We start from the raw sequence: 226929 nt of genomic DNA, 5'->3' as shown, positions 1-226929 counted from the left end.
CATCGGCTACGACATGAATGTCCGAGCCGCGCACAAGGTTTACGAGCAGGCCGGGCTCGGTGCGCAGGACTTCCAGGTCATCGAACTGCACGACTGCTTCTCCGCCAACGAACTGCTGCTCTACGAGGCCCTCGGGCTCTGCGGCGAGGGTGAGGCCGGAAAGCTCATCGATGACAACCAGACCACCTACGGCGGCAAATGGGTCGTCAACCCCTCCGGCGGCCTGATCTCCAAGGGACATCCGCTGGGCGCGACGGGTTTGGCGCAGTGCTCCGAACTCACCTGGCAGCTGCGCGGCACCGCGGACAAGCGGCAGGTCGACAACGTCACCGCCGCCCTGCAGCACAACATCGGCCTCGGCGGCGCCGCGGTCGTCACGGCCTACCAGCGGGCCGACCGCTGATCTGACCGGCACAAGCCGCGCACAGCACCGACATTCACTCGACGAGGAGTCAACTCATGGGCCATATCGAAGCCACCAAGGACGTCAACGCCACCCCCGATGCCCTCTGGGCGGTCGTCTCCGATCCGCAGACCTGGGACAAGTGGTTCACCATCCACGAGCGGTTCATGGAGGAGCCGCCCGCCACCCTGGCGGAGGGGGCCAAGCTGGTCGCGAAGATCGTCATGCTCGGGATGGCGAACAAGTTGGAATGGACCGTCGTAGCGGTCGAGCAGCCCAGCAAGCTCACCCTCGGCGGTACCGGAATGGCCGGAGTGAAGACGGAATTCACCTTCGACATCCAGCCCAAGGGCGATGGCAGCACCATCCTGGTCTCCGGTGACTTCGAAGGTGCGCTGATCAAGGGCGCACTCGGCAAGGCAGTCGAGAAGGACGGTCTGAAGCAGCTGGACAGGTCCCTCGAGCAGCTCGACGCGCTGGCCTCGGCCTGAGCCGGAAGGAGTGGGTGATGACAGCGGAGGCCGCAGCGGCGCGGCCGGTGGAATTCGAAGACAGCGGGCTCGAAACCTGGTGTGACGAAGAACGTTTCGATGTCACTCAGGAACGCATCGCCGAATACGCCGCCGCCACCAATGATCCGATCGAGGCGCATCTGGCGGGCAAGGTGGCCTCGCCGGTTTTCGGCATCGTCCCGGTCTTCGAGGCCATGATGATGCCGGTGATCGATGTCGCGCCGATGGACATCTTCGGCCGAGTCGTGCACGGGGAGCAGGATTTCCACTTTCACCGCGCGATCCGGCCCGGCGACCAGCTGGTATCGCGGGCCAAGGCGATCGGCTACGCCAGCCGTTCGAACGGCAGCACCATCACCATCCTCATCGAATGCCGCACCGAGGCCGGGGAATTGGTCAATGAGCAGTATCTGACCGCCTTCTTCCGCAATATCGACGCGGGTAAGACGGTCGGTATCGCTGCTCCGGCGCACAAATTCGATGAGAGTCTGCGGGCGCAGGATCCGGTCGCGGTGGTGCCACAGCATGTCGACCTGGACCAGACCTATCGCTATGCACCGGCCTCCGGCGATCCGGTGCCGCTGCACCTCGACGAGCAGGTGGCCAAGGATGCGGGTCTGCCCGGGATCATCGCGCACGGTCTGTGCACCATGGCCTTCGCATCGTGGGCGGTGCTCACCGAGGTGGCCGGTTCGGATGTCAACCGGCTGAAGCGATTTGCCGTTCGCTTCGCCAAGATGGTCTTCCCCGGCGACGACCTGGAGACCCGGATCTGGAAGGTCGGTTCCGCCGACGGCGTCACCACCTATGCCTTCGAGACCGTGCGCGGGACGGATGTCGTTCTCAGCGACGGTTTCGCCCAAGTCGCCGACTGATCACCGAACACATTAGGAGCCATACAGATGGGTGCACTTGAAGGACGGGTCGCCGTCATCACCGGCGCGGGCCGTGGCATCGGGCGTGAGCACGCCCTGCTATTCGCCCGCGAGGGTGCGGCGGTCGTCGTGAACGACCTCGGCGGCAGCAATGCCGGTGAGGGGTCCGATGTCGGTCCGGCCCAGGAGGTCGTGAACGAGATCATCGCGGCGGGTGGCACGGCGGTGGCCAACACCGACAATATCGCGACCTGGGATGGCGCGGGCAATCTTGTCGCGCAGGCGATCTCGGAGCTGGGTGGCCTCGATATCGTGGTCAATAACGCGGGCATTCTGCGCGATGCGTTCATCGCCGGCATCGACGAGGCACAGTGGGATGCGGTGATCGCGGTGCACCTCAAGGGCCATGCCGCGGTGCTGCACCACGCCGCCGCGTACTGGAAGGGCCAGAGCAAGGCGGGCAACCAGCCGAATGCCGCGGTGATCAATACCGCGTCCGCCTCCGGAACGACCATCCCGAACGCGGGTCAGGCCAACTACGGTGCGGCCAAGGCCGCAATCGCCGCGCTGACCCTGGTCGCGGCCGATGAACTCGCGCGCTACGGCGTCCGGGTCAATGCCATCGCGCCGATCGCACGCACCCGGCTCACACTGGCCACACCCGGCATGGGCGAGATCATGGCCGCCGAGGCGGCGTCGATAGAGGAGGGCGATTTCGACGCGTTCAGCCCGGCCAATATCGCCCCATTGGTCGCCTATCTGGCGACCGACAAATGCCCGCTCACCGGCAAGGTTTTCGCAGTGCAGGGCGGTGCCATCTCCGAGCTGGCAGGCTGGCACGACGTGAAGACGATCGAGACCGAGGGCCCCTGGCTCATCGACGATATCGCCGCTCGGCTGCCTTGATCTCGCGGGAACGTTAGGAGAACGATGATGTTCGAATGGTCCGAGACCGACGAGATGATCCGCGAGGCGGTGCGCACCTTCATCGATAAGGAGGTGCGTCCGCACCTCGACGCGCTGGAGAGCGGCGAGGTGACGCCGTATCCGATCATCCGGAAGTTGTTCAGCGACTTCGGGATCGATGCGATGGGCGGCGAGGCGGTCCAACGCCTGCTGGCGAAGGAGCGCGAGAAGGCCGAGGCGCTCGCGGCGGGGGAGCCATTGCCGGCGAAGTCCGAGAAGTCTTCCGGCGGTAGCCCGTTCGCGGGTCAGGAATCGCTGATGGCGGTGCTCATCGGGGAACTGTCCGGTGTGTGCATGGGGCTGGTCACCGCGATGGGCGTCAGCATCGGTCTCGGGGCCACCACCATTCTCTCGCGCGGCACGCTCGCGCAGAAGGAACGGTGGCTCGCCGATATCGTCACCATGAAAAAGATTGCGTCGTGGGCGATTACCGAACCCGATTCCGGGTCGGACGCGTTCGGCGGTATGAAGACCTATGTCAAGCGCGACGGCGAGGACTACATCCTCAACGGCCAGAAGACCTTCATCACCAACGGCCCGTATGCCGATGTGATGATCGTCTACGCCAAGCTCGACGAGGGCGACGCAGCATCTTCTGGTCGCTCCGCAGGCTCCGCTCCCGTCGATAAGCGCGAGCGCAAGGTGCTCACCTTCGTCCTCGACAAGGGCATGGACGGCCTCACCCAGGGCAAGCCGTTCAGAAAGATGGGCCTGCACGCCTCGCCGACCGGTGAATTGTTCTTCGACAATGTGCGATTGGGTCGGGACCGGCTGCTCGGCGAGACCGAGGAGCACAGGGGCGGCGACGGCCGCGAGAGTGCCCGCTCCAGCTTCACCGCCGAACGCATCGGCGTCGCCTTCATGGCGCTGGGCATCATCAACGAATGTCACCGGCTCTGTGTCGAATACGCCAAGAGCCGCAAGCTGTGGGGCCAGGAGATCGGCCGCTTCCAACTGGTCCAGCTCAAGCTGGCGAAGATGGAGATCGCCCGCATCAACGTGCAGAATATGGTCTTCAATACCCTCGAGCGCGGCAAGGCGGGCAAGCCGCCGACCCTCGCCGAGGCCTCCGCCATGAAGCTCTACGCCTCCGAGGCCGCCACCGAGGTAGCCATGGACGCGGTACAACTCTTCGGCGGCAACGGCTACATGACCGAATATCGCGTAGAACAACTCGCCCGCGACGCCAAGTCCCTGATGATCTACGCGGGCAGCAACGAAATCCAGGTCACCCACATTGCAAAGGGGCTGCTGGCACAATGATCACGGAAGCCCGGGTGCACTACGACGGCGTGCGCACCCGGGTTCTTTCCGTCCCTGGGGATGGTGCGCCGATTGTCCTTGTCCATGGATACGCCGATAGTGCGAACACTTGGCGCGAGGTATTGATCCGATTGGAGCAAGCGGGCCGTCGTGCGCTCGCGGTCGACCTGCCCGGGTTCGGAGAGGCGGATCCGCGGCGGCCCGGCCCGATCGTGGCGCAGTTGGATGCGTTCCTCGACGCTGTGATCGCCGAGCACGCCCCCGTTGTGCTGGTGGGCAATTCGCTCGGTTCCACGACTGCGCTGCACGCCGCGGCACGCAATCAGGAAAGGGTCATAGCAGTCGCCGCTCTTGACGATCCGCTGAATCCCGGCTGGCGATTAAAAGGGCTGGCCCGGCTGAATCGGTATCCACGGCTGTTCGCCGCCCTCGGTGCACTGCCGCTGTCGCCGTCGATACGACGGCGTCTGGTCGAGGCCTTTTTTGCCAGGGCACTCTACGGCCCGACGCATCGACCGGATCCCGAGGTGATCGGATGGTGGGTCGAACAATTCGACTCGCAGGCGAAGATCGGTGACGGCGCTCGGCTGGCCTGTCAGTACGCGGCCGAAAACCGCTACGGCCATCTAGATTTGGTGATCGAATGCCCCGCGCTGATCGTGCACGGCGCACACGACCTACTCATTCCACTGAGGTCGTCCGTCACCCTGCACAGCCAGTTGCCGGGCAGCCGCTACGTGGTCCTGCCGAACGCCGCGCACAGCCCACAACTCGACGAGCCGGATCAGGTCACCCGGCTACTGCTCGAACACCTTGCGTATGTCGACGACACCGTGAAGGACGCGGGATAACAGGTCTGCTCACCCGGCCGGGTCGGGTCAGACCGCGCGCAAGTGGGTGCGGCTGGCGTAGATGTGTTCGGCTATCAGGGTGGCTATGCGGTCGGGGGCCTCGAGCATCGGGACGTGGCCGACGCCGTTGACGAGAATGCGGTCGGCGGAGTCGGGGAGTTCCTGGAGGAAGCGGCGCGCGTAGGTGCGGTTCGGAATGATGCGGTCGTATTCGGCCATCAGGAGGCGGACGGGGGTGGGCAGGTTCGAGAGGTCCTCGAGTGCCGGGGCACGCGTGCTGCCGAGGATCATCGGGAGCATGGCGTCGCAGTGCAGGGCCGCGGTGATCATGGCGGCGATGTCACGTCGGGAGACGGCCGCGACGTTCTTGCTCAGCAAGAGCAGCGCGAGGCGTTGGGTGATCGGGTTGTCGATCGCGAATCCGCCAAGGCGCTTACCGATTTCGACGATCGGCACCAGGGCCAGGAACTTCGCGCCGACGCGCAATTGCGCAAGCGATGGCGACGGCCAACCGCCCGCCGGGGCGATAGCGGTCAGCGTGCGGGCTCGTCCGCGCCGGGCCAATTCGAAGCCGACCCAGCCACCGAGGGAATTGCCCGCGATATGGCAGGTGCGCCAACCGAGTTCGTCGAGTTGATCCTCGATCCGGTCGGCGAGGGCGTGGAAATCGATGGACCAGCCGTCGATCGGTTCGCCGCCCCAGTGGCCGGCGAAGGCCGGGGCGAAGACCTCGCAATGGGAGGAAAGCCGCAGCGCGACCTGTTCCCAGCAATGCGGCGAGAGCATGAACCCGTGCAGGAGAAGGACCGGATCACCGGATCCGACATGCAGCGCCTTGATCGGCGCGCGACGGGTGGAGGAGTTGGTGGTGCCTGACATCATTGTCATCACCCCTCTCTGGACGGCGATGTCCGGGGGAGTTCGTCTGACCAGCATTGTACGGTCGTAAGGTGCCGACAATCATCTCCACGATCAATGTGAACGGCGTCCGCGCGGCGACGGGGAAGACTGGGAAGGGGATGCTCGAGTGGCTGGCCGCCACCGAGGCCGACATCATCTGCCTGCAGGAGACCCGGGCAACCGATGAGCAGACGCGCGCCGCGCTCGCTCCGGCGCTGGATTCCGGTTGGCATCTGACGCATGCCGAGCCCGGGTCGAAGGGGCGCGCCGGGGTCGGCATTCTGTCTCGCCGCGAACCGCGTTCGGTGCGCATCGGCATCGGAAGCTGGCAGGACGGTGTCTGGGGTCCCAGCGCCGAATTCGCCGGGAGCGGACGCTACGTCGAGGCCGAATTCGATGAGCTGACCGTTGCCAGCGTGTATGTGCACACCGGCGAGGCGGATACGCCGATGCAGGATGAGAAGTATCGGTTCCTGGACGCGATCGGCGCGCATATGAAGGCGCAGACCAGCGATTTCGTGATCTGCGGCGATTGGAATGTCGCGCACACCGAACTCGATATCAAGAACTGGAAGGGCAACCTGAAGAACTCCGGCTTCCTGCCGGATGAGCGGGCCTGGATCGATGGCATGCTCGCCGCCGGATATGTGGACGTGGTCCGCGGCCTGCACCCGGGTGTCCCGGGGCCGTACAGCTGGTGGTCCTATCGCGGTCGCGCCTACGACAACGACGCGGGCTGGCGCATCGACTACCACTTGGCACGCGGCGGGGTGGCCACCCGGGCCAAACAGGCTGTGGTCGAGCGTGCCACGACCTACGCCGAGCGCTGGTCCGACCACGCGCCGGTCACGGTGCAGTACCGATGAGGTTCGCGCCGATAATGATTCGCGACAGTGCTGGGATGGCGGCGCAGAGCCGATGAACCGCACGTCGAAGACGGTCCATGCCCGCGGCCGATACGGCGCGGTGACGCTCGGGAATGCGGTGGAGTGCCGATGAATTTGATGTCCAAGCGGGTTCGCTCACTCGCGGTGCTCGGCGTTGCGGTGCTGGCGCTGGTAATCGCGGTGCTCGCGTCGCGCGGGGGTGGGGACAGCAAACCGACCGTCGCCCCGGTCGCCTCGACCGCGCGCAGCACCAGCGCGGTGCTCCCGGCGCGCGGGCCGGACACGACCACCGCGCCCGCCGCGACCCGCGCCCCCGGTGTACCGGATCGCGCCTACGCGACCCTGGTCGAGATCGATGCGGGCCGCTGGCCCGATTCCGCCAACGCCCCGGGGACCAAGGGCGGCGACACCTGGATGAACCGCGCGGGCACACTGCCCGCCAAGGACTCGGCAGGCAAACCCATCACCTATCAGGAATGGGATGTGAACCCCAAGCAGCGCAACCGTTCTCGCGACGCCGAGCGCATCGTCACCGGCAGCGACGGTTCCGCCTGGTACACCGGTGACCACTACGAAACCTTCACGAGGATGCGCTGATGACAGTCTCGTTATCGCAGTTCCTTGCTCGCCCCGAGACCGGTCGGTCGCCGAACGCGGTGGCCTCGGCACCCACGCCGGTACTCGGGGCCCTCCCGGTCGACGCAACGACATTCAGCGGCGTGCGCTACGACGCACCCTCCGGCTACGTGGTGCGTGAACTGCGCGGTCGCAAGATGCGCACCACCGCGGGCGTTTTCGACGAATTCGCCGCCGCTTTCCAGTTCCCGTATTACTTCGGCGCGAATAAGGACGCCTTCGACGAGTGTCTGCGCGACCTGGATGATTTCGTCGGCTCCGCGACCGGATACGTTGCCGTGATCCGCGATTCGGCCGAACTGCTCATCGACGAACTGGAGGAGCGCGACTGGTTCACCGAGACCATGCGCGATGCCGCCGACTATTGGTCCAACCAGGACCTGGCCTTCCGTGTTGTCCTGCAAGGCGAACCGGCCGACCCCCAGATCGTCCGGCTGCGCCCGTAGGGCCGAGCTCGCTATTCGATTCGGCGCTGGCTCAGGTGAGGCGGTGGGCCAGGTCCTCGCCGAGCAGGACGAACACATCGGTGGTGTGCTCGATCAGTTCGTCGCGGGTGAGTGGCAGGTCGTCCTGTAGCCAGGCGGTCAGGGTTTGGACCAGTCCGCCGACGAGGTAGGTGGCACGGAAGTCGATGGTGGGATCCGGGTCCGGATCGGTGATGCCGTAGAAATCGATGCCCTCGGCCGCGACCAGCCGGGCGAATACCCGCACGGTCTGGTTCGTGCGTGCGCGCAGCTCCGGCGTCGCCATGCCAGCGACCAGCGCGACATGCGCCTTGCGCGGATCGTCGGTGAGCAGATGAATGCCGGCCGAGATCGCCGCATGCGCTTTGGCCCGGGTGTCCGCCGGTGCGGCCTGCAAAGCGCCGACGATCGTCGCGGCCATCTCCTCGGCGATCCTGTCGACGAGCGCGGCCAGCACCGCGTCCCGGCTGTCGAAGCTTTCGTAGTAGTACCGCTCATTGAGTCCGGCCTGCGCGCACAGTCCGGAGACGGTGAGCTTGGCGATGCCCTGGGTGCCGATGATCTCCAGCGCGGCATCCAGCAGCGTCGTGCGCCGCTGGGCGCGGCGCTCCTCGGCGGAGACGCCGCCGTAGGTCCGCTTCGCTGCGCCGCTCGCCGTCTTACCGCCTGCCCCAGCGGTGTCGCCACGTGATGCTGACCTGCCCGTCGCCCGACCGCGGCCTCCTGTGGAGTCGCCGCGCGATTCCGACCTACCGGTCGCCTGGCCGCCATCCCCCGCGGATTCGCTGAGCGATGTCGACCTACCTGTCGGCCGATCGCTCGCGGATTCGCTACGTGCTGCTCGCGTACCGGTCGCCGGACCAGCACCCCCCACCGAATCGTCGCGCGATGCTGGCTCACCCGTCGCCCGACCACCACCCCCCATGGAATCGCTTCGCGATGCTGTCACATGGCGATTCTGGCACGGGTGCGGTTGCGGCAGATCGGATCGCGGTCCGACGCGGCTGCCGGATGTGGCCGGATGCGATCCGAGCACAATCTGGCAGAAGCTATTGCCAGATCATTAATTCTGGGAGATTCTATTGCCAGATGCTGTGAATCCCGGCGTGCGCCGGGATGGCGGGCAGTCCGGGGTGCTGATGCCCGTTGCGCCCGACGGCACGCACTCAATGAGGAGGCAGCGATGTCCGAGCCCGGCTATTTCGCCGACAATTCGATGGCCCGGCGGGTCATGAGCAAGCGCGCGGTGGGTCTCACCTACGGTCAGCGCGCCCTGGTCGTCGGCGCCGTGCATCCGCTGCTCTATGTCGGAACAGCGGAGAACACCGAGCACCGGACGACGCCCTACACGCGACTGGCGTTGACCGGCAAGCTCTTCGAGGCCGTCTTCCTCGGCAGCAAGGATGAGGCCGATCGGGCGCTGGCCTTCACCACCAAGAAGCATGCGAAGGTTGTCGGCGCGCTGCCCGAGGACGCGGGTGCGCATCATCCGGCGGGCACCGGCTACTCCGCGCTCGACCCGCAGCTGATGTACATGACCATGGCCTTCACCTTCGACTCCGCCGAGGTGATGCACGATCTGCTGGTCCGCCCGCTGACCGATGGTGAACGCGAGGGCCTGTACCAGGACTACGTCCGCTGGGCCGAACTGTTCGGCATGCCGCGCGAGGCCGCGCCCGGCAGCTACCGGCTGTTCCGCACATCCTTCGACGACTACCTGGCCTCGGACGAGCTGTTCCTCACCGATGAGGCCCGGCTGGTCGGCTCGTATCTGGCCGGTCAGCGCGTGCCCTATCCGCAGCGCGGGCCGCTGCGCCAGGTTGTCGGCGCGTTCTACCTGCTGGTGCAGGGCAGCCTGCCGCCGCGGATCCGCGATATGTACGGGATGCGGTGGGGACTTCCCGAACAGCTCGCCTTCCACGCGCTGGCCCAGGGCGTACGCACCGCGCATATCGCCCCGCCGCTGCTGCCGCCGGTATTGCGCGGCACGCTGGCCGGTCCCAGTGCGCCCGTCTACAGATTGCTGTCCGAGCGTGAACACAAACTGCTCAGCACCGGGCGTCCGAGCATGCCGGGTGTCGACCCGCGCAACTGGGCGTCGCGAACTTCCGCATGACCGCGCGGGAGGGACCCGCGAACGCCGCCGATCTGACACGCGGTGTGAGCGATGGGCCCGGAGGCGGTAGCGGAGCGTAACCACGGAGGGACCCGCGAACGCCGCCGATCAGATACCGCATGCGAAGATCGGGATATGTCCAGTCCTGCTCAGACGACCCCGGCCGCTGATCGCAAACAGCGGGTGCTGTCCGGGATCCAGCCCACCAGCTCGTCCTTCCATCTCGGCAACTACCTTGGGGCGCTGCAGTACTGGGTGACCATGCAGGACGACTACGACGCGCTGTACTTCATCCCGGATATGCACGCGATCACCGTGTCGCAGGATCCGAAGGAACTGCGTGCGCGCACCAAGGCGGCGGCCGCGCAGCTGCTCGCGCTCGGCATCGACCCCAAGCGCTCCACGCTCTTCGTGCAGAGCCAGGTGCCCGAGCACGCCGAGCTGACCTGGGTGCTCAGCTGCATCACCGGATTCGGCGAGGCCAGCCGGATGACCCAGTTCAAGGACAAGTCGGTCAAACAGGGCGCGGAGAACGCCAGCGTCGGACTGTTCACCTATCCGGTGCTGATGGCCGCGGACATCCTGCTCTACCGTGCGCATCAGGTGCCGGTCGGCGAGGATCAGCGCCAGCATCTGGAGCTGACCCGAAATCTGGCCCAGCGCTTCAACACTCGGTTCAAGAAGACGTTCGTGGTGCCGGAGGCACATATCGTCAAGGGCACCGCGAAGATCTACGACCTGCAGGATCCGACCTCGAAGATGAGCAAGTCGGCCTCCACCGACGCCGGTCTGATCAACCTGCTCGACGATCCGAAGATCACCGCCAAGAAGATTCGCTCCGCGGTCACCGATACCGAGCGCGAGATCCGCTATGACCCGGAAACCAAGCCGGGCGTCAGCAATCTGCTGGTGATCCTCGGTTCGCTCAGCGGCACCCCGATCGTCACGCTCGAACGCGACTACGCGGGTAAGGGTTACGGCGATCTGAAGTCCGACGTCGCCGATGCGCTGGTGGAATTCGTCACGCCGCTGCGGGCGAAGGTGGAAGAGTACCTGTCGGATCAGGGTGAACTCGACCGCATTCTCACCGCCGGTGCCGAGCGGGCGCGCGAGATCGCTGGCAACACGCTGGCACAGGTATACGACCGGGTGGGGTTTTTGGCTCGCTAGCCGGGGAATACCGGTATCGACCGCTTGCGGATCAACACCGCGGTCTCTGTTGAAGGGGCGTGACAGGTGCAGGTGATCGACAATGTCAAGGCGTCGGTAGAACAACGGATCCAGTCGCGGCCGTGGCTCGATCATCTGGTTCGGGCAGGCGAGCGGTATCAGCGGCAGCGCGGCGACTACTACGCGGCTGGTATCACGTATTTCACGGTGCTCTCGCTGTTTCCGCTTTTGATGGTCGCCTTCGCGGTCGCCGGATTCGTGCTGTCCGGTCATCCGGACACGTTCACCGATCTGCAGAACAAGATCGTGGAGAACATTCCGGGATCGCTCGGAACGCAGATCAACGATCTGATCGAAAAGGCGGTGCGCTCGCGCGGCACCGTGGGCACACTGGGTCTGCTGGTCGGTGTCTACACCGGGCTCGGCTGGATGGCGAATCTGCGGGCGGCGCTGACCGAACAGTGGGAACAGAAGCGCACCGAACACAATTGGTTGTTCAACAAGCTCTCCGACCTCGGCGCGCTCATCGGCCTCGGGCTGGCCTTCGTGGTCTCGATCAGTCTGTCCGCGCTGGCGTCGAGCACCCTCAGCGCGCGAGTGCTGATCACATTCCACCTGGAGGATCTGCCGGGGGCGCGACTGATACTGGTGCTCATCTCGATGCTGCTCGGCTTCCTCGCCTCCTGGGCGGTACTCGCCTGGATGATCGCGCGTCTGCCCAGGGAACCGGTCACTCTCCGCAGTGCCGCCCGTGCGGCGGCGCTGGCCGCGTTGGTCTTCGAAATCTTCAAATACGTCGCGTCGTTCTATCTGCAGACGGTCCTGACCAGTCCCGCCGGTGCAACCTTCGGCTCGATCATCGGCCTGATGGTGTTCATCTACATCACCTACCGAATCATCCTGTTCGCAACCGCCTGGGCCGCAACAGCATCCGAAAACGAGCCGGAACCTGAAATAGCCCCACCCCCCGCCGCCGTGATCAAGCCCCGTATGAGTGCGCCCGGCCTCTCGATGGGCACCGGCGCCGCCTACTTCGGCGCGGGAGCGCTTGCAGCGCTAGTACTTTCGGGACTGCGCCGCCGCTGACACGGAGTGGCTGTCGAAGCGAGAAGTGGTTGGTGGAGTGAACCGCCCCGATCTTCTTGCCGCTTCCTTCCTTGAGGAGGATGTTGGCCATGCCCAAGCAGTATCCGATCGAGCAGCGTGAGCGTGCGGTGAAGATGGTGCTGGACCGACTCGACGGTTATCCGTCGGTGTATGCCGCCTGCCAAGCGCTCGCCGTGAAACTTGGAGTCCATGCTGAAACGCTGCGGGTGTGGGTGAAGCAGGCACAGGTCGATACCGGGAAGGCGCCCGGAGTGACGACCGCTGAGCAGGCGCGGATCAAGGAACTCGAACGGGAGAACCGAGATCTGAAGGAGGCCAACGAGATTCTGAAAGCGGCCTCGATTTTCTTCGCGCGGGAGCTCGACCCGCGACGCCGTTGATCTGCCAGTTCATCGATACCGAACGTGCAAAGGGGCACCGGGTCGAGTCGATTCTGGGTGTACTGCGAGAGCAGGGCATGCAGATCGCCGGGCGCACGTACCGGAACTGGAAAACCACCGGACCGTCGGCGCGGACGGTCACCGACGCGCATCTCACCGATGCGTTACGGGCTACCTCGGGCACGCCGGAGGGCATGTACGGCAGCCGCAAGATGGCCCGGCATCTGCGTCGCCAGGGCCATGAGGTATCGGTGGACACCATCGGGCGGCTCATGCGCGATGAAGGCATGTCCGGTGTGGTCCGCGGCGGCAGAGTCCGGACCACGATCGCTGGGAAGGGCCACGATCATCGCCGTGCACCGGACCTACTCGACCGCGACTTCACTGCCGTCGAGCCAAATCGCAAGTGGGTCACCGACTTTACCTACGTGCCTACCTGGCTGGGGTTCGTCTACGTGGCGTTCGTGATCGACTGTTTCTCCCGCGCGATCTTGGGCTGGCACGCGGCCACGGTCAAGGACACCGCGATGGTCACCAGCGCGCTGCGGATGGCGTTGTGGCGACGCGATCACGACGGCCACGCTGTCGCTGACGGTCTGATCCACCACAGCGACGCCGGATCCCAATACACGGCTATCTCGTTCGCTGACACCCTTGCGGCCGAAGGGATTTCAGCGTCGATAGGCAGTATCGGCGATGCCTACGACAACGCACTGTCCGAATCGACGATCGGGCTCTACAAGACCGAAGCCCTCGCCAAGGACAGCCCGTTCCTCACCGGGCCGCTACGTTCGCTCGACGACGTCGAGTTCGCGACGATGGAATGGGTCGACTGGTACAACAATCGGAGGTTGCACAGCCTGATCGGGTATCTCCCACCCGCCGAATACGAAGCCCTCTACTACGCTCAACAACAGCCATCCCAGCCGGTGATGACTCAACCATGAAGCCGGCAAGAAACTCGGGGCGGTTCAGAGTGCGTGTCCACCGAAGTGGCCGACCCCAGCGAGAATGCGAACACGCCAGGCCAGTGTTGGAATAGTAAGGCTGCATTGCCCCCACCTCTCAGGCTCCAGTTCCGAAGTCGACCAGCTCTGACCTAGCCAATTCACAGCTGGCACAGGGACCTCGGACTCTGAGATCCACCAAGCTCGACAGCCGCGACAGAACGTGTCCGGTCCGAGTGGCCACAATCGGTGTCGGGTTCGCTCCCGGGCGTGCGACGCGGCCCGCCTGCATTGCGTCTACCCTATTTTGGGAATTCTTCGATTTGGATGCTCCAATAGGTGTCGCTTTCCGTTGCTCCCACTGCCGTTCGCTCCACGGCTTTCACCTCAGACTCTGGTGTTGCGCCCCTATATGCTGTGTACCGTGGGTTGCGGTCACTGTATGCGTACACGACTTTGTTATTGTTGACGAATACTTGTATGAGAGAGTCGGACATAAAAGGGAGACCCCACCAGTCCAAACCCTTCGTCCCGAGACCATCGTTGAGGCTTTCCTTTGTGGCGGACGAAAAGCTGTACATCCGATCCCACGAACCCACCGGAATCCCGGATTCGGTAATGAGGTCCCCGAGTCGAGCTGTGCCCCGAGAGTTCCGAACACGTTCGAATGCTTCCGCCAGAGCTGGACTCTCCTGTTCGACGATGACTTTTTCGTCGGACGACGACAGATCGCACCCGGCGGGCAGGAGCAAGGTTGCCGCCAGCCCGAGTACAGAGAGCAGACGCATGCCGGGGGTCAGATTACTCCGCATGAATTCCTAACTGAGCTAGATCATTTGGTGACAATCATTTCTCTGCCACAGGGGCGCCCGGCAAGCGGCTGTCCGGCTGGTCGTCGAAGGCTGCCGAGTTCACGGCCTCGCCGATCTTCACCTGGTTGGTCCAGTTCAGATTCATATTCTTGTCGATCAGTACTGTGTCGCCTCGCAAGACAGCTTCTTTGACGACATCGATCAAGTCGCTCCCAAAGGGGCTGTACCCATTTTTTGTCGGATTGTCGATGGCAATCTTGCGCCCGACCTCGTTGTTGTACAGGTCCATCGCCTCGCGCACCGAGCGGTTGTCGTCTCGCATCTCGTGCTTCGACGTGTATTCCTTGGTCCAATCCTCGCCGAATTCACGGGTCAACAGGGCATTCCAATAGGCATGGCGGAACGCGTCGGTGTGGTTGTCCTGGTTATTCATAACAGGCTTGCCGTCCTTATCGAACACAGGGTTGCCTGCGGAATCCAGCATCTGTACTGGAGGAAAGGCCTTTTCGGCTTCCTCCTGCGCTTTCTCCGAAATCTGTTTGAATTGCCACTGGTCCCAAAGGCTCAAGTTGTTCAGCATTTCCGCCTCCGCAGCGGTGACCTGCTTGGGCTCGATGTCGATCGTTCCCAGGGACCACTTCTTCCACTGCGCAATCTTGTCGGCGTCAGGCCACATCACGTAGCGCTTGTCGCCGTCATCGACTTGGTATGAGGTCAGGATGGTTTCGAGGTCACTACCCAGCGGCACCGGAACATCAGCGAACACCTTCTCGATCGCTTCCCGGGCAGCCCCTGCAGCATCGCCGGCCTCCCGGAGGCACTTCTTGATCTTGTCCTCGTACTGGTTGGCGACACGCGTCACCACCATCCTGGCGATTATCGGACTGCCGATGTCGTTTTCCTGCGCAATCCATGCGAGGACGTCTTCGGAGAAGCTGACCGTGCCGTTCTCGGCGACGGTGAACCGCGCGTCCTCGGCATCCTGAATCGCGTTGACCGCAGCGGATTTGGCGAAACTGAGCGAGGCGATGATCTGTGACGTGGATTGCTGAGCGTTGTCGAAGGCCGAAACCACCTTCGACAACGACGATTTAGCTTCGTCACCCTTCCATCGCATCGAGTCTCCGGCGCCTCCGCGCCAGAAACCCGGGGAATCCGCGAGCTGCTGGGAGACGACAGTGCGCTGCTCGGTGATCGTTTGTGCGGATTGGCCCCATTCCCCAGCTTGGGAGGTCAACGCATCGAAGGTCCAGCTGCGGATTTGAGTCTTCGTCGGCGGTACCCAGCTCATCGCGGACCGGACTCCAGCGATTCGGACAATTCGGCGATTCGTTGCGCCTGCTCTTGTTGCTGCCTGTTGTACTCCGCGATGCAGATACCCGCCGAGTCGTTGATCTCCTTCAGTTGGACGTTGACACCGCGGACGCTGAGCTCGGCTCGTGCACCGGCCTTCATGAAGGCGTGCCCGAGGCCGGAACCGGGCAGCGCATTCTCGATAGCCCACATGAAACTCTTCGCCTTCACGGCAGCAAGTGCGTCATGCGCAGTGTTCAACACGGCAACCATGCCCTCGAGCGCAGCCTGATCCACATACAGATCGGACACGCGCGACCCCCTCACGACGAATCTTGCCCCACGAAATGTGTTGCTACGATAGCACGGTCGTACCAGCCACGATGGGGAGCGTGCAGTGCAGTTGTACCCGAACAACGGTGATATCGACCCGATCACCAATCAGATGGATGCCGTGCAACGCGCCCTGATGACCGACCGGTCCACCGCATCGCGTTACGGGGTTGCGGTCGATGTGCTCGCGGACGGAACGCTCCAAGCAGTTCGAATCGACGAGAGCGTCACACCTTTCGGAGCCGCACTGGGCGACCTGATCACCGAGCTCGTGCACGAGGCCCTGGACGAGGCTCGCGGGAACGTGCGTGAGCGTCTTGCCGAACTCAGCTCAGACCCGCGCATGGCAGCGGCGGTCGAGACCCTCGGGCTGGCCACGGAACGCCCGTACCCGGTTCCACCCGAGCCTACAGCGAGGCAGGAACCGTCCGACGACGAGCTCACCGAAGAAGAATTGATCGAGCAGAACCAGCGGCGCAACCAGTCGTACTGGTAGGAGCTCGAAAGCCACCTCTGAACGCCTGCGGCGCAGGATGATTCGGAGCGGCAGAGTTCGGGCAGACGTGTGCGGGATGAGATCGGCGACGACTGGTCAGCGCAGCAGGGACCGCGCCGTCGGCGCCAAACGCAGTTGCTGCACCGGCTCCGACAGCCGCTTCGATAGCGCTGGCTGGACCTGTTCTGCCCACACTGGCGAGCGAGCGAGCACATCGAGGTGCTCATCGAGCCGGCCCGCATTCTCGAACAACGCGAATGAAACGAACACGGTCTCGGTGCGAATCGGAAGCATCGCGAAGGTATTCAGCGCGGGCTCGGTGACGAAGCTGCCGATCAGCGCTGCTCCGGTGTCCTCGAGAACGGGCCGCACTCGGCTGTCGAAGAATTCGGCGAACTCACCGGTCGGGATGTCGGGGTGGTAAATCGTGGCCAGGACACGCGATTGCGGCAACACCGTCGCTTCCACCCCGGGGCGATCGGCAGAGAGCGAGAATCCGGAGGTCGGCGTCGCCGGGTGCAGTAGCAGCGCGTTCGTCGTATCGACCATCGTGGCGCGGGCGGCCGCGGCGTGCGTTTGCCAGGCAGCTCCATCGATATAGAAGGCCGTCAGACTCGCGGTGCGGGCGGTCATGTCACGGAAGGCACGTATCCAGACGAAGCGGTCCGGATCATCCTCGTCGCGGAACTGGGCAATTACGCGGATACCTACGGCCTCTTGGGTTTCCACGAACTCGCGATCGAAAAGGTCGATGAGCGCATCACGGCTGCCCGGTCGCAGCGTGTACTGCCTGAGCTCGACAACCGGCCAGTGGGTTTGAGTCACCATGCCTACGATGCCACTGTCGATAGGCGCATCGCGAGCGATTGGTTGGCCCAGTACTGCAGTGGCAGGTGAGTGGGTGTCCTCGTCACCGGTGCGATAGCGGGCTTGGTGTTGGCGTCGGCGTTGCCAGCCAGATGTATCGGGCACCAGCGTGTGTCGGAGCCACACAGGCGTGAGAGCAGGAGCCTTGCGGACATTTGCCCACCGGGCGGTGTCACTGCCCGTCGCTATGGTCACCGCATGACCCACCCCGCTCCGCACACCTTCGACCAGGTATGGACTCGTTTCCTCCATCTGCTCGGCATGTACTCGCCCGCCTCCGCCGCGACCCTGCGACCTGGCGCCACCGCCGAGCAGATCGCTCACCTGGAAGCTGTCCTGGGTTTCGCGCTGCACCCCGACGTCCGGACACTGCTCGAACATCACAACGGCACCGTGTATTCCGACGGGAATGCCGTTGAAGGCGCCGAATTCCTGCCGATGGGGTACATGCTCGACCCGATCGACCAGATCCTCGCCGGTCATGAATGGCGAACCACCTTCAGCGCCGAGAATCGAGCATCGGGCTTGGGCGAGGAGAGCCTCTATGGCCATGCCCACCAATGGGTTCCGATCGCTCACTCCATCGATGCCGGTATCTTGTTCGTCGAGCACCGCCCCGGACCGGCCTACGGTCACGTCATCGAATTGGGTATCGGTTCGGGCGCTTTCGAAGGCACGCTGTGGGCCAACACGCTGCTCGAATTCTTCGACGCCCTCACTCACTCCCTCGACACCCGCACCCCCTTTCACGGCCAGACCCCCGGCGTGCGGGAGTCGAACCTCACCGAGAAGATCTATTTGCACTGGGACTGGGACTGGGACGAGTGAACCCTCCCCGAGAACCCTTCGTACGAGCCCGGGTAAACCCGGATCAGGGACGTCTCAGGCGGCTCCGTGCCATTCCTGTCCAGCGGATCCACCCGACCCGCCACAAGCCCGGCGCCGCAGGCTACTCGGTGTGAGTGTCCGCGCGGCCCGCGGCAGGACCGGCCTGAAACCGCAGGATCGAAACAATCGAGACTGCCGTCGGGGACATCGACGGTGCTGTGTTCCTCTCGTGCTCACCGGCTGGGGAGGGTGGTGAGGGGTGGGGTTTCGATGGAGCGCGCCTGCTGGATGTTCAAACGTGAAGCGATGGACACGATTTGGATGGTTGCCGCACCGCCGCCCCTGATGTCGGCGAATTCGAACTGGATCGCGTCGGGGTAGCCCTGCTGGTTCTCGAGGGACCATACCCATCGGACGGCGCGGCCGACGGCATCGCGCCAGGGGGCTAGCGCCGCCGCGTCCACGGTGCGCAGGCCACTGTCCTCGATGGCCGCGGTTTCGACCAGTCGCACGGTGTCATCGTCTTCGTGGACGAGCACGGACCATCGTCCGTGCTCGAATTCGAGGTCGATGCGCAGGATGTCGCGGGGCAGATCCGGGTCGAAATGGTAAGTGGCGGCGCGAAGTCGGCCACCCTGTTCAGCGATCGTGGCTCCTACTTCCGACATGGAACCGACTTTCCTCTTGTTGCCGTACTTCTGCGCTTTGACTCCGTTGCTCCAGGGCCAGTGGCTGGCTAGGTGCGGGATCGGTCGGCGTTGCGGGCAGCGAGCCGGGCGGGGATGTTGGTGATCTTTTTGCGCAGGCTGGCTGCGTGCGCGGCCGTGCGGGCCGCCGGGTGAGTGTGCTGGAGGCGCGCAGCAGGTTGTAAGCGACGGCCGCACAGGCCGGATGGGTTCTTCGAATCGCGAACGCCGACATGGTTGTTCGGAAAACGGCGACTTCGACGGAGTTCTTGCTCCGCCGCTGCGGCTGCTCCAGCCACTTCGCGTTCGAGCGATTCGTCAGGGTGCTTTCTGTGAGGTCAGCGGTCGAACTCGCCTCGGGTTGTCGCGGCGGTGAAGGCCGACCATTCGGCTGGGGTGAACACGAGTGCGGGGCCGGATGGGTTCTTCGAATCGCGAACGCCGATAAGGTCGTTGGGAAGAAAGGCGACCTCAACGCAGTTTTCGGCTGCTCCGCTGCGGCTGCTCTTGAACCAGTCGGCACCGGCCAGATCGATGTTCACGCATACTCCTTCGCCATCTGCCTGAGCAAAGCTCGGCTGGCAACAGCATCCATCGCGCTTCGCCGAAGGCTCTCGTACGTTTGATGGTATCGCTGGAGCGTGGCTGATTTCGCAAGATACAAGCTCCCCGTGAAATTTTCCGTGTAGACCACTGGCGGCTCGATCACCTGCCCATGCTTGCCCCTGCCGAACTCGAGGATGACGAACGGGCCAACCGCGACTCCAACGGGAAAACCCGCGTTGAACGGGAGTATCTGCAAGTTCACGTTTGGCCGGGTGCTCATGTCTGCGAGATGCTTCATCTGGGTCTCCATGACATGCGACCCGCCAACCACTCCCCGCAGGACCGACTCCCGAAGGATGACGTCGAGCGCAGCCGGCAGGTACTTGCGGGTGATCCTCGTCTGCCTTCGCATTCGCAACCGCACCCTCCGCGCATGTTCCTCGGGACTGTCGTCAGGGAAGCCGGATCGGATTAGCACGCTCGTATACGCCGGGGTCTGTAACAGCCCTGGCACGAGTTCGGGCTCATAGGTCGTCAGGCGCTGTGCCGATGACTCGAGCCCAACATAGAAGTCGAAGTTCGCCGGTAACAGATCGCCGTATTCACACCACCAGCTCAGCTCGTTTCCTTGTGCCGCAAGCCCTTTCATTGCGGCGGAGTGATCGGCATCGAACTCGTAGATCCGGCACAGCGCATCGATGTCCACATCACGCATTTGGGCCACGCCGCCCTTTTCCATGCGCTGGAGGGTGCTGGCACTGCGCTGGATCAGCTTGGCCGCCTCCTGGAGCGTGAGCCCGCGCCCCTCCCTTCCATCGCGCAGATACTTCCCCAGCTGTCGCCGCGCGAGGGTAGATCCGTCCTCCGACATGCCTGCCTCCCATCAGGATTCACTGTTCGCATCAGGAGATCACGCTGCGATCCTGTCCTGCGGCCACAATGCGGATTTCCATGCGATCAGCACATAACCCCAGGACAGATTGCATCCAGCGGCATATCGCTGGGGGCCATCAGCATCTGCGCGTTCCCGATCCGTGGGTCCCTTACGACCCGCCATGAACCGCTGTGGCGATACACGGTTCCGCGATCGTGCCTGCCGTGTTCACGGCGCTGATCGGCGACCTGCCGCGTGAACTGGTTCGACATCGACGGCGACGGTCCCTACCACTACCGGCACCAATACAACGAATTTCACATCGGCCCCTGCGACCAGTCCACGATCCGCCGCGAAATCACCCGCTGGCACAGCCGATCCCTTGATGCGCCGCTCGAGCGCTCAGGGGGCCGTACCTGCAAACGGCACCGCACGCCGTAGGCCGCACTGAACCTCTGCCCCGCATCGCCGCTGGCGCGTAGCGGCATGAGAGCCTGCGGACAGGCAGGGATACCGGGAACCGGCGTGCCCGCACCGGAACTTCCCAGAGATATGTGCGTGCGCCTATCGGCGGCGGTTCATGCGGCGTGCCCCGAGCAGGAGTGCCAGCACGAGGAAGACGCCGCCTACCAGCAGTAGCGTGCGGGAACCCGCATGCTTGTCGGGCTCATCGGCGGGCTGCGCCTCGTAGCCGGTGTCCTGTGGAGGCGGGGCGGCAAGTCCCACGGTGGCTTTGGCGGATGTGTTCTTGGCTTCGGGAAGCTTGCCGACGGTGGCGTTCTTGGGGAGGGCGAAGCCGTAGTCGAGGAGACGGGCGGCCTGTTCCCATGGGCGCAGCGGCTTCACATCGGCTTTCAGCAGCGTCACCACCAACCTGCGGCCGTCGCGTTGGGCGGCGGCGACGAAGGTCTGCCTGGCGTCGTCGGTGAAGCCGGTCTTACCGCCGATCGCGCCGTCGTAGTCGTAGAGCAGGTGGTTGTCGTTGGCGATGGGGAAGCCCGGGCGGTCTTTGTCGTCAGGGATCTTCGGGTCCTTGGGGAAGCCGGGGAAGTCGACCTGTTCGGTGTGGATGAGTTCGGCGAACAGCGGAATGGTCATCGCCTCGCGGAACAGCACCGACAGGTCGTAGGCCGAGGTGCTCATACCCGGACCGTCGAGTCCGGACGGGCTGGCGGTGCGAGTGTCCAAGGCGTACAACGACTTCGCCAGCTCGTTCATCTTCTGCACGGCGGCGGCGTCACCACCGAGCTGGGTGGCGATGGCGTGCGCGGCGTCGTTGCCCGAGGCCATGATCAGCGCCTGCATGAGTTGGCGGTTGGTATAGCGGCCGCCGGGGCCGATGCCGACCCGGGTGCCGTCGGCATTCGCGTCCTCCTGGGTCCCGGTGACGGTCTTGTCCAGATCGAGGGTCCGCAGCGCGACGGTCGCGAGCAGCACCTTGATCGTGCTGGCCGGCCGGTAACGCCCGTGCGGATCCTTGGCGGCGAGCACCTCACCGGTATCGAGATCCGAGACCTGCCAGGCCGTCGCCGAAATATCCGGCGGTACGGCCGGCGCGCCGCGGGGGATGACAACGCCGCATTCGCCCAGGCGCGAACCCCCGACCGGCGGAATCGGCACAGCCAGCGGTGTCGGCGTCGGTTGGCCCGGTTCCGGCACCTCGGATTCGTCGATCGGATTGGGCGGCTTCGTCTTCTGCGGGCAGCTATCGGTGTTCGGGGTGGCGAACGGCGTCGTCGTGGCGGCGGATGGCGTGGCCTGCGACGGCGTCGCCGCAGCGCCCCAGGTCACTGCGGCAACGGCCAGCACGGTACCGAGGCAGAGCGCGGTGAGGCGGCGAATATCCCGGATTCTCATCGGCGCAGCGCCCACGGAACCGCGATTCGGCCTGGCGAAGAGGCGGAGGTCCCGGATCGTCATCGGCTCAGAGCCTACTGGGTGCGGTGGACCGATGCCGGGCTGGCGCGGCCGTCCAGGTGCGGGTGTGTTCCGGGTATTGACAGACACTAGTAAATGAGAGCTACTATCAAAAAGTTGTTACTATCATTTCTGGAGGGGCTATGACGACAGACTCGACTCGCCGCTGGCTGGCGCTGGGGGCGCTCGCCGTGGCCATGCTGACCATCGGCCTGGATATGACCGTCCTGACGGTCGCGCTGCCCACCCTCGCCATCGACCTGAACGCGAACACCGGCGCGCTGCAGTGGTTCAGCACCGCCTACACGCTGGCGCTCGCGGCCGTGATGGTGCCGGCCGGCGCACTCGGCGACCGCTATGGGCGCAAGAAGCTGCTGCTCGGCGCGCTGGTGCTGTTCGGAGCGGCCTCGCTGGCCTGTGCCTTTGCCGTCAGCGCCGGTCAGCTCATCGCGGCACGGGTGGTGCTCGGCGTCGCGGCGGCGATCATGATGCCGCTATCGATGGCGGTGCTGCCGGTGCTGTTCCCGGACCCGGACGACCGTGCCAAGGCCATGAACATCTGGATCACCTCGACCGCGCTCGGGCTGCCGCTCGGGCCGATTCTCGGCGGCTGGCTGATCGATAACTTCTGGTGGGGTTCGGTATTCCTGATCAATGTCCCGATGGTGGTGATCGGCGCGGCGGCCGTCGCGGCGCTGGTGCCGGAATCACGCAACCCGCAGCAGCGGCCGCTGGATCTGCCGGGCACGGCACTGTCGATCCTCGGAATGCTCGGTGTCACTTACGGATTCATTCGGCTCGGCGATAAGGGCTGGGGCAATGGCCTGGGCTGGGCCGCACTGCTCGGCGGCGCGGCGATAATCGCGGTGTTCATCGGGTGGCAGCGGCGCGCCAGCTTCCCGCTGGTCGATCTGGGCCTGTTCCGCAGCCCGGGCTTCCGCTGGGGCGCGGCGTTCACGGTGATCATCACCTTCGGCATGTTCGGCCTGTTCTTCACCGTGCCGCAGTACTACCAGGCGGTCCTGGGCGTCGACGCGCTCGGCAGCGGGCTGCGGCTGCTGCCGATGATCGGCGGGCTGCTGATCGGTTCGCGGCTGGGGGACCGGCTGCGGCCGAAACTGGGACCGGCGCTCCTGGTGGCCGCGGGTCTGGCAGTGCTGGCGCTGGCCCTCGGCTTGGGCGCGCTGACCGAGCCGGGAACGTCGTATTGGTTCGTCGCCGTCTGGGTCGCGTTGACCGGGGCGGGGATGGGCTTGGCGCTGCCGGTCGGCATGGCGGTCGCGATGGACGATCTCGAGGTGGCCCGCGCGGGGGTCGGCTCGGCACTGCTGCAGGCCATGCGGCAGGCGGCTGGCACCATCGCGGTGGCGCTGCTCGGCACCGTCTTGGCTACCGTGTACCGCGGCGATCTCGGTGCGCTGAATGTCGACCCGGTCGGCGACAGCGTGAATGCCGGTGTGGCGGTGGCGAAGTCGACCGGCAATGCCGCCCTGCTGGAGCAGGTGCAGTCGGCCTTCGTCAGCGGGATGAGCGCGATGCTGTGGGTATGCGCGGCCATCTGCGCCGTGGCGGTACCGCTCGCGCTGCGTGTGCTGCCGCGGCGGGCCGCGGCCGAGGCGGAAAGCGCGGAGGCGATACCGGCGGCACTGGTCGGGGTCGATGGGCCAGAATCGACACATGTCGGTTGAACTGCCCGCGGACGGGACGGCCGCGCAGGGCCTGCGCGAGCGGAAGAAGGAACGGACCCGCCGGACGATTCGCGAAGAAGCGTTCCGGCTGTTCCGTGAGCAGGGATACACCGAGACCACCATCGAGCAGATCGCCGCGGCGGCCGAGGTATCACCGAGCACCTTCTTCCGCTATTTCCCGACCAAGGAACAGCTGGTACTCGCCGACGATCTCGATCCGCTGATGATCGACGCGATACGGGCGCAGCCGCGTGATACCGCGCCGCTGACCGCCTTCCGCAACGCGGTCGCGGAGGTGTTCTCGAAACTGCCACCGGCCGAGCTGGCATTCGAGCAGGAGCGCCAGGCGCTGGTGTATCACGTACCGGAGCTGCGCGCGGCCATCGGATTGGAAATGCAACGCGGTGTCGACCTGATGGCGAGCCTGCTCGCCGAGCATGTGGGTCGGGATCCGGAAGATTTCGAGGTGCGGGTGACAGCCGGTGCCATCGCGGGCATAGCGCTGGGACTATCGCCGCTCGCCCCGCTCAACGCCGAGAACCTCAGTCGGGCACTGGACTTTCTGGAGGCTGGGCTACCGCTCGGCAAGCAATAGCCTGCCGAGCGATGCGAAAGCTTCAGGAGGACTTGGTAACCGGGCACCCGTGTGCCAGCGGGCCGAGCAGCTTGTTGTTGTCGTAGAAGTGCTCGAGCTCCAGGATGCGCAGGTCGTCGCTGACCCTGGCGATGGTCACGCCGAACATCTCGATCAACTCACCGGTCGGCTGGTGGCCCTTGTACTCGCCGTCGTAGCGGCCCCAGTGCCGCCAGCGGAGGGTGACCGCGGGCGGTCCGGCCAGCACCTCGAGCACCTCCCAGAAGAAGCCGTTCGGGAATGCGGTGTGGAAGACGTGGTGCGAGGACTCGAAGGTCTCCTGTTCGACCTCGTAGTACGGGTTGTCGCCGATCAGGATGTTGTAGCTGCCGATCCTGGCGAACTCCTCGGCGTCCTGCCACGGTCCGCCGTTGACCCGGCCGCGGTAGTGCTCGGCCACCAGCGACACCCAGGTCGCCGGATCCTTCTTGTGCGAGACCTCCATCTCGAAGACCCGCACCAGATCCTCGACAATGGCCTCGAGCGAGCCGGCCTCGTGTTTTGTGGTGCGCTCGCGCGGCACGATTTCGTTGGTCAGGTGGTAATCGGGTGCGTTGCCCCGCCAGGCCTCGGCGGGCGTTGCGGCAACCACCGCGTCCCGGCCCTGCAGCCATAGCGGCGTCTCGGGTGTGGAATCCGTTGTATCAACTGTCATCTCGGCTCTCGCCCCTTCAAAGGAGATCGGACGCGAGGCAGGCTAACAGTCGCTCGGTCTGTTGTCGCGGCGTGTCTCGGGGCGTGAGATTCTTCCTAACGCTAGTGTTTCCCAGCAACATTCGAGTTTAAACGATGATGTGTCACATTGCCCCTGTCGCGCACCGCGCGATGCGGCGAATCGTCGTCCATGGTGGCGAAGAAGCCGCCGATCACATCCTCGATCTCCGAGATCGACCGTGCGCAATACAGAATCGGCTGATAGTGCGTGATGTCGTAGACCGCGGTGCCCATCGCCGCGACGTCGATCGGGCGCAGCTCGGCGTGCCGAAACTCCTCGATCTCGCCGTATGAGGAGAGCAATCCCGCTCCGTAGCAACGGATTTCACCCTTCTCCCGAACCACGCCGAATTCCATCGAGAACCAGAAGACATCGGCGAGGAACTTCAGCGCCGTCTCGGTGGTCAATCGGGCCACCGCCGCGCCGACCGTCTCGTAGATGGCGGCGAAGCGCGGGCTGGCGATCTGATTGGCGTGCCCGATGATCTCGTGGATGGCATCGGGCTCCGGGGTGTACAGCGGAGCGGAGTGATGGCGAATGTACTGGGTGGAGTGGAAGACCCGGTCGGCGAAAGAGCCGAAGAATTCGCGCAGCGGCACCAGGCCCGCGGCCGGAACGTAGCGGAATCCGGTCAGCGGAAGCAGTGCCGCGGAGACCTCGTCCAGCTGCGGGATGTGATCGGTCGGCAGCCCGAGCCGGGCTGCGGCCGCGAGCACCTCGGCGGAGGCGTACTTCTGGTGTTTGCGCGCGAGTTCGGCCGACACGATGCGCCACACCTGCTGTTCCTCATCGGTGTAGGCGATATGCGGCAGCGGCTTACCCGGTGCGTAATCCAGTGCCAGCGCGGCGATCGCATTGCGGCGCGTCCGGTAGTCCGGATCGTGTACGCCGGGGTGCTCGTCGCTCAGGTGCACCACGACATCGCCGTCGCCGGACCGGGTGACCGGCGAGTACAGCTGAGCTTCGTTGAACATACCTCGATGCAAGCACCGCCGAGCCGGTGCGACAACAAAAGCCCGCCCAGGTGGTCAAACTGCCTAGCTGGGCGGGCTCCTTCGCGTGATTACCGGCAGTGTGCCGGGCCTTGCGGTGGCGAGCTGATCAGTGGTGGCCGTGCAATGAGTGCACCACCGCGTGGCCCTTGCCGCGCCCGATCATCCACTTGTTGACCGGCGTGGTGAGGACGAACGCGACCACCAGGGAGAAGGCCAGTGTCGCCCAGAACATGACGGTGTCCAGGTGTGCGTCCATGGCGCCGGGCACGGCGAGAATGACGGCATTGTCGACGATCTCCATGACCGTGATCGACACGGTGTCGGCGGCGAGCGCCGTGGTGACCGCCGCGGCCAGTGGCAGACCGGCCCGCAGCACGCCGCGCATGGTCAGCGCGTAGCCGAAGAAGAATGCCAGCACGATGGCCAGCACCATCGTCGCGGTGTTGTTCCAGCCGAGCGCGGTGCCGATCACCATGCCGAGAATTTCGCCGATGGCGCAGCCGGTGAGGCAGTGCAGGGTGGCTTGCGCGGCCATCCGCCACGACGCCGGAGCGTGCTGCCCGGTGTTCGCGTGAGCAGTGTGCGCCGTGGTTGCCGTCTGCGAGGAATGTGCTGCGTGCCCGGCGTGTTCGTGGTGATCGCCGTGCGTTCCGTGCTCGTGCTCCATGGGTGGAACTCTACCCCCGTAGGGTAATTAGGTAAATCCGGGCTTCGACGTTGTATCCGATTTGCCGCACATGAGCGGGCGGCATAAAGCAATATGGCGAATGTACGAAGGAGGGCGCATGAAATCCGTGCGGATCGATCTCGACCAGAAACTGCTCGCCGCCGCTGCCGCCATCATGGGCACGTCGACGAGCAGCGCCACCATCAACGAGGCGCTGCGCCGAATCGTTGTGCACGAGCGGCAACTTCACCATCTGGAGCGTTTGGCCTCCGGTGTGCTGTGTGCCCTGCCCGGCCCGGAGGTGATCACGGCAGACAGCTGACCGGTCGGTTTACTGAACCGGGCAGCGCAGCCCATCCCGAGGCGGGGTCAGCTCGATCAGGTACTTCAGCACCGGTTCGTCCACGCATTTGACGCCGTCGAGGAACGAACCGTGTTGAACGCCTTCATAAGTGACCAGGACCGCGCCCAACGCCCGGGCGAGATTCGTCGCGCCCGAATAGGGCGTAACCGGATCACCGGTGGAAGAGACGACCACCACCTTCGGCAGCCCGATCACCGTGGGAACGTGCGGGCGGCTGGTCGGGGGAACCGGCCAGAATGCGCAGGCGTCGAGGGGAACCCACTCGCTCGGGTGGCCGCTGTCGAAGGCGGGGGCGGCGGCGCGGACGCGGCGGTCGAGTTGCAGTGCGCTGTCCCGATCGGTGATCCGCTCATCGTCGAGGCAGCGCACGGCGGTCTTGTAACCGGCATCGATCGCCTCGGGCGCGAGATAGCCGTCGGCCAGGGTGAGCAGGATGTCGCCGTTGCCCTTGGTCAGTTCGGTCAGGCCGCGGGTCAGCACGGGCCAGGCCTTCGAGGTGTACATCGTCGAGATCACCGCGGTCGAGGCATCGGAGTAGTCGAGGCCGCGGCCGTCGCTGGTGCTGGCGGGCCGGGCGGTCAATGGACGCAGCAGTGCGGCCATGCGCTCGGATGCCCTGGTCGGATCGGTGCCGATCGGGCAGCCCGGCGCCTTGACGCAGTCCGCGGCGTAGGCGTCGAAGGCATGCTGCAGGCCCGTGTAGACGATGACCGGATCGGCGATATTCGTGGCCGGATCGGCCGCGCCGTCGAGGACCATGGCCCGGACCCGGTCCGGGAACAGCTCGGCATAGGTCGAGCCGAGCCGGGTGCCATAGGAGACGCCGAAGTAGGTCAGCTTCTCCTCGCCGAGCAGCGCTCGGATGATGTCGAGATCGGCGGCGGATTCACGGGTTCCGACATGTGACAGCAGCTCCAATCCGGTGCGCTGCACGCATTTGGCCGCCAGATTCATGCTGTCGTGTTCGGCATGCGACATCCAGAAGGGCAGGTATTCGGCGCTGTGACCGGCACGTTCGGCCGCCAATTCCGCGGGGGTGTCGCAGACCAGCTTCGGGGTCGACGCGCCGAGCCCGCGCAGATCGATGCCGATCACATCGAAGCGTTCGGCCAGCGGTGTCTGCGCGAGTTCGGCGGGCAGTGTCAGGCCGATACCGCCCGGACCGCCCGGATTGGTCAGGATCGATGCCACCTTCGTCCCGCGTGCCCGCAATCGTGAGATCGCGACGCGCGCCGTTCTGCCATCGGGCGCGGCGTAATCGATGGGTACCGCGACCCGAGCGCATTCGAGTCCGGCCGTGGTGAGATCCGCACCGCCGTCGAAGCTTTCGCACGAGCCCCACACCAGTGTCTGGCGGTAGTACTTGCCCAGACCCGGGGTGTTGTCGAGGCGCGGACTCTGCACCGTCTCGGGCTGTGCGCCGCAGGCGGCCGCGAGTACGAGTGCCGCGGCGAGCCAAGCCGGTTGTCCGATTCGCCGCGCACTCCGATTGCGCCAGTTCAGCATTCGATCCCCATCGTCGGAACTGCTCGCCTCAGTCTGCCCGACCCGGTGACGGTGCGCAGGCCGTGGTCGCGGTCGCAGCCGGACCACGGCCGACCTGTCGGTGGCGGCTGGCATGATGCGGGAATCGCACCGCATTCGAGGGGGATTGATGTCGGTACCCATCGCCAAACTGCCATTCGATCAGCGGCCGCGGGAGCGGCTGCTCACCCTCGGCCCGCACGCGCTCAGCGATAGCGAGTTGCTCGCCGTACTGCTGCGCCAAGGGCGGCGCGGGGAGAGCGTGCTGGATATGGCGGCCGAACTGCTCGCCGAGCACGGCGGTATCGCCGGTTTGGCGGCCGCGCGGCCCGAGGAGCTATCGCGGCGGGCGGGCGTCGGGGTGGCCAAGGCCGCGGCGATCATCGCCGCCTTCCATCTCGGCAGCAGAGCGCGCGACCGCCCGGACACCGCACCGCGCCTGGACGGGGCCGCCGATATCGTCCGGGTCGCGCTGCCGCTGTTCACCGGCGCCCGGGTGGAACGGCTCCTGGTGCTGGTGTGCGATGCCCAGAACCGATTGCGGCACAAGGTATTCGTCGCCGAGGGCGCGATCGATCGGGTCGCCGTCCCGGTCCGCGAAATCCTGAACACCGTGCTGCGCCACGATGGCCGATCCTTCGCCGTGGTCCACAACCACCCCTCCGGCGATCCGGCCCCCAGCTTCGATGACCGCCGCGCGACCACCCTCCTGCTCGAATCCGCCCGCACCGTCGGCCTGCGCTTCCTTGACCACCTGGTGATCGCGGGCGCGGGGTGGGCCAGCGCCACCCCACTGACCAGGTCCAGCGAATGACGCGACCGCGGAAACGACGAAGGCCGTCTTCATCTTTCGATGAAGACGGCCTTCGGGGTGGCCTTGGTCAGCGGGCGAAGAGCAGAGCGCGCTTGACTTCCTGGATGGCCTTGGTGACCTCGATACCGCGGGGGCAGGCCTCGGTGCAGTTGAAGGTGGTGCGGCAGCGCCAAACGCCTTCGACATCGTTGAGGATGTCGAGGCGTTCGCGGGCGCCTTCGTCACGGCTGTCGAAGATGAAGCGGTGTGCGTTCACGATCGCGGCCGGGCCGAAGTAGCTGCCGTCGCTCCAGTACACGGGGCAGGAGGTGGTGCAGCAGGCACACAGGATGCACTTGGTGGTGTCGTCGAAGCGGGCGCGGTCGGCCTGGCTCTGGATGCGCTCACGGGTCGGCTCGTTACCCGAGGTGATCAGATAGGGCTTCACGGCACGGAACGCGTCGAAGAACGGCTCCATGTTCACCACGAGGTCCTTCTCCACGGGCAGGCCGCGGATCGGCTCGACGGTGATGGTGAGGCTCTTGCCGCCCTTGGGCAGCATGTCCTTCATCAGCACCTTGCAGGCCAGCCGGTTGACACCGTTGATCCGCATGGCGTCCGAACCGCAGACACCGTGTGCGCAGGAGCGGCGGAAGGTGAGCGTGCCGTCCAGGTAGGACTTGATGTAGATGAGCACGTTCAGGAACCGGTCGGTCGGCAGCACCGGCACCTGGAAGGTCTCCCAGTGCGCGCCCTTATCGTCCTCCGGGTTGAACCGGGCGATCTTCACGTCGACCATGACCGAGCCCTCGGGGACCGGTGCGGACTTCTGCGGGGGTGTTTCGAGTACGGAAGTCATCAGTACTTACGCTCCATCGGCTCGTAGCGGGTCTGCACCACCGGCTTGAAGTCGAGGCGGATATCGGAGATGAGCTCCGACCCCTCCTTGTAGGCCATCGTGTGCCGCATGAAGTTCACGTCGTCGCGGTCCGGGTAGTCCTCGCGGGCGTGGCCGCCGCGCGATTCCTTGCGGTTGAGCGCGCCGACCACGGTGACCTCGGCCAGCTCCAGGAGAAAGCCGAGCTCGACGGCCTCGAGCAGGTCGCTGTTGTAGCGCTTGCCCTTGTCCTGCACCGTGATTCGGGTGTAGCGCTCCTTGAGCGCGTGGATATCGGTGAGCGCCTGCTTGAGCGTGTCCTCGGTGCGGAACACGGCGGCGTTCATATCCATCGTGTACTGCAGCTCGGTGCGGATATCGGCAACGCGCTCGTTGCCGTGGTCCGACAGCAGCATGGCCAGCCAGTCCTGGACCATCTGCGCCGGGTTCTCCGGCATGTCGACGAACTCGGTGCGCAGGGCATGTTCGGCGGCGGCGATACCGGAGCGACGGCCGAAGACGTTGATGTCCAGCAGCGAGTTGGTGCCCAGCCGGTTGGAGCCGTGCACCGACACGCACGCGCACTCACCGGCGGCGTACAGGCCGGGCACCACATCGGTGTTGTTGCGCAGCACCTCACCGCGGATCCGGGTCGGAATGCCACCCATCACGTAGTGACAGGTCGGCATGACCGGCACCAGTTCCTTCACCGGGTCCACGCCCAGGTAGGTGCGGGCGAATTCGGTGATGTCGGGCAGCTTCTCCTCGAGCACATCCTCGCCCAGGTGGGTCACGTCGATGTAGACGTAGTCCTTGTTCGGTCCGGCGCCGCGGCCCTCGAGCACCTCGAGCACCATCGAGCGGGCGACGATGTCACGCGGCGCGAGGTCCTTGATGGTGGGGGCGTAGCGCTCCATGAAGCGCTCACCGCTGGCATTGCGCAGGATGCCGCCCTCACCGCGGACCGCCTCCGAGATCAGAATGCCGAGACCGGCGAGACCTGTCGGGTGGAACTGGTGGAACTCCATGTCCTCCAGCGGCAGACCCTTGCGGAACACGATCGCCATACCGTCACCGGTCAGCGTGTGCGCGTTCGAGGTGGTCTTGTACATCCGGCCGGAGCCGCCGGTGGCGAAGATGATCGACTTCGCGTGGAAGACGTGCAGGTCGCCGGTGGCCAGCTCGTAGGCGACCACACCGGTCGCCACCGGACCGCGGTCGGTCTCGGACATGACCAGGTCGAGCACATAGAACTCGTTGAAGAACTCCACGTCGTGCTTGACGCAGTTCTGGTACAGCGTCTGCAGGATCATGTGGCCGGTGCGGTCGGCGGCGTAGCACGCGCGGCGGACCGGGGCCTTACCGTGATCGCGGGTGTGACCGCCGAAGCGCCGCTGGTCGATCTTGCCCTCGGGCGTCCGGTTGAACGGCAGACCCATCTTCTCCAGGTCCATCACCGCATCGATGGCCTCCTTGGCCATGATCTCCGCGGCGTCCTGGTCGACCAGGTAGTCACCACCTTTGACGGTGTCGAAGGTGTGCCATTCCCAGTTGTCCTCTTCGACATTGGCCAGTGCGGCGCACATGCCGCCCTGTGCCGCGCCGGTGTGGCTGCGGGTCGGGTAGAGCTTGGTCAGGACGGCGGTGCGGGCCCGGGGACCGGCCTCGATCGCCGCGCGCATACCGGCGCCACCGGCACCGACGATGACGACGTCGTAGCGGTGCTCCTGAATCCGGGATTCACTCATCGAGTTCGCCTGTTCCTAACTGATGTTGGGGTCGAAGGTGAAGATGACGTAGGTGCCGGCGCCCACGACCAGGATCATCGAAATGACCAGCAGAGTGTTCAGCCAGAACCGGGTCGAGTCCTTGCGCGAGTAGTCCGCGATCACGGTGCGCAGGCCGTTGCCGCCGTGCAGCTGGGCCAGCCAGAGCATGGACAGATCCCAGAACTGCCAGAACGGGCTGGACCACCGGCCCGCGACGAAGGCGAAGTTCAGTCGCTTCACGCCGCCGTCGAGCAGCAGCATGATCGCCATGTGGCCCAGGACCAGCACGATCAGCAGCAGGCCGGAGAAGCGCATGAACAGCCACGCGTACTTCTCGAAGTTGTTGTTGGAGCGGGCGCGCGGCGAGCGGGGCAGGTCCAGGCTCGCGGGCCGGTCGTACGACTTACCGAGAACAGGTGCGCTCATGATCAGTGCTCCGTGAACAGGTAGAAGAACTGGCGACCGACGGCCGGAACCACCAGCAGGAACCAGATGGCGAGAATCACCCAGAGCATCGTCTTCTGGTACTTCGGGCCCTTGCTCCAGAAGTCGACCAGGATCACGCGTACGCCGTTGAGCGCGTGGAACAGCACGCAGACGACAAGACCCATCTCCATCAGCGCGACGATGGGGTTCTTGTAGGTCTCGATGGCGCGGTTATAGGTATCGGGGCTGACCCGAACCAGCGCGGTGTCCAAGACGTGCACGAAGAGGAAGAAGAAGATGGTGACACCGGTGATCCGGTGCAGCGCCCACGACCACATTCCGGGGTCGCCTCGGTACAGCGTCTTCCGCTTCGGCTGTGCCGGAGCTTCTATCGTGGTCATAGAGTGCGGTGCCTCCAACGTCGTTGATGGACCCGGTTGCAAGTCCGAGGCAGGCGACGTGGATGTAAATGCCCAGGTGGCTGCGCTTTGCTGCTCCAAATAGCTCGCGCGGGGCCCGCCGCCGGGAACCTGAACCGATCTGATCTGGACTCTAATCCCCTCGCAATCGCGGAACTAATTCGGCGTACCGTGCGTTGCGCTACAGTCGAGCGAGTTAGGTTTACCTTTCTTGATGCGTGGAGGGTTCTGTCGTGGCCCTTGCGCGGGCAAGTGAAGCTCGGCTCATGAGGGGTTATCGATGTCGGAAATCGACTGGAAAGTATTGCGCGACAAGGCAATTCAAGTTATGCGCAATGCCTATGCGCCATACTCGCGGTTTCCGGTCGGCGCTGCGGCTCTCAGTTCGGACGGCCGAATTGTGAGCGGCTGCAATGTGGAAAATGTCTCATATGGATTAGGCCTGTGTGCCGAATGTGTACTCATCGGTAACTTATTCGCGGGCGGTGGCGGGCGGTTGCTCGCACTCTCCGTCACCGATTCTCGGGGCGAAATCCTGATGCCGTGCGGCCGTTGTCGTCAGCTGCTCTACGAACACGGCGGACCCGATCTCCTGGTGGACCACAAGGCCGGACCCGTTCCGCTGCGAAGCCTGCTGCCCGACGCCTTCGGGCCCGACGATCTGGATGCCGGGCAGCAGTAGGGCTGAGTGCCTCAGCAGTCTTCTTCGAGAACGGCGTCGATCTCGGAATCGGTCGTGGCCGTGATCCGCGAGACTTCGTCGGCGGGAACGCCGAGGTGCTCGAGGATTCGGCAGAAGCTTCTTTTCTGCACAATTTCGATTGCCGTGACGCGTCGCGTCAGTTTCAACTGGGACTCGCCGAAGCCCTCCTCGGCCTCGCGGATACGGGTCTCGAGATCCGTCACGCGGCGGTCCATGTGTGCGTGCGTCATTGCTCCCCCAAACGTCGACTCGATGATGCGCAGAGGCTATCGGAGGGCACCGACAAGTACCAGGGCTCGAGCGTGTCCCGTGCCAGACTGGCCGATGTGACGGCAGTGGACGCGGTTTCGATCATTACGGCCAAGCGGGACGGCGGGGAGCTGTCGGATGCGCAGATCGACTGGGTAGTGGACGGATTCACCAAGGGGGCGGTGGCCGACGAGCAGATGGCGGCGCTGGCGATGGCGATCGTGTGGCGGGGGATGACGCGGCGGGAGACCGCGCGATGGACGAATGCCATGATCGCGTCGGGGCGGCGGATGGACTTCACCGATCTGCCGCGGCCGACCGTGGACAAGCATTCCACCGGTGGGGTGGGCGACAAGATCACGCTGCCGCTCGCGCCAGTGGTCGCGGCATGTGGTGCGGCGGTGCCGCAGCTGTCGGGGCGCGGGCTCGGACATACCGGCGGGACGCTCGACAAGCTCGAGGCGATCCCGGGGTGGCGGGCCGATGTGCCGGTGGCGCGGATGCGGGAGATACTGGCCGATCCCGGCATCGGTGCGGTGGTGTGCGCGGCGGGCGCGGATCTCGCTCCGGCGGACAAGCGGCTGTACGCGCTGCGCGACGTGACGGGGACGGTGGAATCCATTCCGCTGATCGCCAGCTCGATCATGAGCAAGAAGATCGCCGAGGGCACCGCCGCGCTGGTGCTGGATGTCAAGGTCGGCTCGGGAGCCTTCCTGAAAACCTTGGACGGCGCACGCGAATTGGCAACGGCGATGGTCGAACTCGGCACCGATGCCGGGGTCCGGACGGTGGCACTGCTGACCGCGATGGACACCCCGCTCGGCCGCACCGCGGGCAATGCGCTCGAGGTCGCGGAGTCGGTGCAGGTGCTTGCGGGCGGCGGCCCCGCCGATGTGGTCGAACTGACGCTCACGCTCGCGCGCGAGATGGTCGCCCAGGCCGGACTCGATATCGACCCGGCCGATGTCCTCGCCGACGGTCGCGCGATGGACCACTGGCGCGCGATGGTCGAGGCGCAGGGCGGTGACCCGGACGCACCCCTGCCGCGCGCGAAGCACACCGAGATCGTGCGGGCCGACGAGGACGGAGTGCTCACCCGCCTCGACGCGATGGGCGTCGGCATCGCCGCGTGGCGACTCGGCGCGGGCCGCGCCCGGCAGGGCGATCCCGTCCAATTCGGCGCTGGCATCGAAATGCACGCCAAGCCCGGCGATTCCGTGAAAGCAGGCGCGCCCCTCCTCACCCTGCACACCGACACCCCCGCTGCCTTCCCCGGCGCCTTCGCTGCCCTCACCGACGCAATCACCATCGGAACCCCGCCCCCACCAGCCCCGCTGATCCTGGACCGCATCGCCCCCTGACCCAGCAATCTCCAGCACGGCATCGAATTCGCCTGGTGAACACGGCTCCGTCCACTGCGCGCGGGCTCGCTGCCGCGCGTGGATCGCTCGCTGTACGTGGTTGCTGCTGTCATGGTGCATCGATCGACTGGCATCCGATGCGCGGTGCAGCCAACTCAGCCGAGGTATACGCGAGTTGATTTGCGGCCCGCTGCGTTGTCGGCGGGGTTTGCGGGGCGGGTAGGAAACCGACCGCTACGTTGCCTCTTGACTGGTGTGGGGTGGTTTCCGCTACGGCATGGTGCGGCGATCTGCCACTCGAGCAGGCATATTGAGGGCGATGTCTCGGGTGAGGGCGGCGGAGAGCGCAATCACAGCCGCATGGAGGGGTCGGTGCGGCTAACGTGTGGTCATGACAGGACCGATGCCTTTGACGCTTGCCTCGATCCGCCAAGCTCCCAAGGCGCTGCTGCACGATCATCTCGACGGTGGTCTGCGGCCCGCGACGGTGTTGGAGCTCGCCGCCGATTGCGGTTACGACGACCTACCCGCCACCGATGAGGCCGCGCTGGCGGCGTGGTTCCGCGATGCGGCCGACAGCGGCTCGCTCGAGCTCTATCTGGAGACGTTCGCGCACACCGTCGCGGTGATGCAGACCCCGGAGGGCCTGCGCCGCGTCGCTCGGGAATGCGCGGAAGACCTCGCCGCCGATGGCGTGGTCTACGCCGAGGTGCGCTTCGCGCCAGAACAGCATCTGGAGCGCGGCCTGACGCTGGACGAGGTGGTCGAGCACACCCTCGCCGGATTCCGGCAGGGTGCGGCGGCCGCGGCCGCCGCGGGGCGCCCGATCGTGGTGATCTGCCTGCTCACCGCCATGCGGCATGCGGCACGTTCGCGTGAGATCGCCGAACTCGCGGTGCGCTGGCGCGATCGAGGCGTCGGCGGATTCGATATCGCGGGCGCGGAGGCGGGCTTCCCGCCCAGCCGCCACCTGGACGCCTTCGAATACATGCGAGCCAATAGCGCGCATTTCACCATTCACGCAGGTGAGGCGTTCGGATTGCCGTCCATCCACGAGGCGCTGGCGTTCTGCGGCTGCGATCGGCTCGGGCACGGCGTGCGGATCACCGACGACATCCACGTGCCGGGTGCGATCGAGGACGCCGAACTCGGTCTGGTCGCGAACTATGTGCGGGATATGCGAATTCCGCTGGAACTGTGTCCGTCCTCGAATGTGCAGACCGGTGCGGTCCCATCGCTGGACAAGCATCCCTTCGATCTGCTGGCGCGGCTGCGCTTCCGGGTCACGGTCAATACCGACAACCGCCTGATGAGCGATACCAGCATGAGCGAGGAGATGCTCAAACTGGTGGAAACCTTCGGCTACGGCTGGAGCGACCTCGAACGCTTCACCATCAACGCGATGAAGTCCGCATTCATCCCCTTCCCCGACCGCCTACGCATCATCGACGACATCATCAAGCCGGGCTACGCGGTCCTGCTCGGATAACGTTCCGCAGCAATGGGTTTCGTGCACCGGCCACGAAACCCATTGCCCAGCGGTCTCGAGCACGCCGGCCGCTCTGAGCGCTGTCCGCTGGTTTCGGGCGCACCCGACAGGTTCCTCGCCTGCGGTGACTCGGCGGCGAACCGGCTGAGGACGGCGTCGAGGTCGAGTGCGACGGCCATAGCGCTCCCAGTGCGCCGTCGCGAAGGGTACGGTCGGCGCGGATCTGCTCGCCTCGAGCCCGACCACCTCGACCCAGGTGATCACCTCGGCGCCGAACTCCGCCGCCTTACCCGCTGTCTTGGTTGTTGCCCGCTGGCGTCGAGCGCTGCTGGAGGAGCGCGGTGTGAACTTCCGGCGGCCCGCGAGTCGGTGATCGGCTGAGGATCGAGTTGACCTGAACTGGGAGATCTGCCATTTTCCGGTGCGCTGAACGCACCCAATGACGCGGCCGTTACCGTGGCTAAGTGTGACGATGGTGCTGATTCCGAGTCGATTCAATGGTCCGCCCGACTCTGGGAACGGCGGGTATGTGAGCGGCCTGCTGGCCGAGCGTGCGGGAACCGATGACGGTGCGGTGACCGTAATTCTGCGCAGCCCGCCGCCGCTGGAGACGCCGCTGCGGATTCGGGACGGCGAGTTGCTCGATGGCGAGACATTGGTCGCTCAAATGCGTGCGGGCGAATTCGAGCGCACCGCACCGCAACCCGTCGCGTATGCCGATGCTGCCGAGGCGTCGGGGTCCTATCAGAGCAACGATATGTTCGCGTCCTGCTTCGTCTGCGGCAGTGGCCGCGCCGATGGCCTGCGCATCGAAGCGGGTGTCGTCGGCGAAGGCCGCGTCGCCGCACCGTGGACCCCCGACGACTCACTGCCGATGGGCCCCGCGGTGCTGTGGGCCGCGATGGACTGTCCCGGTGGCTGGTCCCTCCCCGAAATGTTCGACCGCCCCGCCCTTCTCGGCTCCATGACCGCCGCCGTACACGACCTCCCCGAGATCGGTGAACCCTGCGTGGTGGTCGGGGAGAGTCACGGCGAGCAAGGCCGCAAGTCGTTCGCGTCCACCGCCGTATACGGCTCCGACAACCGTCTGCTCGGCCGAGCTGAACAGATTTGGATCCGATTGACCTAATCGCCGAGCCGCTCGACCACCGGCCACGATCCTGCTCGACTACCAGGACCACCGGATCGACGTGAGTATGTTCGGTCCAGTCGCAAGCCGTGTACTGATCGTGACCGGTAGGTGGTCGAATCCTTCCGTGCGTTGCGGGAGCCGACCGAAGACCACCACTGCACCATTCGTCCAGCGACCGATGCGATGCCCGAGACGGAGTGGGCTTCTGACGTTGCAAAATGCCGCCGATCCGCAATCGCGGGTCGGCGGCATGTGCTCGGTGTAGGCGGGCCTACTTCTGCGGTGTGAGTCGGGACTCGAAGTTTCGCTCCAGATCGCGCCAGCTCTGGGCTTCGGCGGTGAAGGGCGGGTTCGGGGCCATGCGGGTCGGGTCCGGGTTGAGCAGGTAGGAGACGTACCAGCCGAGCGGGGTCGACTGGGCGAGTGCCTGCTCGACAGTGTCGTCATCGGCGTAATCGGCGGCATCGGTGAACAACTCGACCGCCAGATCGAGCTGTTCGATATCGACCGCCTCCGGGCCCTCGCTCAGATCGTCGGCGAGTCCGGGCAGCACGTATACGTTCTCGTCGGTGACCTCGACCTCGAGCGATCCGTCGACCGCGGCGGTCTGCACGTCGGTGTAGGTGCTCACCCGCGCCAGATCGTGTTCGTGGTCATCGGCCAGGTAACGGGCCAGTGCGCGTTCGGAGCCGAAGACCGTGATGGCACCGTCCTTGCCGAGGAAGATCGGCTCGTCGTCGAGGTAGCAGCGCAACGTGAAGTAGCTGCCGTCGGAGGTGACGATCTTGACCGGGTCGATGCCGACCTCGTGCCAGAACGAATCGTCTTCCTCCTCGTCCTCGTCTTCTTCGTCCTCGTCGTCCGCATCGAGGTCGACGGATTCGAACTCCTCGTCCTCCTCGCTGTCGGCGGCGTCGTCGGCGTCTACGACGTTCTCCTCCGCAGCGAGCAGTTCGGCCTCCGCGACCGCGACCGCCTCGGCGTCGACCTCGGGGGTCTGCACCACGGAGTCGATGGCGTCGAGGACGTCGTCCCAGCCCTTGGCGATGGCGGCGCCGATCTGATCCCACAGCTCTTCGCCATCGCGCCCGACGAACGCGCTGACGCCACTGGCCAGCGCGCCGACCACCGGATGCGACCCGAAGAACTTGGTGACCGTCTCCAGCTCGCACACCTCGCCGATATTGCGCACCATGCTGAGCGTGTCGTCGAGTTCGGCGATGGTGTCCACATCGGGATCGCTCGCGACCAGCTCCGGCACACCGACCAGATCGAAGGTGAAGTTCTCCTCCGGCTCCAGTTCCACCGCCGAGAGCCCGGCCACGACCTTCCATGCGGGATGGTCGACAAGATCGTTATCGGAGTTGGTCCGAATGAACGCGGCCAGCTCCGCAACGGTCTCGAAACCGTAGAGGGAGTCCTCATGTCCGAGGAACGCCTCCCACTCGTCGTCACCGTCGCGCCAGCGCGGTGCCCACAGGGTGACGAGATCGCCGTCGGTCAGGCCGAGCTCGATCGGGACGATGTCTCCAGAAGCCATGTGCGGAAGCCTATCGACCTTCCGAGTCAGTGACTATCCGGCCCGCCCCCAACGCTTCCCTGAGCACCCTCCGGCGCCACCGCGAACGACTCGTTCAGTGTCGCAACGACCTTCGAACGCTGTGCGCCCGCGTCCTCGGCGGCCTGGCGACAGGCCCATACGATCAGCTGGCCGACCTCGGCGGGCGGCAGTGCGGTGACCGACTCCGACAGGCTCAGCGCGACCAGTGCGCCGTCGCTGTTCACCTCGACGCCAACCGTGCCATCCTCGGTGCGGAACCGGCCGTGCACCTGCTTCAGGCCGTACAGCGCGGCCTCGAGCGCCTCCAGTTTCGCGGTCGCGTTGGCGACCAACGCGTCCATCTCCGCGCTCATGCCCGCACCTCGCTGACGCTCGGTTCCGTCATGACCGCGATGGCGGCTCTGTCCTTTGTTCGCTCGCTGCGCTCGCTCATGCCCGCGCCTCACTCGACGTCAGCTCGTCTGCCATTGTGCTCATCGTCGGCTCGCTCATACCGGCCTCATCCAGCTCGTCGGTCCCGTGTCCGCGTCATCGATCCGGTCCAGCTCGTCCACCGCGGCCTGGCGGGTGGGCAGTCCGAGCTTGTCCAGGATGTCGGCGGGCATGCCAGCCTCGGCGAGCAGTTCGCGTCGGCGGGCTCGCGCGGCGACGGTGGAGCGCTTGGTGAGCCGCAGGATCTCATCGGCGAGAGTCTGTGCGCCGTAACGGTATTCGCTGCGCTCGAACTTGATCTCGATCGGCATGCCCTGATCGGTGGCACGGACCGAGATGGTGCCCGATCGGTTGCTGCTCGACGCCACCGTCACATTCGGTATCGGTGGGGTCTGGGGCTGGGACATTATTCGTTCGCTCCGCTCACTTAAGAGGTCGGCCGGTAGAAGCCGTAGAAGTTCATACCCATGTTGTCCGTTCGAACCGAGCTGATCTGGACCGGATTACCGGCCTCGACGAACTGCCCGTTGCCGATCACCATGGCGACGTGGCCATCCCAGACGGCCAGATCGCCCGGCATCAGATCGCCGGGTGACACCTGCATATGGCCGTTGCCCTGTTCCTGGGCCAGCCGGGGCAGATCGACGCCCGCTTCGCCGTAGGCGTATTGGGTGAGGCCGCTGCAGTCGAGTCCGGAGCCGGGCGAATTGCCACCCCACACATACGGCGTGCCGACGGCGCCGATGGCCGCCTTGACCGCCGTCGCCGCCTTCTCGTTCGGGGCCTCCACGACGCTGCCGTCGGGCAGTGTGATCTTCACACCCTTGCCCGAGGTCGACGACTGTCCGGTCCCGGTCGTGCTGCTGGTATTCGGTTTGGTGGTCGACGCCGTGCTCGCGGTCGTCGTGCTCGCTTTGCTGGCAGAGCTCATCAGGCTGCTCAGTACGCTGCCCGCACCGCTCGCGACAGTGCCCACGGTCGAGGACAACTGCGACGCACCCTGCGTGGCGGTGCTGACCGTGCTGGCGATATTGGACAGCGATGGCGTCGACGGTGCGGGCGTCAGCTCGTTCATCGACGCGGTCTGGGTATCCAGTTCATTGCGCACACGGCCGACCACATTCAGCCCCTGGCCGATGTGGTCGATCGCGGAGCTGACGAGCACCGTCAGACCCTCCGGTGTGGCCAGTGCCGGGCCGAGGCTCGTGGCCTGGTTCACGAACGACTGGACGATCCCGTTCAGATCCTTCTGGCCCGATTCGACCTGGGCGGCAGCCTGATTCACGACGGTGGCCATATCGTTGCCGCGGTCGGAAATGGTGGCGGCGGAGGTCTGCACCCGCAGCGCCTTCGCGGTGACGGCGTCGGCGGCCTCGCCGTCCCATGCGTTGTTCACCTGGTTGATGCTGTTGCGGCCGACCGCGTGCACCTGGTCGATGGCGGTGGAGGTGGAAGTCAGTGCGTCGGCGGGCCCGCCGGTGGGTAGGACGCCGGTGCCGAAGCTGGAGAGCAGGTCGAGCAGTGGCTGGACCAGGGCGCTGACATCGATCACCGCGTCACCCGTCCAGTCCGGTGGCGTTCAGCCCGGCGGCATTGTTCAGGTCGGTTTCCTCGAGTACGACGGCCGAACTGGTGGCCGCGCCGCCCATGCTCGCGAGCACCGCCGACAACTGACCGATGGACGCGACGTGCCCGGCGTGCGCAGCGGTATAGGCGGCCATGAAATCACCCCCGATCAAGCCCATGATGGGACCGAGGAGCGTGGGATCTGCGGCCGCGGCGCTCACCCCGGCGGCGGCTAGATCACCGGACATGGTTGCGGCGGTCGCGCCGTAGGCGGTTATGCCCTCGGTGTCCGCCGACATCTTTCGCATAGTGCTTCCCCCATCTGTTGTTCCCAGGCAGAGTACGTCATCCACCTAGTTCGACGCGCTGCCTTACCGATCGGTTCCAGCCGTTCGAAAAAAATTCGGGTGGAGGTTCGCCGCCGAACGCGATTTCGACCTTATCGTTCCCTCATGCGCACGCACACCGTGGACCATCCACTCGCCGCCGCCCTGCTGACCACGATGCGCGATGCCCGCACGGCAAATCCGGTTTTCCGTGCGGCACTGCGCGATCTCACCGGAATCCTGATCTACGAGGCGCTGCGCGAAGCGCCGGTGACCCATTTTCCGATCACCACGCCGGTGGCCAGCGCCGAAGGGACGCGCCTGGCACAGCCGCCGCTGTTGGTGCCGGTGCTGCGCGCCGGACTCGGCATGGTCGACGCGGCCGCCGAGCTGATCCCTGACGCCAGAGTCGGTTTCGTCGGCATCGCCCGCGACGAAACCACCCATCAGCCGGTCCCGTACATGGAGTCGCTGCCCGACGACCTGTCCGACCTGCCGGTCTTCGTCCTCGACCCGATGCTGGCCACCGGCGGCTCGATGCGCCACACCCTGCAGCTGCTCGCCGCCCGCGGCGCCACCGACATCACCGCGGTCTGCGTCGTCGCCGCCCCCGAAGGCATTGCCGCCCTTGCCGATTCGGGCCTGCCCGTGCGCCTGGTCACCGCTGTCGTCGATACCGGCCTCAACTCCGACGCCTATATCGTTCCCGGTCTAGGCGATGCGGGCGACCGTCAATTCGGCCCCCGCTGAGCGCGATAGAGATCCAGATCCGTTGCCCAGCAATCGGTGCGGTGCGAGGCCTTCATGACAACGCTGCGCAGAACGCTCGCAGTTCGGTGAGGCGTTGCTCGGCAGCGGTTCGTGCGGCAGCGAGGGCCGCCCGGTCGGTGACCGGTTCGACCACTTCCAGGTAGCACTTGAGTTTCGGCTCGGTGCCGGATGGGCGGACCACTATGCGGGAGCTGGATCCCTCGAAAATCAGTGCGTCGGTGCGCATGCGGCCACGGACCTGGAGCAGATCGGTGAATTTCACCGGTTCGGAGACGATTTCGTGGGGCGGGGCCGCGCGCAGTCGACTCACCAGATCCGCTGCGGCGGCCGGGGTCGGGAGGCGAAGGGCGACCTGGTCGGTGGCGTGCAGGCCGAATTCGACCGCGTAGTCGTCGAGTTCGTCGGCGAGAGTGCGGCCGGCGGTCTTCAGGCGGGCAACGAGGTCGGCGGCGAGCACCGCCGCGGAGATGCCGTCCTTATCGCGAACCGCGGCCGGGTCCACGCAGTGACCGATGGCCTCCTCGTAGGCGTAGACCAGACCGTCGCCCGCCCGGGCCAGCCATTTGAAGCCGGTCAGCGTTTCGGCATAGCGCGCGCCGCGGGCGGCGGCGAGCTTGGCGAGCAGTCGGGACGAAACGACGGTGGTCGCCACGAGCGAATCCGGCGGTGCGGTGCGCACTACGCAATCACCGAGCAGCACACCGGTTTCGTCGCCGCGCAGCATGCGCCAGCCGCCGTTGCGGCCCTGATCGTCGGGTATCGCGATGGCGCAGCGATCGGCGTCCGGGTCGAGGGCGATGGCGATATCCGCGCCGATCCGGGTGGCCGTGGCGAGCAGCAGATCGGTGGCGCCGGGCTCTTCGGGATTCGGGAAGGCGACGGTGGGGAAGTCGGCGTCGGGCGCGAACTGCTCACCGACGACGTGCACATGCTGGAATCCCGCCGCGGCCAAGGCTGCCACCGCCGTATCGCCGCCGACACCATGTAGCGGGGTCAAGACGATTCGGATGTCGGCGCGTTCGCCGGGCCCGCCGATCAACTCGGGCAGCCGGGCCACCCGATCGAGGTAGCGGCGCACCAGATCATCGTCGGCCGGGGTGACCGGCGTGCGGGCGATCGGTTCGGTGACCGCCTCGATGCAGCGCTCGATCTCGGTATCGGCCGGTGCGATCAGCTGCGAACCGCCGTCCAGATACACCTTGTAGCCGTTATCCGTCGCGGGATTGTGCGATGCGGTGATCTGCACTCCGGCAACGGCTCCCAGCTCACGCACCGCGTAGGCGACGATCGGCGTCGGCAGCGGGCGGGGCAGCAGCGTCACCGGAAACCCGGCGGCCGCAAAGATTTCCGCGGTGGCGATGGCGAATTCGGCGGAGCCGTGCCGGGCGTCGCGTCCGACGACCACCGCGCCGCCGCCCAGGCAGCGCCCGCGCAACCAGTCCACCAGCCCCGCCGTCGCCCGGCTGACCGTATCCAGGTTCATGCCGTCGGGGCCGTCCTGCAGCGGCCCGCGGAGCCCGGCGGTGCCGAAGCGCAGCATCTAGAGCCGTTCCAGTACGCCGCGCAGCAGTTTGCCGAGTCGCGGTGCGGCCGCATGTCCTTCGGCGAGCACCTCGGCATGGGACAGATGCGCACCCGTGACGCCCGCGGCGAGGTTGGTGACCAGTGAAATGCCGAGCACCCGGGCGCCGAGCGCGCGCGCCGCGATCACCTCGAGCACCGTCGACATGCCGACCAGATCCGCGCCCATGGTGCGCAGCATCCGGATCTCGGCGGGCGTCTCGTACTGTGGTCCGGTCAGACCCGCATAGACGCCCACGGTCAGACTCGGGTCGATTTCCCTTGCCAGCGCCCGCAATTCGGGATCCCACGCGTCGACGAGATCGACAAAGGTCGCGCCGGTCAATGGTGTGCGGCCGGTGAGATTGAGATGGTCGCCGATGAGAACCGGATCACCCACGCGCAACCCGTCGCGGATCCCGCCCGCGGCATTGGTGAGCACCACGGTTTCCGCGCCCGCCGCGATCGCGGCACACACCGGATGCACGACCTCACTCGGCTGATACCCCTCGTACAGATGCTGACGTCCCATCAGCAGCAGCACCGGAGTGTTGTCGACGGCGACGGAATGCACCATCCCGACATGCCCTTGGGCGCTGGGTGTCCCGAATCCGGGCAGCTCCGGCATCGGTATCGACGCACGCGGCGCACCGATCTCCGCGGCCGCGTCCTGCCAGCCCGATCCGAGCACCACCGCGACCCGGTGCCGCTCCACTCCCGTACGTTCGGCAATCGCCTTCGCGGCCTGTTCGGCAAGCATGAAGATCACGATAGCTCTATCTGATTTGCAGCGCCTGCGGCGCTGCGTGTTCGCGGCCCCCTGGTGTCTCGCGTCCGAGCCGTCGAGAATCGCGACGGCGTCGCATGCGCTTCGACGGCTCGGACGCGAGACGGGCCGCGAATGGTCGCTCGTAAGACTCGCTCCGTGGTGGTTGCCTCGAGCGGGTAGTTCGGTGCCCGAGGTGCACTGTCCGGTGGTCGAGGTTCGTGCCTGCGGCGCATGCGCTTCGACGACTTGGACGCGAGACGGGCCGCGGGACTCGCTTCGGGGCTGGGACGGGAGTGCGGCTTGCCGGTGGTCGCATCTGCCTTTGGCCGCTCGGCCACGGGGGACCCCGAATGATGACGCGTCAGACTCGTGGCGACAGGTTGGGGGGCCCATCGCCGCGCACGTGGGACGTGAGCACAGGCCCGCCGAAGGTTTGCTACCCGCGAGTAGGTGTGCTGCCGTATACCCGTTACGCTGCACGCATGCCGTATCTGGAACGTGAAGGGGATGTGTTCGTCGTCTACCTCGGGAGCGAGGGGCGGACCGACAGCGAGAACCGTTTCCATCCGGATTGGATCGATGAATTCCACGGGCTGCTCGACCAGGTGGAGGCGTCCGAGGGGCCGGCGGCGCTGGTCACCACGGCGACCGGGAAGTTCTACAGCAATGGCCTCGATACCGACTGGCTGTTCGGCAATGTGGACAAGATGCACGGCTACCTCGACCGGGTGCACAGCATCTACACCAGACTGCTCACCTTCCAGATGCCGACGGTGGCCGCCGTCAACGGCCACGCCTTCGGCGCCGGCGCCATGCTGGCCACCTCGCACGACTTCCGGGTGATGCGCGCCGACCGCGGTTTCTGGTGCCTGCCCGAGGTGCACCTCGGCATGCCGTTCACCGTCGGCATGAACGCGCTGCTCACCGAGCGACTGACCAACCAGGTCTGCGTACAGGCCATGACCGCGGGTCACCGCTTCGCCGCCGACGCGGCCATCACCGCGGGCATTGTCGATGCGAAAGCCGATGCTGATGAGTTGCTGAAGTCCGCGATCGAGCGTGCCGCCGCACTCGCGGCAAATCGCAAGCCGAATCTGCCGGTGATCAAGCGCGCGCTGCACGCCAAGGCGCTCGCCGGTCTCGCTTCCCCCACGACGCCGGAGAATCTGGCGTTCGCCGGGGAATAACCTCAGGCTGATCGCAATCCCGGGCGTGCGCCAGCGCATCGCGCCCGGGCGCAGGGTGCACTCGATCGGCTGCGCAGTGCAACACTGTGTGCCATGCCACCACCGCGCAGCGGGCAGCCCGAACCACGCACGGACGACCAGGTCGCGCGCGCCGTCGGCGACTGCGCGCCGGTCGGTCCGGACGGCACGGATTCGGCGGCCTCGGATGCCGCGATCCTGGCCGCGGCGGCCGAACTGATCGCACTCTCGCATTCCATCCACGCCGAACCCGAGTTGGCCTTCGAGGAGACCCGTAGCGTCGCCAAGACCATCGCGCCGCTGGCCGCGCGCGGCTTCGAGATCGAGACCGGCATCGCCGAACTGCCGACCGCATTCCGCGCCAGCTACGGATCCGGCGAGCTCACCGTGGGTATCTGCGCCGAGTACGACGCGCTGCCCGAGATCGGACATGCCTGCGGACACAACATCATCGCCGCCTCCGCGGTCGGCGCCGGGCTGGGCCTGGCCGAGGTGGCCGATGCGCTGGGCATCACCGTCGTCGTCTTCGGCACGCCCGCCGAGGAGAGCGGCGGCGGCAAGGTGCTGATGCTGGAGCGCGGCGTTTTCGACGATGTCGCGATGGCGCTGATGGTGCACCCCGGCCCCTTCGATATCGTCGACGCGCGTTCGCTGGCGCTGGCGGATCTGTCGGTGGTGTTCCACGGACTCGAGGCGCATGCGAGTGCCGCGCCGGAATTGGGCCGAAATGCGGGCGACGCGGTGACCGTCGCACAGGTTGCTCTGGGATTGCTACGTCAGCATCTCCAACCTGGACAGCAACTGCACGGTATAGTCAGCGACGGTGGCGTAGCCCCCAACATCGTTCCCGGACGTGCGGAACTGCTGTATTACCTACGTGCAGTCGACTCCGCATCCCTCGACGATCTGATGCGACGGGCGTCGGCTTGTTTCGAGGCGGGTGCGCTGGCGACCGGCTGCACGCACGAAATCCGAACGGTTGCGCCGACATATACCGAGCTAACCCCCGATTCGGCATTACTGTGTGCCTACCGCGAGCAGATCATCGGCTTGGGCCGGGTGCCGATCGCACCGGAACTCGAGGCGCAGCGACCGCTCGGAAGTACAGATATGGGCAATGTCACCAACGTCATTCCGGGCATCCATCCGGTCATAGGCATCGACGCCGGTGGGGCGGTGACGCATCAGCCCGGCTTCGCCGCGGCGAGTATCAACGCCTCGGCGGATCGCGCGGTGACCGACGGTGCGATCGCTCTCGCGCGTACCGCTATCGCGGTGGCCCGCGATGCAATACATAGAGACAGGTTGTTGCAACGGCTCGTTCAACGACAGGAGGACATTCGGTGAGCAGTACCGGCCGCCCTGCGGCGCGCGCGGGGGGTCCCGAGGCGGCAGCGCGCGTGATCACGGTTGATCCGCGCAGCGCCGCTGTGGACATCGCACAGACCGGGCAGGAAGCGGTCGAGGCGTGGCTCGCCGAGCACACCGTCGACCTCGTCCAATGGCGCAGGCATATCCACGCCAACCCGGAGCTGTCCCGCACCGAATTCGCGACCACCGAGTTCGTCGCCTCATGGCTGACCAAAGCCGGGCTGACGCCCCAGAAGATGCCCAACGGCACCGGAGTGCTCTGTGACATCGGTCCGGTGGACGCACCGCGGATCGGATTGCGCGCCGATATGGACGCGCTCCCCCTGCAGGAGTTCACCGGGCTCAGCTTCGCCTCGACCGTCCCCGGCGTCTCGCATGCCTGTGGACACGACGCGCACACCGCGATCGTGCTCGGCACCGCGCTCGCGCTGGCCGATCAGGAGTTGCCGGTCGGCGTGCGATTCGTCTTCCAGCCCGCCGAAGAGATGATGCCGGGCGGTGCGATCGATATGGTCGCCGCCGGTGCGATGGAGGGCGTCGACCGGATCTTCGCGCTGCACTGCGATCCGCGCCTCGAGGTCGGCCGGGTCGGCATCCGGGTCGGTGCGATCACCTCGGCCGCCGACACCATCGAATTGGTGCTCGATTCGCCGGGTGGGCACACCTCGCGCCCGCATCTGACCAGCGACCTGGTCTATGCCATCGGTACCGTGATCACCGGGCTGCCCGGGCTGCTCAGCCGCCGCATCGATCCGCGCACCAGCACCGTCATGGTGTGGGGCGCGGTCAGTGCCGGTAAGGCGCCCAATGCGATTCCACAGACCGGCATGCTCACCGGCACCATCCGGACCGGCGATCACGCGACCTGGTCGCTGCTGGAACCGATGGTGCGCGAGATCGTGGACGGCCTGCTCGCCCCGACCGGGGTGCGCTACCAGCTGAACTACAAGCGGGGCGTGCCGCCGGTGGTCAATGACGAGCAGTCGACCCGGATGTTCGAGGACGCGATCCGCGCACTCGGCCCCGACGCGCTCGCCGACACCATGCAGTCCGGCGGCGGTGAGGATTTCTCCTGGTACCTGGAGGAGGTGCCCGGTGCGATGGCCCGCCTCGGGGTCTGGTCCGGGCACGGCGAACAGCTGGATCTGCACCAGCCGACATTCGATATCGATGAGCGCGCGCTCGCGGTCGGTGTCCGGGTGCTCAGCAAGATCGTGCTGAACGCGGGCTGACCGCAAATACTGGGAAGCGGCCGATCCGGACGGATCGGCCGCTTTCGTTTCCGCTCAACTGCCGAAGAAGCCGGGGCCGACGTTCTTACTGTTGCGCGTGCGCAGTGCGTGCACGTATTCCGCTGGTGCGCCGGCCTTTTCGGCCGCGTCCGCGATCACACCGATATACCGGGCGGAGGGTAGGCCGCCCTCGTAGGCGTCGAGTACGTACAACCAGGCGAGGATCGGGTCGGAACCACTGCCCGGGCTCGGCGTGACGCGCAGCCGGACCTTGCGGTGGATGCCGAAGTCGGAGCCCTCCCAGCGATCGAGGCGCTGTTCATCCTCGGGGGATACGTCGTACAGCACGACGAACACCCGGGAGTCCGGCTCCTCGACGACGGTCGCCAGCGGGCCCTCCCAGCCGATGTCGTCTCCGCTGAAGGTGAGGCGCCAGCCCTCTAACCATCCTGTCCCGGACATCGGGGAGTGCGGACAGCGCTCGAGCATCTGGGACGAGTCCATGTTCGACCCGTAGGCGGCGTAGATCGGCACGAGGCAAGGGTATCCAATAACCTGCGCACATCGTCTCTATCCCGGCGAGATGACCGTGTGTTCGCCAGCTAACGTTGTTTACCGGCACCGGAGATCCCGGTCGAACAGCTCGAGCGGAGGTATCCATGACCCGCATAGCGATCATCGGTGGCGGACCGGCCGGTTATGAAGCGGCCTTGGTTGCGTCCCAACACGGAGCAACGGTCACCCTCATCGACTGCGACGGCATCGGCGGGGCATGTGTCCTGTGGGACTGTGTGCCGTCCAAGACCTTCATCGCCTCCACCGGCGTACGCACCGATCTGCGTCGCGCCCGTGACCTGGGCATAACCCTCGATCCGAGTCAGGCGCAGATCGAATTGGGTGAGGTGAACGCCCGTGTGAAGGCGCTCGCGCTCGCCCAGTCCTCCGATATCCGATCCAAGGTGCAGGCCGCCGGAGTGACGGTGCTCGCCGGACGTGGAGAGCTCAGCGATGGGGCCACCGGGTTGGCCGCGCATCGCGTTCGCGCGCTGCTGGCCGATGGCACCGAGGAGACCATCGAGGCCGAAGTTGTGTTGATCGCCACTGGTGCGAGCCCGCGCGTGTTGCCCGGCGCCGAGCCCGACGGCGAGCGCATCCTGAACTGGCGTCAGCTCTACGACCTGGAAGAACTGCCGGAGACCCTGGTGGTGGTCGGTTCCGGTGTGACCGGTGCCGAATTCGTGTCCGCCTATACCGAGATGGGCGTCCAGGTGAAGTTGGTCTCGAGCCGCGACCGCGTGCTGCCCGGCGAGGACGCCGATGCCGCGCTGGTACTCGAAGACGCACTCGCCGAACGCGGTGTCGAACTGGTCAAGCATGCGCGCGCCGATGCGGTGGAGCGCACCGCCGAGGGCATCGTGGTCAAACTTTCCGACGGCCGCACCGTCACCGGCACCCATGCGCTGATGACCGTCGGCTCGATCCCGAACACCGACGGCCTCGGACTGGATCGGGTCGGCATCGAACTCGACCGCGGCGGGTACCTGCGGGTGGACCGGGTGTCGCGGACTTCGGTGCCCGGTATCTACGCGGCGGGCGACTGCACCGGTCTGCTGCCGCTGGCCTCGGTGGCCGCGATGCAGGGCCGCATCGCGATGTACCACGCGCTGGGCGAGGGCGTCAGCCCGATCCGGCTGAAGACGGTCGCCTCGGCGGTCTTCACCCGACCGGAGATCGCGACCGTCGGCGTGAGCCAGACCGCCATCGATAACGGCGAGGTACCCGCGCGCACAGTGATGCTGCCGCTGAACACCAATCCGCGGGCCAAGATGTCGGGTCTGCGCCGGGGTTTCGTGAAGATCTTCTGTCGGCCCGCGACCGGTGTGGTCATCGGCGGCGTGGTCGTCGCTCCGATCGCCTCGGAGCTCATCCTCCCGATCGCCTTGGCGGTGCAGAACAATCTGACCGTCGGCGATCTCGCCCAGACCTTCTCGGTGTACCCATCGCTCACCGGCTCGGTCACCGAGGCCGCGCGCCTGCTCATGCGTCACGACGACCTGGACTAACAGCGCTGTGTTCGATTTGCCGCGCCTGCGGCGCGGCGTATTCGCGGCCCCCTTTTGTCTGGAACGTCGCGCGTAGAACTCGCTCCGTGCCGGCCGGATTGTCGGTCGATCTCGAGTGCCCCGAGTCTTATTGTCTTGTCTGGACTTTCACCGCGTTGCCAGTCCGCCGCGCATGTGGTTCACTTCCCGGCAGAGATGCGATCGGCGGGCGATCGCGAGGTTCTGTGTGGGGGGATCGATCCTTTCCAACGGGAACGGCGAACGGCCGCTTGGTCGTTCGCCGGTCCTCGTTTGTGGGCTAAGCGTCTCACCAGGGATAACTGCGTGCGACCCACCGGTCGCACACGGGAAGGGATTGCGAAAAGTGAAACATCGTAAGCCGAGTCGGGCGCAGCGAGCGATGGCGAGCACGTCGTTGCCACTGGCCACCGCGGCGGCCGTGGCCACTCTCTTCGCGGCACCGGCGGGGGCGGTTCCGGATCAGCCGAGTACACCGACCACCCCGGCACCGGCTCCGGCCGATCCGGGCACCACGGCGCCCACTGATCAGGGCCAGCCGGAGACCACCAAGCCGGACCCGGGCAAGCCGGATACCAAGCCGTCGCCGAGCCAGCCGACACCGAGTCAGCCGGGCGTCACGACGCCGGATCCGAACCAGGTGATGCCGAATCCGCCGAAGGATCCGAAGCTGTCCGTGCCGACCCAGCCGGGTGTCACCACCCCGCGCGTCGCGCCGCTGCCGGTCCCGGGTCAGACCGGACCCGCGGTTCCCGCGGTCGTACCGGAAACGGCTCCCGGCACCGCGCCGAAGCCCGCCCAGCCCGGCACCACCGGACCGGGTGCGTCGACTCCGAGCGATCCGAATGCCAGGGCCGCGCAGCAGCCGGAGACCGAGACGCTGGTGCAGCAGCCGCGCTGGGAGGCTCCGCGTTTCCAGCAGGCCCCGGCCGCACCGGTCGTCGAGATGGACGGTCCGCACCAGGAGATCGGCGCCAATATCGACGGTGGCAGCCTGGCGCCCGGCTACGTGGCCAACACCCACCACTTCAACAATGCCGCTGGCTACGTTGGCACCGTCGGATACCGCACCCCGACCGGGCAGGGCGAGGCCGGTGTCTCGGTGGAATACGTCGGAGCCAACACCGTCAAGGTGACCACCTACACCGGTGGTGAGGGCTTGGCCGACAACAAGACCGAGGTGATCCTCGACACCACGCAGGCGAATATGGCCAAGGCCGCTGTCGAGCACTGGATTCGGGAACAGCCGGGTGGCGCGGCTGCGCTCGAGGCCGCCGCGCAAGTTAAACTTCCGGTGCCGCCAGGCGAACTGGCTCCGCAGACGGTCAACGTTGCCGGGGTCACCACCCAGTGGGGTGGGTCACTCCAGTACTGACACGAGCTGATTCGACGGGTGGGGCGGTCGTTCGCGACCGCCCCACACGTGTGTCCTGGGGAAAGGATTTGGTGTTGGGCTCCGAGGGTGATGGCAGGAACAACGAATCCGACCAGTCCGGGTCGGAGTTCGGTCCTCCGTTGGACGATTTCGGCCCGCCGGTCTCCGAATTCGGCCCGCCGGTGGGTGAATTCGGTCCACCGACGGGTGGTCAGGTTCGACCGCAGTGGTCGGTGCCCGAGCCCGCCACCGATCATCCCGAGCTGATCTGGCGCCCCGCCGACGAACCGCCGTCGGTGCCGCCGCCTCCGCCGCAGTACCGCGCACCGGATACGACGGTATTCGGCGACGCGCCGCCGCCACCCGCGCGCCGGCCGGAGCCGCCGGCCGAACCCGATCCCACCGTCCGGCATGCGACGCCGCCGCAGCGCGAGACCTGGTGGAGCAGCCCGACCGAGTCCGGCGGTGTGCCGAAACCACCGTCCGCGCCGTCCGGCCTGTCCTGGGCCGATGATCCGATCGCCAAACGCCTTGCGCCGAAGCTGCTCTCCGATGACATCACCGCGACCCCGTCGCGCTCCGGTTCGCGCGGCCGGTGGATCGCGCTCGGCGTGCTCGCCGCGGTCGTTGTGGTCCTCGCGCTGGTGGTGACCTTTGTCGCGGTCAGCCGCGACGACGACGGCAGCCCGAAGGCGGTACCACCGGCACCGCCGAGCACCTCCGCCGCGCTGAGCTGCCCGGCGAGTAAGGACGGCAAGGTGACCCGTGGCAATGGCCAGGGCGACACCTCGAGCGGCGCCGGCGCGATCCTCGGCTTCCAGTACGAGTTCTACGTCGGCCGCAATGGCGAGCACGCCAGGAAGTACGTCGCGCCGGATGCGGAGAACGTGTCGACGGCCGAGATCATCCAGCAGGCCATCAACGAGCAGATTCCGGTCGGCACCACGCATTGCCTGCGGATTGCCGAGGTCGCCGCGGAGACCTTCGAGGTAGACCTGACCGAGCATCGTCCCGATGGCACGACCAATGTGTACCGGCAGACCGTCACCACGGTGATCCGGGACGGCAAGACCGTCATCTTCGCGATCAAGGAACGCATCTGAGCTCGACTGCCTCCTCGGATCTGTTGCCGGTCGCCGGATGCCGCGACGGGTCTGGTCGCGGGCTGATGGTCGGGTCGGTATCGAGTTCTGGGTGTACCCGGCGAGTTACCCACGTGGGTGCGAGCAGTGGCTCGGTTTTCAGATCATGGGATGAATATTTCGTATCTCGGCGGTGATGTGGGACAGTGGGGTTTCGCGTACCGTGGCGTTCCCGGAGGTTTCCCATGTCGCCGACCAATCCACCGCTCGCGGCCAAGCTGGGCGGACTGAAGAGTTCGGCGATCCGTGATCTGCTGACGCTGACCACCCGCGCCGAGGTGATCGGCCTCGCGGGCGGGTTGCCGGATGCGCAGCTGATGCCGCGCGAGCGGCTCGCCGCGGCGGCCGAGGCCGCGCTGCGCAGCTCCGCGGTGCTGCAGTACACCGAGTCGCCCGGGTGGGCGCCGCTGCGTGATGTGCTGCGGCAGCGCGAGTCGGCCAAGCTGGGCCGTGCCGTCGAACTCGGCGAGGTGTTCGTGACGCATGGTTCGCAGCAGGCGCTATCGCTGCTCGCCGAGGTGCTGCTCGATCCGGGCGCACTGGTCGTCGTCGAGGATCCGGCGTATGTCGGTGCGCTGCAGGTGTTCCGGGCGGCCGGGGCGCGAATTGTGGCGGTGCCCTTGGATTCCGATGGCATGCGGGTGGATGTGCTGAAGGAGTTGCTGGCTCGCGGTGAACGCCCGACGGTCGTGCACACGGTGAGCAACTTCCACAATCCGGGTGGTGTCACGATGAGTTCGCCGCGCCGTCGCGAGTTGGCCGAACTGGCCGACGCGTACGGCTTCTGGGTGATCGAGGACGACCCGTACGGTGAGCTCTGGTTCGACCGGCCCTCGCCCGATCCGGTGGCGACCTATTCCCGCAATGTGATCCGCCTCTCCAGCGCCTCGAAGATCCTCTCGCCCGCGCTGCGCGTCGGCTGGATGGTGGCCGAGGACCGGGTCTGTCGCGCGGTCGAATTGCTGAAACAGGGCGCGGACCTGTGCGGCTCGGCGCTGACCCACCAGATCGCCGCCGAACTGCTCACCGACGAACCGTGGCTCACCGGCCACGTCGATACCGTCCGCACCGCCTACGGCGACCGCGCCAAGGCGCTCGTGCACGCCGTTCGCACCCGCTTCGGCGATCGCGTCACCTGCACCGACGCCACCGGCGGCATGTTCGTGTGGGCCGATTTCACCGATGGCACCGATACCGATCGCCTGCTGCCGCGCGCCATCGAAAACGGCGTCGCCTTCGTGCCCGGGTCCGCGTTCGCCGTCGATACCGACTACAGCCACTCGATGCGCATGTGCTTCACCACTTTCGACCCGTCGACACTGGAAGTGGCCGTCGATCGGATGGCCAGAGCTGCCGAGTAGCCGGGAGCAACTCAGGGCGAGCCCACCCAGTTGTACGTGCGCTCCACGGCCTTGTTCCAAGCGGCGAGGTGGGTTTCGCGGTCGGCCGCCGACATCGCGGGCTGCCAGGTCTTATCCGCGGCCCAGTTGGCCCGGATGTCATCGGTGCTCTCCCACAGCCCGACGGCCAGTCCGGCCGCGTAGGCCGCACCGAGTGCCGTGGTTTCGTTGACGACCGGACGGACCACCGGGACGTCGAGAATGTCGGATTGGAACTGCATGAGCAGATCGTTGCCGACCATGCCGCCGTCGACCTTGAGGGTGGTCAGTTCCAGCCGCAGTTGCTGTGATTCGGCATCGGCGCGCATCGCGTCCATCACCTCGCGCGTTTGAAATGCGGTGGACTCCAATACCGCTCGAGCCAGATGTCCCTTGTTGACGAAGCGGGTCAGGCCCGCGATGACGCCGCGCGCATCCGGGCGCCAGCGTGGCGCGAAGAGGCCGGAGAACGCCGGGACGATATAGGCGCCGCCATTGTCCTCGACGCTGCGGGCCAGCGGCTCGATATCGTCGGCGGTGGCGATGATGCCGAGATTGTCCCGGAACCATTGCACCAGTGCGCCGGTCACCGCGATGGATCCTTCCAGCGCGTATACCGCGGCCTCGCCGCCGAGCCGGTAGCAGACCGTGGTGAGCAGCCCGTGCTTGCTGAATACCGGTGTGTTTCCGGTGTTGAGCAGCATGAAATTGCCGGTGCCATAGGTGTTCTTGGCCTCGCCGGGGGAGAGACAGGCCTGGCCGAAGGTCGCCGCCTGCTGATCGCCGAGGATGCCCGCGACGGGTATGCCGGCCAGCGGGCCGGAGCCGATCTCCGCGTAGATCTCCGATGAGCTGCGGATATCGGGCAGCATCGACGGCGGCACGCCGAATTCGGCGCAGATCTGCGGATCCCATTGCAGCGTACGAAGATCCATCAGCATGGTGCGCGAAGCATTGGTCACATCGGTGATGTGCTGACCGGTGAGATTCCACAGCACCCAGCTGTCGATGGTGCCGAAACACAGCTCGCCCGCCTCGGCACGTGCCCGCGCGCCCTCGACATTGTCGAGGATCCAGCGCAGTTTCGGCCCGGCGAAGTACGTGGACAATGGTAGACCGGTGCGGTCCTGGTAGCGCGTCGCGCCGAATTCGCCGCCGAGTTCGGTCACCAGACGATCGGTGCGGGTGTCCTGCCAGACGATCGCGTGGTGAATCGGCTTGCCGCTGGCCCGATCCCACACCACCGTCGTCTCGCGCTGATTGGTGAGCCCGACCGCGTTGATCTCGGCGGCGGCGATACCCGTGCTCCGCAGCACCTCGCCGAGTACGAATTCGGTATTGCGCCATATGGTTTCCGGATCGTGTTCGACCCAGCCCGGCTGCGGGAAGATCTGCTCGTGCTCGCGTTGCGCGATACCGACGACGCGGCCCTGCCGGTCGAAGATGATGCACCGACTCGAGGTCGTGCCCTGATCAATGGCGGCCACATAGCGACGCATTCGTGCAGGCTACTAAAAGCGGCGCGGCCCGCGTAGGAAACCGCGGAGCGCGCCCCGCATCACATCGCGACCAGCGGGTCGCCGGACTAGTGTTGGTATCGGTTACCGGCGGGTAGCGCGGGTCGGCGACACGGCTTCGGCCCCGACCCGGGATGTCGGCCGACTCCCTTAGCCTGTACAACAGAACACCGCCTCTACCGTGCAGCTCGAGCGAATGCCCGAAGACCACAAACGCCGTCTACACCCCGACGCCGCGTCGGCGGGAGGAGTCGAGCATGACCAATAAACCGGAATCGCAGTTCCTCGGCCCCGAGCAGCGCGCGACGGCATGGGAGCGCTTCGGCAAGGACCACTTCGATGTGGTCGTCGTCGGTGGCGGTGTGGTCGGCTCGGGCATCGCGCTCGACGCCGCGACCCGCGGTCTGAAGGTCGCGCTGGTCGAGGCGCGTGATCTCGCCTCCGGCACCTCCAGTCGGTCCTCGAAGATGTTCCACGGTGGTCTGCGCTACCTGGAGCAGTTGGAATTCGGGCTGGTGCGCGAGGCCCTGCGGGAGCGCGAACTCGCACTGTCCACCCTCGCCCCGCATCTGGTGAAACCGCTGCGCTTCCTCTACCCGCTGACCCATCGCGGCTGGGAGCGCCCGTACGTGGCGGCCGGACTGGTGCTCTACGACACCATGGGCGGCGCGAAATCCGTTCCCGGCCAACATCATTTATCCCGGCACGGCGCAATGCGGCTGGCGCCCGGCCTGCGCCGCGATTCGCTGATCGGCGGCGTCAGCTACTACGACACCGTCGTCGACGATGCCCGCCACACCATGATGGTCGCCCGGACCGCCGCGCACTACGGCGCGGTGATCCGCACCTCCACCCAGGTCGTCGGCTTCCTGCGCGAGGCCGACCGGTTCGTCGGGGTGAAGGTGCGCGACAGCGAGGACGGGCGCACCGGCGAGATCCGCGCGCATGTGGTGATCAACGCGACCGGTATCTGGACCGATGAGGTGCAGGCGCTCTCGCACAATCGCGGCCGCTTCCACGTGCGCGCCTCCAAGGGCGTGCACATCGTGGTGCCGCGCGATCGCATTGTCAGCGATGCCGCGATCATTCTGCGCACCGCCACCTCGGTGCTGTTCGTGATTCCGTGGGGCGCGCACTGGATCATCGGCACCACCGATACCGACTGGAATCTGGATCTGGCCCATCCGGCGGCGACCAAGGCCGATATCGACTATCTGCTGAACCGGGTCAACCAGGTGCTGGTCACGCCGCTCACCCCCGGTGATATCGACGGCGTCTACGCGGGTCTGCGGCCTTTGCTCGCGGGCGAGAGCGATTCGACATCCAAGCTGTCGCGTGAGCATGCCGTCGCGCGGGTGGCACCGGGTCTGGTCGGCATCGCGGGTGGGAAGTACACGACCTATCGAGTGATGGCCTACGACGCGGTGGACGAGGCGGCCCAGGATATTCCGGCGCGCGTCTCGCCATCCATTACCGCGAAGGTCCCGCTGCTCGGTGCCGACGGCTATTTCGCGCTGATCAATCAGACGGTGCAGTTGGCCGATGCATATGGCGTGCATCCGTACCGGATCAAGCATCTGCTCGACCGCTACGGCTCGCTCATCGACGAGGTGATGGCCATGGCCGATGGCAAACCCGAACTGCTGCAACCGATTATGGACGCACCATCGTATCTGCAGGTGGAGGCGGTGTACGCGGCGGCGGCGGAGGGCGCGCTGCACCTCGAGGACATTCTGGCCCGCCGGACCAGGATCTCCATCGAATATTCGCACCGCGGCGCCAACTGCGCCGAGCAGGTGGCCCGACTGGTCGCGCCGGTGCTCGGCTGGGACAATAACGAAATCGACTGGGAGGTAACGACCTACCAGGCCCGAGTCGCGGCCGAGATCAGTTCCCAGACCCAGCCGGACGACGAATCAGCCGACGCCCTGCGCATAGTGGCTCCTGAACCGCGCCCGCAGATCCTGGAACCGGTCCCGTTGGACACCTGAGGATTATCCGATCGGCGGTGGCGGCAGCACGATCGAGGCGATGGTGCCGCCACCGGCGGCCGGCTCCATTGTCGCAGTGCCGCCGTGCAATTCGGCGATCCATGCGACCAGCGCCAGTCCGATGCCGCTGCCGCGACCGGCGGTCACCCCGCGCTGGAACGGATTGCTCGACAGCTGTGGCGTCAAACCAGCGCCATGGTCGCGCACGCTGACGCGGCCGTCGGCGACATGCACCTCAATGGGCGCACCACGATTGACCGCGCCGTGGGTGATCGCGTTCTCGATGAGATTGCGCACCGCCAGGCTCAGCAGATTCGGATCGCCGACCACCACGCTGGGATCGGCCCGCAGCACGATACCGGCCTTCGGGAACTCCTCGACCACCGATTCGGTGAGCTGGTCCAGCAGTAGCTGCACCTGCTCCATGGTGGTGACGCCCGCTTGCATCCGGGCGCGCGCCAACAGTCCGGCGACGATCCGCTCCATCCGCGCGCCCAGTGCCCTGGCATCGACCAGCGCCCGCTCGACCTCGTGCGGGTTGCGGCGGCGCGGCGCGGTGACCAATCCCAGAGTTGTGAGCGGTGTCCGCAATTCGTGCGCGGCGTCGCCGAGGAAGCGCTCCTGCTCTTCGAGCATGACGATGGCCTGGCGCATGCTCCGACTCGCGAGCAGATGTCCGGCCACCGCGGACAGTGCGACCAGCGTGAGCCCGCCGACCACGAGTCCCCAGATCAGCAGGGCCCGATCACGGTCGAACGCACCGGGATTCGTGCCCGCGATGACGACCGCCTTGGTCTTGGAGTCCTCCCAGGTGAGCGGTGTCGCCGCGATCCGGACCGGGCGACCGGCACCGTCGTATCCGTCGCGGAAGATGGTTTCATCGGCCAGGTCGGCATCATCGGCCAATCCGGCGGCGCCGTCGTCCTTGGGCAGCCAGGAGCGCAGATGTGCGAAGCTCTCCTGCCACGTGCCGTCGCCCGGCGAACTGAGCACCAGCACCGCCACCTCGCCATTGGCGAGTGCGTCGTTCTCGAGTTGGCTCACGTCGATGGTTTCCTCGCCCTCGGGCAGGTTGACGGCGCGGAAGAGCCCGCTCACCACCCGATCGAGGGAATCATCGATGGCGCTCGCGCGCGAGCGGGCGTCGATGGTCGCCGCGACAATGCCGAGAATGATCAGACAGGTCGCGGTGATCGCGGTGATCAGCGCGGTGAGCTGCCAGCGGGTGCGGCGCAGCCGGGCCACGGCGGGGCGGGCGTCCGCCGTGGAGATCAAGGTGCGAATGGGTCACTTCCGATCATGAAGCCGGTGCCGCGCACGGTTTCGATGACCGGCGGCGCGCCGAGCTTGCGACGCAGTTGCGCGATCACGGCGTCGACGACATTCGATGCGGGTTCGGCCATTTCGTCCCAGCAGCATTCGATCAGCTCCGAGCGCGAGACCACGTGGCCGGCCCGGGTGGCGAGCAATTCGAGGACCGCGAATTCCTTCGGAGTGAGCGAGCGCAGAATGCCCGCGCGCTGCACCCGACGGCGCGGCAGGTCGATATCTATGTCGCCGAGCAGGATACGCGCCGGTGCCGGATGCTCGCGCCGCCGTGACAGCGCGCGGACCCGTGCGGCGAGTTCGGGCAGTGCGAAGGGTTTGACGAGGTAGTCGTCGGCGCCGTTGTCGAATCCGGCGATGCGATCGGCCAGTGCGTCGCGGGCGGTGAGCATCAGGACCGGAACCCGCTGGCCCCTGGCCCGATGCGCCGAGACCAATTGCAGGCCATCGCCATCGGGCAGACCACGATCGACGATGAGGACGTCATAGACATTGACGGAGATCTTGAAATCGGCATCGGCGAGGTTGGGTGCGAGGTCGACCGCGAAACCGGCCGATCGCAGTCCCGCGGCGACTTCGTTGCCAAGACCCGCATCATCCTCGATCACCAGCACCCGCACGAGGTCCGAGAATAAGGTATTTCACACTCCGTGCGCAGGCCGGAGTCCGAGTGGCCGACCCCCTGCGGCCACTCGAATCGCCGGTGGTGCTCAGTAGGTGTAGAGATCCCAGCCGTCGGCGACCTCGCGGCACTCCCACTGGGTGCCACCGGTCTTCGGCGAATTCCCGTCGGCGGCGCAGGCATCGTAGGTCGCGTAGTTGCCGATGAAGGGGGTGTGCATCGGGGTCGGCGCGGCCGATGCGACACCGGCGCCCGCGGCGACGGCACCGAGGGCGAACATTCCGGCGGCGATTGCGGAGCGGATCTTCATGGTCGTTTCCTCTCGTTCTCGCGGGTCGTTCCCGCGGTGGAACAAGAAAACCAATGCGTCCATGAGAATTTCGTGATGTAGGTGAAACCGCAGTTCAGTGCGTATTTTTCGGTGCTTCGACGCGAACCGCCCATGAGACGAGGGACCGAATGTAGCTCAGTACCAGCTCATCTGGGTATTGCTGCGGATCGACCAGATGCAGGCGGGCCAGTTCCTCCAATGCCGCGAGCAGGATGCGCTCGGTCGCGCCGTTCGGATCGACCGTGACCCCGGCATAGCGCGACAGATGCCGCGCGCCGATCGCCCGCGCATAGGCCCGGCCGAGCTCGAGCCGGTCGCGCAGATCGGGTGGACCGCCGTCGGGTGGGCTGAGAATGATCCGCCAACTGGTCGGCGCGGTGTGCAGATAGGCGAGGATGCCGCGGCCGAGCTCATCGACATCGTCGGCGGTGCCGGCCCAATCGACAGTGCCGATGCCGGCGAGTGCGATCGCCGATTCCCGATCCACCAGGGCGGTCATCAGTCCGGACAGATCGGTGAACTGCTGATACACCAGGGCTCTCGCGACCTGTGCCTCACGCGCGACCCGCTCGATGCTCACCGCGCCGAAGCCGTCGGCGGCGACGATATCACGCGCCACATCGAGTAGCTGTGCGCGCCGGTCGGCCGCGGACATGCGGCGCTTGGGCGTGGTGCATGGCTTCGCGCTGGGGTGCTCGGACGTCGAGCGCTCCGTGGTCACGGCAACGACGGTAGCGCAAGTAGCAGATCCACCGCCTTGGCAGCGCTCTGCACCGCGCTCTCCATGGTGGCCGACCAGTCGGTTGCGGTCCAATCACCGGCCAGTACCAGCGTCGGTATCGAGGTGCGTTGGTCCGGGCGCAGGCCGTGCGTGCCGAGTACCTGTGAGAAGGTCGCCTTCGGCATCCGAACCACGTGTCCCTGAATGACTTTCGCGTTCTCCGCGGCCGGGTAGTAGCGACGCAGCAGCCGCATCTGCTCGTCGAGGATCTCCTCGTTGGTCTTGTGGATCTGCTCGTAGGCGCCGCTGGTGGTCAGGCAGTACAGCCAGGCCTGGTCGGTGCTGCGACCGGTCATCAGCTGCCGGTCGAAGACCTCGTCGATAATGCCGGCGCCGCCGATCAGCGCCTCGAATTCGGCCTTGGTGCCGAGCGGACGGTCCAGGTAGAGGTTGGTGCTGACGATCGGCGTGTAGCCCAATTTATCCGCGGCGGCATATATTTCGGCATGCTCGGGCAGTTCGTCGAGCAGTCCGCCGATATTCGAATTCGGCACCGCGCAGACGACGGCATCGGCCGCGACGACCGATCCGTCGGCGAGGACGACCCCGGTCACCGCCCCATGGTCGATATTGATGCGGCGAGCCACCGCGCGGTGCCGGATCTCGACACCATATTTCTCGAAAGCCTTGTGGGCCCCGGTGACGAACAGTGTGTCGAGGTCGGTGGTCGGGTGACCGATGGTGACCGCCCTGCGGTGTTGAATCCCGAGCCGGATGCCGGTTGCCAGTAGATCGGCGAGGATCTTGGCCGATTCCTGGTGCACCGGCTCGGCGGCGAGGCCGAGAGCGAGCCAGTCCCACAACGCTTCTCGCGCCGCAGCGGGCATGCCCACCCGGTTGAACCACTGTTCGGTGGTGAGGTCGGCGAGGTCGGCGGGCTGGTGCAGGCTCTGCCAGCCCAGTCGCACCGTAGCGCGGGCCGCGCGCAGCCGATCGAGCAGGCTCGCATCGGGATGTGCGCCGAACAGGGTGCGCCATGCGCCCCAGCCCTTGGTCGACATGAACACGCTGCGCCCACCCGGCCAGCGCAGCGTCCCACCGTGCGGGAAGGCGACGTGCTCGCGGGTGCCGACGCTGGTCAGATAGCGGAACAGATGGTCGTAACCGCTGGCGATCACATGCTGGCCGTTATCGGGAACGTCATCGGCCGCTTCGACCTTCATCGCATGTGTCCGGCCGCCGAGTCTGCCCCGACGTTCCAGCAGGGTGACCTGCTTGCCCGCCTCGGCCAGCCAGACGGCGGACGCGAGTCCGGCCAGGCCGCCACCGATGACCACGTACCGCCGCGGATCGTTCACGATGCACTCCCTTGTTAACTTACATTTTGCAAGTTAACCGGGAGTGCTTGGACCGTCAAGGGTTTGGGGATCGACTAAACGACAACCTGCGCCAGGGCGTGGAATTCGATCGAGCTGTGCGCGGAGAACACCGTGACCTCATCGCCGTGGTCGCGCACGAGTTCGCCCATCCGCCGCTGATTTTCGATGCGCGCGGCCGGAAGTGTCTGCACACGCTTTTCGAACATCGCCGTCCCGATGGGCTGATGTGGACGCGCCAAGTCGAGGACGCCAGGATGGAAGTACGAGTCGCCCGCTGACAGCAGCCAGCCGCTTCCGGTATCGACGGCGACCCCGGTATGACCGCGGGTATGTCCGGCGAGCGGGATCAGCAGGATTTCCGGTGGCAGCCCGGTCAATTCGCGCACCGCGTCGAATCCGAACCAGCTGTCGCCGGTATCCGCATACGACTCCCAGCGCGGACCGTGCCGGAACTGAGGCTCCTTGTAGCGCAGGCGTTCTTTCTGGGTGTGTCGGCCCTGTAGGGCGTCCAACTCTTCGGCGTAGACGTGCACCCGGGCGTGCGGGAAGTCGGCGAGGCCACCCGCGTGATCGAGATCGAGATGGGTGAGCACGATATCGCGGACATCCTCGCGCCGGTAGCCGAGCGCTTCGATCTGATGCGCCGCGGTCTCGGCCAGGTCGAGCACGGGGTTGGTGAGCCGGAGGAAGCGGCGGCCGAGCCATTCCTCGGGCCGGTGCGCCGCCTGCTCGCCCATGCCGGTCTCCACCAGGACGAGTCCGGCATCGAGTTCGATGAGCAGGCAGTGGCAGACCATTTCGGCGCGGCGGAAGATGCCGCCGGTGCCATCGACGAGTCGTCCGCCGAGTGGGCGCATGGTTCCGCAGTTGAGGTGGTGCACTCGCATCAGGAAAGCTCCCGTTCGAAGGTGGTACGCAGATGAGCGGCGACGGCCCGCAGCGGGGCGGTATCGCGTTGGGTCTTGGCGAGCAGCAGGGCGCCCTCGATCATGGCCAGGGCGACGGTGGACAATTCGGCGGCGCGCGGTCGATCGATCCCCTTGTCCCGCAGGAACTTTTCGATCGAGACCCGCCAGGATTCGAAGCCGGTGGCGCAGGCCTGCCTGATCAGTTCGCTCTCGCGTCCCGCGTCGAGTGCGATGGTCGCGATCGGGCAGCCGCGTTCGAAGTCGGAATCGACCAGCAGTGCGGTCAGGGCGTCGAAGACGGTAGTGATATCGCCGCCATTGGCGAGGATCGCGTCGAGTTGGTCGTGCAGCTGTCTGCCCGACTGGGCGAGGGCCTCGGCGGCGAGCTGTTCCTTGCCGCCCGGAAAGTGGAAATACAGCGAGCCCTTGGGCGCGCCGCCCGCGCTCACGAGTTGGTTCAAGCCGGTGGCGTGATAGCCCTGGGTGTGGAAGAGGTCGGCCGCGGCATCGATGAAGCGTTGGCGCGAGTCGGTACGAGGTGCCACCTGCCCTAAGGTACGTGAACTATGACGACCGGTCTAGTGAGTTCTGGAAACTGACGCACTGTCGATGTGGTCGGTGGTGTTGGTTGCGGGGTGTCCGAGTCGCCGACCGGTGAAAGCGCGTGCAGCAGTAGATAGCTGAAAACCGCGGTTGCGGCGATGGCGAGCAGCGCGGTGAACAGCCGACTGGCAATCGCGATCAGGCGACGCGCGTCCGTGCCCATTGCTATCACGCTCGCCAGCTCCTACCCGCTTGTCCGTGTTCCAAGGTGCTAGTCGTTGAAAACTGGACAAGTGTTAGCAACTGAATGGCAACTGGATCCGCTGATTCTTGCGCGCGACGGTGCTCAGGTGGGTTCGGGCTGGCACCGCGGGCAGAAGTAGATCCCGCGTTCGCGCTGGGTGATGCGGTCGGACTGGGTGCTGCGCGCGGTTCGGCCGGGTTTGGGCTCGGGTTCGGGTTCGCCGAGCAGATGGACGACCATGCGGGTGCCACAGCGCTGGCACGGACGGCGCGCCCGGCCGTAGGCCAAGGGCCGCCATGGCGGTTCGGTGGCGGCCTTGGTGAGCACGCGATGCGCTTCGTGCACCAGTGCGAGCAGGTCGGGGACCTCGCCGACCGGGGTGGCCGGGTGCACGCGGCGCAGGAAACAGATTTCGCTGCGGTAGATATTGCCGATGCCAGCCAGATTGCGCTGGTCGAGCAGGGCAAGGCCGATCGGCTGGGCCGGATACCGTGACAGCCGCCGCACCGCCTCGGTCACATCCCAGTTGTCGCCGAGCAGGTCGGGACCGAGGTGGTCGGTGGCGGTGTGTTCGTCCGCGCGCCGCAGTACCTCGACGGTACCGAGCGAAAAGCCCACCGCCTCGGTGTCGTCGGTGCCGAGCACCAGCCGGGCGGTGACCGGTGGTCGCGTCCACCGCTCACCGGCACAGTAGGTCCGCCACTCGCCTTCCATCTTCAGGTGGGTGTGCACGCTGACCTCGTCGGTTCTGACGAAAAGATGTTTGCCATAGCTGGCGACACCCTCGACCCGCTGTCCGACCAGATCCACCGTGGCATACCGCGGCACCCGAAAGTCGCTGCGGATCAGCGTCTTTCCCGCCAACGCCAGCCGCAGCCGAGCCGCGGTAAGGAAAACGGTGTCGCCTTCAGGCATGGTTCGACCATAGGCCGGTCGGGATCGAACGGATCATCGTCGGCTCCGCACGAGTCCGCTCGTGGCCGCGCCGGGTCCTGCTTCGCCGCGGAGTTCGGGCCGTGCGGTGATCCCTCGTCGGATCACGGCTTGCTCCGTAGTCGCAGGCCGCGCGGAGTCGCGGAGAATCCGGCCTCGGTCAGGAAACCGGCGAAGGTGTTGCCGTGCACGGTTTCTCCGTCGACTCGGTCGATCACCAAGGAGTCGACGCGGCGGTCGCGCACCAGATCGGCCAGGGCGGTGGCCGCGGCTTGGCGGGTGTTCGGGTCCTCGGTGAAGGTGAGCAGGGTTTTGCCGCCGCGCTCCAGGTACAGCGCCAGTTCGCCGTCGATGAGCACGACTATCGCGCCCGCCTTGCGTCCGGGGCGGTGGCCAGCGCCCTCGGATGGCCCCTTCGGCCAGGGCAGTGCCGCGCCGTAGGGGTTCGCGGGATCGCTGGCGGCCAAGGCGAATGCGGTGCTTCGGCGTTGTCCACCGGTGCCCTGCCGTGCGCGGTCGGGATCGAAGGAGCGCAGTCGGTCCACCACATCGGTGGTGGAGAACTGGGCGCCGCCGAGCGAATCGACGAAATAGCCACGGCGGCACCGGCCGCGATCCTCGAATTCGGTGAGCACGCGGTACATGAGCGCGAAGCCGCCGGGCACGCCCTCGTTCTGCACCGAGCCGCGGGTCAGCACACCGTAACGCTCCAGCAGCGTGTCAGCGGTCGCGTGGGCGCGCAGGGTGTTGTCGGCCACCCGCTCCGGCAGTAGCGACCAGCGGCCGGCCACGGCGGGCGGTCCGGATCTGGTCGGCAGATTCGGACGCGGCAGATATGCCCGTCCGCGCGGCGCGCGCCGCGGCGTGCGATGGGCGGTTGTGGTCCGTGCCGTACCCGAGAGCAGCGCACGCACGGGTGCGAATGTGTCACCGGAGACGACGCCCGCCCAGACGAGCTCCCACAGGGCGGCCGCGACCTGGGGGTCGTCGAGTGGTCCGGTGGCGTCGGCGAGCTGCCGGAAGAAGTACGCGCCGCCGCCGTGCAGGACAGGCGGAAGTCGCAGTGGCGCACCGCCTCGGTCCGCCGGGCGGTCCCGCTCCGCTGAAACTCCCGGTGCCGCCTCGTCATCCAGGGATACGACCTGGTCGGTGCCCGATCCTGGCGCACTCAGCGATGTCTGCGCACCGGAATCGATGGGAGTCCATGGCGTAATCGATGCCCCCAACGCGCTGAGCAGGCGCAGGTGCACCTCGGACAGCTCGATCTCGTCGGCGGGTGTCAGGGTGAACGGTGCCTGATCGGCCAGATGCAGTGCGATCCAGCCGTCCTTCGCGGTAATGGCACCGTGTCCGGACCAGATGACCTCGCCGGTGGCCATCAGTTCGTCCAACATGGCAGGGGAGTAGTCGCGGACCCGGGCGGGCAGCACCAGCGATTCCCACGCGGACGCGGGGATCGGTACTCCGGCAAGCTGTTCCACCACGGCCGCGACTCCGTCGACCCCACGCAGTTCACCGGTGCCGACGTGCTGCCAGGATGGCAGGAAGCGGCCGAAGGCGGCGGTGGCGACCGGTTCCACCTCGTGCCGGGCGGCCGCCAGCGAGCGGCGGCGCAACCGGCGCAGCACCTGCGCGTCACACCACTCCGAGCCACTGGCCGCCGGGGTGAATTCACCTTCTACCACGCGTTTTTCGATGACCAGCCGATGCAGCGCCGTCGCGGCGACCGCGGTGCCGAGGCCGAAGCGGGCGGCCACCGCCTCGGTGGTGAACGGTCCATGGGTGCGGGCATAGCGCCCGATCAGATCGCCGAGCGGATCGGCGACCGGTTCGATGAAGGCGGCCGGGGTGCCGATCGGCAGCGGTACGCCGAGCGCATCGCGCAGGCGTGCGGCGTCCTCCACCGCGACCCACCAGGTTCGACCGGCGAAGGTGACTTCCAGTGCGCGCTTGGCTTTCAGCAAGCTGGCGAACCATTCGGTCGCGTCACCATGCTGTGCGCCAGCGTCGCTGACCTCGCTCGGCTCGTCATCGTCGAGCGCAATGGCAGCCGCGGCACCGACACAGCGCAGTGCCGCCTCCTCGGCGGTGAGCGGTCCGAGCAGTCGTAGCAGATCGGCCAGTCCCTCCGCGTCTCGCGCCCGCCGTTCGGGGGTGAGCCGCTGCAACTCCCGCTCGGTCTGCTCGATAACGCTGGCGTCCAGTAGTTCTCGCAGCTCCACCCGGCCGAGCAGTTCGGCGAGCAGACTCGAATCCAGTGACAGCGCGGCGGCCCGGCGTTCGGCCAGCGGACTGTCACCGTCGTACATGAACTGCCCGATGTAGTCGAACAGCAGGGAATTGGCGAAGGGGGAGGGTGTCGCGGTCTCCACCTCGACCAGCCGCACCTGACGCCGCGCTAGCCGCCCGAGCAGATCGCGCAGTGACGGCAGATCGTAGACGTCACGCAGACATTCGCGCACCGTCTCCAACAGGATCGGAAAGTCCGGGAACTTCCGAGCCACATCGAGCAGCTGCGCCGACCGCTGCCGCTGTTGCCACAGTGGCGCGCGCTTACCGGGATCGCGCCGGGGCAGCAGCAGTGCCCGCGCCGCACATTCCCGGAATCGCGATGCGAACAGTGCCGACCCGCCGACCTGCTCGGTGACGATCTCATCAATCTCATCGGGATCGAAGACGAAGAGCTCCGCACCGGGCGGATCGTCGGTGGTATCGGGCAGTCGCACCACAATGCCGTCATCGGAGGCGTTCGGCGCCACATCGACCCCGAACCGCTCCCGCAACCGCGCCCCGATCGCCAATGCCAACGGCGCGTGCACCGGCAGCCCGTAGGGCGAATGCAAGACCAGCCGCCAGTCGCCGAGTTCGTCACGGAACCGCTCGACGATCAGCGTCTTGTCGGTGGGCAATTGCCCGGTGGCCGTGCGCTGTTCGTCGAGTAGGGCCACCAGGTTGGCGACCGCGTTGTCGTCGAGACCGGCACCGCGCATGAGCTCGTCGGTGATCGGGTCGGCCGGCGTCGTCCGGGCGCTTCTCTTGCCGTCGCCCGCGGTTCTGGGATCCGGGTCGGACTCGTCTCGTCTCGGCGCGTGCGTGCCGGTCTTGCGGATGAATTCGCCGAGTGCGGCTCCGAGTTCGGCTGGTCGTCCGAGTCCGTCGCCATGCCAGAACGGCAACCGCCCCGGCTGTCCGAATGCGGGCGTGACCAGCACCCGGTCGAAGGTGATCTCCTCGATGCGCCAGCTCGTCGCGCCGAGGGCGAAGACATCGCCCACCCGCGACTCGTACACCATCTCCTCATCGAGTTCGCCAACCCGCGAAGCCTTTTCGCCGACCATGTAGACCGCGAACAGACCGCGGTCCGGAATCGCGCCACCGGAGGTCACCGCCAGTCGCTGCGCTCCGGGCCGACCGGTGAGTGTGCCCGCGTCGCGGTCCCACACCAGCCGGGGCCGCAGCTCGGCGAACTCATCCGACGGATAGCGACCGGCGAGCAGATCGAGCACCGACTCGTACGCCGACCGGGGCAGTGCGGCGTAACTGCCGGTGCCGCGTACGGTTTCGAACCACGCGTCGACGTCGATCGGTTCGAGCGCACAGGCCGCGACGGTCTGCTGGGCCAGAATGTCCAAGGGATGTGCCGGGATCTGCAGCGCCTCGATCTGCCCTGCTGTCATCCGCTGTGCGGCGACCGCGCAATGGATGACATCGGTGCGGTGCTTGGGGAACAGCACCCCGCGCGAGATCTCGCCGACCTGGTGTCCGGCCCGCCCGACCCGCTGCAATCCGCTGGCCACCGACGGCGGCGCCTCCACCTGCACCACCAAATCGACCGCGCCCATATCGATTCCGAGTTCGAGACTGCTGGTGGCCACCACGCAGCGCAGCCGCCCGCTCTTGAGATCGTCCTCGATGATCGCCCGCTGCTCCTTGCTCACCGAACCGTGGTGCGCGCGGGCCAGCAGCGGTTCCGCGCCATGGATCACCTCGGTGGACGCGCCCAGCTGGGCGGGCGGTTCGTGGTCCGTTTCGACGGCATCGCCGAGCCGAGCCGCGTAGGCCTCGTTGAGCCGCGCGGTGAGCCGCTCGGCGAGCCTGCGCGAGTTCGCGAAGACGATCGATGACCGGTGTTGCAGCACCAGATCCACGATCGCCTCATCCACATGCGGCCAGATCGAACCGGGCTGATCGGAGTCGCCCGGCTCGGTCATATCGGCGATCGGTACTCGCACGGACAGATCGAAGGTCTTGGGCGCGGGCGGCGAGACAATGGTGATCGGCGCATTTCCCACCAGGAATCGCCCGACCTCTTCGGGGGGCCGCACCGTCGCCGAGAGTCCGATCCGCTGGGCGGGCCGCTCGGTCAGCAGATCCAACCGGGCCAGTGACAGCGCCAGATGCGCACCGCGCTTACCACCCGCGATGGCGTGCACCTCGTCCACGATGACCGTGCCGACCTCGCGCAGCGTCTCCTTGGCCGCCGAGGTGAGCATGAGGAACAGCGATTCGGGTGTGGTGATCAGAATGTCGGGCGGTGTGCGCTGCATCGATCGCCGATCCGCCGCACTGGTATCGCCGGAGCGGACACCGACGCTGATCGCGGGTGGATCCAGCCCCAGCCGTTTCGCGGTCTGGGTGACGCCGACCAACGGTGCCCGCAAATTCCGCTCGACATCCACCGCCAGTGCCTTGAGCGGTGACACATAGAGCACCGAGGTGCCGCGGGCCGTCTTCCCCTCCGGCTTCGCCCTTGTCGCAAGCTGATCGATGGCCCACAAAAATGCCGACAGCGTCTTACCCGAACCGGTCGGCGCGACGACCAATGTGTGTTCACCTGCGGCAATGGCTTTCCACGCGCCGAGCTGGGCGGCCGTCGGCGCGGGAAAGGCGCCGTCGAACCACTCCTGGGTCGCGGTGGAGAACTGAGCCATAGCATCAGTGTGCACCTGGGCACCGACAACCCCGCGGGCGCTGGCGAAACGCTCGAGTCCGGCAAATGGCCCGCGGCGATACGGGAGCCCGAGCGAAGGGGTGGCAATCGAAGTACGACCACCACTGCCGCCCCGTACGCTTCCAAACGTGCAGAAGGTGCTCAGACTCGACCTGGTCAGCCATGGTATGACCGAGGCGATGCGAAAGGCACGTTTTCCAGTCGACGAGTCGCTGACCGAGGCCGGTCGCCGAGCAATCGCGGCAAGTGGGCGCCTGACCGCGGCTCGCGTACTCACCGGACCCGAGCGCAGGACCGTGGAAACCGCTGCGCTGATGGGACTTCCGGGCGAGGAGGACACTCGACTACGCGATCTGGACGCGGGGGCGTGGCGCGGAGGTGAGCTGATGTCGGTGCCGCAGGACGAGCTGTACGCCTGGCTGACCGACCCGCAATTCCGTGGCCACGGTGGCGAATCCGTGATCGATGTGGTCGAGCGGACCAGGTACTGGATGGCCGAAATCGCATCCGAGGGCATGTCGACCATCGCGGTCACGCATCCGGCGGTAATCCGTGCGGCGCTGTTGGTGACCCTGGACGCCCCGCCGAAATCGTTCTGGCGGATCGACATTCCGCCGGGCAGCGTCACCCGGCTGCATTATCGCGGCGAATGGACGCTGCACTTCACGGCGTGAGATTCGTACTCATCCCGCGCAGCGGTCCCTCGCCGACCGTCACGAGCAGCCGCACCGCGTCGGTGATCAGCCGAGCGGGGATCGAAGGATCAACGGCCCGTTGCATGCCCAGGCCGATACCCATGCTCAGGACCGCGGTCGCGGCATCTTCGGCGGGCATCGGCAGTGGGATTCCGATCGTGTCCGAGAGCGTCTGCAGCTGCGCCGCGACGGCCCCGCGCATCATGGCGAGGCTGGAGACCAGTGCGGCCCGCAGTTCCGGATCGTCGCGGGCGACCGTGGCGAATTCGAATTCGAGCAGGGTCCAGCCGACATCGCCGATGGTCCGCTCGGCCCATTCGTGGAACCGCGCCAACTGATCGTCCAAGGTCTCGCCCGCCGCGAGCAGGTCGGTCACCTCGCCGAATTTCGTCGTGTGGATCAGTGCGAGCACCTCCAGGCACAGCTCCTTCTTGGTGCGGAAATTCGAGTAGACCGCACCCTTCGAATAGCCCGCCTCCTCGGCGACGCGCTCGAGGCTGGTCTTCGCATAGCCCTCGTCCAGGAAGAGATCCCGTGCGGTAGTGATCAGATCGGCCCTGGTGCGGGCCTGACTTTCGGACCGGGTCAGACGTGCCATACCGATGATTCTACGTACCGGCAGATTTCGGATACCGAAGGTATTTGAATTCTGCTAGTGTTTGAAACCATGGGTAACAAGAACGGGTCCCAGCGGCGCGGCCTGGCCATCGGCTGCGGTGGCACGCTCGGGTTCGCCTGGATCGTCGCCGCACTGGCCGCCACCCGCGAGGTACTGGACTGGGATCCGCGCGAGGCCGATGTGCTCATCGGCACGTCCGCGGGTGCGGAGACGGTCACCATGCTCGGCAGCGGCATCGCGGTGGACGAACTCGTCGCGATGCAGCGTGGTACCTCGACGAATCCGATTCTGCTCGCGCATATGCGGGCCGAGCCGGGACGTTTCCCGCCGCTGCCCCGGCCGCGCCTGGGTGAGCTGGGTTTGAGCTTGCGCGCGCCGAGGACCGGACAGCGATTGCTGACCGCGGGCAGCGGGCTGCTGCCAGTAGGCGGTGGTGATGCGAGTTGGCTGCAGCACCTGGCGGATCGGCTGAATCCGGGCCGCTCCTGGGTATCCCATCCCGCGACCTGGCTGGTGAGCATGGATTACGCAACGGGAGAACGGGTTCGGTTCGGCGCACCCGATGCGCCACCGGCCGAGTTGGGTGCGGCGCTGCGCGCATCCTGGGCGGTGCCCGGCTGGTTCCCGCCGGTATCGATCGCGGGGCGGCGCTTCATCGACGGCGGCGCCGGATCGACCGCATCGGTGGATCTGCTCGCGGCACAGCAACTCGATGAGGTGCTGGTGCTCGCACCGATGGCCTCCGTCGACAAGGTTCCCGCGACCGGTCCCGGCCATTTCCTGGAACGGCAGCTGCGCAATCGGATGAGCGCCCAGCTCGCGGCCGAGGTCGCCGTGCTGCGCGCCGCGGGCACGCGCGTGCTCGTCATCGGTACCACCGCGGCCGATCTCGCGGTGATGGGTCCCAACTTCATGGACGGCCGTCGCCGTCGCGCGACCTTCGAACACAGTCTGCACAGCACCCGTACGGCGCTGGAACAAGGAGAATTCGCATGAAAATCCTCGGTCACGGTTATCCGGATATCGACCTGAAGGGTGCGCGGGTATTGATCACCGGCGCGGGCCGCGGCATCGGCCGGTCGACCGCGGAACTGTTCGCGAATGCGGGCGCTCGGATCGCCATCGCCGATGTGGACACCGCCGCAGCGGAATCCGCCGCGGCCGCGATCGGTGCGCATGCATACGAGCTCGACGTGCGTGCCCGGGATCAGTGGGACAAGGTTGTCGCCGACTTCGGTGCGGTGGACGTCCTCGTCAACAATGCGGGTGTCATGCCAGCGGGTGCGTTCCTCGACGAATCCGACGCGGTCGGCCACGCCACCATCGATATCAATGTCTGGGGTCTCATCCACGGCATGCGCGCCGTGGTGCCCGGCATGATCGAGCGCCGCCGCGGCCACGTCGTCAATGTCGCCTCGCTCGCGGGCAAGGTGCCAGTGCCCGGCCTCGCCGTCTACAACGCGAGCAAGTTCGCGGCCGTCGGCCTGTCCGCCGCAACCCGTTTGGAGTTCGCGCCGCAGGGCGTCAGCGTCAGCTGCGTCATGCCATCGGCAGTACGCACCCGCCTGTCCTCGGGCTTGACCCTCGGCAAGGGTATGCCCACCGTCGACCCGGAAGACGTCGCCGCCGCCATCCTGCAAACCTGCCAGACCCGCAAGGCCGAGGTGGCCGTCCCGAATTACCTGGGCCCCATCGACATAGCCCTGGCCGCCGCTCCCGAACGCGCGGTTCGCCTGGTACGCAGGCTCTTCGACGGTGACCGTGCCCTGCATCCCGCCGACGGCGAAACCCGCGCGAAGTACGAAGAGGAAGTCCGGTCGATCACCGAGTAACCATCGTTACCACGAAAAGCGGTCCCGAAGAACGTCTCCGGGACCGCTTTTGCTATCAGCAGTTGGTCGGAACCGGATCGCCGCGGAAGCGGGCTTCCACGTAGTTCCACGCGTCGGCGAAACCGGCGACCGCGGTGGTCATATGCTCCGCGATTTCATAGGGGTGGAAGTCGATCGGCGCGCCCGCCTTGCAGTAGCGGTCGGCGACCTCGGCCACCGGATTGAAGAAGGTCAGATTGTCGAAGCGGCCCTGCCAAATGAAGGTGGGAACCGTGGGAACTCCGGGGAAGTACCGCAAGCTGTTCTCCCGCAACACCGCTCGCGCCTCCGGACTGTCCATCAGACTCTTCGACGCCGCCATCTGCTCGGCACTGCGGAAGGCGCCGTGGAACAGCAGGAAGCGACGGCAGGCGTCGTGCGTGAATTCCCGGAACCACAAACCGTTCTGGTTGAGCTGATCCGAGATCGGCAGCCGGTCCGGATATTCGCGTTCCAAGCCCATGGCGGCGGCGAAGGCCAACCCGAAGCCGGGGTGCGGATCGAAGCCGAGGGCGAGGGCCATCTCCTCCATATCGGCGGGGATGCCGCCCGCGACCGCGGCGGTCAGCTTCAGGTCGGGGGCGTAGGTGGGTTGCATCGCGGCCGCCCAAGCGGTGGCCATGCCGCCGCCGGAATACCCCGCGATCGCGACCGGCGAGTTGGCCAGACCGAGGTCGGCCACCTTCTGCACGGCCTTGACACTGTCCAGCGTCATCATTCCGCTCAACCGCGCCGCACCGTAGGCAGCCGTGGGGCCGAGGTAGTCGGGCAGTGAGATCGCCCAGCCGCGGCCGATGGGCAGCATGGCGCCGGGCGCGTCCTGCAGTTCGCCATTGAACAGTGACCGCGATGGATTGCACTGGGTGCCAAGGGAATTGATCAGCGCCTGATAGGAGACCAGCGGTGGGTGCTCGACACCGACCGGGAGCAGTACGGTGGTCACGCCCATGACCGGGTTCCCCTGCGAGTTGGTGGAGCGGAACGCCACCTGCCAGCCCTCGGTGCCGACGTAGAGTCCGGTGTCGATCTTGCGGGTGCGCACCACATCGCCGGGCTGTAGCGCACCGAGATCGGCCGGTGCACTGTAGAACGGGTCGGGATCGGGGGTCGGGTAGAGCGGATCGGCCTGCGCGGGCAGGCCCAACAGCCCGAGCGAGACGATACTCAGCATCAGGATCGCGATCCTGAAGGGGACTCTGGACAAGACTTTCCTTCGATGGTCAGCCGTCACCGACGACACGACCGAAGGCCCCGACGCACCTCGGCCGACGTCGGACGGACCCGGCACTACAAGGGGAGATTCGCAGCGATTCACTGCACGGATGGGAAGAAAGAACCGGCGGCCGAACCGAACGCGAGCCGATCGCGGCGGACTTCTCGCACCTCCTTCGGCTCCGCGGCCACCCGGTTGCCGCGAGAAGCGGCACCATCCGCTGCGAAATTAGCGCAATGCCGGGCGATTTCGCGATGCGATTCCGGTGGAACGAGATAGCTCACCATGCGGACCGGGAGCCTATTGGCTGCGCGCACGATCTTGTGCCGTCGGAACTGCCGCTGGACGGCCCAACGCGGGGTATGGCGCCGCTCATTTCCCCTCGCGTGTCCGAGGTCACATTTCACCTCGCATCCTGCATAGCCTGTGCCCATTGCGGAGAGAATGAATTGAGCAGTTTGCTCAATGTCGCGCGCGTCGGTTGTGCGTTCAGCTCATCAAGGACAGTATGGCGGCAAGAAATGCTCAACGAAGCGAAGCGCCCGATCGGCGCCTAGCGGACGGGTGGACGATATGACCGAGCTCGCCGACCGCGAACTGATCCCAGCCTCCTATGACCTTGCCGACCGCTACCGCGTCGGCGCGGGCACCGTTGTCCTCACCGGCGTCCAGGCGATCGCTCGACAGCTGGTCGAGCAGCACGTTCGTGATCTGCGCGCCGGGCGCCGGATCGGCACCTTCGTCTCCGGATATCAGGGCAGCCCGCTGGGCGGCGTCGACAAGATGCTGAACGGAATGCCGAATGTGCTGGCCGAGCACGATATTTCCTTCGTACCCGGCTTGAACGAGGAACTCGCCGCCACCTCGGTGTGGGGCAGTCAGGCCGATCTGCCCGCGGGCAATGCGACCCATGATGGGGTTGTCGGGGTTTGGTACGGCAAGGGTCCCGGACTCGACCGTGCGACCGATGCGCTGCGGCACGCCAATATGTACGGTGCCAATGCCCATGGCGGCGTACTCCTGCTGGTCGGCGACGATCCGGCCTCGAAATCCTCCACCGTGCCGGCGGTGAGTGAGCGCTCGCTGGCCGCGATGGGCATTCCGGTGCTGTTCCCACGCAATGCGCGCGAGATCATCACCATGGGGCTGCACGGTGTCGCGCTGTCGCGGGCGTCGGGATGCCTGGTGGCACTGAAGATCGTCGCCGATGTGGCCGATGGCGCGTGGACGGTCGAGGGCACGGTGGGCGATATCGACATCACGATGCCCGAGATCGAGTGGGAGGGTAAGCCGTTCACCTACCTGCAACGGCCGATGGCCGCGCCGACCGACAGCGTGATCGCCGAGGCGGATCTGTACGGACCGCGCTGGGAGCTGGTCAAGGCCTACAGCACGTGCAATGAACTCGATGTCATCGAGGTGAATCCGGCACATGCCACCGTCGGAATCGCCGCCACCGGAACCACATTCGACGCCATGCGCCAGGCGCTGATCGATCTCGGCGTCGACGATGACGCACTGCTGCGCGCGGGCGTCCGGCTACTGCGTATCGGCATGCCGTATCCGATCGCACCCGAGCGGGTCCGGCAGTTCGCCGACGGGCTGGAGCGAATCGTGGTCGTCGAGGATAAGACCGCGTTCATCGAAACCCAGATCCGCGAAATCCTCTACGGCACGGCACATGCGCCGCAGATCATCGGTAAGCGCGATGCCGCGAACCGGCCGCTGTTCGCCCAGGACGGCGAGCTCACTTCGGGTCGGATCGCCGCACCGCTGCGCCGTGCGCTGCAAGGCCATCTGGAGATGAAACGTCCCTTACCGCAACCACTGTCGCTCGCTGTGCTGCCCGCGAAGCGCGCCGCCTACTTCTGCAGCGGCTGTCCGCACAACCGGTCCACCGCCGTACCGGAGGGATCGCTGGCCGGTGGCGGCATCGGCTGCCACACCATGGTGACGATGTCGGGGCGCGATGACAGCAAGGTCACCGGACTGACCCAGATGGGTGGTGAGGGTGCGCAGTGGATCGGGCAGGCACCGTTCACCACGGTGCGGCATCTGTTCCAGAACATCGGTGACGGAACGTATTTCCACTCCGGTCAACTCGCGGTGCAGGCCTGTATCGCCGCGGGTGTGAACATCACCTACAAGCTGCTCTACAACGATGTCGTCGCGATGACCGGCGCACAGGACGCCGAAGGCGCACTCGCGGTGCCGATGCTGACCCATAAGCTCACCACCGAGGGCGTGCGGCAGATCATCATCTGCGCCGACGAACCCAAGAAATACCGCAAGCGCGACCTCGCCCCCGGAACCCAGCTCTGGCACCGGGATCGGCTCGACGAGGCGCAGCGCACGCTGCGTGAGATTCCGGGCGTAACCGTGCTCATCTACGACCAGCACTGCGCCGCCGACGCGCGCCGCCGACGCAAGCGGGGCACCCTGCCGGTCCGGCAGACCCGGGTGGTCATCAACGAAGCGGTCTGCGAGGGGTGCGGCGACTGCGGCGTCAAGAGCAACTGCCTGTCGGTGCAGCCGGTCGACACCGAATTCGGCAGCAAGACCCGGATCGATCAGACCTCGTGCAATACCGACTACAGCTGCATGGACGGCGACTGCCCGTCCTTCGTCACCGTTGAACTGCCGGATCCGGCGAAAGCGAAGAAGCGTAAGGGAATTCGACGCGCCGAACCGCCGGCGCTGCCCGACCTCCCGAATGCCGTTCCGGCGACGACCCAGAACGTCTTCCTCGCCGGCATCGGCGGAACCGGCATCGTGACGGTGAACCAGGTGCTGGCGACCGCCGCGATGCGCGCCGGATACGAGGTGGCGAGCCTGGATCAGATCGGCCTGAGCCAGAAGGCCGGACCGGTCGTCTCGCACCTGCGTTTCGCGAGTGGTGCACTGGAACCGGCGAACCGCCTGGCACCCGGTTCGGCCGACTGCATCGTCGCCTTCGACCTGCTCGCCGCCACCGATAACAAGAATCTGGCCTACGGCTCGAAGCAGACCACGTTATCCGTCGCGTCGACCAGCAAGACCCCGACCGGCGATATGGTCTACGACCGGACCATCGCGTATCCCGAAGAGCGCGAACTGCTTGGCCGGCTCGAGCAGGTATCGCACGCGGTGCGGTCCTTCGATGCGCTGGCCGCGGCCGAGGTGCTGTTCGGCAATACCGCCGCCGCCAACTTCCTGCTGGTCGGCGCCGCCTACCAGATCGGTGGTCTGCGCCTGCCCGCGTGGGCGATCGAGGAGGCCATCGAGATCAATGGTGTCGCCGTGCACGCCAATATCGCGGCATTTCGGTGGGGCCGGGTGGCCATCGCGCGCCCGGCCGAATTCGCCGCCGCCACCGGCCGCAAGGTGCGCGAACGTGCCGAGACCGCCGTTCCGGCGGACCTTTTCGACGGTGTGACCGCGATGGGTGAGACCAGGCGGCTGCTCGAACTGCGGGCGGCTGAGCTGATCGGCTTCCAGGGCGTGCGCACCGCCCGCGATTATGTCCGCACCGTGCAACGCATTTGGGAGGCCGAGCAGCGCGTCACCGACCGCACCGAGTTCAGCGAGCAGGTGGCCCGCGGCCTCTATAAATTCACCGCTTACAAGGACGAATACGAAGTCGCCCGCCAACTGACGGATCCGGCCTTCCTCGCCGAGGTCGCCGATCAACTCCCGGACGGCGCTGACCTCACCTACCGGCTACACCCACCCGTCCTGCGCGCCATGGGACGCAAGGAGAAGATCGGCCTCGGCCCGCGCAGCCATATCGCGCTGCGCGTGCTGGCGAAGGGAAAGCGCCTGCGCGGCACCAAGTTCGATCCGTTCGGCTATGCCCACGTTCGGCGGGTGGAACGGACCCTGCTGGCGCACTACACCGAGATGGTGACCACGCTGGCCGCCGACCTCGACCGAGCAGGCTACGACCACGCCGTCCGAGCCGCCGCGCTCCCCGATATGGTCCGCGGCTACGAAGACATCAAACTCGCCAATGTCGAGCTCTATCGAAACAGCCTGCAGGAGCTCGGCATCGAGCCACCACAGCTCTAGTGGGGCCGCCGTGGGTGGCACTTCGAAGACTCCGCCGCGGTCGATCAACCCATGGAAGTCGGCCCCGCGTCCTGAGACCGGGTGCCGGGTCGATAATCAGCCGATCCCATGAGTAGCTCATGATGGCTACCACGCCAGAGCTGGCATTTTGTCGGCGAGCATGGCCGCCGTGACCGCGTCGCCGCCCCCGCCCGCAGCGATCGCTACTGTCGTCATCGTCGATCGCCGACCAATCCGCGACGCAGGCTACAGCCAGGCGGCCACGCCGCCGTGGTGGCTGCAGGTGCCGGAGCGGTGCTGGCTATAGCTGTAGGTGCCGTCCGTGCAGCGGGCGGTGGCGCCGGGTGGGGCGGCGGGGGCCGACTGCGGGCGGTGGACGCACTGGTTGTCGGAGTTGAGGTAGGAATCGTCGCCGCAGATCGGCTGGGCCGGTACGGCTGCCGCGGGCGGTTGGTAGGCCGTGGTCGGCGGAGGCGCGGCGATCGGCGCGGGCGCGACGGGGGCCGCGGCGGCGGGTGGTGCTGCCGAGGTCGTGGTCAGCGGTGTTGGGGCCGCCGTTGTCGTCGCTGGCTTCGGTGGGGTCGTCGGTGCCGAGGTGGTCTTGGCTACGGTCGACGTCGTCGCGGCGACGAGGCCGGGCGCGCTCGGTGGCGACGCGCAGCCGCCGAGTACGAGTGTGACCGCGCCCGCGAGGACGATGCCGGTGCCGAGCAGAGCGCTGAAGCGGTTTCTCATGTTCCCCTACTGAAACTCAGCCAGGCCGGTCAGTATGGGTGTGTTGCCTGGACTACCCGCTCCATCGGTCCAGCAGACGGCCCGTTACCGACACTCGCGGCGACTCGCCGTACGGCCGCCTTCGATGAAAAATGGTCCGGGCCAGTCGGTTTGCAAACCGACCGGCCCGGACCGCTAGTGACAGGGACAGGATTCGAACCTGCGACCTCTGGATTATGAGCCCAGCGAGCTACCTAGCTGCTCCACCCTGCGTCGTCGGTATCGAGCGTACGCGGAGGCGGCGAGGCCGCGCGAGTGATTTATCGCGGCGCCGAACTGGACAGCGGCTCAGCCGAATTGGATGCCCTGGGCGAGGGGAAGCTGATCGGAGTAGTTGACGGTGTTGGTGGCCCGACGCATATACGCCTTCCACGAATCCGAGCCGGACTCCCGTCCGCCGCCGGTGTGCTTCTCACCGCCGAACGCGCCGCCGATCTCCGCACCGGAGGTCCCGATATTGACATTGGCGATGCCGCAGTCCGAGCCGTCGGCGGCGAGGAAGCGTTCGGCCTCGCGCTGGTCGCCGGTGAAGACGGCGGAGGAAAGTCCTTGAGGCACTTCGTTGTGCATGGCGACGGCGGAATCGAAATCGTGGTAGGTCAGCACGTACAGGATCGGTGCGAAGGTCTCCTCGCGAACAACGGTGGTCTGAGCGGGCATGCGCACGATCGCGGGACGTACGTAGAAGGCGTCGTCGCCGAAGCCATCGACGCGCTCACCGCCGCACACCAGTTCGCCGCCGTCGGCAAGCGCGCGGTCGATCGCCGCGCGCATGCCCTCGTAGGCTCGGCCATTGATCAGCGGACCGACCAGCACACCGTCATCGAGCGGATTGCCGACGCGCAGTTGCCGATACGCGCCAGCGACCCGATCGAGCAGCGGTCCGACGATATCGACGTGCGCGATCAGCCGCCGCAAGGTCGTACAGCGCTGCCCCGCCGTCCCCGCCGCGGCGAAGACGATACCGCGCGCCGCCAGCTCCAAATCCGCTGTCGGGGTGACGATCGCACCGTTATTGCCACCCAGCTCCAGCAGACACCGCCCGAATCGAGCGGCCACCCGTGGCGCGACGATGCGGCCCATCCGCACCGAACCGGTCGCGCTGACCAGCGCTACGCGCTCGTCGTCGACCAGCCGAGACCCGACTTCCGCCCCGCCCTGAATCAGTTGGTGCACTTCGGGATCCGCGCCGACATCGGCGGCCGCGCGGCGCAACAGGGTGTGGCAGGCGAGTGCGGTCAGCGGTGTCGTCTCCGATGGCTTCCACACCACCGTGTCACCGCAGACCAGTGCGATCGCGGTATTCCACGCCCACACCGCGACCGGGAAGTTGAAGGCCGAGATCACCCCGACCACGCCGAGCGGATGCCAGGTCTCCATCAGTCGATGTCCCGGCCGCTCCGATGGCATGGTTCTGCCGTACAGCTGCCGCGACAACCCGATCGCGAACTCGCAGATATCGATCATCTCCTGCACCTCGCCGACCGCCTCGGCGCCGATCTTGCCCGCCTCCAGGGTGACCAGTTCGCCGAGTTCGGCTTTGTGCGCGGTGAGCAATTCGGCCAGCCGCCGCACCACGGCGGCCCGTACCGGCGCCGGTACGCCGCGCCAATCGCGGAATGCCCGCGCCGCTCGGTCGATCGCGGCATCCACCTCGTCGAGGGCATCGGCGCGCAGGGTCATCAGCGTGCCACCGGTAATCGGAGTACGTGCGGGTAACTCCCCCGCTATCGGCTGCTGCGCGCCGACTGCGCGCAGCAACTGCGCCGCGCGGGCGGCGAGATCCTTGGTCAAAAGGTCGTCGAGCGTGTGTGTCATCGGTTGCTCCGCTGTGGCTTTGGGTCGCTGGATGGTCTCGGATGGGTACGGCGAGTTAACGACTGAAGGTTTTTGCCACGAGCAGCGTCCGCTGGGTTAGCCTTCGCTGATGGCGGATACACCGGCAAGACCCGTACTCGATGACATCGATCGCCTGCTGATTCGTGAACTGATGGCCGATGGTCGCGCCACCCTGTCGAATCTGGCCGAGAAGGCGAGCCTATCGGTGTCGGCTGTGCAATCGCGGGTCCGCAGATTAGAGGCGCGCGGGGTGATTCGGGGGTATACGGCGCATGTCGACCCCGAGGCGCTCGGACAACTGTTGTCGGCATTCGTCGCCATCACTCCTCTCGACCCCTCGCAACCCGATGACGCGCCTGCCGTGCTGCAACATATCCCGGGTATCGAGGCATGCCACTCCGTGGCCGGTGACGAGAGTTACGTGCTGCTGGTGCGGGTGGCCTCTCCTCGGCACCTCGAGCAGTTGCTACAGGAGATCAGGGCGACCGCCAACGTGAGAACTCGAAGCACCATCATCTTGCAGACATTCTACGACAGATAGCCGCCTAACCGTAATTACTCCGTTATTCCGTAGAACTTTCGTAAAGATTTCCGTACTCTACGGGTGTGACCATCGAACTGGAGCGCACCCGCGCGGGGAGTGGCACTGCACCGGTCGCCCCCGCCTCCCGGGTACATGAGATCTTGTCGGCGCACATCCTCGCCGACGGATTCGACCTGGTGCTGGATCTACGGACATCCCGTGGCTGCCGGATCGTCGATGAACGAGACGGCAGCTCCTACCTCGATATGTTCGGCTTCTTCGCCTCGAATGCCCTCGGCATGAACCATCCCGCCCTGGCCGACGACGAAGAGTTCCGCACCGAGCTGGGCGTAGCCGCGCTCAACAAGCCGAGCAACTCCGATATCTACACCGTCGAAATGGCCCGTTTCGTCGAGACCTTCGTGCGGGTACTCGGCGACCCGCGGCTACCGCATCTGTTCTTCATCGAAGGCGGCGGCCTCGCGGTGGAGAACGCGCTCAAGGTCGCGTTCGACTGGAAGAGCAGGCATAACGAATCCCACGGGCGGGCACCGGAACTCGGCACCAAGGTGCTGCATCTGACCGGAGCGTTCCACGGCCGCACCGGCTATACGATGTCGCTGACCAACACCGATCCGGTGAAGGTGGCGCGCTTCCCCAAGTTCGATTGGCCGCGCATCGATGCGCCCTACCTCGCCGACGGCGTCGATATCGCCGCCGCCGAGGCGAACGCGCTCGACCAGATGCGTCGCGCCTTCGCCGAAAATCCGAACGACATAGCGTGTTTCATTGCCGAACCGATCCAGGGCGAGGGCGGTGACCGCCATCTGCGTCCGGAATTCCTGCAGGCCGTGCAGCGGCTCTGTCATGAGCACGATGCGCTGTTCATCCTCGACGAGGTGCAGACCGGCGTCGGCATGACCGGAACCACCTGGGCCTACCAGCAACTCGGGCTCGAACCGGATGTGGTCGCATTCGGTAAGAAGACCCAGATCTGCGGCGTGATGGCGGGCGGTCGGGTGGACGAGGTGCCCGAGAACGTCTTCGTCGTCAGCTCCCGGCTGAACTCCACCTGGGGCGGCAACCTCACCGATATGGTGCGCGCCCGGCGCATTCTCGAGGTGCTCGAGCGCGAGGAGTTGATCGAGCGATCGCGGCCGCTCGGCGCGCATCTGCTGCGGCGGCTGGAACAGCTCTCCGCGGATCACCCTCGGATCACCGAACCGCGCGGGCGCGGGCTGATGTGCGCGATCACGCTGGCCACGGCCGAGCTGCGGGACGAGGTGCTGACCGCACTGCGGGAACGCGAGCATGTGCTGATCCTCGGCACGGGCGAGCGTGGCATTCGCTTCCGGCCGCCGCTCACCGTCACCGAGGCCGAATTGGATGCCGCGGTCGACGCCCTCGAGCGGGTGCTCAGCGACGCGGGGTAGTGGTGTCGGTATTCGGCCAGCATCGGAAATTTGACTGGCCGAGTACGCATTTCCGGATGATTCGGGCAATCCGTCCTATGTCGGCGGGGATACTGCGGAATCCGGGCGCCAACGCCTAGGCTTCGCACACATGTCATCTCGTCTTCACCACCTCCTGGCACGGTGCAGCGCGTGAACCGACAGCGCAATCACCGAAGCTGCGCACCGAACGGCGAGACCAGCAGGTCCACCATCCATTCGCTGATCGCCTCGCTGACCGTCCTCGTGGCGGTCGCGGGGTGTGCCTCCAGTGAGGCCGGATCGGTGGGTGTGGTGAATCCGCCGCCCTCCAGCACGGTCGCCGCCGCCGGCGCGGTGCCGCCGCATCTGGAGAAACTGCTGCCCGGCATGCCGCCGCCGCTGTCGCCGACCGATGTCTACGCCGCGGACCGGGAGCTGAGTCCGGCGGTGGCCGACCATCGGCCCCTGGTCTATGTGCCCAATAGCGAATCGCATTCGGTCACGGTGATCGATCCCGGCACCTTCCAGGTGGTCGACAGCTATCCGGCGGGCGGCCGGGAGCCGCAGCATGTGGTGCCGTCCTATGACATGCAGACGCTGTATGTGACCAATGATCTGCCGATCGGCGGGGGCAGCCTGCTGCCGATCGATCCGCGCACCGGCAAACCCGGTGAACCATTCCCGGTCCGCGATCCCTACAACATGTACTTCACGCCGGACGGTCGATACGCACTCGTCGTCGCCGAGGCGGATAAGTCGCTGGACTTCTACGATCCGCACACCTGGCAGAAGGTGCACTCGCTGGCGGTGCCCGACTGCGCGGGCGTCGACCATATGGACTTCACCGCCGACGGCCGATTCGCCTTGGCCAGTTGCGAATTCATGGGCCGGATGCTGGTCTTCGATGTCGCCGAGCGCACGGTTGTCAAGATGATCGATCTGCCGGGCGGTCGCAGCGGTAAACCACAGGACGTCAAGCTCTCGCCGGACGGACGCACCTTCTTCATTGCCGATATGGTCGCCGACGGCGTCTATACGATCGACGCGTCGTCGTGGGAGAACACCGGTTTTGTGTCGACCGGCAAGGGGGCGCACGGGTTGTACGTCACCCGCGACTCCAAACAGTTGCTCATCACCAACCGGCACGAGGGCAGCATCTCGGTGTGGGATTTCGCCGAGAACAAGCTGGTGCACAAGTGGTTCATCCCGGGTGGCGGCAGTCCGGATATGGGCAATCTGTCCGCGGACGGGCGGATCTTCTGGGTATCCGGCCGCCATCACGGTGAGGTCTACGCGATCGATATCGTGAACTGGAATCTGTTGGCGCGCATACCTGTTGGGCGCGGGGCGCACGGGCTCACCATCTGGCCGCAGCCGGGGCGGTATTCCACGGGCCACACCGGTGTAATGCGCTGAGTGGGTAGCGCGCGATGTAGTGCGCGGGTATTCAGGGACACGAAAGGTTATTTCCGACAACGGGAACGGCGTTTCTGTCGTGCTGTGGTACACCGATCCGCTACTGCGGCATCGGCATCGGCGTGTGCCTGCTGCTGCCGTTGGCCAATTGGCCACTGACTCAGGGCAGTCGGAGGCCGAGGCCGCCTTCGATGAAGCGGCGGACCGCTGTCGTACCCGTTTCGAGGGCGGGTTCATATCCGGCGCGGGCCCAGCCGGTGAGTTCGGCGGTGTCGTCGGCGCCGGGGGTCACCACGATCTCCGCGACCAATTCGGCCGTGGTGGGTTCGCAGACGGCCCAGGAGAAGTGGGTTTCCTCGGCCCACTGTTCGGTGCGGCGGGCGACGTAGTCCGGGTCGGTGATGCCGCCGTCGGCGAGGGCGGGGCGGTCATCGATGCGGTCGTCGGCGCGCAGTGCGCGCAGGTACCAGGTGCCCGCATTGATTTCGACGGGTTCCACTAGTCCTCGATCCTCCTGCGGCCGCGGCGGCCCTGGCGGCGGCGTCGCTGGTGCTCGTGCCGATCGCCGAACAGCAGGGCGCCCGCCAACGGGATGGCCAGGAACCAGAGCCAGCTGCCGGTTACGAAGAAGAGGATGACGGCGAGGATCGGGATCACCGCCATCACTCGCTCCGGCCATTCATCGAGGAAGCCATCGCGTTTGGCGGGGACCGCGGTGACGGGGGCGGGTTCGGGCAGGTCGACGAAGACTTTGTCCAGGTCGCCTCGGGTCAGCGCGGCCGCGACCACGGCGCTGCGCTCGTCGAACTCGGCCACACTGAGCCGCCCGGCGGCGAAATGATCGGAGAGTCGCTGCATCGCTTGCTCACGCTCCGCGGTGCCGATGCGGATCTCGGGCACGTCACTCATAGCAGCAAGGCTAGCGGCTTTCGCCGTACCCGTTCTCGCCGTCGCGCGGCTCCGCCGTCGTGGCATGCCGCGGCGGCGCGGTCGGCGAATTTCGCGATCTGACGCGCCGGGTTGCGACATGATCGGTCGGCCGCCGCATCAGTTTCGCGGATTATGTGGAGCCGGTGTGGATTTCGGGTAACTCGAAGATGAGTGCAAGGCTAGCGGGAGGTTTCGAATGGGCGAGACGCGGTTCGGTCATTACCGCCTCGACCGGTTGCTCGGCAGCGGCGGTACGGGGCAGGTCTGGCTCGCTCGCGATACCGTCGCCGACCGTAATGTGGCGCTGAAGGTACTGGCCGCGACGCACGCCGCGGATCCGACCTACCGGCTGCGGTTCACCAGGGAGGCCCGCCTGGCGGCCCACGCTCCCGGGCCGCATATGGTGCCGATCCACAACTTCGGCGAACTCGACGGCCGCCTATATATCGACATGGAGTTCATCGAGGGCACCGACGTCGCCGCCCTGCTGCGCCGCGACGGGCCGATGTCTCCGGCGAGGGCGGTGGCGATCATCGGACAGGCCGCGATGGCGCTCGATACCGCCCACCGGGCGGGTTTGGTGCACCGCGACGTCAAACCGTCCAACATCATGGTCACTCCCTGCGGCTTCGTCCGCCTGATCGATTTCGGCATCGCGCAGCGGATCGATCAGCCGGCCATCACATCCCACGGCAATGTGGTCGGCACCCTGGCGTATATGGCGCCGGAGCGCTTCAGCGGCATCGCCGACGCTCGCGCCGACCAATACTCACTGGCCTGCGTCCTCTACGAATGCCTCACCGACCAAAGACCTTTCGGCGATATCGATTCGCCGCAGCAATTCCACGCCCACCTGCTGGCCGATCCACCCCGCGCCGCAGCCCTGAATCCCGCTGTGCCCCCTGCGCTCGATGCCGCCATCGCCCGCGCAATGGCCAAGCGTCCCGCCGAACGCTGGTCCAGCGCAGGCGAATTCGCATCCGCCGCCTACGCCGCGGTCACCGGTCGCGAGGCATCGACCGTCGAGATCGCAGCGAGGACTGTGCCCATTACCCGCCCGCTACCCGATGGGTGGCAGGGGGATGTTGTCGGGGCGCGGGGTGCGGGCGGGGTTGGGGCCGAGTTCGGGTCGCGGTGCGTGAGCGGGGTGGAGTCGGTAGGCGCAGCTGAGCCCGAGACGCGGTGTGCGGGTGGGGTGGAGTCGTCGGGTGGGGTCGCGATGGAGTCGCGGGGTTCGGACGCGATGGAGGCTGCGGCCGCGGTCGGGACCCGGGGTGTGCCTGTGGCCGAGTCACGGTGGGCAGGTGGGGGCGAGTCGTTGGGTGAGGCCGCGGCGGAGTGGCGGTACTCAGGTGTGGCACAGGGCACGAGCGCCGTCGGGGTGCAGGGCGCTAATGGCGTCGGAGCGCCGGGCGGGGACGCGGATGGGTCGCGGGGTGTGGTCGAGTGGGGTGGGGTGGACGCAGGGGAGGTAGGTGCGCGGAAGCGGGGTGGCGGGGGTACGGGTGAGCGGGTGCGGGACACCGAGCCGTGGGGTGATCGCGAAGGCGAGTGGATAGTCGGGCCGGGACACGCGGCTGCCGCCATCGCGGCGCTTGTCGCCCTGATCGGGTTTGCGCTCTGGCTGGGGCGGCCCGGAGGAGCCGAAACAACATCGGCCGCACCGTCATCCGCCCGGGCGACGCCGTCGCATCCCGGCCCGGCACTGGGATCGGCCCCGGCCGAGTCGGCCCATGCGGCGGCGCCCAACGCGTCGATCCCGATCGCCGGACAACCGTGCAATCCCGACGTGGACGGCAATGCCGCCGCCGCTGACGGCACCCCACTCGCGTGTCGTTCCGCGGGTGGCCACATAGCGACGTGGATCCCGACGCAGCTTTCTGGAGGGATCCCGAGACCCGACGCCGGGCAATCGGCCTCCGGCCCGGCAGCCCCCGGCCCGGCAGGCCCCGGCAACTCGGGCAGCAGCAATTCGGCCGACGACAAGCCGAGCAACGGCAAACCCGGTCACGGCAACCGCTTCAAGCCCGGTAAGTAGGCGTCGCCAGGCGAACACTTCGCCTGAGCTAGTGGATCTTTGGCGTCCCCAGGACGATCGGCCGGAGTGATGGCGCCGGCACCGGACGAGGCACGCATCGCGGTGGACTCCGCCCGGCCGGGGGCATTCCGATTGGTGGCCGGGGCCATCTGTACATACCGCTCGGTGCGCCCTGGTCTTGCCGCAGTTGGTGAGCCTGAGCAGGGGTATCAGCAGTCGCCGCCCTCGTCGCTCGTAGCGGAGTACATTGTAACTTGTCTCTGACAAGTGTCACTCGATGCCTCACAACGACGTGGGGCCCGAGGAAGCACTTCTCACAACGGCGTGAGAGGTGAGGAAGATGGGCGACCGAAAGGTGGGTCCGTTCAAAAATTGGCGGATGGCATCGGCATTCGCGGTCTTGCCGATCGCAGCGAGTGTCATGCTGGCTCCGCACGCGGCGGCACAATCGTGTGCGGCCGTAGACCTGGTAATGGCCAGGGGAACTCGAGAACCCGGGTATCTCGGAACCTTCGTCGGTGATCCGCTGTACGCCGCGATGCGGGAGGCGCTACCGATGAGTGTGCGGGCGTATCCGGTGAACTACCCTGCGAATCCGACGGATCCGTCGGCAGTGAGTACCGGTAGCGCCGATCTGGTCGCACACGTCGCCGGTCGGGCCGCGGCATGTCCGGCAGAAGAGTTCATTCTGGCCGGCTACTCGCTGGGCGCGGGGGTGGTGCACGCCGCACTCGGCACCGATATCGTCACCGGGCTGCCGGGCGTGGCGCAGCTACCCGGTGATCTCGTCGACCGCGTGGCCGTCGTACTGCTCTTCGGTGACCCGCTGCGCCTGATCGGGTGGAACGTCCCCGACCGGTACCTGAACCGCACCGCCGATTTCTGCGCGGCCGGTGATCCGGTCTGCGGTGGGGGAGTCGACCCCACCGCGCACGCCCATTACGGCGATTTCATCGGCGCCGCAGTGGGATTCAGCGCCGCGCATGTCGAGCATCGGACCGGCTCCGCACGAGGTGTAGGCCGCCATCGCTGCCCAACTCCGTGCACGGCGGTCCGCTAGTTTGGTGGTCGATACTCACAGTCGGTGATCAGGAGATTCGATGGAACTCAAAGCGGTGCTGGGACCGGTTGCGCGCGGATTCAACGCGGGGGTCATGGCGTTGACCAAGGCGCCATGGATCGGGCCCAAGGTGGCCCGGTCGCTCACCGAGATCACTTACGTCGGCCGACGTTCCGGGCGCACCATCAGCACACCGGTGAGCTTTCGACGCGCTGGCGACGAGATCACCATCGCTGTCGCCCTGCCGGACCAGAAGTCGTGGTGGCGCAACTTTCTCGGCGCGGGCGGCCCCATCTCGCTGCGGCTGGACGGCGCTGAACGGTCCGGGCACGCCGTCGCACGACGTGACGATAAGGGGCGTGTCAGCGTCACAGTGCGCCTGAACGAGGTTGATTAGCCATGCGGCCCAGGGACCGGGCCGCCCTAGGGCAGTCCGGTTTGTTGTGTCGGATCGTGTCGAGGTCCGGGTGTTCGCTGAGTAGTTGTACGTAGGGGACGTCACACTGTTCGAGGGGGAGAGGCGGGGCTAGGGTCGGGATAGGTTCGGGCGATGCGGTTTCGATCGGGTTGCCGCCCCACTCCGCAACGGCGCGGCCACCGGGAGGTCAGTGATGGGGGAACAGTTAGGGAAGTACCGGCTCGACCGATTGCTCGGGCGGGGCGGTATGGGGGCGGTGTGGCTGGCCCGTGACACCGATACCGGGCGCACGGTCGCGCTGAAGGTATTGGCGGAGCAGGTGGCCGCCGATGCGGAGTATCGGCAGCGGTTCGAGCGGGAGGCGCGGCTCGGGTCGAGTCTGCGGCATCCGAATATCGTGCAAATTCACGGGTTCGGGGAGCTCGATGGCCGATTGTTCATCGATATGGAATACATCGATGGCATCGACCTGGCCGAAATGCTGACCAGGGTCGGCACATTGACACCCACCGCGGCCGCGGACTTCGTGACGCAGGTCGCCTCGGGTCTGGATGCCGCACATCGGGCCGGGCTGATCCACCGTGACGTCAAACCGTCGAACATCCTGATCGGTACCGGTGGGCACGCGTATCTCATCGACTTCGGCATCGCCCGGAGCCTGGGCCAGACGTCCGTCACCGCCACCGGAATGGCCATCGGCAGCTGGGCCTATATGGCACCGGAGCGTTTCAACGGCACCGTCGACGCCCGCTCCGATGTCTACTCACTCGCCTGTGTCCTCTACGAATGCCTGACCGGCCGCCGCCCCTACGGTGACACCGATCCGGCTCGCCAAATGCACGACCACCTGATGACCGCCCCACCCGACGCCTCGACGGTGAACCCGGCGGTACCCGCGGAAATGGATGCGATCATCGCTCGCGGCATGGCCAAGGACCAGGCCGCGCGCTATCCGACCGCACGCGAATTCGCCGCCGCGGCATATGCGGCAGCCGCCCTGTCCCGCCTGCCGAACGATTCCGCCCCACAATCGTCAAGGCCCGAATCGGCAACACCCTCGGCCGCGTCGGGCAGGCCGCTGGCCGCATCGGCACAGCCCCCGGGTCGTCAACCGTCGGCCGCGTCCGCCGGGCCGTCGGGTGCGTCCGCCGAACGGGCCGCGTCGAGTCGGTCGGCCGGGCGGCGCACCGTGTCGGATCAGCCGTTGGCAGCGGCGGCCGGGTCGCCAGGTGCGTCGGGGCAGCCGTCGGCTCGGCCGCCCCTGCTGGCGCAGCCGAAAACCGCACAGCCGCATCCTCCGCCGGCGCATACGCACATGCCGGCTGCGGCACCGCAGCAACAGGCGGGGCACCAGCACAGTCCGACGCGGGTGGAGACGCGCGCGTCGATGGCATCGCCGCCGCCGGTCGAGTCGCCGAAGCCGCTTCCGGCGACCAAGGTGTTGCCGGAACCCGGTCCGACGCCGACGCTGGTGGCGACGCGATTGGACCCCGCGCCGCAACAGAATTCGCCGTGGTCGCCGAATCGTGCGGTGGTACCGCCGGGACCGCTCGTCCACCCGCCGGCTGCGGCCGGACGGGTGGTGCCGCAATCGAAGCGGGTCGCGCGCATCCCGGTGGCTCCCCGCTGGACGGTCTCGCAGCGCCGTCCCTGGCTCGCACCGCCCGCGCGCCGGGCCGCACGACGTCGGCCACGGCGTAAGTCCTTCCTGTCGAGGGTGATCGGCGCGCTCGTCGTCATGTTCCTGACCCCCTTCATGCTGGCGGCGGGGTGTGCGGCGCTGGTCGCATTCGGCAATACCGGCAGTGGTGGCGGCCCGCGCACGGCCGATCCGTCCGTCGCGGTGCGCGATGGCGACACCGCGCAATCGGCCGAACCACCCGGGCCGGTGTTCTCCGGCCTGAATACCCCGGTGCGGGACGGCAAGTTCGAATTCGTGGTCACCGCGGTCGATTCCGGGATTTCGCGGATCGGGCTGCAGAATGCGGGCGGCACCTACTCCGTCGTCACGGTCGCCGTGCGCAATATCTCCGCCGAGCCGAAGTGGTTCCTGCCCGTCGGACAACGTCTCGTGGATACCGAGGGTCGACAGGTCGACCACAATGCGATCGCGAGCATGTGGCAGAACACCCAACGCCGCTACAACTACTCATTCGAACTCCAGCCCGGCCAGTCCGCCACCACTCAACTGGTCTTCGACGTCCCGCAGGACGCCGCCCCGAGCCAGCTCGAACTACACGACTTCATGCTCTCCAATGGCGTAACCGTCCACCTGAATTGACCTGCCCCCCGCCGCCGACTTCGGATGTCGGCAAGTGATGCCCGCGGTTCAGCGCGCGCTTTCGGCCGAATCGACCAGGGCCGCCATCGATGCGTGCACGGCCTGACGTCCGATGGTCAGTGCCTCGGTCAGCAAGGCGGTATCCCGTGCGGCGCTGTCGATATTCGGGGAGCCGAGGGGTGGGTGGATCTGGAGGGCAGCATCCCCGAGGCCCAAGAGGAAGCGGTCCTCGATGGATTGCTGGTGCGGCCGCTGGAGCCAGGCACGGTAGGCCCCAGGGGCGCGCACGCGCAGATAGCCGCCCCCGACGACCCGATGCAGCCGGGAGGCGGGTGGGCGCTGTTCATCGGTGCGCCGGGTGCGCAGCACCAGCGCATGCGTCGCACCGTCGCGAACCGCGGTGCGAATCGGCACGGTTTCGGCGAGCCCGCCGTCGAGGTACTCGGCATCGCCCAGCGGCACCGGCGGTCCCGCGAGTATCGGCAGCCCCGCAGAGGCCCGCAGCGCGGTCATCAGGGTGCGTTTATCAACGATGTGGCGGTGCAGGTCGACCGCGCACCCGGAGCGGATATCGGTGCCGATGGGGTGAAAGGTGGTGGCGTTGGCCAGAATCGCCGGAAAGTCCATCGGCTCGATGCCGTCGTACACCTGGTGCACCAGGTAGTCCAGATCGAAGGCGGGACGTCCGCGCAGCAGCCGAGCCGGATCGACCGCGCGCCGCATGATCACCGGATCGGTCCAGGCGCGCATGCCGGACAGCGCTCGCCCGGACAGGAACCACGCGCCGTTGATCGCGCCCGCCGAAGTGCCGTAGACGGCGTCGAAGATCGAGGCCAGCCCGAGTTCCTCTAGCGCCAGCACCATTCCACTGGAGTACACGCCCCGGCTGCCACCGCCCTCGATGACCAGGGCGAGGCGATATCCGTCGGCACGGATTCCTGATTCACGTCGGCCGCGGATGACGTCCGCGGCGGTGGGCACGACGGCAGAGCTGATCACCGGACCACGATACGACAGAGCGGGCGCGGACGTCGTCGTCCAGCGCCCGCTCCGAAACGGTCTTCGCCAGCTGTTTACTTATTTGATTTCGGCGAGCACGGTGCCCTGGGTGATGGCCGCACCGGCCTCGACGGACAATCCGGTGACCACACCCGCCTTGTGCGCGTTGACCGGGTTCTCCATCTTCATGGCCTCGAGCACCACGATCAGATCGCCCGCCTCGACGGACTGGCCCTCTTCGACCGCGACCTTCACCACGGTGCCCTGCATGGGCGCGGTGACCGCGTCACCGGAGGCCGCACCGGCACCGGCGCCGCCACGCTTGCGCGGCTTGGGCTTCTTGCGGATCACTCCGGCGCCATTGCCGCCCGCGCCCGCGGCACCCGCGCCCGCGGTGAAGTTGCCGGGCAACGACACCTCGACCCGACGCCCACCGACCTCGACGACGACCTTCTGCCGCGGCAGCTCCTCGTCCTCGGTCTCGGTGACACCGGCCGGGGTGTACGGCTCGACGTTGTTGACCCACTCGGTCTCGATCCACTTGGTGTAGACGTCGAACTTCTCGCCGTCACCGATGAACGCCGGATCCTCGACGATCGCGCGGTGGAAGGGGATGACCGTGGCCAGTCCCTCGACGTGGAATTCGGCCAGCGCGCGCCGGGCCCGCTGCAGCGCCTGCTCGCGGTTCTCGCCGGTGACGATCAGCTTGGCCAGCATCGAGTCGAACTGACCGCCGATCACGCTGCCCTGCACCACACCGGAGTCGACGCGCACGCCGGGACCGCTCGGCTCGGAGTAGACCGCGACCGGGCCGGGGGCGGGCAGGAAGCCGCGACCGGCGTCCTCGCCGTTGATCCGGAATTCGAAGGAGTGCCCGCGCGGCGTCGGATCCTCGGTGATCGCCAGCTCGTGGCCCTCGGCGATGCGGAACTGCTGACGCACCAGGTCGATACCCGCGGTCTCCTCGGTGACCGGGTGCTCGACCTGCAGGCGGGTGTTCACCTCGAGGAACGACACGGTGTCGCCCTGCACCAGGTACTCCACGGTGCCAGCGCCGTAGTAACCGGCCTCGCGGCAGATGGCCTTGGCCGAAGCGTGGATGCGCGCGCGCTGATCGTCGGTGAGGAACGGCGCGGGGGCCTCCTCGACCAGCTTCTGGAACCGGCGCTGCAGCGAGCAGTCACGGGTACCGGCCACCACCACGTTGCCGTGCTTATCGGCGATGACCTGCGCCTCGACGTGGCGGGCCTTGTCCAGGTACTGCTCGACGAAGCATTCGCCGCGACCGAAGGCGGCGATCGCCTCGCGGGTCGCCGATTCGAACAGCTCCGGAATCTCCTCGATGGAGTGCGCGACCTTCATACCGCGGCCACCGCCACCGAAGGCGGCCTTGATCGCGACCGGCACACCGTACTCCTTGGCGAACTCGACCACTTCGGCCGCGTTCTTGACCGGATCCTTGGTACCGGCGGCCATCGGCGCCTTGGCGCGCTCGGCGATGTGGCGCGCGGTGACCTTGTCACCGAGGTCGCGGATGGACTGCGGGGAGGGGCCGATCCAGATCAGCCCGGCGTCGATGACGGCCTGGGCGAAGTCGGCGTTCTCGGAAAGGAATCCGTAGCCGGGGTGGATGGCGTCGGCGCCGGACTTGGCCGCGGCGTCGAGGATCTTGTCGAATACGAGGTACGACTCGGCCGAGGTCTGCCCGCCAAGGGCGAAGGCCTCGTCGGCGAGCTTCACGAATGGGGCTTCGGCATCGGGCTCCGCGTATACCGCGACGCTGCCGATACCGGCATCCTTGGCCGCCCGGATCACGCGAACGGCGATCTCGCCTCGGTTAGCTACGAGTACCTTCGATATCCGCGCGCTGGCATGGCTGGGCACTGAGCCTCCTGTTAGCAATCTTTTTGGTCGCCCCGTGGTCGACAAGCTTACGTCTGGGGCGAGTGTAGGCAGTCTGCCAACAGAGGCCGAACTCGGATAGCCCTACTCAACAGTAGGTCGTGGATCACACCCCGTGGCGGCGGCATCGGGCTGGGAGAAGCAGCCGCGAATCCGCGTATCGGATTCACCGATCAGGTGTGCTGGACGCGAATCGGGACTACCTGGTGCGGACCTTGCGCATGCTGCCCGCGGGTGCGTCGCCGGGTTCATCCCCCTTGGCAATCGGCATGCGCACCGAGTTGCCCCATTCGGTCCAGGATCCGTCGTAATTGCGCACGCCGTCGAGGCCGAGCAGATAGGTCAGGACGAACCAGGTGTGGCTGGATCGCTCGCCGACCCGGCTGTAGACCACCAGATCGTCCGCGGCCGCGAGCGCGCCGTAGATCTGGTCCAATTCGGCGCGGGAACGGAAGCGGCCGTCGGTATTGAAGGCCTCGGTCCATGCGATGTTGACCGCGGTGGGAATGTGCCCGCCGCGCAACGCCGCGTCCTCGGGATTCATCGGCGGCTGGATCAGCTCGCCGGAGTACTCCTCGGGGGAGCGCACGTCGATCAGTGGCTTGCCGAGGTGTGCGAGCACGTCCTCGCGGAACGCGCGCACGGCGGTGTCGTCGCGACTGACGACCGGATACTCGCTGCGGATGAGATAGGGCAGGTCGAAGGTGGTGTCGCGGGCCTCGGAGATCCACGCGTCCCGGCCACCGTCGAGCAGCCGCACATCCGGATGCCCGAACAGGGTGAAGACCCAGCAGGCGTGCGCGGCCTGCGCGTTGCCGCGATCGCCGTAGATCACCACGGTATCGTCGCGCTCGATGCCCTTGGCGCGCATCAACTCGGTGAACCGAGCTCCGTCGATATAGTCACGCGTAACCGGATCATTCAGGTCGCCCCGCCAATCGATCTTGGTGGCGCCGGGAACGTGTCCGATGTCATAGAGCAGTATGTCCTCGTTGGATTCGATGATCTTCAGTCCCGGCGCGCCGATGTTTGCCGACAGCCACTCTGTGGTTACTAGTCGGTGAGGATGTGCGTAAGAACCGAAAGCGGGATGAGGGTCCGGGGCAACGGGCACGATATGGGTCCTTCACACGAGGTAGACGGGTGGTTATAGCGATTCGGGTCTCACGGCGATGTTAGGTGTGAGGCGTTAGGGAAACTCGTTTCAGATCACAAATCGGCTGAATGGGCGAATAAATCGCACCCTCATCCGATAAAGTCTCCCGGGAGGAGGGGTGAGCTATGTCCGATTCTTGGCCGAGGCGTCGACTGCTCGCGATCCTACGTGGCGCCAGCGAACCTCTCGACGCCCAAGAACTGGCCAGAATCACCGGACAGCACGTCACCACGGTTCGGTTCCATCTGGATGTACTCACCAGAGAATCGCTGGTACGGCAGTTCCAGCAGCCCCCGCGCGGCCGCGGCCGTCCGCGCATCGGCTATAGCGCGGTTCAGCGATCGGTCGGTTATCAGGAGCTGGCCCAGGTACTGGCCGATCAGCTCGGCCCCGATCCACGGCGCCGCTCCGAGGCGGCCATCGCCGCCGGCCGCGCCTGGGGCGCCAAGCTCGACGCGGGCGATCATGCGGTCGAATCGCTGGAGGACGCCAAGGAAGTCACCATCACGCTGCTGTCCGAGCTCGGCTTCGCCCCGGAACGCGATCCGGCCGCCGAGACCAACGAGCAGGTGCTGATCCGGCTGACCGCCTGCCCGCTGCGTGAACTCGCGCGCACCCACTCCGAAGTGGTGTGCGGTGTGCATCTGGGCCTGATCAAGGAGGTCCTCGACCGCAATGGCGCGCGCGGCGAGGTGAATGTCCGGCTGCACCCTTTCGTCGAGCCGGAGCTCTGTGTGGTCCGGTTGGAGCTCATGGCCCAGGAAGCCCGGCGCGACCAGGGCGTACCGCGGGAGCCGGAGCACGACCGCGAGGTGGCGCCGGTATCGATCGGCGCGGAACCCGGGGCGGAGCCGCGGCTGGGCCCCGGCGAGCCGCGGATCGCGCCGCCGTCAGCGGGCCGAATGGCTCCACAGCTGCGCAATGCCGACCCCAACGTCGGCAAGCAGTCGGCGCAGCAGTGGTAGTCCGATTCCGATAACGCTCGATGGATCGCCATCGATGCGGTCGACGAACCAACCGCCCATGCCGTCGAGTGTGAACGCGCCAGCCACCTGCAAGGGCTCACCGGTCGCGATGTAGGCGTCCAGCTCCTCGGGGTCGGGTTTGGCGAAATGCACTGTGGTGGAACTGCAATCGACGGATTCGGCGATGACCTCGCCGTCCCGCAGCCGCAGTACGCAGTGGCCGGTGATGAGATCGGCGCTGCGCCCGGCCATGTCGGCCCAACGCGAGCGCGCCACTTCGGGCGTGTGCGGCTTGCCCTGTAACTCGCCGTCGACGAGCAGCATGGAATCGCAGCCGACCACGACGAAATCCGTGGCGAAGTCCGGAATCGTCGCGGCCACCGACCGGGCCTTGGCCCGCGCCAGCTCGACTACGACGACCTCGGGTGCCGTGCCGGGCGGCAGTGCCGCGGCAACGGCGTCCTCGTCGACATCGGAGATTCGGACGACGGGGTCGATGCCCGCCGAGCGCAGCACCTCGCGGCGGGCGGGCGAGGCGGAGGCGAGAACGAGTCTCGTCATCCGATCAGTCGCGCAGGTGTGACAGTTGTGGGAACGCGTACGGGGAGAACGGTGAGGTGCCGCGATGCATCAGCGTCGGGCGACCCCAGGTGTCGGACGGACCGGTCGGTCGGCTTCCGCTGGCGCTCTGCGCGGCCGCCGACAGTACACAGACGAGCGCCGCGACTTCCTCATCGGACGGCGCGCCCTTGATGACTCGAATGAACGGTTGCTCGGTCGCCTCGGCGGCCGGGTTCGTCGCGGGTGCGACAACCTCGACCACGTCCGCGATCGGGTCGACTGTGAGATCCAGTTCGGCGGCGGTCAACACGTCTTCTTCTGCCACGGTCGTCACAGTGCCAGATCCTCTCTCTATATCGATCGAGCCCATGCCCAACGCGATGTCATGTGGAGCAAGCGACCATCATCGTCGAATTCACTCATTGTGTCTCTACAACCAGTGTGCGCGGCCCATCGAGGCTATCGCTTGATCACAGCGGAATGTTGCCGTGCTTCTTCGGCGGCAGGGACACCATCTTGCGCTCGAGCAGACGCAGTGCCGAGACGATCTGGCCACGGGTGTGCGAGGGCGGAATGACCGCGTCCACATAACCGCGCTCGGCGGCGACGTAGGGGTTCACCAGGGTGTCCTCGTACTCGTTTTGCAGCTCCAGACGCAGCGCATCGACATCGTTTCCGCTCTTCGCGGCCTCTTGCAGCTGCTTGCGGTAGACGAAGCCGACCGCGCCCGAGGCGCCCATGACGGCGATCTGGGCGGTCGGCCACGCCAGGTTCACATCGGCGCCCATGTGCTTGGAACCCATGACGTCGTAGGCGCCGCCGTAGGCCTTGCGGGTGATGATGGTGATTTTGCCCACAGTGGCCTCGCCGTAGGCGTAGAGCAGCTTCGCGCCGCGCCGGATGATGCCGTTGTATTCCTGGCCGGTGCCGGGCAGGAAGCCGGGGACGTCCACGAGGGTGATGATCGGGACATTGAAGGCGTCGCAGGTGCGCACGAAGCGCGCGGCTTTTTCGGAGGCGTCGATATCGAGGCAGCCCGCGAACTGGGTGGGCTGGTTGGCGACGATGCCCACGCTGCGGCCGTCGATCCGGCCGAAGCCGACGATGACATTCATCGCGCGCTCGGCCTGCACCTCGAGGAATTCGTCGTCATCGAGCAGGCGACGGATGACCTCGTGCATGTCATAGGGCTGGTTCGGCGAATCCGGGATGATCGTGTCCAGCTCGAGGTCTTCCTCGGTGAGCGAATCCTCGATGGCGCCGGTGATCGGGTCGGTGGCCGGGAAGCGCGGCGCCTCGGCGCGGTTATTGCTCGGCAGGTAGCTGAGCAGGTCCTTGACGTAGTCGAGGGCGTCCTGCTCGCCGGAGGCGACATAGTGCGCGACACCGGACTTCGTCATATGCGTGTGCGCGCCACCCAGGTCCTCCATGGTGACGTCCTCACCGGTGACCGTCTTGATGACATCCGGGCCGGTGACGAACATCTGACTGGTGCCATCGACCATGACGACGAAGTCGGTCAGCGCGGGGGAGTAGACGTGGCCACCGGCGGCCGGGCCCATGATCAGCGAGATCTGCGGGATCACGCCGGAGGCCTGGATGTTGCGGTGGAAGATCTCGCCGTAGAGGCCGAGCGAGACGACGCCCTCCTGGATGCGCGCGCCGGCACCCTCGTTGATGCCGATCAGCGGCCGGCCCGTCTTGAGCGCCAGATCCATCACCTTGACGATCTTCTCGCCGTAGACCTCGCCGAGGCTGCCGCCGAAGACCGTGACGTCCTGGCTGAAGATGCACACGTCGCGGCCGTCGATGGTGCCGTAGCCGGTCACCACACCGTCGCCGAGCGGCCGGTTGTTCTCCAGGCCGAAGTTCACGCTGCGGTGGCGGGCCAGCGCGTCGAGTTCGACGAAGGAGCCCTCGTCCAGCAATGCGAGGATGCGCTCGCGGGCGGTCATCTTGCCCTTGGCGTGCACCTTGTCTACCGCGGCCTCACCCATGGGGTGCTGCGCCTCTTCCAGCCGATTACGCAGGTCAGCCAGCTTCCCAGCGGTGGTGTGGATATCGGGGGCGCCCGCCGATTCCGATGCGGGCTGCTGCTGGACACTCGTCATGGCTCCGGAGTGTAACCAGTGCCAGTGCTTCGCTCTAACCGAGTGCCGCTTACCGGTGAGTAGAAAACCCCAGCTAGATCATGTTCCGATACGCGAATGACCGCAAACTTCCTGGTTGATCAGCGAACCGGCGCAGGGCTTGTGCGATGTCCGGCGCCGCGAAAATCGGTGGCGGGTCGTTGTCGTGCCCAGATAGCCTGGGGGCGTCAGTAATTCGACTGAGGGGAGGTCCGAGAAATGTTCGATCGGAGGCAAGCGCTCACCGCGCGCACGGCGACCTGAGACGTACTGAACTGACCGAGGGGAGGGAAATTATGTGGGAGTGGAGTCGCAGGAGCGCCGAATACGCGTCGGCGGCGTCCTGGACCAGTTGGCAGACCGTGCACACCGAACCGACCGTGGTCGAGCCGGAGCACTGGGCCGAGGCCAACGAGTCCGTCACGGCGGAGGAGAGCTCCGCCATGGCGGAGTCCGTCGAATACGACCTCTGCGGATAGCTCCGACCCGCACGACCTGCCGCGGTGGCGACGGTGTGGACCTATCGCGGCGGGTCGGTGCGCACCGAGTAACCTGCCGGTGTGCACAGGCCACCATTGGATGCAGAGCAGTTGCGGCGCAGTCTCATCGAGTCACCCGAGCTGTCGTTCTTCTCTCACATCGATGTGGTGGAGTCGACCGGGTCCACCAATGCGGACCTGATCGCCCGGGCCGGGGACGCCGACGCCGATCGTGTGGTTCTGCTCGCGGAAACCCAAGAACAGGGCCGAGGGCGGCATGCCAGGACCTGGATCAGCCCGCCGCGCGCACAGATAGCGATGTCGCTGCTGGTGCGGCTGCGCGGTATCGAGCCGTCCGCGCTCGGCTGGCTGCCGCTGCTCACCGGCGTCGCGGTGGTGGACGCACTGCGCGCGACCGCCGGTGTGGACGCGAATCTGAAGTGGCCCAATGATGTGCTGATCGATGGTCGCAAAGTCGCGGGCATCCTGGCTGAAGTCGCCTCCGGTGGTGGGGCACCCGCCATCGTCGTCGGGGTCGGCCTGAACGTCGGTCTCACCGAGGCGGAACTGCCAGTGCCGCATGCCACTTCGCTCGCGCTCGCGGGCGCGAAGGTCACCGACCGCACCGAGCTCGTGCGGTCACTGCTGGCCGAATTCGCCCGCCGCTTCACCGCGTGGCGCGACGCCGGTTGGGCTACCACCGACCTGATCGGCGGCTACCGCGACCGGTGCGCCACCCTCGGCGCACTCGTGCGCGCCGAATTGCCGGGCGGCCAGACCATCGAGGGCATTGCCACCGACATCGACACCGCGGGCCGCCTCCTGATCGGCGACCACGCCGTCTCCGCGGCCGACGTCACCCATTTGCGCGCCGACTACTGAACCGCACCGCCTGAGATCCGCACCCTTGTGCAGAGGGCGGATCCCAACGAGGTGTGCGGCTGGCTGGGTCGGGACCTGTTGCGGGGCACCGATCTTCGTGTCGAGGGTTCGAGTCAGACGGGCTGCATGATGCCGCGGGCCGCTTCCCTGGCGAGCAAGCGGTCGCGCTGTTCTTCGAACTTGAGCACGTCCTTCGCCAACTTCTCCAGGAATGCGGCGAGTTCCTCGCGGGCCTGCTCGCCGCGCGGGCCGAAGTCGGTGCGGTCGAAGATGTTCCACTTCTTGAGCACCGGCTGCACCACCTCTTCGAGGTGCTGGCGCAGGTCGTAGATGCCGTGTTTGGCCATCAGCGCGCCATTGCGGCGGAAGTTCGGCATTCCGAAGCCGGGCATGATGAAGTTGGTGAGGATCGTGGTGACCGCGGCCATGGCCTGGTCGGGGACCAGGTCCAGACCCGCGCCGCACATATTGCGGTAGAAGATCATGTGCAGGTTCTCATCGGCGGCGATGCGCTGCAGCATGCGGTCGGCGATGGCGTCATCGCAGACCCTGCCGGTATTGCGGTGGCTGACCCGGGTGGCCAGCTCCTGGAAGGTCACGTACGCGACGTTCACCAGGAATCCGCCCCAGCCCCAGCCGTCGGCCGAGGGCACGCCGCGGGTCATATGGATCATGCGGGCCTGTTCGAGCGCGACCGGATCGACGCCGCGGGTGACCACGAGGTAGTCGCGCATGACGATGCCGTGCCGGTTCTCCTCGGCCGTCCAGCGCCCGACCCAGCTGCCCCAGGCGCCGTCCTGGGAGAAGTGCTCGGCGATCAGTCGGTGGTAGGAGGGCAGATTGTCCTCGGTGAGCAGATTGGTGATCATGGCGGCCTTGGCGACCTCGTTCAGTTTGGACTGCTCCGGCGCCCAGTCCACACCGCCCATCGCGGCGAAGTTGCGACCCTCGTCCCATGGGACGTAGTCGTGCGGATGCCAATCCTTGGCCAACGACAGGTGGCGGTTGAGATTCTGTTCGGCCACCGGTTCGAGTTCGGTCAGGATTTGCAGCTGGGTTAGATCCTTGGTCACACACGCCTCCAGGGTTCGTTATCGACGTCTTGTCAAGCCGGACTTGTCTTTTCACAGGCAGAGCATCGAGCAGAACAAAACGAGAGCGAGTCGAACGGGCAGAGCCGAGCCCCGGCCGGGTCGAGCGGCTGCCGTCGGGGCGAGGTTAGGTAGCGAAGCTGTGCCGAAACTCGAGCTGACTCGAGAAGGGCTCGAGCCACCGACGGCGCGAGGTGACGATTGTGCAGCACGGCACGCGTCGTTGTCCACGCTATCGGGCGTGTTCACGCGGTAGGGTTCCGTCATGGGTTATCCGGAGGAGGTGCTCGCCCCGGACGAGCAGTTGATACTCCATCGTCATCCGCATTGGAAAATGCTGTTCTGGCCGATCGTGACGCTCATCGTCGCGACCGCGCTCGCCGGATTCGCCGGGGGGTTCATCTCGCGCAAGGCCGAGGGCACGAGTCGTTCGATATTGCTGCTCGTGGTGCTCGTGGTTTGGCTCGGCATCCTCGTATGGCGTTGTGCCGCACCGGTTATCAGCTGGAAGTCGACGCATTTCATCGTGACCGACCGTCGGGTGCTGATCCGTCAGGGCGTGCTCACCCACACCGGCATCGATATCCCGATGAGCCGGATTTCGAGCGTGCAGTTCCGCCACGGTCTGTTCGACCGGCTGCTCGGCACCGGCACCCTGATCATCGGTTCGTCCTCGGAGGAACCGCTCGAATACGACGACATTCCGCAGGTGCAGCAGGTGCACGCCCTGCTGTACCACCAGGTATTCGAACAGTCGCGCGATAATCTGGGTCAATGACCGCCGTACTGCTGGCCGAAGACGATGAGGCCATCGCCGCACCGCTCTCGCGTGCGCTGGGGCGCGAGGGCTATTCGGTCACCGTCGAGCGTTTCGGGCCCGCGGTGCTGAAGCGAGCACTCGAGGGCGATCACGATCTGCTCATTCTCGATCTCGGCCTGCCCGGTATGGACGGACTCGAGGTATGCCGCCAGGTCCGTGCCCGTGGCGCCGACTTGGCCGTGCTCATGCTCACCGCGCGCACCGACGAGGTCGACTTCGTCGTCGGGTTGGACGCGGGCGCCGACGACTATGTCGGCAAACCGTTCCGGCTGGCCGAATTGCTCGCGCGGGTGCGAGCGCTGTTGCGGCGCAGTGGAATCGGTGACGAGGCCGTCGAGGTCGGCGGCATCCGGCTGGAGCCGGCGGCGCGTCGGGTGCTGGTCAACGGCGTCGAAGTCGGTTTGGCCAACAAGGAATACGAGTTGCTCAAGGTGCTGATCGATCGGGCGGGCCAAGTGGTCCCGCGCGAGACGATTCTGCGCGAGGTATGGGGCGACGCCGAGCTGCGTGGTTCCAAGACCTTGGATATGCACATGTCCTGGCTGCGCCGCAAGATCGGCGACGAGGGCCCGATGGCGGAGCGGCGCATTGTCACCGTGCGCGGGGTCGGCTTCCGTCTGAACACCGACTGATGGTGTGGCGCAACTGATATGAGACGCAGAATTCTGCGATCGATCCTCACCGTGCTGACCATCACCACGGTGGTGCTCGGGGTTCCGCTGATCTATACCGCGTGGCTGTGGGTCGAGGACATCACCCGCAACGACCTGGAGAACCGGCTGGAGCGGATCGCCGCCGAGATCATTGTCCAGGAACACGGTGACGGCATGGTGCTCGGCGAGCTCGACACCCGTTTGGTGCGGCCGCTGATCCCCAAGGACGGCAAGCTGACCATCATCTATCCGGCGCCGCAGGACAATGCGTCCCGGCTCGATATCGGTGCGGCAGAGATCGAAGACCCACTGGTCGAATCGCTGTCCATGGGTACAAAGGGGTCGCTGCGCTTGGAGATCCCGTCCGGACCCATGCATATGATGCAGATCCAGGCCGTCGCGGTGGTGGCCTTCGCGGTGCTCGCCTCGCTCGGCGCGGCGGTGTCGGTGGCGATGATCACCGCGCGCCGCGTTGCCGATCCGCTGCGTGATGTGGCGGCCAGGGCGGCACGGCTGGCCATGGGCGACTTCCGGCCGGATCCGCGTCGGCACGGGATCTCCGAACTGGACCGGGTCTCCGATGTGCTCGATTCGGCGACCGTCGAGATCGCCGGGCGGCTACAGCGCGAGCACGCACTGGTCGCCGATGTTTCGCATCAGCTGCGCAGCCGCCTGACCGCGGTGCGCCTGCGGCTGGACGAGCTGTCCGCGCACTCCGATCCGGCCGTCGTGCACGAGGCCGAGGAGGCGATGGCGCAGGTCGATCGGCTTACCGATGCCATCGATGATCTGGTCCGCGCCTCGCGCGACGAGGATGCCGCCGACCGCGATCCGGTGCCAGTGATGGATGAATTGCGCGGTGTCGTCGAGGAGTGGTCGCATCCGTTCACCGAGGCGGGCCGCACCCTGCGACTGATCGGTGACGAATCCCTGCGTGCCCCGATCACCGGATCCCGTCTGCGCGAATCACTGGCCGTCCTGGTCGACAATGCGCTGATGCACGGCGGCGGCACCTGCACGGTGTCGGTGCGCACCGTGCGCACGGTCAGCGATCGCGAGCCGCTGGTGGTCGTCGAGGTGGCCGATGAGGGCGATGGTGTGCGTGATGAACTCGCGCCGCACATCTTCGATCGCGGCTTCTCGGCGGGTGGATCCACCGGTGTCGGGCTGGCCCTGGCCAGGGCGCTCGTCGAGGCCGATGGTGGACGGCTGGAGTTGCAGCGGCGCCGGCCCGCGCTGTTCGCGATGTTCCTCGGATCCAGTGCGTCGCCGCCGCGCACATCCAATGGCGCGCAGGTGCCGGAGCCGCGCTAGCTGTGGCCGAGCTGCTCTTCCTCGAGCATCTCTTCGATTTCCTCGACGAGCTCACTGATCTCGTCCGGGAACACCCAGCGGCGCATCGCCCAGAAGCGGAAGGCCATCTGCAGCAGATTGCCGATGATGAAGGCGCTGATGAAGTCCGCGATGTTCTCGACGGTGAAGCTCACATCGGGTTGGCGCAGGTCGAAGACGTAGCTGGAGATCCAGAGCGGGATGAAGCTCAGTACCACCCCGACACCACTGACACCGAAGAACAGCAGCGCCTCGTGATGCTTCTCGCGTCCGCCGCGGTTCTTGAACGACCACTCGCGGTTGAGGATGTAGGAGCAGATGACCGCGATCACCCCGGAGATGATCTTCGCGGTGACCGGCTTGGTCTCCAGCACGGTCCACTTGAGCACGTAGAAGATGCCCGAGTCGATGATGAAGGTGGTGGCGCCGACGATGGCGAATTTGATCAGCTCGTGGTGGCGGTACGCGATCTCCCGCAGCGGTTTGGGGAGGACGTTGACCACGTCGTCGACGAATGACACAAGGCCCGAGTGTACCGGTACGAATCCCGGCCCTCGGACATGACAAGATTGCACGACGTGAGTGCCCACCGTTCGTTCGATCCCGCCGCCATGCCCACCGTCACCATGATCGGTGGTGGTCAGCTCGCGCGCATGACGCACCAGGCCGCCATCGCCTTGGGCCAGCGGCTACGGGTGCTCGCCGAGCGTCCGGACGACCCGGCCGCGCAGGTGAGCCCCGAGGTCGTGCTCGGCAGTCACACCGATCTGGCCGCGCTGCGCAAGGCCGCCGTCGGCTCGCACGCGCTCACCTTCGACCATGAGCACGTGCCGACCGAACATCTGGAGGCGTTGGTCGCCGAGGGTGTGAATGTGCAGCCGCCGCCGCGCGCACTGGTCTTCGCGCAGGACAAGCTCGCCATGCGGACCAAGCTGTCCGAACTCGGACTGCCGGTTCCCGCGTTCACCCCGGTCACCTCGGTGGCCGATGCGGTGCGGTTCGGTACCGAGCACGACTGGCGGGTGGTGCTGAAGGCGGTGCGCGGCGGTTACGACGGGCGCGGTGTCTGGATGCCGGAGTCGGCGGCCGAGGCCGAGACGATCGTGGCCGATCAGCTGGCGCACGGTGTGCAGCTGCTCATCGAGGCCAAGGTGGACCTGAAGCGCGAATTGTCGGCGATGGTGGCCCGTTCGCCGTTCGGTCAGGCCGCGACCTGGCCGGTGGTGGAGACGGTGCAGCGCAACGGCCAGTGCGCCGTGGTGATCGCGCCGGCGCCGGACCTGAGCGACGAACTCGCCACGCGGGCCGAGACGCTCGCGCTGAACCTGGCGAGCGAACTCGGCGTCGTCGGCGCGATGGCGGTCGAACTCTTCGAAACCAATGACGGCGCGATCCTGATCAATGAACTGGCCATGCGCCCGCACAACTCCGGGCACTGGGGCATGGACGGCGCGTGCACCGGCCAGTTCGAACAGCATCTGCGCGCGGTACTCGACTATCCGCTCGGTGATACCCGTCCGCTGGCACCGGTCACCGTGATGGCCAATATCCTCGGTGCGCCCGAGGCACCGACCATGTCGATGGACGAGCGGCTGCACCACCTCTTCGCCAGAATGCCGCAGGCGAAGGTGCATCTGTACGGCAAGAGCGAACGCCCGGATCGCAAGATCGGGCATATCAACGTGCTCGGCGACAATGTCGCCGTGGTGCGAGAACAGGCCGAGCGCGCGGCGCATTGGATGTCGTACGCGATGTGGACCGACGGATGGGACCCCCACGGTGAGTAATGCGCAAGTTGGCCTGATCATGGGCAGCGACTCCGACTGGCCGACCATGGAGGCTGCCGCAGTCGCCTTGGCGGAGTTCGACATTCGGTTCGAGGTCGGCGTCGTCTCGGCCCACCGCACCCCCCAGCGCATGCTCGACTACGCCCGCGAAGCGGCGGGCCGCGGCCTGCGGGTCATCATCGCGGGCGCGGGCGGCGCGGCCCACCTGCCCGGCATGGTCGCCTCCGCCACCGCGTTGCCCGTGATCGGCGTGCCCGTTCCCCTCAAATACCTCGACGGCATGGACTCGCTGCTGTCCATCGTGCAGATGCCCGCGGGCGTCCCGGTCGCCACCGTCTCCATCGGCGGCGCCCGTAATGCGGGCCTACTCGCCGTCCGTATCCTCGCCGCCCACGACCCCGCCCTGCGCACCCGCATGGAACAGTTCCAGGCCGGTCTCGAAACGATGGTCCTGGAGAAAGACGAAGCACTCCGCACCAAACTCCTGGGCTGACCGAGCCGGCCGCCCGGAGCGCGGCGACCGATTCCGTAATGCGTCCCGACCAGTCGAAATGTCGCTGGCCTCGAGCAGGTCGACCACATGCGGTCGCCAGAGCTCAGTACGGTGATCGGGTGGTGACTGGTGAGAGTGGGCGGCCGCGCAATGGCGACAATACGGCTCGGTTTCGGCTGACGGTCGTGGATCAGGCACTGCGGCTGTTCGCCGAGCAGGGGTATGAGGCGACGTCGGTGGATGAGATCGCGGAGGCGGCGGGGATTTCGCGGCGGACGTTCTTTCGGCAGTTCCGGTCGAAGGAAGACGTGATCTTCGCCGATCACGAATCGCAGTTGGCGCAGGCGGCGGAGTTCTTGGCGGCGGCGCAGGGTGATCCGTGGGAGGCGGTCTGTGCCGCGGTGGTGCAGGTATTCGAGCGGTTCACGCAGTGGCGCGAGATCGCCGAGCGGCGGTATCGGGTGGTACGGCGGGTGCCAGCGCTGCGCGAGCGCGAGATCGTGACCGTATTCCGGTACGAGCGGCTGTTCACCGACTATCTGCGTGAGCGGCTGCCCGAGGTGCCGGATCTGGCGCGGGTGCAGTTCACGGCCGCGGTGACGGCCACGCACAACTATCTTTTGCGGCGCATGGTGCGCGGTGAATCGGATGCGGGTGCGGCGGATCTGCGGGTGGAGCTGGCGGCGATTCCGCGCGGTGGCGGGCGTGGGCCGGGCGCCGGCGAACTGGTGGTGGCGGTGTTCCCGCGGGATATGCCGCCGAGGCAGGTCGCCGATCTGGTGATCCGGCAGCTCGATAGTTTGTGACAGGAATCACAGTATGCACTATCTGACACTCAGTGCCATGATGTAACCGCACTTGACGCCCCATTCTGGACGTACACTGGTCAGAAGATGGCACTGAGTGCCGAACGCTGGATATCGACCGGCACCATCGCGACCGACAAACCAGGAGTGTGCCCCCATGGCGGGAAATCCGGACTTCAATCTGTTCCAGTTGGAGGACTTCCACGACGAACTGCGTGCGGCCATCCGCGGACTGGCGGAGAAGGAAATCGCTCCCCACGCCAAGGACGTCGACGGCAACTCCCGCTTCCCGGAGGAGGCGCTCACCGCGCTGAACGCCGCGGGCTTCAACGCGGTGCACGTGCCGGAGGCCTACGGCGGCCAGGGTGCGGACTCGGTCGCCACCTGCATCGTGATCGAAGAGGTCGCCCGCGTCTGCGGTTCGTCCTCACTGATTCCGGCGGTCAACAAGCTCGGCACCATGGGCCTGATCCTCAACGGCTCCGAGGACCTCAAGCACAAGGTGCTGCCGGATATCGTCAACGGCGAGATGGCCTCCTACGCGCTGTCCGAGCGTGAGGCGGGCTCCGATGCCGCCGGTATGCGCACCCGCGCCAAGCAGGACGGCGACGACTGGGTCATCAACGGCTCCAAGTGTTGGATCACCAACGGCGGCAAGTCTTCCTGGTACACCGTGATGGCGGTGACCGATGCGGACAAGGGTGCCAACGGCATTTCGGCGTTCATGGTGCACAAGGACGACGAGGGCTTCGTGGTCGGCCCGCTCGAGCACAAGCTCGGCATCAAGGGATCGCCGACCGCCGAACTGTACTTCGAGAACTGCCGGGTGCCGGGTGACCGCATCATCGGCGCGCCGGGCACCGGTTTCAAGACCGCGCTGCAGACCCTCGACCACACCCGCCCGACCATCGGCGCGCAGGCCGTCGGCATCGCGCAGGGCGCGCTGGACGCCGCGATCGCATACACCAAGGACCGCAAGCAGTTCGGCACCGCGATCGCCGACTTCCAGAACACCCAGTTCATGCTCGCCGATATGGCGATGAAGATCGAGGCCGCCCGTCTCATGGTCTACACCTCGGCCGCCCGTGCCGAGCGTGGCGAGAAGAACCTCGGCTTCATCTCCGCCGCCGCCAAATGCTTCGCGTCGGATGTGGCCATGGAGGTCACCACCAACGCCGTGCAGCTCTTCGGCGGCGCGGGCTACACCACCGACTTCCCGGTGGAGCGGATGATGCGCGACGCGAAGATCACCCAGATCTACGAGGGCACCAACCAGATCCAGCGCGTCGTCATGTCGCGCGCGCTGCTGCGGGGCTGACAGCTCATACCGACCGGGTGTTCCATAATCTGCCGAGTATGGAACACCCGGTCTTTTTTATGCTCTCGTAGCCCCCAATAATTTGGGCGCGCTCTGGCGTCGAAATAAAATCGAAGCCGTTCGGTTGTTTGTTCGTGTCCACGCCAGTGGCGACTCGATGCATGGCCACCGCAGATAAAATATTCGGGAAAGAGATTCGGGCTGATTCGGCGGGCGTCGCTAGAAATTGGCACAGCCGCATCCGCCGGCCTGCGATGCGCTGAGCACGGCCTTTGTAGTTAGGTCGGATCCGACGGGCGAAGCGTTACGCTTTTTTGAGCTACATTTCATACAGAAGTTACCCAAGGAATTTGGGCGCCTTGTTACCTATTTAACCAGCCGCAAGAGGTGGATACTCTACTTCGTAAACAATACGAGGTGGGGTCATGATCAAGATCGTAAATGGACCGCGGTCGGGGATGAATTGGGTCCCGCTGTCCATGACCGAAATGCCATGTCCATTCACGCGAAACGCGATGGACGTGGTCCGAATGCGGGCCGAGGACTATTCGACGGCCGATAACCGGGATTTGGGCCGCGATGGGCCGGTCTGTCCGTATGTCGCACCGTCCATGCGCCGCGACCTGATGTGGGTCGGGCGGATTCCCGACGCGCGTCCGTGGCCGTCATTCGTTCGGCTGGTGCTCTCCGATGCGATGGAGCTGTACCGGACCCCGCCGCCCATCGAAGGTGGTGCGGCGGTACCGCGCACGCTGATCACGGTGTTGCCGGATCCGCAGGACTACAAGCTCGAGCTGGAGGAGGTAGCGATCGAAGCGCTCGCATGGACCAATGGAAAACCGATGTCCGCCGGTCCGCATCGAAGCGACTGATCCGGGCGGTTCGTCATGGCGCACGGCCTGTCGCCCGCCCAGGCCAGGGCTCCCGGGGATATTCAGGTTTTCCCGCTCTCACCAGCGCAGCTGGGCATGTGGTACGCCCAGCAGCTGGATCCCGATGTGCCGCTCTACGAGGCGCAGTACATCGAGATGTGCGGTCCGCTCGATATCGAGCTGCTGATCCGGGCGGGCTGTCGGGCCGCGCACGAGTTCGAATCCGGTGTGCTGCGGTTGATCGAGCAGGATGGTCGGCCCTATCAGGTGGTCGACCACCGGATCGAGACCGAGGTCGGATATCTGGACTTTCGTTCCGCCGCCGATCCGGATGCCGAGGCGCTGCGCTGGATGCGCGCCGATGTCGCCGCGCCGATCGATCTGCTCGGCGATCGGCTCGGGGTATCGACGCTGCTGCGGGTCGGTGCCGACCGGGTGCTCTGGTACTCGCGGGTGCATCACATCGTGACGGACGGCTTCGGCTCGGTGAGCGGGCTGTATCGCATTGCCGAGCTGTACAACGCGGAGCTGGCGGGTGTCGAGCCGCCGCCCGCGACGGCGTCGAGCCTGCGCGAGGTGCACGAATCCGAGATGAGGTATCGCACCTCGACGCGGTTCGCGGCCGATGCGGCGTACTGGTCCGAGCGAATGGCCGACATGCCGCAGCGGTGCAGTCTGGTGGACGCGGTGGCGCCAGCGCATGCGCTCGGGCGCCAGCATCGGATCGAGCTTTCGGAGCTCACGACCCGCCGGATCGATACCGCGGCAGCACGTTTCGGTGTCGGATCGCCCGCGCTGGCCATGGCGGCGCTGGCGCTGTATTACGCGCGCATGACCGGTCAGCGGGATGTGGTGCTGAGCCTGCCGGTCTCCGGGCGGACCAACGCGATGCTGCGGCGTTCGGGCGGCATGCTGGCCAATGTGGTGCCGGTGCGGATCGAGGTCACCGATCGCAGCACGGTCGCCGATATCGTCGCAGCCGTGCGGCTCGAGCTGTCGGGGGCGCTGCGGCACCAGCGGTATCGACACGAGGAGATCCGGCACGGTGCGGGCGATTCCGGTGATGCGGTACCCGGCCGGGGATTCATCGGACCAGTTTTCAACATCATGCTGTTCCCGACCGAGGTCCATTTCACCGGTATCCGGACCGCTCTGCATGTGCTGACCTCGGGCCCGATCGAGGACCTGTTCGTCAACCTGTACCAGCACGGCGCGCACGGCCCGATCCACGTCGATTTCACCGCCAATCCGGAACTGTACGACGCGGATTCGCTGGCCCGGCACCATCACCGGTTCATCGGGCTGTTCGAATCGATGCTCGCCGCGGCGCCGGATACGCCGGTGCGCGAGCTCGACTACTTCCTCGACGACGAGCGACACCTGCACGGTGCGGTGCGCGGGCCGCGGGCTCCCGCGGCGCGGACCTTGCCCGAGGTGCTGGCGGCGGGGCTGGGCGCCGCGGGATCCGATGCGGCCGCGGTGATATGCGGCAATCGGACGCTGCCCTATGGCGAACTCGATCTGCTCTCGAATCGGCTGGCGGGCACGCTGATCGGGCTCGGTGCCGGTGTGGAGGTGCCGGTGTTGGTCGCGCTGCCTCGATCGATGGAATCGGTGCTGGCGTTCTGGGGGGTGGCTCGATCGGGTGCGGCGTTCGTACCGATCGGTACTGGGAATCCGCGTGCACGAGTGTCGCGGATGGCGGCGGAATGCGGTGCCCGCCTGGGGATTACCGTGTCCGAACTGATTCCCGAGTTGCCCGACGAGGTGACCTGGATCGTGCTCGATGACGCGGATGCCGCCGAGTCGCCCGCGCCACCCGGGCCTGCCGAAGTCGTGCGGGCGGAGCAGGCCGCCTACGTGATATTCACTTCGGGGTCGACCGGGGTACCGAAGGGGGTCGTGGTCACCCATGTCGGGTTGGCGGGACTTGTTGCCGCAGCGAGTGCTTCGTCCGGAGCGGGGCCCGGATCGCGGGTGTTGCATTGTCTGAATCCGAGTTTCGACGCCTCACTGCTGGAGTTGCTCGTCGCCTTCTCGGTCGGCGCGACACTTGTGGTGGCCGAAGGGGAGCACACGGCCGGAGGTGAGCTGGCGCGACTGGTCCACGACTGCAACGTGACGCAGTTGTGTTCCACACCAGCGATATTGGCGACCCTGCCCGCTGATGCGCTGAATGGGGTGCGGTCGCTGTCTTCCGGCGGTGATATCTGCCCGCCGGAACTCGCTGCGCGGTTCGGGGTCGGGCGAACTCTACGGAATTCCTATGGGCCGGCCGAGACCACGGTCGCGGTGACCTTCAGCGAGCCGTTGACGGTCACGCGGCCGTCCGGATTGGGGCGGCCGGTGCCCGGGGCCGGATTGCTGGTGCTGGACCGGTGGTTGCGCCCGGTGCCGATCGGGGTCGCCGGTGAGCTGTACATCGTGGGGTCCGGGCTGGCCAGGGGCTATGCGGGGCGTGCGGCGATGACCGCGGAGCGGTTCGTGGCCGATCCCTTCGGTCCGGCGGGGACGCGGATGTACCGGACCGGTGATCTGGTCCGCTGGCAGGCCGGACGCCCGATCGAGCAGAGCGGCAACGGGGCGTCCGGGCGCGCCGATTCGGTGCTGGAATACCTGGGCCGCACAGACTTTCAGGTGAAGCTGCGCGGCATGCGGGTCGAGCCGGGTGAGGTGGACGCGGTGCTCGACGCACATCCCGGGGTCGAAATCGCGGTGACGGTCTTGCGGCGCACCGATGCGGGCGGATCGATATTGGCATCGTATGTCGTTCCGGTTTCCCACGGGAAAATCCCGGTGCGCCTAGATATTTCGGAGGTTCGCGAATATTGCGCACACCGGCTGCCGGGCCATCTGGTACCTGGATCGATCACGGTGTTGGACGCCCTGCCGCTGACCCGCAATGGCAAGATCGACCGCCGCGCCCTGCCGGAACCCGAACCGGCCGATACCGCCCCGGTGCGCGCGGCGGGTACGGCGACCGAACGCGCACTGTGCACGATGTTCGCGGAGATCCTCGGCACGTCGGCGATCGGCGCGGAATCCTCGTTCTTCGCCCTCGGCGGCGATTCGATCATGGCGATCCAACTGGTGTCCCGTGCCCGCACCGCGGGCCTGATCTTCGCGGCCCGTGATGTTTTCGAACACCCGACCCCCGCCGACCTGGCCGGATTCGTCACGACCCGGGCCGAGACCCGTCCGGTGCTGCACGAACTACCCGGCGCGGGCATCGGCCGGGTCCCCCGCACCCCGATCGCCTCCTGGCTGCTCGAACAGCCGACCGACACCCGCCGCTTCGCCCAATCGATGGTCCTTACCCTGCCGGTCGGCATCGAGCGCACTGCGCTGGTGCGCACCGTGCAGGCGGTGCTCGATCGGCACGACATGCTGCGCGGCGTCCTCACGCAGGGCGAGCTCGAGGTCCGCCCGGTCGGTGCGGTCGACGCCGACACCCTGCTGGTCCGCGCGCCGGAGCGGGTCGGCGTCGCGCAGGCGATCGCGGGCGCCACCGATCATCTCGATCCGGAATGCGGGGTAATGCTGGCGCTGGTGTGGCTGGATCCCGGGCCGAAGCGGGCCGGTCGGCTCGTCATCGTCGCGCATCATCTGCTGATCGACGCGGTGTCCTGGCGGATCGTGCTGGCCGATCTGATCGTCGCGTGGGGGCAGATCGCGGCGGATGCGGATCCGGTGCTCGCACCCGTCGGTACGTCGATGCGGACCTGGGCGCACGCACTGGCCGTGGCCGCGGCCGACGATTCCGTGGTCGATGAGTTGGACTACTGGTCGACCGTGCTTGCCACCCCCGATCCGCCGATGCACGGCCGTGGCCTCGACTCCGCCGACGGGATGCCGCTCGGTCATCGTGTTGCTGAGGCAACTGGTGACCTGATGCCAGGACGCGTTGCGGACGATGAGCGTGGTGCCTCGCCGGGCAGAGTTGTCGAGGATGCTGCATTGTCCGAGCAACGTGAGCTGGACACTTCGGTGCTGAGCGGACGCGGTGATACGACCGGTGGGGCGGGGCGGGCTCTCGACAGTGAGCCGGTTGTGCTGACCGGTCGGGGCGATACAGATCTGCACGGCAGCCGCGAGCGGACCGCAGTGCGGCTGCCGGTCGAGGTGAGCCGGACACTGGTCGAGCGGTTGCCGGTGGCGTTGCGGTGCGGGGTGGAGGACGCGCTATTGAGCGCCCTGGCGACTGTGGTGACGCGGTGGCGCGGCGATCGGGGGCCGGTGTTGGTGGGCGTTGAGCGGCTCGGGCGCGATGAGGGGTTGGTGCCGGGGGCGGATCTTTCGCGGACGGTGGGCTGGTTCACCAGTCAGTTCCCGGTGCGATTGCACGTCGAGACGGCGGATGGGCCGGTAGCGGCATTGAAGGCGGTCAAAGAGCAACTGCGTGCGGTGCCGCATGGCGGCATCGGATTCGGGTTGTTGCGGTATCTGAATCCGGTTGGGCGGGAGCGGCTATCGGGGGTGCGGCCGCAGCTCGGGTTCAACTATCTCGGTCAGGTGCCTGCCGTCGGCACGGGGACGCCGTGGTTGCCGGATTCGATTGTCGAGGCTCTGGGCGGCGGGGATCAGGAACTGCCCGCGGCCGGTGCGGTCACGATCGATGCCGTGACTGTTGAGACCGCCGAAGGGCCCGCCCTGCGGGCGGTCTGGCAGTTCCTGCCCTCGGTGCTGGACAGCGCCGAAGTGGAGGTGATCGCACGGCAATGGATTTCGGAGCTGATCGCGCTCGCGGACCTGCTGCGCGCACCGGATGCGGGTGGATTCACCCCTTCGGATCTGCCGCTCGTATCCGCTACGCAAGAGCGGATCGAGGAATGGGAATCGCGGTACCCGGCATTCGAGGACGTCTGGCCGCTGGCACCGCTGCAACGCGGACTCTTGTTCCACGCGCAGCTGGCTGCCGGTCGCACCGACGGGTACTCGGTGCAGACGGTGATCCAGTTCGGGGGCCCGGTGGATGCCGCGCGCCTGGAGCGGGCCGCTGACGCGCTGGTACGGCGGCACCAGGTATTGCGTACCGCCTTCCTGTCCGGGGACGACGCGCCGGTTCAGCTGGTGCTGACCCGGGTAACCGTGCCCTGGACCTATGTCGAGGCGGATCCGGCGGACTTCGACCGACTCGCCGAGACGGAACTCGCGACCCCCTTCGCCCCGGATCGGCCTCCGCTGCTGCGCATGCTGTGTGTGCGGTGCGGCGTAAACGACCTCCGATTGGTGATCACGAATCACCACCTGATCCTCGACGGCTGGTCGATGCCACTGCTGTTCGGCGAACTGCTCACGCTGTACGAAACGGATGGCGATAGTTCGGCATCGGCGCCGGTGGTCTCCTACCGCCACTACCTGGAATGGCTCGCGGCCCGCGACGATGCCGCCGTCCGCACGGTATGGGCCGATGCGCTGGACGGTCTGGCGGGACCGACCCTGGTGACCGTCGGGCGGTCCACCATCGACTCGGCGCCGACATCCACGCGGAATATCGAACTTGCGTTGACCGCATCGAATGTGTCCGCGCTCCAACGTATTACCGCTGACTACGGCGTGACTCTCAATACGGTCGTACAGGTCGGGTGGGCTCTGTTGCTGGCGGAGATGACGGGAGAGCACGACATCGTTTTCGGAGCGACCGTGTCCGGGCGTCCGCCCGAACTGGCCGGGGCCGAACGCATTGTCGGCATGCTGGTGAACACCATTCCGGTCCGGATCACCTTCGCCCCCGACGAGTCGGTCGCGGGCCTGCTGGCGCGCGTGCACCGGGAGCAGGCGGCGCTGCTCGAGCAGCACACGGTGGGGCTCACCGATATTCAGGCGGCGGTCGGGATGGGTCAGCTGTTCGATACCGCGCTCGTCTTCGAGTCGTATCCGGTGGATACGGCGGCACTCATGGCGGCAGCGCAGCGGGCGGCACTGCACGTCAGTGGCTTCCGCGCCCATGACGGCACGCACTACCCGCTGTCGCTGGCCGCGCACGGCAGGGACGGTCTGGGTCTGGTGATGAACTGTTCGGCGCGGTATTTCGACGCCGCGCAGGCGGATCGGCTGGCGGATCGGCTGGCCCGCATACTCGCGCGAATGGGAGCGGACCCGAACCAGTTGGTCATCCGGATGAGCGGAGCCGAACCCGGCGATGTGCTGCGTGCGCGTCCGCAGCCACTGCTGCTGCTCCCCGATATCCTGGCGGGCGGAATCCGGCCGGATCGGGTCGCGATACGTTATGGCACAGCGGAATTGACCTACCGTGAACTCGACGCGCAGTCGAATCGATTGGCCAGGGTCCTGATCGATGCCGGTGCGAAACCGGAAACCGCTGTGCTGCTCGCGCTGCCACGCTCACCCGAGTGCATGGTCGCGATATGGGCCATTGCGAAGACGGGCGCGGCATTCGTACCGGTCGATACGGCACAGCCCGCACAGCGCCTCGCGGATATCGCCGCCGACTGTGGCGCGCTATTCGGGCTGACCGTATCGGGGGTGCGGGATCGGCTGCCCGATTCGCTGCCATGGCGGCTGCTCGACGATCCAGCCGTCGCGGCCCGCACGGCAACCCCGTTGGCGCGCGTGCCATTACGTGCCGGACATCCGGCCTACATCGTGTACACCTCCGGCTCGACCGGAGCACCGAAGGGTGTGGTGGTCACCCATGCCGGGCTGAGCGGGCTGGTGGCCGGCACCGCCGCACGCATCGGAGCCCGGTCCGGAGACCGCGTACTGCACTGTCTGAACCCGAGCTTCGATGCCGCCATCATGGTGTGGCTGTCGACCTTCCACTGCGGAGCAACCCTGGTCATCGCGCCACAGGAGGCGAGTAACGGTGCCGAACTGTCCGCGGTGATCATCGAATCCGCCGCCACTCACGTATTCATACCGCCCGCGGTGCTGGCCACGGTGCCCGCTACCGCGCTCGCCGGGGTGCGAGTGCTCGTCATCGGTGGCGAGCCGTGCCCGCCCGATCTGCCCGCACGCCTCGGCAATGGCCGGATAGTGCTGAACTCGTATGGTCCGGCCGAAACGACGGTGGCGGCGACCTGCACCGGACCGCTGCGCCCGGACGAGCCGGTGGATCTCGGCGCCCCACTGCCTGGAAACGGTCTGACCGTCCTGGATTCGTGGTTGCGGCCGGTGCCGCTCGGCGCGACCGGCGAACTGTATGTGATGGGACCTGGACTGGCCCGGTGCTATGTCGGACAGCCAGGGCTGTCGGCGCGGCGATTCGTGGCGAACCCGTTCGGCGCGGCCGGCGAGCGGATGTACCGCACCGGCGATCTGGTCCGCCGCAGCTCCCGACGGCGACTGGAGTACCTGGGGCGCAATGACTCCCAGTTGAAGCTGCACGGCATCCGAGTCGAGCCGGGGGAGGTCGACGCCGTATTGCGCAAGTGCCACTCGGTCGAGACCGCGATCACGATTCCGCGCCCGGGCCCGGCCGGAGATCAGGTGTTGGCCACCTATGTGGTGCCGACCGAGGCTACCGCTCCGACGGCGGCACAGTTGCGCGACTATCTGTCGCATCGTCTGCCGAGATACCTGGTGCCCGCGACGATCACCGTGCTGACGGAACTGCCGCTGACCGCGAACGGCAAGGTCGACCAGCGCGCGCTGCCCGAACCCGAAGCGGCGGTGGCCGATTACGTCGAGCCGGTCGGCCGGGAGCAGATTGTCGCCGATATCTTCGGTGCGGTGCTCGGCCGGGAACGGGTCGGCGCGGCCGATGACTTCTTCGCACTCGGCGGCGATTCGCTAGCGGCGACCAGGGTCGCGGCCCGGCTCGGCTCGGCCCTCGCGACCTCGGTGCCGGTCGGCATGATCTTCGAAGAACCGACCGTGCGCGCGCTCGCCGCGGCACTCGGCGCCACCGCCCCGATCGACACCGTTGGTCCGCGCAGTGGTGCACGGCCACAGCGGATTCCGCTCTCACCCGCGCAGCAGCGGATGTGGTTCGTCAACCAATACGATCCCGATTCCGGCGCCTATAACGTACCGATCGCGCTGCGGCTCACCGGCCAGGTGGATCCGGCAGCCCTCGAAGCCGCCATGCGTGACGTGCTGGAACGGCACGAATCACTGCGGACTGTGTACCCGGCCCGCGACGGTATCGGACAGCAGGTCATCGTGCCAACGGATTCCGCTGTGCCGGAGCTGGTTCCGATCACCGTCGTCGATAAGGAACTGCCCGGCGCGATCATGGCCTGTGTCGGTGCGGGATTCGATGTGGCCGCCGCGGTGCCGCTGCGCGTCCGGCTGTTCCGGCTCACTGCGGAGACCCATGTGCTGGTGGTGGTGATCCATCACATCAGTACCGACGGCTTCTCGATGGGCCCACTGGCCCGCGATGTCATGACCGCCTACGCCGCCCGGCGGCATGGCGCGGCACCCGACTGGACTCCACTTCCGGTGCAGTACGCCGACTACACGCTGTGGCAGCACGAGCGCCTCGGTTCCGAGCGGAATCCGGAATCGCCACTGGCACAGCAGATCCGATACTGGACCGACACACTCGACGGGCTGCCCGACCAATTGCCGCTGCCCGCCGACCGCCCCCGTCCGGCGACGGCATCATTGCGGGCAGCGACGATCTACCGCGAATTCGGTGCCGAACTCACCGCCGCGCTGGACGCGCTCGCCAGCGCGAACCAATGCACCCGATTCCAGGTGCTGCACAGCGCACTCGCGGTCTTGTTCGCGCGACTGAGCGGCACCACCGATATCGCCATCGGCACCCCCGTCGCCGGGCGCGGCGCCGCCGAACTCGACGATGTGGTCGGCATGTTCGTCAATACCCTGGTACTGCGGACCGAAATCACCGCCGCGGAACCGTTCACCGAACTGCTCGGTCGAGTACGGCGCACCGACCTCGACGCGCTTGCCCACGCCGACGTGCCCTTCGAGCGGCTTGTCGAGCTGCTCGAACCCGCCCGCTCGGCGGCCAGGCACCCCTTGATCCAGACCATGCTGGTGTACCAGAACCTCGCCCCGGTCGAACTCGCACTGCCGGACCTGCGCGCCGAGGCACTGGAACTCGATCAGCGCAGCATCCGCTTCGATCTGAGTATCACGGTGGCGGAGACCGATTCGTCCGGGCTGGGGATCCGGATCGTCTACGCCACCGATCTGTTCGACCGCGCCACCGTCGGGCAGCTGGCCGAGCGTTGGCTGCGCGTGCTGCGCACCGTGGTGGCCGATCCCGCGGTACCCGTCGGTGATATCGAACTGCTCGCCCCCGCCGAACGTCGAGATCTGCTGGCGCGACGGACTCGGACCGCGCAATCACCGCGCGTGCTGGCCGATCTGCTCGCCGATGCGGTCGCCGCGAACCCAACGGGCGTCGCGGTCGTCGACGGCGCCGCGAAGCTGACCTACGCCGAACTCGATGCGCGCTCGAATCGGCTGGCCAGAGTGCTGATCGAGGCGGGCGCATGCCCCGAGGCATTGGTCGCGGTAGCACTGCGCCGCTCGCTCGAGTCGGTGCTCGCGGTCTGGGCGGTGGCCAAAACCGGGGCGGCCTTCGTACCTGTCGATCCCGGCTACCCGGCCGAGCGGATCGAACAGATCATCGCGGACTCGGGCGCGGCACTGGGCATCACCAGGAGCGCGGTCGGGCAGGGTCTACCCGGTTCGCTCAGGTGGCTGACCCTCGATGACCCTGAGGTCATCGAATCTCTCGCCACCACATCGGATTCGCCGATCGAACCGCGACGGATATATCCACAGCACCCGGCCTACGTCCTGTTCACCTCCGGCTCGACCGGCCGACCCAAGGGTGTCGTCGTCACCCACACCGGACTCGCTGGTCTCGCGGTGGCACAGCGCGATCGCGATGGCACCACCAGCGTCTCACGCGTGCTGCACGTCGCCTCACCGAGTTTCGACGCCGCGGTCCTGGAACTGCTGCTCGCGGTGGGCGCGGCAGCGACCCTGGTCATCGCGGGATCTACCGCTTTCGGCGGCACGGAACTCGCGGAACTCCTGGTGCGCGAACGTATTTCGCATATCGCCCTGACACCATCGGCGCTCGCCACCGTCGACCCGACCGGATGCGAAGAACTACGCGTGATCATTACCGGCGGCGAACCATGCCCGCCCGAACTGGCCGCGCGCTGGAGCGCGCCGGATCGCCTGCACTTCAACGATTACGGTCCCACCGAGACCACCATCTGGGCGACCGGCAGCGACCCGCTGCGCGTGGGTGAGGCAGTCACCATCGGCGGTCCCATCGCGGGTATGACCGCGATGGTGCTCGACGAGCGGCTGCGTCCGGTGCCCGAAGGCGTTGCCGGTGAGCTGTATCTGGCGGGTATCGCACTGGCCCGTGGCTATCACGGGCGCGGTGGCCGGACCGCGACACGATTCGTCGCCGATCCGTACGGCCAGCCGGGTGAGCGGATGTACCGCACCGGCGATCTGGTGCGCTGGCGCGGCCGCGACCTGGACTACCTCGGCCGCTCGGATCTGCAGGTAAAGCTGCGCGGTCTGCGCATCGAACTCGGCGAGATCGAATCGGCGCTGCTCACCGATCCGGCGGTGGACCAAGCGGCGGTGCGCGTGCACAGCGATCCGGCGGTCGGCGAACTGCTCGTCGGCTATATCGTCCCGGTGCCGGATAGTGAGTTCACGCCGGACATCATAAAGAGCACTGTGGCACAGCACCTTCCGTCGTATATGGTGCCCGCGGTCGTCATCGCGCTGCCCGAACTGCCGCGCACCGCGAGCGGAAAGCTCGACCGCAAGGCGCTGCCCGCACCCGACCTGCACGGCGGTCGATATCGCGCCGCCGAGACGCCCACCGAACGCGCGGTCGCCGAGACCTTCGGCGAGTTGCTCGGCGTCGCGCACGTCGGCCTCGATGACAATTTCTTTGCCCTCGGCGGCAATTCGCTGACCGCCACCCGCATTGTCGCCCGGCTCGGCGCCGCCCTCGATGTCCGGATTCCGGTTCGCACCGTCTTCGATGCTCCGACCGTCGCCGATCTCGCAGCGGCGATCCGGGCCGGGGCCGCCCCACCCGGCCCGCGGCCCGGACCGCGCAAGCGACCCCGGCACACCCCACTGTCGGCGGCGCAACGGCGCATGTGGTTCCTCAATCGCTACGACCCGTCCTCGGCCGCCCAAAACGTGCCGATCGCGGTCGAGGTCAAAGGCGAGCTCGAACTGGACGCGCTCCGTGCGGCCATCGCGGATGTGGTGGAACGGCACGAATCGCTGCGCACCGTCTATCCGGTGGATGCGGTGGGCGACCCCTATCAGGACATCCTGCCGGCGGCGAAGGCCGAGGTACCGCTGGTAGTAGCCGATATCGGCACCCGGAACGCGGTGGAACTGTCCATCCGCGCCGCCGCCCAGGGTTTCGATCTGACCCGCGAAATGCCGGTGCGCGTCTGGCTGCTGCGCCTGGAGCCACAGCGCTGGATCCTCACCATCGTCCTACACCACATCGCATCGGACGGTTGGTCATTGGCGCCGCTGACCCGCGATGTGCTGCTGGCTTACGCCGCGCGGCGGGCCGGTGGCGCACCGCAATGGGCGCCGTTGCCATTGCAGTACGCCGACTACGCACTGTGGCAGCACGAATTTCTCGGTGTCGACGACGATCCCGAGAGCACGGCGCACCGGCAGTTGGAGTACTGGCGCGACGCACTGGACGGACTGCCGGAAGTGTCGGCGCTGCCCACCGACCACCCGCGACCCACGGTGGCCAGCCACCGTGCCGGCATGGTCGAGTTCGATATCGATATCGCTGTGCAGCAACGGATTCGACAGATCGCGCGCTGGCACGGCGTGAGCGTGTTCATGGTGGCCCATGCCGCCCTCGCCGTGCTGCTCGCCAGGCTGTCCGATGCGACGGATGTGGCGATCGGGTCGGTCACCGCGGGCCGCGGCGACGGCGAACTCGATGATCTGGTCGGCATGTTCGTCAATACCCTGGTCCTGCGCACCCGGGTCGAACCGGACGAGACCTTCGAAAACGTGCTCGCCACCACCAAAGACGCCGACCTGGACGCCTTCGGCAATGCCGATCTGCCCTTCGAGCGGCTGGTCGAGGTGCTCGCACCGGCAAGGTCGACCGCGCATTCGCCGCTGTTCCAGGTGATCCTTGCGTTCCAGAACTTCGATCGCGAACCGATCCGCCTGCCCGGCCTGGAGATCGCCCCGGTGTCGCTGGCCGCGGTCGCAGGCAAATACGACCTGGAGTGGATGCTGGCCGAGGAGGTCGACGCCGACGGCACGCCCGCCGGTATCACCGGAACACTGACCTTCGCCCGCGACCTCTTCGAGGAGACCACTGCGCAGACCTTGACGCGCGAATTCGTTCGGGTACTCCAGGAGGTGACCGCGGATCCGTCCGTGGTCATCGGCGACCTCGATGTCTCCGCACCGCCGGGCACGGTCGTGCACCAGGCGCCGCCGACCACCGTGCGGCGCACCGACCTGCCGTATCGCCCGCCGGTCACCAGCACCGAACACCTCGTGGTCGAGGCCTTCGAAGCCGTGCTCGGCGCGGACCGAATCGGGTTGGACGACAACTTCTTCGAACTCGGCGGCACCTCCATGGTCGCCATCCGGCTCGTCACCGCAATCCGCGAGCGCAGCGGCTTCACCATGCCGGTGCAGTGGATGTTCGGCGAACCGACCCCCGCCGTCCTCGCGCAGCGCCTTACCGAGGGCGACCGGCCAGGGCTCGATCCGGCACTGCGCACCGTGCTGCCTCTGCGCGCGACGGGGACGGGGCCCGGCCTGTTCTGTGTCCATCCCGCGATCGGATTGGCTTGGTGCTATGCCGGTTTGGTGCAGTACCTCGACGGCGACCACCCGATCTACGGCCTGCAGTCACCGGCCATCGCAGCGGGTGTCCGACCCGATACCACCCTCACCGAACGCGCCGCCCGCTACGTCGACCAGATCCTGCTGACCCAGCCCACGGGCCCCTACCGCGTGCTCGGCTACTCCGCGGGCGGCCCGATCGCGCACGCCGTCGCCGTTGAACTCCAGCGTCGGGGCGTCGAGGTATCGCTCCTGGTCATCATGGACGGGCGCGCCGATGTGGAACCGGAGAGCGCCGTCGAGATGCCGCCACCGCAGGTACTGCTCGCGGAATTCGGCGGCATCGACCCCGCACTGCTGGACAACACCGGCGATACCGACGCCTCGCTCGCTGATCGCGCCGCCGAACTGCTGCGCGCCGCCGGCGGCACCTTCGCGGCCCTGACCCCGGCCGATCTCGAGCACCTCTACTACGACTACCAGCAGCTGATCCGGGAAGGCGCCGACTACCGTCCGGCGGTCTTCGACGGTGACCTGCTCTTCTTCAGCAGCACCAATGGCCGACCGGACGTTGTCCCGAATGCCGAAACCTGGCGTCCCTACGTCACCGGAACCATCGTCGACCACCAGGTCGGCCAGGAACACAACAAGCTCACCGGACCCGAAGCGCTCGCGGTGATCGGCCCGATCCTCGCCGCCTACCTGTGCTGACCTTTTCGAGCGACCCGCAAGCGATCGCTACGGCTGACCTTTTCGAGCGACCCGCAAGCGATCGCTACGGCTAGGCCACCAGATCCGCGTATTCCCGGTGCTCGGCGATGTACTTCTCGACATACCAGCAGGTCGGGATGATGGCGAAGCCCTCGGCGCGGGAATCGTTCAGCGCGTACTCGACCACCTGGGCGGCCACGCCACGGCCACGGAACTCCGGGAAGGTCATGGTGTGGTGGAAGTCGCGGATCTTCTGATCGTCACGTTCGGCGTAGTCGGCGTATCCGGCGAGGGTGTCGTCGAGATAGATCTCGAACCGGGTGTCGGCGACATTGTGCTCGAGCCTGGTGGTCATGTTCGGGTGAAACTCCTTCGCGGCCGGGAATGTTCCTAGAGGATCGCGCCTGGGTTGAGGATGCCATGCGGGTCGAGCGAATCCTTGATGCGGCGAGTGAGCGCCATCACATCGGGGCCGAGTTGATCGGGCAGCCACGCCTTCTTCAATCGGCCGACCCCGTGTTCGCCGGTGATGGTGCCGCCGAGTTCGATGGCCAGATCCATGATCTCGCCGAAGGCACGGTGTGCGCGCTCGGTCATCGCCGGGTCGGCGGGGTCGTGCACGATGAGCGGGTGGGTATTGCCGTCCCCGGCGTGTGCGATCACCGAGACCAGCACATCATTGCGGGCGCCGATGGCCGCGATCCCATTGACCAGATCGGCGAGCCGCGGCAGCGGCACACCGACATCCTCGAGCAGCAGCGGCCCGATCTTCTCCACCGCCGGGATGGCGAAACGCCGTGCGGCGGTGAAGGCCTCGCCTTCCTCCGGATCCTCGGTGTGGAAGACCTCGGTGGCACCGGCCTTTTCACAGATGCCCACCATGACTTCGGCTTCGTGCCTGGCGAATTCGCCGGGCGCGTCCGAGCGCGCGACCAGCAACGCCGCCGCCTCGCGATCCAGACCCATCCGCATTTCGTCCTCGACCGCGTTGATCGCCACCGCGTCCATGAATTCGAGCATGGCGGGACGCAGCGTCCCGGTGATGCCGAGGATGGCCTCGGTGGCGGCGGTCAGCGTCGCGAAGCTCGCGACCACGGTGGACTGCGGTGGTTGCGCGGGCAGCAGCCGCAGGGTGAGTTCGGTGATGATCCCGAGTGTGCCCTCGCTGCCGACGAACAGCTTGGTCAGCGACAGGCCCGCCGAATCCTTCAGGCGCGGTCCGCCCAGCCGCACCACCGTGCCGTCGGCGAGCACCACCTGCATGCCGAGCACGTAATCGGTTGTCACGCCATACTTCACACAGCACAGGCCGCCCGCATTGGTGGCGGCATTGCCGCCGATCGAGCACATCTCGAATGACGACGGGTCCGGCGGGTACCACAGACCGTATTCGGCGACCGCGCGTTTGACCTCCGCGTTGAGCAGGCCCGGCTGCACTACCGCGGTGCGGGTGATCGGATCGACCGTGATCGCGCGCATGCGTTCGGTGCTGAGCACGATGCCCCCGTCGACGGCCGTCGCACCACCGGACAGTCCGGATCCGGCTCCGCGCGGCACCACCGCGACCCGGTGCTCGTGCGCCCAGCGCAATGTTGCCGCGACGTCATCGGTGCCGGTCGCACGAACCACCGCCAGCGGCGTGCCCGCATCGGGGTCGCGTGCCCAGTCCTGTCGATAGCCTGCCAACAGGTCGGGGTCGGTGAGTACCGCACCGTCGGGCACGCGGGAGATCAGGTCATGCAGGTCCACACAACTCACGCTATACGGCGGGAAGGCGGGAGTAGACGCTCGACCCTAACAGTCGCGGCCTCGGTTCTCCCTGGAGGTTTGCTACAACGCGGAGACCGGCGGGATGTGGGGCGGTCCAGTGGTGCCGGGCCGGTTCGGCGGTAAGAATTCCGAAGCAAAGGCATCCCGCGGTATCGGGAGGGATGCCCTATCCAAGGTGCGCAGCGACACCAAGGGAGGTTTCATGCAGGTTGAGTCGCCGGATTACCGCGAACTGGTCGCCGCCGTGTTCTCCTACGAATTCGTCGACGGCGATATCGATACCGACGCGCTGTGCCGCATTCACGCGGGCGACGTCAGCGAATGGATCACCGCACTGGATCGCTCCGGCATGTTCGGCAAGACCGCCGTCGCGACCCTGTCCGACAAGTGGCAGCGCGACCCGCGCATGCTCCTGGACGCCCTCCTAGAGGAAGTCGACGACGTCACCCGCCGCCGCTGGCTGGTCGCCTGGTCCGATATGGACCGTCGCGCCCCGCTCACTCAAATCGGCTGATCGAGGCCGGGTACAGGCCACGGCGGCAGCGTCGAGAAGCCGCCACCTGATCTTGTCGCAGCGGGCGCGGTTCGCCCGGTGATCACTTGGCGGACACCTGTGGCTGGCATGCTGGCGGCGTGACGAGCACTGAGGCCGTGGTGGCCGGCTTCTCTCGGTGGTGTGCGGCGGTGGTCGCTCGGCTGCCATGGGGGCTCGACCGGCTTGTCGCGCCGACCTTTCTCGGTTTCGCGCTGATCAATGGCTTCACCTTCGGCGTTGATCTGGCGCTGCTCACGGCGCTGCACGGCTGGTTGGGGCTGCCGGTGTGGCTCGCGGTGACCGTCGCCTATGTCTGCGCGTTCGGGCTCAGTTTCGTGCTCAACCGCACCTTCAACTTCCACTCCCACGCACCCGTCGGCAGACAGGCCGCGGTCTATGTGGTGGTGGTCATCATCAACTACCTCGCCTTCATCCTCGGCGTCGGCAGCGGTCTGACCGCGCTCGGCCTGGAATATCACCTCTCGCGCCTGCTCGCGGGGGCTTGCGAGGCCGTCTACATGTACAGCGCGATGCGCTGGGTGGTGTTCCGCGGCCGCGCGGCGGTGCGCCCGGAATCCGAACTCGCACCCGACGCCTTGTGAGCTCCTGGCATCGGCGGTGTACCGACTACCGCAGCACTTCGGTTCGGTCACCGTCCACCACGACGACGTCATTGTCGGTGAGTGCCCAGTGCGCGACGCCCTCGGCGCGATAGCGGGCGGCCAGTAGTGTGGCCGCGCCGTCCGGGTCGGTCGCGGAGTCCAGATGCGGCACGATCCGGTGGTCGACCAAACCCAGTCCGTCCCACCGTGGTTCGATGCCGCAGGCGGGTGCGACCTCGGCGGGATCATCGATCGATTCCAGGCCGTGCAGATCCGGTGTCAGCAGACAGGCGCCAGCGCTGTATCCGGCGTACACCAGCGCGTCGGCGGCGAGCAGTTTCGGCAGTACGACATCGGCTCCGCTGCGGGCGAATTGGGCGCGCAGTACGAAGGTATTGCCGCCGCGCACCCACACCAGTGGGTATTCGGCCAGGGCCAGCTCCAAATCGGTTGTGCGCCCGATGAAATCGCGCAGGTCCAACACATCGGGGGCGTAGCCGAGCCGGCGCAGCGGGGTCACATCGCTGGTGACCGCGCTCGCCCAGGCCGCGGGCCAGGCGTCACATGCGTTGGGGATCACCGCGACTCGGCCCGGCTCGCCGACAAGTGCGGCGAGCCGGTCGTAGTGCGCACCGAATCGGTAGCTGGACAGGAACAGCCGCACCGAGACTCAGATGGTGAAGGCCAGATTGCGGACCAGACGGTTGCCGAGTTCCTGGTCACCGGAGATGGTGAACTCACCCGCGTGCGTGTCCGCCTCGGTGCGTCCGCCGCGCAGCCGGGCGAACAGGCCGGAGTCCATGCCGACCACCACGGTGGCGGGCGCGTCCAGGGTTTCGACGATATCGGCCCGGCCGTGCACCGCGACATGCAGCGTTCTCGGCAGCGGTCCGGTCAGCTCGAAGGTGATCCGGGAGCCATCCGGTGCCTGCGCGCCCTTGGCCACCGCCCGGCCGATGCTGTTGGTGAGTTCGACAAAGGCCAGCTCGGCGCGCGGTCCGCCCTCGTCGATGGAAACGCCGAGTCCATCGGCGATATCGAGTTCGTGCATCCAGCAGTCGAACAGCCGAACCAGCATGAACCGGCCGTAGCTGACCTTGCCGATCGGCGATACGGTCTCGGCCTCCCATTCGGCATCACCCATACCGGCCAGTGCCGCGCGCCTGCGTTCGGTGACATCGGTGTACAGCGCCAGCAGCCGCCTACCCGACAGCGGTCGCAGCCGATCGACCCAGATCTCGTTGAGCACACCGGTTTCATTGCGCACATGCGGCAGCGTGGTGACGTCGGTCTTGGGCCGGATCGGATCGTGTGCGGGCGGGCGCTCGCCGAGCAGCCACGATTCGGTGCCGACGACATGGGCGACCACATCGAACAACGACCACCCCGGCAGCGGAGACGGTGTGCGCCAACGCTCTTCGTCCAGATCGGCGACCAGGGCCGCGATCGCATCCCATTGATCCGAGAGCAGGTGGGTCAGCTCGCTCCGGTGCAGGGCGGGGGCGGTCATCCTTGTTGTCCTTCCTCATCTTGTCGACCCCCAGCGTCGTCCATGCTCGGCGGTTGTCTCGTCATCGCTGTCCAACGCCGATATTCCGGCCTGGATGGCCGCCGCGGTGGACTGCGGATCATGCGGACGTCGCAGCAGCAGTCCGGCGGCGAAGCTCAGTCTGTCGCCGTGTCGGCGCGGGATCACGTGCAGGTGGACATGCGGGACGGTCTGGAAGGCGGCTGTGCCGTCGTTGAGCACCAGGTTCGCGCCGTCGGCGGCCAGGCCGCTGCGCCGGATCGCCAGCGCGAGCCGGTGTCCGGCACGGAAGATATGGGCACCCAATTCGGCGTCCAGATCTTCCAGCTCGGTGGCGTGCCGTCTCGGGATGATCAGGGTGTGGCCGCGCGCGATGGGGCGAATGTCCAGGAAGGCGCACAGCGTGTCGTCCTCGTAGACCTTGGTCGCCGGGGCCTCGCCCGCCGCGATGCGGCAGAACACGCAGTCGTTCACATGGCCGACCATACGGCGTACGACTCATTGGCGACAGACTCGGGCATGATGCACATCACGCCACTCGAGTTTTGTGTCGCACTGACCTGGATTCGTACCCGAGGGTTAGTAAGGGACCTCTACGTTCGCTCTTGTGGCCGTCACCTGCGACGACAACTATCGAAACCGATAAAGCCCTGATCAACCGCGTGCGCCGGAGGTACTCGCCATGTCCGTCCCGATGTCGCGAATCCGACATACCGGCGGATTCCGGCCGCAACTTGTGACCGTCATCTCAGCTACGCTCACGGCGAGCCGGGTACAGTTGCGAGGATTTGGACGAACTTACTCCCCAGTAACATCGTCCGGCCGTCGACCGGTTGCTTGAAGCTCAGCCAGAGAAGGAAGTCTGACAAGTGGAGACAACGCAGAGCGTAGGCGACCAGTCGCCGCGCGGAGCGCGTGTCGGAGTCGTTCGCGAGTCAAACGCGGGCGAGCGGCGTGTCGCATTGGTGCCGAAGATCATCCCCAGCCTGCTCGAGCAGGGCGTAGAGGTGGTGGTCGAAGCGGGTGCCGGACTCGGTGCGCTCATTCCGGACACGGCCTATGAAGAGGTGGGCGCGACCATCGGTGATCCGTGGTCGGCCGACGTGGTCGTGAAGGTGGCTCCGCCCAGCGACGCCGAGGTGGCGAAGCTGACCAGCGGGCAGACCCTGATCGGCTTCCTCGCCCCCCGCAATGCCGACAACCAGATTCCCGCCTTGAAATCGGCCGGGGTGCAAGCCTTCGCCGTCGAGGCGATTCCGCGGATTTCGCGCGCCCAGGTGATGGACGCGCTGTCCTCGCAGGCCAATGTCGCCGGGTACAAGGCCGTACTGTTGGCCGCCTCCGAATCCACCCGCTTCTTCCCCATGCTGACCACCGCGGCGGGCACGGTGAAGCCCGCCACGGTGCTGGTGCTCGGTGTGGGTGTGGCGGGTTTGCAGGCCCTGGCCACGGCCAAGCGGCTCGGTGGTCGGACCACCGGCTATGACGTGCGCCCCGAGGTCGCCGATCAGGTGCGGTCGGTGGGTGCTCAGTGGCTGGATCTGGGGATCGACGCCGCCGGTGAGGGTGGGTATGCCCGTGAGCTCACCGATGAGGAAAAGGCCAAGCAGCAGCAGGCCCTAGAAGATGCGATCAAGGGCTTCGACGTGGTGATCACCACCGCGCTGGTGCCGGGACGCCCCGCGCCGCGCCTGGTCACCGCCGCGGCGGTGCAGGGGATGAAGCCCGGCAGTGTGATCGTGGACCTGGCCGGTGAGACCGGCGGCAACTGCGAGCTGACCGAGCCCGGCCAGACCGTGGTCAAGCACGAGGTGACCATCGCCTCGCCGCTGAACCTGCCCGCCACCATGCCCGAGCACGCCAGCGAGCTGTACTCGAAGAATATTGCGGCACTGCTGGAACTGATGTTGGTCGACGGGAAGGTCGCGCCCGACTTCGGTGACCAGGTGCTCGCGGACTCCTGTGTTACCCGTGAGGTGGAAGCCTGATGTACACCGAACTGCTGGCCAATATCGCGATCCTGGTGCTGTCCGGGTTCGTCGGGTTCGCCGTTATCTCCAAAGTCCCCAATACCCTGCACACGCCGTTGATGTCGGGTACGAACGCCATTCACGGCATCGTCGTGCTCGGTGCTCTGGTGACGTTGGGCAATGTCGAGGATCCCTCGATCCTGACCCAGATCATCCTGTTCGTCGCCGTCGTGTTCGGAACCCTGAACGTCATCGGTGGTTTCGTGGTCACCGACCGGATGCTGGGCATGTTCAAGGCCAAGAAGGCCGCACCAGTGAAGGTGGATCAGTGATGCATACCTTCGACAATGTGACCTATCTGGTCAACGGTCTCTACATCATCGCCTTCGGCATGTTCATCTACGGTCTGATGGGCCTGACCGGCCCGAAGACCGCCGTGCGCGGCAATCTGATCGCCGCCGCGGGCATGGTCATCGCCGTGGTGGCCACCCTGATCTCGATCCGCCACACCTCGAACTGGATTCTGATCGTGGCGGGTCTGATCGTCGGTGTCGTGCTGGGTGTGCCGCCGGCGAAATACACCAAGATGACCGCGATGCCGCAGCTGGTGGCCGCGTTCAATGGTGTCGGTGGTGGCACCGTCGCGCTGATCGCGTGGTCGGAATTCCTGAACAGTCAAGGCTTCTCGCACTTCGACGAGGAACCCACCATCCACATCGTGATCGGATCGCTGTTCGCGGCGATCATCGGTTCGGTGTCGTTCTGGGGATCGCTGATCGCGTTCGGCAAGCTCCAGGAAATCCTCCCCGGGCGTCCGATCGGTCTCGGCAAGCTGCAGCAGCCGCTGAACCTGCTGCTGCTGCTCGGCGCGATCGCCGCCGCCGTGGTCATCGGTATCGGCGCCACCAAAGACGGTGTGCCCCAGTACTGGATGATCGCGGTGCTCGTGCTCGCCGGTGTGCTCGGCCTGATGGTCGTGCTGCCCATCGGTGGCGCGGATATGCCGGTCGTCATCTCCCTGCTCAACGCTTTGACCGGTCTCTCGGCTGCCGCGGCGGGTCTGGCGTTGAACAACACCGCCATGATCGTGGCGGGCATGATCGTCGGCGCGTCCGGCACCATCCTGACCAACCTGATGGCCAAGGCCATGAACCGCTCCATCCCCGCCATCGTCGCCGGTGGCTTCGGTGGCGGCGGGACCGCTCCCAGTGCCGGTGGTGGCGAGCAGAAGCAGGCCAAGGCCACCTCCGCCGCCGACGCCGCGATCCAGATGGCCTACGCCAACCAGGTCATCGTGGTCCCCGGCTACGGTATGGCCGTAGCCCAGGCCCAGCACGCGGTCAAGGAAATGGCCTCGCTGTTGGAGGCCAAAGGTGTCGAGGTCAAATACGCCATTCACCCGGTCGCGGGTCGTATGCCCGGCCACATGAACGTGCTCCTCGCCGAGGCCGAGGTCTCCTATGACGCGCTCAAGGAAATGGACGACATCAACGGCGAATTCTCCCGCACGGATGTGGCTTTGGTGATCGGCGCCAACGACGTCACCAACCCCGCTGCGCGTGAGGACTCCTCCAGCCCCATCTACGGCATGCCGGTCTTGAATGTCGACCAAGCGAAGTCCGTGATCGTGCTGAAGCGGTCGATGAACTCCGGCTTCGCCGGCATCGACAACCCGCTGTTCTACGCCGACCACACCTCCATGCTCTTCGGCGACGCCAAGAAGTCCGTCGGTGAGGTCACCGAGGAACTGAAGGCGCTGTAACCCGCTACAGCGCGGCAAATTTCACGGCGCCGGCCCTCTGTTCGATACGAACAGGGGGCCGTTCGCTATTCGCCCTCAGCATGCAAGGGCGTCCGCCTCGACCCGTAGCCGATCCGGCTGATCCGGTGGCGCATCACAAAAGGCGGGCCATCCTTACCGCAAATGCCGCTCGCGCGCCTCGACCGCATCCTTGGCCTCCCGCAGGCTGCTGCCCGGATCGAGGTCGCGATAGAGCTTGATGGCCTGGATCTTCTTGCCCTGCCGAATGAGTTCGTCGATTTCTCCGGAGGCCGCCGCCGGGACGAGATCGGGGAGACCGAGGTGCTTGATGATCATGTCGAGCTTGCGCTCGAGGCGATCGATCCTGCGCTCGAGCCTGTTGTTGTCGAACATCTCTCGAACTTACCGATATCGCTGGGGCGCGTCGCTATTCGCTCGGACAGCGCAATGCTTCCATGACGAGGCCGAGCAGGCGGTCCGGTTGGTCGGGATCGCTGCCATGACGTGCTGCGAGGGCAATGCCCACGACCAGTTGGATGACATCGTCCACAGCGATATCCGCGCGGATGCCACCGGTGCGCTGCGCTCTGGCGAGTAGGGCGGCACCTGATCGGTGAATGGCCAGCTGGCAGTCGAAATCCAAGTCGACCGGTCCGGCCAGCACCGCGCCGCCCAGGCCGTGGTCGGTACGGGCGTGGACGAGCAGAGCCCGCAGCCAGTCGGTGAGCGCCGTGGTCGGCTCGGTCGAACTCAGCGCCTCGGCATGCCCGCAGAGCGCTTCGATCCGCTCGCGTAGTACGGCCGCCTGCAGTGCCTGCCGGTTGGGGAAGCGTCGGTAGAGGGTCCCGGGACCGACTCCGGCGCGGCGGGCGATGTCATTGAGGGAGGCCTCGGGGCCCTCCTGGGCGAATGCGGCGGTCGCGGCCTCGAGTACGCGTTCGTAGTTCCGCTGAGCGTCGACTCGCATACACACCCCTTGTTAACCGGAGAAGTTCTCCGTTATCGTACCGTCAGGGAAGCGGAGAACTTCTCCGGTTTAGCGTAGGGAGCACGGTGATGGTGGAGCATGAACTCGGTCGCGTCGGCATCTGGACCTTCGCCTTCGACGGACAACCGGTCGGGCGGGTGCGCGATGCCGCCGCCGAAATCGAGGAATTGGGTTACGGCGCACTGTGGTTCGGTGAGGGATTCGGCCGCGATGCGGTCGGGCAGGCTTGGCTGTTGCTCGGGGCGACCGAGCGGATCGTGGTCGCCGCCGGCATTGCCAATGTGGCACTACGTGATCCGATGGCCATGGCCACGGCCGAACGCGCACTCGGCGAGGCGTTTCGCGGCCGCTATCTACTCGGGCTCGGCGGCCAGCGGGTCGGTGGCCGACCCATCGAAGCCGGTGGCTACACGATTCCATCCGGTGGCAAGCCGCTGGCGCTGATGCGCGGATATCTCGATGCGATGGACGCCGTCCCGCAGTACGTGCCGACGCCGGACCCCGCGCCGCGACGGGTCCTCGCGGCGCTCGGACCCAAAATGCTGGCCTTGGCCGCCGAACGGACGTGGGGTGCGCATCCCTTTCACGCGCCGGTCGAACACACCGCGGATGCACGGCGGATCATCGGGCCGGCGGCGTTTCTCGGTGTCGAGCAGGTCGTCGTTCTCGATACCGACCGGGCGCGGGCCCGCGAGGTGGCCAGGGCGCATATCGCCGGGTATCTCGAATCCGCGCCGCATCAGGTGGCCAATCTGCGCCGATGCGGTTTCGGTGACGAGGATATTGTGGGCGGTCCGAGTGCGCGGCTGGTGGATTCGGTTGTGGCATATGGCGATGTGGATGTGATCGGCGAGCGCATTCGGCAGCATGTGGACGCGGGTGCCGATCACGTGTGTTTGCAGGTTCTCACCGCCGATCCGATGGCGCTGCCGCTTCCGCAATGGCGGGAGCTCGCCGCGCTCGTGGACCGACCGCTATTTCCGTTGGGGGCCGACCACTCCGGCGTAGCGGCAGCACAGTAGTACGGCGATGAGCGGGACGATCATGGCGGTGGTGAGGGGAACGATGGTGGTGATCCAGCCGATGATGGAGGGGCCGGCGAGCAGGCCGAAGTAGCCGAGGCTGAAAACGCGCGACATATCGGTCGCCGCCGTGTTGGAGCCGAGATTGCCTGCGGCGGTGAAGATTTGCGGTATGCCGCCGGAGACGCCGAGGCCGCACATGGCCCAGCCGAGCAGCGTGAGCGGTACCCATCCCGATGTCATGATCAGCACCAGCCCGCATGCGGCGAGCACTGTGCCGTAGCGGACAACGGCGACGCGGCCGACGGCCCCGGCCACCCGGTCGGTGGCGAAGCGGCCCGCGGTCATGGTGCCGGAGAATGCGCCGAATGCCAGTGCGGCGGTGGCGTCGTCGACATCGAGGTGGTCGCGGACCTGCAGTGCGCTCCAGTCGGCGGCCACGCCCTCGGTGAGCAACAGCGCGAATGCGATTGCGGCCAGTGCCAGGACTTTTCGGGAGCGGTCCGCCGCGTCGGAGGTCTCAGCGGCGTTTGATGCGGTTGTGCGGGTGGGCGTTTCGGATCCGCTGCCCGCGTCCTGCACGATCTGGTCCTGTCGATGGCCCTCCGGAATATGGCGCTGCCCGGGTGGGCCGACGCTGGGCGAATCTGGGGTGAGCGGGGCCGGATCGGGCTCGTCCGCCGATCCGGTATCGCCGAGCAGGCGCGGCACGAGTGCGCCGAGCACCAACAACCCGCCCACCGCGGCGAGCGACAATGTCAAGCGCAGATCCCATCCCGCGCCCTGGGCGGCTGCCCCCAACAGCGAGCCGAGCAAGCCACCACCGGAGAACAATGCGTGGAATGCCGACATGATCGGCCGCCGATACGCCCGCTCGACATGTACCGCCTGGGTATTCATCGAGACGTCGAGCGCGCCGTTGCCGAAACCGAAGCAGGCCAAGGCGATCGCCAGGGTGACCGGCCCGGTCGCGAGCCCGGGTCCGAGCACCGACACCGCGGTGATCGCCGCGGCGGCCGCCACCATGGTCCGGCTGCCGAATCGGTCCGCCAGCGGCCCCGCGATGCGCATACCGACAATGCCGGCACCGGCCAGCATCAGAATGAACATGCCGAGGGTGGAGTGCGCGATACCGGTCCTATCGGTGATGGCCGGGATGTGCACGACCCACATGGCCAACAGGAAACCGTTCAGTGCGAACACCACGAATACCGCGGCGCGCGCTATCCGGGTCTGCGGATCGATCGTCGTGGTGGCCACCGATTCGACGGTACCGATTGATCAGCCCGCGCGGTTCGCGATCGGCACCTCGAACCGGCGCTATCCGGGCGCGTCCGTATGCGACCGCCTGGTCGCGGTTGAGCCAGGAACCGCGCGGGGAGTCGGTCCGGGACATCATCGGCTCGGTTGACCGGCTCCGCGGATCTCGCCGTTGAGACCGGCGTCCGCGCGGTGGTCTCTGCATCTTTTCAACTATTTTACGAGCCCTGAATGTTCCAGACTTCTGTGGCTGCCGTCACATCGGCGAAATCCCGGAAATCTTTCGGTTCCCGCCCCAGCGCCCGCCGTACGCCATCTCCGGTTTTGGAATTTCTACCGTCCAATACCGTGCCGAACAGGTAGTCGAGCAGGCTGACCACATCGGCGGGAACCTGGTATTCGGTCAGCGCCGCGACGAAATCGGTGCGCGAGATCGGGATGAACTCGATCGCACGTCCCGTCGCCGCGGCGATCTCGGCGACCGCCTCGGCGAAGGTAAGCGACCTCGGTCCGGTCAGTTCGTAGAGTTCGCCGCTATGTCCGTCCTCGGTCAGCGCGGCGACGGCGACATCGGCGATATCGTCGGCGTGCACGAACGGTTCCGGCACATCGCCATTGGGCAGCGCCACCGCACCGGCGAGGATGTATTCGAGGAAGGCGCCCTCGCTGAAATTCTGTGCGAAGAAGCTGCAGCGCACGATGGTCCAGTCCAGCCCCGAGCCCTGCACTATCCGCTCACTCTGCTCGGCCTCCGGCTCGCCGCGACCGGAGAGCAGGACGAGCCTGCGCACCCCATTGGCCTTCGCCGCGTTGACGAATGCGCGGATGGTGTCGGGCGCGCCGGGCACCGCCAGATCCGGCTGGAATGCGATGTACACCGCGTCGACACCGAACAGCGCCGGTGTCCAGGTGCCGCGATCGGCCCAGTCGAACGGGATCTCGGCCGTGCGCGATCCGATTCGGACCGCGTGACCGGCCGCGCGGAGCCGGGCGACGACGCGGCCGCCGGTCTTGCCCGTGCCGCCGGTGACGAGGGTAAGACGCTGGTGAGAGCTGCTGTTGGTCATGTTCTCAGTACATCGGCGTCGGCCGCGACGAAACATAGTTCAGCGGCTCGTGATCATGCGTCAGCGTCTACTGTTGATGTGTGGATGCGCTCGCCAGTCTGCTCGAAGGTCCACGCGCCCGAGGTGCGTTCGTCATGTGTTCACTGCTCGATGCGCCGTGGTCGCTGCGCATCCAGGACCGGGCACCGCTGACGGTGGTCTCGATGATCCGCGGTACGGCCTGGATCATGACCGATGCGGCCGGCAGTAAGCCACGGGAGCTGAGCGCTGGCGATATCGCGATCTTCCGCGGTCCCGAGCCGTATACAGTCGCCGACGATCCGGCCACCGAACCGCAGATATTCATCGATCCGGGCAATGTCACCAAGACGGCCGACGGTGAAATCCTCTGCGAGACACTGAGTCTCGGTGTGCGTCAGTGGGGGACCGATGCGAACGGTGCCACGCTGATGGTGACCGGCACCTATGAGTCCGCGGGCGCGGCCAGTCAGCGGCTGCTGCGTGCCCTGCCGCCGGTAATCGTGCTGCAGCGCGGCGATTTCGATACCCGGCTGCTCGACATCCTGGTCGACGAGGCCACCAAGGACGAGCCCGCGCAGGGCGCCGTACTGGACCGGCTGCTCGATATGGTGCTGATCGCGGCCCTGCGCGCCTGGTTCGCCCGTAATGACGCGCCCGCCTGGTATCACGCCTATAGCGATCCGCTGGTCGGCAAGGCGCTGCGCCTGCTGCAGCACAATCCCGCGCACGGCTGGACGGTCGCCAGCCTGGCCGACGCGGTCGGTGTCTCGCGGGCCGCGCTGGCCCGCCGCTTCACCGATCTGGTCGGTGAGCCGCCCATGTCTTTCCTCACCGAATGGCGCCTGGCCCTGGCCGCGGACCTGCTGCAGGAATCCGATGCCACCATCGAATCCATTGCCCGCCAGGTCGGTTACGGCAGCGCGTTCGCCCTGAGTACGGCGTTCAAACGCCACTTCGGCGTGAGTCCGCGCGACCACCGGCAGGGCACCACCCCGGCTGAGCTATCGTCGGCCGGGTGACGCAGCAGTATCCAGTCCTCTGGCCGGTGCCGACCCGCTGGGCCGATAACGACCACTACGGCCACGTGAACAACGTGACGTACTACTCGTACTTCGACACCGCGGTCAATGCCTGGCTGATGCACGCCACCGGCACGGATATCCGCGAACTGCCGGCCCTCGGCGTGGTCGCCCAGACCTCCTGCCAGTACCACGGCTCGCTCAGCTTCCCGGACCAACTCGAGGTCGGCCTGCGCATCTCCCGCCTCGGCCGCTCCAGCATCACCTACGACCTCGCTATCTTCCGCAAGGACGGCGACGCCCTCGAACTCGCCGCCACCGGCACCTTCGTCCACGTCTACGTGGACAACGAAACCCGCAAGCCAGTAGAAATCCCCGAAATAATCCGCACCGCCGCCACCACCCTCCTCACCGACTGACCCGCGCCGGACGATGCGGTGGCCGAAGACCTTGTAGGACACTACTTCCATGGCTGATCAGCGAGTATTGACTGCTTCGGTGCACCGGGAAGAGGACTGGTATGTCGCGCGGTGCCTCGAGGTCGATGTCGCCAGTCAGGGCCAGACGATCGAGGAGGCCCTGAGCAATCTGCGTGAAGCGGTCGCGCTCTACCTCGCTGAGACGCCAGAACCCCAGCTAACGGCCACGCCATTGGTGACTTCATTCCAGGTTCCCGGTACTGCGGCGTGAGCCCGGCGCTGTCGGACCTTCCGGTGCGGAAGGTCTTGCGGGTCTTGGAATCTAACGATTCTTCGACAAAAGACGGGTACCGGACGACTGGGGTGAACTACGGGAGATCACTCGTGATTGCTCGTGGTTCGGGACACCTTCACGCTCCACCTATGACGTCGTAGCTGTTATCGCTCGCCGAGGAAGAGGGCGGCGAGCCGCGGCAGGCGAGCATGCATCTCTGCGGTGTCGTCGAACTCGAACTTCTCGCCCATGTCGTGCTCGGCCTTCTCGGCTCCCTGCTGACGGGCTTCCAGGGTCTCCCAGAAGGAACATTCGTCGTTGGCGAGCCGCGCATATGCGGTGGCGCAGACGAACCCGAACATCTCGTAGAACAGGGTGTAGTCATTGCCTTCGGCCGCGGCCTTGATCACCGCGGGGTGGTCGGCCAGGCTGTCGGGAGACTCCGTGACTCGCTCGAACCAGTCCCTGCCCAATGCGATCACTCCGGCACGGAAGTCGGTGAAGCTGTCGTCGGAGCATCCGCCGCCGATCAGGTACGCCGCCGCCCAGATGTCCCACCGGCAGATGATCGCGTCGATCGCGTCGAGGCGTTCCTGGAAGTCGAGGATAGCCTCCAGTGATCCCCCCGCTATCAGTCGATCAACCAGTGCCTCGTGTGCTGGCTTGTGACCGGCCAGGGCTGATTCGACGAGACTCCAGAATTCGTCCATGCTCACGGCCGCGAACACTGCCATACAGATCCCGGATGCCACTCCCGAGGGGTGCCGAGAACCGATCGGTTACGAACACATGCGAACGGCTGGCAGTCACGCTGTCTATCGTCGCGAAGACGGCAGGAACCATGGTCGTGCCGGCTCTCCGAGAGCTGGCTCCTCATGCCGAAGTCCAGAAAATGTAGGGAAACTCGCCGACTAGCCCCAGTATCGGGCCCACCGACCGCCACTCCGCATCGAATCGCTACGCGATACCGCGCTCATATCACTATCTTGAAACCCTGATTGCACTCGAGGTCAAGGGAATTCGCGCGATCAGGCGCGTGAACGATCGGCGGATCCGGCCAGCCGATCCAGCAGCGGAGCCGTGCGCGGCCCGACGAATTGCTGCATCACCAATGCCATATTGGTGCGTTCCACCCCAGGGATCTTCAATATCTGCCCGGCAATTCGGTACAGGTCGTCCGCATCCTGCGCCACGACCCGCACGGTGAGATCTGTCAGCCCGGTCATGCCACACACTTCGGTCACCTCCGGCACCCGGGCGAGTTCGCCGACCACCGAATCCAATCGATGCTGATCGACGACGACGGCGACGAAAGCTGCCAGCGGGTAGCCCAGCGCCTGCGGTTGCACTCGACGTTCGAAGCTGGCGAGCACACCGCTCGCCTCCCAGCGCGACAGTCGCGCCTGCACGGTATTGCGGGACAACCCGAGCCGGGTTGCCAGCTCGACGCCGGTCGCGCGTGGGTTGGCGACCAGCTCGAGCAACAGCCGCGCGTCGGTGGCGTCCAGGGGCACGTCGGCGGGTTCTCTACTGGTCATACAACGCAGTATGACACCAGTTCGGTGGAGAGATTTGGGCATTCTGCTCACTCGGGTGGAGATCACTTGCGCACTTCGCCTCCTCGTGGATGCTATGTGATATAGGGCACACCCGCCCGGCTCGCGGTCAGGAGGCGATCCCGAATGACGAACAAGTCCGAGTACCCGGTTCAGTTGGTCCAACCCGACGGCCGTCGCGTGTTCGATCGCGAGCATGCCGCCCTGATCACCGATATCGGGCCCGAACAGTTGCGCGCGCTGTACCAGGACCTGGTCGTGACCCGTCGGATCGACGTCGAGGCAACCGCGCTGCAACGGCAGGGTCAGCTCGGCTTGTGGGCGCCGATGCTCGGGCAGGAGGCCGCGCAGGTCGGCTCGGCGCACGCCTTGAACCCCGACGATTACGTCTTCTGCAGCTACCGCGAGCACGCCGTGGCCTACTGCCGCGGCGTCCATCCCACCGAACTGACCCGGATGTGGCGCGGGGTCGCGCACTCCTGCTGGGATCCCGGCGCGGTCAACATGACCAACCCGAATATCATTGTCGGCTCGCAGGGCCTGCACGCGACCGGCTACGCCTACGCCGCCCACCTCGACGGCGCGGAGATCGCGACCATCGCCTACTTCGGTGACGGTGCGTCCAGTCAGGGCGATCTCGCCGAGGCGCTCGGCTTCGCCGCGAGTTGGAGCGCGGCAGTGGTGTTCTTCTGTCAGAACAATCATTGGGCGATCAGTTCCCCGGTCCGCATTCAGAGCGCGACCCCGATCGCGCGGCGCGCCTACGGATATGGGATTCCGGGTGTGCAGGTCGACGGCAACGATGTACTCGCCGTGCTCGCGGTCACCCGACAGGCCGCCGCGCGGGCCAGGACCGGTGGCGGTCCCTCCTTCATCGAAGCCCTCACCTATCGGATGGGCCCGCACACCACCGCCGACGATCCGACGCGCTACCGCTCCGCCGCCGAGACCGAGGAGTGGGCCCGCCGCGACCCGATCGAGCGAATGCGCAAGTTGCTGGAGCGAGAGACGCTGTGGGACGAGGCATTCGAGCGAGAGGTCGCCGCGCGCGCGGATGAAGTCGCGCACCAGGTGCGCACCGCGACCATCGATATGCCGGATCCGGCACCGTCGCAGCTGTTCGATCACGTCTATGCCACCTCGCATCCGCTCATCAGCCAAGAGCGTGGCGAGTACGCGGCGTACCTGGCCGGTGATCCCGGCGAGGCCACCGCGCGACCGGAAGGAGTTCCCAGATGATCACGACCTTCGCCGCCGCACTCAATGCCGGGCTGCGACGGGCCATGGACGACGACCCGAAGGTCGTGCTGATGGGGGAGGATATCGGTCGCCTCGGCGGGGTGTTCCGGGTGACCGACACTCTGCAGAAGGATTTCGGGAACAACCGCGTCATCGATACGCCGCTGGCCGAATCCGGCATTGTCGGAACGGCTTTCGGTATGGCGCTGCGCGGCTGGCGGCCGGTCTGCGAGATCCAGTTCGACGGCTTCGTCTATCCGGCCTTCGACCAGATCGTCTCGCATGTCGCCAAGATCCACTATCGGACGCAGGGAAAGGTGATCGCGCCCATCACGATTCGCATTCCGTTCGGCGGTGGAATCGGTTCGGTGGAGCATCACTCCGAGTCGCCCGAGGCGTATTTCGCGCACACCGCCGGACTGCGCGTCGTGACACCGAGCAATCCCGCCGACGCGTATTCCATGATCCGCCAGGCGATCGCGCTCGATGATCCGGTGATCTTCTTCGAACCCAAGCGGCGCTACTGGGATAAGGCCGAGGTCGACTTCGATGCCGACGCGCTGCCGCTGCACCGGGCCCGCGTCGTCGCCGATGGTGACGACGCCACCATCGTCGCCTATGGCGGCACCGTTGCTTCCGCCATCACCGCCGCGAAAATCGCTGCGGAGGAAGGTCATTCGCTCGAGGTGATCGATCTGCGCAGTCTCTCGCCGATCGACTTCGACACCATCGAGGCATCGGTGGCCAAGACCGGCAGGCTGATCGTGACGCACGAGGCGCCGGTCTTCGCCGGACTCGGCGCCGAGATCGCCGCGCGGATCACCGAACGCTGCTTCTACTACCTGGAGGCGCCGGTACTGCGCGTCGGTGGATTCGACATCCCCTACCCCCCGGCTAAGCTCGAAAAGCACCACCTGCCCGATCCGGACCGCATTCTCGCCGCGGTCGATCGCTCGCTCGCCGCCTGACTACCGCTCACTGAGAGGTGCCCAGTGGAAGATCGCGCTCCCGCCGACGATCAGGGCCATATCCTGGAATTCCGACTACCCGATCTCGGCGAGGGACTCGCTGACGCGGAGTTGGTGTCGTGGTCGGTGGGTATCGGCGAGACGGTACAGCTGAATCAGACGATCGCCGAGGTGGAGACGGCCAAGGCGGTGGTGTCGCTGCCCTCGCCCTTCTCGGGCACGGTGGTCGAATTGCTCGCCGAACCCGGCCAGACGATCGCGGTGGGCGCGCCGTTGATCCGGGTGCGCAATGACCTGGAGATGGCGGCCGCGCAGGAGGGGGCGAACGGGCGGACCTCGGTACTGGTGGGGTACGGGCCCGAAGGGGAGCCGGTGTCCCGGAGACGGCGGCCCGCATCAGCAGAATCTGCTGCGCCGCAGGATGATTCACAGGTTGCCACCGGAAAATCCGGCGGGCTCGGGGCAAGCGATAGGTCAGAGATGCGCCGAGCCGCAGCCACCCCGGCGGCACGCAAACTAGCCAAGGAACTCGGGCTCGACCTCTGGTATATCGCGGGTTCGGGCCCCGATGGCGCGGTGACGGTCGATGACGTGCGCGGCGCGGTCCCGGTATCGCAGCCGCGGGCCGTGGCGAACAGCATCGGCGACCAGGCCACCACAACACCCGCGCCGCCCTCGGTCACGGATCCGAACGCGGGGATCATTCGGCCCGCCGTTCGCGAGGAACGCATGCCGGTCAGCGGGATTCGCAAACGCACCGCTGCCGCAATGGTGATAAGTGCCCGCACCATCCCGCAGGCCAGCACCTTCGTCACCATCGATTTCACCGCGTCGATGGAATTGCTCGATCACCTGCGCACCACCAAATCCTTCGAGGGCCTGACCCTGACGCCGCTGGCCCTGGTCGCCAGGTCGGTGCTCGCCGCGCTCGCGGAGTATCCCGGTATCAACGCGTTCTGGGACGAGGCGAATCAACAGATCGTCACCAAGCACTACGTGAACCTCGGCATCGCGGTGGCCACCGAACGCGGTCTGATGGTGCCCAATCTCAAGGAAGCCCAGGCATTGAGCCTGCGCGATCTGTGCCGCGAAATCGGCTGGCTGGCCGAGACCGCCCGTTCCGGCGCTGCCACGCCGACGGATCTGCGCGGCGGCACCTTCACCATTACCAATGTCGGCGTCTTCGGTGTCGACACCGGTGTTCCGCTGGTCAACCCGGGAGAGGCGGCCATCCTGTGCCTCGGCTCGATCCGTAAGCGCCCGTGGGTATTTCGCGATGAGCTCGCCGTTCGCTGGGTGACCACCCTCGGTATCAGCTTCGACCACCGGATGATCGACGGTGAGCTCGCCTCCCGGTTCCTCGCGACCGTCGCCGGATTGCTCGAGGACCCGTTGACATTGCTGAGTCGCATGTAAGCGGAGCGCAGGCGCGGTTGCACCCTGCGGAGGCTGCCGCTGCACCCCGAAGTTCAGGGCAGGCCGCTCAGCCCCAGCCGCACTGTCTTTCAGCTCGTGCTATCCCCGAAAAGACGTCAGCCTTGGCGGTGAGCAAGGACTTGGCGGACGAGCAGACCCACGACCAGGGCCCAGAAGGCCGCCCCGATGCCGAGGAACCCGACGCCGGAGGCGGCGATCAGGAAGGTGACGACACCCGCCTCGCGGTGTTGTTCGGACTTCAGCGCACCGGCCAGCGCCGCGGCGAGGGTGGCCAGGAGGGCGAGTCCGGCAACGGTTTCCAGAGTGCCCTTGGGGGCAGTGGCGATCAGCGTGACGAGCGCGGCCGAGCCGAGGGCGAGGACCAGGTACGTGGCGCCGGCGGTACATGCCGCGATCCAGCGGCGCCGCGGATCCGGGTGTGCGGCCGGAGCCGCCGAAAGCGCGGCGCTGATCGCGGCCAGGTTGATGGCGTGGCCGCCCGCGGGTGCGCCGAGGATGGTGCCGATACCGGTGACGGTCATCGAAGCGCGCCATGGCACTTGGTAATCGAAGGACTTCATCACGGCGGTGCCGGGAATGTTCTGGGAGGCCATGGTGACGATGTAGACCGGGATGGCGATGCCGATCACCGCCTGCCAACTCCATTGCGGCACGGTCAATTCGAGCGAGGGCGCCATGGCGGCGAGATCGAGATGTTTGTGCTGCACCGCGATGCTGATGCCCGCCCCGATCGCGGCGGTGGCGAAGGCCGCGATCACCGCCGAGCGCTTGGCGAATCGCTGCAGCACCAGCCACACCACGATCACCGGGACGACTACCGCCGGACTGGTCTGCACGGCCTTCACCGGCGCGAGACACAGCGGCAGCAGCACTCCGGCGAGCATGGCCTGCGCGATCTCCACCGGAATCGCGGCGACCAGATTGCCGAGTCGCTGCCAGAGTCCGGTGATCACGATCAGCACTCCGGTGATCGCGAACGCGCCGACCGCCGCCGCCCAGCCACCGGCGACCGCGCCCGTGCTGGCGAGCAGTGCCGCGCCCGGTGTCGACCAGGCCAGTGTGATGGGCAGCCGATACCGGTAACTCAGCAGCATCATGCCGATGGCCTGGGTCACGCAGAGCGCCAAGAGTCCCGATGCCGCCTGCGCCGAGGTGGCGCCCACCGCGGTCAAACCGCTGAGCACTACCGCGAATGCGCTGGTGAACCCAACCAACGCGGTCACGACACCCGCGGCGAGCGGCTGGGAGAGCCGCACCTTCGCGGTAGCCGATGCTGCTGGCGAGGGTTCGGCGAGCGCCGGAGAAAGCCTGGACATTTCAGGGATCCTCCCCGGTCATCAGTCCAGTTGTCACAGCCAGTCGCTCGAAACTGGACTGAATTGCCGAAGCTCACACCCACACGAGGGTGTGCGCAGCCGGCAGAAAGGGATGTTGTCTACCCGCCGGTACCTTTCATGGCGCACTGACATCTGTGCTAGGGAATGCGTAGGGTGAGGAATGTCGGTGCTCGTAGGGTACGGATTCAGAACTAGGAGCTTTGTTGGGCGCGGTACTGATCTCGACGAATGAACTTCGGGAAGTATTGGCGGACAAGCGGGTTCGTCTACTCGATGTGCGGTGGGCGCTGGGCGATCCGGACGGCCCGCAGCATTATCTGCGAGGGCATATCCCGGGCGCGGTCTTCGTCGACCTGGAAACCGAACTGGCGGCGCCACCGTCACCGGCGCGTGGGCGGCATCCGCTGCCCGATCCGACGCAGCTGGAGAAGTGCGCGCGCAGCTGGGGTGTGTGCAACGGCGATCGGGTGGTCGTCTACGACGCGACCGGCGGTATGGCCGCGGCCAGGGCCTGGTGGCTGTTGCGCTGGGCCGGGATCGTGGATGTGCGCATTCTCGACGGCGGCCTGCCCACATGGATCGGTGCGGGCGGCGACATCGCCACCGGCGCGGAGCCCGATCCTGAACTCGGTGATGTCGAGTTGAACCCGGGCCAGATGCCGGTCATCGATGCCGACGCGGCTGCCAAATGGTCCGGCGTACTGCTGGATGCGCGTGCGGGCGAACGCTATCGCGGCGAGGTGGAGCCGGTTGATCCGCAGGCCGGACACATTCCGGGCGCGATCAGCGCACCGACCGCGGACAATCTCGACGCCAACGGACGATTCCATGCCCTGGACGCATTGCGGGATCGGTTCGCCGCCTTCGGTTCCGGGCCGGTCGCGGTCTACTGCGGGTCCGGCGTCACCGCGGCGCACCAGGTCGCGGCGCTCGCCGCCGTCGGCATCGAGGCGGCCCTGTACCCGGGTTCGTGGTCGCAGTGGTCGAACGACCCGAAGCGTCCGGTCGCCACCGGGCCCGAATCCGGCTCCATTCGAGTTCCGGCGCGGTAGAGGTTCCCGAGACGTACGCACCCGGGTTGTCGTGGGACAGTGGGCGCGAATCACGGGCAGGTGCGGGCGATATCGTTCAGCACCGCGCTGTCCGCGGCCGTCACTGGCAGGTCGTACCGGACCGCGACGGTGAGGTACTTGCCCGCATAGAGGCAATGGTTCGCTCGTGCGGGCGGTAGCCATTGGGACGGCGTGCTGTCACCCTTGACCTGATTGGCGCTCGCAGCGGTGGCCAGTAGATTCGCATCGATATCGTTGGCGAACCGCACCCGCCGCTCGCGCGGCCAGTACGCCGCACCCATATCCCAGGCCGCGGCCAGCGGGTAGATGTGGTCGATCTGGATGTCGCCCGCATCGGCTTTGGTGAAGGTGATCCGGTTGCCGGTGTACGGATCGTCGAGCCTGCCCGCCGTGACCACACAGTTGTTGGTGCCGGACCGAAAGCTCACCTCGGTCAGCTGTCTGCGCAGCACGTTGTTGCGGGTGTCGCAGCCGTCGTGTCCACCGGGTCCGTCATAATCATCGGTCCAGGACGGACCGAATACGCACCCCTGACCCACCTGACATCCGCGCTCATAACCACCCGGCCGCCCACGCGTGGCGACGACCCGTACGGAGACGAGCAAATGCTCGAGCTGTACCCGGCTCGCGCTGCCCGGTGTGGGCGCGACCGGTTCGGTGCTCAGGTCGGCACATGCAGGCATGGCGAGCAGCGCCACTGCGAGCGGGGCACACATCGTGCGCATGGCACGCACTGTGAGCAGGGCAGGCAGCCATCGTCGAATGTCGGCACGCACAGTGCCAGATGTACCGGCATGCACCGACATTCGTAGCACCCAGCCGGAGCGCCTTCACCAGAGGAGCCGGTCAGGGCTCACAACCAGGCGCGCGCCAGCAGTTCGTCATTGGCGACTTCGCTCGTCCGCGGTGGGAATCTGGTCGCCGATATGGACTCCGGGTGCGCGCCATCGTGCCCGATCAGCCACGAGCCGCCGCGCTCCTCGCATTCGGCGATCTTCGCGAAGGTGTTGAGCAGGAACGTGACCGCCTCACGTGGGTCCAAGGTTCGGGCCAGACGCTGAGATTCTCCGGGACGCGACAGATCCAGCCAGACGCCGGATTGGCCGTCGAGTCGCATACCGACGATCTTGTCGGCATTGACGAAGGTGAATTTGCGCCGTTCCCACGGCGTAGTCGGCGTGAAGCTCTGCTCGAGTACCTGGAGCAGAATCGTCATGCTTTGCCCTCCGCTTCCGTTGACACCAACTGCGGTTCTCGTGCGATGACCAGCGGATATACCAGTATTCTCCGAATTTTGTCCAAGTGGTAGCGATCAGTCCATCTAGTCCGGGTCAGAGACTGGTTCGTGTCCAGCCGGTATCGCTGTGTCCAATCTATCTCTGTCTGTCCCGGCATCCTGGAAACTATCGTTGACCAGCGATGTCGCGCCCGTCAGGTGTTCGTGTCCGCGATGCGCGATCGGTCGGGATGCGCTCGACTTCGCCGGGTAGGTGTCGCGAAACGCGTCGCGGACGGTTGCCGCATCCGGTACGTCCCGCCCTTCGATTCCGGAGACCACCTCGGCGACGCGCCAGAAGTTCGACGGGACCAGGCGGCCGGAAATCACGGCCGTAAGCGTGACGTCAGCCGCCTCGTCCGGCTTATCGGCCGCGACTAGGGCCAAGCCCAGATCGACGCGCGCCGTCGCGATTCGGCGCGGCCGAACCGACGCAGCGCCCGCGAGATCGGCAAGGACATTCCGCGCATACGCTTCGGCGGCGGGATCCCCGATCCATGACAACGTCGTCGCTACATAGGCATCGGACTTCGCAGGGTCATAGCGGAAATGGTGTTCGGGTCGATCGGGGACGCGCATCCCGGACACCAGCCTGGCGACCTTGCGCAGCGCCCCGTATGTGCCCGGGCCGTCCCCGAGCCGCGACAACGCGCGGCCCTCCTGTGCGGTCGCTTGGATGTAGGCAGAGCTATTCGCCGGGGCGATAGCCTGCGCGGCGCGTGACAGTTCAGCGGCTACGGCGAACTCACCATCGATGAGCTGTTGCCAGGCGCGTGTTTCCAGGCACCACGCCGAAATCTCCGGGTGGTTCGCTTCGTCGGCGATATCGCGGGCCACGCGTAGCCGCGCCGCTGCGGCCGACAGTTCACCCAGGTCGATATGGCAGGTACCCGCCAGCAAGGACAGCCAACCGGCTGCGACCAGGAGACGCCGATGTTGGATCAAGGTCTTCTTGCCGTCCATCAAGCGTGCGGCATAGCCGAGATGCCGCCGGATATCGTCCAGCAGTTCACCGGGCGGATTGGTCGAGTACGCCGACGCCAGATCGTCGACAGCCAGTTCTAGGCGGTCGAGGGTGTCACCACCGACATCCGATGCGGCCACGCGCCGAATCCACTCCGCACCAGCCCGCTCGCCGTCTGCCGATTCGCCCAACGCGGACTCGTACGCGGCGATGACAGCGGCGGGCACAGCATTATTGCCGGACTCGATCAACGACAGACCAGTGGTTTCGCCACCGCCATGTGTCATGTCTGCGATGCGACCGAATCGCCCGCGCTCATGTCCGGGTCGACGCGGCGAAGCGCTGATGCCAACCACTCGGATCTGCGATGCTCGGCTGGCATCGCGGCCAGCCCGTGTGTCGCTTCCTCGATTGCTTCGCCTGTGTACCCCAGCAGCGCCAGAACGCCGCCACGCTGCACGGCTCCGAATCCAGTGCTCCACCAGTACATCGACGCGGGGGCCTCGATGTCGTCCGCCCCTTCCGACGCAGCGTCGGCCAGAGCCAGCGCGCGTTGTGCTCGGCGCGTCTCTCCGTGCGATGCCAATAGCTCGGCTCGCCGCATCCGTCCGTAGGCCGTGATGACGGGGTGCGCATCCCGTACCGCCAGCGCGGCGTCCGACAGTGCGAGGACTTCGCCGTAGTTCCCCGCGCTGACAGTCACGTAGCCCAGAAAGCCCAGGCTGTGCGCAATCCGGTCCGGGTCGCGGGACTCCTTCGCCAGGCTCACTGCCGTGCCGAGGCTTCGCCGGGCGGCAGAGTCGGCTCCGATCGCGTGCTCCAGCCATCCCCGATACTGCGTGATCTCCGACGCGAGGCACGCTGCGTTGCTCCGTCCCGTACGCGCCTCACCGGCAAAGGCCTCGGCCATCTCGGCCATGCCCCGGACGGCCGGTAGAACCGTCAAAGCTCCTGCCGCATCCTCGATTCGGCGCGTAGCCGCCAGCATTACCGACACGTCGGACAGGGCGACGGGGTCGACGCTGGCTGGCGCTCGCGCCACCGCCGTCAGCCGCTCCAAGTCCGCGCCCAGCACCCTTTCGTAGGCAGCGACGACACCGGGAGGCACCGGGCGCTGGCCGGTCTCGATGAGTGACAGGTACGCCCGGCTGTAGTAGCTCCGCTCGGCCATAGCGCGCAGCGAGATACCCGCCGCCTCGCGAGCGGCGCGCATCAGCGCACCGGGTTCCATAAGACCAGCCTAACGTGCTCAGTGCTGTAGACGCCTGTGGACGCCGAGCTACTCCATTACCGAAAGTCGCACGCCTAGCGTGTTTTTCAGCCCCGCCGCCGGGTCGATGCCATGCCCTCATCGGCACCCCGGCGGTGGGTGCTCACCAATACGGACGGTTGAAGGGGGTCGTGAGATGGAACTGCCCGCGCGATTCGATGACGAAGACGCCAGGAAGCTGGCGATAGCTCCGGACGACGACGAGGGGTACAGCTATCTCCAGCGTGACGACGGGTCATGGTCACTGGTCGATAGCGACGGATGGGAAGTCGAGTTCGCCGAGCCCGACGCCGACGTGCTTTCGGCGATTGCAGCGGCGATGCGCGCGCCGATCGACGTAGACCCGCTGTCCGTCGTGGACAGCGAGACTCGATGAGCGGCGGATGGATCGTGCTCGGGTACGTCGTTGTGATCGGGCTGCCCTTGGCCGTGATCGTCGCGGTGACCTGCTGGCCCGAGCACATCCCGAAGGACCGCACGGTGAAGGCGATCCGAGCACGTATCGAGGATGAAGATCGCGACCGCTGAGCGATCCGACCGAGTTGCTTCGCCCGGAAAGTGGCCCAAACCCATTCCGCGCGAGCGTCACCCGACGATCCACGCACAGCGCGGCTGTCGGTGCCTCATGTCAGGCTTCAGAGTGGAACGACCCTGGCCGGAGGAGATCGATATGGCCGTGACCGACGACAAGCCCGAGGTGCGACTCGTTGCGCACTGCCGCCGATGCCACGGCTGGCTGGTATCCGCGGAATCGGTCTCGCAGGGGATCGGTCCGACCTGCGCGGTCCGTGAGCGCGCAGAGCAGCGCGCCACCGCGGCGCATGAGCTGACTCTCTTCGACATCGCGGCTTGAAGAGAAACAGTTCGGGAAGACGAGCGGTGGCCGATGGGTTTCACGCCTCGCTTACCCAGCTAGGCGAGACCGCCTGTCGTGAATCGATTCTCAACACCCGTCACACGCCGTGAGCCGACGGCGGCGTAGTGGCCGGTGGCCAATCTCGAGGTTCGATATTGGCAGGCATCTGAGTGACGTTGGCGTCCCAGTCGAACACTGGAGCCGGAGCGGGCGGTCCCCACTGCTTTGGGGCGACGAACGAGGTGACGCCGGAGAAAGTGGCGCCGAGGAACCGAGTGTCACCGGAGAATGCCGCGTGGTCGAAGGAGGTGATGCTGGAGAACGTGGCACCCCTGAACGAGGTGATGCTGCGAAACTTCGCTTCCTTGAACGAGGTCTCGCCGGAGAATGTCGCTTCTATGAACGTGGTGTCCCGGGTGAATGTCGCATTCCTGAAGGCGGTGTCGCCGGCGAACGTCGCTTTCTTGAACGAGGTGTCGCCGGCGAACGTCGCATTCCTGAACGCGGTGTCGCCGGAGAACGTCGCCTCCTTGAACCAGGCTTTGCCGCAGAACCTCGCGTGGTCGAACGAGGTGATGCCGGAGAACTTGGCACCCCCGAACGATGCGTCGTCGGTGAACGTCGCATCCTCGAACCGGACGTCGCCGGAGAACGTCGCGCCGTTGAAATCAGAGTCTTCAAAGTGTGCGGTGCAGAAGTCGAAATCGCTTGCAGACCAGCTATATTCAGCGTTGGGACGAAGATGTGCGACGATCGCCCGGACGATAGTTTTGCGGACTTCGCGGTCATTTTGCCGGTATTCGAAGTGCTGTTCTCGCTCCGAGCCAGCATCCGGGGTCGGGTGCTTGAGCACTTCCTTGGTCTGGTGGTTGCCGCCGAGTTCGGGTGTATAGGGCAGGCGGAGATATCCGCACAGCACGTCGACGCACTGCTGGCGGCGCAGCCCATCGGATTCGTCGGCGACACCGGCCATCGCGTACACCCCGGCTATGCGGACCGCGACATCGCTGGCGCCGAGCTGCGCGGCCGCAGCGCCGAACCGTTCCACGAACCGGCTCTGCTCGACATCCCGCTGGCGCCGGTAGGCGATCACCAACGCGACCACACCACCAACTCCGGCGACCACGGTCAGCGCGACCTTGGTGATATCAATCGGTGTGGCGGCCACATCGCTGGTGGGCGTGATCTTGTGCAGGACCCGGTAGGCGACAAATGCCACGGCTAGTCCGCCGCACAGCGCGCCGAAGACTGCGGAGAACAGTCCGATCCCTCCGACCCAGCGGCCGATTACTTTTCGGATCCCCGCGGCGCGGCGGCCGACTGCTTTGTTGCGCTCAACCACCCACTTGCGCATCGCTCGATTCTGGCCGAGACCCCTGTTGCGCGACCTGTTCGACACGCACGGGGAGTCGGTATGGCACGACACGGCAGCGCTCAACAGGCTGAAGGTTCTCCAGTCGGGTGCGGTGACCCGGAATTCCCGGGCACACTGGCCGTCAACGCTCGATGTGAAAACCGCATCTGACCTTGATATAAGCCCCTGACCAGCGGATATATCAACATGTTCCGGTTTTGTCCAGAAAACTGGGGAAACCGGGCCCGCCGTCGCCCGATCGTTGTCGGAGGCACCTGATTGGATGGGGTGATGCTGCACGGTCTGTGGTCGCCGGGATCGGGGTTGCTGCTGTGGCAGGAGGCCCCGGTTGTCGCGCTGCCCGATCCGCTGGGCGCGGTGCTGGCGGTGTCGAAATTCCGGCATCGCGCGCAGGTGCTGGTCAACGGGGTGGAGGCGGAGACCGAGCAGGTTCGGGCGCATGCGATGGTGCCCGCTGCGGCTGCGGTGGCCTTGCGCCAGCGGCTGCCCGTCGAGGCGGTTTCGGGGGATCTGCGGTTTCTCGCGCATGTGGCGCACGGGGTCGAGCGCTGGGTGCGGGCCGGGCGGGTGGCACCGGAGCTGCGCCGGGATGACGGGCAGTGGTGGGTGCGATGGCGATTGGTCGGCGGGGAGCGGCAGCGCGCGTGGCTGGCGGAGTTGGCGGTGGCGATGCCGCCCGCACTGCGCGTCGCGGGGAAGCCCGCAATGCTGCTCGAGGATATGGTCACCGAGCTCGCCGATCCGATCGCCAGGGAGCTGATGGATCCGCCGCCGTCGGCGCATCCGCTGGTGGCCGCGCTGATCGATGATGCCGCCCTCGATGGCGGCAGCCATCAGCTCGCCGAGGTACTGGAACGCTGGCGGGCGAGTCTGACCGGGGATGAGCCGGAGTTGGTGCTGCGGCTGCTGGAGCCGGAGGGCGATATCGCTTTCGGCGAGGCCGATGTCGACGCTGATGCCGATGATTCGGTGGCGCTGTGGCGATTGCAGGTCTGTTTGCGCACCGACGGTGAGGCACCGAATCCGGTTCCGCTGCTGGGTGATCCGGTGCTGGTACGGACGGCGATCGAGAAGCTGGGGGAGGCGACGCGGGCCTATCCGCGCCTGCGTGACCTGCCGAACGATCCGCAGTCGATGGATCTGCTGCTGCCGACCCAGGTGGTCGCGGATCTGGTCGAGCACGGTGCGCACGCGTTGCAGGCGGCCGGTGTCCGGCTGCTGCTGCCGCGGGCCTGGAATATCACCGCGCCGACCATGCGGCTGCGGGTGGACAGCGCCGTCCCCGCCGCGGAGAGCACCGTCGGCATGCGCGGACTCGTCTCCTACCGTTGGGAACTCGCGCTCGGCGATACCGTGCTGACCAAGGCCGAAATGGCCCGGCTGATCCGCTCGAAATCGGATCTGGTGCAGTTGCGCGGCGAATGGGTGCAGGCCGACCACAAGATGCTGGCCGCGGCCGCTCGCTATGTCGCAGCCCATCTCGACGACTCCGAAATCACCTTCGCCGATCTGGTCGGCGAACTCGTCACCGGTCATGTCGAGAAGGTGCCGATCACCGAGGTCACCGCGACCGGCTGGGCCGCGGACCTTCTGGACCGGACCCGCGAACTCGAACCGGTCACCCCGCCGGTCGGCCTCAAAGCGCAATTGCGGCCGTACCAGGAACGCGGCCTCGCCTGGCTCGCCACCATGAGCCGCTATGGCGTGGGTGGAATCCTCGCTGACGATATGGGGTTGGGGAAGACGGTGCAGGTGCTCGCCCTGCTGGTGCACGAACGCGAGACCGGCCGCTCGCTGACCGAGGGCGCCGCCCGCACCGGCCAAGAGGTGCACACCGCGCCACCGGTCGCGGCCAACGAATCCGGGGATGCCGCGCAATACGTTGCGGCGGAAGTCATTTCGCTCAGCGCGGCGCGGCGCGGCGGAGCCGGACGGCTCGAGGGCCGCATCCGGCCGGACGATGGTGCACCGGGGCCGACCTTGCTCGTGTGCCCGATGTCGGTGGTGGGCAACTGGCAGCGCGAAGCCGAGCGGTTCGCGCCGGACCTGCGCGTACTGGTGCATCACGGCGCGGGGCGGCGGGTCGGCGACGAACTCGACGAAGCCGTCGCCGATGCCGATCTGGTGATCACCACCTATTCGCTATTGGCAAGGGACGCGGTCGAATTGGCCCGCCAGCAATGGGACCGCGTGGTGCTGGACGAGGCACAGCACATCAAGAACGCCGGGACCAGGCAGGCGAAGGCCGCCCGCGCGCTGCCCGCGCGACATCGGTTGGCGCTCACCGGAACTCCGGTGGAGAACCGGTTGGAGGAGTTGCGCTCGATTCTGGACTTCACCATGCCGAAGGTGCTCGGCAGCGCACAGACCTTCCGTGCCCGCTTCGCCGTGCCGATCGAGCGCGATCGGGACGAGAACGCGATCAGTAGGCTGCGCACCCTGACCCAGCCGTTCGTGCTGCGCCGAGTGAAGACCGATCCCACCGTCATCAGCGATCTGCCGGAGAAGCTGGAGATGACGGTGCGCGCCAACCTGACCGTCGAGCAGGCGGCGCTGTACCAGGCGGTGGTCGACGACATGATGGCCAAACTGAAGGATGCGAAGGGTATGGCGCGCAAGGGTGCCGTGCTCGGCGCGCTGACCCGGCTCAAGCAGGTCTGCAACCATCCCGCGCATTTCCTCGGTGACGGTTCGGGTGTACTGCACCGGGGCCGCCACCGCTCCGGCAAGCTCGCACTGGTCGAGGACGTTCTCGACGCGGTGCTCGCGGACGGCGAGAAGGCATTGCTGTTCACCCAGTTCCGCGAATTCGGTGATCTCATCGCCCCGTATCTCATCGAGCGCTTCGGCACCGCGATTCCCTTCCTGCACGGCGGGGTTCCCAAGAAGCAGCGCGACACCATGGTCGAGCGATTCCAGGAGCCGGGCGGCGCGCCGCTGATGCTGCTATCGCTCAAAGCCGGTGGCACCGGACTGAATCTCACTGCGGCCAATCATGTTGTGCACCTGGATCGCTGGTGGAATCCGGCGGTCGAGAACCAGGCCACCGACCGGGCCTTCCGGATCGGTCAGCAGCGCAATGTGCAGGTCCGCAAGCTGATCTGCGTCGACACCATCGAGGAGAAGATCGACGAAATGATCAGCGGCAAACGCCAACTCGCCGATCTGGCCATCGGCGCCGGCGAGAACTGGATCACCGAATTGAGCACCGACGAGCTGCACCAGCTCTTCGCCCTCGGCGCCGAGGCGGTCGGCGATTGAGCCCCTTCGAGGATTACCGCAAGTACGGCAAGCGCCGTCCGGTCAAGGGCGGGGTGGAAGCGCGCAGCCGCCGTGGCGGATTCGCGCGCACCTGGTGGGGTAAGGCGCTGATCGAGGCGGTCGAGGCAATGGCCGAACCCGGTCGCCTGGCGCGCGGCCGCACCTACGCCAGGGCCGGGCAGGTGGTGAGCTACCGGATCGAGCCGGGTGCGGTCACCGCGGAAGTGCAGGGAAGTCAGCCGCGCCCGTTCACTGCGGTCTTCGCCATTCGGCCGCTGCGCGATGAGGAGCTGGAACTGCTCGTCGAGACCATCCGGACCGCGCCCGGCGTGCTCGCCGAAATCGCCTCCGGCGCTTTGCCGATCAGCCTGGGCGAACATCTGCTCCCGACGACGGCCGCGGACCTCGACTTCTCCTGCACCTGCCCGGACCCCGGCTGGCCCTGTAAGCATGTGGCGGCGGTCTGCTATCTGCTCGCCGAACGTCTCGACGAGCGTCCCCGCGAAATCCTCACCCTGCGCGGCCTCGACCTGGATACGCTCGTTGTCGGCATCGAACGCGATACGCGCCCGGTGGTATCCGACGATCCCTACGGCGATCGCACGCAGTTGCCCGACCTGCCGAAGGTCGAATTCCGTCCAGCCATCGATGATCTGGATCCGATACTGCTGCGCCGGGCGCTGCGGATGATCGCCGAGGACGAGCCGATGGCCGCGGCCGGGCTGCGCGATCTGCGCGCGCTCTATGACGCGCTGGATCGTTGATCGCGGTTCAGCGCCGTTCGACGGGACCGGCCACCAGTACGGCCGCGAAACACAGTGTCGCGAGGCCGGATACCGCGATCACCGGTTCGGGAAAGTAGAGCGCCGCAATCCAGCACAGTCCACCCGCTGTCGCCACACAGATGGCATTGAACAACGACCAGCGGGCGATCAACTGCGGCGCGGCGCGGACCGCGCCGATCACCAGCAGCCCGAAAAGCATTCCCAACAAACCCATTCCGACGCTGTAACCGGTATCGAGATCGAAGACGCTGATCTGCCTGCCACCGTCGAACAGCGCGGTCGTCGTGCTCCTGGACAGTTCGTTGATCACCTCTTCGCCGGCGGAGTCCTCGCCATTGAAGGTGTGCACGACGAGCAAGTGTGCCGCTCCGATCAGCCCGACGAGTGCGGCACCCGTGATCTGAACGGGTGCGGCCCAGCGGGCGGATCTGCTGGCGGTGGGTGCGGACGATGTGGTCATCGCGGTCATCGCGACCTCCGTAAACGCGAAATTTTGGGCGAGTTCCAGAACAGAACAAAAATTATGTTATAGGCTGGTGATCGTGGCGGGCAAGACTTCATGGCTGGAATCAGGGCTGGTGATCCTCGGCACAGCCGGGCCGACCGGGCTCACGATCGACAAGCTGGTCGCGGCGACCGGACTCAGCACCGGATCGTTCTACCACCACTTTTCGGGCATGCCCGGCTACAAATCCGCGCTGCTCGGTTACTTCGAGGAGCAGCACACCACGCGATATCTGCGCGAGATCGAGGCGGCCGACCTCGATCCGCGCGGTCGGCTCGAACTGCTCATCGATCTGGTGCTCGAGGATGACGAACCCGCCAGTATCGAGGTGGCCGTGCGCGCTTGGGCGCTGGACGATCCGATCGCCGCCGCGGCGAAGGAACGCGTGGACAACACCCGGCTCGGTGTCCTGCGCACCCTGCTCATGGACTGCGGATACGCCGAGGACGCGGCCGAGGAGACGGCGCAGATCCTCTACCTGCTCGTACTCGGCGCGGGCAATGTACTGCCGACCGTGCCCCCCGAACGGTTGCGCATCCTCTGCCGCCGGGTCCTGTCATGACCATCGATGATCTCGGCGCAACCGTCGCGATCGGCCGTTCGGTTCGACGGGTGGTGTCGCTGGTTCCGTCCCTGACCGAAGCCATCGCGGTGAGCCGTCCCGAAATCCTTGTCGCGGTGACGGATTGGTGTACGCATCCCGCCGATCTGGCCGTCGAGCGGGTGCGCGGCACCAAGAACCCGAATGTGCGCCGAATCATCGAACTCGCGCCGGATCTGGTGCTGTGCAATCAGGAAGAGAACCGGCGCATCGATGTCGAGCGCCTGCGCGATGCGGATATACCGGTGTGGGTCACCAAAATCGAGACCTTGGAGGAAGGCTTCGCCTCGCTGCGCCGACTATTCACCGAAGCATTGGGCAGTGATGTGCCGGATTGGCTCGGCGTAGCCGAATCGTCCTGGGCTACAACACCTCCCGAACCGTGGCGCAATGCGGTGATCCCGATCTGGCGCAATCCCTGGATGGTTGTCGGCCATGACACCTTCACCGGCGACCTGGCCGCGCGCCTCGGCCTCCGGCTCGTACACGCCGACCGCCCCGGGCGCTACCCACACATTGCCGAGGACGAGTTGACCCGCGATGTCGAACTCGTCCTGCTTCCGGATGAGCCCTACGTATTCACCAGATCGGATGGCCCCGACGCCTTTCCGGGCCTTACGGTTGCCCTGGTCGAAGGCCGCAGCCTCACCTGGTACGGGCCGTCACTCGCCACGGCCCGAGACACATTGACCCGCCAGATCGGCGAGGCCTTCATCGCCTGAGGACGGTCAGTCGAGTTCGTAGTCGAACCAGATGTGGTGCACGCCATCGCTGTCGACGGTGAGGCCGCCGGTGCCGGAGATACCGTTCAGCTCGCCGGTGCCGCTGGTCGGGACAATGGTGAAGAATTCGGCGGTGCGATCGGAGCCGTGGGTGCTTGCCGAATGCGCGAAGTTGAAACTGCCCGCGCGATCGTGCAGCGCGCCTTCGAACGACTCCATGGCGACATAGGTCCCCGTACCCGTCGCCTGGTCGAAGGCGGCGGTGAACAGGGTCGCGGAGCGTCCGGTGATCTCACCGGCGTATTCCTTCGAGATGGTGGCGATGCCGACCGGCAGCGCGGTGGTGACGGCCGGATCCGGCACGACGTCGGTGGGGACGAAGGAGGCGACGGCGAAGGTGCCGGTTGCTTTCATGGGGCAGATGGTAACGATCGGCACCGACAATCGGCGGATTCATCGCACTGCGCACCGCCCGACGGCCATCGGCGAATCAGGATTCGATCCGATAGGTCCGCTGGGCGTTGGTGCGGAATATCTGTTCGAGTTCCTGGTGGCCGCCACCGCGCTCGGCGATCGCGGTGGCGATGATCTCGACGCTGTCGGGGATGGTCGTTATCGGTTTGTCCACTGGGAAATTGGATCCCCAGAGCAGCCGCTCGGGTCCGAAGACGTCATAGGCGTGCGCGAAGAGCGGGCGAATTCGGTCCAGTAGCACGGGAACGGGGGTCGAAGTGCCGCGTCGTGGGACCGGGTGGCCGAGCACGGGCATCATGAGGCCGCTGACTTTGGCCACCACATTGGCATTTTCGGCGAGCGCGGTGAGGTCGTCACGCCAGCGGATGAACAATTCCCGGCGCTGGCTCGGATTGGCGCCGGTGTGTTTGCCGATCGGACCGAAGATGCCCGCCGGGGTGGCGAGATGGTCGAGCACGATCGGCACCTCTGGATAGCGCTGGGCCAATGCGGTCAGATCCGGTAGTGCGTGCGAATACAGCCAGGCTTCGAAGGTGAGCCCGCGCTCGGCGAGCAGTGCGAAGCCGTTCAGGAATTCCTTTGTGGTGAGCGCGCTTTCGATCTTCGTGTACGGCCGCACGCCCGCATCGGGGTGATGCGCCACATGCGCGCGAATGCCGCGCAGCAGCGGTGCCGCGGCGGTGTGCGCATCGAGGAGTTCGGCGAAATCCGGTGCCGCGGGATCGGCGGCGCCGATGATCGCGCCGAGGCCGGGATTGTCGCCGCCGAATGGCAGCCCGGCCACCCACGCCGTCTCCTCGGACTTGTCCGGCCCGGTCCACGCGACCTCGATGTGCACGATCGCCTCGACCGGCAGGTCAGCGGCATCCGCGCGATAGTTCGCCGGCAGGTATTCATGCGCGTAAGCCGAAGGATCCCCGACGAATTCGCGATCCTTACGCGGTGCCAGCCATTTGGCCACATCGATCGGTAGCGGCACCGCCCGGAACACCTTCGCGACCGGGCTGAATTCACGGGGCGTGGTGAATGGGTCCCATTGATGAATATGCGCGTCGATTATCCGGATGTCCGATAGCGCCATGTCCGCCGTCCCCAATCGTGTCGAAGCCCTGATGTCGCGATTGTCACATGGGCGTATTCGGTCGCGTTCGCAATCAGCGGGACCCGTACGCGGACAGGAAGGTCCGCACCGCCGCGTCGGCGATATCGCGCTGTTCGGCCGCGCTCACCTCGCGGGTGCCGAGCCGGGACCGCGCCTCCAGTGGCGCGGTGAGCAGGGCGAGCAGCTGTTCGGCGGCCTGCGCCGGATCGTTGGTCCGCAGACGACCGGAAAGGGCGAGTCGAGCGAGCCGATCGGCCAGCGCCTCGGCAATGCGTCGCGAGGTGCGCTCCAGCACGGTGTCGGCCAGGTCGGGGAAGGCCGCGAGCTGCGCGTAGGTCAGCGCGCGCAGCGAACGGGCGCGGTCGTTCGAACACTCGGCGAGCAGCGCTCGCGCCGTCGCGGTGAGGGTGGCGGCGAGGTCGTCGCCGGGTTCGCGGAGTCGGTCGATGATCGCCAGGGTCTCGGCGGATACGGCATCGGCTGCGGCGAGTACGGCCTGCCGGAACAGGGTCTGCTTGTCATTGAGGTGGTTGTAGACGGTCGGCTTGGCGACACCCGCCTCGTCCGCGATCTCCTGCACGCAGGCCTTGTCGTAGCCGCGCCGCGCGAAGACGGTGAATGCGACGTCCAGGATCGCCTGCCGCTTATCGATGCGGCCGCGCGCCGCCGTCGTTCCCGTCACTCCTGCATGTTAGCGCCTGACACGTCCTCGAATGAACTCACGGGTTCACTCTTGTAAATTGACCAGTCAGTTATCTAGATTGAACTCATTAGTTCAAAACAGGAGGCATCCATGATCGTTCATCTGCTGCGCTTCGGTTTCCGTGCCGAGACCACCGAGGAACAGAAGGCCGAGGTGCTCGCACTCATGCAGCGCACGGCATCGGTTGGATCGGTCTCATTCGCTACCGTCGGCCAGAATCTGGGCGACGTCGGCGAGGGGCTGACCCACGCCTACTGCGTCGGCATCGAAGACTTGGCGGCGCTGGAGCGTTATCTGCACGATCCGGTGCACCTGGCCGGTGATCCGCAGATCATCCCGCACTTCCAGAAGGTCGCCATCGGACCCGACGTATCGGATGACCCGGATCCCGAACTGCGCCGCAAGATCATGGCGCTGCACGAGGCGAAGTTGGCGAAGTACCCAGAGTGGGCGCGTCAGATGGATTCGATTCCGGAGGTGCGAATCTTCTGAGCGCCCCACCTATTTCACACGTTGCGGCGGTACTGGCCGCCGACGGTGAAGAAGGTGTCGGTGATCTGCTGCAGGGTGCAGACGCGGGCGGCGTCCATCAGGACCTCGAAGATGTTGTCGTCGGTGCGGGCCACCGCGTCCAGGCGGGCGAGAGCGGCGTGTGCCGCGTCGCGATGGTTGTTCTGGAATTCGCGCACACGCTTGAGCTGTGATTGCTTCTCCGCTTCGGTGCCGCGCGCCAATTCGATGACCCGATGCGGTTCCCCGTTCGGGTTGCGGAAGGTATTGACGCCGATGATCGGCAGTGAGCCATCATGTTTGCGGTGCTCGTACCGCATGGATTCATCCTGGATCTTGCCGCGCTGGTAGCCGGTCTCCATGGCGCCGAGGACTCCGCCCCGCTCGCTGATGCGATCGAATTCGGCGAGTACGGCCTCCTCGACGAGATCGGTCAGTTCATCGATGAGAAAGCTGCCCTGGAGCGGGTTCTCGTTCATCGCGACGCCCCACTCGCGGTTGATGATGAGCTGAATGGCCAGCGCACGGCGCACCGATTCCGCGGTGGGCGTGGTCACCGCCTCGTCATAGGCATTGGTGTGCAGGCTATTGCAGTTGTCGTAGATGGCGATGAGCGCCTGCAGGGTGGTGCGAATGTCGTTGAAGCTCATCTCCTGTGCGTGCAGTGAGCGGCCCGAGGTCTGGACGTGGTACTTCAACTTCTGCGAACGATCGTTGGCGCCGTAGCGATCTCGCATGGCAATCGCCCAGATCCGCCGGGCGACCCGGCCGATGACCGAATACTCCGGATCCATGCCATTGGAGAAGAAGAACGACAGGTTCGGTGCGAAGTCGTCGATCTCCATCCCCCGCGCGAGATATGACTCGACATAGGTGAATCCATTGGCCAGGGTGAAGGCCAGCTGGCTGATCGGATTCGCACCGGCCTCGGCGATGTGATAGCCGGAGATCGAGACCGAGTAGAAATTGCGAACGCCGTTGCGCACGAACCATTCCTGGATATCGGCCATCATGCGCAGGCTGAATTCGGTGGAGAAGATGCAGGTGTTCTGGCCCTGGTCCTCTTTGAGGATGTCGGCCTGTACGGTGCCGCGCACCGTCGCCAGGGTCCGCGCGGTGATGTCGCTGGCCTCCTCGGCGCTGGGCTCGCGGCCCTCGGCGGCCGAAAAGCGTTCCAGTGCTTGGTCGATGGCGGTATTGAGGAAGAAGGCCAGGATGGTCGGGGCCGGGCCGTTGATCGTCATCGAGACCGAGGTGGTCGGCGCGGTCAGATCGAAGCCGTCGTAGAGCGCCTTCATATCGTCGAGCGAGGCGATGGAAACACCCGAGGTGCCCACCTTGCCGTAGATATCCGGACGTTCGGCGGGGTCGTGACCGTAGAGCGTCACCGAATCGAAGGCCGTGGAAAGCCTGGTCGCCTCGGCATGTTCGCTGAGCACCTTGAACCGCCGATTGGTACGGAACGGATCGCCCTCGCCCGCGAACATCCGCGCGGGATCCTCGTTATCGCGCTTGAATGCGAAGACGCCCGCGGTGAACGGGAAGCGGCCGGGTAGATTTTCCGAACGCAGGAACCGCAGCAGTTCACCGTGGTCGGTGAATCGGGGCAGCGCGACGCGCGGAATGGAATTGCCGGACAATGTCTCCCGGCGCAGCGGGGTATGGATCTCGCGATCGCGGACCCGCACCACCTGCTCCTCGCCCCGATAGGACTCGGCGAGTACGGGCCAGTCCGCGAGCAGTGCGGCATTATCGGCATGCAGTGCGGCGCGCGCCTTTTCGGCCAGCTCGGCTACCGCGGTCTCCTCGGGCAGTTCGGCCGCCACTTGGTCGAGGCGCTGCACGCGTTGTGCCGCGACGATTTGTTCGGCGGTCACGGCGTGGTAGTCACGCACCGTTTCGGCGATCTCGGCGAGATAGCGCACCCGGGCAGGCGGAATGATCTGCGCGAATCTGGTGGAGGCGCGAGTGTTCACCCTCGGAAGTACGCCCGGCTCCATGGGCAGACCGCGCGCGGCGAGCAATCCGGTGAGGTGTTGGTAGAGCGCGGTGACCCCGTCATCGTTGAAGGTGGCCGCGCTGGTGCCGAATACCGGCATATCCCCGGGAGACTTCGCGAACTCCTCGCGATTGCGTATCAGCTGGCGCGATACGTCCCGCAGTGCGTCCTCGGCGCCGCGGCGCTCGAACTTATTGATCGCCACCACATCCGCGAAATCCAGCATATCGATCTTCTCCAGCTGGGAGGCCGCGCCGAATTCCGGTGTCATCACATACATCGCCACATCGACGTGGTCGGTGATCGCGGCATCGCCCTGGCCGATTCCCGGGGTTTCCAGGATCACCAGGTCGTATCCCGCTGCTTTGCAGGCGGCCACGATGGCATCGATATTCTGCGGCAATTCGTGGCCGCCGCGAGTGGCCAGTGAACGGAAGAAGATGTGCTCGCCATCGAGGGCGTTCATCCGGATGCGGTCGCCGAGCAGCGCACCGCCGCCGCGCCGTCGGGTCGGATCCACCGCGAGAATCGCGACCCGCAGTTTGTCCTGCTGATCCGAACGCAGACGGCGCACCAATTCGTCGGTGAGCGAGGACTTTCCGGAACCGCCCGTGCCGGTGATGCCGAGGACCGGCACGGTGCGGGCGGCGGCGGCCGTCGCCAGGGCCTGCCGATCGGATTCCGGCAGCGTGTCCTGCTGCAGGCAGGTGATCGCACGGGCGAGTGCGGCCCGCTCACCGGCGAGCACCGCGTCCAGCACCGGCGGCTCGGTGGCGAGATCGATATCGCAGGCACGAATGAGCTGATTGATCATGCCGGGCAGGCCGAGTCGCTGGCCGTCCTCGGGGGAGAAGATGGTGACACCGGATTCGGCAAGTCGCGCGATCTCCTCGGCGACGATCACCCCGCCACCGCCACCGAAGATCCGAACATGGTCGGCCCCGGCCTTTTTCAGCGCATCGGCGAGGTATTCGAAGTATTCGACGTGCCCGCCCTGATACGAACTCACCGCGACGCCTTGGACATCCTCGGTGAGCACCGCGTCGACGACCTCGCTGACCGCGCGATTGTGACCTAGGTGAATGACCTCGGCACCCTGCGCCTGCAGAATCCGCCGCATGATGTTGATCGCGGCATCATGCCCGTCGAATAGCGCGGCCGAGGTCACGAATCGGACGGGATGGGTGGGCGTGTGGAGCGCGGTGCTATCGGCCACGGGGTCCTCCGGGGGAGATCCTGTATGGCGCCCGATACTAGGACGTCAAACTAATTCTACGGTGATGGCGGTCACAGCGCTAGGTGAACGCGCCTCGACGACTACTGGCGGGCTGCTCGAAAGAGGGAGCCGCATGGCTGCCGAATAATTCGGTTCACCGTGACCGCAACTCGCGACATTCGCCCGGACTCGAGTTCCGATGGACAGTGGCGGCGCCCTTCGCGGGCTCCTCGGTTCGGACGAATTCGCAAGGTGGTGCATCGAAATGAATGCAGATGTGTCGCGCGAGGCTCCGAAGTCCGGTGCTGTCCGACGGTGGATCGCCGAGTGCGTCGACCGGATCGCATGGTGGTGCGAAATCGGCTCCGGAGCTTGGACCGCGGTGGAGGCACCGGCGGTCGCGACCGGTATGCGCGATGCCGTCGCGGTCGCGGCGATCGCCGAATTCGGTCCGCCGACCAGGCCGAACGTAGGCCAGCACCGCCCACACCGGCTGGTCGCACGGGGGTCGTAGTTCGCTCGGCGGTTGCCGTGGGATCGATCACACTCCGGCCGCGCCGCTATTTTACTTGGACATCCAACTATAGGATGCCCGTAGATCGCGCGATGCGCGGCGTCGACTACGAGAACAGGACTGGCATGGTTCGCGAACTGACTCATTACATCGGCGGACAGCATGTCGCCGGGGCCTCGGGCAACTTCGGCGATGTCTTCGATCCGAATACCGGCGAGGTGCAGGCGCGGGTGCCGCTGGCGTCCAAGGCCGAGGTCGATGCCGTCATCGCGAATGCCGCCGAGGCGCAGCAGGTGTGGGCCGCGTTCAATCCGCAAAAGCGGGCGCGGGTGCTGATGAAATTCCTGACGCTGGTGCAGGACGAGATGGATTCCCTTGCGGCCCTGTTGTCTTCCGAGCACGGCAAGACCATTGCCGATGCCAAGGGCGATATCCAGCGCGGCATCGAGGTCATCGAATTCGCGGCGGGCATCCCGCATCTGCTCAAGGGCGAGTACACCGAGAGCGCGGGCACCGGCATCGATGTCTACTCCATGCGTCAGCCGCTCGGCGTGGTCGCGGGGATCACCCCGTTCAACTTCCCGGCCATGATCCCGCTGTGGAAGGCCGGCCCGGCGCTGGCATGTGGAAATGCCTTCGTGCTCAAGCCATCCGAGCGCGACCCGTCGGTGCCGCTGCGACTGGCCGAGCTGTTCCTCGAGGCCGGTCTGCCCGCGGGTGTGTTCAACGTGGTCAACGGCGATAAGGAAGCGGTCGACGCGATCCTGCACTCGCCGACCGTCAAGGCCGTCGGCTTTGTCGGCTCCACCCCGATCGCGCAGTACATCTACGAAACCGCCACCGCGAACGGCAAGCGCGCGCAATGCTTCGGCGGCGCCAAGAACCACGCGATCGTCATGCCCGATGCCGACCTCGACGATGTCGCCGACCAGCTGATCGGCGCGGGTTACGGCTCGGCGGGCGAGCGCTGTATGGCCATCTCGGTCGCCGTCCCGGTCGGCCAGGAGACCGCGGATCGCCTGCGCGAGAAGCTGATCGAGCGGATCGCCAAGCTGAATGTCGGACGCTCCGACGACGCGGGCGCCGACTTCGGCCCGCTGGTCACCAAGGACGCGCTCGGCCGGGTCGAGAACTACATCCAGATCGGCATCGATGAGGGCGCCGAACTGGTGATCGACGGCCGTGGCCTGGCGGTGGACGGCGGCGAGGGCGGTTACTTCACGGGCGCGACGCTTTTCGACCAGGTCACCCGGGAAATGCGGATCTATAGGGAGGAGATCTTCGGTCCGGTGCTGTCGATCGTGCGTGCCAAGGACTACGACGAGGCGCTCGCCCTGCCCAATGAGCACGAGTACGGCAATGGTGTCGCAATCTTCACCCGCGACGGTGACACCGCGCGCGATTTCGCCGCCCGCGTCCAGGTCGGCATGGTCGGCATCAATGTGCCGATTCCGGTGCCGATCGCGTACCACACCTTCGGTGGCTGGAAGCGCTCCGGTTTCGGCGATCTGAACCAGCACGGCCCGGATTCGATTCGCTTCTACACCAAGACCAAGACGGTCACCCAGCGCTGGCCCGCCGGTCTGAAGGACAGCAACCACTTCGTCATTCCGACGATGGACTGACCGAGCGATCCGACGAGAGGTTGACGATCGTGTTCGCACTCGATGACGACGAGCGCGCCATCACCGCGATGGCGCGCGACTTCGCCGACGAATATCTCGCCCCGAACGCCCTGGAATGGGATGAGCAGAAGCACTTTCCGGTGGATGTGCTGCGCAAGGCGGGCTCGCTCGGCATGGGTGGCATCTATATCGGCGAGGATGTCGGTGGCTCCGGACTGCGCCGGCTCGACGCCGTGCGCATCTTCGAGCAGCTGGCCACCGGCTGCCCCGCCATCGCGGCGTATATCTCCATCCACAACATGGTTTCGTGGATGATCGACAGCTACGGCAACGCGGAGCAGCGCAACCACTGGCTGCCCCGACTGACCTCGATGGAATGGCTCGGCAGCTACGCGCTCACCGAGCCGGGTGTCGGATCGGATGCGGCAGCCCTGAGTACCAAGGCCGTTCGCGACGGTGACGACTATCTGCTCACCGGAGTAAAGCAATTCATCTCCGGTGCGGGCAGTACCGATGTGTACGTCATCATGGCGCGCACCGGCGATGCTGGTGCACGCGGGATTTCGGCGTTCATTGTTCCGGCCGATACTCCGGGGATTTCGTTCGGCGCCAATGAGAAGAAGATGGGCTGGAATGCGCAGCCCACCCGTCAGGTGATTCTGGACAACGCCAGGGTGCCCGCCGCCAATATGCTCGGCATCGAGGGCAATGGCTTCCGTATCGCCATGAACGGACTCAATGGCGGCAGGCTCAATATCGCCGCCTGCTCGCTCGGCGGCGGCCAGTCGGCGCTGGACAAGTCGGTGGCATACCTGGCCGAGCGCAAGGCCTTCGGCAACCGACTGCTGGACAATCCGGCACTGCAATTCCAGCTCGCGGATATGCGCACCTCGCTGGAAGCCGCACGGACTCTGCTATGGCGAGCCGCGGCCGCGTTGGATGCCGATGCCGATGACAAGGTCGAATTGTGCGCCATGGCAAAGCGATTCGCCACCGACGCCGGATTCGAGGTCGCGAACAAGGCGCTGCAATTGCACGGCGGGTACGGCTACCTGGCCGAATACGGCGTGGAGAAGATCGTCCGCGATCTGCGGGTGCACCAGATTCTGGAGGGCACCAATGAAATCATGCGGGTGGTCGTCGCCCGCTCGGTGGTAGGAGCAGCATGAACGAGTCCGAAGTCATTATCGACAAGCGTGACGGGCTCGGTCTGATCACGCTGAACCGGCCCAAGGCCATCAATGCGCTGAATCATCCGATGGCCCTTGCCATTACCGCCGCATTGCAGGCCTGGGTCGATGATGACGAGGTGCAGACCGTCGTCGTCACCGGTGCGGGAGAGCGCGGTCTGTGCGCGGGCGGCGATATCGTCGCCATTCACAATGACGCGAAAAGCGGTGCCACCACAGCCGATTCGGCTACCGGTGTCTTCTGGCGCGACGAGTATGTGCTCAACGCATTGATCGGCCGCTATCCGAAGCCGTATGTCGTGGTCATGGACGGCATTGTGATGGGCGGCGGCGTCGGACTCTCCGGCCACGGCAGCCATCGCATCGTCACCGAACGCTCCAAGATCGGCATGCCCGAGGTCGGTATCGGCTTCGTCCCCGATGTCGGCGGCACCTACCTGCTCGCCCGCACCCCCGGTGAAATCGGCACGCATGTCGCGTTGACCACCGCGCGGATGAGTGCCGGTGACGCCATTGCCGCGGGCTTCGCCGACTACTACGTGGCCTCGGAAAACATTCCGGCACTGCTGGAAACGCTGCGTACCGAGACCGCCGAGATCGCCATCGCCAAATTCGCCACGGACGCACCGGAATCCGGACTCCTCGCCCAGCAGGACTGGATCGACGCCTGCTACAGCGCAAATACCGTCGAGGAGATCGTCGATCGGTTGCGGTCGCACGGATCACCGGAGACCGCCAAGGCGGCCACCGAACTGCTCGCCAAATCGCCTGTGGCGCTCAAGGTGACGCTGCGTTCGCTGCGCGCCGCCCGCGCCGCGACAAGCCTCGAGGCGGTGCTGAACGAGGAGTACCGGGTGTCGATCGCCGCGCTGTCCTCGCACGATCTGGTCGAAGGCATTCGCGCGCAGGTGATCGATAAGGACCGCAATCCGCAGTGGTCGCCCGCGACGCTCGCCGATGTCACCGCTGCGCAGGTCGACGCGTACTTCGCCGAATTGGGCGATAGGGAACTGGGTTTGCCGCAGCGGAGTGCGCGCGGCGACCGGACAACACCGGAGGAAAGCAAGTGACGAAGAAGATCGGTTTCCTCGGTCTCGGCCATATGGGCGGGCCGATGGCCGCGAACCTGGTCAAGGCCGGCTATGACGTCCTCGCCTTCGATCCGGTCCCCGCCGCACAGGAGCAGGCGCGCAAAGACGGTGCCACCGTGGTGGATTCGGCCGCCGCGGCCGCCGCTGGCCGCGATGTCGTGATCACCATGCTGCCCAACGGCAAACTGGTTCTCGACGTCTACGCCGACCTGCTGGCCGCCGCCGATGCCGGCACCCTGTTCATCGACTGCTCCACCATCGATGTCGCCGACGCCAAGGCGGCGGCCGTCCTCGCCAGCGATGCGGGTCATCGCGCACTGGACGCCCCGGTCTCCGGCGGTGTCGCGGGCGCTGCCGCCGGCACGCTGACCTTCATGGTCGGCGGCGGCGAGGCCGACTTCGCCGATGCGCTCGACGTGCTCCAGGTGATGGGTGGCAAGGTCGTGCACTGCGGCGGTTCCGGCGTCGGCCAGGCCGCCAAGATCTGCAACAACATGCTGCTCGGCATCTCGATGATCGGCCTGTCCGAGGCGCTGGTCCTCGGCGAGAAGCTGGGCCTGAGCCACCAGTCGTTCTTCGATGTGGTCTCCACCGCCTCCGGCCAGAGTTGGGCGCTGACCAACTACTGTCCGGTCCCGGGTCCGGTGCCGACCAGCCCGGCCAATAACGACTACCAGCCCGGATTCGCCACCGCGCTGATGACCAAGGACCTGGGTCTGGCCGCGAACGCCCTGCGCGATAACGGCGTCGACGGTCAACTCGGCCTGCTCGCCGCCGAGATCTACGCCCGTTTCAACCAGGCGCAGGCGGGAAGGGACTTCTCCGCTATCGTCACGGATATCCGAGATAGGACCAATAACAGCAGGTCAGGGGCTTAGGCTACTGGCCGAACCGGACCGAAACCGTCAGATTACCGTCATTTTCCGGGTACAGGCTCTCCAGCGCCTCAGCGTTGTCGACGGCGGCGCGCTTGTACCCCTGACGGTCGATGTAGTGACGGGTAGCCATCGAGGACCCCTCCGAGTGACCCAGCTGGGCACTGGCACGCTTACTGTCGCCCGTCTTGCCCTTCACCTCGGTGGCTACCGTGTCACGCAGATTGCCCCACGTCATCCAATCCAAGCCCGTCCCAACGCGCAGGCATTCCAACGCATAACCTGCAACATCCGGAGCGATCGGCTCACCGCTGAGCGTGAACATCAGCGCGGTCTCATCGGTCGGCGCACACACCAGTTTCCACGCCCTCAGTTCACTCGTGAGCCATCGAGGAAGCGTGACGTAGTACGAGTCACCCGCCTTGCGGCCATCCTGCCTATAGGGCTTCCTGCCGACCGGTTTCACGATCGTGCCGCAGATATGCGCCACCGCTCTTTCCACGGTGTCATCGTCCAGGTCCGGGATGTCCATCCAGCGCAACGCGAGACCCTCACCCGGGCGCACACCAGTACCCAGGACGGTCAGGCCGAACGGCAGCACATAGTCATGATTGCGCGGCGTTCTTCCCTTGTCGCACAACAGTTTCACGAACTCGGCACGGCTATCCACATCGAGCGCGCGTTGCCCACCACCGTTCAAATCCGGCCGCGGCACCAACCGCATCGGTGAATCGTCGTACAGGCCCTGCAAGGTCAACATCCTGAATACAGCGGTGAGGATCGTGTGATGCCGCAACGCCATGCCTGGAGCGATCTCCGCGATATCCGCTACATACGAGGCCAATTCGGATGGTCGACCAACCTCGGCGATCGTGAACGCACCGAGCTCGTTTTCGAGCTTGATCGCATCCTCTTTCGCTCGCGGACTGTCACTCGGATAGATCGCAGTGCGGTAGAGGTAGTAACTGCGTTCCTTGATCTCGCCCTTCTCGAATCTTTGCCGAAGAACATCAGCGTGATGCTTGAGGACCGCGCTCATTTTGTCAGTCGGCTTGAACAGCACGGTCTTTCGAGTCCGCCGCTTGCGCCGCACCGATCCCTTGAACCGGTTCTTCTCGAAGTTCTCCCAGAACGCTGCCATGCACAGATCACGCGTCGGACCACTGCCGGACGACCGCACATACTCACCATTGATCGCCCGGTGACGTACCTCGCTCAGCCGCCAGACACCATCAGCGCCCTTCACCGGCTGGAGCTTGTCCTTCGGCGGATAGCCACCAGGTTCCAGCGCTTCACGAGGCATTACGCTGCCTCCGCCAACAGTGCATCCTCATACGCGACGACATCAGCCAGCGCATACCGAACGTAGCCACCGACCTTCACGAAACGCGGACCCTTGAGCGGCACCGATGCGGCCCAATTCGCCAAGGTCTTGGGCTTGATCCGCCATCGTTCGCCAAGCTCGTCACGAGTCAGCCAAACCCGCTCATCACTCATCGCTGCCCCTTCCTACGCTGCTTCCTGGATTGCCGAAACTTCTTGTGCCCCTGGTAGGTCCGTTATCTGGGCCATCGCTGCGAGGTAATCGGGTTGCCAGAGCGAGCGTTGAGCGACCGCGGACATGATCAGCTGTTCACGCGACGGCACATCGGGATCACTCGGTTCGGTCAGTCGCACTACCCACTTGCTGGCTTGCTCAGACTTGGCGATGCCCACCGCGGCAAGCACTTGCCGAACGAATTCGATGCGATCCGCCTTGTGATCGGGCAAGGTCTTGTTGCTCCACCGCCGCGACACCAGCACCCGCCGACCACGCAAGCCGAGGGTGTCCCGACGATGGGCTTTGCCCTTGCAGCGGCCCGGCTGAGTCTTGGCCGTAGCGTTTTTCGGGGCGATGCCATAACGCAGCCACACCGCACACGTGGGTGAGCACGGAGTGCGCTGCAGCTCGTGGTGCAGCCGTTCATAGTGGCGACGGGTGCGTTCGTTCGGTGCATCGAGAACCTCACCGATTGATTTGGTGAGGTATTTAGTCAGGTAGCCGATCAGCTTCCGAGCATCCTCACCGGCAAGTACACCCTTGGCCTTACCTGGACGTACGGGACCATGCTCCCCATCAGCGTCGAGGGCCGCGCCGTCATCATCGACGCCAATGTCCTTCGTGTCCGACTGCACACCCCAGCGGATGACGTGCGCGGGTTGCTGGTCATCCATTTCCTTCATACGGGCCAATGCTTCATCGAAGGTAGGCAGCGGCACCGGCTTCCCGGTTTCGGGATCGATCTCGTCCGGATCCACGAATCGGCCGGCGGGGTAGTCCCAGACCGGCATCCGGTCGTCGGTGTAGACCTCGTGGTCGAAATGCGGCCACCACACCGAGTGATAGGTTCCGGCGAAGATCTGATTCATCAGCTCGTGCGGATCGGTTCCCCGGGCGGCGATATGGATGTGCGGGGCCCCGCGGCGTTGGGGTTCCACGGTCGCGAAGTACTGCACATCTCGCCCGGTTCCGCGCCGCCAGTTCTGGGAGGTGCGATCCCACAGCATCGGGAAGAACATCGCGTCACGTGCCGCGCGCCGGTAGTCGTAGGTGTCCGGATTGATCGGCGAACCGTCCCCGCACACCTCGCCCTTGCGGTTCACCGCGCCGTCACGATGGCACGCACCATAGGAGGGCAGCGTGGCCGTCCTGAACGTCGACGGGCGATGCTTACCAGCGAATTGACGGCCGATCGTGGCCTTGTCGACCTTCCTGCGTGGCAGGTTCGGCATGTCCTGGCGACGCTTGGTCGAACGGGACCGGCGAGGTTTCGTCTCTGCGTCGATGCCCGGGATACGGCCTTGGAGCCCCGACTCGCGCAGTTCCCGATCCAGGTCAGTGATCACGTTGCGGAAGCCCTGCGCGGCGTCCTCGTCGCCGGATTCGCGGGCCGCTTTGTAATTGGCCAGGAAATCAGCGCGAGCGGTCAGCACGGCTTGCTGATGTTCGGTCGGGGGCTTGCGATCGCTGACCGGTTCGGTTTCCATGTGCCAGCCCTCACCGCACTGGGTGACCCGCAGAGCACAGGCCTTGGCCGCACAGGCGGGGCAGTCCGATTCCCGGGTCGATTTGCACGCCGCGGCAACGTATTTCGACTCACCGGTGTCGGGGTTGAACGCGCGCATCGGGATCGGCCGCTTGCACACACCCCACTTCTCCGCCGCCGCTTCAGCGATATCGACCAGGTTCGGCATAGCCCGTCGCTCAGCGGCCGTCTCACGAGCCGATTCGATCGGTGCCGCGGTGTTGGTAGTCATCAGGCAGCATCCTTCCGCCAACGGTCTCCGTTGATGGGCGGCAAGGCGATGGGTTCGGCCAGCGAATCACCATGGCGCATAAGCAATTCCACGGTTCCGGGGCCAGTGACGTTCGCACGGCATTCTTGTGCGCCGAACGCGTGAGCGAGGTGTTCGACACGGTTCTCGAAGTCGGCGGGGCAATGGCCTTCCAGCATCCGCACCCGAAGCCGATCCGTAGACTGACCGACCTCGACAGACAACAGTTTCGGGACGAGTGTCCAATCCTCGCGAGTGATGTCCAGGTGGCAGGCTTTCGCGAGCCGAACCCACCGACGCCGGTAACGGAACCAAGCCAGGAACCGGGTACGTGCACGTCGGGTCACCCACCGCTCGAACATCTCCGGACGACTGCGCCGCCACAGCATGATCCCCGCGGCGGACACCCCGACCACCACGACACCCACCGGCCAACCCATCAACACCCCCACCGTGACCGCGACCGCGAGCGGGATCGAGATCATCGGGAACAACACCGCCCACCACGCCGTCACACCGGCAGCGATAAACACCCACCACGCTGTGTTGAGGATCGCGAGCCCGATCAGGTCGAACAGGTCGGATTTGCTTTGCTTGGTGTTCATCAGGCCACCGCCTCGAACAGGGCCATTCGGCCGGATGGATCGGTCAGGTGGGTGCGCAGTTGCTCGCCGATGTGTTCGGTGTAGGCGGGTGGGATCGCTTGGCACAGTTCGTCACCGCTCATCCAGTCGATACCCATCGCCTCAGGTCCGACGTAGCGGCCGACATCGCCGGTCACCGAGATGTGCCAGCCTTGCGCCCACCGTGCACGACGTTGACGGGTAGCCGTGCGGATGACGTGCTTGGGATGGGTCGGTGGACGCAGCGGGATTCGGCTTTCGAATCGGCGGTGCCGGTAGGTACGCAACCCGAACATGCCACCGCACAACACGATCGAGTGATCCCGATCCAACGGCGCTGCCATGACGTTCTCGATCACGTAGGGCTTTCCCAGCGCGTCCAACGCCGAGCGGGTAGCCGCGACCAGATCCGGATACTCCAGATGCGGAGACAGGGCGTGCAGCGGGCTGTATGCCTGGCACGGTGGTGAAGCGTGGATGACATCGAACTCCTCGCCGTGAGCGGCCAAGAACTCCAAAGCGTCAGCGACATGGTGTTCGAACGGATAACGCGGTTGGGTGAGGATGTCGACGCCGACGACCTCGAAACCGGCACGGTGGTAGCCCATCGCGGCACCACCCGCGCAGGAGAACAGATCCAGCAGCCGCGGTGTGCGGTTCATGACTTCTTTCCTTCGGGTAGGTCGAACAAGCTCAGTTGGCCCCGGCACGGCGCGTGTAGATCGGTTTTGCCGCGCTTACGTCGGATGCTTGCCGCGGCGGCAGCCACGATCGGATTCACTGGCCGGACTTCGGGTCTCGTCTTGTCGCTCATGCCGCCCCCGTTCGATCGGTGAGGACATGGACCGCTGTAATCGGTTGATGCTGCTGGCCTTTCGCTGTCAGGGCTTCGGTGATCGCGCCTCGCAGTACGGCGAGGACCGCGACCGCGTCATCGACGGTCATGACCAGGTGCGCGACGGCTTTGAATCCCGCTTCGCGATGGAAGGTCAGCTGCACGTCGCCGTCATAGGTGGTGTCGCCACTGAACTGGGCGAACACCTCGCAGCGTTCCCTGATACGCCCCTCATCGACCACGACACCGACGCGGTAGAAGTCGATACCGCGGCCCGGTTTCCAATACCCGCTCATGCCGCCCAGCCCCAATCGGAGTCGTCGCCGTCGATGTCGAGTGCGTCATCCCAGCCGGGAAGGTCCCCGGTCTCGGCGAGCAGACGCACCGCGACACCGATCGAGTCCAGACCGGAACGCTCCAGGTGGCAGCGACGCACGGAGCGGACATGCACGACGGCGTCGAGCTCGTCACGGTCCTGGTCGCGGTTGATGTGATTTTTCATGGCAGATCCTCGATTTCGGGAATCCCGCACACGTCGCAGGTACGGGAACGGGAAGCGATGCCCAGCAGTCGCGTGACGCTCTGCCAGGAGTCGGGAAAGGTGTGGCCGTTGGCCTCGCAGCGGGCAGCGGCACGACAGCCGTCGCAGATGACCTTGTCGCCGTCGTAGAGCCAGCCCATACCCGCGCAGTGAGCGTTGAGGTGGTTCACCGCTTGATGTACGGAGTCGAAGCACGCACCTTGGGCGTTGTCGGAGTAGATGTCTCCGCAGACATCGCAATAGATGACGACGTGGCATTCGGTCACGAATCCTCGTTTCATGCCGCCACCGGCCCTTCATCGTCACCGAGGTCATCCGGATCGAAATCGCTGTAATCGGTTGTCAGAGGAGCGATTTCATGGCACGGCGCGTAGTCGCGCACCAGTTCGGAGATACTGTCGTCAGAGACCCAGTAGAAGCGGATACGCGTCAGGTCCCGTGAACCGTCCTGTTCGATGTAGCCGACACCGGGTGTGGCATCGGAGATCTCATCGGCACGAGCACCCCGGTCACGGGCACCGGACCCGAAGACCATGCCAACCTGGTTCGGTTCATCCAGGCGCAGAGCGATCCGAATCGGGAACAGTTGCCGTTGCGGCATGTTCTCTTTCGAGGGGTCCTGCACGAACGCCCACACGCTCATCGCGGTAGCGCGAGCCTGAGTGAGCAGCAGGCCGAGCTGTTCTTCGAACGCGATGCGAGTGTCACGGTCGGCGTAGGCCGACAGCGCTGCCGCCTCATCCAGCAGGATCAAGATGAGTGGTTCTTCCCTGGTCGGGATGTGCTTGCGCAGGCCAGCGGCGTGCAGGTTGGCTTGGCGTTTCTGCATCACGCCGACCGCCTCTTTCAACAAGGCGAGGATGTCTTCGACGGAGTTGTAGGCGAAGCGGACGAACAGATCCGACGCGGGACCGAACTCGACACCGCCCTTCGGGTCGATGCACCACACATCCACCAAGCCGTCACGGATGGCCGGAGCCACACCAGCGAGGATCGAGTAGGCGACGCTGCCCTTACCGGAGCCGGTAGCCCCCGCACACAGGCCGTGGGTGCCCAGGATCGGAATCGTGCCGATATCGCCGTCTTCGGTGATCCCGACCGGGACCGCTTGCAGGTCCACGCCGTTGTGAACCCCCGACGCCGTTGTCGGTGCCGAGAGCGTGTCGAACACCCTCAGCTGCAAGCGAATCCAACCGGGAGCAGGTGACAACGCTGTCACCTTCGGCACACCGAGAACATGAGCGAACGCATCCAAGGTCTTGTCGTTGGCCCAGTCCTTACGCGATTGACCAGCCAGCATCAGGAACTCGACATTCAGGCCGTGCGGGGCGTAGTCGTAGGACTCCAACGGCGGGAACCCGGCATCGATCGAGCCCAAGCCGAGGGCTTCGAGCATCCGGCAGGTCTGCCTCAGATCAGCGAGCACGAACACCGCTGGCCGCAACTCCACCGGAGCCGACGCGACGATCTGCTCATGGGTCAACTCAGCCGGTCGACGCACCGTCACACAGGAACGGACAATCGCCGCGGTCACGCTCATCGTGAAACCGGTTGACAACAGAATCGGTGCAAGCGACATCACCGTTCACCCCCATCGAAAGTTGTTGTGTCGCAGAACATGACGCATCCATCCGGACGGGAGGCAGGTGTCGGGATCGGGGCAGCCGGTTCACGACCAACCGTGAGCAACAGCGCGGCAGGCAGGATAACCAGCGCCACAACGACCGCCATTCCCGCCAGCATCGGGCGGATGAACATCGCTTCGAACATCACGCCACCGCCTCACCGGGGCGCTTGCCCAATTCGCAGAACAAGCGACACCCGTTCGGGTCCGCAGGCGGTTGCGGTTGATCACAGAACATCACGCAATCGCCATCGCGCAGCGGAGCAGGTTCGTCGCAGAACATGACGCACCCGGACCGATCAGCAGCAGCCGAAGCCGCTGGAGCAGCCGCCACCGGCAGCGGAGCGAGCAGGATCGCGATCACGATCGGAGCTTTCAAGACAGACATTGCCCCTCCCAACGGGCACAACAAAGTAGACGAAATAGGTTGAAACACTGGACTTTTGGTGACCTGGTGCCGTCAGGCGGGCAGTCCCTCCAAGGGCAGCATGTCCGCTTGCACTGGCCACGACGAACGACGCGGACGTGATGAGGAAGGTGCCGAGACCTCGCGCGGGGTAGCAGGTTCGATAGCCACCGGTTCGGGTACCGGAGTCGGGTCAGACTCGACAGCCGACATCCGTTCGATTACCGATTCAGCCTCGATCACGGGTTCGGCCTCGATCACCGGAGCCGAATGGCGTTGTGCCGCACGGAACAACACCGCCAAACCATGGGTGTCCACCAGCAGAGAAATCGGGGCGATAGCCGCCACCACCGCGCACAACCAAGCCGGAAGCGGATTGCCGCCAGCGATAGCGTGAATGCTGTTGCCCGCCACCGATACCAGCGCGCCCACCGCGAGAACTCGGGTGAAGAATTTGCGTTCCGGTGACTTCGCCAGCACCAACGCCCCCGCTGTCGCTTGCACGATCGTGCCGTCGATGATCAGCGGGAACAGCCACGCATCCGAAGCCGGAATATGGGCCAGCTTCGCGAGATCCCGCAGGGTAGTGAAGGAAAGGCGGAACGCGGCAGCGCCGACGCCCACGATCACCAGGACCGCGAACACCCGCGCTGCCAACATCCCCTTGTGCGTGGACATCACGCAGCCGCCTGCCCGGACTGCTCGGTCGACCGCTTACGCTGCGCCTTCCCCATCGGGGCCGGAGCAGCCTCGTCCTTGTCGACCGCCATCTCCGCCGCCAACCGCTCCGCAGCGTCGTGCAGCATCAGAATCTGCGGCAGCCGATCAGCCAGGGTGCGAGCGTCCTCCAGTGACAGGTTCAGCCAGGCGCGGCCACCGTCGTTGACCAGCTTCACATCCACACTGGCGGGAATACGGCCATACGTATCCTGACGCGCCTCCCGGTACTGCACGTCGATGCCGTCGTACTTGCTGACATTCACCTGCATGAACGACATGACGATCACGCAGCCTTCTCGTCACGCGGACGAGCAGCACCCGGATTCGCCGGAGCCTGCTTGGCGCCCGAGTTGTCGCCCACGATGCCCGTCGCGAAGTACGAGTAGACGAGCTTGGCGAAGTCACCCGCCTTGGTAGCTCGCGGCTGAACCATCAGGTTCTCGAAGACCACCTCGCGCATACCCGGACGGAGCTCCGGACCTACGGGAATCGGCTGCACCGGAGACAAGAAGATCAGGTCGATGCCCATGTCCGAGCCCCGGACATCAGCCGAGAAGTCAATGATCTTGGCCTTCCACTTCAGAAGACCGGTCTCCTCATCCCGTTCCTGCTCATTGGTGTAGGCCCGCTTGCGCTCGTTGAACTTCATCACCGGCTCAGGCACGTTGATGATCGCCGCACCCGCCTCGAACCCGATGTCATGCGGGATCGGGAAACGCTGGAACTTCTTCACAGCCATCGCTGAACTCCCTGTCTCAAGATGGAATAAATGAGACTCATACGTCGTTTGTAAGGACTGACGTCTCTTGATACGACTAATTCGTCTAGTCGTACTATAGGACTAGAACGTCACATCCCGCAAGAGTTCGAGGCAAAGGAATCCATGACGACGAAGATGGCTATGTCGGAGGTGATCCGGACACGCCGAAATCAGTTGGGGCTCACGCAATCTCAGATCGCTGAGACGATCGGCGTGAACCTTCGTCAAGTCGTTCGCTACGAAGCCGGAGAGCAAGAACCCGCGTTTTCCGTGGCCGTCCGACTTGCGAAGGCCCTTGGCATCTCCCTTGCTGAGCTAGCTGGCGAAATACCGACCGGGCTGAACCTCAGCGGCGAATGGTGGGCGGCGTGGGAGACATCGAAGGACGGCATCCCCCGCGTCGACGTGCACAGCATGTTCGCGAATCAGCAAGCCGACCAGATCCACCTGGACGCAAGCCGCGCAGTGAACGTCAGCCTCGAAGGCGGCACGTATGCGTGGCGTGGAGAAGTCCGCATATGGGACAACGAAGCTCTCATTGGCTGGTATCGAGCAACCGATGGAGCGGTACGGTCGAAAGGTTCGATTTACTTCCACCTACACCAGCACGGTCAGAGCGCTTACGGCCGATGGGTGGGCATGAGCTACGACGGCGAAGTGATTACAGGCTGGGGAGCAATGGCCCGCGATGCCGACAGTGTTAAGCGCATAGTCGAACAACTCATCGAGACAAACGGAGCATCCCGTGGACGAATTAGTTGACGTGACAATCTCTGCCGAAAGTGCTGACTGGCTTGCCTCGTTCACTCGCGAGCTTGTCAGCGACCGGCTGGCCGCCTGCGGCAACGTCATCCCTGCAATTCGCTCGATCTATCGGTGGCAAGGAGACATCTCCGATGACGCCGAAGCGCTCGTAGTCCTTCACACGCGGAAGTCTCTCGTGCCCAAGATCATTGAGAGAGCGAACCAAAAGCACCCATACGACACGCCTCAAGTAATCGCCGTCCCAGTTGTCGACGTGCACCCTGGATACCGCACTTGGGTGCTCGACTCCACCGACGACCAATAGCAACCGCCAACATACGAACGGCTGAGGTCTCCGCCTGTCCCATTCATTGGGCTAGAGATCTCAGCCGTTCCTTTGTGTTCACCCGGACCTTCGCTCGTCTCATCGCAAAGTCTCGTCTGCGAGTTGTTGCCGAATTTGGCTATATAGGTTCAAGAGCGGCGGCCCTACGGGCCACCGCCACCGCGCTGGCGCCGCGCGACGGGCACGCCTTGCTTCGCTGCGGCGCACCCGGCGCGTCGGCGCGTTGGCGGCAGCCCTTCAGGCCAAGCCGCCTTTGATCTTCATGAGCCCACTTCGCACACAACCGAGCAGCTGGGGCGGCAGACGACGGATCTCACGCCTAGAGATCTCCACGTCTCGGCTTGGGTTCCCGCCTCCTCATGGCCCCATGATCTGACTTCAGTCCGGGTGAGTAAAGGGCGCTTCGCGTCGCTACGCGATGCCTACGGCCCCCTTGACTAACCCTCCTTCAGCACAGGATGGCCAGTATGAGGAAGCGGGGGGAGTAGGTTTCGGACATGCGAAAGCCGCGGATAGGCGATCTATCCGCGGGGGAATTGATGGGAACAACAGCGGAGGATTGACCGGCATTTTCCGGAGGATGACCCGGGAACATCGGGGATGCCGGGGGACTCTCGTTCGCTGTGAATTCTGTTGTGTTAGAAGCGCTTTAGGAATCTGGGGGACGTTGCGGGAAGTTCTCCAAACCTTGCTGTTGTATCGTCACGGATATCCGTAACCGTTCTGACCAAGAGGGTGCCTAAAGATGGATGCATCGCGAAGCGATTCCGTGGGGGGTGGCGGCCGGGTGACGGGCGAGCCCGAATTCGAGACGATTCTGCTGGAGCGTAAGGGTCGGGTCGGCTGGATCACGCTGAACCGCCCGAAGGCGCTGAACGCGCTGAACGCGCAGGTACTCGACGATGTCATTGCCGCGCTCGACGAACTCGAGCACGATGACGCGATCGGCGCCATCGTCATCACCGGTTCGGAGCGGGCCTTCGCGGCCGGTGCCGATATCAAGGAGATGCAGCCCAAGTCGTACATGGATATGTTCATGAACGACTACTTCGCCCGCTGGGACCGGCTGGCGCAGTTCCGCAAGCCGACCATTGCCGCTGTCGCCGGGTACGCCCTCGGCGGCGGCTGTGAGCTGGCCATGATCTGCGACATCCTGCTCGCCGCCGATAACGCGAAATTCGGTCAGCCGGAGATCAAACTCGGCGTCATTCCCGGCATCGGCGGCTCGCAGCGCCTGACCCGCGCGATCGGCAAGGCCAAGGCCATGGATCTGGTGCTCACCGGCCGCAATATGGACGCCGAAGAAGCCGAGCGCGCCGGACTCGTCTCCCGCATCGTCCCCGCCGCCGAACTGCTCGACACCGCACTCGAGGTCGCCGAGACCATCGCATCGATGTCGCTCCCGGTCACCATGATCGCGAAGGAAGCGGTGAACCGCTCCTTCGAAACCACCCTGTCCGAGGGTCTGCGCTTCGAACGCCGGGTCTTCCACTCGCTGTTCGCGATCGAGGATCAGAAGGAAGGCATGACCGCCTTCGTCGAGAAGCGTCCGGCGAAGTTCACCAACCGCTGACACCTTGCCGCACTGAGGTATTCGAACAAGCACTGTGCCCGGCCGAGTGAATCTCGGCCGGGCACAGGTGTATTCGATCAGCGGCGGCCACGCTGCCGGAACGATTGCGACAGATCCGCGGTGGCGAACGCGAGCGGCACATTGCCGTCAACGCTGTACCGGTACAGCGCGGTCTGGTAGATGCCCGACAGCGCGGATACGACGACCGCGGTCACGATCAGCCACGCGATGCCGAGCCCGACCACCACGAATCCGGCTGCGATATCCGTGCCGAGCATCAAGAATCCGACGAACATCACCAGAACCCCCGGCAGCGCGAACAGCAGGCCGACCAATCCGAGCCCGGCATTGCCGACCAGATTCTCGCCCCAGGTCCGCTTCAACGCTGCCGACGAATCCTTCACCGCGGCAACAACATTGCGATCCTCCAGCACGATCTTCGGCAACACCAAGAAGGTGACCACCTGCCACGCCGTCCCCGCGATAGCGGCCAGAATCATCCCGACGAACGGCACCCGATCCTGCAACCACCGCAAGGCCTGCGACACCGTGGCCGAAATCGCCGCCCACACCAGAATCTGCGGCGACCGTGCCCCTGCCGCTCGCAACCCCTCGGCCACACTGGGATCCCCACCCTCCAGCGCGATATTCGCCTGCGAGATCAACGCCGCATTGAAGAAGATCGTGACGAATGCCGAGGCCAAATACATCAGCCCAAATACCACATAGGTAGTCGTCGACGACCTGTCCCAGTTATCGCTGGCAATGAGCGGCACCACGAATGTGGCGGCCACAATAATGCTCGCCACCGCCGACAGCGCCGGAAAAACCGCCAATTCCTTGCGCGCCTTCAGTACCGCCGCCGACGCCTTGAACATCTGCCACGAGGTTGCGAACGCCATTCCTACCTCCAGAATCATTGACCGAATGCGTCCACAATTGATCAGCCACCCAAAGAACGCCTTGCCGAGTTCTTAAAGCGACCACCGACCTGGTCTCGCATACCTTGTCGCGACCTCGCACACGGTGCACGTTATGCGCCATACCCACCGGATATGCGCGACGCGGGGTCCTGCTGCGGGTCTGTGAGATGGCGCGTGGACCATGTGTTGCCGTGAGTTCAGAACTGCGGCGGGAGTATTAGGGAACGCCGGTTGTACGGGCTGTTAGTTGAGGGGCTTCGCTGGGATGCCGGCGATTTCGACGGGGGTTGGGGCGTTACCGCCGTCCGGGGGCTGGGCTGCGGTGTGGTCTACGGCGAGGAGGCCGACGATCGTTGCGCTCAATGCGATCGTGACCGCAGCGGCGGCAATGAGTTTGCGGCGGCCGACGGTGGTCGGCAGCAGGGAATCCGTCAGCGCTCGGCTGCGCAGTCGCGCCATTCGCAGGTCGCCGGTGGGGCGTTCGGCGGCGAGCAGGACGGCACCGCGGGCCGAGACGTATTCCGGCTCGGAGTCGTAAATGACCGGGAGTTCGATCATTTCGGCCAGTTCCTCGCGGATGCTGGGGTTGCGGGTGCAGCCGCCGAGTAGGACGAGCGCCTCCGGCTGGACTCCGGTTTCCTCGATCAACTGGCGGACGAACGAGGCCGAATGGTGGATGCCGGCGGCGCACAATTCGGCGAGGTCGCTGCGGGTGACCACGGCGCGGTCGCCGGAACTGGTATCCATGGCGGTGATCACGCGGGCGCTGCTGAGTTCCTCCCGGTGCCTGCGGCTGGTCAACTTATCGGTGAGCACTCCGCCGCGGGCGAGTTGCCAGCGCAGCAGTGCGTCGTAGCCGTCGCCGCCGAGCACCGTACTGTGTTTGCTGGACAGGATGGTGTCGGTCCGGCAGTCGGCGTGGGTGATGGTCAGGCCGGAGCTGCCGAGGTCGTAGAGGATGACCGAACCGCTGGTGGGCAGGCGACCGGTGAAACGCAGATACCGCAGCTGGGCCAGCGGTTCGTCGATGATGGTCAGCCGGGTGCGGCCCGCGGTGGTTCGGATGGCGTCGGCGTGCAGTGGGCAGCGACAGGTTACGGCGGTTCCGGTGATCAGTTCGTCGCGCCGATCGGCGGCCGCGCACATCTGCCGAATCGCCTCGAAGACCGGTTCCTCGACCCCACCACCCGCCCGACGCGGCACCTGGCATCGATCAATCGGGGGAAGGTGCGGCTGATCGGAATGTGTCAGCATCGCGCGAGCACCTCCAGCGCCCGCCGATACCCCCAAGACCAGCACCATGGTCTCCATGGTGAACCCTTTCGGGTCCGCTGCCAAGACGACGGGGCGGGGAATTCGCTAGTTGGATGCCAGACCGTTACCCCTTGGTCGTTCGGGTGGTGTATGGACCGACCGGTCTGCGCGGTTTGCTATACCTCGTGCGTCGACCAGCGTGCCGTTTCGTCGCCGGTGTCGAAGTCGCCAGCGGCATGCCGGAATTCGGCGAGCAATTGCAGCAGCGTGTGCAGCCGATCCGGCGGGAGTCCGGGGAGTGCGAAGACTTTCGCATTGAGTTCCTCGGTTGCCTGAGCAACCAATTCCCTTCCAGCGGCTGTGATTTCGATAAGGGTGGCACGCCGATCGCTGGGATGGGGTACGCGCTCGACGAGTTTCGCGGCCTCCAGCCGATCGACGGTGTTCGTCACGCTGGTCGGGTGCACCTGCAGGCGCGCGCTGGCCTTCGCCATCGGCAGTGCGCCCGTCTTGCTGAAAGACAGCAACATGAGAAGTTCATATCGGGAGAAGGTCAGACCGGTCGGTTTCAGTGCCTCGTCCACCCGAGCCATCACGATTTGCTGGGCCCGCACCAGCGATGTCACCGCCGCCATGCCGTCGGCGACATCGCCCCAGCCGTGGCCGACCCACTGGCGATGGGCCTCCTCGATCGGATCCTGCGGGAGTGGACGTGGCCGTGACATGGCTCCGATCATTGCATGTTCTCCCGCTTTTCCGGGTCTTCCGCCGACAGGCGAGTGCCGCGAAATCCGACTTGCGGACCGGCGGTCGAATGCCCGGCCGAGGTTTGGGCGTACCCGGTGGGTCACCCATGTCATCGCGAAATCAGTTGATGCGATGTGTCGCGCCGGAGGGGGCCGCTGTGGCGGGGTTTCGATCATTGCTTGCCGGTTGAGATCACGGTGATTGCAACGGTGGGCAATTCGACGGGGAAGACGGCAATATTCATGGCGAGGCGGGCGTGGCTGAGTGGTTCAGGCAACGGTCTGCAAAGCCGTTTACGCGGGTTCAATTCCCGCCGCTCGCTCCAAAAAGGGTGCGCCGCCATGGGCGCCCGGCTCGGTGATACGCCACCGCCGAGCCGGGTGTCCGTGGTTCAGGCCGCCGCTTCGAAGGCCACGGCGGCGCCGACCGCATCCAATCGCACCCGCTGCCCCACGGTCGGGGCGGCGACGCTGGCGCGGCGCACCAGCACCGGATCGGTGTCCCCGTCGAGTGCGATGGTCAGCATCACATCCGCCCCGCGGAACTCCACATCGCGCACCATCCCGCTGCCCGGTTCACCATCGGAAACCACATGCGCCACAAGCTGTTCGGGCCGGATCATGATGGTCGTTCGACCGGACGGCGCCGACTTCTGCACCGGAATCCGGCCGAGTGCGCATTTGGCGATATCGCCGTCGACCACCGCGTCGAGCAGCACGCAATCACCGAGGAACTTGGCGGTGAACAGATCGGTGGGCGCCGCGTAGACCTCTTCCGGAGCGCCCACCTGGGTGAATACCCCCTCGCGCATGACCGCGACCTGCTCGGCGAAGCAGAGCGCCTCCTCCTGGTCATGGGTGACCAGAATGCTGGTCATCCCCGCCGCGCGCAGCGTCTCGGCCACGGCCTGCCTGGTGGTGGCGCGCAGCCCGGCATCGAGTGCACTGAACGGCTCGTCGAGCAGCATGACATTGGGTTTGCGGGCGAGCGCGCGGGCGAGCGCGACGCGCTGCTGCTGGCCACCGGAGAGCTGATGGGGCCGGCGGTCGGCATAGGAGGGATCCAACGAGACCATCTCCAGCAGTTCGTTCACCCGGCTCTTAGCACGCCGCAGACCGCAGATTCCGCGGTGCAGGCCGTAGGCGATGTTCTGACCGACGGTCAGATGTGGGAACAGTGCGCCGTCCTGCGCGACATAGCCGACATTGCGCCGCTGCGGCGGCACCGAAAAGCGGTCGCGGGTCACGGTTTCGGTGCCGATGGCGACCGAGCCCGCATCCGGGGCCTCGAATCCGGCGATCACCCGCAGCAGTGTGGTCTTACCGCAACCCGACGAGCCGACCACTGCGGTCGAACTGCCATTGGGCACGTCCAAACTGATGCCGCCCAGCACTTGGTGCTGGCCGAAGGTCTTCGAAACGGCGTCCACGACAAGCCGACTCATAGTCCAGCCGCCTTCCTGGATTGGGTGAACAGCAGATATGTCACCGGAACCGCGGCGACGATCATGATGAGTGCGTAGGGTGCGGCCGCGGCGTAATCCAATTCGCCCGACAGCGACCAGAAGCGCATCGCGAGAGTGCGAGTTCCGCTGGGGGCCAAGAGCAATGTCGCGGTCAACTCGGTCGCGACGGCCACAAAGACCAGCGCGGCCGCGGCGGCCGCGGCGGGTGCGGTCAGCCGCAGCGTGACGCGAACGAAGGTGACCGGACCGGACTGTCCCAGCGAGCGCGACACCTCCTCCAGCCCGACCGGCACCTGCGCCAGTCCCGCGCGCACACTGACCAGCGCCCGCGGCAGGAACATCAGCACATATGCCGCGACGACCATGGCCACCGTCTGATAGAGCGGCGGTGCCCACCGAATGGTGACGGTCACCATGGCCAGCGCGATCACGATGCCGGGCAGCGAACTCGTAATGTAGTTGGCGCCCTCCACCGTTCGGGCGAAGGCCGAGGTGGAGCGCACCGCGATCCAGGCCACCGGAAACGCGCACACCGTGGTGATCAGCGCGGCCATCGCCGCCAGCGCGATGGTCTGCCCGAGCGCCGTGCCGATCTCGGTGATATCCCAGACCCGCGCACCGCCGATGCGCAGCCAGCGCACGATGGTCCACAGCGGCACCCCGATCGAGCAGGCGACAACCGCGGCCAATGCGAGGAGCATCGGAATCGTGCTCGGTCCCAACGCAACTCGGGTCGCCGCACGCGGCGCACCGCTGCCGATCCTGGCGTAACGCGCCTTACCGCGCGCTCCCGCCTCGGCCGCGAGTAACACCAGGCAGCACAGCACCAGCACGCCGGCCAGCATGCTGCCCGCCGGACCGGCGAAGCTGGATTGATACTGCTCGAAGATCGCGGTGGTGAAGGTGTCGAAGCGGATCATCACGAATGCGCCGTATTCGGCGAGCAGATGCAGCGCGATGAGCAGCCCGCCGCCGAGGATGGCCAATCGCAACTGCGGCAATACGATTCGGGTGAACACCGCGACCGGTCCGGAACCGAGCGCGCGTGCCGATTCCTCCACCGCCGGGTCGAGGCGGCGCAATGTGGCCGCCGCGGGCAGATACACCAGCGGGAAATACGACATCGTGGAGATCACCACGCCCGCCCACAGCCCGTGCATGGTCGGGAAGACGCTGACCCAGCCGTAGCTGTTCACGAATGCGGGCACGGCCAGCGGCGCCGCGAAGACCGGCCCCCACCATGCCGCACCCGGCACATTCGTCCGCTCCACCACCCACGCCAGCCCGACGCCGAGCACCACGCAGATGGGCACGGTGACGAGCACGAGTGCGGCCGTATTGCGCAGCAGGTCACCGACTCTCGGGCGGAACACCAGCTGTGCCGCTTCGTGCAGGCCGGTGGAGAAGACGGTGGACACGATGTAGCCGAGCGGCACGAACGTCGCCGCCACCAGCAGCAGGGCGACGATCGTGACCAGCGGCCCCGGTCTCCCGACCCGGGGTGCGGCGACAGCGGTCCGAAGGGCCATGACTAGAGCAGACCCGCGTCGGTCATCAGCGCCGTCACCTTCTTGGCGTCGAGCTTGCTCGGGTCGACGGCCGGTGCCTGCAGCGAGGCCAGCGGCGGCAGCGCCGGATCGGCCGCGACATCACTGGCGACCGGGTATTCCAACGAGGTGCCGTCGCGCAGGATCTCCTGCCCCGCCTTGGAGGTGATGAATGCCAGGAACCGCTGTGCCGACTCCTGCTTCTTGCTCGACTTCAGCACGCCACCACCGGAAATCGAGACGAAGGCGCCCGGATCCTGGTTCTTGAAGTAGTGCAGCGCGGTGTTGTTGCTGCTCTCCTTGGTGTTGACCTGGTCGCGGTACCAGTAGTAGTGGTAGATCACACCGCCGTCGGGCTGGCCGGAATTGACCGCCTTCATGGTGGCGACATTGTTCGGGAAGGCCGTGGCGTTGTCCTTCATACCCTTGAGCCAGGCCTTGGTGGCGTCCTCGCCCTTGAGCGCGAGCAGACCCGCGACGATGGCCTGGAAGTCGGCGCCGGAAACGCCGGCACCCCAGCGGCCCTTCCACTGCGGCTGCGCCAGATCCAGCAGCGACGCGGGCAGTTGGTCGGCCGCGATCCTATCCTTGTTGTATACGAAAACCGTTGAGCGGGCAGCGATTCCGGTCCACTTTCCGGTGGACGGCCGGAACTGCGCTGGCACCTGGTCCAGGGTCTTGCTGTCGACATCGGCGAACAGTCCGGCGTTCTCGACCAGTGCCATGGCGGGGGAGTTCTCGGTCAGGAAGACATCGGCGGGGGAGGCGGCGCCCTCGGCGACCAACTGATTGCCCAGCGCGGTGTCACCGCCCTGGCGCAGCGTGACCTTGATGCCGGTCTCCTTGGTGAACGCGTCCACCCATTCCTTGGTCAGGGATTCGTGCTGGGCGTTGTAGACGGTGATCTCGTTCTTGTCGTCCGAGGAATTCGAGCAAGCCGTCAGGCCGATCGCCGCGACGGTGACGGCCAGCGCCGCGGAAACCGATTTCCATCTGATCGACATGTTCGAGTCCTTCCGACACGTGCAAGGTTCCACTTCATATGATGAGGCTTACCTAAGCAAGATACCGCGTCCGACGTGCGCGGATGGTATCGGTACGGCTGCGGCCGCCGTGGTTCGCCGCGCGGGTCAGCTCAGTCCCGAGAAGTCCCGCAGCACAACGTGATTGCGGTCGGCGAAGGTGCCGAGCGTGTAGTCCGGCAGCAGACCGAAGTATTCGCCACGGGTCGTCGCGCTCCAGCGGCAGGCGGCCGCGGTGCGGGTTTTGTAAAAGTTGATCATGTACCCGCCCTCGTACAGGCGCAGCAGGCTATAGCCGCCGGGATACTCCTTGACCGCCGCCACCTCGAGGAATTCCACCGCGCAGCCGGTATCCGGACGGGTGCGACGGTTGCGGTGGGTATGGCCGCTGTGCTGGAGAAATACTCCGGGGGCGCGTTCGTAGAGCGTCTGGAGTTCGAGGCTGTCGGATCGGTTGAGGACGAAACCCGGTCCGGCGGTATTGGTCAGACCGGATTCGGCGGTCACCGGGTGGTGGCCGAATACCAGCGTCGGGCGGTCCGGATCGGTGCGCAGCAGTTCGCCGAGCCGGTCGAATTGCGGACGTACGATACTGCCGCCCGAACCGTCGAGTTCACTGGTGTCCAGACCGAGTAGCCGCAGGCCGCCCACCTCGTGCGCGATCAGTTGCTGGCGTGGATCGAATTGCTCGGCCCAGCAGTCGTAATGGTCCGCGGGTGCCGGCAGACAGCCCTGATATTCCGATCCGATGTGCGGGCGGTCGTGGTTGCCGCGCACGGCAAAGTAGTCGCGGCCCTGTTTACCCCAGCTGTCCAGATGTGCGCGGACCGCGCGCGATTCCTCCGGTCTCGCCTCGGCGGTGAGATCGCCAGCGATGAGCAGTGCGACGGCGCCGCGGTCGGGGCGGCGCAGATCATCGAGCAGTGCGGCCAGCATCACCTCTGGATAGGGCGGTAGACCCGGCTCCTGCTGGAAGCCCGGCGGCAGGCTGTCGACGACGAGCCCGCTGATCTGTTCGCCGTAGTGCACGTCATTGGCGAGGGCGATGGTGCGCAGTTGGCGGCCCGGCGGCGGCATCAGAGTGGTGAATTCGCCAGTGGATTCCGGACTTCCGGGGGTCAGGGTGGTCAGCGACAGGGCTGGTGCGGCCCGGGCGCCGTTGGACCAGGCCTCGAATCGGTAGGGGCGACCGGGTTCGAGGCCGTCGATCTCGGCGTAGTGGAACGGGGTTCGCTCATCCTCGGCGTATACCGTCCCCGGAGCCAGCGGTGAGTCCGCCGGACCCAAGCGCACCTGGGCGTCGGTATCGACCGGCAGCAGTCGTCCGCTCGGATCCGGGGCCACTGTCGTCCAGGTGAGAATCACCGATCGATCGGTGACCGTGACCACTTCCAAATCGGTCACCAGGAGCGGATTCGGTTGGGCCCGAACCGAACCCGGTGCGGCGAGTGCGGTCGACGCGGCCCATCCGACGGCGCTGAGGAAGGTCCGGCGCGACGGTCCGCAGCAGCTCATTCGACGAGATTACGTCAGTTCTTACCCGCCTCCGCCGAGCAGACCTTCCACTTCCCGTCTTCCTTGCGCAGGTGTTCGGTGGTGCCGGTGTCGGTATCGGGGGTCTCGCCCGGAATGGTCAGCGTGAGTTTGCCGGTGATCCGGGCCGTCGCGCGGTCACCGGTGACGACGATATTGTCGATCTTGTCGATGCTGACCTCGACCTTGGCGGTATCGAATTCCTTCTTCTGCTCATCGGTCAGCGTGTCGAACTCGGCACGATCGGCCGCACATGACTTGGCCGCCGCCGCGGCGAAACCACGCGATCCGAGTGTGTCGTAGAAATCGTGGATCGCCACCTCGATCTTCTTCTCATCCGAGGCGAGCGGCGTCTTCCCCTGCACGGTCAGCACCACGCCCGCGGCCACTGCACCCGCGATGATGAGCACCAGCACCAGCAGTCCGATGATCAAGCCGGTCTTGCGCTGTTTCGGCGGCTGATAGCCCGGGAAACCCGGCGGATTTCCGCCCGGTGGCGGATATCCGGGCGCACCTTGTGGCGCATACCCTTGACCGCCGGGTGGCGGATAACCCTGCGCACCGGGCGGCGGATACCCCTGACCGCCAGGCGGCGGATAACTCTGACCGCCGGGCGGGGGATAACCCCCTTGCTGCGGATACCCCTGCCCACCCGGCTGCGGATACGGCTGCCCATAACCCGGCTGCCCCGGTTCCTGCGGCTGTCCGAATGGCGGCTGCCCGCCCGGCGGATATGTCATCGTCGCGTCCTCCCACTCACCCCGGCTTATGTGGAAGGTTACGGCAACGTGCAGCTCCGCGACCCGAACACCGGCGAGCGATCCACCCCGAGCTAGGACAGCTGTCCCAGGGGCCGTCGGTCCGGGATCGGTGTCAGCCGGAATTCGGTTGTCGAGCGGAGAATGTCGGCGCGTTCCGCGATCAGGCCCATGCGCGCGGCGATCTCCCTGGCCTCGGTGTGGTCGGGATGCGCGGTGACCTGTCCGGCCCACTTTCGGTACAGGAGGCCGGGTTCGGCCGAGAACCACCCGTCGCTGAGCGCATCGGCCGCGAGCAGCAGTCCGGTGTCCTCCGAGGCGGGCAGTGCCATCCAGCCGCCGACCGCCAAGAGCAGGTCCCGTCGGATACAGAGGCTCGCGGGATGGACTTGGGCACGGTAGCCGTGCTCGCGCCAGTGTTCCAGGACCGTGCCGGAGGTGATTCGGCCCTCCGGCGGGTCATGGTCGAATCCCATCGTGGAACCATCGGGAAGCAGGTCGAGGACACGCGAGGTGGTCCAGCCGACACCGGTCTGCCGGAGTGCGGCGATATCGCGTGCGAGCGTGCCGGGCGTCAACTGGTCGTCGGCGTCGAGCACCTTCACCAAGGTTCCCGTGGACCTGCCGAGGGCGAGCGATCGGCACACGCCGGGACCGCCACGTCGCCCGAATCCCGGTTTGATGCGCGGATCCTTCGGGAGCAATGGCGCGACATCGCCGGTCGTCCCGTCTTCCTGGACGATCCATTCCCAGGTCCAGCCGGGCGGAAGTTCCTGCGACACCAGGGAATCCCATGCCGCGGTGAGGTATTCGCCGATCGGGCGGTAGGCGGGCGTAATTACCGAGATGAGTTGCGTCATGGCCTGTCCCATCGGCTGAGCTGAGTTAGGTAAACGAGTTCGGTACGGTCGCCCGGCAGCACGATGTCGGAGAACTCGACGGTACGTCCGGTCGTATCGATCATCTGCTTGCGTACGACCAAGACCGCGACATCGGGCGGGATATCGAGTTCCGCCATCTCGGTCGCGCTCGGCGGATGCGCGGTTATGGACTCCATAATGTGATCGATCTCGATATTCACCGTCCGCAGCTGGTGATGGGTGCCACCGGGCCACGGTTCCTCATCGGCATCGAGCAGCCTCGGATTGGATGCCACCACGTCGTAGACCAAATACGACGTGCTCAGGCTGACCGGAGAGCCTTCGGCCTTGAGCTGAGTTCGATAGTCGCGGCGCAGGATGCGTGTTCCGACCGGCACCTCGAAGACGGTGGCAATGCCGCTATCCGCCTCGATCGTTTGATAGTGGGCGAAGAATTCCAGATCGTCGATGCTCAACCCGGTGTCGTGTTCGGTTGCGCCGGTGGACCTTCGGACCGCTTCCGACAGCAACGCCCGGTCCTTCTCCCACTGATGACGTTCCGCGGTACGCCGAACCCGCCCTCCCGTCCCGATCCTGTGCCGCACATCGTCCGCGATCCACTCATACTTCGCACCCATTGGCGCTCCTCGAACGTGTCAGTGACGCCCACTACCACCATGCACCCCCAAGCCACCACATGCGGTGATTCTCCCGGGTACGCCGTCGGTGACGACGCTGCCGGTGCACTCGCGACCGCTGCTGCGGACCGTCTGCGGACTCGGTGGGATCACGAATCGCTGAAGGTGACGCGAAGGGTCAGCGAGCAGTGGATAATAGACAATACGTATAACACCTGCATGTCGTACGTATTGTTGTCAACTCTGCCGAACATTCGAGATCTTGGAGAGCAGCACTTCTCATCGCAGCGAGATGCTTGCAGTCGATACAAGACAACAAAGGCGCGATGTGGGAAGGGGAGTCCGATGCATTCGGATGGGCCCAAATCGGAGTCATTCTGGAAGAGTGTGCCGGGCTTGCTGACCGGAATCGCAGCAGTGCTGACCGCCCTCGCGACAGTGATCGGAACCCTGTACGGGGTCGGCGTGATCAAGATCGGCGAACGTGTCAGTGACGCCCACTACCACCATGCACCCCCAAGCCACCACATGCGGTGATTCTCCCGGGTACGCCGTCGGTGACGACGCTGCCGGTGCACTCGCGACCGCTGCTGCGGACCGTCTGCGGACTCGGTGGGATCACGAATCGCTGAAGGTGACGCGAAGGGTCAGCGAGCAGTGGATAATAGACAATACGTATAACACCTGCATGTCGTACGTATTGTTGTCAACTCTGCCGAACATTCGAGATCTTGGAGAGCAGCACTTCTCATCGCAGCGAGATGCTTGCAGTCGATACAAGACAACAAAGGCGCGATGTGGGAAGGGGAGTCCGATGCATTCGGATGGGCCCAAATCGGAGTCATTCTGGAAGAGTGTGCCGGGCTTGCTGACCGGAATCGCAGCAGTGCTGACCGCCCTCGCGACAGTGATCGGAACCCTGTACGGGGTCGGCGTGATCAAGATCGGCAAAACGACGGAACCCTCCTCTCCGCCACCGCCGACCAGCACGAGTGTCTACCGACCGAGTTACTACCAACAGGCGCCTGGAAACTCGGCGCCTAAAGGGGACCGAGCGGCAATCAACCTGGTGTATTCCGGCGACCCATACGGTTGCCTGGTCAATCTCACCGTGCAGGTCGGGGATCAGGCGGCATCGCCGACATCGGACCACTACCACATGCGTGGCGTAGCTACCGGGGTGCAAACGTACGGCATTCAAGGAACCATCGAATGCCAGAACACCGGAAAGTGCAACGCGTCCGGCCAGGGCACAGTCAACGTTGTGGACGGCGCGGTTTATGACCTGGCGTGGAAAAATCGCGAGGTCAACTACTGCACGGTCACCCTCCAGTGACAAGAAACCCCGGAAAGCAGGGCGGCACCGCACCCTGCCGCCCTGACATCTGAGCCAGGTGACTCATCGAACAGAAAGGCCCTGACCGGCAATGTATCGGTCAGGGCCTTCGTCGTGGGTGCCCTCGGCAGGATTCGAACCTGCGGCCTTCTGCTCCGGAGACAGACTCGGTCTGGTTTGGGGGGTCTTCGACTGGTCGGGGTGGTTGTGTGATGTGGCATTTCGGTATGCGTCTGTCCGGCGTTGTTTGCTCGACTTGTGTCACTCTCGTGGCATCGGGCAACGGCTTTTGGGGTTGTCACTCTCGACGTTTGCAGCAATCGGGTGACACCGGTGTCGGTGGTGACGTAGCGAATTACCAGGTGATTCAACTGACCAGTCGTTGGTGGATGTTGGTCGCGAAGGGCCGCATTGCGGACTCGCTAAGGACTCGCGGAGGCGATGGCTGATGCGATGCGAATCTGTGAGCTCCGGCCGACAGGTTGTAACTCTTATTCTACCTATGTAGAGTACGATGCATGCGGAAGACGCACTCACTAGTTCAGGTAGCGGCTGCCCTAATGGCCGAGCCTGACGCCAAGCACTGGGGATACGACCTCAGCAGGCGTTCGGGCGTGCGATCCGGGGTTCTGTATCCGATGCTCACAAAGATGCTTGCGGAGGGCTTTTTGACTGATGGATGGGAAGACCCGGCGACGATCGAGGAGAAACGCCCGCCTCGGCGGTACTACGAGCTGACCGACCATGGAAAGCTGGAGTTGGGTGCTACGCTTCGGGCTGCCCGTGCCGACCAGCGTTTCTATGCGTTGAATCTCGGGTGGGTGTGATGCCTGCGCTTCTCGACGTAGTTGCATCTTGGCAGGCTTTCGCTGCATTTATGCTGACTGTGGCGGTTTTCGGGTTTTTTCCAGGCTTCTTTCTGCGCCTGATGGTGAAGATTTACCCACCCCAGGATCCCCGGCGTGGTGAGCTTCCGGCCGAACTGTATTCGGTTGGCTTGTTGATGCGGCCCTTCTGGGTTGCTCAGCAATTCGAGACCGTCCTGTATGAGGGAACAGGGCTGCGATACCGCGATTGGCGATCGCGAAGACGTGGGCGGCAAGCGCTGACCGACAGCCTGGATGCCGTTGGGGGCGCGATCCGAAACGCAGAAGGCTATATGGATGCCGCTGCTGATGACGTCGTCCTTGTCGACTTCGGTAACGGGGATCAACTTGCGTGGGAACAGGCTGTTGGCGCCATGCGCAGTCGTGTCGGCCGATCGAGGCTTGGGAGGGCGCGGCTTCGGTATAGGCACCTGGCGCGGTCGAGGGCTCGGAGAGAGTTCGTGGCCCATGTCCAAGTCTGCTTGAAGGTCACGTTCCATCCTGTTGATGACGCTATTGCCGCAGGCTTCCCGGTTGGTCGGGCATCATCGGGTGACCAGCACTGACCCCTGGTTCGTGGTCTGCACCCGTCCTAGCGCTGCGGAAGACCAGGTGTCCGGAACCTACGTCCCTCCCTGCTTCCTCATACTTGCCGCCCTCAGCGGAACTCGGTCGTGTCAAGGGCGCTCTTTCCCTTGACTCGGCTGAGTGGAGCGAGACAATCGGCGTATGAGGTAGCTGGGAACAGCCGCGTGATCCTGTATTGGGTCCGCGGCTTCGTCGTGTTCGGGGCCAGGCTGGGAGCAAGTTCGTTCAGAATGCAGCCAGAGGGTCAGATGCTCCGGCGAATGGCGCGGAGCGGTGCCGACGCGGTCGACGCGCCGTGCGACCGCCGTTCAGGGAGCGCGCTGCGTGTCGTAGCGCGGCGGCGGCGCTTTGCGCCGCCGCAGGCGCTCTTGGGTTTATATAGCCAAATTAAGCAACAACTCGTTTAGCGGGCAGGCGCGGACGCTAGGCGACCAGACCTAGCATTTGCGACGCGTCGCGGTTGAATTCCTGAACACCTTGCACCGATGCGTATGGCTTCAGGCTCCGCTGAAGATCGGTCACGGCTTCGAGGCAACGAGACGAATTGACCGAGGCGGTGAGACGGACAACGATCTTGGCATTCTCTGCTGCCGCGTCGATATCGTTGCGCTGGATGTGAGCCATGGCTACCGCAGCCTGGCTGAGGCCACCACGGCGCGCACGACGCTGCGCCTGGCATTCCTGAATCGACAGATCCGCGAATCGATCAATCTCGGTGGGCTGCTGGAGATCGCGGAAGCACTGGGCTGCTTCGCCATAGAAGTAGGCCCGATCGATGAATCGCGCCCACTCGGGTTCGTTGTCCTGGTCGATCATGTTGAACGTCGTCTCAGCGCGATTGAGGGCCTTTGTCGCTGCTCGGGCATCGCCAAGCCGAGCGAGGGCGCGAGCTTCAAGAATGCCTAGGTCGGCGTAGCAAGCGGCTGAGTCGTGCGCGGTAATTCCATGGAGTCCGGCGCGAGCAAGGGCAACAGCTTCGTACGAGTGACCGAGAAGGTTCGCCTGGTCGGACATGCCTGCCAAAACATGTGCACCCAGAACCTGATTGCCTGCCGCCTGGGAGAGACGAAGTGCCTGGATGAGATACCGCTGCGCTAGACCATGCTCGCCATCGTCATACGCCATCCAGCCAATGAGGTATGCCTGCTCGGCAGCGGCGTCGTAGAGAGCAGCTTGGACATCTGGCTGATGGTCGCGGCGGATCAGGGGAATCACCGTAGTGTTCATGTAGCTGATTAGGGCCGTGCGGGCGTGACCGCCTCCGCGCATAACGTCCATCTCCTGAAACAGGCTGAACATGTCGCGGATTCCAGCTACCTGCTTCATCCCGATAACTCTGGGGCCCCGCTCTGACTCCAACTCTTCGAAGGAGGCCAAGAGCCAATCTCGGCTTGGCGCTGCGAGGGCTGCGAGAATGAACGGAGCGTTGAAGGCACCGGCGCTGTATGCCGCACCTAGGTCCCGGATCGTGTCCAACGTGATCTCCGGGTCAGGCGAGTACTGAAGCCCTCTCGCTGCCAAGGAGTCCATTCCTTCCATGCCGATGTCATGCGGGCGAATGGTCCGACCAAGTCTTTCGGACAGGACTCGGCAGATCAGCGTCGGAGTGATCCCCCGCGGCTTCTGGCCTTGCTTCACCCAGCGACCTACGGCGGTGTAGTCGTAACGCAGCGCTTGGCCTTCGTCGGTGCCAAGGTTGTTGACGCGCTTGGCAAGTCCGGCCCACGACATACCGGATTCGGTGATCAACTCCGCGAGAGTAGTGTTCGGCTCGGCCATTTCCGGCTCACCCTCCTCCGAGACCTTCAGGTCGTTCTCTCGGCTGATGATACGCGGCAGGGCCTAGCCGCGAAGGGGTCGCATGGTGCCACGAAGCTTCACATGGGCATTCACATGGTTCGACCAAATGCCTGCTGCGGTTGCCTGGATACATGCAAATCAGCAGTGAGAACCGGGCGCGAATTGAGGAGCGCCTAGCGATCGTAGCTGCCCGGTTGGAGGGGCTTACTGAGAGACTCCAGGCTCTGGAGAACGCTCCAAAGCGGACAACCGAGTCTCGAAGTCGTCAAGCCGGTTCATGATCGCGTCAAGGCGCTCGACGATGTCATCGGCTGGCGCTTCGTCGGATTCGCTGGGCACGCGATAGAAGGTGCCGCGGCCCTGCCACGAGACGACCAATCCTTCAGAGCGAAGCACGTCGATGGCCGCTCGAATTGTCTCCTTGGCGACTCCCCATTCCTCAACAAGCTTGGGGACGGAGGGGAGTTGTCCGCCCGGTGTGTACGCGCTGCGGAGCTCGTCTGCGATCCGCACGTATACGGGCCGCAGGTCGTCCGGGTCCATCAGCTGTTTCGACACATAGCAAGTCTACCCAGGCTGTGCAAGACGATCCTGGATGTGTTTCCTAGGAAAGTATAGACAAGAAGGGACATAGTAGGTAACCTAGGAAACCTATCTAGGACAGTCCGTAGAAATCCGGAGGGCATCATGGCAGTCCAACTCAATCCACACGGTGGTGACGTGGTCATGCCGGGCACGTGGATGTCTCCTCGTCGGTCGACTTTGATCCGTGCTCGCGAGTTGATGGGGCTGGGTCCGAAGGCGTTCGCCGAGCGCCTGAATGACGTGATCGGTCCGGTGGAGTTCCCGCGATGCCCTGTCACCTGGCAGGCGGTTCGGGTGTGGGAGACCGAGCTTCAGCCTCCTCAGTTCGTGGTGGATGCCGCGCTGGTTGTGTTGCGGGTGTCGAACACCGATTGGGCTGGAAACCGTTGCCGGGTAGTCGATTTGGATGAGGCGCGGACTCCGGCGAAGACGCGGACGGTCCGGAAGAACCGGATGGCCGCGTGATGAATCAGGATGAGGCGAAGCTGTTGCTTCTGGGCATGGATGCGCTCCCGATTCGTGAGCGCTGGTTGCTGGCGTGGCTGGTCGATGTCGGCTCGGATATCGGGATGCGGTTCCTGGAGTTCACCGAGGACGCCGGTATCGACTTCGGCGTGATGTGTGCCCGGTGGCGTCGGATGGGCCTGCTCCGGTCCGGTTACGACTGGGAGCGTGATCACTCAGTGTATGAGGCCACCGAGCGCGCTGTGCAGCTGGTTCACCTGTCGGCGGTGGAGTGGGTGTGCGCGCACAGCTCGGCCGAGCTCGTAGACCTTGATGCCGTGGCGGTGGCGGCATGAGTCGCGCAGTGACTAGCGGCACGTTGTTGAAAGCGGTTCTGCGGGCACGGGATTGGCATATCTACCGGGTATTCGAGCGTGAGTACGTCCGTGCGGCCAGCTCGATCGGTGAGGACCTGTACGCGCCGTCTCCGCGTACGTTGCGGCGTTGGCAGAATGGGGAATCGGAGGTTCCCCACGGCTACCACATGAGTGTGCTGGAAGCGATGCTTCCCGGCTACACCGCTGAGGAGCTGTTCACCCCGTTCGATCTACTCGCCGGTGACCCGGTGCCAGCACCCACACCCGATCGGTTGCAAGACGGCGTCTGCATCCTGTGCGCGCTGACCAGCTGTGCTGATCAGATGTGCGCGAGGTTGCACGCGGGGTCGGTGTGGACCTGGTGCCCGCGCTGCAAGGGCAGGGGCTGCCGCCACGATGATGATTGCATCGCTGGTCGCCGTGAGGTTTACGACTACACCGCCGAGGACTCCGACAGTGAGATGAGGGTGGCCGCGTGACGGATGACGTTGTCACGGAACAGGATTCGCCCGTCACGAAACTGAGCCTGGCGGGCTTGGCCTTTCATGCGACGGCCGAGGATCGTGCTGCGGCTCCGGATTGGCTGGCTATGGCTGAGGCGGCGGCGGACAAGTGGGGTTCGTGTCGTCGTCCGGTCCCGATGTGGGTGGTCAATCAGCAGACGGGGGACCGCCGTGCAGTGGGGGCCGCGTGTGGCAACACCCTGGAGTCGGTGTGCCCGGCCTGTGCGAAACGCAAGCGCGCGATCAGGGTTGGGCAGATCCGTGAGGGCTGGCACCTCGACCACGAACCGGTGCGGGAGAAAGACCCGGTCACCAAGGAGCAGATAGCGCTGGTGGATGCCCGGTCCCGGATGTTCATGGACTACCAGGTCGCCAAGGAAGACAACGACCAAGAGCTGATGGACGGTATCCGGGGAATCGTTGAAGAGCTGGACAAGGAGCTGCGCGAAACCGGGGCTCGGAAGAAGTTCCCGCCGTTGGAGCAGATGCCGAAGAAGCGGCGCAAGCGCTCGACCAGGCGGCGTGATGACATGCCCGACCTGCCCCGGCTGAAGCTCACCAACCGAACGATCGATGAGGCGGTCCTCGGTAAGTACCGGTTCTCGATGTTCGTCACGCTGACCCTGCCCAGCTACGGCCGCATCCACACCGATGGCGCGGTGAACAAGAAGGGTGAGGTCTGCGGCGACGGTTCGCCGGTCGATCCGGACAGCTACGACTATGTCCAGGCGGCGCGCGACATCGTCCACTTCACCGGGTTGGTGAACCGCTTCTTCCAGGAGTTGCGTCGGGTGCTGGGCTACAAGATCCAGTACTTCGGGGTGGTGGAGCCGCAGAAGCGCGGGGCCCCGCATCTGCATGTGCTGCTGCGTACTCGGGTGTCCCGCAGCATCCTGCGTCAGGTCACGGTCGCGATGTACAAGAACATCTGGTGGCCGCACTTCGGTGAGGAGTTCGAGCGGTACAGCGAGGGCCGTATGCCGGTGTGGGACTTCAAGGCTGGCACCTTCGTTGACCCGGACACCAAGGTTCCGTTGATCGGGTTTGACGAAGCCCAGGATGTCATGGATTCCTGCGATGGTCGCGAGCCTGCGCATGTGATCCGGTTCGGCACGCATATGCCGCGTAGGTCGATGAAGGGCATCATGAAGGACTCTCCGGAGGCAGATGCCGCGATCGGCTATATCGCGAAGTACCTCACCAAGTCGACGGCCGAGATTCTGGAGCCGCCGAACAAGCGCACCGCGGCGCATTACAACCGTCTGCATGCCGAGCTGCAGCGCACCCCGTGCTCGGAGAACTGCCCGGTGTGGCTGCGCTACGGCATCGTCCCGTCCGGCGCCACCGAGAAGACGATTCCAGGACGCTGCCGAGGCAAGGCACACAAGCGTGAGCACCTGGGCGTGCCCGGGAACAAGTACATAGTCTCCACGCTGTGGACGGGCAAGACCCAGGAAGACCACGCGAACGAACGCCGCGAACACGTTAAGCAACTGCTCGCCGGTGTGGGCATGGAACAGCGTTGGGATGCCGAGGACGTGAAGGTGACGCCGGCCAAACCCGGTGACCCGAACGTCCCGACTCGAGCCGCCATGGTCATGCAGCTGATGGCCCAACGAATGCAGCAGCGCGCCCAGTACCAGCAAGCACAGATGCTCTCGGCTGCGGGGCCACCAGGCGACGAAAACCTTAAGCAACTACCGGCGGCGGCATAGAGAAGGGGGTAGAGATGTCCAGATTGTTGAATGAGGAAGAGGTCCGGAAGCTGATCCCGGTCGGGCACAGCAAGTACTACGAGCTGATCGGAACGGGGGAGCTGCGGTCGGTGAAGATCGGTCGGCGACGGTTCGTGACCGAACAGGCGGTGGCGGACTATATCGCTGGTCTCGACCAGGCGGCGGCATGACCAGGCAGCAACTTCCGACTCAAATCACCAAGGTCACGGTGGTCGATCGACGCACCGGGAAAGAGGTTGTGCGCTATCAGGTTCGGGTTGATGCTGGGGTAGATCCGGAGACGGGTAATCGGCATCAGGTACGACGGCGGTTCCGCACCGAGAAAGAAGCGCGTGCGGCGTTGACGAAGTTCATCACCGATGCGGCTTCTGGCAGTTTCGTGGCGCGCAAGGATGTCACGGTCGAACAGCTGTGTGTCGACTGGTTGGCGAGTCTGCATTGGGCGCGAGGAACGACGTTGGCGGGCTACCGGTACAACCTGGCACCACTGCGGGAGCAGTATGGGAATCTGCCAGTCCAACAGCTGACTCGCAAGCACATCGATGATCTGGTGGCCGCATTGAAGGCCGGTGGGACGAAGACCGAGAAAGGCAATGTCCGGCGGCCGTGGTGTAACCGATCGTTGAAGCGGACCGTCGAAACCGCGGTGATGGTGCTGGACTACGCGAAAGAGCGGAAGTTGTTGGCGCACAACGTCGCCGGTGCGATCAAGCCGAAGCGAGGGAAGGCAGCCAAGCCGAAGCCCTATACACCTGCCGAGGTGTCGACGGTACTCAAAAGCCTGGAGGGCAACCGCGATGGTCACCTGTGGTTCCTGGCGCTGTGCGGTCTGCGTCGTAGCGAACTCGGCGGATTGCGTTGGAGCGGAGTGAATTTCACGCTCAAGACGCTGGATGTCGAGATCGGTCGTGCGGCAGCTGGCGGCAAGGCGGTGGAGGACGACCCGAAGACGGAAAGCTCGGTGCGGACGCTGCCGATGGATGACGAGATGGTGGAAGTGCTGAGGCGGGCTCACCGTATTCAGGCGGCCGAGAAACTGAGCCTGGGGGATGCCTACCGGGATGGTGATTACGTCGCCTGCAATGAGGATGGGACGCCGTATCACCCCGACACGTTGACGCATCGGTGGGCGAAGATGATCAAGAAGGCGGGCGTGCGCCATATCCGTCTGCATGATGCTCGTCACACGTGCGGAACGACCATGCATCTGCGGAAGGTGCCAATGGCTGTGATTGCGGCATGGCTCGGGCACGCCGATGCCAGTGTCACGGCGAGGATCTACGCCCATTCACAAGATGATGCCCTGCGGGATGCGGCGAAGACTTTGGCCGAAGTTGTGTCATCGCGTGTCATCGACGCGAGCTGATCTGACCGCATGAAAAAGGCTCCAACCGGAACGTGCTGGTCAGAGCCTTTTCTCGTCGGTGCCCTCGGCAGGATTCGAACCTGCGGCCTTCTGCTCCGGAGGCAGACGCTCTATCCCCTGAGCTACGAGGGCGGGATAGATCTCGAACGCCGCCGGGGTATGGCGGGCGATCGGGCGGGGCCAAGCGTATCGCATTGATCGGCGTCCGCCAAAAAGTATGTCGGGCCGGGGAGTTTCGGTTCCGGCCCGACACAAGTGATCAGTTCAGCGGCAGTGGTGTCGCGTTGCGTGCGGTGAGCATGGTGGTGATCAGTTGTGCTTCGCCCTGCTGGGTGGTTGCCATGGTGGCGGCGAGGGTGCGCACGGCGGTGGTTTCCGCGTGCTGGGCGGCGTACTGGATCATCGTGAGTCCGCCCTGGTGATGGCGCAGCATCAGTTGCAGGAACATCGCGTCCAGGGCGGGGCCGGTGGCCTGGCGCAACGCGGTGAGTTCGGCGGTGGTCGCCATGCCCGGCATGGAAGACGATGGGCCGGACATGGTGTGGCCCGAGGTGGCGCCAGCGCCGGAATGCGCGTGGCCGGGCTGTTCGGTCATCCAGCCCATATAGCCGTCGACATTCTGAGCCGGCTTGCCCCACATCTGCAGCCACCCCTGCATCCGGCCGATCTGGCCCTGCTGAGTGGTCAGAATGTCGTAGGCCAGCCTGCGCACATCGTTATCGGAGGAGCCGATGAGCGCGACACCGGCCATTTCGACCGCCTGCGCGTGATGTGCCGACATGTCCTGACTGAATCCGATATCGACCGCGCCGGGATCGGGTTCGGAATTGCCGTCCAGCGGGAGCCGAGCGAGCACGCCGACGGCGAATCCGATCAGCAGGATGCCGATCGCGCCGAGTACCAGCAGCGGGGTGCGCTGTCGCCGTGCCTGCGCGCCCAAACCCGTGGAGTCGGTGGCAACGTCCGGTTCGATACCGGTGTCGGCGGGCATCTACTGACCTTCCGTGGGCTGGGTCGGAATTCCGGTGGGCATACCGGGGATATTCGGCATGCCAGGGATATTGGGCACGCCCGGGATATTGGGCATGCCGGGCAGACCGCCGGACGCGCCGCCGAGTTCGGTCTGGTCTTGGGAAAGGCCCTTGCCGTCCATCGGAACCGCGTCGGGTCCGGGCGGCGTCGGGTCGTACGGCGTCGGATTGTTCGCGTCGAAGGTGGGGTTGGAGCAGCTCGCGTTCACCTCGGGATAGGTGTACGGGTTCTGGCGCAGGGCGGTGATGAACTGGTTGACCCGCTTATCGTCGGCGCTGTCCAGCTTCAGCTGGTGCCCCCAGGACTGCAGTGAGACCGCCGACGCAAGGCCGGGGAACGGCGACATCAACGTGAACGGCTTGCCCTCGACCTTCTGCTTCAGCGTGTCGATGCCCGCGGCATCGACCTTGTCGGGGTTGTAGGCGATCCACACCGCGCCGTGCTCGAGCGAATGCACCGCGTTCTCCACCCGAATCGGCTTGCTGTACACCACGCCCATGCAGTTCGCCCAGACCTGATCGTGCGGACCGCCGAACGGCGGCGTCTGGTCATAGGCGACGCGCTGGGTACCAGCGACATGCAGGCCAGCGGGGTAATCCTTCTTGGTCACCCCGCCGATCTGATCCGAGGGATCCTTCTTCTGCGCGCTCGGCGTGTACTTCTCTAGTTCGGCCTTGTCGCGGTACTTCGGCACCAGGCTGAAGGCGAGTGCCCCGATCAGCGCGACGATCACCACGGCGGCGCCGATGACCAGCCACGGGATCTGGCGCTTCTTCAAGGGGCCTTTGCCCGTCGGTACCTTGCCGTCACCTTTTTTGCGTGAAGGTGCGACCTTCCCGGCGGCCCGGACGGCCTTGGCCGATTTGGCGCTCGTGCTGCTCGGCATAGCTCGCTGTGCTCTTTCCATGTATTGATCCATGGTGCTGGGTGGTTGCGGAGTGCTCCGCCGAGGTGCCCACTCGAGGCGTCCACCTGCCCAGACCATAGGATAGAGACTCGTGACTCCAGCTGACCTTGCAGATCTCCTTCGCGCGACCGCGGCGAAGGTGCTTGTCGAACATGGACTGGACCCTGCCGTCCTGCCCGACGAGGTCAATGTGGAGCGCCCCCGTAATCCGGAACATGGCGACTATGCCACGAATGTGGCCATGCAGGTAGGCAAGAAGGCCGGAACGAATCCGCGCGAGTTGGCGACCTGGCTCGCCGAGGCCCTCGCCAACGCCGATGCCGTCGAAACCGCCGAGGTCGCCGGTCCCGGCTTCCTGAATATCCGGCTGGCCGCGTCCGCACAGGGCGCGATTCTGCGCCAGGTGCTGACCGCGGGCGCGGACTACGGCACCTCGGACGCCCTGAAGGGCACCCGGATCAACCTGGAATTCGTCTCCGCCAATCCCACCGGTCCGGTGCATCTGGGTGGTACCCGCTGGGCCTCGGTGGGTGACGCGCTGGGCCGCATCCTGGCCGCGCAGGGCGCCGACGTCACCCGCGAGTACTACTTCAACGACCACGGCGCGCAGATCGACCGCTTCGCCACATCGCTGGTCGCGGCCGCCACCGGCGCGCCGACCCCGGAGAACGGCTACGCGGGCGAGTACATCGGCGAGATCGCCACCAAGATCGTTTCCGAGCACCCCGAAGCGCTGACCCTGCCCGAACAGGAGCAGACGGAGCTGTTCCGTGCCGCGGGCGTCGAGCTGATGTTCGCCCACATCAAGGAGTCGCTGCACCAATTCGGCACCGACTTCGATGTGTACTTCAACGAGAGTTCGCTGTTCGAGTCCGGCGCGGTCGAACAGGCCGTCACCAAGCTCAAGGACTCCGGCGATCTCTACGAGAAGGACGGGGCCTGGTGGATCGCCAGCTCCGAATACGGCGATGATCAGGACCGGGTGGTCCTCAAGAGCGACGGCAATGCCGCCTATATCGCCGGTGATATCGCTTACTTCCAGAACAAGCGTGCGCGCGGGTTCGACCTGTGCATCTACATGCTCGGTGCCGACCATCACGGCTACATCGGCCGGTTGAAGGCCGCCGCGGCCGCGTTCGGCGATGATCCGGCCACCGTCGAGGTGCTGATCGGACAGATGGTCAACCTGGTCAAAGACGGTGTGGCAGTGCGGATGAGCAAGCGCGCCGGCACCGTGGTCACCCTCGACGATCTGGTCGAGGCCATCGGCGTGGACGCCTCCCGGTACTCGCTGGTACGCAGTTCGGTGAACTCGAGTATCGATATCGACCTGAACCTGTGGACCAGTCAGAGCAACGAAAACCCGGTCTACTACGTGCAATACGCACACGCCAGGACCGCGTCCATCGCGCGCAACGCCGCCGAATTCGAATATGACACGGTAACCCCGGATTTCGGTCTGCTCACCGCCGATGAGGAGGGCGAACTCATCCGCACCATCGGCGAGTACCCGCGTGCGGTCGCCAGTGCGGCGAGTCTGCGGGAACCACACCGCGTCGCGCGGTATCTGGAGGAACTGGCCGGTGCCTACCACCGGTTCCAGACCAATAAGAACCTGCGCGTGCTACCCCTCGGCGACGAACCCGTCACCCCCACCAATGCCGCCAGGCTCGCCCTGGCCAATGCCACCCGTCAGGTGCTGAGCAACGGCCTCGGCCTGCTCGGCGTTAGTGCACCGGAGCGAATGTGAGTGTCCATCCTGCCGGTCCCCGGCACGCAGAAATCCCGCACGCTCCCAGCCTCGCGGAGCGTCCGAGCGATCCTCGGCAGATGATCGATCTGCCCGCGAATGTCTGGCCGCGCAACGCTTCTCGCGACGCCGACGGCGTCGTGCGGTTGGCCGGTGTGCCGGTACGCGAACTCGCCGCCCAGTTCGGCACCCCGCTGTTCGTGATCGACGAGGACGACTTCCGTTCCCGCTGCCGCGATATGGTCGCCGCCTTCGGTTCGGATGCGCGAGTGCACTACGCCTCCAAGGCATTCCTGTGCGGTGAGATCGCCCGCTGGATCCGCGACGAGGGCCTATCGCTGGATGTGTGCTCCGGCGGCGAACTGGCCGTCGCGCTGCACGCGGGTTTCCCGGCGAACCGAATCGCCTTGCACGGCAACAACAAATCCGCCGCCGAGTTGACGGCCGCGGTCGAGGCGGGCGTCGGTCATGTGGTGGTCGATTCGCTGATCGAGATCGAGCGCCTAGAGGCCGTCGCGGGCCGCGCCGGTGTCGTGCAGGATGTGCTCGTTCGGGTCACCGTCGGCGTGGAAGCCCATACCCACGAATATATTTCGACCGCACACGAGGATCAGAAGTTCGGCTTCTCGATTGCGGGCGGCGATGCCACGGAAGCGCTGGCTCGCGTCTTCGAGGCCGATAATCTCCGACTTGTCGGTCTGCACAGCCATATCGGCTCGCAGATCTTCGAAATCGATGGTTTCGAAATCGCCGCGCGTCGCATGCTCGGTCTCCTGCGTGAGGCCATCGATAAGTTCGGCATCGAGCGAACCGTGCAGATCGCCACGCTGGATCTCGGTGGTGGCCTTGGTATTTCGTATCTGCCCCATGACGATCCGCCGCCGCTGGACGAATTCGCCGCGAGCCTGCGCAAGTTGGTGGCCACCGAGGCCAGCCGCGCCGGACTGCCCGAGCCGAAGATCGCCGTCGAACCGGGCCGCGCCATCGCGGGGCCGGGCACCGTCACCCTCTACGAGGTCGGCACCATCAAGGACGTCTCACTCGACGGCGGCCTGCGTCGCCGCTACGTCAGCGTCGACGGCGGCATGAGCGATAATATCCGCCCCGCGCTATACCAGGCCGACTACGACTGCCGCCTGGTCTCGCGCTCCTCCGACGCCCGGCCCGTGGTCGCCAGGGTCGTCGGAAAGCATTGTGAGAGTGGGGATATCGTTATTCGCGACACGTGGATGCCCGCCGATGTCGGCCCCGGCGACCTGGTCGCCGTCGCCGCGACCGGCGCATACTGCTATTCGATGTCCAGTCGGTACAACCAGCTGACTCGGCCGGCGGTCGTCGTGGTGCGCGATGGTGTAGCGCGACTCATTCTGCGCCGGGAGACGGTGGCGGATCTGCTCAGCCTGGAGGTGGAATGAAATCAGCATCGCGTAGCGATTCGATCAAGGGTGGTGGCCGGGTGGCGGCAGGGCCTGGCACCGCGAAGTTCGGCGTGTGGGGAACCGACCGCCCGATCGGCGTCGCGGTCCTCGGGATGGGCAATGTCGGCACCGAGGTGGTGCGCATTCTGCGCGACCACGCCGATGACCTGCGGGCCCGCGTCGGTGCGCCGGTGGTGCTGCGCGGTGTCGCCGTGCGCAACCTGGACGTCGACCGTGGTATCCCGGCCGAACTACTGACCACCGACGCGGACGCACTGGTCGCCCGCGACGATGTCGAGCTGGTGGTCGAGGTCATCGGCGGCATCGATCCGGCCCGCCGCCTCATCCTGGCCGCGCTGAACGCGGGCAAATCCGTGGTGACCGCCAATAAGGCCCTGCTGGCCGACTACACCGGCGAGCTCGCCGCCGCCGCCGAGCGCAGCCGCGCCGACCTGTACTTCGAGGCCGCCGTCGCGGGCGCGATCCCGGTGGTGCGCCCGCTGATCCAGTCGCTGTCCGGTGACCGGGTGAACAGGGTCGTCGGCATCGTCAACGGCACCACCAATTTCATCCTCTCCGCCATGGACGAGACCGGTGCCGATTACGGGGTCACCCTGAAAGAGGCGACCCGCCTCGGCTACGCGGAGGCCGATCCGACCGCCGATGTCGAGGGCTACGACGCCGCCGCCAAGGCCGCGATCCTGGCCTCACTGGCCTTCCACACCCGCGTGACCGCGGCCGATGTGTACCGCGAGGGCATCTCGAAGATCACCGCGGAGGATCTGGAGACCGCCTCGGCGCTGGACTGCACGGTCAAGCTGCTCGCCATCTGCGAGCGGGTCGCAGCTGGCCCCGGTGAACCCGGTCCGAATGAGGGCGGCAAGGAGCGCGTCTCGGTGCGCGTCTATCCGGCGCTCATCCCGCGCAAGCATCCGCTGGCGGCGGTGACCGGTGCGTTCAACGCCGTGGTCGTGGAGGCCGAGAACGCCGGTCGGCTGATGTTCTACGGTCAGGGCGCGGGCGGTGCCCCGACGGCCTCCGCGGTGCTGGGCGATCTGGTGATGGCCGCGCGCAATAAGTTCTATGGTGGCCGTGCTCCGGGCGAGTCGGTTTATGCTGAGCTACCGATCGCGCCGATCGGTGATACGCCCACGCGTTACCACGTGAACCTGCAGGTGGCAGACCGCCCCGGGGTGCTGGCCAAGGTGGCGGGCGAATTCGCCAAGCATGAGGTGAGCATCTCCACTGTCCGTCAGGAAGGGCACGGTGAGGGTGCGCGCTTGGTCGTGGTCACCCACCATGCTTCGGAGTCGGCGCTCGCGGACACCGTCGCCGCCCTAGCGGAGATGGAGTCCGTCACATCCGTGACCAGCGTTCTGAGATTGGAAGGCACCAAAGAATGACGACAGCATCGCGCAGCGATTCTGTGAGGGGTGGCGGCCGGGCGACGGGTGGGCAGACGACTGGCGTCGCGCCACAGATCGGAGTCCACTCCCGGTGGCCCGGCCTGATCGCCGCCTACCGCGATCGGCTGGCCGGCGCCGCCGACTGGGACCCGGTCACCCTGTACGAGGGCGGCACCCCGCTGGTGCCCGCACCGCACCTGTCCGAGCTGACCGGCTGTGATGTGTATCTCAAGGTCGAGGGCCTGAATCCGACCGGGTCCTTCAAGGACCGCGGCATGACGATGGCCATCACCGACGCGAAGTACCGCGGTCAGCAGGCCGTGCTCTGCGCGTCCACCGGCAACACCTCGGCATCGGCCGCCGCCTATGCGACCCGGGCCGGGATGAGCTGTGCGGTGCTGATTCCACAGGGCAAGATCGCCATGGGCAAGCTGGCCCAAGCCGTCATGCTCGGCGCGAAGATCATCCAGGTCGACGGCAATTTCGACGACTGTCTGGAGCTCGCCCGCAAGGTCACCGCGGAATTCCCGACCGTCGGTCTGGTGAATTCGGTGAATCCGGCCCGCATCGAGGGGCAGAAGACCGCGTCGTTCGAGATCTGCGATGTGCTCGGCAAGGCCCCCGATGTGCACGCCCTTCCGGTCGGCAACGCGGGCAATATCACCGCCTACTGGCGCGGGTACCGCGAGTACTACGCCGATGGCATCACCAGTGGGCTGCCGCGCATGCTGGGTGTCCAGGCCGCCGGTGCCGCGCCGCTGGTCAATGGCGCTCCGGTCAAGGAGCCGGAGACCATCGCCACCGCCATCCGGATCGGCGCGCCCGCGTCCTGGAACGGCGCGATGGAGGCCAAGGAGCAATCCGGTGGCGCCTTCCGCGCCGCTACCGATGACGAGATCCTGGCGGCATACCGACTGGTCGCCGCGTCCGAGGGTGTCTTCGTCGAGCCCGCGTCGGCGGCCAGCATCGCGGGCCTGCTCGCCGCGCGCAAGGAGGGTTGGCTGGATTCCGGGCTGACCGTCGTGTGCACGGTCACCGGCAACGGTCTCAAGGATCCGGATAACGCACTCGCGGGTATGCCCCAGGTACAGGCTATTCCGGTCGACCCGATCGCGGTCGCCCACGAACTCGAGCTGGCCTGAGTTGAATTCGCGCGAGAGCCAACTGATGACGAGGACGCTGCCCGCCGGTCTGTCCGTGACCGCGCGGGTGCCCGCGTCCAGTGCCAATCTCGGCCCCGGATTCGATTCGCTCGGTATGGCTTTGGGCATCTGTGACGAGATCGAGGTGCGCACTACCGATTCCGGCCTCACCATCCGAGTGGAGGGTGAGGGCGCCGACGATGTGCCATGGGGCCCTTCGCATCTCGTGGTACGTGCGATCGAGCGCGGCCTGGAGGCTGCGGGCGTCTGGGCCGATGGTCTCGATGTGGTGTGCCGCAACGTGATTCCGCATTCGCGCGGTCTCGGTTCATCGGCATCGGCCGTGGTCGGCGGTCTCGCCGCCGGATGTGGTCTGGCCGCGAAACTGGATCCCGCACTGGCCATCGATAGTGCCCAATTGGTGCAGCTGGCCTCGGAATTCGAGGGCCATCCGGATAACGCCGCGGCCAGCGTGCTCGGCGGAATCGTGGTGTCCTGGACCGAAACCGCCGCGGACGCCGCCAATGACGGTGTCGCGGCACCCGATCACGGCCGCGTCTACCGCGCGGTGCGCCTGGATCCGCATCCGGCGCTGCGTCCGGTGGTGCTGATTCCGGATGAACGCTCATCGACCGCGCATACCCGCGGCCTGTTGCCCGAGGTCGTGCCGCACGGCGATGCCGCGTTCAACGTCAGTCGCGCCGCGCTCGCGGTCGTCGCCCTGACACAGCGTCCCGACTTGCTACTGCCCGCGACGGCAGATCGTCTGCACCAGACCCAGCGGGCGCCCGCACTGCCGCTGACCACCACCTGGATCGCTCGGCTGCGGGCGGCCGGTATCGCGGCCACGGTGTCCGGTGCCGGACCCACCGTACTGGCCTTGGGTACCAGCGAATTCCCCGCCGAACTCCGTGATCTCGCCGCCATCGACGGGCTGCGTGTGGTCGAGCCGGGACTTGCGGAAGGTGTCCGAGTCGACTGACGGCGCGTCTGCCTTGCCGAGATTCCAGGTTGCCAGCTATCCTGAGCACGTCCGTACATCGTGCGCATCAGACGCCGGTGCTTCATCAGGGCAATCGCTCCAGCAGGCTCCAGGCTCGAGCCTCCAGGCCATGGGGGTGCTGCGTAGCTGCGCAACTGGAATGATCTCTCCCACCTTTCAGGAACTGGTGGCGAAGCCGCCGGTCCGGCGGGGCAGGTGATACGGCAAAAGCGCCGGTCCGAGCTTTGCGTTCGGCCCTCGCATCCGAGTCCGGCACAACGCCCGGACTGCGGGACGAAACCCTCGAAACGGCACACGGCAGTCGAGGGAAGGAAAGGATTTCCGTGACAGATACGGACCTGCTCGCGACACCCGGGGTGGATTCCAACCCGACGGGGGACCGCGAAAGTGACTCCGGACAGATTTCGAAGATGAGCGAACAAACCGACGTCGCACGATCGGGGCTGACTGGAATGTTGTTGCCGCAGTTGCGCGCGCTCGCGGGGGAGCTCGGTATCCGAGGCACCTCTGGAATGCGCAAAGGCGATTTGATCGCCGCCATCAAGGAAAATCAGGCCGGAAAGTCGGCGAAGCCGGAAAAGTCCGCGCGTGGCGAGGTGAAGTCCGATGCGGATGCCGCCAAGGCGGCGCCGGTAAAGGCCGAGCAGGGCACCCTCGATGTGGCGCCCGCTGCCTCCGCCCCGGCGAAAGAGGCTTCCGCTCCGGCGAAGGAAGCCCCGGCGAAGGACGCTCCCGTTCAGGAGGCCGTCGCGACAGCCGCAGCGCCGAAGTCCGCCGACAAGTCGGCCGAGCCGAAGGCCGAGCAGGCGCAGGCCGAGGCCGCGCCGTCGGAGACCACCGAGGATTCCGGTCGCCAGGCCGGTCAGCGCGGTCGCGGCAGGCAGCGCCGCGGTCGTGACCAGGCGCGCGCCGGCGGCGAGGCCGCTGCGGGCGAGGCCCGTGGTGACGAGCCCAAATCGGACCAGGAGCAGGGCGAACGCCGTCGCGAGCGTGGCCAGGGCGGTGAGCGTGGCCAGGGCGGTGAGCGTGGCCAAGGCGGTGAGCGTGGTCAGGGCGAACGCAGCCAGAACGGCAGTGCCAATGGCGGCCGTGGCGGCGAGGGCGGTGGCCGCAGCGACGCCAGCCGTGGCGGTGACGAGGACGAGGGCGGTCGCGGACGGCGGGGACGTCGCTTCCGGGAACGTCGTCGTGGTCGCGACCGCGAGGGCGGCGCCGGTGGCGGTGAGGCCCGCGAGCTCGAGATCCGCGAGGATGACGTCCTGCAGCCGGTCGCGGGCATCCTCGACGTGCTGGACAACTACGCCTTCGTGCGCACCTCGGGATATCTGGCCGGACCGAACGACGTCTACGTCTCGATGAACCTGGTCCGCAAGAACGGCCTGCGCCGCGGTGACGCGATCACCGGTGCGGTGCGCGCTCCCCGTGACGGTGAGCAGAGCAACCAGCGCCAGAAGTTCGATCCGCTGGTGCGGCTGGACACGGTCAACGGTGGCGAGGTCGAGGCGGCCAAGCGGCGCCCCGAATTCGCCAAGCTCACCCCGCTGTACCCGAACCAGCGCCTGCGGCTGGAGACCCAGCCGAACAAGCTGACCACCCGTGTCATCGACCTGATCATGCCGATCGGCAAGGGCCAGCGCGCCCTGATCGTCTCCCCGCCCAAGGCCGGTAAGACGACGATCATGCAGGACATCGCCAACGCCATCGCCATCAACAACCCCGAGGTCTACCTCATGGTCGTGCTGGTCGACGAGCGTCCGGAAGAGGTCACCGATATGCAGCGTTCGGTGAAGGGTGAGGTCATCGCCTCCACCTTCGACCGGCCGCCGTCAGATCACACCTCGGTCGCCGAACTCGCCATCGAGCGCGCCAAGCGCCTGGTGGAAATGGGTAAAGACGTTGTGGTGCTGCTCGACTCGATCACCCGATTGGGCCGTGCGTACAACAACTCCTCGCCCGCCTCGGGCCGCATCCTCTCCGGTGGTGTCGACTCGACCGCGCTGTACCCGCCCAAGCGGTTCCTCGGCGCGGCGCGCAATATCGAGAACGGCGGCTCGCTGACCATCATCGCGACCGCCATGGTCGAGACCGGTTCCACCGGTGACACGGTGATCTTCGAGGAGTTCAAGGGCACCGGTAACGCCGAGCTCAAGCTGGACCGCAAGATCGCGGAACGGCGCGTATTCCCCGCCGTTGACGTCAACCCGTCCGGTACTCGTAAGGACGAGCTACTGCTGAGCCCCGACGAGGCCGCGGTGCTGCACAAGCTGCGCCGCGTACTGTCCGGCCTGGACTCGCACCAGGCGATCGATCTGCTGATCGACCGCCTGAAGAAGTCCAAGAACAACCTCGAGTTCCTGATGCAGGTCAGCAAGACCGCACCGGGTGCGCTGGACGAGTAGGTCGAGGACCGGTTTCACTGCCGAAGGGGCTCCGTGTACGCGGGGCCCTTTCGGCGTTCTGGGGCTGAAGAAGGCGAGGCCGATGCCTGCCGCGCCCGCGATCATGAAGGCCAGGATGATCGCCGTCGTGACGGCCGGGCTGCCGGTGCTCGCGGCGGTATTGGCCGGATCGAACTGTGCGGCAGTGGGTTTCGCGTACGCATAGGTGTCCGGGCGATCCGGAACGGTAAGCCGGCCGACCGCGACAGTGAGAATCAACGAAACGAAGACCGCCAGCGCAACGCGGCTGTTCACAGGGTTCTCCTTTCTGTCTCGGCACGCCGATGTGCATCATCAGGCCTAAACTCTATGAACAGTGGTGTTCGTATCCACGAGTAGCGCACTACCCGAATTAAGGGTTCCGTAAGAACACGATCAACGCGTGCCACTAGTTCAATGGGCAATGAGAGCTCGGGACTACCTGGGGCGGGAACAAATCCGGGGGCCGGGGGCGTTTTGGGAGGGTAACCACCGTTCTGGCATACTGAACGGCTGTTGCGTCTGCTCTGGTGAGCAGACCTCCCGCCTAGTCGGTTCCGGTTCACGTCCACGTGATTTGCATGGGCGACCCGGCGACCAATATCGAGAGGACACCCATGAAGGCAGGAATTCATCCGGCGTATGTCGAGACCACGGTCGTCTGTGGTTGCGGCAACACCTTCCAGACTCGCAGCACCAAGGAGTCGGGACACATCACCGTCGAAGTTTGCTCGCAGTGCCACCCGTTCTACACCGGCAAGCAGAAGATCCTCGACACCGGTGGTCGCGTGGCCCGCTTCGAGGCTCGCTACGGCAAGCGTGCGGGCAAGAAGGCCGACGCAGACAGCAAGTAGCTTCCTCGCCGACGCCCGGTCCTGCTCAGCAGGCCGGGCGTCGGCGCTTTTATATGGCCGGTACTGGTAAGAGAGGAAGCACCATGACGCAACCGTCCGCGATCGATGACATTCTGGCCGAGCATGCGGGCCTGGAGTTGCAGCTGGCCGATCCGGCGCTGCACAACGATCCGGGCGCCGCACGCCGGGTCGGCAAACGCTTCGCCGAGCTGGCCCCGATCATGGCCACCTACCACAAACTCACCGCCGCGCGCGACGATCTCGCCGCCGCCCAGGAACTCGCGGCCGACGACGCCGCCTTCGCGGCCGAGGTTCCCGATCTGCAGGGCCAGGTCGTCGAGCTGGAGCAGCAGCTGGCCGACCTGCTCGCCCCGCGCGATCCGCACGACGGCGACGATGTGGTGCTCGAGGTCAAATCCGGCGAGGGCGGCGAGGAATCCGCCCTGTTCGCCTCGGATCTGGCCCGCATGTACGTGCGCTATGCCGAGCGGCACGGCTGGAAGGTCGAAATCCTCGGTGTCACCGTCTCGGACCTGGGCGGCTACAAGGATGCGACGCTCTCGATCAAGGGCCGCGACGCCACCAGGGACGGCGTCTGGTCGCGCCTGAAGTTCGAGGGCGGTGTGCACCGCGTCCAGCGCGTTCCGGTCACCGAATCCCAGGGCCGCATCCACACCTCGGCCGCGGGTGTGCTCATCTACCCCGAGCCCGACGAGGTGGAGGAGGTGCAGATCGATGAATCCGATCTGCGCATCGACGTCTACCGTTCCTCCGGTAAGGGCGGCCAGGGCGTCAACACCACCGACTCCGCGGTCCGCATCACCCATCTGCCCTCGGGCATCGTGGTGACCTGCCAGAACGAGCGTTCCCAGCTGCAGAACAAGGCCCGCGCCATGCAGGTGCTCGCGGCTCGGCTGCAGGCATTGGCCGAGGAACAGGCGGATCAAGAGGCCGCGGCGGGCCGGGCCAGTCAGATCCGTACGGTGGACCGCTCCGAGCGCATCCGCACCTACAACTTCCCGGAAAACCGGATCGCCGATCATCGCATCGGTTTCAAGGCGCACAATCTCGACGCAGTGCTGGACGGTGATATGGACGCGCTCCTGGATGCGCTGGGGAAGGCGGATCGCGAAGCGCGCATGGCGGCGGAATAGTCGACGGCATCGGGCCGATGTTGCGGAGAAATCAACCGACTTGGTGACAACATGGGTGACTCACCGGGTACGCCAAGAACGGGGAGTATCGACATCATGTCCGGAACTCGCGTGGCAATGCGCCCAGCCATCAACCAAGCCGTCGAGACTTTGCGCGTCGCGGGCGTGCACAGTCCGCAAGCCGATGCCGAACATCTGGCTGCCCACCTGCTCGGCGTTCAACGGACCCGGTTGGCACTGACACCGCTGGTCACCCCCGAGGTGATCGAGCAGTACCGCGCCCTGGTCGCCCGGCGCGCGGAGCGAATTCCATTGCAGCACTTGACCGGTACCGCCTCGATGGGCGAGATCGATCTCGAGGTCGGTCCCGGCGTTTTCGTCCCGCGTCCGGAGACGGAGTTGCTGTTCGCCTGGGCATTGGCGCAATTGGAGGCGCTGCCGCACGATCACGCGCCGGTCGTCTTCGACCTGTGCACCGGATCCGGCGCACTGGCGCTGGCCATCGCCCAGGCCCGCCCGGATGCGGACGTGCACGCGATCGAGATCGATCCGGCGGCCCTGCAATGGGCACGCCGCAATGCCGACCTGCGCATTGCCGAGGGCGATACTCCGATCACCCTCTACGCCGACGATGTCACCGATCCGGATCTGCTCACCGAGTTCAACGGCAAGGTCGATCTCATCGTCGCCAATCCGCCCTACATTCCCGAAGACGCCGAACTCGATCCCGAAGTCGCCGATCACGACCCGCGTCTGGCCCTCTTCGGCGGCCCGGACGGACTGGACGTCATCCGGCAGATGCTGCCCACCATCACCCGTCTGCTGCGTTCCGGCGGCTCCTGCGCCATCGAACACGACGACACCAACGGCTCCGATCTCGCTGCCCTGCTGGCCGAACAGGGTGATTTCACCGACATCGTCGAGCATCCCGACCTCGCGGATAAGCCCCGTTTCGTCGCCGCGACCCGCACCTGATTCGCCCATCGGCGAGGCGAGTCGAACCGGGGTTCCCCACTTACGCGCAGCGCGACCATTCGACTCGTCGCGGTGACCACCGACCAGAACAGCCCCCGGGATGGTGGCATGGAGTGGCACGCGTGACAGGATGGGGGCCGTGAGTACCGTCTACGACTGCTCGGATGCCGACTCGCGCGCCGCCGGACTGACCGCGGCCACCAGCGCCCTGAAATCCGGACGCCTGGTCGTGCTGCCTACCGACACGCTGTACGGCCTGGCCGCCGACGCATTCGATTCGACCGCGGTGAGCGAACTGCTCGCCGCGAAGCGTCGCGGTCGGGATATGCCGGTACCGGTGCTGGTCGGTTCTTGGCACACGATCGACGGCCTGGTGTTCTCGGTGCGCCCGCAGGCTCGCGAACTGATCCGGGCGTTCTGGCCCGGTGGGCTGAGTCTTGTTGTGCAGCAAGCGCCTTCGCTCGCATGGGACCTCGGCGATACGCGCGGCACGGTCATGCTGCGGATGCCGTTGCATCCGGTCGCGCTGGAACTGCTGCGCGAGGTCGGCCCGCTCGCTGTCTCCAGTGCCAATGTCTCCGGGCAGCCGCCCGCCAAGACCGCCGCCGAGGCGCGCGATCAGCTCGGCGATCTGGTCGGGGTCTACCTCGACGGCGGCCCGGCCGAACACGCCGTCGCCTCCACCATCGTCGATCTCACCGCGGATCAGCCGCGGATCCTGCGCGAGGGCGCGGTATCGGTCGGCGATATCGCCGACGTGCTCGGGATGTCCCCGGAGGCACTGACCAGCGTCGCGACCCGGTGATCTCGGGACACGGTGATCGTATGGCGGATCAGATAATCGGATGATCGGTTCGGGTGCTGTAGTTCCGTTGCGCGAGCTGCTGCTCGTGATTCTCATCTCGGCGACGGTAACCTTTCTCGCGACCGGCGGAATTCGGGTGCTGGCCATCGCATTCGGCGCCGTCGCGGTGCCGCGCGAACGCGATGTGCACGTCAAACCGATTCCGCGGATGGGCGGGGTCGGCATGTACGTCGGGGTGGTCGGGGCCGTCCTGTTCGCGCACCAATTGCCCGCGCTGCGAAGAGGTTTCGATTACGCGCCGGATATTCCGGCGGTGCTGGTCGCGGCCACGATCATCGTGCTCGTCGGCATCGTCGACGACCGGTGGGGCCTGGATGCGCTGACCAAGTTCGCGGGTCAGGTGACCGCCGCCGGTGTGATGGCGGTCATGGGTCTGAGCTGGTACGTCATCTACAACCCGTTCAACGACACGACCGTGGTGTTGGACGCACTCCAGGGCGGTCTGGTCACCGTCGGCATTACCGTCACCATCGTCAATGCCATGAATTTCGTCGACGGACTCGATGGTCTGGCTGCCGGACTCGGCCTGATCTGCGCGGGCGCGGTCTTCGTGTTCACCGTCGGCCTGCTCTACAACCAGGGCGGTTCGGTCGACACATATCCGCCCGCCCTGCTCGCGGCCGCGCTCGCGGGCGCCTGTCTGGGATTTCTGCCACACAACTTTTCGCCCGCACGGATATTCATGGGCGATTCCGGTTCGATGTTGATCGGGCTCATGCTGGCGGCGGTATCGACCGGTGCCTCGGGTCGAATCAATTTGGCGGGCTATGGACCTCGCGACATCGTCGGTCTGCTTTCACCGCTGCTGCTGGTCGGTGCGGTGATGTTCATTCCGGTACTGGATCTGCTGCTGGCGATCGTGCGCCGGGTCCGCGCCGGTGTGAGTTTCTCGACACCGGACAAAATGCACTTGCATCACCGGCTGTTGCAGATCGGACATTCGCACCGCCGCGTTGTCCTGGTGATCTATTTGTGGGTCGGCGTACTGGCGTTCGGGGCCGTCGGCACCTCGCTGATCCATGATCGGCGGATCGTCGTGCTGATGATGGCGGGCGGGCTGGTTTTCGCGCTGGTGGTGACCGCGATACCGGGCCTGCGCCGCAAGGAGCCCGCGGATCCGTAAAGCAAGGTCCGGGTAAAGTTCGGACCGTGAGTGAGCGAAGCGAGCGAACCATAAACCCAGCGTCCGGAGGAACGACGGAGCCGAGCGCCAGCGAGGCGCAGTCGTGAGTCTCACCAATCCGATCCCCGGTCCTGACGCTCCCCTGAAGGCGGCGCTGCGCTACGGCGTGATCGGATTGGCCGTTCTGGTGGTGCTGTCGGTGGCCATCGCCGCCGCGGTGGCCGGTTTGTCCGGACTCTGGGGCGCGCTGCTCGGCGCCGCCATCGGCGGCGGCTTCATCCTCACCACCGCGGCCGTGGTGCTGTTCGGCGCGAAGCTGCCGCCGAGTACCGCTGGCCTGGTCATGTTGGTGAGCTGGGTGGGCAAGCTGCTGGTCGCGATGATCGTGATCGCGGTGCTGCAGCGCTTCGACTTCTACGACCGGATGGCGCTGTTCCTGACGGTGGTCGGGTCCTTGCTCATCGTGCTCGGCGCGGAGACGTATGGCGTTCTGCGGCAGAAGGTTCCGTACGTAAACGTACCGACCGATAGGTCCGATTCACCCTCTGCGCAGCAATAATCGCACCCACCTACACGCTGTCGTAGATAACTTGGTAAAGTGTTGGTAAGCAAGCGACCAAGCAAGGGGGGGATCACCAAGATCCCGCCAAATGGCAGCTATGCTTACTGCCGTGCCGGGCTCCGATGGGTTCCGGTTCTGCATGTCGACGATGTCGCCGACACTACGTACAGACGCCCATGCGGGTTGCCGCACAGCAGCTGACGAATTTCGAGCCGACCTGAGTCGACCCAATTGATCGTCAATGTCCGATCGAACCGCGGGAATGACCGTACCCGCGGCCCGAACACGGGAGAGAACGCTGAGCGTCACCACTTTGGCGGGCGAGTTCCACGCGCCATCGCTGTCCGACTTCTTCCCTCCAGCTGTGCTGTTCGAGGGTACGCCGTTCGAACTCGACCGTTTGATGCTGATCCGGCTGCTGATGACCGCCGTGCTGGTGCTCGTCATGGTGCTGGCATTCCGCAATCCTCGCATCGTCCCGCGCGGCCTGCAGAACATCGCCGAAACCGGTCTGGTGTTCGTCAAGGAACAGATTGCCGAAGAGGTGCTCGGTAAAGAATCCGGTCGCAAGCACCTCCCGTTGATCGCGACGATCTTCTTCGCGGTTCTGTTTCTCAACTTCTCCGGCATCATTCCGGGGCTGAACATCTCGTCGAACGCCCGAATCGGCATGCCGCTGGTGCTGGCCCTCATCGCGTACCTCGCGTTCAACTTCGTGGGTGTCAAGAAGTACGGGTTCGTCACCTATATGCGCAGCAGCATCGTGGTTCCGAATGTTCCGCCAGCTTTGCACGTGTTGTTGATTCCGATCGAGTTCGTCTCGACGTTCATCCTGCGCCCGTTCACGCTGACCGTCCGACTCATGGCCAACATGCTGGCCGGTCACATCATGCTGGTGCTGTTCTTCAGCGCCACCTGGTTCTTCCTGTTCGACGCCGCGGCCTGGATGAAGGTGTTCTCACCGTTCTCGCTGCTCGCCGGACTCGGGTTCACGCTGTTCGAAATGCTGGTCATCTTCCTGCAGGCCTACGTTTTCGCCCTGCTGACCGCCGTTTACATCGGACTCGCACAACACGCTGATTCGCACTGACCGAACACCTACCGGAAACCTGCTACACCACGCCGCCCGGCGGGTGAGCAACAGAAAGGGAAAGTAGACTCATGAGCCTCGCGTACCTGGCCCAGGAAGCGGCAACCTCCACCGAGAAGTTCAAGGGCTTCGGCGCCATCGGCTACGGTCTGGCCGCTATCGGCCCCGGCATCGGTGTGGGCATCGTGGTCGGTAAGGCCATCGAGGGCATCGCTCGTCAGCCCGAGCTGCAGGGCACCATCCGCACCAACATGTTCCTCGGTATCGCGTTCACCGAGGCCCTGGCGCTGATCGGCCTTGTTGCCGGCTTCATCTTCTGAGATAGCCATGAACACGCTTTCTATGCTCGCCGCGGAGACAGGGGAAGACATCAACCCCCTCATCCCCGAGACCTACGACATCGTGTGGTCGGTGGTCTGCATCGCGATCATCGGCGTCATCTTCTACAAGTACGTCATCCCGCGCCTTATCAAGGTGTTGGATGAACGTGCGGACAAGATCGAGGGCGGAATCCAGCGGGCCGAGGTCGCGCAGGAGGAAGCCCAGCTGACGCTGCAGCAGTACCAGCAGCAGTTGGCCGACGCCCGGCTCGAGGCCGCGCGCATCCGTGAGGACGCACGCACCCAGGGCCAGCAGATCCTCGCGCAGATGCGCGCGGAAGCACAGGCCGAAAGCGACCGCATCGTCGCCGCCGGTCACAGCCAGCTGGAAGCTCAACGCCAGCAGATCCTGACCGAGCTGCGCGCCGAAGTTGGCAAAACTGCCGTCGATTTGGCCGAAAAGATTATCGGACAGTCGGTTTCGGACGAAGCTAAGCAGGCGGCATCGATCGACCGGTTCCTCGCCGAACTCGATCAGTCGGATGCCGGCATTGGGGTCGGAAGGTAGCGACGCGAAAGTGAGAAGCATGTACGCAGCGAGCCGCGAGGCAAGCTCCCGGGCACGGGAGGCGCTTCGGGCCGCTCTGACCGGAAGCGACAGTGTTGCGGCCACGACGGGGTCGGAACTGTTCGCCGTTGTCGCCGTGCTGGACGACCAGCGTTCGCTGCGTGTTGCGCTCGCGGACGTGTCGGTTCCCGGCTCGGTGCGCGCCGAACTCAGCGAACGGGTCTTCAGCGGCAAGGTCAGCCCCGCCACCCTGGCGGTGCTGACCACCGCGGTGGCCCAGAACTGGTCGCGCACCGCCGATTTGGTCGACACCCTGGTGTTGCTCGGCCAGGAGGCGCTGCTGGAGTCGGCCGCCGACAGCGGACGGCTCGGGGCGGTCGAGGACGAATTGTTCCGGCTGGCCCGGATCATCGGCGACAACCCCGATCTGGAGCAGGCACTTTCGGATCGCGCGAAGCCCACCGAGGCCAAGCGCGCGCTGATCGAGCGGCTGCTCGCAGGCAAGGCCGAGTCCATCACCCAGACCCTGGCGGACCAGGTGGTCACTCGGTCCAAGACGAGCATCGGCGAAGCGTTCGACGAATTGTCCGATCTCGCCGCCGCTCGGCGCGACCAGATCGTCGCGCATGTGCGCGCCGCGGTCGCGCTGACCGACCAGCAGCGGGACCATCTCGGGGCATCGTTGCAGCGCATCTACGGCAAGCCGGTCACGGTGCACGTGCAGGTCGATTCGAGTCTGCTGACCGGCGTCGTGGTGCGGGTCGGCGACGACCTGATCGACGGCAGCGCCACCGGCCGCTTGGAACGGCTCCGTCGGGCTCTGGCCTGACACCCCACCACCCCCGACATTCAGACCAGACAGCGAGAGCAGGAAGACTATGGCGGAGCTGACGATCTCCACCGATGAGATCCGTAGCGCGATCGAGAGCTACACCCAGAGCTACACCCCGGAAACCTCCATCGAAGAAGTCGGTGTCGTCACCGACACCAGCGACGGCATCGCGCACGTCAGCGGCCTGCCCTCGGCGATGGCCAATGAATTGCTCGAGTTCCCGGGTGGTGTGCTCGGCGTCGCGCTGAACCTCGAGGACCGTGAGATCGGTGCGGTCATCCTCGGTGAGTTCGCGGAAATCGAAGAGGGCCAGCAGGTTCGCCGCACCGGCGACGTGCTCTCGGTCCCTGTCGGTGACAAGTTCCTCGGCCGCGTGGTCAACCCGCTCGGCCAGCCGATCGACGGCCTCGGCGAAATCGAGGCCGAAGAGCAGCGCGTGCTCGAGCTGCAGGCCGCGACCGTGCTGCAGCGTCAGCCGGTCGAGGAGCCGCTGGCCACCGGCATCACCGCCATTGACGCCCTGACCGCCATCGGTCGTGGTCAGCGTCAGCTGATCATCGGCGACCGCAAGACCGGCAAGACCGCGGTCTGCATCGACGCGATCCTGGCGCAGAAGGCGAACTGGGAGACCGGTGACCCGACCAAGCAGGTCCGCTGCATCTACGTCGCGATCGGCCAGAAGGGTTCCACCATCGCGGGTGTGAAGACCGCGCTGGAATCGCATGGTGCGATGGAGTACACCACCATCGTCGCGGCCCCCGCCTCCGACTCCGCTGGCTTCAAATGGCTTGCGCCCTACACCGGTTCGGCCATCGGCCAGCACTGGATGTACCAGGGTAAGCACGTCCTGATCGTGTTCGACGACCTGACCAAGCAGGCCGAGGCGTACCGCGCCATCTCGCTGCTGCTGCGTCGTCCGCCGGGCCGCGAGGCGTACCCGGGTGACGTCTTCTACCTGCACTCGCGTCTGCTGGAGCGTTGCGCGAAGCTGTCCGACGAGATGGGTGCCGGTTCGATGACGGGTCTGCCGATCATCGAGACCAAGGCCAACGACATCTCGGCGTTCATCCCGACCAACGTCATCTCCATCACCGACGGCCAGGTCTTCCTCGAGTCCGACCTGTTCAACAAGGGTGTCCGCCCGGCGATCAACGTCGGTACCTCGGTCTCCCGTGTCGGTGGCGCCGCCCAGACCAAGGGCATGAAGAAGGTCGCCGGTTCGCTGCGTCTGGAAATGGCGCAGTACCGCGAACTGGAGGCGTTCTCCGCCTTCGCCTCCGACCTCGACGCCGCGTCGCTGGCACAGCTGGAGCGCGGTGCGCGCTGGGTCGAGCTGCTCAAGCAGGACCAGTACTCGCCGGTTCCGGTAGAGGACCAGATCGTTTCGATCTTCCTGGTCGACGCTGGTTACTTCGACTCGGTTCCGGTTGCCGACATCCGTCGCTTCAACGCGGAACTGCTCGAGGATCTGCACCGCAGCGCGGCCGACGCCTTCAAGTCCATCGAGGGCGGCAAGGTGCTCGACGCCGAGAACGGTGATGCGATCAAGGCGGCCACCGACAAGTTCAAGCAGAGCTTCCTCGCTTCCGACGGTTCGCGCGTCGTGAACGAGGCTGCCGCAGGTGAGCTCGACCACGAAGAGGTCGAATCGCTGTCGGTGACCCGCAAGCACGTCGAGAAGTAATCGAGCGAGCAATGCGCTATTCGATTCTCACGAATGAACTGAAGGGAGTGTGAACCGCTGATGGCAAGCTTGCGTGAATTGCGCTCCCGCATTCGTGGTGTGAGTTCGATCAAAAAGATCACCAAGGCCCAGGAGCTGATCGCGACCTCGCGAATCTCCAAGGCCCAGGCCAGGGTTGCGGCCGCGAAGCCCTACGCCGAGGAGATCACCAAGGTTCTCAGCGAGTTGGCGAGTGCGTCGACGAGTCTGTCGCACCCGCTGCTGACGGAGCGGGCCAACCCGCGCCGGGCCGCCGTCCTGGTGATCACCAGTGACAGCGGTATGTGTGGTGGCTACAACTCCAACGTGCTCAAGCGCGCCGAGGAGCTCATGGTCACCCTGCGCGGCGAGGGCAAGGAGCCGGTGCTGTACGTGATGGGCAATAAGGGCCTCACGTACTACACCTTCCGCAGTCGGCCGCTGGTCAATGCGTGGACCGGGTTCTCCCAGCAGCCGAAGTACAACGATGCCTCGGCCGCGTGCCATCACCTCGTGGACGCCTTCATGGCGGGCTCCGAGGGTGAGGTGCCGGCTCCGAACGGGACCGGCAATATCGAGGGCGTCGACGAGTTGCACATCGTGTACACCCGTTTCGTCTCGATGCTGACCCAGAACCCGGAGGTGCGCCGCCTGGCGCCGATCCAGGTCAGCTTCGTCGATGAGAACTTCGAACTGGGTGAGGACTCCTTCTCCGACGGGGTCGCCCCCGCCGAGTTGACGGCGCAGTACGAGTTCGAGCCCGATGCCGATGTGCTGCTGGCGGCGCTGCTGCCCAAGTACATCAACACCCGCATCTACTCATCGTTGCTCGAGGCAGCGGCATCCGAGTCCGCGGCTCGGCGCACCGCAATGAAGGCAGCCACCGACAACGCCAACGAACTGGCCAATGTGCTTACCCGGCAGGCGAATTCGGTGCGGCAGGCCCAGATCACGCAGGAAATCAGCGAAATCGTCGGCGGCGTGAACGCGCTGGCTTCGAGCTCCGACCGCGACTAAGCAGCCAGCGGCCTGAGGTCAGGGCCCGGAGGCGGAAGCGCAGCGTAACCACGTAGGGCCCCCGAAGGCCGCAAATTAGACACGGAAGAGAACCAACTAATGACCGCAGCTGTCACTCAAGAGAGCCGGACGGGCGCGAAAACAGGTCGCGTCGTCCGCGTCATCGGCCCCGTCGTGGACGTCGAGTTCCCGCGGGGTTCGATCCCTGAGCTGTTCAACGCTCTGCACGCCGAGATCACCCTGACCTCGGTGGCCAAGACCCTGACCCTCGAGGTCGCCCAGCACCTCGGTGACAACATCGTGCGCACCATCTCGATGCAGCCCACCGACGGTCTGGTCCGTGGCGCCACCGTCACCGACACCGGCAAGCCGATTTCGGTGCCCGTCGGTGACGTCGTCAAGGGCCATGTCTTCAACGCTCTCGGCGATTGCCTCGACGCGCCGGGTACCGGCCGCGACGGCGAGCAGTGGGGCATCCACCGCAAGCCCCCGTCATTCGACCAGCTCGAGGGTAAGACCGAGATCCTGGAGACGGGCATCAAGGTCATCGACCTGCTGACCCCGTACGTGAAGGGCGGCAAGATCGGTCTGTTCGGTGGTGCCGGTGTCGGTAAGACCGTGCTGATCCAGGAGATGATCACCCGTATCGCGCGTGAGTTCTCCGGTACGTCCGTGTTCGCGGGCGTCGGTGAGCGCACCCGTGAGGGCACCGACCTGCACCTGGAAATGGAAGAGATGGGCGTCCTCCAGGACACCGCCCTCGTCTTCGGCCAGATGGACGAGCCGCCGGGCACCCGTATGCGCGTCGCCCTCTCGGCCCTCACCATGGCCGAGTACTTCCGCGACGTGCAGCACCAGGACGTGCTGCTGTTCATCGACAACATCTTCCGGTTCACCCAGGCCGGTTCCGAGGTGTCGACCCTGCTCGGCCGCATGCCCTCGGCCGTCGGTTACCAGCCGACGCTGGCCGACGAGATGGGTGAGCTGCAGGAGCGCATCACCTCGACCCGCGGTCGGTCCATCACCTCGCTGCAGGCCATCTACGTGCCCGCCGACGACTACACCGACCCGGCCCCGGCGACCACCTTCGCCCACCTCGACGCGACGACCGAGCTTTCCCGCCCGATCTCGCAGAAGGGCATCTACCCGGCCGTCGACCCGCTGACCTCGACCTCCCGCATCCTGGAGGCCTCGATCGTCGGTGCGGAGCACTTCCGGGTCGCCAACGAGGTGAAGCGGATCCTGCAGAAGTACAAGGAACTGCAGGACATCATCGCCATCCTCGGCATGGACGAGCTCTCCGAAGAGGACAAGGTCCTCGTGGGCCGGGCCCGTCGTCTGGAGAAGTTCCTCGGCCAGAACTTCATCGTGGCCGAGAAGTTCACCGGCCAGCCGGGTTCCGTGGTGCCGCTGACCGACACCATCGAGGCGTTCGACCGCGTCTGCAAGGGTGAGTTCGACCACTTCCCGGAGCAGGCGTTCAACTCCTGCGGTGGTCTCGACGACGTCGAGGCGGCCGCGAAGAAGATCGCCGGAAAGTAGTCATCCATGTCGGAGATGTCAGTTGATCTCGTCGCCGTCGAGCGTTTGCTCTGGTCCGGCCAGGCGACGTTCGTCAGCGCGCAGACCACCGAGGGCCAGATCGGCATCCTGGCGGGCCATGAGCCGCTGCTCGGCCAGCTGATCGAAGGCGGCATCGTGAGCATCGTGCCCACCGAGGGTGAGCGGATCACCGCGGCGGTACACGGTGGATTCTTCTCGGTGACCGCGACCTCGGTCCGGGTGCTGGCCGAGTCCGCGGAGTTCGCCGACGAGATCGACGTCGAGGCGGCCCGTCGGGTGCTGGCCGACGCCGAGGCGAGCGTGGAAGCGAAGTTGGCGGCCGAGGGTCAGGTGCGCGCGGTCGAGGCAAACGCGAACGCGTAAGCACCGCATCGGGATTGCGTTCGCCACTGTCGGCGGTGAAGTTGTCTTCGCCGCCGACAGTGGCGTTTCCGGGTCCGATCCTGCAAAGACAAGGCCCGGCCATTTGTAAACTCGGGACCGTGGTTGAATGACCGAACGGCGGTGTGCGCTCCGGCCCGGAGGCGGTAGCTTTGCGTAACCACGGGGAGGGCCCGCGAATACCGCGATCGGACACTGTGTCGTCGGTACGGCGGCGAAGCGAAGGGACGAACAGCATTGCAGACCGGGATGGTTCTCCTGATCATTCTGGTGCTCACGCTCGTTCTCTTGGCCCTCGCTTCGACCTATCGGCTGATCATGTTGCGCCGCGGCGGAACTGCCGCGATCTTGCGCGTGCTGCCCGCGCGTGGCGGCCAGGGCTGGCGGCACGGCCTGATTCGATACGACGAGGATCGGCTCGTCTTCTACAAACTTTCCAGCCTCAAGCTGGGCCCCGATTCCACCATTCGACGCCAGGGCATCGAGATCGGTGATCGGCGCGGTCCGCGCGGTGATGAATACGACATCATGACCGACGAGATCGCGGTGACCGCGGTCTCGGACAATGACGGCAATTACGAACTGGCCCTGGACCGCGGCTCATTGGCGGCCTTCCTGTCCTGGGTGGAATCCCGACCGTCGGATCGCACCCGGCGTCTGCCCGGCCTCTAGACGAAATCTGCTAGCCGAAACTGTGGGTGTGTTCGCAGCGATAGGGTGGCCGTGTGAGTGTGCACCTGACGCGGATCTACACGCGGACCGGCGACGATGGGACGACGGGTCTCAGCGACTTTTCCCGGGTGGCCAAGACGGATCCGCGGCTGATCGCCTATGCGGATTGTGACGAGACGAATGCCGCCATTGGCGTGGCCATCGCGCTCGGTGCACCCGCGCCGGAGTTGCTGAAGGCACTGCGGCAGGTGCAGAACGATCTGTTCGACGCGGGTGCGGATCTGTCGACCCCGGTGGTCGCGGAGCCGAAGTACCCGCCGCTGCGCGTCACCCAGCCCTATATCGACCGCCTCGAAGCCTGGTGTGATGAGTTCAACGCCGAACTGCCGGCGTTGAATTCGTTCATTCTGCCCGGCGGCACCCCATTGGCGGCCCTGCTGCACACCGCTCGTACGGTTGCGCGCCGCGCGGAGCGTTCCGCTTGGGCCGCGATCGAGGCGCATCCGGACGATACGAATATCCTTCCGGCGAAGTACCTGAACCGCCTCTCCGACTTGCTGTTCATCCTGAGCCGAGTCGCCAACCCGGGCGGCGATGTGCTGTGGAAGCCTGGTGGGGAGCAGACATCGGACTGAACGACCGACGAGATTTCATCATCCGAATCCCCGCACGACTGATCTGGTGTAGACGTGGGTAACTTCTTGGGAGACCCGGGACACAGCCCGCGACCGACCGTCCGGCGCCCAACACGCTCGCAAAAAGTTGCTGGACACTCGGGAAGTCCGACCAGCTACCTGGAGATAACCCCGGCACCGCTACCAGCGGCCCGCAACGCAACTATCCTTTGCACCAATAGTGCGCCGAATACGCGGAGAGGCGGCATGGAACGGTTTTTGGTTACTGGCGGGAATCGACTCGTCGGTGAGGTCGCGGTCGGGGGTGCGAAGAACAGCGTCCTCAAGTTGATGGCGGCTGCCTTGCTGGCCGAGGGCACGACCACCATTACGAACTGCCCGGACATCCTCGATGTGCCGTTGATGGGTGATGTGCTGCGCGGCCTCGGCTGCGATGTCGCTATCGATGGTTCGGTCGTCACGATCAACACGCCCACGGAGCCGAAGTACCACGCGGATTTTCCGGCCGTCACGCAGTTCCGCGCGTCCGTCTGCGTGCTCGGTCCGCTGATGGCTCGCTGCAAGCGGGCGGTCGTCGCACTGCCGGGCGGCGACGCGATCGGTTCGCGCCCGTTGGATATGCATCAGGCTGGTCTGCGCCTGCTCGGCGCGACCAGCGAAATCGAGCACGGTTGTGTGGTCGCGCGCGCGGAGGAACTGCAGGGCGCGCGGATCAGGCTGGACTTCCCTTCGGTGGGTGCGACCGAGAACATCCTCATGGCGGCCGTACTGGCCGAGGGCGAAACGGTCATCGATAACGCCGCACGCGAACCCGACATCGTCGATCTCTGCAACATGCTCGTGCGGATGGGTGCGCGGATCAGTGGGGCGGGTACGTCGGTGCTCACCATTCAGGGTGTCGAGCGTCTCGAACCAACGACGCACCGGGTGATCGGTGATCGGATCGTGGCGGCGACCTGGGGGATCGCCGCGGCGATGACCATGGGCGATGTCCGCGTCACCGGGGTGAATCCCAAGCACTTGTCCCTCGTTTTGGACAAGCTGCGCTCGGCGGGTGCGCGCATTTCGTTCGAACCGGACGGTTTCCGGGTGATTCAGGCCGATCGGCCGCGCGCGGTCAATTTCTCGACGCTGCCGTTTCCCGGATTCCCGACCGATCTGCAGCCGATGGCTATCGGTCTCGCGGCGATTGCTGACGGCACCTCGATGATCACCGAGAACATCTTCGAGGCGCGCTTCCGTTTCGTGGAGGAGATGATCCGGCTGGGTGCCGATGCCCGGACCGATGGACATCATGCGGTGGTACGCGGAATTCCGCGGTTGTCGAGTGCGCCGGTGTGGTCGTCGGATATTCGCGCCGGTGCCGGATTGGTACTCGCCGGTCTGGTTGCCGATGGCACCACCGAAGTGCACGACGTCTTCCACATCGACCGCGGCTACCCGAAATTCGTTGAGCAGCTGCAGGCATTGGGTGGTCGGGTGGAGCGGGTCGGCGCCGCGGATTGATCATGTGAACGGCAGGCGACGATCTCGTTTCGTCGAAAACCGTTCCTGACCAGGCGATTTGACATCATGCACGCCGACACGTAACTTTATTCGAGTCAGAGCGACACGGACACCGACCCGGGGCCGACGCGCTGAGCCGAAAGGCTGAGCAAAGGACCAGGGAAACGAGGTAGGACGTAGAGCGCCTGACGATCACACTAGCTCGAACGAGACCCCGATTTTGATTCGGGTTCCCGACTGAGCTAAGCTTGATAAGTTGCCTCACCGATCGACCGGGGTCAAACCCGCGAGATGGTTTGTGCGTGTGTTCTTTGAGAACTCAATAGTGTGTCGATGAATGTCAGTGCCAAATATTATTTTGGTTCCGGCTCCTCATACCCCCGTG

218 protein-coding genes, 3 tRNA genes and 1 pseudogene (1 of these 222 running past the window's edge) are annotated in these 226929 nt (G+C 65.9%); 119 read left to right on the top strand and 103 right to left on the bottom strand.

What is annotated here, in order from left to right:
• The 6 genes in view from ACQP2D_RS38415 to ACQP2D_RS38390 are tightly spaced (at most 56 nt apart) and all read left to right on the top strand, a layout consistent with a single transcriptional unit that may run on beyond the window.
• Nucleotides 1–403 carry the 3' portion of a lipid-transfer protein gene (locus ACQP2D_RS38415; protein WP_433680815.1) on the top strand. It extends 803 nt beyond the left edge of the window, so only the last 403 of its 1206 coding nucleotides appear in the window; its start codon lies off the left edge, out of view; its stop codon occupies nucleotides 401–403.
• Nucleotides 404–459: 56 nt separating this feature from the next.
• Nucleotides 460–894: a type II toxin-antitoxin system Rv0910 family toxin gene (locus ACQP2D_RS38410; RefSeq protein ID WP_433680814.1), complete on the top strand. Its 435-nt coding sequence runs from the start codon at nucleotides 460–462 to the stop codon at nucleotides 892–894.
• Nucleotides 895–911: 17 nt separating this feature from the next.
• Nucleotides 912–1790, top strand: coding sequence for a MaoC/PaaZ C-terminal domain-containing protein (locus ACQP2D_RS38405; RefSeq protein ID WP_433680813.1), 879 nt, complete (start codon nucleotides 912–914; stop codon nucleotides 1788–1790).
• 27 nt (nucleotides 1791–1817) lie between these two features.
• Entirely contained in the window at nucleotides 1818–2696 is an 879-nt protein-coding gene (locus ACQP2D_RS38400) for an SDR family oxidoreductase (protein WP_433680812.1), read from the top strand.
• Between the two features lie 27 nt (nucleotides 2697–2723).
• Nucleotides 2724–4019, top strand: a complete 1296-nt coding sequence (locus ACQP2D_RS38395; protein WP_433680811.1) for an acyl-CoA dehydrogenase family protein — start codon at nucleotides 2724–2726, stop codon at nucleotides 4017–4019.
• On the top strand, nucleotides 4016–4870 hold the full coding sequence (locus tag ACQP2D_RS38390) for an alpha/beta fold hydrolase (protein ID WP_433680810.1): 855 nt from the start codon (nucleotides 4016–4018) through the stop codon (nucleotides 4868–4870). The genes ACQP2D_RS38395 and ACQP2D_RS38390 overlap by 4 nt, the downstream gene beginning before the upstream one ends.
• Before the next feature lie 27 nt (nucleotides 4871–4897).
• Here the strand turns inward: ACQP2D_RS38390 and ACQP2D_RS38385 are convergent, their stop codons facing one another.
• Nucleotides 4898–5752 carry an alpha/beta fold hydrolase gene (locus tag ACQP2D_RS38385; RefSeq protein ID WP_433680809.1) on the bottom strand — a complete coding sequence of 285 codons (855 nt, stop codon included), beginning with the start codon at nucleotides 5750–5752 and terminating at the stop codon, nucleotides 4898–4900.
• A 68-nt stretch (nucleotides 5753–5820) separates the two neighbouring features.
• Between ACQP2D_RS38385 and ACQP2D_RS38380 the strand changes: the two genes are divergently transcribed.
• The 3 genes from ACQP2D_RS38380 (at nucleotide 5821) to ACQP2D_RS38370 (ending at nucleotide 7739) form a co-directional block, all read left to right on the top strand.
• Nucleotides 5821–6636 carry an exodeoxyribonuclease III gene (locus tag ACQP2D_RS38380; RefSeq protein ID WP_433680808.1) on the top strand — a complete coding sequence of 272 codons (816 nt, stop codon included), beginning with the start codon at nucleotides 5821–5823 and terminating at the stop codon, nucleotides 6634–6636.
• Nucleotides 6637–6765: 129 nt separating this feature from the next.
• Nucleotides 6766–7254, top strand: a complete 489-nt coding sequence (locus ACQP2D_RS38375) for a ribonuclease domain-containing protein (protein ID WP_433680807.1) — start codon at nucleotides 6766–6768, stop codon at nucleotides 7252–7254.
• A complete protein-coding gene (locus ACQP2D_RS38370) occupies nucleotides 7254–7739 on the top strand; it encodes a barstar family protein (protein WP_433680806.1) in 486 nt (161 codons plus the stop codon). The genes ACQP2D_RS38375 and ACQP2D_RS38370 overlap by 1 nt, the downstream gene beginning before the upstream one ends.
• 31 nt (nucleotides 7740–7770) lie before the next feature.
• Here the strand turns inward: ACQP2D_RS38370 and ACQP2D_RS38365 are convergent, their stop codons facing one another.
• Nucleotides 7771–8706, bottom strand: a complete 936-nt coding sequence (locus tag ACQP2D_RS38365) for a TetR family transcriptional regulator (RefSeq protein WP_433680805.1) — start codon at nucleotides 8704–8706, stop codon at nucleotides 7771–7773.
• Nucleotides 8707–8940: 234 nt separating this feature from the next.
• On the opposite strand from ACQP2D_RS38365, the gene ACQP2D_RS38360 reads away from it, so the two are divergent.
• The 4 genes from ACQP2D_RS38360 (at nucleotide 8941) to ACQP2D_RS38345 (ending at nucleotide 13477) form a co-directional block, all read left to right on the top strand.
• The gene (locus ACQP2D_RS38360) at nucleotides 8941–9873 is read left to right on the top strand and encodes an oxygenase MpaB family protein (RefSeq protein ID WP_433680804.1); all 933 of its coding nucleotides are present in this window, start codon (nucleotides 8941–8943) and stop codon (nucleotides 9871–9873) included.
• 135 nt (nucleotides 9874–10008) lie between these two features.
• The gene (trpS, locus tag ACQP2D_RS38355; protein WP_433680803.1) at nucleotides 10009–11043 is read left to right on the top strand and encodes a tryptophan--tRNA ligase; all 1035 of its coding nucleotides are present in this window, start codon (nucleotides 10009–10011) and stop codon (nucleotides 11041–11043) included.
• 66 nt (nucleotides 11044–11109) lie between these two features.
• A complete protein-coding gene (gene yhjD / locus ACQP2D_RS38350) occupies nucleotides 11110–12129 on the top strand; it encodes an inner membrane protein YhjD (RefSeq protein WP_433680802.1) in 1020 nt (339 codons plus the stop codon).
• Nucleotides 12130–12218: 89 nt separating this feature from the next.
• Nucleotides 12219–13477, top strand: a protein-coding gene (locus tag ACQP2D_RS38345; RefSeq protein ID WP_433677954.1) for an IS3 family transposase whose coding sequence is annotated in 2 segments (ribosomal slippage) — nucleotides 12219–12492 and nucleotides 12492–13477 — 1260 coding nt in all. Because the reading frame shifts where the segments join, the coding sequence is not laid out codon by codon here.
• 846 nt (nucleotides 13478–14323) lie between these two features.
• Here the strand turns inward: ACQP2D_RS38345 and ACQP2D_RS38340 are convergent.
• The gene (locus ACQP2D_RS38340) at nucleotides 14324–15580 is read right to left on the bottom strand and encodes a DUF6973 domain-containing protein (protein WP_433680801.1); all 1257 of its coding nucleotides are present in this window, start codon (nucleotides 15578–15580) and stop codon (nucleotides 14324–14326) included.
• A complete protein-coding gene (locus ACQP2D_RS38335; protein ID WP_433680800.1) occupies nucleotides 15577–15894 on the bottom strand; it encodes a hypothetical protein in 318 nt (105 codons plus the stop codon). The genes ACQP2D_RS38340 and ACQP2D_RS38335 overlap by 4 nt, the downstream gene beginning before the upstream one ends.
• Nucleotides 15895–15979: 85 nt before the next feature.
• Here ACQP2D_RS38335 and ACQP2D_RS38330 point away from each other — a divergent pair, with 85 nt between their 5' ends.
• Complete coding sequence (locus ACQP2D_RS38330) at nucleotides 15980–16411, top strand: YbaB/EbfC family nucleoid-associated protein (protein ID WP_433680799.1); 432 nt, start codon at nucleotides 15980–15982, stop codon at nucleotides 16409–16411.
• Between the two features lie 96 nt (nucleotides 16412–16507).
• Here the strand turns inward: ACQP2D_RS38330 and ACQP2D_RS38325 are convergent, their stop codons facing one another.
• Nucleotides 16508–17485, bottom strand: coding sequence for an NIPSNAP family protein (locus ACQP2D_RS38325; protein ID WP_433680798.1), 978 nt, complete (start codon nucleotides 17483–17485; stop codon nucleotides 16508–16510).
• On the opposite strand from ACQP2D_RS38325, the gene ACQP2D_RS38320 reads away from it, so the two are divergent.
• Nucleotides 17477–18106, top strand: coding sequence for an SMI1/KNR4 family protein (locus tag ACQP2D_RS38320; protein ID WP_433680797.1), 630 nt, complete (start codon nucleotides 17477–17479; stop codon nucleotides 18104–18106). The two genes, ACQP2D_RS38325 and ACQP2D_RS38320, sit on opposite strands and share 9 nt — an antisense overlap.
• A 233-nt stretch (nucleotides 18107–18339) precedes the next feature.
• On the opposite strand, the gene ACQP2D_RS38315 is transcribed toward ACQP2D_RS38320, so the two are convergent.
• From ACQP2D_RS38315 to ACQP2D_RS38300, 4 genes and pseudogenes are all read right to left on the bottom strand, one after another.
• Nucleotides 18340–18774, bottom strand: coding sequence for a DUF6334 family protein (locus ACQP2D_RS38315; RefSeq protein WP_433685891.1), 435 nt, complete (start codon nucleotides 18772–18774; stop codon nucleotides 18340–18342).
• Between the two features lie 45 nt (nucleotides 18775–18819).
• Nucleotides 18820–18991, bottom strand: a pseudogene (locus ACQP2D_RS38310) (IS1380 family transposase); the annotation flags it as partial.
• A gap of 139 nt (nucleotides 18992–19130) precedes the next feature.
• Nucleotides 19131–19334: a DUF397 domain-containing protein gene (locus ACQP2D_RS38305; protein ID WP_433680796.1), complete on the bottom strand. Its 204-nt coding sequence runs from the start codon at nucleotides 19332–19334 to the stop codon at nucleotides 19131–19133.
• The gene (locus tag ACQP2D_RS38300) at nucleotides 19331–20209 is read right to left on the bottom strand and encodes a helix-turn-helix domain-containing protein (protein WP_433680795.1); all 879 of its coding nucleotides are present in this window, start codon (nucleotides 20207–20209) and stop codon (nucleotides 19331–19333) included. The genes ACQP2D_RS38305 and ACQP2D_RS38300 overlap by 4 nt, the downstream gene beginning before the upstream one ends.
• 258 nt (nucleotides 20210–20467) lie before the next feature.
• On the opposite strand from ACQP2D_RS38300, the gene ACQP2D_RS38295 reads away from it, so the two are divergent.
• Nucleotides 20468–20653 carry a hypothetical protein gene (locus ACQP2D_RS38295; RefSeq protein WP_433680794.1) on the top strand — a complete coding sequence of 62 codons (186 nt, stop codon included), beginning with the start codon at nucleotides 20468–20470 and terminating at the stop codon, nucleotides 20651–20653.
• Nucleotides 20654–20776: 123 nt separating this feature from the next.
• Here ACQP2D_RS38295 and ACQP2D_RS38290 read toward each other — a convergent pair whose 3' ends face one another.
• Nucleotides 20777–22069 (bottom strand): serine hydrolase, encoded by a 1293-nt coding sequence (locus ACQP2D_RS38290; protein WP_433680793.1) that lies wholly within the window; start codon nucleotides 22067–22069, stop codon nucleotides 20777–20779.
• Nucleotides 22070–22272: 203 nt separating this feature from the next.
• Between ACQP2D_RS38290 and ACQP2D_RS38285 the strand changes: the two genes are divergently transcribed.
• Nucleotides 22273–23817 (top strand): MFS transporter, encoded by a 1545-nt coding sequence (locus ACQP2D_RS38285; protein ID WP_433680792.1) that lies wholly within the window; start codon nucleotides 22273–22275, stop codon nucleotides 23815–23817.
• Entirely contained in the window at nucleotides 23807–24412 is a 606-nt protein-coding gene (locus tag ACQP2D_RS38280; protein ID WP_433680791.1) for a TetR family transcriptional regulator, read from the top strand. Before ACQP2D_RS38285 ends, ACQP2D_RS38280 begins: the two co-directional genes overlap by 11 nt.
• Before the next feature lie 22 nt (nucleotides 24413–24434).
• On the opposite strand, the gene ACQP2D_RS38275 is transcribed toward ACQP2D_RS38280, so the two are convergent.
• From ACQP2D_RS38275 to ACQP2D_RS38265, 3 genes are all read right to left on the bottom strand, one after another.
• Nucleotides 24435–25106 (bottom strand): ester cyclase, encoded by a 672-nt coding sequence (locus tag ACQP2D_RS38275; protein WP_433680790.1) that lies wholly within the window; start codon nucleotides 25104–25106, stop codon nucleotides 24435–24437.
• A gap of 101 nt (nucleotides 25107–25207) precedes the next feature.
• The gene (locus tag ACQP2D_RS38270; protein WP_433680789.1) at nucleotides 25208–26140 is read right to left on the bottom strand and encodes a phenylalanine 4-monooxygenase; all 933 of its coding nucleotides are present in this window, start codon (nucleotides 26138–26140) and stop codon (nucleotides 25208–25210) included.
• Between the two features lie 127 nt (nucleotides 26141–26267).
• Nucleotides 26268–26828, bottom strand: coding sequence for a DUF4396 domain-containing protein (locus ACQP2D_RS38265; protein ID WP_433680788.1), 561 nt, complete (start codon nucleotides 26826–26828; stop codon nucleotides 26268–26270).
• A 118-nt stretch (nucleotides 26829–26946) separates the two neighbouring features.
• Between ACQP2D_RS38265 and ACQP2D_RS38260 the strand changes: the two genes are divergently transcribed.
• Complete coding sequence (locus tag ACQP2D_RS38260; RefSeq protein WP_354960944.1) at nucleotides 26947–27150, top strand: type II toxin-antitoxin system VapB family antitoxin; 204 nt, start codon at nucleotides 26947–26949, stop codon at nucleotides 27148–27150.
• A 9-nt stretch (nucleotides 27151–27159) separates the two neighbouring features.
• On the opposite strand, the gene ACQP2D_RS38255 is transcribed toward ACQP2D_RS38260, so the two are convergent.
• Nucleotides 27160–28698, bottom strand: a complete 1539-nt coding sequence (locus ACQP2D_RS38255; protein ID WP_433680787.1) for an alpha/beta hydrolase — start codon at nucleotides 28696–28698, stop codon at nucleotides 27160–27162.
• A 148-nt stretch (nucleotides 28699–28846) separates the two neighbouring features.
• On the opposite strand from ACQP2D_RS38255, the gene ACQP2D_RS38250 reads away from it, so the two are divergent.
• Complete coding sequence (locus ACQP2D_RS38250) at nucleotides 28847–29530, top strand: JAB domain-containing protein (protein ID WP_433680786.1); 684 nt, start codon at nucleotides 28847–28849, stop codon at nucleotides 29528–29530.
• A gap of 67 nt (nucleotides 29531–29597) precedes the next feature.
• Here ACQP2D_RS38250 and ACQP2D_RS38245 read toward each other — a convergent pair whose 3' ends face one another.
• Genes ACQP2D_RS38245 through sdhC form a run of 4 tightly spaced genes read right to left on the bottom strand, consistent with a single transcriptional unit; the run spans nucleotide 29598 to nucleotide 32982 of the window.
• The gene (locus tag ACQP2D_RS38245; protein WP_433680785.1) at nucleotides 29598–30368 is read right to left on the bottom strand and encodes a succinate dehydrogenase iron-sulfur subunit; all 771 of its coding nucleotides are present in this window, start codon (nucleotides 30366–30368) and stop codon (nucleotides 29598–29600) included.
• Nucleotides 30368–32134, bottom strand: a complete 1767-nt coding sequence (sdhA, locus tag ACQP2D_RS38240; RefSeq protein ID WP_433680784.1) for a succinate dehydrogenase flavoprotein subunit — start codon at nucleotides 32132–32134, stop codon at nucleotides 30368–30370. Before sdhA ends, ACQP2D_RS38245 begins: the two co-directional genes overlap by 1 nt.
• Before the next feature lie 15 nt (nucleotides 32135–32149).
• Entirely contained in the window at nucleotides 32150–32581 is a 432-nt protein-coding gene (locus ACQP2D_RS38235; protein ID WP_433680783.1) for a succinate dehydrogenase hydrophobic membrane anchor subunit, read from the bottom strand.
• A gap of 2 nt (nucleotides 32582–32583) precedes the next feature.
• Nucleotides 32584–32982 carry a succinate dehydrogenase, cytochrome b556 subunit gene (gene sdhC, locus ACQP2D_RS38230; protein ID WP_433680782.1) on the bottom strand — a complete coding sequence of 133 codons (399 nt, stop codon included), beginning with the start codon at nucleotides 32980–32982 and terminating at the stop codon, nucleotides 32584–32586.
• A 298-nt stretch (nucleotides 32983–33280) separates the two neighbouring features.
• On the opposite strand from sdhC, the gene ACQP2D_RS38225 reads away from it, so the two are divergent.
• On the top strand, nucleotides 33281–33682 hold the full coding sequence (locus tag ACQP2D_RS38225) for a cytidine deaminase (RefSeq protein WP_433680781.1): 402 nt from the start codon (nucleotides 33281–33283) through the stop codon (nucleotides 33680–33682).
• A gap of 11 nt (nucleotides 33683–33693) precedes the next feature.
• Here ACQP2D_RS38225 and ACQP2D_RS38220 read toward each other — a convergent pair whose 3' ends face one another.
• Nucleotides 33694–33906 (bottom strand): hypothetical protein, encoded by a 213-nt coding sequence (locus ACQP2D_RS38220; RefSeq protein ID WP_433680780.1) that lies wholly within the window; start codon nucleotides 33904–33906, stop codon nucleotides 33694–33696.
• 123 nt (nucleotides 33907–34029) lie between these two features.
• Here ACQP2D_RS38220 and ACQP2D_RS38215 point away from each other — a divergent pair, with 123 nt between their 5' ends.
• The 3 genes from ACQP2D_RS38215 to ACQP2D_RS38205 all read left to right on the top strand — a co-directional run bounded on the left by ACQP2D_RS38215 (nucleotide 34030) and on the right by ACQP2D_RS38205 (nucleotide 37931).
• Nucleotides 34030–35313 (top strand): thymidine phosphorylase, encoded by a 1284-nt coding sequence (locus ACQP2D_RS38215; RefSeq protein WP_433680779.1) that lies wholly within the window; start codon nucleotides 34030–34032, stop codon nucleotides 35311–35313.
• A gap of 391 nt (nucleotides 35314–35704) precedes the next feature.
• On the top strand, nucleotides 35705–36802 hold the full coding sequence (locus ACQP2D_RS38210; RefSeq protein WP_433680778.1) for an adenosine deaminase: 1098 nt from the start codon (nucleotides 35705–35707) through the stop codon (nucleotides 36800–36802).
• A 472-nt stretch (nucleotides 36803–37274) separates the two neighbouring features.
• Nucleotides 37275–37931, top strand: coding sequence for a hypothetical protein (locus ACQP2D_RS38205; protein WP_433685890.1), 657 nt, complete (start codon nucleotides 37275–37277; stop codon nucleotides 37929–37931).
• A 274-nt stretch (nucleotides 37932–38205) separates the two neighbouring features.
• Here the strand turns inward: ACQP2D_RS38205 and ACQP2D_RS38200 are convergent, their stop codons facing one another.
• From ACQP2D_RS38200 to ACQP2D_RS38180, 5 genes are all read right to left on the bottom strand, one after another.
• Entirely contained in the window at nucleotides 38206–39474 is a 1269-nt protein-coding gene (locus ACQP2D_RS38200) for a primosomal protein (protein WP_433680777.1), read from the bottom strand.
• Nucleotides 39475–39500: 26 nt separating this feature from the next.
• On the bottom strand, nucleotides 39501–39848 hold the full coding sequence (locus tag ACQP2D_RS38195; RefSeq protein WP_433680776.1) for a YbaB/EbfC family nucleoid-associated protein: 348 nt from the start codon (nucleotides 39846–39848) through the stop codon (nucleotides 39501–39503).
• 135 nt (nucleotides 39849–39983) lie between these two features.
• Complete coding sequence (locus ACQP2D_RS38190) at nucleotides 39984–40334, bottom strand: hypothetical protein (protein WP_354961722.1); 351 nt, start codon at nucleotides 40332–40334, stop codon at nucleotides 39984–39986.
• Between the two features lie 20 nt (nucleotides 40335–40354).
• Nucleotides 40355–41479, bottom strand: a complete 1125-nt coding sequence (locus tag ACQP2D_RS38185; protein WP_433680775.1) for an NlpC/P60 family protein — start codon at nucleotides 41477–41479, stop codon at nucleotides 40355–40357.
• Between the two features lie 4 nt (nucleotides 41480–41483).
• A complete protein-coding gene (locus ACQP2D_RS38180) occupies nucleotides 41484–41792 on the bottom strand; it encodes a hypothetical protein (protein WP_433680774.1) in 309 nt (102 codons plus the stop codon).
• Between the two features lie 153 nt (nucleotides 41793–41945).
• Here ACQP2D_RS38180 and upp point away from each other — a divergent pair, with 153 nt between their 5' ends.
• Nucleotides 41946–42569, top strand: a complete 624-nt coding sequence (upp, locus tag ACQP2D_RS38175) for a uracil phosphoribosyltransferase (RefSeq protein ID WP_433680773.1) — start codon at nucleotides 41946–41948, stop codon at nucleotides 42567–42569.
• A 52-nt stretch (nucleotides 42570–42621) separates the two neighbouring features.
• Here the strand turns inward: upp and ACQP2D_RS38170 are convergent, their stop codons facing one another.
• Together ACQP2D_RS38170 and ACQP2D_RS38165 are read right to left on the bottom strand one after the other, a co-directional pair.
• A complete protein-coding gene (locus ACQP2D_RS38170) occupies nucleotides 42622–44130 on the bottom strand; it encodes a phospho-sugar mutase (RefSeq protein WP_433680772.1) in 1509 nt (502 codons plus the stop codon).
• Nucleotides 44131–44910: a purine-nucleoside phosphorylase gene (locus tag ACQP2D_RS38165; protein ID WP_433680771.1), complete on the bottom strand. Its 780-nt coding sequence runs from the start codon at nucleotides 44908–44910 to the stop codon at nucleotides 44131–44133.
• A 491-nt stretch (nucleotides 44911–45401) separates the two neighbouring features.
• Here ACQP2D_RS38165 and ACQP2D_RS38160 point away from each other — a divergent pair, with 491 nt between their 5' ends.
• The 3 genes from ACQP2D_RS38160 (at nucleotide 45402) to ACQP2D_RS38150 (ending at nucleotide 48727) form a co-directional block, all read left to right on the top strand.
• On the top strand, nucleotides 45402–46106 hold the full coding sequence (locus ACQP2D_RS38160) for an enoyl-CoA hydratase-related protein (protein WP_433680770.1): 705 nt from the start codon (nucleotides 45402–45404) through the stop codon (nucleotides 46104–46106).
• 93 nt (nucleotides 46107–46199) lie between these two features.
• On the top strand, nucleotides 46200–47471 hold the full coding sequence (locus ACQP2D_RS38155) for a M20 family metallopeptidase (RefSeq protein ID WP_433680769.1): 1272 nt from the start codon (nucleotides 46200–46202) through the stop codon (nucleotides 47469–47471).
• Nucleotides 47472–47560: 89 nt separating this feature from the next.
• Nucleotides 47561–48727, top strand: coding sequence for a M20 family metallopeptidase (locus ACQP2D_RS38150; RefSeq protein WP_433685889.1), 1167 nt, complete (start codon nucleotides 47561–47563; stop codon nucleotides 48725–48727).
• Between the two features lie 54 nt (nucleotides 48728–48781).
• Here the strand turns inward: ACQP2D_RS38150 and ACQP2D_RS38145 are convergent, their stop codons facing one another.
• Nucleotides 48782–49261, bottom strand: coding sequence for a gamma-glutamylcyclotransferase (locus ACQP2D_RS38145; protein WP_433680768.1), 480 nt, complete (start codon nucleotides 49259–49261; stop codon nucleotides 48782–48784).
• 125 nt (nucleotides 49262–49386) lie between these two features.
• On the opposite strand from ACQP2D_RS38145, the gene ACQP2D_RS38140 reads away from it, so the two are divergent.
• From ACQP2D_RS38140 to ACQP2D_RS38125, 4 genes are all read left to right on the top strand, one after another.
• Nucleotides 49387–50790, top strand: a complete 1404-nt coding sequence (locus ACQP2D_RS38140; RefSeq protein ID WP_433680767.1) for an NAD(P)H-quinone dehydrogenase — start codon at nucleotides 49387–49389, stop codon at nucleotides 50788–50790.
• A gap of 400 nt (nucleotides 50791–51190) precedes the next feature.
• Nucleotides 51191–52183 carry a hypothetical protein gene (locus ACQP2D_RS38135; RefSeq protein WP_433680766.1) on the top strand — a complete coding sequence of 331 codons (993 nt, stop codon included), beginning with the start codon at nucleotides 51191–51193 and terminating at the stop codon, nucleotides 52181–52183.
• Between the two features lie 74 nt (nucleotides 52184–52257).
• On the top strand, nucleotides 52258–53286 hold the full coding sequence (locus ACQP2D_RS38130; RefSeq protein WP_433680765.1) for a hypothetical protein: 1029 nt from the start codon (nucleotides 52258–52260) through the stop codon (nucleotides 53284–53286).
• A gap of 224 nt (nucleotides 53287–53510) precedes the next feature.
• The gene (locus ACQP2D_RS38125) at nucleotides 53511–54686 is read left to right on the top strand and encodes a PLP-dependent aminotransferase family protein (RefSeq protein ID WP_433680764.1); all 1176 of its coding nucleotides are present in this window, start codon (nucleotides 53511–53513) and stop codon (nucleotides 54684–54686) included.
• Nucleotides 54687–54697: 11 nt separating this feature from the next.
• Here ACQP2D_RS38125 and glpK read toward each other — a convergent pair whose 3' ends face one another.
• Complete coding sequence (glpK, locus tag ACQP2D_RS38120) at nucleotides 54698–56203, bottom strand: glycerol kinase GlpK (RefSeq protein WP_433680763.1); 1506 nt, start codon at nucleotides 56201–56203, stop codon at nucleotides 54698–54700.
• Nucleotides 56204–56478: 275 nt separating this feature from the next.
• Between glpK and ACQP2D_RS38115 the strand changes: the two genes are divergently transcribed.
• Nucleotides 56479–58212 (top strand): glycerol-3-phosphate dehydrogenase/oxidase, encoded by a 1734-nt coding sequence (locus tag ACQP2D_RS38115; RefSeq protein WP_433680762.1) that lies wholly within the window; start codon nucleotides 56479–56481, stop codon nucleotides 58210–58212.
• A gap of 3 nt (nucleotides 58213–58215) precedes the next feature.
• Here ACQP2D_RS38115 and ACQP2D_RS38110 read toward each other — a convergent pair whose 3' ends face one another.
• The 9 genes from ACQP2D_RS38110 to ACQP2D_RS38070 all read right to left on the bottom strand — a co-directional run bounded on the left by ACQP2D_RS38110 (nucleotide 58216) and on the right by ACQP2D_RS38070 (nucleotide 70150).
• On the bottom strand, nucleotides 58216–59487 hold the full coding sequence (locus tag ACQP2D_RS38110) for a sensor histidine kinase (RefSeq protein ID WP_433680761.1): 1272 nt from the start codon (nucleotides 59485–59487) through the stop codon (nucleotides 58216–58218).
• A complete protein-coding gene (locus ACQP2D_RS38105; protein ID WP_433680760.1) occupies nucleotides 59484–60158 on the bottom strand; it encodes a winged helix-turn-helix domain-containing protein in 675 nt (224 codons plus the stop codon). The genes ACQP2D_RS38110 and ACQP2D_RS38105 overlap by 4 nt, the downstream gene beginning before the upstream one ends.
• Before the next feature lie 90 nt (nucleotides 60159–60248).
• On the bottom strand, nucleotides 60249–60470 hold the full coding sequence (locus tag ACQP2D_RS38100; RefSeq protein ID WP_354958127.1) for a hypothetical protein: 222 nt from the start codon (nucleotides 60468–60470) through the stop codon (nucleotides 60249–60251).
• Between the two features lie 94 nt (nucleotides 60471–60564).
• Nucleotides 60565–61146 (bottom strand): TetR/AcrR family transcriptional regulator, encoded by a 582-nt coding sequence (locus ACQP2D_RS38095; protein WP_433685888.1) that lies wholly within the window; start codon nucleotides 61144–61146, stop codon nucleotides 60565–60567.
• A gap of 62 nt (nucleotides 61147–61208) precedes the next feature.
• Nucleotides 61209–62573 (bottom strand): hydroxysqualene dehydroxylase HpnE, encoded by a 1365-nt coding sequence (gene hpnE / locus ACQP2D_RS38090; protein ID WP_433685887.1) that lies wholly within the window; start codon nucleotides 62571–62573, stop codon nucleotides 61209–61211.
• 71 nt (nucleotides 62574–62644) lie between these two features.
• Complete coding sequence (locus tag ACQP2D_RS38085; protein WP_433680759.1) at nucleotides 62645–63478, bottom strand: MBL fold metallo-hydrolase; 834 nt, start codon at nucleotides 63476–63478, stop codon at nucleotides 62645–62647.
• Nucleotides 63478–64044 carry a TetR/AcrR family transcriptional regulator gene (locus tag ACQP2D_RS38080; protein ID WP_433680758.1) on the bottom strand — a complete coding sequence of 189 codons (567 nt, stop codon included), beginning with the start codon at nucleotides 64042–64044 and terminating at the stop codon, nucleotides 63478–63480. The genes ACQP2D_RS38085 and ACQP2D_RS38080 overlap by 1 nt, the downstream gene beginning before the upstream one ends.
• 344 nt (nucleotides 64045–64388) lie before the next feature.
• Nucleotides 64389–65201, bottom strand: a complete 813-nt coding sequence (locus tag ACQP2D_RS38075) for a DNA-formamidopyrimidine glycosylase family protein (RefSeq protein ID WP_433680757.1) — start codon at nucleotides 65199–65201, stop codon at nucleotides 64389–64391.
• Nucleotides 65202–65323: 122 nt separating this feature from the next.
• Complete coding sequence (locus ACQP2D_RS38070) at nucleotides 65324–70150, bottom strand: ATP-dependent helicase (protein WP_433680756.1); 4827 nt, start codon at nucleotides 70148–70150, stop codon at nucleotides 65324–65326.
• A 148-nt stretch (nucleotides 70151–70298) separates the two neighbouring features.
• On the opposite strand from ACQP2D_RS38070, the gene ACQP2D_RS38065 reads away from it, so the two are divergent.
• Nucleotides 70299–70844 carry a histidine phosphatase family protein gene (locus ACQP2D_RS38065; RefSeq protein WP_433680755.1) on the top strand — a complete coding sequence of 182 codons (546 nt, stop codon included), beginning with the start codon at nucleotides 70299–70301 and terminating at the stop codon, nucleotides 70842–70844.
• On the opposite strand, the gene ACQP2D_RS38060 is transcribed toward ACQP2D_RS38065, so the two are convergent.
• Nucleotides 70834–71463, bottom strand: coding sequence for a TetR/AcrR family transcriptional regulator (locus tag ACQP2D_RS38060; RefSeq protein WP_433680754.1), 630 nt, complete (start codon nucleotides 71461–71463; stop codon nucleotides 70834–70836). The two genes, ACQP2D_RS38065 and ACQP2D_RS38060, sit on opposite strands and share 11 nt — an antisense overlap.
• Nucleotides 71464–71532: 69 nt before the next feature.
• On the opposite strand from ACQP2D_RS38060, the gene ACQP2D_RS38055 reads away from it, so the two are divergent.
• Both ACQP2D_RS38055 and ACQP2D_RS38050 read left to right on the top strand, forming a co-directional pair.
• Nucleotides 71533–72480 carry a patatin-like phospholipase family protein gene (locus tag ACQP2D_RS38055; protein WP_433680753.1) on the top strand — a complete coding sequence of 316 codons (948 nt, stop codon included), beginning with the start codon at nucleotides 71533–71535 and terminating at the stop codon, nucleotides 72478–72480.
• The gene (locus ACQP2D_RS38050; protein WP_433680752.1) at nucleotides 72477–73316 is read left to right on the top strand and encodes an SDR family oxidoreductase; all 840 of its coding nucleotides are present in this window, start codon (nucleotides 72477–72479) and stop codon (nucleotides 73314–73316) included. Before ACQP2D_RS38055 ends, ACQP2D_RS38050 begins: the two co-directional genes overlap by 4 nt.
• Nucleotides 73317–73371: 55 nt before the next feature.
• On the opposite strand, the gene ACQP2D_RS38045 is transcribed toward ACQP2D_RS38050, so the two are convergent.
• Complete coding sequence (locus ACQP2D_RS38045) at nucleotides 73372–74526, bottom strand: lipase family protein (RefSeq protein WP_433680751.1); 1155 nt, start codon at nucleotides 74524–74526, stop codon at nucleotides 73372–73374.
• 615 nt (nucleotides 74527–75141) lie between these two features.
• Here ACQP2D_RS38045 and ACQP2D_RS38040 point away from each other — a divergent pair.
• Nucleotides 75142–78615, top strand: a complete 3474-nt coding sequence (locus tag ACQP2D_RS38040) for an indolepyruvate ferredoxin oxidoreductase family protein (protein WP_433680750.1) — start codon at nucleotides 75142–75144, stop codon at nucleotides 78613–78615.
• 246 nt (nucleotides 78616–78861) lie between these two features.
• Here ACQP2D_RS38040 and ACQP2D_RS38035 read toward each other — a convergent pair whose 3' ends face one another.
• The 3 genes from ACQP2D_RS38035 to amaB form a co-directional block, all read right to left on the bottom strand.
• Nucleotides 78862–79350: a DUF3761 domain-containing protein gene (locus tag ACQP2D_RS38035; protein WP_433680749.1), complete on the bottom strand. Its 489-nt coding sequence runs from the start codon at nucleotides 79348–79350 to the stop codon at nucleotides 78862–78864.
• Nucleotides 79351–79528: 178 nt separating this feature from the next.
• Nucleotides 79529–79602: transfer RNA gene (locus ACQP2D_RS38030), tRNA-Met, on the bottom strand.
• A gap of 75 nt (nucleotides 79603–79677) precedes the next feature.
• Nucleotides 79678–81207 (bottom strand): L-piperidine-6-carboxylate dehydrogenase, encoded by a 1530-nt coding sequence (gene amaB, locus ACQP2D_RS38025; RefSeq protein ID WP_433680748.1) that lies wholly within the window; start codon nucleotides 81205–81207, stop codon nucleotides 79678–79680.
• Nucleotides 81208–81316: 109 nt separating this feature from the next.
• On the opposite strand from amaB, the gene ACQP2D_RS38020 reads away from it, so the two are divergent.
• The 3 genes from ACQP2D_RS38020 (at nucleotide 81317) to ACQP2D_RS38010 (ending at nucleotide 84600) form a co-directional block, all read left to right on the top strand.
• Entirely contained in the window at nucleotides 81317–81769 is a 453-nt protein-coding gene (locus ACQP2D_RS38020; protein ID WP_040686931.1) for an Lrp/AsnC family transcriptional regulator, read from the top strand.
• A gap of 65 nt (nucleotides 81770–81834) precedes the next feature.
• Nucleotides 81835–83184: an L-lysine 6-transaminase gene (gene lat, locus ACQP2D_RS38015; protein WP_433680747.1), complete on the top strand. Its 1350-nt coding sequence runs from the start codon at nucleotides 81835–81837 to the stop codon at nucleotides 83182–83184.
• Nucleotides 83185–83355: 171 nt separating this feature from the next.
• Nucleotides 83356–84600: a hypothetical protein gene (locus ACQP2D_RS38010; protein ID WP_433680746.1), complete on the top strand. Its 1245-nt coding sequence runs from the start codon at nucleotides 83356–83358 to the stop codon at nucleotides 84598–84600.
• A 160-nt stretch (nucleotides 84601–84760) separates the two neighbouring features.
• On the opposite strand, the gene ACQP2D_RS38005 is transcribed toward ACQP2D_RS38010, so the two are convergent.
• Together ACQP2D_RS38005 and ACQP2D_RS38000 are read right to left on the bottom strand one after the other, a co-directional pair.
• The gene (locus ACQP2D_RS38005) at nucleotides 84761–85099 is read right to left on the bottom strand and encodes a hypothetical protein (protein WP_433680745.1); all 339 of its coding nucleotides are present in this window, start codon (nucleotides 85097–85099) and stop codon (nucleotides 84761–84763) included.
• A complete protein-coding gene (locus ACQP2D_RS38000) occupies nucleotides 85099–85509 on the bottom strand; it encodes a DUF1707 SHOCT-like domain-containing protein (protein WP_433680744.1) in 411 nt (136 codons plus the stop codon). Before ACQP2D_RS38000 ends, ACQP2D_RS38005 begins: the two co-directional genes overlap by 1 nt.
• Before the next feature lie 217 nt (nucleotides 85510–85726).
• Here ACQP2D_RS38000 and ACQP2D_RS37995 point away from each other — a divergent pair, with 217 nt between their 5' ends.
• From ACQP2D_RS37995 to ACQP2D_RS37980, 4 genes are all read left to right on the top strand, one after another.
• Nucleotides 85727–87568 (top strand): serine/threonine-protein kinase, encoded by a 1842-nt coding sequence (locus ACQP2D_RS37995; protein ID WP_433680743.1) that lies wholly within the window; start codon nucleotides 85727–85729, stop codon nucleotides 87566–87568.
• 379 nt (nucleotides 87569–87947) lie between these two features.
• On the top strand, nucleotides 87948–88628 hold the full coding sequence (locus tag ACQP2D_RS37990) for a cutinase family protein (protein ID WP_433680742.1): 681 nt from the start codon (nucleotides 87948–87950) through the stop codon (nucleotides 88626–88628).
• A 40-nt stretch (nucleotides 88629–88668) separates the two neighbouring features.
• On the top strand, nucleotides 88669–89025 hold the full coding sequence (locus ACQP2D_RS37985) for a hypothetical protein (RefSeq protein WP_433680741.1): 357 nt from the start codon (nucleotides 88669–88671) through the stop codon (nucleotides 89023–89025).
• Nucleotides 89026–89239: 214 nt separating this feature from the next.
• Entirely contained in the window at nucleotides 89240–91327 is a 2088-nt protein-coding gene (locus tag ACQP2D_RS37980; protein WP_433680740.1) for a protein kinase domain-containing protein, read from the top strand.
• 48 nt (nucleotides 91328–91375) lie between these two features.
• Here the strand turns inward: ACQP2D_RS37980 and ACQP2D_RS37975 are convergent, their stop codons facing one another.
• The 3 genes from ACQP2D_RS37975 to ACQP2D_RS37965 form a co-directional block, all read right to left on the bottom strand.
• Nucleotides 91376–92326, bottom strand: coding sequence for a patatin-like phospholipase family protein (locus tag ACQP2D_RS37975; RefSeq protein ID WP_433680739.1), 951 nt, complete (start codon nucleotides 92324–92326; stop codon nucleotides 91376–91378).
• A gap of 78 nt (nucleotides 92327–92404) precedes the next feature.
• The gene (locus tag ACQP2D_RS37970) at nucleotides 92405–94210 is read right to left on the bottom strand and encodes an acetyl/propionyl/methylcrotonyl-CoA carboxylase subunit alpha (protein ID WP_433680738.1); all 1806 of its coding nucleotides are present in this window, start codon (nucleotides 94208–94210) and stop codon (nucleotides 92405–92407) included.
• A 217-nt stretch (nucleotides 94211–94427) separates the two neighbouring features.
• Complete coding sequence (locus ACQP2D_RS37965; protein ID WP_433680737.1) at nucleotides 94428–95342, bottom strand: sulfurtransferase; 915 nt, start codon at nucleotides 95340–95342, stop codon at nucleotides 94428–94430.
• Between the two features lie 167 nt (nucleotides 95343–95509).
• On the opposite strand from ACQP2D_RS37965, the gene ACQP2D_RS37960 reads away from it, so the two are divergent.
• Nucleotides 95510–96349, top strand: coding sequence for a helix-turn-helix transcriptional regulator (locus ACQP2D_RS37960; protein WP_433680736.1), 840 nt, complete (start codon nucleotides 95510–95512; stop codon nucleotides 96347–96349).
• Here the strand turns inward: ACQP2D_RS37960 and ACQP2D_RS37955 are convergent.
• The 3 genes from ACQP2D_RS37955 to ACQP2D_RS37945 form a co-directional block, all read right to left on the bottom strand.
• Complete coding sequence (locus ACQP2D_RS37955) at nucleotides 96275–96910, bottom strand: Maf family protein (RefSeq protein ID WP_433680735.1); 636 nt, start codon at nucleotides 96908–96910, stop codon at nucleotides 96275–96277. The genes ACQP2D_RS37960 and ACQP2D_RS37955 overlap by 75 nt on opposite strands.
• Nucleotides 96911–96914: 4 nt before the next feature.
• Entirely contained in the window at nucleotides 96915–97244 is a 330-nt protein-coding gene (locus ACQP2D_RS37950) for an acyl-CoA carboxylase subunit epsilon (RefSeq protein ID WP_433680734.1), read from the bottom strand.
• A 136-nt stretch (nucleotides 97245–97380) separates the two neighbouring features.
• Nucleotides 97381–99021 (bottom strand): acyl-CoA carboxylase subunit beta, encoded by a 1641-nt coding sequence (locus ACQP2D_RS37945; RefSeq protein ID WP_433680733.1) that lies wholly within the window; start codon nucleotides 99019–99021, stop codon nucleotides 97381–97383.
• Nucleotides 99022–99335: 314 nt separating this feature from the next.
• Here ACQP2D_RS37945 and ACQP2D_RS37940 point away from each other — a divergent pair, with 314 nt between their 5' ends.
• Both ACQP2D_RS37940 and ACQP2D_RS37935 read left to right on the top strand, forming a co-directional pair.
• Nucleotides 99336–99518 (top strand): hypothetical protein, encoded by a 183-nt coding sequence (locus ACQP2D_RS37940; protein ID WP_433680732.1) that lies wholly within the window; start codon nucleotides 99336–99338, stop codon nucleotides 99516–99518.
• Nucleotides 99519–99599: 81 nt separating this feature from the next.
• A complete protein-coding gene (locus ACQP2D_RS37935) occupies nucleotides 99600–100400 on the top strand; it encodes a biotin--[acetyl-CoA-carboxylase] ligase (protein WP_433680731.1) in 801 nt (266 codons plus the stop codon).
• Between the two features lie 113 nt (nucleotides 100401–100513).
• On the opposite strand, the gene ACQP2D_RS37930 is transcribed toward ACQP2D_RS37935, so the two are convergent.
• Nucleotides 100514–101473, bottom strand: coding sequence for an acyl-ACP desaturase (locus tag ACQP2D_RS37930; RefSeq protein WP_433680730.1), 960 nt, complete (start codon nucleotides 101471–101473; stop codon nucleotides 100514–100516).
• Between the two features lie 283 nt (nucleotides 101474–101756).
• Here ACQP2D_RS37930 and ACQP2D_RS37925 point away from each other — a divergent pair, with 283 nt between their 5' ends.
• The 3 genes from ACQP2D_RS37925 to ACQP2D_RS37915 are packed head-to-tail and all read left to right on the top strand — an operon-like array spanning nucleotide 101757 to nucleotide 104278.
• A complete protein-coding gene (locus tag ACQP2D_RS37925; protein ID WP_433680729.1) occupies nucleotides 101757–102269 on the top strand; it encodes a PH domain-containing protein in 513 nt (170 codons plus the stop codon).
• Nucleotides 102266–102943 (top strand): response regulator transcription factor, encoded by a 678-nt coding sequence (locus ACQP2D_RS37920; protein WP_330252467.1) that lies wholly within the window; start codon nucleotides 102266–102268, stop codon nucleotides 102941–102943. Before ACQP2D_RS37925 ends, ACQP2D_RS37920 begins: the two co-directional genes overlap by 4 nt.
• Nucleotides 102944–102961: 18 nt before the next feature.
• Nucleotides 102962–104278 carry a sensor histidine kinase gene (locus ACQP2D_RS37915; protein WP_433680728.1) on the top strand — a complete coding sequence of 439 codons (1317 nt, stop codon included), beginning with the start codon at nucleotides 102962–102964 and terminating at the stop codon, nucleotides 104276–104278.
• Here ACQP2D_RS37915 and ACQP2D_RS37910 read toward each other — a convergent pair.
• Nucleotides 104275–104817 carry a GtrA family protein gene (locus tag ACQP2D_RS37910; protein WP_433680727.1) on the bottom strand — a complete coding sequence of 181 codons (543 nt, stop codon included), beginning with the start codon at nucleotides 104815–104817 and terminating at the stop codon, nucleotides 104275–104277. The genes ACQP2D_RS37915 and ACQP2D_RS37910 overlap by 4 nt on opposite strands.
• Before the next feature lie 39 nt (nucleotides 104818–104856).
• Here ACQP2D_RS37910 and ACQP2D_RS37905 point away from each other — a divergent pair, with 39 nt between their 5' ends.
• The 6 genes from ACQP2D_RS37905 to ACQP2D_RS37880 all read left to right on the top strand — a co-directional run bounded on the left by ACQP2D_RS37905 (nucleotide 104857) and on the right by ACQP2D_RS37880 (nucleotide 123054).
• Complete coding sequence (locus ACQP2D_RS37905; protein WP_433680726.1) at nucleotides 104857–106083, top strand: 5-(carboxyamino)imidazole ribonucleotide synthase; 1227 nt, start codon at nucleotides 104857–104859, stop codon at nucleotides 106081–106083.
• Nucleotides 106076–106576: a 5-(carboxyamino)imidazole ribonucleotide mutase gene (gene purE, locus ACQP2D_RS37900; protein WP_433680725.1), complete on the top strand. Its 501-nt coding sequence runs from the start codon at nucleotides 106076–106078 to the stop codon at nucleotides 106574–106576. The genes ACQP2D_RS37905 and purE overlap by 8 nt, the downstream gene beginning before the upstream one ends.
• 122 nt (nucleotides 106577–106698) lie before the next feature.
• Nucleotides 106699–107382, top strand: a complete 684-nt coding sequence (locus ACQP2D_RS37895) for a TetR family transcriptional regulator (protein ID WP_433685886.1) — start codon at nucleotides 106699–106701, stop codon at nucleotides 107380–107382.
• Nucleotides 107383–107539: 157 nt separating this feature from the next.
• Nucleotides 107540–108700, top strand: coding sequence for an acyl-CoA dehydrogenase (locus ACQP2D_RS37890; RefSeq protein ID WP_433680724.1), 1161 nt, complete (start codon nucleotides 107540–107542; stop codon nucleotides 108698–108700).
• Nucleotides 108701–109125: 425 nt separating this feature from the next.
• Entirely contained in the window at nucleotides 109126–109572 is a 447-nt protein-coding gene (locus ACQP2D_RS37885) for a DUF6875 domain-containing protein (protein WP_433680723.1), read from the top strand.
• A 15-nt stretch (nucleotides 109573–109587) separates the two neighbouring features.
• A complete protein-coding gene (locus tag ACQP2D_RS37880; protein ID WP_433680722.1) occupies nucleotides 109588–123054 on the top strand; it encodes an amino acid adenylation domain-containing protein in 13467 nt (4488 codons plus the stop codon).
• Between the two features lie 70 nt (nucleotides 123055–123124).
• Here ACQP2D_RS37880 and ACQP2D_RS37875 read toward each other — a convergent pair whose 3' ends face one another.
• Nucleotides 123125–123409: a GNAT family N-acetyltransferase gene (locus ACQP2D_RS37875; RefSeq protein WP_433680721.1), complete on the bottom strand. Its 285-nt coding sequence runs from the start codon at nucleotides 123407–123409 to the stop codon at nucleotides 123125–123127.
• Between the two features lie 35 nt (nucleotides 123410–123444).
• Nucleotides 123445–124803: an FAD-binding oxidoreductase gene (locus tag ACQP2D_RS37870; RefSeq protein WP_433680720.1), complete on the bottom strand. Its 1359-nt coding sequence runs from the start codon at nucleotides 124801–124803 to the stop codon at nucleotides 123445–123447.
• 223 nt (nucleotides 124804–125026) lie between these two features.
• Here ACQP2D_RS37870 and ACQP2D_RS37865 point away from each other — a divergent pair, with 223 nt between their 5' ends.
• The gene (locus tag ACQP2D_RS37865; protein WP_433680719.1) at nucleotides 125027–125338 is read left to right on the top strand and encodes a hypothetical protein; all 312 of its coding nucleotides are present in this window, start codon (nucleotides 125027–125029) and stop codon (nucleotides 125336–125338) included.
• A 119-nt stretch (nucleotides 125339–125457) separates the two neighbouring features.
• Complete coding sequence (locus ACQP2D_RS37860) at nucleotides 125458–125961, top strand: GtrA family protein (RefSeq protein WP_433680718.1); 504 nt, start codon at nucleotides 125458–125460, stop codon at nucleotides 125959–125961.
• A 25-nt stretch (nucleotides 125962–125986) separates the two neighbouring features.
• On the opposite strand, the gene ACQP2D_RS37855 is transcribed toward ACQP2D_RS37860, so the two are convergent.
• From ACQP2D_RS37855 to ACQP2D_RS37845, 3 genes are read right to left on the bottom strand one after another with little or no spacing between them, the layout of a single operon-like run.
• Complete coding sequence (locus ACQP2D_RS37855; RefSeq protein WP_433680717.1) at nucleotides 125987–126625, bottom strand: Type 1 glutamine amidotransferase-like domain-containing protein; 639 nt, start codon at nucleotides 126623–126625, stop codon at nucleotides 125987–125989.
• 6 nt (nucleotides 126626–126631) lie between these two features.
• Nucleotides 126632–127471, bottom strand: a complete 840-nt coding sequence (locus tag ACQP2D_RS37850) for a maleylpyruvate isomerase family mycothiol-dependent enzyme (RefSeq protein WP_433680716.1) — start codon at nucleotides 127469–127471, stop codon at nucleotides 126632–126634.
• A gap of 15 nt (nucleotides 127472–127486) precedes the next feature.
• Nucleotides 127487–127963: an HIT family protein gene (locus tag ACQP2D_RS37845; protein ID WP_433680715.1), complete on the bottom strand. Its 477-nt coding sequence runs from the start codon at nucleotides 127961–127963 to the stop codon at nucleotides 127487–127489.
• A gap of 395 nt (nucleotides 127964–128358) precedes the next feature.
• Between ACQP2D_RS37845 and ACQP2D_RS37840 the strand changes: the two genes are divergently transcribed.
• Genes ACQP2D_RS37840 through ACQP2D_RS37830 form a run of 3 tightly spaced genes read left to right on the top strand, consistent with a single transcriptional unit; the run spans nucleotide 128359 to nucleotide 131221 of the window.
• Complete coding sequence (locus ACQP2D_RS37840) at nucleotides 128359–129477, top strand: Re/Si-specific NAD(P)(+) transhydrogenase subunit alpha (RefSeq protein ID WP_433680714.1); 1119 nt, start codon at nucleotides 128359–128361, stop codon at nucleotides 129475–129477.
• The gene (locus ACQP2D_RS37835) at nucleotides 129477–129791 is read left to right on the top strand and encodes an NAD(P) transhydrogenase subunit alpha (protein WP_433680713.1); all 315 of its coding nucleotides are present in this window, start codon (nucleotides 129477–129479) and stop codon (nucleotides 129789–129791) included. Before ACQP2D_RS37840 ends, ACQP2D_RS37835 begins: the two co-directional genes overlap by 1 nt.
• The gene (locus ACQP2D_RS37830) at nucleotides 129791–131221 is read left to right on the top strand and encodes an NAD(P)(+) transhydrogenase (Re/Si-specific) subunit beta (RefSeq protein ID WP_433680712.1); all 1431 of its coding nucleotides are present in this window, start codon (nucleotides 129791–129793) and stop codon (nucleotides 131219–131221) included. The genes ACQP2D_RS37835 and ACQP2D_RS37830 overlap by 1 nt, the downstream gene beginning before the upstream one ends.
• Before the next feature lie 153 nt (nucleotides 131222–131374).
• Here ACQP2D_RS37830 and ACQP2D_RS37825 read toward each other — a convergent pair whose 3' ends face one another.
• Nucleotides 131375–131614: a hypothetical protein gene (locus tag ACQP2D_RS37825; RefSeq protein WP_433680711.1), complete on the bottom strand. Its 240-nt coding sequence runs from the start codon at nucleotides 131612–131614 to the stop codon at nucleotides 131375–131377.
• Between the two features lie 34 nt (nucleotides 131615–131648).
• Nucleotides 131649–132188, bottom strand: a complete 540-nt coding sequence (locus ACQP2D_RS37820) for a TetR/AcrR family transcriptional regulator (RefSeq protein WP_433680710.1) — start codon at nucleotides 132186–132188, stop codon at nucleotides 131649–131651.
• 89 nt (nucleotides 132189–132277) lie between these two features.
• Between ACQP2D_RS37820 and ACQP2D_RS37815 the strand changes: the two genes are divergently transcribed.
• Nucleotides 132278–133231: a TIGR03620 family F420-dependent LLM class oxidoreductase gene (locus tag ACQP2D_RS37815; RefSeq protein WP_433680709.1), complete on the top strand. Its 954-nt coding sequence runs from the start codon at nucleotides 132278–132280 to the stop codon at nucleotides 133229–133231.
• On the opposite strand, the gene ACQP2D_RS37810 is transcribed toward ACQP2D_RS37815, so the two are convergent.
• The gene (locus tag ACQP2D_RS37810; protein WP_433680708.1) at nucleotides 133184–134491 is read right to left on the bottom strand and encodes an MFS transporter; all 1308 of its coding nucleotides are present in this window, start codon (nucleotides 134489–134491) and stop codon (nucleotides 133184–133186) included. The genes ACQP2D_RS37815 and ACQP2D_RS37810 overlap by 48 nt on opposite strands.
• 218 nt (nucleotides 134492–134709) lie before the next feature.
• Nucleotides 134710–135558, bottom strand: a complete 849-nt coding sequence (locus ACQP2D_RS37805; protein WP_433680707.1) for an SDR family oxidoreductase — start codon at nucleotides 135556–135558, stop codon at nucleotides 134710–134712.
• An 80-nt stretch (nucleotides 135559–135638) separates the two neighbouring features.
• On the opposite strand from ACQP2D_RS37805, the gene ACQP2D_RS37800 reads away from it, so the two are divergent.
• The 3 genes from ACQP2D_RS37800 to ACQP2D_RS37790 are packed head-to-tail and all read left to right on the top strand — an operon-like array spanning nucleotide 135639 to nucleotide 137288.
• Complete coding sequence (locus ACQP2D_RS37800) at nucleotides 135639–136598, top strand: AraC family transcriptional regulator (RefSeq protein WP_433680706.1); 960 nt, start codon at nucleotides 135639–135641, stop codon at nucleotides 136596–136598.
• Nucleotides 136595–137017, top strand: a complete 423-nt coding sequence (locus tag ACQP2D_RS37795) for an acyl-CoA thioesterase (RefSeq protein WP_433680705.1) — start codon at nucleotides 136595–136597, stop codon at nucleotides 137015–137017. The genes ACQP2D_RS37800 and ACQP2D_RS37795 overlap by 4 nt, the downstream gene beginning before the upstream one ends.
• Nucleotides 137018–137066: 49 nt before the next feature.
• Nucleotides 137067–137288 carry a type II toxin-antitoxin system HicB family antitoxin gene (locus ACQP2D_RS37790; RefSeq protein WP_433680704.1) on the top strand — a complete coding sequence of 74 codons (222 nt, stop codon included), beginning with the start codon at nucleotides 137067–137069 and terminating at the stop codon, nucleotides 137286–137288.
• Nucleotides 137289–137455: 167 nt separating this feature from the next.
• Here ACQP2D_RS37790 and ACQP2D_RS37785 read toward each other — a convergent pair whose 3' ends face one another.
• Nucleotides 137456–138025, bottom strand: a complete 570-nt coding sequence (locus ACQP2D_RS37785; RefSeq protein WP_433680703.1) for a DUF4240 domain-containing protein — start codon at nucleotides 138023–138025, stop codon at nucleotides 137456–137458.
• A gap of 294 nt (nucleotides 138026–138319) precedes the next feature.
• Entirely contained in the window at nucleotides 138320–138829 is a 510-nt protein-coding gene (locus ACQP2D_RS37780; RefSeq protein ID WP_433680702.1) for an Lrp/AsnC family transcriptional regulator, read from the bottom strand.
• A gap of 144 nt (nucleotides 138830–138973) precedes the next feature.
• On the opposite strand from ACQP2D_RS37780, the gene pdhA reads away from it, so the two are divergent.
• Genes pdhA through ACQP2D_RS37765 form a run of 3 tightly spaced genes read left to right on the top strand, consistent with a single transcriptional unit; the run spans nucleotide 138974 to nucleotide 142470 of the window.
• Nucleotides 138974–140086 (top strand): pyruvate dehydrogenase (acetyl-transferring) E1 component subunit alpha, encoded by a 1113-nt coding sequence (gene pdhA / locus ACQP2D_RS37775; protein ID WP_433680701.1) that lies wholly within the window; start codon nucleotides 138974–138976, stop codon nucleotides 140084–140086.
• Nucleotides 140083–141054 carry an alpha-ketoacid dehydrogenase subunit beta gene (locus ACQP2D_RS37770; RefSeq protein ID WP_433680700.1) on the top strand — a complete coding sequence of 324 codons (972 nt, stop codon included), beginning with the start codon at nucleotides 140083–140085 and terminating at the stop codon, nucleotides 141052–141054. The genes pdhA and ACQP2D_RS37770 overlap by 4 nt, the downstream gene beginning before the upstream one ends.
• 24 nt (nucleotides 141055–141078) lie before the next feature.
• A complete protein-coding gene (locus ACQP2D_RS37765; protein ID WP_433680699.1) occupies nucleotides 141079–142470 on the top strand; it encodes a dihydrolipoamide acetyltransferase family protein in 1392 nt (463 codons plus the stop codon).
• Nucleotides 142471–142586: 116 nt separating this feature from the next.
• On the opposite strand, the gene ACQP2D_RS37760 is transcribed toward ACQP2D_RS37765, so the two are convergent.
• Entirely contained in the window at nucleotides 142587–143807 is a 1221-nt protein-coding gene (locus tag ACQP2D_RS37760; protein WP_433680698.1) for a benzoate/H(+) symporter BenE family transporter, read from the bottom strand.
• A 224-nt stretch (nucleotides 143808–144031) separates the two neighbouring features.
• Between ACQP2D_RS37760 and ACQP2D_RS37755 the strand changes: the two genes are divergently transcribed.
• A complete protein-coding gene (locus ACQP2D_RS37755) occupies nucleotides 144032–144880 on the top strand; it encodes a sulfurtransferase (protein WP_433680697.1) in 849 nt (282 codons plus the stop codon).
• A gap of 50 nt (nucleotides 144881–144930) precedes the next feature.
• Here ACQP2D_RS37755 and ACQP2D_RS37750 read toward each other — a convergent pair whose 3' ends face one another.
• From ACQP2D_RS37750 to ACQP2D_RS37735, 4 genes are all read right to left on the bottom strand, one after another.
• Nucleotides 144931–145626, bottom strand: coding sequence for an HNH endonuclease family protein (locus ACQP2D_RS37750; protein WP_433680696.1), 696 nt, complete (start codon nucleotides 145624–145626; stop codon nucleotides 144931–144933).
• 128 nt (nucleotides 145627–145754) lie between these two features.
• Nucleotides 145755–146117, bottom strand: coding sequence for a hypothetical protein (locus ACQP2D_RS37745; RefSeq protein WP_433680695.1), 363 nt, complete (start codon nucleotides 146115–146117; stop codon nucleotides 145755–145757).
• Nucleotides 146118–146222: 105 nt separating this feature from the next.
• Entirely contained in the window at nucleotides 146223–147428 is a 1206-nt protein-coding gene (locus ACQP2D_RS37740; RefSeq protein WP_433680694.1) for an XRE family transcriptional regulator, read from the bottom strand.
• On the bottom strand, nucleotides 147425–148372 hold the full coding sequence (locus ACQP2D_RS37735; protein WP_433680693.1) for a helix-turn-helix domain-containing protein: 948 nt from the start codon (nucleotides 148370–148372) through the stop codon (nucleotides 147425–147427). The genes ACQP2D_RS37740 and ACQP2D_RS37735 overlap by 4 nt, the downstream gene beginning before the upstream one ends.
• A 175-nt stretch (nucleotides 148373–148547) precedes the next feature.
• Between ACQP2D_RS37735 and ACQP2D_RS37730 the strand changes: the two genes are divergently transcribed.
• The 3 genes from ACQP2D_RS37730 (at nucleotide 148548) to ACQP2D_RS37720 (ending at nucleotide 149264) form a co-directional block, all read left to right on the top strand.
• A complete protein-coding gene (locus tag ACQP2D_RS37730) occupies nucleotides 148548–148787 on the top strand; it encodes a hypothetical protein (RefSeq protein WP_433680692.1) in 240 nt (79 codons plus the stop codon).
• Complete coding sequence (locus ACQP2D_RS37725; RefSeq protein ID WP_433680691.1) at nucleotides 148784–148939, top strand: hypothetical protein; 156 nt, start codon at nucleotides 148784–148786, stop codon at nucleotides 148937–148939. Before ACQP2D_RS37730 ends, ACQP2D_RS37725 begins: the two co-directional genes overlap by 4 nt.
• Nucleotides 148940–149081: 142 nt before the next feature.
• Entirely contained in the window at nucleotides 149082–149264 is a 183-nt protein-coding gene (locus ACQP2D_RS37720; protein ID WP_433680690.1) for a DUF6011 domain-containing protein, read from the top strand.
• Nucleotides 149265–149364: 100 nt separating this feature from the next.
• Here ACQP2D_RS37720 and ACQP2D_RS37715 read toward each other — a convergent pair whose 3' ends face one another.
• Nucleotides 149365–150621: a pentapeptide repeat-containing protein gene (locus ACQP2D_RS37715; protein ID WP_433680689.1), complete on the bottom strand. Its 1257-nt coding sequence runs from the start codon at nucleotides 150619–150621 to the stop codon at nucleotides 149365–149367.
• 291 nt (nucleotides 150622–150912) lie between these two features.
• Here ACQP2D_RS37715 and ACQP2D_RS37710 point away from each other — a divergent pair, with 291 nt between their 5' ends.
• Together ACQP2D_RS37710 and ACQP2D_RS37705 are read left to right on the top strand one after the other, a co-directional pair.
• Entirely contained in the window at nucleotides 150913–153903 is a 2991-nt protein-coding gene (locus ACQP2D_RS37710; RefSeq protein ID WP_433680688.1) for a DEAD/DEAH box helicase, read from the top strand.
• On the top strand, nucleotides 153900–154667 hold the full coding sequence (locus ACQP2D_RS37705) for an SWIM zinc finger family protein (protein ID WP_433680687.1): 768 nt from the start codon (nucleotides 153900–153902) through the stop codon (nucleotides 154665–154667). The genes ACQP2D_RS37710 and ACQP2D_RS37705 overlap by 4 nt, the downstream gene beginning before the upstream one ends.
• A gap of 7 nt (nucleotides 154668–154674) precedes the next feature.
• On the opposite strand, the gene ACQP2D_RS37700 is transcribed toward ACQP2D_RS37705, so the two are convergent.
• Nucleotides 154675–155157 carry an LIC_13387 family protein gene (locus ACQP2D_RS37700; RefSeq protein WP_433680686.1) on the bottom strand — a complete coding sequence of 161 codons (483 nt, stop codon included), beginning with the start codon at nucleotides 155155–155157 and terminating at the stop codon, nucleotides 154675–154677.
• A gap of 73 nt (nucleotides 155158–155230) precedes the next feature.
• On the opposite strand from ACQP2D_RS37700, the gene ACQP2D_RS37695 reads away from it, so the two are divergent.
• Together ACQP2D_RS37695 and ACQP2D_RS37690 are read left to right on the top strand one after the other, a co-directional pair.
• Entirely contained in the window at nucleotides 155231–155755 is a 525-nt protein-coding gene (locus tag ACQP2D_RS37695) for a TetR/AcrR family transcriptional regulator (protein ID WP_433680685.1), read from the top strand.
• On the top strand, nucleotides 155752–156516 hold the full coding sequence (locus tag ACQP2D_RS37690; RefSeq protein WP_433680684.1) for a helical backbone metal receptor: 765 nt from the start codon (nucleotides 155752–155754) through the stop codon (nucleotides 156514–156516). Before ACQP2D_RS37695 ends, ACQP2D_RS37690 begins: the two co-directional genes overlap by 4 nt.
• 6 nt (nucleotides 156517–156522) lie before the next feature.
• Here ACQP2D_RS37690 and ACQP2D_RS37685 read toward each other — a convergent pair whose 3' ends face one another.
• From ACQP2D_RS37685 to ACQP2D_RS37675, 3 genes are all read right to left on the bottom strand, one after another.
• Nucleotides 156523–156930: a DUF3224 domain-containing protein gene (locus tag ACQP2D_RS37685; RefSeq protein ID WP_433680683.1), complete on the bottom strand. Its 408-nt coding sequence runs from the start codon at nucleotides 156928–156930 to the stop codon at nucleotides 156523–156525.
• Nucleotides 156931–157006: 76 nt separating this feature from the next.
• Nucleotides 157007–158071, bottom strand: a complete 1065-nt coding sequence (locus ACQP2D_RS37680) for an amidohydrolase family protein (RefSeq protein WP_433680682.1) — start codon at nucleotides 158069–158071, stop codon at nucleotides 157007–157009.
• A gap of 73 nt (nucleotides 158072–158144) precedes the next feature.
• A complete protein-coding gene (locus tag ACQP2D_RS37675; RefSeq protein ID WP_433680681.1) occupies nucleotides 158145–158774 on the bottom strand; it encodes a TetR/AcrR family transcriptional regulator in 630 nt (209 codons plus the stop codon).
• A gap of 111 nt (nucleotides 158775–158885) precedes the next feature.
• On the opposite strand from ACQP2D_RS37675, the gene ACQP2D_RS37670 reads away from it, so the two are divergent.
• Nucleotides 158886–159287, top strand: coding sequence for a Dabb family protein (locus ACQP2D_RS37670; RefSeq protein WP_433680680.1), 402 nt, complete (start codon nucleotides 158886–158888; stop codon nucleotides 159285–159287).
• A 14-nt stretch (nucleotides 159288–159301) separates the two neighbouring features.
• Here ACQP2D_RS37670 and icmF read toward each other — a convergent pair whose 3' ends face one another.
• Nucleotides 159302–162520: a fused isobutyryl-CoA mutase/GTPase IcmF gene (gene icmF, locus ACQP2D_RS37665; RefSeq protein WP_433680679.1), complete on the bottom strand. Its 3219-nt coding sequence runs from the start codon at nucleotides 162518–162520 to the stop codon at nucleotides 159302–159304.
• 265 nt (nucleotides 162521–162785) lie between these two features.
• Here icmF and ACQP2D_RS37660 point away from each other — a divergent pair, with 265 nt between their 5' ends.
• From ACQP2D_RS37660 to mmsB, 5 genes are all read left to right on the top strand, one after another.
• Entirely contained in the window at nucleotides 162786–163034 is a 249-nt protein-coding gene (locus ACQP2D_RS37660) for a hypothetical protein (RefSeq protein ID WP_433680678.1), read from the top strand.
• 125 nt (nucleotides 163035–163159) lie between these two features.
• Nucleotides 163160–164659: a CoA-acylating methylmalonate-semialdehyde dehydrogenase gene (locus ACQP2D_RS37655; RefSeq protein WP_433685885.1), complete on the top strand. Its 1500-nt coding sequence runs from the start codon at nucleotides 163160–163162 to the stop codon at nucleotides 164657–164659.
• Between the two features lie 29 nt (nucleotides 164660–164688).
• The gene (locus tag ACQP2D_RS37650; protein ID WP_433680677.1) at nucleotides 164689–165828 is read left to right on the top strand and encodes an acyl-CoA dehydrogenase family protein; all 1140 of its coding nucleotides are present in this window, start codon (nucleotides 164689–164691) and stop codon (nucleotides 165826–165828) included.
• The gene (locus ACQP2D_RS37645; protein ID WP_433680676.1) at nucleotides 165825–166919 is read left to right on the top strand and encodes an enoyl-CoA hydratase/isomerase family protein; all 1095 of its coding nucleotides are present in this window, start codon (nucleotides 165825–165827) and stop codon (nucleotides 166917–166919) included. The genes ACQP2D_RS37650 and ACQP2D_RS37645 overlap by 4 nt, the downstream gene beginning before the upstream one ends.
• Complete coding sequence (gene mmsB / locus ACQP2D_RS37640) at nucleotides 166916–167818, top strand: 3-hydroxyisobutyrate dehydrogenase (protein WP_433680675.1); 903 nt, start codon at nucleotides 166916–166918, stop codon at nucleotides 167816–167818. Before ACQP2D_RS37645 ends, mmsB begins: the two co-directional genes overlap by 4 nt.
• Before the next feature lies 1 nt (nucleotide 167819).
• Here the strand turns inward: mmsB and ACQP2D_RS37635 are convergent, their stop codons facing one another.
• The 13 genes from ACQP2D_RS37635 to ACQP2D_RS37575 all read right to left on the bottom strand — a co-directional run bounded on the left by ACQP2D_RS37635 (nucleotide 167820) and on the right by ACQP2D_RS37575 (nucleotide 176618).
• Nucleotides 167820–169118, bottom strand: coding sequence for a site-specific integrase (locus ACQP2D_RS37635; RefSeq protein WP_433680674.1), 1299 nt, complete (start codon nucleotides 169116–169118; stop codon nucleotides 167820–167822).
• On the bottom strand, nucleotides 169118–169312 hold the full coding sequence (locus ACQP2D_RS37630) for a helix-turn-helix transcriptional regulator (protein WP_433680673.1): 195 nt from the start codon (nucleotides 169310–169312) through the stop codon (nucleotides 169118–169120). Before ACQP2D_RS37630 ends, ACQP2D_RS37635 begins: the two co-directional genes overlap by 1 nt.
• A 12-nt stretch (nucleotides 169313–169324) precedes the next feature.
• Nucleotides 169325–171112, bottom strand: a complete 1788-nt coding sequence (locus ACQP2D_RS37625; RefSeq protein WP_433680672.1) for a replication initiator — start codon at nucleotides 171110–171112, stop codon at nucleotides 169325–169327.
• Nucleotides 171112–171735 (bottom strand): hypothetical protein, encoded by a 624-nt coding sequence (locus ACQP2D_RS37620; RefSeq protein WP_433680671.1) that lies wholly within the window; start codon nucleotides 171733–171735, stop codon nucleotides 171112–171114. The genes ACQP2D_RS37625 and ACQP2D_RS37620 overlap by 1 nt, the downstream gene beginning before the upstream one ends.
• On the bottom strand, nucleotides 171735–172415 hold the full coding sequence (locus ACQP2D_RS37615) for a DNA methylase (RefSeq protein ID WP_433680670.1): 681 nt from the start codon (nucleotides 172413–172415) through the stop codon (nucleotides 171735–171737). The genes ACQP2D_RS37620 and ACQP2D_RS37615 overlap by 1 nt, the downstream gene beginning before the upstream one ends.
• A 148-nt stretch (nucleotides 172416–172563) precedes the next feature.
• The gene (locus ACQP2D_RS37610; RefSeq protein ID WP_433680669.1) at nucleotides 172564–172884 is read right to left on the bottom strand and encodes a hypothetical protein; all 321 of its coding nucleotides are present in this window, start codon (nucleotides 172882–172884) and stop codon (nucleotides 172564–172566) included.
• Nucleotides 172881–173090: a hypothetical protein gene (locus ACQP2D_RS37605; RefSeq protein ID WP_433680668.1), complete on the bottom strand. Its 210-nt coding sequence runs from the start codon at nucleotides 173088–173090 to the stop codon at nucleotides 172881–172883. The genes ACQP2D_RS37610 and ACQP2D_RS37605 overlap by 4 nt, the downstream gene beginning before the upstream one ends.
• Nucleotides 173087–173410, bottom strand: a complete 324-nt coding sequence (locus ACQP2D_RS37600; RefSeq protein WP_433680667.1) for a hypothetical protein — start codon at nucleotides 173408–173410, stop codon at nucleotides 173087–173089. Before ACQP2D_RS37600 ends, ACQP2D_RS37605 begins: the two co-directional genes overlap by 4 nt.
• Entirely contained in the window at nucleotides 173407–174669 is a 1263-nt protein-coding gene (locus ACQP2D_RS37595) for an FtsK/SpoIIIE domain-containing protein (RefSeq protein ID WP_433680666.1), read from the bottom strand. Before ACQP2D_RS37595 ends, ACQP2D_RS37600 begins: the two co-directional genes overlap by 4 nt.
• 38 nt (nucleotides 174670–174707) lie before the next feature.
• Nucleotides 174708–174899: a hypothetical protein gene (locus tag ACQP2D_RS37590; protein ID WP_433680665.1), complete on the bottom strand. Its 192-nt coding sequence runs from the start codon at nucleotides 174897–174899 to the stop codon at nucleotides 174708–174710.
• Between the two features lie 314 nt (nucleotides 174900–175213).
• Nucleotides 175214–175837, bottom strand: coding sequence for a DUF2637 domain-containing protein (locus ACQP2D_RS37585; RefSeq protein ID WP_433680664.1), 624 nt, complete (start codon nucleotides 175835–175837; stop codon nucleotides 175214–175216).
• Nucleotides 175837–176166 carry a hypothetical protein gene (locus ACQP2D_RS37580; protein WP_433680663.1) on the bottom strand — a complete coding sequence of 110 codons (330 nt, stop codon included), beginning with the start codon at nucleotides 176164–176166 and terminating at the stop codon, nucleotides 175837–175839. The genes ACQP2D_RS37585 and ACQP2D_RS37580 overlap by 1 nt, the downstream gene beginning before the upstream one ends.
• Complete coding sequence (locus ACQP2D_RS37575) at nucleotides 176163–176618, bottom strand: hypothetical protein (RefSeq protein WP_433680662.1); 456 nt, start codon at nucleotides 176616–176618, stop codon at nucleotides 176163–176165. Before ACQP2D_RS37575 ends, ACQP2D_RS37580 begins: the two co-directional genes overlap by 4 nt.
• 144 nt (nucleotides 176619–176762) lie before the next feature.
• Here ACQP2D_RS37575 and ACQP2D_RS37570 point away from each other — a divergent pair, with 144 nt between their 5' ends.
• The 3 genes from ACQP2D_RS37570 to ACQP2D_RS37560 all read left to right on the top strand — a co-directional run bounded on the left by ACQP2D_RS37570 (nucleotide 176763) and on the right by ACQP2D_RS37560 (nucleotide 179302).
• Nucleotides 176763–177401 carry a helix-turn-helix domain-containing protein gene (locus tag ACQP2D_RS37570; protein ID WP_433680661.1) on the top strand — a complete coding sequence of 213 codons (639 nt, stop codon included), beginning with the start codon at nucleotides 176763–176765 and terminating at the stop codon, nucleotides 177399–177401.
• Nucleotides 177385–177708 (top strand): divalent-cation tolerance protein CutA, encoded by a 324-nt coding sequence (gene cutA / locus ACQP2D_RS37565; protein ID WP_433680660.1) that lies wholly within the window; start codon nucleotides 177385–177387, stop codon nucleotides 177706–177708. Before ACQP2D_RS37570 ends, cutA begins: the two co-directional genes overlap by 17 nt.
• Before the next feature lie 766 nt (nucleotides 177709–178474).
• Nucleotides 178475–179302 (top strand): enoyl-CoA hydratase, encoded by an 828-nt coding sequence (locus ACQP2D_RS37560; protein WP_433680659.1) that lies wholly within the window; start codon nucleotides 178475–178477, stop codon nucleotides 179300–179302.
• A gap of 77 nt (nucleotides 179303–179379) precedes the next feature.
• On the opposite strand, the gene ACQP2D_RS37555 is transcribed toward ACQP2D_RS37560, so the two are convergent.
• The 3 genes from ACQP2D_RS37555 to ACQP2D_RS37545 all read right to left on the bottom strand — a co-directional run bounded on the left by ACQP2D_RS37555 (nucleotide 179380) and on the right by ACQP2D_RS37545 (nucleotide 182204).
• Complete coding sequence (locus ACQP2D_RS37555) at nucleotides 179380–180204, bottom strand: DUF6159 family protein (RefSeq protein WP_433680658.1); 825 nt, start codon at nucleotides 180202–180204, stop codon at nucleotides 179380–179382.
• Between the two features lie 264 nt (nucleotides 180205–180468).
• Nucleotides 180469–181536, bottom strand: a complete 1068-nt coding sequence (locus ACQP2D_RS37550) for an Hsp70 family protein (RefSeq protein WP_433680657.1) — start codon at nucleotides 181534–181536, stop codon at nucleotides 180469–180471.
• Nucleotides 181537–181655: 119 nt separating this feature from the next.
• Nucleotides 181656–182204: a MarR family winged helix-turn-helix transcriptional regulator gene (locus ACQP2D_RS37545; protein WP_433680656.1), complete on the bottom strand. Its 549-nt coding sequence runs from the start codon at nucleotides 182202–182204 to the stop codon at nucleotides 181656–181658.
• Nucleotides 182205–182476: 272 nt separating this feature from the next.
• Here ACQP2D_RS37545 and ACQP2D_RS37540 point away from each other — a divergent pair.
• Nucleotides 182477–182551 (top strand) — tRNA-Cys (locus ACQP2D_RS37540).
• 66 nt (nucleotides 182552–182617) lie between these two features.
• Here the strand turns inward: ACQP2D_RS37540 and ACQP2D_RS37535 are convergent.
• The 7 genes from ACQP2D_RS37535 to ACQP2D_RS37505 form a co-directional block, all read right to left on the bottom strand.
• Nucleotides 182618–183670: an ABC transporter ATP-binding protein gene (locus tag ACQP2D_RS37535; RefSeq protein WP_433680655.1), complete on the bottom strand. Its 1053-nt coding sequence runs from the start codon at nucleotides 183668–183670 to the stop codon at nucleotides 182618–182620.
• Complete coding sequence (locus tag ACQP2D_RS37530) at nucleotides 183667–185220, bottom strand: ABC transporter permease (protein WP_433680654.1); 1554 nt, start codon at nucleotides 185218–185220, stop codon at nucleotides 183667–183669. Before ACQP2D_RS37530 ends, ACQP2D_RS37535 begins: the two co-directional genes overlap by 4 nt.
• Nucleotides 185221–185222: 2 nt before the next feature.
• The gene (locus ACQP2D_RS37525; protein ID WP_433680653.1) at nucleotides 185223–186242 is read right to left on the bottom strand and encodes an iron ABC transporter substrate-binding protein; all 1020 of its coding nucleotides are present in this window, start codon (nucleotides 186240–186242) and stop codon (nucleotides 185223–185225) included.
• Nucleotides 186243–186368: 126 nt separating this feature from the next.
• Complete coding sequence (locus tag ACQP2D_RS37520; RefSeq protein WP_433680652.1) at nucleotides 186369–187775, bottom strand: metallophosphoesterase; 1407 nt, start codon at nucleotides 187773–187775, stop codon at nucleotides 186369–186371.
• Nucleotides 187776–187789: 14 nt separating this feature from the next.
• Nucleotides 187790–188533, bottom strand: a complete 744-nt coding sequence (locus tag ACQP2D_RS37515) for an Rv0361 family membrane protein (protein ID WP_433680651.1) — start codon at nucleotides 188531–188533, stop codon at nucleotides 187790–187792.
• Nucleotides 188534–188625: 92 nt separating this feature from the next.
• Nucleotides 188626–189411: a glycosyltransferase gene (locus ACQP2D_RS37510; RefSeq protein ID WP_433680650.1), complete on the bottom strand. Its 786-nt coding sequence runs from the start codon at nucleotides 189409–189411 to the stop codon at nucleotides 188626–188628.
• Entirely contained in the window at nucleotides 189408–190049 is a 642-nt protein-coding gene (locus ACQP2D_RS37505; RefSeq protein ID WP_433680649.1) for a UTRA domain-containing protein, read from the bottom strand. Before ACQP2D_RS37505 ends, ACQP2D_RS37510 begins: the two co-directional genes overlap by 4 nt.
• Nucleotides 190050–190394: 345 nt before the next feature.
• Here ACQP2D_RS37505 and ACQP2D_RS37500 point away from each other — a divergent pair, with 345 nt between their 5' ends.
• The 3 genes from ACQP2D_RS37500 (at nucleotide 190395) to ACQP2D_RS37490 (ending at nucleotide 192212) form a co-directional block, all read left to right on the top strand.
• Nucleotides 190395–190586: a hypothetical protein gene (locus ACQP2D_RS37500; RefSeq protein ID WP_433680648.1), complete on the top strand. Its 192-nt coding sequence runs from the start codon at nucleotides 190395–190397 to the stop codon at nucleotides 190584–190586.
• 277 nt (nucleotides 190587–190863) lie between these two features.
• A complete protein-coding gene (locus ACQP2D_RS37495; protein ID WP_433680647.1) occupies nucleotides 190864–191385 on the top strand; it encodes a hypothetical protein in 522 nt (173 codons plus the stop codon).
• Between the two features lie 518 nt (nucleotides 191386–191903).
• A complete protein-coding gene (locus tag ACQP2D_RS37490; RefSeq protein WP_433680646.1) occupies nucleotides 191904–192212 on the top strand; it encodes a PadR family transcriptional regulator in 309 nt (102 codons plus the stop codon).
• Here ACQP2D_RS37490 and ACQP2D_RS37485 read toward each other — a convergent pair.
• The 3 genes from ACQP2D_RS37485 to ACQP2D_RS37475 all read right to left on the bottom strand — a co-directional run bounded on the left by ACQP2D_RS37485 (nucleotide 192185) and on the right by ACQP2D_RS37475 (nucleotide 195197).
• Nucleotides 192185–192751 carry a hypothetical protein gene (locus ACQP2D_RS37485; protein WP_433680645.1) on the bottom strand — a complete coding sequence of 189 codons (567 nt, stop codon included), beginning with the start codon at nucleotides 192749–192751 and terminating at the stop codon, nucleotides 192185–192187. The two genes, ACQP2D_RS37490 and ACQP2D_RS37485, sit on opposite strands and share 28 nt — an antisense overlap.
• Before the next feature lie 511 nt (nucleotides 192752–193262).
• Nucleotides 193263–194618 (bottom strand): hypothetical protein, encoded by a 1356-nt coding sequence (locus ACQP2D_RS37480; RefSeq protein ID WP_433680644.1) that lies wholly within the window; start codon nucleotides 194616–194618, stop codon nucleotides 193263–193265.
• Nucleotides 194619–194843: 225 nt separating this feature from the next.
• The gene (locus ACQP2D_RS37475; protein WP_433680643.1) at nucleotides 194844–195197 is read right to left on the bottom strand and encodes a winged helix-turn-helix domain-containing protein; all 354 of its coding nucleotides are present in this window, start codon (nucleotides 195195–195197) and stop codon (nucleotides 194844–194846) included.
• 162 nt (nucleotides 195198–195359) lie between these two features.
• On the opposite strand from ACQP2D_RS37475, the gene ACQP2D_RS37470 reads away from it, so the two are divergent.
• From ACQP2D_RS37470 to ACQP2D_RS37445, 6 genes are read left to right on the top strand one after another with little or no spacing between them, the layout of a single operon-like run.
• Entirely contained in the window at nucleotides 195360–195689 is a 330-nt protein-coding gene (locus ACQP2D_RS37470) for a hypothetical protein (RefSeq protein ID WP_433680642.1), read from the top strand.
• Nucleotides 195686–196024 carry a hypothetical protein gene (locus ACQP2D_RS37465; protein ID WP_433680641.1) on the top strand — a complete coding sequence of 113 codons (339 nt, stop codon included), beginning with the start codon at nucleotides 195686–195688 and terminating at the stop codon, nucleotides 196022–196024. The genes ACQP2D_RS37470 and ACQP2D_RS37465 overlap by 4 nt, the downstream gene beginning before the upstream one ends.
• On the top strand, nucleotides 196021–196524 hold the full coding sequence (locus ACQP2D_RS37460) for a hypothetical protein (protein ID WP_433680640.1): 504 nt from the start codon (nucleotides 196021–196023) through the stop codon (nucleotides 196522–196524). The genes ACQP2D_RS37465 and ACQP2D_RS37460 overlap by 4 nt, the downstream gene beginning before the upstream one ends.
• Nucleotides 196521–198263 (top strand): replication initiator, encoded by a 1743-nt coding sequence (locus tag ACQP2D_RS37455; RefSeq protein ID WP_433680639.1) that lies wholly within the window; start codon nucleotides 196521–196523, stop codon nucleotides 198261–198263. The genes ACQP2D_RS37460 and ACQP2D_RS37455 overlap by 4 nt, the downstream gene beginning before the upstream one ends.
• Before the next feature lie 14 nt (nucleotides 198264–198277).
• Nucleotides 198278–198454: a helix-turn-helix domain-containing protein gene (locus tag ACQP2D_RS37450; RefSeq protein ID WP_433680638.1), complete on the top strand. Its 177-nt coding sequence runs from the start codon at nucleotides 198278–198280 to the stop codon at nucleotides 198452–198454.
• A complete protein-coding gene (locus ACQP2D_RS37445) occupies nucleotides 198451–199650 on the top strand; it encodes a tyrosine-type recombinase/integrase (protein ID WP_433680637.1) in 1200 nt (399 codons plus the stop codon). The genes ACQP2D_RS37450 and ACQP2D_RS37445 overlap by 4 nt, the downstream gene beginning before the upstream one ends.
• Nucleotides 199651–199709: 59 nt before the next feature.
• Here the strand turns inward: ACQP2D_RS37445 and ACQP2D_RS37440 are convergent.
• The 3 genes from ACQP2D_RS37440 to ACQP2D_RS37430 all read right to left on the bottom strand — a co-directional run bounded on the left by ACQP2D_RS37440 (nucleotide 199710) and on the right by ACQP2D_RS37430 (nucleotide 201568).
• Nucleotides 199710–199782, bottom strand: a tRNA-Arg gene (locus tag ACQP2D_RS37440).
• Nucleotides 199783–199909: 127 nt separating this feature from the next.
• A complete protein-coding gene (locus tag ACQP2D_RS37435) occupies nucleotides 199910–200641 on the bottom strand; it encodes a DUF305 domain-containing protein (RefSeq protein WP_433680636.1) in 732 nt (243 codons plus the stop codon).
• Complete coding sequence (locus ACQP2D_RS37430; protein WP_433680635.1) at nucleotides 200642–201568, bottom strand: DUF3105 domain-containing protein; 927 nt, start codon at nucleotides 201566–201568, stop codon at nucleotides 200642–200644.
• 112 nt (nucleotides 201569–201680) lie between these two features.
• On the opposite strand from ACQP2D_RS37430, the gene argS reads away from it, so the two are divergent.
• The 24 genes from argS to murA all read left to right on the top strand — a co-directional run bounded on the left by argS (nucleotide 201681) and on the right by murA (nucleotide 226544).
• Nucleotides 201681–203339: an arginine--tRNA ligase gene (argS, locus tag ACQP2D_RS37425; RefSeq protein ID WP_433680634.1), complete on the top strand. Its 1659-nt coding sequence runs from the start codon at nucleotides 201681–201683 to the stop codon at nucleotides 203337–203339.
• On the top strand, nucleotides 203336–204754 hold the full coding sequence (gene lysA / locus ACQP2D_RS37420; protein ID WP_433680633.1) for a diaminopimelate decarboxylase: 1419 nt from the start codon (nucleotides 203336–203338) through the stop codon (nucleotides 204752–204754). Before argS ends, lysA begins: the two co-directional genes overlap by 4 nt.
• Nucleotides 204751–206160, top strand: a complete 1410-nt coding sequence (locus ACQP2D_RS37415) for a homoserine dehydrogenase (RefSeq protein ID WP_433680632.1) — start codon at nucleotides 204751–204753, stop codon at nucleotides 206158–206160. The genes lysA and ACQP2D_RS37415 overlap by 4 nt, the downstream gene beginning before the upstream one ends.
• A gap of 77 nt (nucleotides 206161–206237) precedes the next feature.
• Nucleotides 206238–207305 (top strand): threonine synthase, encoded by a 1068-nt coding sequence (thrC, locus tag ACQP2D_RS37410; RefSeq protein WP_433685884.1) that lies wholly within the window; start codon nucleotides 206238–206240, stop codon nucleotides 207303–207305.
• A 25-nt stretch (nucleotides 207306–207330) separates the two neighbouring features.
• Nucleotides 207331–208287: a homoserine kinase gene (gene thrB / locus ACQP2D_RS37405; protein WP_433680631.1), complete on the top strand. Its 957-nt coding sequence runs from the start codon at nucleotides 207331–207333 to the stop codon at nucleotides 208285–208287.
• A 344-nt stretch (nucleotides 208288–208631) separates the two neighbouring features.
• Entirely contained in the window at nucleotides 208632–210707 is a 2076-nt protein-coding gene (gene rho, locus ACQP2D_RS37400) for a transcription termination factor Rho (RefSeq protein WP_433680630.1), read from the top strand.
• 82 nt (nucleotides 210708–210789) lie between these two features.
• Nucleotides 210790–210912, top strand: coding sequence for a hypothetical protein (locus ACQP2D_RS37395; protein ID WP_433680629.1), 123 nt, complete (start codon nucleotides 210790–210792; stop codon nucleotides 210910–210912).
• Nucleotides 210913–211342: 430 nt separating this feature from the next.
• On the top strand, nucleotides 211343–211579 hold the full coding sequence (gene rpmE, locus ACQP2D_RS37390) for a 50S ribosomal protein L31 (RefSeq protein WP_354953468.1): 237 nt from the start codon (nucleotides 211343–211345) through the stop codon (nucleotides 211577–211579).
• A gap of 83 nt (nucleotides 211580–211662) precedes the next feature.
• Complete coding sequence (gene prfA / locus ACQP2D_RS37385; protein ID WP_433680628.1) at nucleotides 211663–212733, top strand: peptide chain release factor 1; 1071 nt, start codon at nucleotides 211663–211665, stop codon at nucleotides 212731–212733.
• A gap of 96 nt (nucleotides 212734–212829) precedes the next feature.
• Nucleotides 212830–213708 (top strand): peptide chain release factor N(5)-glutamine methyltransferase, encoded by an 879-nt coding sequence (prmC, locus tag ACQP2D_RS37380; protein WP_433680627.1) that lies wholly within the window; start codon nucleotides 212830–212832, stop codon nucleotides 213706–213708.
• Nucleotides 213709–213847: 139 nt separating this feature from the next.
• On the top strand, nucleotides 213848–214513 hold the full coding sequence (locus ACQP2D_RS37375; RefSeq protein WP_433680626.1) for an L-threonylcarbamoyladenylate synthase: 666 nt from the start codon (nucleotides 213848–213850) through the stop codon (nucleotides 214511–214513).
• 40 nt (nucleotides 214514–214553) lie between these two features.
• Nucleotides 214554–215696, top strand: coding sequence for a glycosyltransferase family 4 protein (locus tag ACQP2D_RS37370; protein ID WP_433680625.1), 1143 nt, complete (start codon nucleotides 214554–214556; stop codon nucleotides 215694–215696).
• A gap of 103 nt (nucleotides 215697–215799) precedes the next feature.
• Nucleotides 215800–216255 carry a hypothetical protein gene (locus ACQP2D_RS37365; protein WP_433680624.1) on the top strand — a complete coding sequence of 152 codons (456 nt, stop codon included), beginning with the start codon at nucleotides 215800–215802 and terminating at the stop codon, nucleotides 216253–216255.
• Between the two features lie 244 nt (nucleotides 216256–216499).
• The gene (atpB, locus tag ACQP2D_RS37360) at nucleotides 216500–217348 is read left to right on the top strand and encodes a F0F1 ATP synthase subunit A (protein WP_433680623.1); all 849 of its coding nucleotides are present in this window, start codon (nucleotides 216500–216502) and stop codon (nucleotides 217346–217348) included.
• 71 nt (nucleotides 217349–217419) lie between these two features.
• Nucleotides 217420–217668, top strand: coding sequence for an ATP synthase F0 subunit C (locus tag ACQP2D_RS37355; protein ID WP_433194966.1), 249 nt, complete (start codon nucleotides 217420–217422; stop codon nucleotides 217666–217668).
• 7 nt (nucleotides 217669–217675) lie between these two features.
• Nucleotides 217676–218236, top strand: a complete 561-nt coding sequence (locus ACQP2D_RS37350; RefSeq protein WP_433680622.1) for a F0F1 ATP synthase subunit B — start codon at nucleotides 217676–217678, stop codon at nucleotides 218234–218236.
• Nucleotides 218237–218255: 19 nt separating this feature from the next.
• Nucleotides 218256–219065: a F0F1 ATP synthase subunit delta gene (locus ACQP2D_RS37345; RefSeq protein ID WP_433680621.1), complete on the top strand. Its 810-nt coding sequence runs from the start codon at nucleotides 218256–218258 to the stop codon at nucleotides 219063–219065.
• Nucleotides 219066–219114: 49 nt separating this feature from the next.
• Nucleotides 219115–220752, top strand: a complete 1638-nt coding sequence (gene atpA / locus ACQP2D_RS37340; protein ID WP_433680620.1) for a F0F1 ATP synthase subunit alpha — start codon at nucleotides 219115–219117, stop codon at nucleotides 220750–220752.
• Nucleotides 220753–220812: 60 nt separating this feature from the next.
• Nucleotides 220813–221787, top strand: coding sequence for a F0F1 ATP synthase subunit gamma (locus ACQP2D_RS37335; protein ID WP_433680619.1), 975 nt, complete (start codon nucleotides 220813–220815; stop codon nucleotides 221785–221787).
• Nucleotides 221788–221886: 99 nt separating this feature from the next.
• A complete protein-coding gene (gene atpD, locus ACQP2D_RS37330; protein ID WP_397031964.1) occupies nucleotides 221887–223329 on the top strand; it encodes a F0F1 ATP synthase subunit beta in 1443 nt (480 codons plus the stop codon).
• A 6-nt stretch (nucleotides 223330–223335) separates the two neighbouring features.
• Nucleotides 223336–223713: a F0F1 ATP synthase subunit epsilon gene (locus ACQP2D_RS37325; protein ID WP_433680618.1), complete on the top strand. Its 378-nt coding sequence runs from the start codon at nucleotides 223336–223338 to the stop codon at nucleotides 223711–223713.
• A gap of 267 nt (nucleotides 223714–223980) precedes the next feature.
• Nucleotides 223981–224403, top strand: a complete 423-nt coding sequence (locus tag ACQP2D_RS37320) for a DUF2550 domain-containing protein (protein ID WP_040687141.1) — start codon at nucleotides 223981–223983, stop codon at nucleotides 224401–224403.
• Nucleotides 224404–224456: 53 nt separating this feature from the next.
• Complete coding sequence (locus ACQP2D_RS37315; RefSeq protein ID WP_433680617.1) at nucleotides 224457–225038, top strand: cob(I)yrinic acid a,c-diamide adenosyltransferase; 582 nt, start codon at nucleotides 224457–224459, stop codon at nucleotides 225036–225038.
• Between the two features lie 246 nt (nucleotides 225039–225284).
• Nucleotides 225285–226544, top strand: a complete 1260-nt coding sequence (gene murA / locus ACQP2D_RS37310; RefSeq protein ID WP_433680616.1) for a UDP-N-acetylglucosamine 1-carboxyvinyltransferase — start codon at nucleotides 225285–225287, stop codon at nucleotides 226542–226544.
• The last annotated feature ends 385 nt before the right edge of the window (nucleotides 226545–226929 follow it).

This window comes from Nocardia sp. CA-119907 (assembly GCF_050955995.1).
Taxonomy (GTDB): domain Bacteria; phylum Actinomycetota; class Actinomycetes; order Mycobacteriales; family Mycobacteriaceae; genus Nocardia.
Note: the sequence above shows the minus strand (reverse complement) of the source record. Positions and strands in the feature narration are given on the sequence as shown.

Coding starts and splice junctions, on each gene's coding strand:
- ACQP2D_RS37625 (WP_433680672.1), bottom strand. CDS start 171,112: ATGACTACCAACACCGCGGCACCGATCGAATCGGCTCGTGAGACGGCC.
- ACQP2D_RS38245 (WP_433680785.1), bottom strand. CDS start 30,368: ATGACTTCCGTACTCGAAACACCCCCGCAGAAGTCCGCACCGGTCCCC.
- ACQP2D_RS38290 (WP_433680793.1), bottom strand. CDS start 22,069: ATGAGAATCCGGGATATTCGCCGCCTCACCGCGCTCTGCCTCGGTACC.
- ACQP2D_RS38390 (WP_433680810.1), top strand. CDS start 4,016: ATGATCACGGAAGCCCGGGTGCACTACGACGGCGTGCGCACCCGGGTT.
- ACQP2D_RS38020 (WP_040686931.1), top strand. CDS start 81,317: ATGGCGGATACACCGGCAAGACCCGTACTCGATGACATCGATCGCCTG.
- ACQP2D_RS37720 (WP_433680690.1), top strand. CDS start 149,082: ATGGCCGTGACCGACGACAAGCCCGAGGTGCGACTCGTTGCGCACTGC.
- amaB (WP_433680748.1), bottom strand. CDS start 81,207: ATGACACACACGCTCGACGACCTTTTGACCAAGGATCTCGCCGCCCGC.
- upp (WP_433680773.1), top strand. CDS start 41,946: ATGCGCACGCACACCGTGGACCATCCACTCGCCGCCGCCCTGCTGACC.
- ACQP2D_RS38250 (WP_433680786.1), top strand. CDS start 28,847: ATGTCGGTACCCATCGCCAAACTGCCATTCGATCAGCGGCCGCGGGAG.
- ACQP2D_RS37995 (WP_433680743.1), top strand. CDS start 85,727: ATGGGCGAGACGCGGTTCGGTCATTACCGCCTCGACCGGTTGCTCGGC.
- ACQP2D_RS38040 (WP_433680750.1), top strand. CDS start 75,142: ATGACCGAGCTCGCCGACCGCGAACTGATCCCAGCCTCCTATGACCTT.
- ACQP2D_RS37345 (WP_433680621.1), top strand. CDS start 218,256: ATGTACGCAGCGAGCCGCGAGGCAAGCTCCCGGGCACGGGAGGCGCTT.
- ACQP2D_RS38265 (WP_433680788.1), bottom strand. CDS start 26,828: ATGGAGCACGAGCACGGAACGCACGGCGATCACCACGAACACGCCGGG.
- ACQP2D_RS37960 (WP_433680736.1), top strand. CDS start 95,510: ATGTCCGATTCTTGGCCGAGGCGTCGACTGCTCGCGATCCTACGTGGC.
- ACQP2D_RS37735 (WP_433680693.1), bottom strand. CDS start 148,372: ATGGAACCCGGTGCGCTGATGCGCGCCGCTCGCGAGGCGGCGGGTATC.
- ACQP2D_RS38135 (WP_433680766.1), top strand. CDS start 51,191: ATGGCGAGCACGTCGTTGCCACTGGCCACCGCGGCGGCCGTGGCCACT.
- ACQP2D_RS37520 (WP_433680652.1), bottom strand. CDS start 187,775: ATGAGCTGCTGCGGACCGTCGCGCCGGACCTTCCTCAGCGCCGTCGGA.
- ACQP2D_RS37560 (WP_433680659.1), top strand. CDS start 178,475: ATGGATGCATCGCGAAGCGATTCCGTGGGGGGTGGCGGCCGGGTGACG.
- ACQP2D_RS37535 (WP_433680655.1), bottom strand. CDS start 183,670: ATGAGTCGGCTTGTCGTGGACGCCGTTTCGAAGACCTTCGGCCAGCAC.
- ACQP2D_RS37460 (WP_433680640.1), top strand. CDS start 196,021: ATGAGTCGCGCAGTGACTAGCGGCACGTTGTTGAAAGCGGTTCTGCGG.
- ACQP2D_RS38165 (WP_433680771.1), bottom strand. CDS start 44,910: ATGCTTGCCGAACAGGCCGCGAAGGCGATTGCCGAACGTACGGGAGTG.
- thrB (WP_433680631.1), top strand. CDS start 207,331: ATGACGAGGACGCTGCCCGCCGGTCTGTCCGTGACCGCGCGGGTGCCC.
- ACQP2D_RS37480 (WP_433680644.1), bottom strand. CDS start 194,618: ATGGCCGAGCCGAACACTACTCTCGCGGAGTTGATCACCGAATCCGGT.
- ACQP2D_RS37725 (WP_433680691.1), top strand. CDS start 148,784: ATGAGCGGCGGATGGATCGTGCTCGGGTACGTCGTTGTGATCGGGCTG.
- ACQP2D_RS37370 (WP_433680625.1), top strand. CDS start 214,554: ATGATCGGTTCGGGTGCTGTAGTTCCGTTGCGCGAGCTGCTGCTCGTG.
- ACQP2D_RS37430 (WP_433680635.1), bottom strand. CDS start 201,568: ATGCCGAGCAGCACGAGCGCCAAATCGGCCAAGGCCGTCCGGGCCGCC.
- ACQP2D_RS37445 (WP_433680637.1), top strand. CDS start 198,451: ATGACCAGGCAGCAACTTCCGACTCAAATCACCAAGGTCACGGTGGTC.
- ACQP2D_RS38100 (WP_354958127.1), bottom strand. CDS start 60,470: ATGAAGATCCGCTCCGCAATCGCCGCCGGAATGTTCGCCCTCGGTGCC.
- ACQP2D_RS37690 (WP_433680684.1), top strand. CDS start 155,752: ATGACCATCGATGATCTCGGCGCAACCGTCGCGATCGGCCGTTCGGTT.
- ACQP2D_RS38320 (WP_433680797.1), top strand. CDS start 17,477: ATGACCCACCCCGCTCCGCACACCTTCGACCAGGTATGGACTCGTTTC.
- ACQP2D_RS38315 (WP_433685891.1), bottom strand. CDS start 18,774: ATGTCGGAAGTAGGAGCCACGATCGCTGAACAGGGTGGCCGACTTCGC.
- ACQP2D_RS38055 (WP_433680753.1), top strand. CDS start 71,533: ATGGGTAACAAGAACGGGTCCCAGCGGCGCGGCCTGGCCATCGGCTGC.
- ACQP2D_RS38340 (WP_433680801.1), bottom strand. CDS start 15,580: ATGAGCTGGGTACCGCCGACGAAGACTCAAATCCGCAGCTGGACCTTC.
- ACQP2D_RS37575 (WP_433680662.1), bottom strand. CDS start 176,618: ATGGCTGTGAAGAAGTTCCAGCGTTTCCCGATCCCGCATGACATCGGG.
- ACQP2D_RS37545 (WP_433680656.1), bottom strand. CDS start 182,204: ATGTCACGGCCACGTCCACTCCCGCAGGATCCGATCGAGGAGGCCCAT.
- ACQP2D_RS37605 (WP_433680668.1), bottom strand. CDS start 173,090: ATGAAAAATCACATCAACCGCGACCAGGACCGTGACGAGCTCGACGCC.
- ACQP2D_RS37530 (WP_433680654.1), bottom strand. CDS start 185,220: ATGGCCCTTCGGACCGCTGTCGCCGCACCCCGGGTCGGGAGACCGGGG.
- ACQP2D_RS37335 (WP_433680619.1), top strand. CDS start 220,813: ATGGCAAGCTTGCGTGAATTGCGCTCCCGCATTCGTGGTGTGAGTTCG.
- ACQP2D_RS38360 (WP_433680804.1), top strand. CDS start 8,941: ATGTCCGAGCCCGGCTATTTCGCCGACAATTCGATGGCCCGGCGGGTC.
- ACQP2D_RS37915 (WP_433680728.1), top strand. CDS start 102,962: ATGAGACGCAGAATTCTGCGATCGATCCTCACCGTGCTGACCATCACC.
- ACQP2D_RS38410 (WP_433680814.1), top strand. CDS start 460: ATGGGCCATATCGAAGCCACCAAGGACGTCAACGCCACCCCCGATGCC.
- ACQP2D_RS37490 (WP_433680646.1), top strand. CDS start 191,904: ATGCGGAAGACGCACTCACTAGTTCAGGTAGCGGCTGCCCTAATGGCC.
- ACQP2D_RS37670 (WP_433680680.1), top strand. CDS start 158,886: ATGATCGTTCATCTGCTGCGCTTCGGTTTCCGTGCCGAGACCACCGAG.
- ACQP2D_RS37685 (WP_433680683.1), bottom strand. CDS start 156,930: ATGAAAGCAACCGGCACCTTCGCCGTCGCCTCCTTCGTCCCCACCGAC.
- ACQP2D_RS38370 (WP_433680806.1), top strand. CDS start 7,254: ATGACAGTCTCGTTATCGCAGTTCCTTGCTCGCCCCGAGACCGGTCGG.
- ACQP2D_RS38225 (WP_433680781.1), top strand. CDS start 33,281: ATGTCGGAAATCGACTGGAAAGTATTGCGCGACAAGGCAATTCAAGTT.
- ACQP2D_RS37745 (WP_433680695.1), bottom strand. CDS start 146,117: ATGACGATTCTGCTCCAGGTACTCGAGCAGAGCTTCACGCCGACTACG.
- ACQP2D_RS37320 (WP_040687141.1), top strand. CDS start 223,981: ATGGTTCTCCTGATCATTCTGGTGCTCACGCTCGTTCTCTTGGCCCTC.
- ACQP2D_RS38180 (WP_433680774.1), bottom strand. CDS start 41,792: ATGTCGGCGGACACCGAGGGCATAACCGCCTACGGCGCGACCGCCGCA.
- ACQP2D_RS37505 (WP_433680649.1), bottom strand. CDS start 190,049: ATGGGTGCGAAGTATGAGTGGATCGCGGACGATGTGCGGCACAGGATC.
- ACQP2D_RS38035 (WP_433680749.1), bottom strand. CDS start 79,350: ATGAGAAACCGCTTCAGCGCTCTGCTCGGCACCGGCATCGTCCTCGCG.
- ACQP2D_RS38200 (WP_433680777.1), bottom strand. CDS start 39,474: ATGGCTTCTGGAGACATCGTCCCGATCGAGCTCGGCCTGACCGACGGC.
- ACQP2D_RS38300 (WP_433680795.1), bottom strand. CDS start 20,209: ATGTCGGAGGACGGATCTACCCTCGCGCGGCGACAGCTGGGGAAGTAT.
- ACQP2D_RS37945 (WP_433680733.1), bottom strand. CDS start 99,021: ATGACGAGTGTCCAGCAGCAGCCCGCATCGGAATCGGCGGGCGCCCCC.
- ACQP2D_RS37990 (WP_433680742.1), top strand. CDS start 87,948: ATGGCATCGGCATTCGCGGTCTTGCCGATCGCAGCGAGTGTCATGCTG.
- ACQP2D_RS37700 (WP_433680686.1), bottom strand. CDS start 155,157: ATGACCGCGATGACCACATCGTCCGCACCCACCGCCAGCAGATCCGCC.
- ACQP2D_RS37600 (WP_433680667.1), bottom strand. CDS start 173,410: ATGAAACGAGGATTCGTGACCGAATGCCACGTCGTCATCTATTGCGAT.
- ACQP2D_RS38260 (WP_354960944.1), top strand. CDS start 26,947: ATGAAATCCGTGCGGATCGATCTCGACCAGAAACTGCTCGCCGCCGCT.
- ACQP2D_RS37435 (WP_433680636.1), bottom strand. CDS start 200,641: ATGCCCGCCGACACCGGTATCGAACCGGACGTTGCCACCGACTCCACG.
- ACQP2D_RS38160 (WP_433680770.1), top strand. CDS start 45,402: ATGCCGTATCTGGAACGTGAAGGGGATGTGTTCGTCGTCTACCTCGGG.
- ACQP2D_RS38000 (WP_433680744.1), bottom strand. CDS start 85,509: ATGAGTGACGTGCCCGAGATCCGCATCGGCACCGCGGAGCGTGAGCAA.
- atpD (WP_397031964.1), top strand. CDS start 221,887: ATGACCGCAGCTGTCACTCAAGAGAGCCGGACGGGCGCGAAAACAGGT.
- ACQP2D_RS37865 (WP_433680719.1), top strand. CDS start 125,027: ATGCAGGTTGAGTCGCCGGATTACCGCGAACTGGTCGCCGCCGTGTTC.
- ACQP2D_RS37415 (WP_433680632.1), top strand. CDS start 204,751: ATGAAATCAGCATCGCGTAGCGATTCGATCAAGGGTGGTGGCCGGGTG.
- ACQP2D_RS37750 (WP_433680696.1), bottom strand. CDS start 145,626: ATGCGCACGATGTGTGCCCCGCTCGCAGTGGCGCTGCTCGCCATGCCT.
- ACQP2D_RS38405 (WP_433680813.1), top strand. CDS start 912: ATGACAGCGGAGGCCGCAGCGGCGCGGCCGGTGGAATTCGAAGACAGC.
- ACQP2D_RS38095 (WP_433685888.1), bottom strand. CDS start 61,146: ATGTCCGCGGCCGACCGGCGCGCACAGCTACTCGATGTGGCGCGTGAT.
- glpK (WP_433680763.1), bottom strand. CDS start 56,203: ATGCGTCGCTATGTGGCCGCCATTGATCAGGGCACGACCTCGAGTCGG.
- ACQP2D_RS38085 (WP_433680759.1), bottom strand. CDS start 63,478: ATGCGAGTGCACCACCTCAACTGCGGAACCATGCGCCCACTCGGCGGA.
- ACQP2D_RS37920 (WP_330252467.1), top strand. CDS start 102,266: ATGACCGCCGTACTGCTGGCCGAAGACGATGAGGCCATCGCCGCACCG.
- rpmE (WP_354953468.1), top strand. CDS start 211,343: ATGAAGGCAGGAATTCATCCGGCGTATGTCGAGACCACGGTCGTCTGT.
- ACQP2D_RS38400 (WP_433680812.1), top strand. CDS start 1,818: ATGGGTGCACTTGAAGGACGGGTCGCCGTCATCACCGGCGCGGGCCGT.
- ACQP2D_RS37850 (WP_433680716.1), bottom strand. CDS start 127,471: ATGACCGCCCCCGCCCTGCACCGGAGCGAGCTGACCCACCTGCTCTCG.
- ACQP2D_RS37790 (WP_433680704.1), top strand. CDS start 137,067: ATGGCTGATCAGCGAGTATTGACTGCTTCGGTGCACCGGGAAGAGGAC.
- ACQP2D_RS38170 (WP_433680772.1), bottom strand. CDS start 44,130: ATGCTGCGCTTCGGCACCGCCGGGCTCCGCGGGCCGCTGCAGGACGGC.
- ACQP2D_RS37515 (WP_433680651.1), bottom strand. CDS start 188,533: ATGACATATCCGCCGGGCGGGCAGCCGCCATTCGGACAGCCGCAGGAA.
- ACQP2D_RS38235 (WP_433680783.1), bottom strand. CDS start 32,581: ATGAGCGCACCTGTTCTCGGTAAGTCGTACGACCGGCCCGCGAGCCTG.
- prmC (WP_433680627.1), top strand. CDS start 212,830: ATGTCCGGAACTCGCGTGGCAATGCGCCCAGCCATCAACCAAGCCGTC.
- ACQP2D_RS37730 (WP_433680692.1), top strand. CDS start 148,548: ATGGAACTGCCCGCGCGATTCGATGACGAAGACGCCAGGAAGCTGGCG.
- ACQP2D_RS37570 (WP_433680661.1), top strand. CDS start 176,763: ATGACGACGAAGATGGCTATGTCGGAGGTGATCCGGACACGCCGAAAT.
- ACQP2D_RS37510 (WP_433680650.1), bottom strand. CDS start 189,411: ATGACGCAACTCATCTCGGTAATTACGCCCGCCTACCGCCCGATCGGC.
- ACQP2D_RS37830 (WP_433680712.1), top strand. CDS start 129,791: ATGCATACCTTCGACAATGTGACCTATCTGGTCAACGGTCTCTACATC.
- ACQP2D_RS37655 (WP_433685885.1), top strand. CDS start 163,160: ATGGTTCGCGAACTGACTCATTACATCGGCGGACAGCATGTCGCCGGG.
- ACQP2D_RS37760 (WP_433680698.1), bottom strand. CDS start 143,807: ATGTCCAGGCTTTCTCCGGCGCTCGCCGAACCCTCGCCAGCAGCATCG.
- ACQP2D_RS37355 (WP_433194966.1), top strand. CDS start 217,420: ATGAGCCTCGCGTACCTGGCCCAGGAAGCGGCAACCTCCACCGAGAAG.
- ACQP2D_RS37610 (WP_433680669.1), bottom strand. CDS start 172,884: ATGAGCGGGTATTGGAAACCGGGCCGCGGTATCGACTTCTACCGCGTC.
- murA (WP_433680616.1), top strand. CDS start 225,285: ATGGAACGGTTTTTGGTTACTGGCGGGAATCGACTCGTCGGTGAGGTC.
- ACQP2D_RS37785 (WP_433680703.1), bottom strand. CDS start 138,025: ATGGCAGTGTTCGCGGCCGTGAGCATGGACGAATTCTGGAGTCTCGTC.
- ACQP2D_RS38270 (WP_433680789.1), bottom strand. CDS start 26,140: ATGTTCAACGAAGCTCAGCTGTACTCGCCGGTCACCCGGTCCGGCGAC.
- ACQP2D_RS38195 (WP_433680776.1), bottom strand. CDS start 39,848: ATGAGCGCGGAGATGGACGCGTTGGTCGCCAACGCGACCGCGAAACTG.
- ACQP2D_RS37525 (WP_433680653.1), bottom strand. CDS start 186,242: ATGTCGATCAGATGGAAATCGGTTTCCGCGGCGCTGGCCGTCACCGTC.
- ACQP2D_RS37770 (WP_433680700.1), top strand. CDS start 140,083: ATGATCACGACCTTCGCCGCCGCACTCAATGCCGGGCTGCGACGGGCC.
- ACQP2D_RS37890 (WP_433680724.1), top strand. CDS start 107,540: ATGGCGGGAAATCCGGACTTCAATCTGTTCCAGTTGGAGGACTTCCAC.
- ACQP2D_RS38280 (WP_433680791.1), top strand. CDS start 23,807: ATGTCGGTTGAACTGCCCGCGGACGGGACGGCCGCGCAGGGCCTGCGC.
- ACQP2D_RS37395 (WP_433680629.1), top strand. CDS start 210,790: ATGCCTGCCGCGCCCGCGATCATGAAGGCCAGGATGATCGCCGTCGTG.
- ACQP2D_RS37550 (WP_433680657.1), bottom strand. CDS start 181,536: ATGGAGACCATGGTGCTGGTCTTGGGGGTATCGGCGGGCGCTGGAGGT.
- ACQP2D_RS38050 (WP_433680752.1), top strand. CDS start 72,477: ATGAAAATCCTCGGTCACGGTTATCCGGATATCGACCTGAAGGGTGCG.
- ACQP2D_RS37495 (WP_433680647.1), top strand. CDS start 190,864: ATGCATTCGGATGGGCCCAAATCGGAGTCATTCTGGAAGAGTGTGCCG.
- ACQP2D_RS38140 (WP_433680767.1), top strand. CDS start 49,387: ATGACCCGCATAGCGATCATCGGTGGCGGACCGGCCGGTTATGAAGCG.
- ACQP2D_RS38205 (WP_433685890.1), top strand. CDS start 37,275: ATGGTGCTGATTCCGAGTCGATTCAATGGTCCGCCCGACTCTGGGAAC.
- ACQP2D_RS37955 (WP_433680735.1), bottom strand. CDS start 96,910: ATGACGAGACTCGTTCTCGCCTCCGCCTCGCCCGCCCGCCGCGAGGTG.
- ACQP2D_RS37715 (WP_433680689.1), bottom strand. CDS start 150,621: ATGCGCAAGTGGGTGGTTGAGCGCAACAAAGCAGTCGGCCGCCGCGCC.
- ACQP2D_RS38275 (WP_433680790.1), bottom strand. CDS start 25,106: ATGACAGTTGATACAACGGATTCCACACCCGAGACGCCGCTATGGCTG.
- ACQP2D_RS37875 (WP_433680721.1), bottom strand. CDS start 123,409: ATGACCACCAGGCTCGAGCACAATGTCGCCGACACCCGGTTCGAGATC.
- ACQP2D_RS37805 (WP_433680707.1), bottom strand. CDS start 135,558: ATGACCAACAGCAGCTCTCACCAGCGTCTTACCCTCGTCACCGGCGGC.
- ACQP2D_RS38115 (WP_433680762.1), top strand. CDS start 56,479: ATGACCAATAAACCGGAATCGCAGTTCCTCGGCCCCGAGCAGCGCGCG.
- ACQP2D_RS38190 (WP_354961722.1), bottom strand. CDS start 40,334: ATGTCCCAGCCCCAGACCCCACCGATACCGAATGTGACGGTGGCGTCG.
- ACQP2D_RS37940 (WP_433680732.1), top strand. CDS start 99,336: ATGTGGGAGTGGAGTCGCAGGAGCGCCGAATACGCGTCGGCGGCGTCC.
- ACQP2D_RS37980 (WP_433680740.1), top strand. CDS start 89,240: ATGGGGGAACAGTTAGGGAAGTACCGGCTCGACCGATTGCTCGGGCGG.
- ACQP2D_RS37645 (WP_433680676.1), top strand. CDS start 165,825: ATGAACGAGTCCGAAGTCATTATCGACAAGCGTGACGGGCTCGGTCTG.
- ACQP2D_RS38285 (WP_433680792.1), top strand. CDS start 22,273: ATGACGACAGACTCGACTCGCCGCTGGCTGGCGCTGGGGGCGCTCGCC.
- ACQP2D_RS37325 (WP_433680618.1), top strand. CDS start 223,336: ATGTCGGAGATGTCAGTTGATCTCGTCGCCGTCGAGCGTTTGCTCTGG.
- ACQP2D_RS38070 (WP_433680756.1), bottom strand. CDS start 70,150: ATGGCTCAGTTCTCCACCGCGACCCAGGAGTGGTTCGACGGCGCCTTT.
- ACQP2D_RS37835 (WP_433680713.1), top strand. CDS start 129,477: ATGTACACCGAACTGCTGGCCAATATCGCGATCCTGGTGCTGTCCGGG.
- ACQP2D_RS38075 (WP_433680757.1), bottom strand. CDS start 65,201: ATGCCTGAAGGCGACACCGTTTTCCTTACCGCGGCTCGGCTGCGGCTG.
- ACQP2D_RS37880 (WP_433680722.1), top strand. CDS start 109,588: ATGGCGCACGGCCTGTCGCCCGCCCAGGCCAGGGCTCCCGGGGATATT.
- ACQP2D_RS38045 (WP_433680751.1), bottom strand. CDS start 74,526: ATGCTGAGTATCGTCTCGCTCGGGCTGTTGGGCCTGCCCGCGCAGGCC.
- ACQP2D_RS37590 (WP_433680665.1), bottom strand. CDS start 174,899: ATGTTCGAAGCGATGTTCATCCGCCCGATGCTGGCGGGAATGGCGGTC.
- ACQP2D_RS37985 (WP_433680741.1), top strand. CDS start 88,669: ATGGAACTCAAAGCGGTGCTGGGACCGGTTGCGCGCGGATTCAACGCG.
- ACQP2D_RS37660 (WP_433680678.1), top strand. CDS start 162,786: ATGAATGCAGATGTGTCGCGCGAGGCTCCGAAGTCCGGTGCTGTCCGA.
- ACQP2D_RS38375 (WP_433680807.1), top strand. CDS start 6,766: ATGAATTTGATGTCCAAGCGGGTTCGCTCACTCGCGGTGCTCGGCGTT.
- ACQP2D_RS37500 (WP_433680648.1), top strand. CDS start 190,395: ATGCATTCGGATGGGCCCAAATCGGAGTCATTCTGGAAGAGTGTGCCG.
- ACQP2D_RS37620 (WP_433680671.1), bottom strand. CDS start 171,735: ATGAACACCAAGCAAAGCAAATCCGACCTGTTCGACCTGATCGGGCTC.
- ACQP2D_RS37710 (WP_433680688.1), top strand. CDS start 150,913: ATGCTGCACGGTCTGTGGTCGCCGGGATCGGGGTTGCTGCTGTGGCAG.
- sdhA (WP_433680784.1), bottom strand. CDS start 32,134: ATGAGTGAATCCCGGATTCAGGAGCACCGCTACGACGTCGTCATCGTC.
- ACQP2D_RS37820 (WP_433680710.1), bottom strand. CDS start 132,188: ATGCGAGTCGACGCTCAGCGGAACTACGAACGCGTACTCGAGGCCGCG.
- ACQP2D_RS37485 (WP_433680645.1), bottom strand. CDS start 192,751: ATGGAACGTGACCTTCAAGCAGACTTGGACATGGGCCACGAACTCTCT.
- atpA (WP_433680620.1), top strand. CDS start 219,115: ATGGCGGAGCTGACGATCTCCACCGATGAGATCCGTAGCGCGATCGAG.
- ACQP2D_RS37905 (WP_433680726.1), top strand. CDS start 104,857: ATGACAAGATTGCACGACGTGAGTGCCCACCGTTCGTTCGATCCCGCC.
- ACQP2D_RS37680 (WP_433680682.1), bottom strand. CDS start 158,071: ATGGCGCTATCGGACATCCGGATAATCGACGCGCATATTCATCAATGG.
- ACQP2D_RS37825 (WP_433680711.1), bottom strand. CDS start 131,614: ATGTTCGACAACAACAGGCTCGAGCGCAGGATCGATCGCCTCGAGCGC.
- ACQP2D_RS37815 (WP_433680709.1), top strand. CDS start 132,278: ATGGTGGAGCATGAACTCGGTCGCGTCGGCATCTGGACCTTCGCCTTC.
- ACQP2D_RS38395 (WP_433680811.1), top strand. CDS start 2,724: ATGTTCGAATGGTCCGAGACCGACGAGATGATCCGCGAGGCGGTGCGC.
- ACQP2D_RS37740 (WP_433680694.1), bottom strand. CDS start 147,428: ATGACACATGGCGGTGGCGAAACCACTGGTCTGTCGTTGATCGAGTCC.
- sdhC (WP_433680782.1), bottom strand. CDS start 32,982: ATGACCACGATAGAAGCTCCGGCACAGCCGAAGCGGAAGACGCTGTAC.
- ACQP2D_RS37350 (WP_433680622.1), top strand. CDS start 217,676: ATGAACACGCTTTCTATGCTCGCCGCGGAGACAGGGGAAGACATCAAC.
- ACQP2D_RS38125 (WP_433680764.1), top strand. CDS start 53,511: ATGTCGCCGACCAATCCACCGCTCGCGGCCAAGCTGGGCGGACTGAAG.
- ACQP2D_RS37630 (WP_433680673.1), bottom strand. CDS start 169,312: ATGAGTGATGAGCGGGTTTGGCTGACTCGTGACGAGCTTGGCGAACGA.
- ACQP2D_RS37925 (WP_433680729.1), top strand. CDS start 101,757: ATGGGTTATCCGGAGGAGGTGCTCGCCCCGGACGAGCAGTTGATACTC.
- ACQP2D_RS38155 (WP_433680769.1), top strand. CDS start 46,200: ATGCCACCACCGCGCAGCGGGCAGCCCGAACCACGCACGGACGACCAG.
- ACQP2D_RS37885 (WP_433680723.1), top strand. CDS start 109,126: ATGATCAAGATCGTAAATGGACCGCGGTCGGGGATGAATTGGGTCCCG.
- ACQP2D_RS37585 (WP_433680664.1), bottom strand. CDS start 175,837: ATGTCCACGCACAAGGGGATGTTGGCAGCGCGGGTGTTCGCGGTCCTG.
- ACQP2D_RS38385 (WP_433680809.1), bottom strand. CDS start 5,752: ATGATGTCAGGCACCACCAACTCCTCCACCCGTCGCGCGCCGATCAAG.
- ACQP2D_RS37595 (WP_433680666.1), bottom strand. CDS start 174,669: ATGAGCGTGACCGCGGCGATTGTCCGTTCCTGTGTGACGGTGCGTCGA.
- ACQP2D_RS37635 (WP_433680674.1), bottom strand. CDS start 169,118: ATGCCTCGTGAAGCGCTGGAACCTGGTGGCTATCCGCCGAAGGACAAG.
- pdhA (WP_433680701.1), top strand. CDS start 138,974: ATGACGAACAAGTCCGAGTACCCGGTTCAGTTGGTCCAACCCGACGGC.
- ACQP2D_RS38210 (WP_433680778.1), top strand. CDS start 35,705: ATGACAGGACCGATGCCTTTGACGCTTGCCTCGATCCGCCAAGCTCCC.
- ACQP2D_RS37555 (WP_433680658.1), bottom strand. CDS start 180,204: ATGGCGTTCGCAACCTCGTGGCAGATGTTCAAGGCGTCGGCGGCGGTA.
- trpS (WP_433680803.1), top strand. CDS start 10,009: ATGTCCAGTCCTGCTCAGACGACCCCGGCCGCTGATCGCAAACAGCGG.
- ACQP2D_RS37780 (WP_433680702.1), bottom strand. CDS start 138,829: ATGACCAGTAGAGAACCCGCCGACGTGCCCCTGGACGCCACCGACGCG.
- atpB (WP_433680623.1), top strand. CDS start 216,500: ATGTCCGATCGAACCGCGGGAATGACCGTACCCGCGGCCCGAACACGG.
- ACQP2D_RS37450 (WP_433680638.1), top strand. CDS start 198,278: ATGTCCAGATTGTTGAATGAGGAAGAGGTCCGGAAGCTGATCCCGGTC.
- ACQP2D_RS38060 (WP_433680754.1), bottom strand. CDS start 71,463: ATGGCACGTCTGACCCGGTCCGAAAGTCAGGCCCGCACCAGGGCCGAT.
- ACQP2D_RS37615 (WP_433680670.1), bottom strand. CDS start 172,415: ATGAACCGCACACCGCGGCTGCTGGATCTGTTCTCCTGCGCGGGTGGT.
- prfA (WP_433680628.1), top strand. CDS start 211,663: ATGACGCAACCGTCCGCGATCGATGACATTCTGGCCGAGCATGCGGGC.
- ACQP2D_RS38255 (WP_433680787.1), bottom strand. CDS start 28,698: ATGCTGAACTGGCGCAATCGGAGTGCGCGGCGAATCGGACAACCGGCT.